The organism is Streptomyces sp. NPDC025784 (assembly GCF_055558435.1).
Genome location: NZ_JBVHMN010000001.1, coordinates 57,672 through 264,795, shown reverse-complemented (window position 1 = coordinate 264,795; position 207,124 = coordinate 57,672). Strand labels below are relative to the sequence as shown.

Annotated in this window: 184 protein-coding genes and 2 riboswitches (1 of these 186 running past the window's edge); of the genes, 115 read left to right on the top strand and 69 right to left on the bottom strand. The window is 71.9% G+C overall.

Features of this window, described 5'->3' with window-relative positions; translation table 11 throughout:
• Positions 1-168 precede the first annotated feature (168 nt).
• Entirely contained in the window at positions 169-1,353 is a 1,185-nt protein-coding gene (locus ACZ4IF_RS01150; protein ID WP_359502024.1) for a MarP family serine protease, read from the bottom strand.
• A gap of 416 nt (positions 1,354-1,769) precedes the next feature.
• On the opposite strand from ACZ4IF_RS01150, the gene ACZ4IF_RS01145 reads away from it, so the two are divergent.
• Both ACZ4IF_RS01145 and ACZ4IF_RS01140 read left to right on the top strand, forming a co-directional pair.
• A complete protein-coding gene (locus ACZ4IF_RS01145) occupies positions 1,770-2,504 on the top strand; it encodes a peptidoglycan recognition protein family protein (RefSeq protein ID WP_467558428.1) in 735 nt (244 codons plus the stop codon).
• A gap of 133 nt (positions 2,505-2,637) precedes the next feature.
• On the top strand, positions 2,638-2,868 hold the full coding sequence (locus tag ACZ4IF_RS01140; protein ID WP_467558426.1) for a hypothetical protein: 231 nt from the start codon (positions 2,638-2,640) through the stop codon (positions 2,866-2,868).
• Positions 2,869-2,973: 105 nt separating this feature from the next.
• On the opposite strand, the gene ACZ4IF_RS01135 is transcribed toward ACZ4IF_RS01140, so the two are convergent.
• The 4 genes from ACZ4IF_RS01135 to ACZ4IF_RS01120 form a co-directional block, all read right to left on the bottom strand.
• Positions 2,974-3,492, bottom strand: a complete 519-nt coding sequence (locus ACZ4IF_RS01135; protein ID WP_467559911.1) for a DUF4240 domain-containing protein — start codon at positions 3,490-3,492, stop codon at positions 2,974-2,976.
• A gap of 114 nt (positions 3,493-3,606) precedes the next feature.
• Positions 3,607-4,620 (bottom strand): helix-turn-helix transcriptional regulator, encoded by a 1,014-nt coding sequence (locus ACZ4IF_RS01130; RefSeq protein ID WP_467558424.1) that lies wholly within the window; start codon positions 4,618-4,620, stop codon positions 3,607-3,609.
• A gap of 136 nt (positions 4,621-4,756) precedes the next feature.
• Positions 4,757-7,459 (bottom strand): pyruvate dehydrogenase (acetyl-transferring), homodimeric type, encoded by a 2,703-nt coding sequence (aceE, locus tag ACZ4IF_RS01125; protein WP_359502017.1) that lies wholly within the window; start codon positions 7,457-7,459, stop codon positions 4,757-4,759.
• A 271-nt stretch (positions 7,460-7,730) separates the two neighbouring features.
• On the bottom strand, positions 7,731-8,354 hold the full coding sequence (locus ACZ4IF_RS01120) for a GntR family transcriptional regulator (protein WP_028805183.1): 624 nt from the start codon (positions 8,352-8,354) through the stop codon (positions 7,731-7,733).
• 331 nt (positions 8,355-8,685) lie between these two features.
• Between ACZ4IF_RS01120 and ACZ4IF_RS01115 the strand changes: the two genes are divergently transcribed.
• Positions 8,686-9,369, top strand: coding sequence for a hypothetical protein (locus ACZ4IF_RS01115; RefSeq protein WP_467558420.1), 684 nt, complete (start codon positions 8,686-8,688; stop codon positions 9,367-9,369).
• A gap of 81 nt (positions 9,370-9,450) precedes the next feature.
• Here the strand turns inward: ACZ4IF_RS01115 and sucB are convergent, their stop codons facing one another.
• The 3 genes from sucB to ACZ4IF_RS01100 all read right to left on the bottom strand — a co-directional run bounded on the left by sucB (position 9,451) and on the right by ACZ4IF_RS01100 (position 14,587).
• Entirely contained in the window at positions 9,451-11,226 is a 1,776-nt protein-coding gene (sucB, locus tag ACZ4IF_RS01110) for a 2-oxoglutarate dehydrogenase, E2 component, dihydrolipoamide succinyltransferase (protein ID WP_467558418.1), read from the bottom strand.
• 127 nt (positions 11,227-11,353) lie between these two features.
• On the bottom strand, positions 11,354-12,742 hold the full coding sequence (gene lpdA, locus ACZ4IF_RS01105) for a dihydrolipoyl dehydrogenase (RefSeq protein WP_345643384.1): 1,389 nt from the start codon (positions 12,740-12,742) through the stop codon (positions 11,354-11,356).
• Between the two features lie 315 nt (positions 12,743-13,057).
• Positions 13,058-14,587 (bottom strand): leucyl aminopeptidase, encoded by a 1,530-nt coding sequence (locus ACZ4IF_RS01100; protein WP_467558416.1) that lies wholly within the window; start codon positions 14,585-14,587, stop codon positions 13,058-13,060.
• 353 nt (positions 14,588-14,940) lie between these two features.
• Here ACZ4IF_RS01100 and ACZ4IF_RS01095 point away from each other — a divergent pair, with 353 nt between their 5' ends.
• The 4 genes from ACZ4IF_RS01095 to ACZ4IF_RS01080 all read left to right on the top strand — a co-directional run bounded on the left by ACZ4IF_RS01095 (position 14,941) and on the right by ACZ4IF_RS01080 (position 20,794).
• Positions 14,941-16,965 carry a hypothetical protein gene (locus ACZ4IF_RS01095; protein WP_467558414.1) on the top strand — a complete coding sequence of 675 codons (2,025 nt, stop codon included), beginning with the start codon at positions 14,941-14,943 and terminating at the stop codon, positions 16,963-16,965.
• 123 nt (positions 16,966-17,088) lie between these two features.
• Positions 17,089-18,612: a GT4 family glycosyltransferase PelF gene (gene pelF, locus ACZ4IF_RS01090; RefSeq protein WP_467558412.1), complete on the top strand. Its 1,524-nt coding sequence runs from the start codon at positions 17,089-17,091 to the stop codon at positions 18,610-18,612.
• A complete protein-coding gene (locus tag ACZ4IF_RS01085) occupies positions 18,609-20,126 on the top strand; it encodes a hypothetical protein (RefSeq protein WP_467558410.1) in 1,518 nt (505 codons plus the stop codon). The genes pelF and ACZ4IF_RS01085 overlap by 4 nt, the downstream gene beginning before the upstream one ends.
• Entirely contained in the window at positions 20,123-20,794 is a 672-nt protein-coding gene (locus ACZ4IF_RS01080) for a spherulation-specific family 4 protein (RefSeq protein WP_467558408.1), read from the top strand. Before ACZ4IF_RS01085 ends, ACZ4IF_RS01080 begins: the two co-directional genes overlap by 4 nt.
• Before the next feature lie 25 nt (positions 20,795-20,819).
• Here the strand turns inward: ACZ4IF_RS01080 and ACZ4IF_RS01075 are convergent, their stop codons facing one another.
• On the bottom strand, positions 20,820-21,416 hold the full coding sequence (locus ACZ4IF_RS01075; RefSeq protein ID WP_467558406.1) for an RDD family protein: 597 nt from the start codon (positions 21,414-21,416) through the stop codon (positions 20,820-20,822).
• A 178-nt stretch (positions 21,417-21,594) separates the two neighbouring features.
• Positions 21,595-22,389 carry an adenosylcobinamide-GDP ribazoletransferase gene (locus ACZ4IF_RS01070; RefSeq protein ID WP_467558404.1) on the bottom strand — a complete coding sequence of 265 codons (795 nt, stop codon included), beginning with the start codon at positions 22,387-22,389 and terminating at the stop codon, positions 21,595-21,597.
• Positions 22,390-22,543: 154 nt separating this feature from the next.
• On the opposite strand from ACZ4IF_RS01070, the gene ACZ4IF_RS01065 reads away from it, so the two are divergent.
• A complete protein-coding gene (locus ACZ4IF_RS01065; RefSeq protein ID WP_359491426.1) occupies positions 22,544-23,317 on the top strand; it encodes a G protein-coupled receptor family protein in 774 nt (257 codons plus the stop codon).
• Here ACZ4IF_RS01065 and ACZ4IF_RS01060 read toward each other — a convergent pair.
• The 3 genes from ACZ4IF_RS01060 to cobT all read right to left on the bottom strand — a co-directional run bounded on the left by ACZ4IF_RS01060 (position 23,248) and on the right by cobT (position 27,250).
• Positions 23,248-23,955 carry a hypothetical protein gene (locus ACZ4IF_RS01060; protein ID WP_467558402.1) on the bottom strand — a complete coding sequence of 236 codons (708 nt, stop codon included), beginning with the start codon at positions 23,953-23,955 and terminating at the stop codon, positions 23,248-23,250. The two genes, ACZ4IF_RS01065 and ACZ4IF_RS01060, sit on opposite strands and share 70 nt — an antisense overlap.
• 22 nt (positions 23,956-23,977) lie before the next feature.
• Positions 23,978-25,786, bottom strand: coding sequence for a phosphatidylglycerol lysyltransferase domain-containing protein (locus tag ACZ4IF_RS01055; protein ID WP_467558400.1), 1,809 nt, complete (start codon positions 25,784-25,786; stop codon positions 23,978-23,980).
• A 351-nt stretch (positions 25,787-26,137) separates the two neighbouring features.
• Positions 26,138-27,250 carry a nicotinate-nucleotide--dimethylbenzimidazole phosphoribosyltransferase gene (gene cobT, locus ACZ4IF_RS01050; protein ID WP_467558398.1) on the bottom strand — a complete coding sequence of 371 codons (1,113 nt, stop codon included), beginning with the start codon at positions 27,248-27,250 and terminating at the stop codon, positions 26,138-26,140.
• 196 nt (positions 27,251-27,446) lie between these two features.
• On the opposite strand from cobT, the gene ACZ4IF_RS01045 reads away from it, so the two are divergent.
• Entirely contained in the window at positions 27,447-28,514 is a 1,068-nt protein-coding gene (locus tag ACZ4IF_RS01045; protein ID WP_467558396.1) for a class I SAM-dependent methyltransferase, read from the top strand.
• Between the two features lie 14 nt (positions 28,515-28,528).
• Here the strand turns inward: ACZ4IF_RS01045 and ACZ4IF_RS01040 are convergent, their stop codons facing one another.
• A complete protein-coding gene (locus tag ACZ4IF_RS01040; RefSeq protein WP_467558394.1) occupies positions 28,529-29,728 on the bottom strand; it encodes a bifunctional adenosylcobinamide kinase/adenosylcobinamide-phosphate guanylyltransferase in 1,200 nt (399 codons plus the stop codon).
• Positions 29,729-29,841: 113 nt separating this feature from the next.
• On the opposite strand from ACZ4IF_RS01040, the gene ACZ4IF_RS01035 reads away from it, so the two are divergent.
• The gene (locus tag ACZ4IF_RS01035) at positions 29,842-30,054 is read left to right on the top strand and encodes a hypothetical protein (RefSeq protein WP_028805198.1); all 213 of its coding nucleotides are present in this window, start codon (positions 29,842-29,844) and stop codon (positions 30,052-30,054) included.
• 158 nt (positions 30,055-30,212) lie between these two features.
• Here the strand turns inward: ACZ4IF_RS01035 and ACZ4IF_RS01030 are convergent, their stop codons facing one another.
• The 3 genes from ACZ4IF_RS01030 to ACZ4IF_RS01020 form a co-directional block, all read right to left on the bottom strand.
• On the bottom strand, positions 30,213-31,307 hold the full coding sequence (locus tag ACZ4IF_RS01030) for a S1C family serine protease (RefSeq protein ID WP_467558391.1): 1,095 nt from the start codon (positions 31,305-31,307) through the stop codon (positions 30,213-30,215).
• 60 nt (positions 31,308-31,367) lie between these two features.
• Positions 31,368-32,069 (bottom strand): class I SAM-dependent methyltransferase, encoded by a 702-nt coding sequence (locus tag ACZ4IF_RS01025; protein ID WP_467558389.1) that lies wholly within the window; start codon positions 32,067-32,069, stop codon positions 31,368-31,370.
• An 83-nt stretch (positions 32,070-32,152) separates the two neighbouring features.
• Positions 32,153-32,779, bottom strand: coding sequence for a DUF3043 domain-containing protein (locus ACZ4IF_RS01020; protein ID WP_467558387.1), 627 nt, complete (start codon positions 32,777-32,779; stop codon positions 32,153-32,155).
• Between the two features lie 246 nt (positions 32,780-33,025).
• Here ACZ4IF_RS01020 and ACZ4IF_RS01015 point away from each other — a divergent pair, with 246 nt between their 5' ends.
• From ACZ4IF_RS01015 to ACZ4IF_RS00995, 5 genes are all read left to right on the top strand, one after another.
• Positions 33,026-33,817: a PspA/IM30 family protein gene (locus ACZ4IF_RS01015; RefSeq protein WP_467559909.1), complete on the top strand. Its 792-nt coding sequence runs from the start codon at positions 33,026-33,028 to the stop codon at positions 33,815-33,817.
• Positions 33,818-33,838: 21 nt separating this feature from the next.
• Positions 33,839-34,117, top strand: a complete 279-nt coding sequence (gene pspAA / locus ACZ4IF_RS01010) for a PspA-associated protein PspAA (RefSeq protein ID WP_432173315.1) — start codon at positions 33,839-33,841, stop codon at positions 34,115-34,117.
• 823 nt (positions 34,118-34,940) lie between these two features.
• Positions 34,941-36,215: a sensor histidine kinase gene (locus tag ACZ4IF_RS01005; protein ID WP_467558385.1), complete on the top strand. Its 1,275-nt coding sequence runs from the start codon at positions 34,941-34,943 to the stop codon at positions 36,213-36,215.
• Positions 36,212-36,895 (top strand): response regulator transcription factor, encoded by a 684-nt coding sequence (locus ACZ4IF_RS01000; RefSeq protein WP_345643444.1) that lies wholly within the window; start codon positions 36,212-36,214, stop codon positions 36,893-36,895. Before ACZ4IF_RS01005 ends, ACZ4IF_RS01000 begins: the two co-directional genes overlap by 4 nt.
• 18 nt (positions 36,896-36,913) lie before the next feature.
• Complete coding sequence (locus tag ACZ4IF_RS00995; RefSeq protein WP_467558383.1) at positions 36,914-37,039, top strand: hypothetical protein; 126 nt, start codon at positions 36,914-36,916, stop codon at positions 37,037-37,039.
• Between the two features lie 64 nt (positions 37,040-37,103).
• On the opposite strand, the gene nadA is transcribed toward ACZ4IF_RS00995, so the two are convergent.
• The gene (nadA, locus tag ACZ4IF_RS00990) at positions 37,104-38,288 is read right to left on the bottom strand and encodes a quinolinate synthase NadA (RefSeq protein ID WP_467558381.1); all 1,185 of its coding nucleotides are present in this window, start codon (positions 38,286-38,288) and stop codon (positions 37,104-37,106) included.
• Between the two features lie 338 nt (positions 38,289-38,626).
• On the opposite strand from nadA, the gene ACZ4IF_RS00985 reads away from it, so the two are divergent.
• Positions 38,627-38,983 carry an iron-sulfur cluster assembly accessory protein gene (locus tag ACZ4IF_RS00985; RefSeq protein WP_028805207.1) on the top strand — a complete coding sequence of 119 codons (357 nt, stop codon included), beginning with the start codon at positions 38,627-38,629 and terminating at the stop codon, positions 38,981-38,983.
• Positions 38,984-39,179: 196 nt separating this feature from the next.
• Here ACZ4IF_RS00985 and ACZ4IF_RS00980 read toward each other — a convergent pair whose 3' ends face one another.
• Entirely contained in the window at positions 39,180-40,784 is a 1,605-nt protein-coding gene (locus ACZ4IF_RS00980; RefSeq protein ID WP_467558378.1) for a hypothetical protein, read from the bottom strand.
• Between the two features lie 185 nt (positions 40,785-40,969).
• Complete coding sequence (locus ACZ4IF_RS00975; RefSeq protein WP_467558376.1) at positions 40,970-41,191, bottom strand: hypothetical protein; 222 nt, start codon at positions 41,189-41,191, stop codon at positions 40,970-40,972.
• Between the two features lie 184 nt (positions 41,192-41,375).
• On the opposite strand from ACZ4IF_RS00975, the gene ACZ4IF_RS00970 reads away from it, so the two are divergent.
• A complete protein-coding gene (locus ACZ4IF_RS00970) occupies positions 41,376-42,350 on the top strand; it encodes a carbohydrate kinase family protein (protein ID WP_467558374.1) in 975 nt (324 codons plus the stop codon).
• On the opposite strand, the gene ACZ4IF_RS00965 is transcribed toward ACZ4IF_RS00970, so the two are convergent.
• Complete coding sequence (locus ACZ4IF_RS00965) at positions 42,351-43,727, bottom strand: aminotransferase class V-fold PLP-dependent enzyme (RefSeq protein WP_467558372.1); 1,377 nt, start codon at positions 43,725-43,727, stop codon at positions 42,351-42,353.
• Between the two features lie 325 nt (positions 43,728-44,052).
• Between ACZ4IF_RS00965 and ctaC the strand changes: the two genes are divergently transcribed.
• From ctaC to ACZ4IF_RS00945, 4 genes are all read left to right on the top strand, one after another.
• A complete protein-coding gene (gene ctaC, locus ACZ4IF_RS00960; protein WP_028805212.1) occupies positions 44,053-45,018 on the top strand; it encodes an aa3-type cytochrome oxidase subunit II in 966 nt (321 codons plus the stop codon).
• Positions 45,015-46,751, top strand: coding sequence for an aa3-type cytochrome oxidase subunit I (ctaD, locus tag ACZ4IF_RS00955; protein WP_345643474.1), 1,737 nt, complete (start codon positions 45,015-45,017; stop codon positions 46,749-46,751). Before ctaC ends, ctaD begins: the two co-directional genes overlap by 4 nt.
• The gene (locus ACZ4IF_RS00950) at positions 46,748-47,146 is read left to right on the top strand and encodes a cytochrome c oxidase subunit 4 (protein WP_095933792.1); all 399 of its coding nucleotides are present in this window, start codon (positions 46,748-46,750) and stop codon (positions 47,144-47,146) included. The genes ctaD and ACZ4IF_RS00950 overlap by 4 nt, the downstream gene beginning before the upstream one ends.
• 128 nt (positions 47,147-47,274) lie before the next feature.
• Positions 47,275-48,543, top strand: a complete 1,269-nt coding sequence (locus ACZ4IF_RS00945; RefSeq protein ID WP_467558369.1) for a L,D-transpeptidase — start codon at positions 47,275-47,277, stop codon at positions 48,541-48,543.
• Between the two features lie 29 nt (positions 48,544-48,572).
• Here the strand turns inward: ACZ4IF_RS00945 and ACZ4IF_RS00940 are convergent, their stop codons facing one another.
• On the bottom strand, positions 48,573-48,974 hold the full coding sequence (locus ACZ4IF_RS00940; RefSeq protein ID WP_095933790.1) for a response regulator: 402 nt from the start codon (positions 48,972-48,974) through the stop codon (positions 48,573-48,575).
• A 202-nt stretch (positions 48,975-49,176) separates the two neighbouring features.
• Here ACZ4IF_RS00940 and ctaE point away from each other — a divergent pair, with 202 nt between their 5' ends.
• The 6 genes from ctaE (at position 49,177) to ACZ4IF_RS00910 (ending at position 56,371) form a co-directional block, all read left to right on the top strand.
• Positions 49,177-49,797, top strand: coding sequence for an aa3-type cytochrome oxidase subunit III (ctaE, locus tag ACZ4IF_RS00935; RefSeq protein WP_028803258.1), 621 nt, complete (start codon positions 49,177-49,179; stop codon positions 49,795-49,797).
• 64 nt (positions 49,798-49,861) lie between these two features.
• The gene (gene qcrC / locus ACZ4IF_RS00930; protein ID WP_467558367.1) at positions 49,862-50,671 is read left to right on the top strand and encodes a cytochrome bc1 complex diheme cytochrome c subunit; all 810 of its coding nucleotides are present in this window, start codon (positions 49,862-49,864) and stop codon (positions 50,669-50,671) included.
• Entirely contained in the window at positions 50,668-51,735 is a 1,068-nt protein-coding gene (gene qcrA, locus ACZ4IF_RS00925) for a cytochrome bc1 complex Rieske iron-sulfur subunit (protein ID WP_467558365.1), read from the top strand. The genes qcrC and qcrA overlap by 4 nt, the downstream gene beginning before the upstream one ends.
• Complete coding sequence (qcrB, locus tag ACZ4IF_RS00920; RefSeq protein ID WP_345643493.1) at positions 51,732-53,369, top strand: cytochrome bc1 complex cytochrome b subunit; 1,638 nt, start codon at positions 51,732-51,734, stop codon at positions 53,367-53,369. Before qcrA ends, qcrB (ACZ4IF_RS00920) begins: the two co-directional genes overlap by 4 nt.
• Positions 53,370-53,522: 153 nt before the next feature.
• Positions 53,523-54,587 (top strand): anthranilate phosphoribosyltransferase, encoded by a 1,065-nt coding sequence (gene trpD, locus ACZ4IF_RS00915; RefSeq protein ID WP_467558362.1) that lies wholly within the window; start codon positions 53,523-53,525, stop codon positions 54,585-54,587.
• A 94-nt stretch (positions 54,588-54,681) separates the two neighbouring features.
• Positions 54,682-54,798, top strand: a riboswitch (SAM riboswitch).
• 172 nt (positions 54,799-54,970) lie between these two features.
• Positions 54,971-56,371 carry an aminotransferase class V-fold PLP-dependent enzyme gene (locus ACZ4IF_RS00910; RefSeq protein WP_467558360.1) on the top strand — a complete coding sequence of 467 codons (1,401 nt, stop codon included), beginning with the start codon at positions 54,971-54,973 and terminating at the stop codon, positions 56,369-56,371.
• Positions 56,372-56,432: 61 nt separating this feature from the next.
• Here the strand turns inward: ACZ4IF_RS00910 and ACZ4IF_RS00905 are convergent, their stop codons facing one another.
• Together ACZ4IF_RS00905 and ACZ4IF_RS00900 are read right to left on the bottom strand one after the other, a co-directional pair.
• A complete protein-coding gene (locus ACZ4IF_RS00905; RefSeq protein ID WP_028803252.1) occupies positions 56,433-56,714 on the bottom strand; it encodes an Lrp/AsnC family transcriptional regulator in 282 nt (93 codons plus the stop codon).
• A 42-nt stretch (positions 56,715-56,756) separates the two neighbouring features.
• A complete protein-coding gene (locus ACZ4IF_RS00900) occupies positions 56,757-57,533 on the bottom strand; it encodes a rhomboid family intramembrane serine protease (protein ID WP_467558357.1) in 777 nt (258 codons plus the stop codon).
• 153 nt (positions 57,534-57,686) lie between these two features.
• Between ACZ4IF_RS00900 and ACZ4IF_RS00895 the strand changes: the two genes are divergently transcribed.
• From ACZ4IF_RS00895 to ACZ4IF_RS00875, 5 genes are all read left to right on the top strand, one after another.
• Entirely contained in the window at positions 57,687-57,926 is a 240-nt protein-coding gene (locus tag ACZ4IF_RS00895) for a hypothetical protein (protein WP_028803251.1), read from the top strand.
• 34 nt (positions 57,927-57,960) lie between these two features.
• Positions 57,961-59,310: an NYN domain-containing protein gene (locus ACZ4IF_RS00890; protein WP_359491379.1), complete on the top strand. Its 1,350-nt coding sequence runs from the start codon at positions 57,961-57,963 to the stop codon at positions 59,308-59,310.
• A gap of 304 nt (positions 59,311-59,614) precedes the next feature.
• On the top strand, positions 59,615-60,649 hold the full coding sequence (locus ACZ4IF_RS00885; RefSeq protein WP_467558355.1) for a C40 family peptidase: 1,035 nt from the start codon (positions 59,615-59,617) through the stop codon (positions 60,647-60,649).
• 240 nt (positions 60,650-60,889) lie between these two features.
• On the top strand, positions 60,890-61,912 hold the full coding sequence (locus ACZ4IF_RS00880) for a C40 family peptidase (protein ID WP_467558353.1): 1,023 nt from the start codon (positions 60,890-60,892) through the stop codon (positions 61,910-61,912).
• A 51-nt stretch (positions 61,913-61,963) separates the two neighbouring features.
• Positions 61,964-63,169: a hypothetical protein gene (locus tag ACZ4IF_RS00875; RefSeq protein ID WP_467558351.1), complete on the top strand. Its 1,206-nt coding sequence runs from the start codon at positions 61,964-61,966 to the stop codon at positions 63,167-63,169.
• On the opposite strand, the gene ACZ4IF_RS00870 is transcribed toward ACZ4IF_RS00875, so the two are convergent.
• Positions 63,141-63,674 (bottom strand): PadR family transcriptional regulator, encoded by a 534-nt coding sequence (locus ACZ4IF_RS00870; RefSeq protein ID WP_467558349.1) that lies wholly within the window; start codon positions 63,672-63,674, stop codon positions 63,141-63,143. The two genes, ACZ4IF_RS00875 and ACZ4IF_RS00870, sit on opposite strands and share 29 nt — an antisense overlap.
• A 186-nt stretch (positions 63,675-63,860) precedes the next feature.
• Here ACZ4IF_RS00870 and ACZ4IF_RS00865 point away from each other — a divergent pair, with 186 nt between their 5' ends.
• A complete protein-coding gene (locus ACZ4IF_RS00865; RefSeq protein WP_467558347.1) occupies positions 63,861-65,171 on the top strand; it encodes an MATE family efflux transporter in 1,311 nt (436 codons plus the stop codon).
• Here ACZ4IF_RS00865 and ACZ4IF_RS00860 read toward each other — a convergent pair.
• Positions 65,132-66,373, bottom strand: a complete 1,242-nt coding sequence (locus ACZ4IF_RS00860) for a glycosyltransferase 87 family protein (protein WP_467558345.1) — start codon at positions 66,371-66,373, stop codon at positions 65,132-65,134. The genes ACZ4IF_RS00865 and ACZ4IF_RS00860 overlap by 40 nt on opposite strands.
• Positions 66,374-66,565: 192 nt before the next feature.
• Here ACZ4IF_RS00860 and ACZ4IF_RS00855 point away from each other — a divergent pair, with 192 nt between their 5' ends.
• Positions 66,566-67,708, top strand: a complete 1,143-nt coding sequence (locus ACZ4IF_RS00855) for a glycosyltransferase family 4 protein (RefSeq protein WP_359491367.1) — start codon at positions 66,566-66,568, stop codon at positions 67,706-67,708.
• Between the two features lie 397 nt (positions 67,709-68,105).
• On the opposite strand, the gene ACZ4IF_RS00850 is transcribed toward ACZ4IF_RS00855, so the two are convergent.
• Positions 68,106-69,902 (bottom strand): AMP-dependent synthetase/ligase, encoded by a 1,797-nt coding sequence (locus ACZ4IF_RS00850; protein WP_467558343.1) that lies wholly within the window; start codon positions 69,900-69,902, stop codon positions 68,106-68,108.
• A gap of 296 nt (positions 69,903-70,198) precedes the next feature.
• On the opposite strand from ACZ4IF_RS00850, the gene ACZ4IF_RS00845 reads away from it, so the two are divergent.
• The 6 genes from ACZ4IF_RS00845 (at position 70,199) to ACZ4IF_RS00820 (ending at position 75,925) form a co-directional block, all read left to right on the top strand.
• Complete coding sequence (locus tag ACZ4IF_RS00845) at positions 70,199-70,996, top strand: metallophosphoesterase family protein (RefSeq protein ID WP_467558341.1); 798 nt, start codon at positions 70,199-70,201, stop codon at positions 70,994-70,996.
• A 124-nt stretch (positions 70,997-71,120) separates the two neighbouring features.
• A complete protein-coding gene (locus tag ACZ4IF_RS00840; RefSeq protein ID WP_095933775.1) occupies positions 71,121-71,564 on the top strand; it encodes an SRPBCC family protein in 444 nt (147 codons plus the stop codon).
• 480 nt (positions 71,565-72,044) lie between these two features.
• Positions 72,045-73,214, top strand: a complete 1,170-nt coding sequence (locus ACZ4IF_RS00835; protein ID WP_467558338.1) for an ArsA family ATPase — start codon at positions 72,045-72,047, stop codon at positions 73,212-73,214.
• A gap of 101 nt (positions 73,215-73,315) precedes the next feature.
• Positions 73,316-73,786 carry a DUF5304 domain-containing protein gene (locus ACZ4IF_RS00830; protein WP_467558336.1) on the top strand — a complete coding sequence of 157 codons (471 nt, stop codon included), beginning with the start codon at positions 73,316-73,318 and terminating at the stop codon, positions 73,784-73,786.
• A 54-nt stretch (positions 73,787-73,840) separates the two neighbouring features.
• Entirely contained in the window at positions 73,841-74,794 is a 954-nt protein-coding gene (locus ACZ4IF_RS00825; RefSeq protein WP_028803236.1) for an ROK family glucokinase, read from the top strand.
• A gap of 378 nt (positions 74,795-75,172) precedes the next feature.
• The gene (locus ACZ4IF_RS00820) at positions 75,173-75,925 is read left to right on the top strand and encodes an endonuclease/exonuclease/phosphatase family protein (RefSeq protein ID WP_467558333.1); all 753 of its coding nucleotides are present in this window, start codon (positions 75,173-75,175) and stop codon (positions 75,923-75,925) included.
• A gap of 7 nt (positions 75,926-75,932) precedes the next feature.
• On the opposite strand, the gene ACZ4IF_RS00815 is transcribed toward ACZ4IF_RS00820, so the two are convergent.
• Both ACZ4IF_RS00815 and ACZ4IF_RS00810 read right to left on the bottom strand, forming a co-directional pair.
• Entirely contained in the window at positions 75,933-76,619 is a 687-nt protein-coding gene (locus ACZ4IF_RS00815; RefSeq protein WP_467558331.1) for a hypothetical protein, read from the bottom strand.
• Complete coding sequence (locus ACZ4IF_RS00810; RefSeq protein ID WP_426675845.1) at positions 76,612-77,421, bottom strand: alpha/beta hydrolase; 810 nt, start codon at positions 77,419-77,421, stop codon at positions 76,612-76,614. Before ACZ4IF_RS00810 ends, ACZ4IF_RS00815 begins: the two co-directional genes overlap by 8 nt.
• A 179-nt stretch (positions 77,422-77,600) precedes the next feature.
• Between ACZ4IF_RS00810 and ACZ4IF_RS00805 the strand changes: the two genes are divergently transcribed.
• From ACZ4IF_RS00805 to ACZ4IF_RS00785, 5 genes are all read left to right on the top strand, one after another.
• On the top strand, positions 77,601-78,380 hold the full coding sequence (locus ACZ4IF_RS00805; protein WP_359491354.1) for a lysophospholipid acyltransferase family protein: 780 nt from the start codon (positions 77,601-77,603) through the stop codon (positions 78,378-78,380).
• Positions 78,381-78,422: 42 nt separating this feature from the next.
• Positions 78,423-79,646, top strand: coding sequence for a MacS family sensor histidine kinase (macS, locus tag ACZ4IF_RS00800; RefSeq protein WP_467558328.1), 1,224 nt, complete (start codon positions 78,423-78,425; stop codon positions 79,644-79,646).
• Positions 79,647-79,792: 146 nt separating this feature from the next.
• Positions 79,793-80,440, top strand: a complete 648-nt coding sequence (locus tag ACZ4IF_RS00795) for a response regulator (protein WP_095933774.1) — start codon at positions 79,793-79,795, stop codon at positions 80,438-80,440.
• A gap of 143 nt (positions 80,441-80,583) precedes the next feature.
• Entirely contained in the window at positions 80,584-81,612 is a 1,029-nt protein-coding gene (locus ACZ4IF_RS00790; protein WP_095933743.1) for a 6-phosphofructokinase, read from the top strand.
• Positions 81,613-81,675: 63 nt separating this feature from the next.
• Positions 81,676-82,671, top strand: a complete 996-nt coding sequence (locus tag ACZ4IF_RS00785) for a 2-hydroxyacid dehydrogenase (protein WP_467558326.1) — start codon at positions 81,676-81,678, stop codon at positions 82,669-82,671.
• Here the strand turns inward: ACZ4IF_RS00785 and ACZ4IF_RS00780 are convergent.
• Together ACZ4IF_RS00780 and ACZ4IF_RS00775 are read right to left on the bottom strand one after the other, a co-directional pair.
• Positions 82,623-84,536, bottom strand: a complete 1,914-nt coding sequence (locus ACZ4IF_RS00780) for an anthranilate synthase family protein (protein WP_467558324.1) — start codon at positions 84,534-84,536, stop codon at positions 82,623-82,625. The two genes, ACZ4IF_RS00785 and ACZ4IF_RS00780, sit on opposite strands and share 49 nt — an antisense overlap.
• Positions 84,537-84,654: 118 nt before the next feature.
• Positions 84,655-84,711, bottom strand: a complete 57-nt coding sequence (locus tag ACZ4IF_RS00775) for a trp operon leader peptide (protein WP_076973970.1) — start codon at positions 84,709-84,711, stop codon at positions 84,655-84,657.
• 83 nt (positions 84,712-84,794) lie between these two features.
• On the opposite strand from ACZ4IF_RS00775, the gene ACZ4IF_RS00770 reads away from it, so the two are divergent.
• The 3 genes from ACZ4IF_RS00770 to ACZ4IF_RS00760 all read left to right on the top strand — a co-directional run bounded on the left by ACZ4IF_RS00770 (position 84,795) and on the right by ACZ4IF_RS00760 (position 88,071).
• Positions 84,795-86,060: a glycoside hydrolase domain-containing protein gene (locus ACZ4IF_RS00770; RefSeq protein ID WP_467558322.1), complete on the top strand. Its 1,266-nt coding sequence runs from the start codon at positions 84,795-84,797 to the stop codon at positions 86,058-86,060.
• A 154-nt stretch (positions 86,061-86,214) separates the two neighbouring features.
• Positions 86,215-87,567 (top strand): class II 3-deoxy-7-phosphoheptulonate synthase, encoded by a 1,353-nt coding sequence (locus ACZ4IF_RS00765; protein WP_095933739.1) that lies wholly within the window; start codon positions 86,215-86,217, stop codon positions 87,565-87,567.
• 186 nt (positions 87,568-87,753) lie between these two features.
• Complete coding sequence (locus tag ACZ4IF_RS00760; RefSeq protein WP_179332375.1) at positions 87,754-88,071, top strand: (2Fe-2S)-binding protein; 318 nt, start codon at positions 87,754-87,756, stop codon at positions 88,069-88,071.
• Between the two features lie 16 nt (positions 88,072-88,087).
• Here the strand turns inward: ACZ4IF_RS00760 and bfr are convergent, their stop codons facing one another.
• Positions 88,088-88,567 carry a bacterioferritin gene (gene bfr / locus ACZ4IF_RS00755; protein WP_095933737.1) on the bottom strand — a complete coding sequence of 160 codons (480 nt, stop codon included), beginning with the start codon at positions 88,565-88,567 and terminating at the stop codon, positions 88,088-88,090.
• A gap of 154 nt (positions 88,568-88,721) precedes the next feature.
• On the opposite strand from bfr, the gene ACZ4IF_RS00750 reads away from it, so the two are divergent.
• Positions 88,722-89,354: a sulfite oxidase-like oxidoreductase gene (locus ACZ4IF_RS00750; RefSeq protein ID WP_095933736.1), complete on the top strand. Its 633-nt coding sequence runs from the start codon at positions 88,722-88,724 to the stop codon at positions 89,352-89,354.
• A 14-nt stretch (positions 89,355-89,368) separates the two neighbouring features.
• On the opposite strand, the gene ACZ4IF_RS00745 is transcribed toward ACZ4IF_RS00750, so the two are convergent.
• The 6 genes from ACZ4IF_RS00745 to thiO form a co-directional block, all read right to left on the bottom strand.
• The gene (locus ACZ4IF_RS00745; RefSeq protein ID WP_467558319.1) at positions 89,369-89,929 is read right to left on the bottom strand and encodes a DUF4396 domain-containing protein; all 561 of its coding nucleotides are present in this window, start codon (positions 89,927-89,929) and stop codon (positions 89,369-89,371) included.
• 75 nt (positions 89,930-90,004) lie between these two features.
• A complete protein-coding gene (locus tag ACZ4IF_RS00740; RefSeq protein WP_467558317.1) occupies positions 90,005-90,874 on the bottom strand; it encodes a deoxyribonuclease IV in 870 nt (289 codons plus the stop codon).
• Between the two features lie 94 nt (positions 90,875-90,968).
• Positions 90,969-92,909, bottom strand: coding sequence for a Stk1 family PASTA domain-containing Ser/Thr kinase (pknB, locus tag ACZ4IF_RS00735; protein ID WP_467558315.1), 1,941 nt, complete (start codon positions 92,907-92,909; stop codon positions 90,969-90,971).
• A gap of 159 nt (positions 92,910-93,068) precedes the next feature.
• Positions 93,069-93,863 carry a thiazole synthase gene (locus tag ACZ4IF_RS00730; RefSeq protein ID WP_467558313.1) on the bottom strand — a complete coding sequence of 265 codons (795 nt, stop codon included), beginning with the start codon at positions 93,861-93,863 and terminating at the stop codon, positions 93,069-93,071.
• A 3-nt stretch (positions 93,864-93,866) separates the two neighbouring features.
• Complete coding sequence (gene thiS, locus ACZ4IF_RS00725) at positions 93,867-94,067, bottom strand: sulfur carrier protein ThiS (RefSeq protein WP_359491333.1); 201 nt, start codon at positions 94,065-94,067, stop codon at positions 93,867-93,869.
• Positions 94,064-95,224: a glycine oxidase ThiO gene (thiO, locus tag ACZ4IF_RS00720; protein ID WP_467558310.1), complete on the bottom strand. Its 1,161-nt coding sequence runs from the start codon at positions 95,222-95,224 to the stop codon at positions 94,064-94,066. Before thiO ends, thiS begins: the two co-directional genes overlap by 4 nt.
• Positions 95,222-95,334: riboswitch (TPP riboswitch) on the bottom strand. It overlaps the preceding gene by 3 nt.
• A 52-nt stretch (positions 95,335-95,386) precedes the next feature.
• Between thiO and ACZ4IF_RS00715 the strand changes: the two genes are divergently transcribed.
• The 6 genes from ACZ4IF_RS00715 (at position 95,387) to ACZ4IF_RS00690 (ending at position 100,553) form a co-directional block, all read left to right on the top strand.
• Positions 95,387-95,791: an avidin-fold protein gene (locus ACZ4IF_RS00715; RefSeq protein ID WP_467558308.1), complete on the top strand. Its 405-nt coding sequence runs from the start codon at positions 95,387-95,389 to the stop codon at positions 95,789-95,791.
• A gap of 28 nt (positions 95,792-95,819) precedes the next feature.
• Positions 95,820-97,046 (top strand): NAD(P)/FAD-dependent oxidoreductase, encoded by a 1,227-nt coding sequence (locus tag ACZ4IF_RS00710; protein WP_467558306.1) that lies wholly within the window; start codon positions 95,820-95,822, stop codon positions 97,044-97,046.
• Positions 97,047-97,311: 265 nt separating this feature from the next.
• Positions 97,312-97,677: an Rv2175c family DNA-binding protein gene (locus ACZ4IF_RS00705; protein ID WP_028803215.1), complete on the top strand. Its 366-nt coding sequence runs from the start codon at positions 97,312-97,314 to the stop codon at positions 97,675-97,677.
• Positions 97,678-97,763: 86 nt separating this feature from the next.
• Positions 97,764-98,423, top strand: coding sequence for a thiamine phosphate synthase (gene thiE / locus ACZ4IF_RS00700; protein ID WP_467558304.1), 660 nt, complete (start codon positions 97,764-97,766; stop codon positions 98,421-98,423).
• Positions 98,424-98,628: 205 nt separating this feature from the next.
• A complete protein-coding gene (gene metF / locus ACZ4IF_RS00695) occupies positions 98,629-99,552 on the top strand; it encodes a methylenetetrahydrofolate reductase [NAD(P)H] (protein WP_467558302.1) in 924 nt (307 codons plus the stop codon).
• 56 nt (positions 99,553-99,608) lie between these two features.
• Positions 99,609-100,553, top strand: a complete 945-nt coding sequence (locus ACZ4IF_RS00690; RefSeq protein WP_467558300.1) for an SCO2102 family sporulation regulator — start codon at positions 99,609-99,611, stop codon at positions 100,551-100,553.
• Between the two features lie 76 nt (positions 100,554-100,629).
• Here ACZ4IF_RS00690 and ACZ4IF_RS00685 read toward each other — a convergent pair whose 3' ends face one another.
• The 5 genes from ACZ4IF_RS00685 to ACZ4IF_RS00665 all read right to left on the bottom strand — a co-directional run bounded on the left by ACZ4IF_RS00685 (position 100,630) and on the right by ACZ4IF_RS00665 (position 106,872).
• A complete protein-coding gene (locus ACZ4IF_RS00685; protein ID WP_467558298.1) occupies positions 100,630-102,123 on the bottom strand; it encodes a phytoene desaturase family protein in 1,494 nt (497 codons plus the stop codon).
• A gap of 46 nt (positions 102,124-102,169) precedes the next feature.
• A complete protein-coding gene (locus ACZ4IF_RS00680; RefSeq protein WP_345643633.1) occupies positions 102,170-102,784 on the bottom strand; it encodes a DUF4126 domain-containing protein in 615 nt (204 codons plus the stop codon).
• Between the two features lie 377 nt (positions 102,785-103,161).
• A complete protein-coding gene (locus tag ACZ4IF_RS00675; RefSeq protein ID WP_359491317.1) occupies positions 103,162-103,791 on the bottom strand; it encodes a TetR/AcrR family transcriptional regulator in 630 nt (209 codons plus the stop codon).
• A gap of 35 nt (positions 103,792-103,826) precedes the next feature.
• On the bottom strand, positions 103,827-105,911 hold the full coding sequence (locus tag ACZ4IF_RS00670; RefSeq protein ID WP_467558295.1) for a YhgE/Pip family protein: 2,085 nt from the start codon (positions 105,909-105,911) through the stop codon (positions 103,827-103,829).
• Entirely contained in the window at positions 105,883-106,872 is a 990-nt protein-coding gene (locus ACZ4IF_RS00665) for an ATP-binding cassette domain-containing protein (protein WP_467558293.1), read from the bottom strand. The genes ACZ4IF_RS00670 and ACZ4IF_RS00665 overlap by 29 nt, the downstream gene beginning before the upstream one ends.
• 166 nt (positions 106,873-107,038) lie before the next feature.
• Here ACZ4IF_RS00665 and ACZ4IF_RS00660 point away from each other — a divergent pair, with 166 nt between their 5' ends.
• The 3 genes from ACZ4IF_RS00660 to ACZ4IF_RS00650 all read left to right on the top strand — a co-directional run bounded on the left by ACZ4IF_RS00660 (position 107,039) and on the right by ACZ4IF_RS00650 (position 109,213).
• Positions 107,039-107,584 carry an SAV_6107 family HEPN domain-containing protein gene (locus tag ACZ4IF_RS00660; RefSeq protein WP_467558291.1) on the top strand — a complete coding sequence of 182 codons (546 nt, stop codon included), beginning with the start codon at positions 107,039-107,041 and terminating at the stop codon, positions 107,582-107,584.
• A gap of 186 nt (positions 107,585-107,770) precedes the next feature.
• The gene (locus ACZ4IF_RS00655; RefSeq protein ID WP_467558289.1) at positions 107,771-108,541 is read left to right on the top strand and encodes a methyltransferase; all 771 of its coding nucleotides are present in this window, start codon (positions 107,771-107,773) and stop codon (positions 108,539-108,541) included.
• 276 nt (positions 108,542-108,817) lie between these two features.
• Positions 108,818-109,213 (top strand): DUF3040 domain-containing protein, encoded by a 396-nt coding sequence (locus ACZ4IF_RS00650; RefSeq protein WP_028803204.1) that lies wholly within the window; start codon positions 108,818-108,820, stop codon positions 109,211-109,213.
• A 592-nt stretch (positions 109,214-109,805) separates the two neighbouring features.
• On the opposite strand, the gene ACZ4IF_RS00645 is transcribed toward ACZ4IF_RS00650, so the two are convergent.
• From ACZ4IF_RS00645 to ACZ4IF_RS00630, 4 genes are all read right to left on the bottom strand, one after another.
• A complete protein-coding gene (locus ACZ4IF_RS00645) occupies positions 109,806-112,208 on the bottom strand; it encodes a transglutaminase TgpA family protein (protein WP_467558288.1) in 2,403 nt (800 codons plus the stop codon).
• Complete coding sequence (locus ACZ4IF_RS00640; RefSeq protein ID WP_467558286.1) at positions 112,205-113,569, bottom strand: DUF58 domain-containing protein; 1,365 nt, start codon at positions 113,567-113,569, stop codon at positions 112,205-112,207. Before ACZ4IF_RS00640 ends, ACZ4IF_RS00645 begins: the two co-directional genes overlap by 4 nt.
• Positions 113,569-114,606: an AAA family ATPase gene (locus ACZ4IF_RS00635; RefSeq protein ID WP_359491306.1), complete on the bottom strand. Its 1,038-nt coding sequence runs from the start codon at positions 114,604-114,606 to the stop codon at positions 113,569-113,571. Before ACZ4IF_RS00635 ends, ACZ4IF_RS00640 begins: the two co-directional genes overlap by 1 nt.
• 317 nt (positions 114,607-114,923) lie before the next feature.
• Positions 114,924-115,472 carry a beta-class carbonic anhydrase gene (locus ACZ4IF_RS00630; protein WP_345643658.1) on the bottom strand — a complete coding sequence of 183 codons (549 nt, stop codon included), beginning with the start codon at positions 115,470-115,472 and terminating at the stop codon, positions 114,924-114,926.
• Between the two features lie 423 nt (positions 115,473-115,895).
• On the opposite strand from ACZ4IF_RS00630, the gene rsmH reads away from it, so the two are divergent.
• The 16 genes from rsmH (at position 115,896) to ACZ4IF_RS00550 (ending at position 133,649) form a co-directional block, all read left to right on the top strand.
• Complete coding sequence (gene rsmH / locus ACZ4IF_RS00625) at positions 115,896-116,852, top strand: 16S rRNA (cytosine(1402)-N(4))-methyltransferase RsmH (RefSeq protein ID WP_095933714.1); 957 nt, start codon at positions 115,896-115,898, stop codon at positions 116,850-116,852.
• 22 nt (positions 116,853-116,874) lie between these two features.
• The gene (gene ftsL / locus ACZ4IF_RS00620) at positions 116,875-117,408 is read left to right on the top strand and encodes a cell division protein FtsL (protein ID WP_467558282.1); all 534 of its coding nucleotides are present in this window, start codon (positions 116,875-116,877) and stop codon (positions 117,406-117,408) included.
• Between the two features lie 5 nt (positions 117,409-117,413).
• Entirely contained in the window at positions 117,414-119,363 is a 1,950-nt protein-coding gene (locus tag ACZ4IF_RS00615) for a peptidoglycan D,D-transpeptidase FtsI family protein (protein WP_467558280.1), read from the top strand.
• 193 nt (positions 119,364-119,556) lie between these two features.
• The gene (locus tag ACZ4IF_RS00610) at positions 119,557-121,077 is read left to right on the top strand and encodes a UDP-N-acetylmuramoyl-L-alanyl-D-glutamate--2,6-diaminopimelate ligase (RefSeq protein ID WP_467558278.1); all 1,521 of its coding nucleotides are present in this window, start codon (positions 119,557-119,559) and stop codon (positions 121,075-121,077) included.
• Positions 121,078-121,081: 4 nt separating this feature from the next.
• A complete protein-coding gene (locus tag ACZ4IF_RS00605; RefSeq protein WP_095933710.1) occupies positions 121,082-122,488 on the top strand; it encodes a UDP-N-acetylmuramoyl-tripeptide--D-alanyl-D-alanine ligase in 1,407 nt (468 codons plus the stop codon).
• Entirely contained in the window at positions 122,485-123,558 is a 1,074-nt protein-coding gene (gene mraY, locus ACZ4IF_RS00600) for a phospho-N-acetylmuramoyl-pentapeptide-transferase (protein ID WP_095933709.1), read from the top strand. Before ACZ4IF_RS00605 ends, mraY begins: the two co-directional genes overlap by 4 nt.
• The gene (murD, locus tag ACZ4IF_RS00595; protein WP_467558276.1) at positions 123,540-124,967 is read left to right on the top strand and encodes a UDP-N-acetylmuramoyl-L-alanine--D-glutamate ligase; all 1,428 of its coding nucleotides are present in this window, start codon (positions 123,540-123,542) and stop codon (positions 124,965-124,967) included. Before mraY ends, murD begins: the two co-directional genes overlap by 19 nt.
• A 159-nt stretch (positions 124,968-125,126) precedes the next feature.
• Positions 125,127-126,491 (top strand): putative lipid II flippase FtsW, encoded by a 1,365-nt coding sequence (gene ftsW / locus ACZ4IF_RS00590; RefSeq protein WP_467558274.1) that lies wholly within the window; start codon positions 125,127-125,129, stop codon positions 126,489-126,491.
• Between the two features lie 6 nt (positions 126,492-126,497).
• A complete protein-coding gene (gene murG, locus ACZ4IF_RS00585; protein WP_095933706.1) occupies positions 126,498-127,589 on the top strand; it encodes an undecaprenyldiphospho-muramoylpentapeptide beta-N-acetylglucosaminyltransferase in 1,092 nt (363 codons plus the stop codon).
• Between the two features lie 25 nt (positions 127,590-127,614).
• Positions 127,615-128,400: a cell division protein FtsQ/DivIB gene (locus tag ACZ4IF_RS00580; protein WP_467558272.1), complete on the top strand. Its 786-nt coding sequence runs from the start codon at positions 127,615-127,617 to the stop codon at positions 128,398-128,400.
• A 280-nt stretch (positions 128,401-128,680) separates the two neighbouring features.
• Positions 128,681-129,874, top strand: coding sequence for a cell division protein FtsZ (ftsZ, locus tag ACZ4IF_RS00575; protein WP_359491289.1), 1,194 nt, complete (start codon positions 128,681-128,683; stop codon positions 129,872-129,874).
• On the top strand, positions 129,871-130,608 hold the full coding sequence (gene pgeF / locus ACZ4IF_RS00570) for a peptidoglycan editing factor PgeF (protein WP_467558270.1): 738 nt from the start codon (positions 129,871-129,873) through the stop codon (positions 130,606-130,608). Before ftsZ ends, pgeF begins: the two co-directional genes overlap by 4 nt.
• Positions 130,609-130,614: 6 nt before the next feature.
• The gene (locus tag ACZ4IF_RS00565; RefSeq protein ID WP_467558268.1) at positions 130,615-131,334 is read left to right on the top strand and encodes a YggS family pyridoxal phosphate-dependent enzyme; all 720 of its coding nucleotides are present in this window, start codon (positions 130,615-130,617) and stop codon (positions 131,332-131,334) included.
• A 129-nt stretch (positions 131,335-131,463) separates the two neighbouring features.
• On the top strand, positions 131,464-132,105 hold the full coding sequence (locus tag ACZ4IF_RS00560) for a cell division protein SepF (RefSeq protein WP_467558266.1): 642 nt from the start codon (positions 131,464-131,466) through the stop codon (positions 132,103-132,105).
• 52 nt (positions 132,106-132,157) lie between these two features.
• Positions 132,158-132,442 carry a YggT family protein gene (locus tag ACZ4IF_RS00555; protein ID WP_028803186.1) on the top strand — a complete coding sequence of 95 codons (285 nt, stop codon included), beginning with the start codon at positions 132,158-132,160 and terminating at the stop codon, positions 132,440-132,442.
• 46 nt (positions 132,443-132,488) lie between these two features.
• Positions 132,489-133,649 carry a DivIVA domain-containing protein gene (locus tag ACZ4IF_RS00550; RefSeq protein ID WP_467558262.1) on the top strand — a complete coding sequence of 387 codons (1,161 nt, stop codon included), beginning with the start codon at positions 132,489-132,491 and terminating at the stop codon, positions 133,647-133,649.
• A 365-nt stretch (positions 133,650-134,014) separates the two neighbouring features.
• Here ACZ4IF_RS00550 and ileS read toward each other — a convergent pair whose 3' ends face one another.
• Positions 134,015-137,158: an isoleucine--tRNA ligase gene (gene ileS / locus ACZ4IF_RS00545; RefSeq protein WP_467558260.1), complete on the bottom strand. Its 3,144-nt coding sequence runs from the start codon at positions 137,156-137,158 to the stop codon at positions 134,015-134,017.
• 582 nt (positions 137,159-137,740) lie between these two features.
• Between ileS and ACZ4IF_RS00540 the strand changes: the two genes are divergently transcribed.
• From ACZ4IF_RS00540 to ACZ4IF_RS00520, 5 genes are all read left to right on the top strand, one after another.
• On the top strand, positions 137,741-138,772 hold the full coding sequence (locus tag ACZ4IF_RS00540; protein WP_467558258.1) for a TraR/DksA family transcriptional regulator: 1,032 nt from the start codon (positions 137,741-137,743) through the stop codon (positions 138,770-138,772).
• A 92-nt stretch (positions 138,773-138,864) separates the two neighbouring features.
• A complete protein-coding gene (lspA, locus tag ACZ4IF_RS00535) occupies positions 138,865-139,566 on the top strand; it encodes a signal peptidase II (protein WP_467558256.1) in 702 nt (233 codons plus the stop codon).
• Positions 139,567-139,718: 152 nt separating this feature from the next.
• The gene (locus ACZ4IF_RS00530; protein WP_467558254.1) at positions 139,719-140,663 is read left to right on the top strand and encodes an RluA family pseudouridine synthase; all 945 of its coding nucleotides are present in this window, start codon (positions 139,719-139,721) and stop codon (positions 140,661-140,663) included.
• Positions 140,660-141,127: a GNAT family N-acetyltransferase gene (locus tag ACZ4IF_RS00525; RefSeq protein WP_467558252.1), complete on the top strand. Its 468-nt coding sequence runs from the start codon at positions 140,660-140,662 to the stop codon at positions 141,125-141,127. The genes ACZ4IF_RS00530 and ACZ4IF_RS00525 overlap by 4 nt, the downstream gene beginning before the upstream one ends.
• A 77-nt stretch (positions 141,128-141,204) precedes the next feature.
• A complete protein-coding gene (locus tag ACZ4IF_RS00520) occupies positions 141,205-142,791 on the top strand; it encodes a Na+/H+ antiporter (protein ID WP_467558250.1) in 1,587 nt (528 codons plus the stop codon).
• Between the two features lie 212 nt (positions 142,792-143,003).
• Here ACZ4IF_RS00520 and ACZ4IF_RS00515 read toward each other — a convergent pair whose 3' ends face one another.
• The gene (locus ACZ4IF_RS00515; RefSeq protein ID WP_467558248.1) at positions 143,004-144,131 is read right to left on the bottom strand and encodes a mechanosensitive ion channel family protein; all 1,128 of its coding nucleotides are present in this window, start codon (positions 144,129-144,131) and stop codon (positions 143,004-143,006) included.
• Positions 144,132-144,235: 104 nt separating this feature from the next.
• Here ACZ4IF_RS00515 and ACZ4IF_RS00510 point away from each other — a divergent pair, with 104 nt between their 5' ends.
• Positions 144,236-144,805: a dienelactone hydrolase family protein gene (locus ACZ4IF_RS00510; protein WP_359491265.1), complete on the top strand. Its 570-nt coding sequence runs from the start codon at positions 144,236-144,238 to the stop codon at positions 144,803-144,805.
• 123 nt (positions 144,806-144,928) lie between these two features.
• Here the strand turns inward: ACZ4IF_RS00510 and ACZ4IF_RS00505 are convergent, their stop codons facing one another.
• The 4 genes from ACZ4IF_RS00505 to ACZ4IF_RS00490 all read right to left on the bottom strand — a co-directional run bounded on the left by ACZ4IF_RS00505 (position 144,929) and on the right by ACZ4IF_RS00490 (position 149,794).
• Positions 144,929-146,599, bottom strand: a complete 1,671-nt coding sequence (locus ACZ4IF_RS00505) for an alkaline phosphatase D family protein (RefSeq protein ID WP_467558246.1) — start codon at positions 146,597-146,599, stop codon at positions 144,929-144,931.
• A 149-nt stretch (positions 146,600-146,748) separates the two neighbouring features.
• Complete coding sequence (locus tag ACZ4IF_RS00500; protein ID WP_467558244.1) at positions 146,749-147,597, bottom strand: thioredoxin domain-containing protein; 849 nt, start codon at positions 147,595-147,597, stop codon at positions 146,749-146,751.
• A 93-nt stretch (positions 147,598-147,690) separates the two neighbouring features.
• Positions 147,691-148,377: a hypothetical protein gene (locus ACZ4IF_RS00495; protein ID WP_467558242.1), complete on the bottom strand. Its 687-nt coding sequence runs from the start codon at positions 148,375-148,377 to the stop codon at positions 147,691-147,693.
• A gap of 88 nt (positions 148,378-148,465) precedes the next feature.
• Positions 148,466-149,794 (bottom strand): DUF2252 domain-containing protein, encoded by a 1,329-nt coding sequence (locus ACZ4IF_RS00490; protein WP_467558240.1) that lies wholly within the window; start codon positions 149,792-149,794, stop codon positions 148,466-148,468.
• Between the two features lie 263 nt (positions 149,795-150,057).
• Here ACZ4IF_RS00490 and dnaE point away from each other — a divergent pair, with 263 nt between their 5' ends.
• Positions 150,058-153,597, top strand: coding sequence for a DNA polymerase III subunit alpha (gene dnaE, locus ACZ4IF_RS00485; RefSeq protein WP_467559907.1), 3,540 nt, complete (start codon positions 150,058-150,060; stop codon positions 153,595-153,597).
• A gap of 168 nt (positions 153,598-153,765) precedes the next feature.
• Here the strand turns inward: dnaE and ACZ4IF_RS00480 are convergent, their stop codons facing one another.
• Positions 153,766-153,945: a hypothetical protein gene (locus ACZ4IF_RS00480; protein WP_359491256.1), complete on the bottom strand. Its 180-nt coding sequence runs from the start codon at positions 153,943-153,945 to the stop codon at positions 153,766-153,768.
• Positions 153,946-154,176: 231 nt separating this feature from the next.
• On the opposite strand from ACZ4IF_RS00480, the gene ACZ4IF_RS00475 reads away from it, so the two are divergent.
• The 4 genes from ACZ4IF_RS00475 (at position 154,177) to ACZ4IF_RS00460 (ending at position 158,111) form a co-directional block, all read left to right on the top strand.
• Positions 154,177-155,394, top strand: coding sequence for an NYN domain-containing protein (locus tag ACZ4IF_RS00475; RefSeq protein WP_359491255.1), 1,218 nt, complete (start codon positions 154,177-154,179; stop codon positions 155,392-155,394).
• A 126-nt stretch (positions 155,395-155,520) separates the two neighbouring features.
• Positions 155,521-156,492 (top strand): ABC transporter ATP-binding protein, encoded by a 972-nt coding sequence (locus tag ACZ4IF_RS00470; protein ID WP_345644179.1) that lies wholly within the window; start codon positions 155,521-155,523, stop codon positions 156,490-156,492.
• 118 nt (positions 156,493-156,610) lie between these two features.
• On the top strand, positions 156,611-157,432 hold the full coding sequence (locus ACZ4IF_RS00465) for an ABC transporter permease (RefSeq protein WP_467558237.1): 822 nt from the start codon (positions 156,611-156,613) through the stop codon (positions 157,430-157,432).
• Positions 157,433-157,466: 34 nt separating this feature from the next.
• A complete protein-coding gene (locus ACZ4IF_RS00460) occupies positions 157,467-158,111 on the top strand; it encodes an AAA family ATPase (RefSeq protein ID WP_359491251.1) in 645 nt (214 codons plus the stop codon).
• A 295-nt stretch (positions 158,112-158,406) separates the two neighbouring features.
• Here the strand turns inward: ACZ4IF_RS00460 and ybaK are convergent, their stop codons facing one another.
• The 4 genes from ybaK to ACZ4IF_RS00440 form a co-directional block, all read right to left on the bottom strand.
• Positions 158,407-158,907, bottom strand: a complete 501-nt coding sequence (ybaK, locus tag ACZ4IF_RS00455; protein WP_426675898.1) for a Cys-tRNA(Pro) deacylase — start codon at positions 158,905-158,907, stop codon at positions 158,407-158,409.
• A 17-nt stretch (positions 158,908-158,924) separates the two neighbouring features.
• The gene (locus ACZ4IF_RS00450) at positions 158,925-159,665 is read right to left on the bottom strand and encodes an LON peptidase substrate-binding domain-containing protein (protein WP_467558234.1); all 741 of its coding nucleotides are present in this window, start codon (positions 159,663-159,665) and stop codon (positions 158,925-158,927) included.
• 11 nt (positions 159,666-159,676) lie between these two features.
• Entirely contained in the window at positions 159,677-160,729 is a 1,053-nt protein-coding gene (locus tag ACZ4IF_RS00445; protein ID WP_467559905.1) for a hypothetical protein, read from the bottom strand.
• A gap of 254 nt (positions 160,730-160,983) precedes the next feature.
• Positions 160,984-162,564, bottom strand: coding sequence for an oxidoreductase (locus ACZ4IF_RS00440; protein WP_467558232.1), 1,581 nt, complete (start codon positions 162,562-162,564; stop codon positions 160,984-160,986).
• A 173-nt stretch (positions 162,565-162,737) separates the two neighbouring features.
• On the opposite strand from ACZ4IF_RS00440, the gene hisD reads away from it, so the two are divergent.
• The 13 genes from hisD to ACZ4IF_RS00375 all read left to right on the top strand — a co-directional run bounded on the left by hisD (position 162,738) and on the right by ACZ4IF_RS00375 (position 176,348).
• The gene (hisD, locus tag ACZ4IF_RS00435) at positions 162,738-164,063 is read left to right on the top strand and encodes a histidinol dehydrogenase (RefSeq protein ID WP_095933682.1); all 1,326 of its coding nucleotides are present in this window, start codon (positions 162,738-162,740) and stop codon (positions 164,061-164,063) included.
• Positions 164,060-165,178, top strand: a complete 1,119-nt coding sequence (locus ACZ4IF_RS00430) for a histidinol-phosphate transaminase (protein WP_467558230.1) — start codon at positions 164,060-164,062, stop codon at positions 165,176-165,178. Before hisD ends, ACZ4IF_RS00430 begins: the two co-directional genes overlap by 4 nt.
• Positions 165,175-165,768, top strand: coding sequence for an imidazoleglycerol-phosphate dehydratase HisB (hisB, locus tag ACZ4IF_RS00425; RefSeq protein ID WP_010987556.1), 594 nt, complete (start codon positions 165,175-165,177; stop codon positions 165,766-165,768). Before ACZ4IF_RS00430 ends, hisB begins: the two co-directional genes overlap by 4 nt.
• Positions 165,769-165,859: 91 nt before the next feature.
• Positions 165,860-166,024: a hypothetical protein gene (locus tag ACZ4IF_RS00420; RefSeq protein WP_028803161.1), complete on the top strand. Its 165-nt coding sequence runs from the start codon at positions 165,860-165,862 to the stop codon at positions 166,022-166,024.
• A complete protein-coding gene (gene hisH / locus ACZ4IF_RS00415; RefSeq protein WP_467558226.1) occupies positions 166,021-166,662 on the top strand; it encodes an imidazole glycerol phosphate synthase subunit HisH in 642 nt (213 codons plus the stop codon). The genes ACZ4IF_RS00420 and hisH overlap by 4 nt, the downstream gene beginning before the upstream one ends.
• Complete coding sequence (gene priA / locus ACZ4IF_RS00410; protein WP_095933680.1) at positions 166,662-167,390, top strand: bifunctional 1-(5-phosphoribosyl)-5-((5-phosphoribosylamino)methylideneamino)imidazole-4-carboxamide isomerase/phosphoribosylanthranilate isomerase PriA; 729 nt, start codon at positions 166,662-166,664, stop codon at positions 167,388-167,390. Before hisH ends, priA begins: the two co-directional genes overlap by 1 nt.
• The gene (locus ACZ4IF_RS00405) at positions 167,387-167,806 is read left to right on the top strand and encodes a RidA family protein (RefSeq protein ID WP_467558224.1); all 420 of its coding nucleotides are present in this window, start codon (positions 167,387-167,389) and stop codon (positions 167,804-167,806) included. Before priA ends, ACZ4IF_RS00405 begins: the two co-directional genes overlap by 4 nt.
• Positions 167,803-168,558, top strand: coding sequence for an imidazole glycerol phosphate synthase subunit HisF (hisF, locus tag ACZ4IF_RS00400; protein ID WP_028803157.1), 756 nt, complete (start codon positions 167,803-167,805; stop codon positions 168,556-168,558). Before ACZ4IF_RS00405 ends, hisF begins: the two co-directional genes overlap by 4 nt.
• Before the next feature lie 150 nt (positions 168,559-168,708).
• Complete coding sequence (locus tag ACZ4IF_RS00395) at positions 168,709-169,308, top strand: ArsR/SmtB family transcription factor (protein WP_467558221.1); 600 nt, start codon at positions 168,709-168,711, stop codon at positions 169,306-169,308.
• 169 nt (positions 169,309-169,477) lie between these two features.
• Positions 169,478-170,710, top strand: coding sequence for an MFS transporter (locus ACZ4IF_RS00390; protein WP_467559903.1), 1,233 nt, complete (start codon positions 169,478-169,480; stop codon positions 170,708-170,710).
• Positions 170,711-171,182: 472 nt separating this feature from the next.
• Positions 171,183-172,148, top strand: coding sequence for a bis(hydroxyethyl) terephthalate hydrolase (gene bdeA, locus ACZ4IF_RS00385; protein ID WP_467558219.1), 966 nt, complete (start codon positions 171,183-171,185; stop codon positions 172,146-172,148).
• Positions 172,149-172,833: 685 nt separating this feature from the next.
• Complete coding sequence (locus ACZ4IF_RS00380) at positions 172,834-174,816, top strand: LuxR C-terminal-related transcriptional regulator (RefSeq protein ID WP_467558217.1); 1,983 nt, start codon at positions 172,834-172,836, stop codon at positions 174,814-174,816.
• A 113-nt stretch (positions 174,817-174,929) separates the two neighbouring features.
• Positions 174,930-176,348: a PucR family transcriptional regulator gene (locus ACZ4IF_RS00375; RefSeq protein WP_467558215.1), complete on the top strand. Its 1,419-nt coding sequence runs from the start codon at positions 174,930-174,932 to the stop codon at positions 176,346-176,348.
• Positions 176,349-176,392: 44 nt separating this feature from the next.
• On the opposite strand, the gene ACZ4IF_RS00370 is transcribed toward ACZ4IF_RS00375, so the two are convergent.
• Positions 176,393-177,028 carry a TIGR03085 family metal-binding protein gene (locus ACZ4IF_RS00370; RefSeq protein WP_345643799.1) on the bottom strand — a complete coding sequence of 212 codons (636 nt, stop codon included), beginning with the start codon at positions 177,026-177,028 and terminating at the stop codon, positions 176,393-176,395.
• A 142-nt stretch (positions 177,029-177,170) separates the two neighbouring features.
• Between ACZ4IF_RS00370 and hisI the strand changes: the two genes are divergently transcribed.
• The 11 genes from hisI to lgt all read left to right on the top strand — a co-directional run bounded on the left by hisI (position 177,171) and on the right by lgt (position 186,596).
• Positions 177,171-177,572, top strand: a complete 402-nt coding sequence (gene hisI / locus ACZ4IF_RS00365; RefSeq protein ID WP_467558213.1) for a phosphoribosyl-AMP cyclohydrolase — start codon at positions 177,171-177,173, stop codon at positions 177,570-177,572.
• A gap of 11 nt (positions 177,573-177,583) precedes the next feature.
• Positions 177,584-179,062 (top strand): anthranilate synthase component I, encoded by a 1,479-nt coding sequence (locus ACZ4IF_RS00360; protein ID WP_467558211.1) that lies wholly within the window; start codon positions 177,584-177,586, stop codon positions 179,060-179,062.
• Between the two features lie 106 nt (positions 179,063-179,168).
• A complete protein-coding gene (locus ACZ4IF_RS00355; RefSeq protein WP_467558209.1) occupies positions 179,169-179,822 on the top strand; it encodes a TIGR02234 family membrane protein in 654 nt (217 codons plus the stop codon).
• A gap of 157 nt (positions 179,823-179,979) precedes the next feature.
• Positions 179,980-180,210 carry an HGxxPAAW family protein gene (locus tag ACZ4IF_RS00350; RefSeq protein WP_467558207.1) on the top strand — a complete coding sequence of 77 codons (231 nt, stop codon included), beginning with the start codon at positions 179,980-179,982 and terminating at the stop codon, positions 180,208-180,210.
• 93 nt (positions 180,211-180,303) lie between these two features.
• Positions 180,304-180,753 (top strand): DUF2752 domain-containing protein, encoded by a 450-nt coding sequence (locus ACZ4IF_RS00345; protein ID WP_359491220.1) that lies wholly within the window; start codon positions 180,304-180,306, stop codon positions 180,751-180,753.
• Positions 180,754-180,911: 158 nt separating this feature from the next.
• Positions 180,912-181,721, top strand: a complete 810-nt coding sequence (gene trpC, locus ACZ4IF_RS00340) for an indole-3-glycerol phosphate synthase TrpC (RefSeq protein WP_028803146.1) — start codon at positions 180,912-180,914, stop codon at positions 181,719-181,721.
• Positions 181,722-181,729: 8 nt separating this feature from the next.
• Positions 181,730-182,065: a tryptophan biosynthesis modulator TrpM gene (gene trpM / locus ACZ4IF_RS00335; protein ID WP_467558204.1), complete on the top strand. Its 336-nt coding sequence runs from the start codon at positions 181,730-181,732 to the stop codon at positions 182,063-182,065.
• Positions 182,066-182,401: 336 nt separating this feature from the next.
• Positions 182,402-183,694 carry a tryptophan synthase subunit beta gene (trpB, locus tag ACZ4IF_RS00330; protein WP_467558202.1) on the top strand — a complete coding sequence of 431 codons (1,293 nt, stop codon included), beginning with the start codon at positions 182,402-182,404 and terminating at the stop codon, positions 183,692-183,694.
• Positions 183,691-184,506, top strand: coding sequence for a tryptophan synthase subunit alpha (gene trpA / locus ACZ4IF_RS00325; RefSeq protein ID WP_467558200.1), 816 nt, complete (start codon positions 183,691-183,693; stop codon positions 184,504-184,506). The genes trpB and trpA overlap by 4 nt, the downstream gene beginning before the upstream one ends.
• 134 nt (positions 184,507-184,640) lie before the next feature.
• Positions 184,641-185,420: a DsbA family protein gene (locus tag ACZ4IF_RS00320; protein WP_359491213.1), complete on the top strand. Its 780-nt coding sequence runs from the start codon at positions 184,641-184,643 to the stop codon at positions 185,418-185,420.
• A 120-nt stretch (positions 185,421-185,540) separates the two neighbouring features.
• On the top strand, positions 185,541-186,596 hold the full coding sequence (gene lgt / locus ACZ4IF_RS00315; RefSeq protein WP_467558198.1) for a prolipoprotein diacylglyceryl transferase: 1,056 nt from the start codon (positions 185,541-185,543) through the stop codon (positions 186,594-186,596).
• 69 nt (positions 186,597-186,665) lie between these two features.
• On the opposite strand, the gene ACZ4IF_RS00310 is transcribed toward lgt, so the two are convergent.
• From ACZ4IF_RS00310 to ACZ4IF_RS00280, 7 genes are all read right to left on the bottom strand, one after another.
• Positions 186,666-187,502, bottom strand: coding sequence for an HpcH/HpaI aldolase/citrate lyase family protein (locus ACZ4IF_RS00310; RefSeq protein WP_467558196.1), 837 nt, complete (start codon positions 187,500-187,502; stop codon positions 186,666-186,668).
• Positions 187,499-188,791 carry a CaiB/BaiF CoA transferase family protein gene (locus ACZ4IF_RS00305; protein WP_467558194.1) on the bottom strand — a complete coding sequence of 431 codons (1,293 nt, stop codon included), beginning with the start codon at positions 188,789-188,791 and terminating at the stop codon, positions 187,499-187,501. The genes ACZ4IF_RS00310 and ACZ4IF_RS00305 overlap by 4 nt, the downstream gene beginning before the upstream one ends.
• Positions 188,788-189,699 (bottom strand): ribokinase, encoded by a 912-nt coding sequence (gene rbsK / locus ACZ4IF_RS00300; protein ID WP_467558192.1) that lies wholly within the window; start codon positions 189,697-189,699, stop codon positions 188,788-188,790. The genes ACZ4IF_RS00305 and rbsK overlap by 4 nt, the downstream gene beginning before the upstream one ends.
• A complete protein-coding gene (locus tag ACZ4IF_RS00295) occupies positions 189,696-191,090 on the bottom strand; it encodes an ADP-ribosylglycohydrolase family protein (RefSeq protein WP_467558190.1) in 1,395 nt (464 codons plus the stop codon). Before ACZ4IF_RS00295 ends, rbsK begins: the two co-directional genes overlap by 4 nt.
• Complete coding sequence (locus ACZ4IF_RS00290; protein ID WP_467558188.1) at positions 191,087-192,247, bottom strand: ADP-ribosylglycohydrolase family protein; 1,161 nt, start codon at positions 192,245-192,247, stop codon at positions 191,087-191,089. Before ACZ4IF_RS00290 ends, ACZ4IF_RS00295 begins: the two co-directional genes overlap by 4 nt.
• Before the next feature lie 7 nt (positions 192,248-192,254).
• Positions 192,255-193,769, bottom strand: coding sequence for an ADP-ribosylglycohydrolase family protein (locus ACZ4IF_RS00285; RefSeq protein WP_467559901.1), 1,515 nt, complete (start codon positions 193,767-193,769; stop codon positions 192,255-192,257).
• Between the two features lie 260 nt (positions 193,770-194,029).
• A complete protein-coding gene (locus ACZ4IF_RS00280; protein WP_467558186.1) occupies positions 194,030-195,277 on the bottom strand; it encodes an ADP-ribosylglycohydrolase family protein in 1,248 nt (415 codons plus the stop codon).
• Between the two features lie 274 nt (positions 195,278-195,551).
• Here ACZ4IF_RS00280 and ACZ4IF_RS00275 point away from each other — a divergent pair, with 274 nt between their 5' ends.
• The 3 genes from ACZ4IF_RS00275 (at position 195,552) to ACZ4IF_RS00265 (ending at position 202,698) form a co-directional block, all read left to right on the top strand.
• Positions 195,552-196,283 (top strand): VIT1/CCC1 transporter family protein, encoded by a 732-nt coding sequence (locus tag ACZ4IF_RS00275; RefSeq protein WP_359491197.1) that lies wholly within the window; start codon positions 195,552-195,554, stop codon positions 196,281-196,283.
• Positions 196,284-196,652: 369 nt separating this feature from the next.
• Positions 196,653-201,245, top strand: coding sequence for a glutamate synthase large subunit (gene gltB, locus ACZ4IF_RS00270; RefSeq protein ID WP_467558184.1), 4,593 nt, complete (start codon positions 196,653-196,655; stop codon positions 201,243-201,245).
• Positions 201,238-202,698 carry a glutamate synthase subunit beta gene (locus ACZ4IF_RS00265; protein WP_467558182.1) on the top strand — a complete coding sequence of 487 codons (1,461 nt, stop codon included), beginning with the start codon at positions 201,238-201,240 and terminating at the stop codon, positions 202,696-202,698. The genes gltB and ACZ4IF_RS00265 overlap by 8 nt, the downstream gene beginning before the upstream one ends.
• Positions 202,699-202,891: 193 nt before the next feature.
• Here the strand turns inward: ACZ4IF_RS00265 and ACZ4IF_RS00260 are convergent, their stop codons facing one another.
• The 3 genes from ACZ4IF_RS00260 to ACZ4IF_RS00250 all read right to left on the bottom strand — a co-directional run bounded on the left by ACZ4IF_RS00260 (position 202,892) and on the right by ACZ4IF_RS00250 (position 205,499).
• Positions 202,892-203,506, bottom strand: a complete 615-nt coding sequence (locus ACZ4IF_RS00260) for a dihydrofolate reductase family protein (protein WP_467558180.1) — start codon at positions 203,504-203,506, stop codon at positions 202,892-202,894.
• A 77-nt stretch (positions 203,507-203,583) separates the two neighbouring features.
• A complete protein-coding gene (locus tag ACZ4IF_RS00255) occupies positions 203,584-204,483 on the bottom strand; it encodes a chitosanase (RefSeq protein WP_467558178.1) in 900 nt (299 codons plus the stop codon).
• 95 nt (positions 204,484-204,578) lie between these two features.
• On the bottom strand, positions 204,579-205,499 hold the full coding sequence (locus tag ACZ4IF_RS00250) for a rhomboid family intramembrane serine protease (RefSeq protein WP_467558176.1): 921 nt from the start codon (positions 205,497-205,499) through the stop codon (positions 204,579-204,581).
• Positions 205,500-205,673: 174 nt separating this feature from the next.
• Here ACZ4IF_RS00250 and ACZ4IF_RS00245 point away from each other — a divergent pair, with 174 nt between their 5' ends.
• The 3 genes from ACZ4IF_RS00245 to qcrB (ACZ4IF_RS00235) all read left to right on the top strand — a co-directional run.
• The gene (locus ACZ4IF_RS00245; RefSeq protein ID WP_467558174.1) at positions 205,674-206,393 is read left to right on the top strand and encodes a vWA domain-containing protein; all 720 of its coding nucleotides are present in this window, start codon (positions 205,674-205,676) and stop codon (positions 206,391-206,393) included.
• Entirely contained in the window at positions 206,390-206,950 is a 561-nt protein-coding gene (locus ACZ4IF_RS00240) for a HutD/Ves family protein (protein ID WP_467558172.1), read from the top strand. Before ACZ4IF_RS00245 ends, ACZ4IF_RS00240 begins: the two co-directional genes overlap by 4 nt.
• Before the next feature lie 130 nt (positions 206,951-207,080).
• On the top strand, positions 207,081-207,124 hold the 5' portion of the coding sequence (gene qcrB / locus ACZ4IF_RS00235; RefSeq protein ID WP_467558170.1) for a cytochrome bc1 complex cytochrome b subunit. Its footprint extends 1,858 nt past the window's final position; only the first 44 of its 1,902 coding nucleotides appear in the window; the start codon lies at positions 207,081-207,083; its stop codon lies off the right edge, out of view.

Genomic DNA, 207,124 nt, shown 5'->3' with positions numbered 1-207,124 from the left:
CACTGACCCACTGACCCACTGACCCACTGACCCACTGACCCACTGACCCACTGACCCACTGACCCACTGACCCACTGACCCACTGACCCACTGACCCACTGACCCCGGGCCACCTGAGCCGTGGCGCGCGGGCCGCCCGGCCCCACGCCGTGACGAGGCCGCCCGGATCTACGACGTGACGAGGTCGCCCGTGTCCACCGGCCTCGTCGCGTCCGCCGCCCGCTGCGCGTCGCCCGCGACCTCGTCCGCCGTCAGCACGTAACCGGTCTCGCTGTCCGAGGTCGAGCGGGCGAAGACCACGCCGTAGACCCTGCCGTCGGTGGTCAGCAGCGGGCCGCCGGAATTGCCCGGGCGGACGGTGGAGCGGACCGAGTAGATCTCACGGGTGACGGTGTCCGAGCTGTAGATGTTCTGGCCCGTCGCGTCGATGCGGCCCGCGACCGTGGCCGCCTGGAGGTCGAGGCCGCCGTCCTGCGGATAACCCGCCACGACCGCCGAGTCGCCGCGCGAGGCGGTGTCGTCGAAGCGGAGCGCCGGCGCGCGCAGCCCCGGGACGTAGAGGACGGCGACGTCCTTCTGCGGATCGAAGAGCACGACGGTGGCCTCGTACGCCTCGCCGACGCCGCCCACCCGCACGGTCGGCTGGTCGATGCCGGCCACGACATGGGCGTTCGTCATCACGTGTTCGGACGTGTACACGAAGCCGCTGCCCTCGCGTCCCTGGACGCCGGAGCTGCCCTCCACCTTGACCGTGCTGAGTTTCGCGGCGTTCGTCGCGGCCGTCGTGACGCTGTCGCCGGAGGGCTTGGCGACGCCCGTCGTCGGCTCGCTCTCGAACGGGTTGAAGACCTGGGGGAAGCCGGCCTCGGTGAGCGCGGAGGTCGCGCGCGAGAACCAGTCCGGAGTGGTGTCCGGCATCGTGTCCTGGACGGCGCCCAGCAGCGCCGAATTGCGGATCGACTGCGTCACCACCGTCGACGAGGACGCGCCCAGGACGCTCGCGGCCACCCAGGCCACCAGCAGCACCGCCACCGTGTTGGCGGCGGCCCCGCCGATGCCGTCCGCCACCCGCAGCGGTCCCCGGTCGAGCTCGCGGCGCAGCTTGAGCGCCAGCCTGCCCGCCATCTCGTGGCCCACCACCGCCGGCACCAGCACCGTGAGCACGGCCGTCACCGTCGCCGCCGGGGTCCCGGCCGCGACCAGGTCCATGATCCACGGCAGCACCCACACACCGATCACGGCACCGCCCACGAATCCCGCCAGGGACACACAGCCGGCGACCAGGCCGCGACGGTAGCCGGACGCCGCGTAGACCAGGATCACCAGCATCAGCAGGAGGTCGAGCACGTCCACGGAGCCGCCTTTCTCTCGGGCCCCTTAGTACGCGTGGGGCGGGCCCAGTGATCAGGCACGCGCGCGTGGCGCCGGGGAAAGGGTCACACACGCGTGGACCTGCAAAAACGACTCGGACCGGAACAATGGTTCCACCGGGTGGCACAGCACACATCGCGGACGGTGCGGATCGGGGCCAGGGTGTCTTCATGCGTGTCTTCCGGAAGACGCGGGGGGCACGGGCGCGAGGCGCGGGGCGACCGCGGTCCGCGGTGCTCCGCCGGCTCCGGGCGGGCGGGCTCGGCGCGCTGTGGCCGCGCCGGCCGCGCCGGTCCCGTGGCGCGCCCCGACGCCCGCGGCGCGGGCGGTTCCTGCCGTGGAGTGCGCGGGCGCCGCACGCGCCCGGCTTCCCGGACCGCCTGCCGCGGACCGTGCGCGTGCTGCTCGGCTGTGTGCCCGGCCTCGCCGCCGTCCTCGCGCTCGTGATGTGCGCGGCCTCGGTGGACCGCACGCAGACCGAGCCCGCCCGGCCGTCCGCCGCCCGGCCCGCGGCGGCCCACCCCGGCCCCCGGCCGCCGATCGTGCCGCGCTCGAAGTGGCTGGACGCCGCGAGCACGCACGCCCAGCCGGCGCCGCGCTACGACGACCAGGTCGTCGCGGTCTTCGTCCACCACACCGATTCGCCGAACGGCTACGACTGCGCCGACGCGCCCCGCATCATCCGCGACCTCTACGCGGGCCAGACGGGCGCCAAGGACTGGGACGACATCGGCTACAACTTCCTCGTCGACCGCTGCGGCACCATCTACGAGGGCCGCGCGGGCGGCATCGACCGGCCCGTCACCGGGGCGCACACACAGGGCTTCAACCACCGCACCGCCGGGGTCGCGGCCATCGGCACCTTCACGTCCGGGACGCCGGTGCCGCGGGCGATGACCGACGCCATCGCCCGCCTCGTCGCCTGGAAGCTCGGCAGCTCCGACACCGACCCGCGTGCCACCGTGCGACTGCGCTCCAGCAACAGTCTGAGCCGGTTCTCCGCGGGCACCTCCGCCGCGCTGCCCACCGTCGCCGGCCACAACGCCGCGTTCATGACCACCTGTCCCGGGGCGGCGCTGACGGCCCGGCTCCCCGCGATCAGGGACGAGGCCGCCCGCCTCCAGGGCCGCTGAGGCCCGCCGCGCGCCACGGGAGCGGCGCGCGCGCCCGCACAGCCATGGTCACAGCACCGCCGCAGGCGGCTCACAGACTCCGCAGAGCCGGGCCTCCTACCGTCGTCGCAGGCACTGACCGGAGGTGGGGATCATGACGAACGGCGGGACGAGGACCATGCGCGGAGTGGCCGGCTGGGCCAGGACGGCGCGCAGTCCGTGGACGGTGGTCTGCGCGGTGGCGACGGTCGTCCTGGGGCCGACGGCGGTCACGGCGTCCGCCCTGGACCAGGCGAACGCGGCCCCGCTGCACCACGCCGTACGGGCCGAACAGCCCCAGGCCCACCTCCCCGCGGAGACCGGCCGCCGACGCGTGCCGGCATGAGCCGCCGACGCGCGGTGGCATGAGGGAAGGCGGACGCCCGGTGGCGGACGGCCGGCCGTGACGGGCGGGACGGTGACACCGGGACGGCCGGCCGCTGAGGCCGCGTCAGTCCCTGAAGCGGTCCCACAGCTTGGGGTAGCGCTCCGCGATGACCGCCTCGTTCTCGAAGTCGAGCGGTGTGCCCTCGGGTTCCGCGGCGGCGGGCGGGATGCCGAGGTCGGGCGCGACGGCGCCGGTGAGCTGCTCGTAGGCCTCGTCGGCCGAGTAGCCCAGCTCCTCGCCGTCGCCGTCGATCTCCTCGTCGAAGTCGTCCAGGAGCTCGGCGAGGGAGTCCGGGTCGTGCACCGCGCCCTCGAAGACCTCCCGGCCCTGGCCGATCAGCCAGCACCGGAAGAAGTCGAAGGCGTCGTCGCTGGCGCCGTCGAGCAGCACCCAGGCGGCACCCCACAGGTCCCAGCGGTACGCGCGGTTGTAGCGGGACTCGAAGTGCCGGGCGAAGTCCAGGACCAGATCGGGGTCCAACTGCACGAGCCGCTCGACGAGCAGGTCGGCCTGCTCCTCGGGGTCGCCCTCGGCGGCCGCACGGGTGGTGTCCACCAGCTCCCAGAACTCCGTCTCGTCCATCACGGGTCCAGCATCGGGCCTGGACGGGAGGGACGCACGTGGAGTGGAGCAGATTGTTATGCGTGCACATGCCGAAGGTAAAACCACCGGGTTCATACGCATTTCAAGCGCATCTCAGGAGTGCTTCGCGCCGGAGGCGGGGCCGTCGGGGTCAACTCGCCCGTACAGCGCCGCGAGCCGGGCCGCGTCCTTCCCGAAGCGGTCCCGCAGCGCCGCCGGGGAGAGCACCTCCACGTCCGGCCCGAGCCCCATGAGCTGGGTGCGGGCGACCTCCTCGGACTCGACGGGAAGCGTGACGGTCAGCCAGCCCCCTTCGTCGGGGGCGCCGCACTCCTCCAGGGCCTCCTTCGCCGAGGGGAGACCGACGGCGTACGGCAGTCGTCGTACGCCGTCCGGGGACAGCCGCACGACGACCTCGGACCGCAGGATGGACCGGGCGAACTGCTCGGCCCGCTCGTCCCAGAACGCGCGCAGATCGAAGTCGTCCTCGCGCCGGAACCGCTCGTCGGAGGCGTCGACGCTGCTGAACCGGTCGATGCGGTACACCCGGAACGACCCCGCGTCGGGCACCCGCGCACACACGTACCAGACACCCGCCTTGAGGACGAGGCCGTACGGCTCCAGGGCGCGCCGCACCTCCGCCTCGCCGCGCCGGTACCGCGCCACGACGAGCCGGTCGTCCCAGACCGCCTCCGCCACCGCGGGCAGCAGCTCGGGCGTCTCGGGCTCGCTGAACCAGGCCGGCGCGTCCAGATGGAACCGCTGCGCCGCCGTGCGCGAGGCGTCCCGCAGGGACGGCAGCAGCGCCGCGGACACCTTCAGCCGGGCCGCCGACGCCGTGTCCTCCAGGCCCATCTCGCGCAGCGCCCCCGGCACCCCGCTCAGGAACAGTGCCTCCGCCTCGCTCCGCGCCAGTCCCGTCAGCCGCGTGCGGTAACCGCCGACCAGGCGGTAGCCCCCGGCGCGCCCGCGGTCCGCGTACACCGGGACGCCCGCCTCCGAGAGCGCCTGCGCGTCGCGCGTGACCGTCCGCTCGGACACCTCCAGCTCCCGCGCCAGCTCGGCGGCGGTCATCGACGCCCGCGACTGGAGCAGCAGCACCATCCTGATCAGCCGGGCAGCACGCATGGGTTCATGATGCCGGGCACCACTGACAACGGACCGGCGGGACAGGGACCGAAAACGCGCGGGGGCACGGCGACCGCCGTGCCCCCGCACCGGATCGCCGCGCCCCGCACCGGGTCACCCCGGAACTCTTCGGGTGCTACAGGCCGTAGCGCTCCCGGGCCTCCTTCACGGCCGACGCCTTGACCTCGCCGCGCCGCGCGAGCTGCGCCAGCGCAGCGACGACGATCGACTGGGCGTCCACCCCGAAGTGGCGGCGGGCCGCCTCACGGGTGTCGGACAGACCGAAGCCGTCGGCACCGAGCGAGGAGTAGTCCTGCTCGACCCACTGCGCGATCTGGTCCGGGACCTGGCGCATGTAGTCGGAGACCGCGAGGACCGGGCCCTCGGCACCCTGCAGCGCCTGGCGTACGAAGGGCACTCGCTCCTCGCCGCGCAGCAGCGCCGCGTCGGCCTCCAGCGCGTCGCGCCGCAGCTCGGTCCAGGAGGTCGCGGACCACACGTCGGCGGCCACGCCCCACTCCTCGGCGAGCAGCTTCTGGGCGTCGAGCGCCCAGTGGATCGCCGTGCCGGAGCTCAGCAGCTGGATGCGCGGGGCGTTCGCGACGGGGGACAGGCCCGCCGACTCGGCCGTGTTGAAGCGGTACAGGCCCTTGACGATGCCCTCGTCGATGCCGAGACCGGACGGCTTGGCCGGCTGCGGGATCGGCTCGTTGTAGACCGTCAGGTAGTAGAAGACGTTCGGGTCCTCGCCCGGGGCGGCCTCGCCGTACATCCGGCGCAGACCGTCCTTGACGATCGCCGCGACCTCGTAGGCGAACGCCGGGTCGTACGTCAGCGCGGCGGGGTTGGTGGCCGCGATGACGGGGGAGTGACCGTCGGCGTGCTGGAGGCCCTCGCCCGTCAGCGTCGTCCGGCCGGCCGTGGCGCCGACCAGGAAGCCGCGGCCGAGCTGGTCGCCGAGCTGCCACATCTGGTCGGCCGTGCGCTGCCAGCCGAACATCGAGTAGAAGATGTAGAAGGGGATCATCGCCTCGCCGTGCGTGGCGTACGCGGTGGACGCGGCGATGAAGTCCGCCATGGAACCGGCCTCGGTGATCCCCTCGTTGAGGATCTGGCCGTCCTTGGCCTCCTTGTAGTACATCAGCTGGTCGCGGTCGACCGGCTCGTACGTCTGGCCCTTGGGCGAGTAGATGCCGAGGGACGGGAAGAGGCTCTCCATGCCGAAGGTGCGCGCCTCGTCCGGGACGATCGGCACCCAGCGCCTGCCGGTCTCCTTGTCGCGGACCAGGTCCTTGACCAGGCGGACGAACGCCATGGTGGTGGCGACGTTCTGCGAGCCGGAGCCCTTGTCGAAGGAGGTGAACGCCTTGTCGGCCGGGGCGGGCAGCGGGGCGAGTGCGTGCGTGCGGCGGGCCGGGGCCAGGCCGCCGAGGGCCGCGCGGCGCTCCTGGAGGTAGCGGACCTCGGGGGAGTCGGCGCCCGGGTGGCCGTAGGGCACCGTGCCGTCGGCGAACAGGCTGTCGGAGATGGGCAGTTCGAGCAGGTCACGCATCTGCTTGAACTCGTCCGTCGTCAGCTTCTTCATCTGGTGGTTGGCGTTCTTGGACGCGAAGCCCTCGCCGAGCGTGAAGCCCTTGACCGTCTGGGCGAGGATCACGGTCGGCGCGCCCTTGTGGGCCAGGGCCGCCTTGTACGCGGCGTAGACCTTGCGCGACTCGTGACCACCGCGCGAGAGGTGGAAGCACTCCAGGATCTTGTCGTCGCCGATCAGCTTCGCCATCTCGGCGAGCGCCGGGTCCTTGCCGAAGAAGTCCTCGCGGATGTAGGCGGCGTCGCGGGTCTGGTACGTCTGCACCTGCGCGTCGGGTACCTCGCGCAGCCGGCGGACGAGCGCGCCGGTGGTGTCGAGCTGGAACAGCTCGTCCCAGGCCGTGCCCCACAGCGTCTTCACGACGTTCCAGCCGGCACCGCGGAACTGGGCCTCCAGCTCCTGCACGATCTTGAAGTTGGCGCGGACCGGGCCGTCGAGGCGCTGGAGGTTGCAGTTGATGACGAAGGTGAGGTTGTCGAGGCCCTCACGCGAGGCCAGCGCGAGTGCCGCCGTCGACTCGGGCTCGTCCATCTCGCCGTCGCCGAGGAACGCCCACACGTGGGACTGCGAGACGTCCTTGATGCCGCGGCTGGTGAGATAGCGGTTGAAGCGCGCCTGGTAGATGGCCGACAGCGGGCCGAGGCCCATGGAGACCGTCGGGAACTCCCACAGCCAGGGCAGGCGGCGCGGGTGCGGGTACGACGGCAGACCGTTGCCCCCGGCCTCCTGGCGGAAGTTGTCGAGCTGCTGCTCGGTCAGCCGGCCGTCGAGGAAGGCGCGGGCGTAGATGCCGGGGGAGGCGTGGCCCTGGATGTAGAGCTGGTCGCCGGACCCGTCGGCCTCCTTGCCCTTGAAGAAGTGGTTGAAGCCCGTCTCGTAGAGCCAGGCGGCGGAGGCGAAGGTGGCGATGTGGCCGCCGACGCCGTGCTTGCTGCCGCGGGTCACCATCGCGGCCGCGTTCCAGCGGTTCCACGCGGTGATCCGGCGCTCCATCTCCTCGTCGCCGTCCACGACGGGCTCGGCGGCGGTGGGGATGGTGTTGACGTAGTCGGTCTCGAGCAGCTTGGGCAGCGCGAGACCGTTGCCCTCGGCACGCTCCAGAGTGCGGCGCATCAGGTATGCGGCACGGTGCGGCCCGGCTGCCTTGGCGACGGCGTCCAGGGAGGCCTGCCATTCGGCGGTCTCCTCCGGGTCGCGGTCGGGGAGCTGGTCGAGCTCGCTGGGCTGGATCGCGGTGGGGTCGGTCATTGCGCCGCCTTCCGGATGCGGAGGGGGTTCCCTCGTCGGTAAGGGGTTTTCGGGGGTGCCCTTGGTCTTTGGCAGGACAGGGCGGCGGGCTCTTGTGGGAGCCCGACGTGACTGTAACTCCCTGATCGATGATCGATCAAAGGGTTGAAGGGGAAAACCTCTTCAGACCGAGAAAGTCGGCACGGGGTGCCTTCGCGCCAGGCACGCGGTGCCTTGAAATCGAAGGTTTTCGCAGGTGGAACGACGTCTGAGCGCGCGAGCGCTCCGCTGTTCAGGGCCTCGGCGCGCAGCCCAGCACATGCGCCTTCACCAGGTCGGCGATCAGCGGGTCACGGCGCCGGAAGGCGTCCACGAGAGCCTCGTGCTCCTCCGCGTACGACTGCTGGACCGTCCCCAGCCAGCGGATGGACAGGGCCGTGAAGACCTCGATGCCCAGGCCCTCCCAAGTGTGCAGAAGGACGGAATTGCCCGCGGCGCGCACCAGTTCGCGGTGGAAGGCCACCGTGTGACGGACCTGCCCGGCACTGTCCGACAGCCGGTCGGCCTCGTACAGCGCCGTGACGTGCGGCTCCAGCGCCGAGCAGTCCTCGGCGAGCCGCTCGGCCGCCAGCTCCGCCGCGATGGCCTCCAGACCCGCCCGCACCGGATAGCTCTCCTCCAGGTCGGCCGCGGTCAGGTTCCGCACCCGGACGCCCTTGTTCGGCGCCGACTCGATCAGCCGCAGCGACTCCAGCTCACGCAGCGCCTCCCGCACCGGCGTCTGGCTGACCTCCAGCTCCGTCGCGATCCGCCGCTCCACGATCCGCTCGCCCGGCTTCCAGCGCCCGCTCACGATCCCCTCCACGATGTGCTCGCGGATCTGTTCGCGCAGCGAGTGGACGACGGGCGCGGTCATGAGGGCTCCTTCGGAGGCTCTGAATCCAATATTGCGGCCCGAAGGGCCTCGTTGAGGGGCGGTGGCAGTGCGGCGGGCGGGCTCCGGTGCCGTTCGACGTTTAGACAATAAGGCCGCACCGCTGCCGGTGAGGGGCGCTCGGGGGCGCTTTCGTGCAGGTGAGACGAGACTTACACGCTGTCAGCGCGTCCACGCCTGTAAAGACCCGTACCGGCTGGTGCCCGGACCGGTCACGTCCGTGTCACCCGGAGAACCCACGGGGCCCCGTCCGCAGTGGCGAGGGGCAGAGGGGTCGCCGCCGTCGGCACCCCCGCCAGGTCAGGGGGATGTCATGAAGGGTCGGGTACGCGCACTTCGCTGGGCGGTCGTGGCAGCGGCGGCAGCGGCGCTCGTGGGCACGGCGACCGGCTGCCGGCCGATGGACACGGGCGCCGCCGCCCCGTCCGGCGGTACCCGCACACCGGTCTCCCCGTCCGCCTCGGGTGCCGCCGGTCAGCCCGCGGGACCCGGCGGCGCCTGCGTGTTCGTCAAGCCCGACGGCGCGCAGAAGTTCGGTCACACCGGCTGGGGCTTCCGCGTCACCGGGACCGACCGCTGGGAGTACGGCGCGGTGGAGAACCCGAGCAACGCCCTGTACACCCCGCCCGGCGGCGACATCGGGGCCTGGCACACGCAGGGCTCCTACACCCGGATGCTCAGCGACATGTCCCGCGACGCCCACTACCCCGGTACGTCCTCGCACCCCTACAGCCGATACCGCTGCACCGGCTCGCCGGCCGGTGACGTCGCCGCGGCACGCGTGATGATCCGCACGGTGGAGAGCCGCGGCTTCCTCGTCGGCGTCGACCCCGCCACGGGGGAGCTGGGCTCACGGGACTGCCTGGACGCGACGTACGACGTGCTGAAGGCCTACCGGGCGCGCCATCTCACACCCGCCTACCGGACGGAGATCCCCAACCTGTGGGTGGAGACGCTGGTGTCGTGGACGGACGAGAAGCTGACGCCGCGGCACTAGGCCCTGTCCCGTCCGACCCCGCAAACATGCCGCCCCCGCCCGGGTCTCCGGGCGGGGGCGGCATGTCTGCGCGGGTGAGGACTACAGGCCGAGCTCGACCTCGAACTCGCCGGCCTCCAGGATCGCCTTGACCGCGGTCAGGTAACGGGCCGCGTCGGCGCCGTCCACCAGACGGTGGTCGTAGGACAGGGTCAGGTACGTCATGTCGCGGACGCCGATGACCGTGCCCTCCTCCGTCTCGATGACGGCCGGACGCTTGACCGTGGCACCGATGCCCAGGATCGCGACCTGGTTCGGCGGCACGATGATCGTGTCGAACAGCGCGCCGCGCGAGCCGGTGTTGGAGATGGTGAAGGTCGCGCCGGACAGCTCGTCCGGGGTGATCTTGTTGGCGCGGACCTTGCCCGCCAGGTCCGCCGTGGCCTTGGCGATGCCGGCGATGTTCAGGTCGCCCGCACCCTTGATGACCGGGGTCATCAGGCCCTTCTCGGAGTCCACCGCGATACCGATGTTCTCGGAGTCGAAGTAGCTGATCGTGCCCTCGGCCTCGTTGATCCGGGCGTTGATGACCGGGTGGGCCTTCAGCGCCTGGGCCGCCGCCTTCACGAAGAACGGCATCGGGGAGAGCTTGACGCCCTCGCGGGCCGCGAAGGAGTCCTTCGCCTGCGCGCGGAGCTTCATCAGGCGGGTGATGTCGACCTCGACGACCGAGGACAGCTGGGCCTGCTCGTGCAGGGCCTTCACCATGTTGTCGCCGATGACCTTGCGGATGCGAGGCATCTTGACGGTCTGGCCGCGCAGCGGCGAGACCTCCAGGGCCGGGGCCTTCTTGGCGGCCGGCGCCGCGGCGGCGGGAGCCGGAGCGGCAGCGGCGGCCTTCGCGGCCTCGGCGGCGGCGATGACGTCCTGCTTGCGGATACGACCGCCGACGCCGGTGCCCTTGACGGAAGCCAGGTCGACGCCGTTCTCGGCGGCGAGCTTGCGCACCAGCGGGGTCACGTACGCACCCTCGTCGGTGGCCTGGGCGGCAGGAGCCGGGGTGACCGGGGCGGGTGCGGCGACCGGCGCGGGAGCCGGAGCGGCGGGCGCGGCCGGAGCCGGGGCCGCTGGCTGGACCGGAGCCGGGGCGGCGGCGGCCGGAGCCGCGGGAGCCGGAGCGGCCGGAGCAGCGGGCGCCGGAGCGGCAGGGGCGGCAGGGGCGGGTGCCGGGGCGGCCGGAGCCGCGGGCGCGGCGGCGGCGGGAGCGGCACCGGGCGCACCGATGACGGCGAGCTTGGCGCCGACCTCGGCGGTCTCGTCCTCGCCGACCACGATCTCCAGCAGGACGCCGGCCACCGGCGCGGGGATCTCGGTGTCGACCTTGTCGGTGGAGACCTCGAGCAGCGGCTCGTCCTCCGCGACCTCCTCGCCGACCTGCTTCAGCCAGCGGGTGACGGTGCCCTCGGTGACCGACTCGCCCAGCGCGGGCAGCACGACGTCGGTGCCGGAGGCGCCGCCGGCCGGGGCAGCGGCAGGGGCGGGGGCGGCGGGCGCCGGAGCCGCGGGGGCCTCGGCGACCGGAGCCGGCGCGGCGGGGGCCTCGGCGGCAGCCGGGGCGGGGGCGGCGGCGGGCGCGCCCGTGCCGTCGTCGATGACGGCCAGCTCGGCGCCGACCTCGACCGTCTCGTCCTCGGCGACCTTGATGGACGCCAGCACACCGGCGGCGGGGGAGGGGATCTCGGTGTCGACCTTGTCGGTCGACACCTCCAGCAGCGGCTCGTCGGCCTCGACGCGCTCGCCCTCGGCCTTCAGCCAGCGGGTGACAGTGCCCTCGGTGACGCTCTCACCGAGCGCCGGAAGGGTTACGGAAACCGCCATGGTTTCTGTTGCTCCTTACGATGGGATCTCCCCGGTCCGAGCGGTGTCGAGAGCCCGGGGAGGGTGCGGAAGTCTGTGGTCGTCGCGCCCAGGTGCGACGCGGTGACTGAGATCGGCGCGAGCCGGATCAGTCGTGCGAGTGCAGGGGCTTGCCCGCGAGGGCCAGGTGGGCCTCGCCCATTGCCTCGTTCTGCGTCGGGTGGGCGTGGATGAGCTGCGCCACCTCGGCGGGCAGCGCCTCCCAGTTGTAGATCAGCTGGGCTTCGCCGACCTGCTCGCCCATACGGTCGCCGACCATGTGGACGCCGACCACGGCACCGTCCTTCACCTGGACGAGCTTGATCTCGCCCGCGGTGTTCAGGATCTTGCTCTTGCCGTTGCCCGCGAGGTTGTACTTCAGGGCGACGACCTTGTCCGCACCGTAGATCTCCTTGGCCTTGGCCTCGGTGATACCGACGGAGGCGACCTCCGGGTGGCAGTACGTCACCCGCGGCACGCCGTCGTAGTCGATCGGAACGGTCTTCAGACCGGCCAGACGCTCCGCCACCAGGATGCCCTCGGCGAAGCCGACGTGCGCGAGCTGGAGCGTGGGGACCAGGTCACCGACGGCGGAGATCGTCGGGACGTTCGTCCGCATGTACTCGTCGACCAGGACGTAGCCGCGGTCCATCGCGACGCCCTGCTCCTCGTAGCCGAGACCGGCCGAGACCGGGCCGCGGCCGACGGCGACGAGCAGGACCTCGGCCTCGAACTCCTTGCCGTCGGCGAGGGTGACCTTGACACCGTTCTGGGTGTACTCGGCCTTCGAGAAGAAGGTGCCCAGGTTGAACTTGATGCCGCGCTTGCGGAACGCGCGCTCAAGAAGCTTGGAGGAGTTCTCGTCCTCGACCGGGACGAGGTGCTTCAGGCCCTCGATGACCGTCACGTCGGTGCCGAAGGACTTCCACGCCGAGGCGAACTCGACGCCGATGACGCCGCCGCCGAGCACGATCGCGGACTGCGGGACGCGGTCCAGGACCAGCGCGTGGTCGGAGGAGATGATGCGGTTGCCGTCGATCTCCAGGCCGGGCAGCGACTTCGGCACGGAGCCGGTCGCCAGCAGCACGTGGCGGCCCTGGATGCGCTGGCCGTTCACGTCGACCGACGTCGGGGAGGACAGCCGGCCCTCACCCTCGATGTAGGTGACCTTGCGGGAGGCGATCAGCCCCTGAAGGCCCTTGTACAGGCCGGAGATCACGCCGTCCTTGTACTTGTGGACGGCCGCCACGTCGATGCCCTCGAAGGTGGCCTTGACGCCGAACTGCTCGCTCTCGCGGGCCTGGTCGGCGACCTCGCCGGCGTGCAGCAGGGCCTTGGTGGGGATGCACCCACGGTGCAGGCAGGTACCGCCGACCTTGTCCTTCTCGATCAGGGCGACGTCCAGGCCCAGCTGCGCTCCGCGCAGCGCCGCGGCGTAACCGCCGCTACCGCCGCCGAGGATCACTAGGTCGAAAACGGTGCTGGCGTCGTTCGCCACGTCACGTCCTCCATGCATGTGCGCCGTACGCCGGGCACCTTTGTCCCTTGCGGGTGGTTGACCGGTCGGTCGGCTGGTGTCCGGCCGCTCTTTCTTCGGCCCTGTGGTGGGGGCCCTGTCCTGCCGAGAACCCATCTTTGCACTTGTCGAGGGCGAGCGAGACGCCGGGCCGGTCTCTCGGACGTCTGATCCATCACGTCGACGGGGTACGGGCGCACCAGAACCTGCGGATTTCGTCGAGGGCGAAACCCTCGTGCGGCCGAACGGACGGCCCCGGGGCGGCGACGCCCCGGGGCCGTGCAACGGGCAGGGGCCTCAGCCCAGGTCGCCCGCCGCCGTCAGCTCGGCGAGCCGGACCAGGGTGCGGACCGCGGAACCGGTGCCGCCCTTGGGGGTGTAGCCGAAGGGACCCGCCTCGTTGAACGCCGGGCCGGCGATGTCGAGGTGCGCCCAGGTGATGCCCTCGCCGATGAACTCGCGCAGGAACAGGCCGGCGACCAGGCCACCGCCCATGCGCTCGCCCATGTTGGCGATGTCGGCGGTCGGGGAGTCCATGCCCTTGCGCAGGTGCTCGGGCAGCGGCATCGGCCAGGACTCCTCGCCGACCTCCTCGGCGGCCTCGACGATCGAGCCGCGGAACGCGTCGTCGTTGGCCATCACGCCGAAGGTGCGGCTGCCCAGGGCCAGCACCATCGCGCCGGTCAGCGTCGCCACGTCGACGATCGCGTCCGGCTTGTCCTCCGACGCCTTCCACAGCGCGTCGGCGAGGACCAGCCGGCCCTCGGCGTCCGTGTTGAGGACCTCGACGGTCTTGCCGCTGTACATGCGCAGCACGTCACCGGGACGGGTGGCGGAGCCGGACGGCATGTTCTCGGCCAGCGCGAGCCAGCCCGTGACGTTGACCTCCAGGCCCAGACGCGCGGCGGCGACCACCGCGGCGAAGACCGCCGCGGCACCGCTCATGTCGCACTTCATCGTCTCGTTGTGGCCGGCCGGCTTGAGGGAGATGCCGCCCGAGTCGTAGGTGATGCCCTTGCCGACGAAGGCCAGGGACTTCTTCGCCTTGGGGGAGGTGTACGACAGCTTCACCAGGCGGGGAGCGGCGGCCGAGCCCGCGCCGACGCCGAGGATGCCGCCGTAGCCGCCCTTCGCCAGAGCCTTCTCGTCGAGCACCTGCACCTTGATGCCGTGCTCCTTGCCGGCCGCGGTGGCGACCGCGGCGAAGGCTTCCGGAGTGAGGTCGTTCGGCGGGGTGTTGATGAGGTCGCGGGCGCGGTTGAGTTCCTCGGTGACGGTGGTGGCGCGCGCGACGGCCGCCTTGTACGCCGCGTCGCGGGGCTTGCCGCCGAGCAGGGCGGCCTCGGCCAGCGGGGCCTTGCCGTTCTTGGCGGCGCTGCCGCCCCGGCCCGTCTCCTTGTACGCGTCGAAGGCGTAGGCGCCCAGGCGGGCACCCTCGGCGACGGCACCCGCGTCGGCGGCGTCCGCGACCGGCAGGGCGAACGCGGCCTTCTTGGCCCCGGCGAGGGCGCGGGCGGCGACACCGGCGGCGCGGCGCAGCGCCTCGGCGGAGAACGACTCGTCCTTCTCCGGGACCGCTCCCAGGCCCACGGCCACTACGACGGGGGCCTTGAAACCGGAGGGTGCGGGCAGCTTGGTCACCTCGCCCTCGGCACCGGTGGCGCCGAGGGTCTCCAGGGTCGCGGCGAGCCCGCGGTCGTACGCCTTGTCCACGGCCTCGGCGCCCGGTGCGACGACCGGGCCCTTGGGGCCCTTCGCGACACCGACGACGATCGCGTCGGCCCGCAGACCGGACGCTGCGGCGGTGCTGAGAGTGAGAGCAGTCACGGTGGTGAAATCTCGCTTCCGTTGAAGTTGCTGTGGCCGAGTGGGGTTGGGTCGACCGGGCCCGACGGCTGACCCTAGAACCGGCCTGAGGGGCGGTCCTTGCCGGGGCCCTCGAAGGGACGGGCAAGTTCCCGGGACGAGCCTACGCTCGGGGCCGGGTTTCGCTCATTCCTGCGGACGTTCACCGTCTGGTGGCGCAGCGGCCGATTCTCGTCCCTCACTCCCCGTGTCCTGAGACACACTCATCGCGTTCTCGTGAGCGCAACGCTCACGTCTTCGCATCATTTCCACGGATTCTCCTCGGTCTCGACCAAAGGGCCGAAAGAGGATCTTTCGAGGGGGAGGGACAACACATGGCGCAGAGTGCGCACCGAAGGAGAAACGCGGCCGCCGTCGTGGCGGCCACCGGACTGCTCGCGCTGGGACTGGGGGCTCCCGGCGCCGCCGCGGCCACCACGCCGCGCATCGACCTCAAGGTCCTGGTCGTCGACAACGGCGGCGGCCAGGTCGGAGCCATCGCGGCCGAGCTGAAGAACACCGGCATCCCGTACACCACGGTCGACCTGTCCGACACGGGTCGCCCGACCATCGACGCGGCCTTCCTGAGCGACACCGTGAACGGCACGCCGCGGGCCAAGTACCAGGCCGTCGTCCTGCCGAACGAGGCGCCGTTCGGCCCGGGCTCCGCCGAGCAGACGGCCCTGGAGGCCTACGAGAAGACGTACGGGATCCCGCAGGTCGACGCCTACACCTGGGCGCACCCCGAGGTCGGGCTCGACTACACCGACCAGAGCGGCGGCTGGTCCGGCGTGCTCGACGGCGTGCGGACCCAGGTCACCACCGCCGGCCGGTCGGGCCCCTTCGGCTACCTCGACGGACCGCTGACCTTCGAGGACAACGACCCCGCGGTGCAGGAGAGTTACGGCTACGCCGCCCATCCGCGGGAGGGCTTCACCAGCTATCTGGACGCGCCCAGCGGCGGCAGCATGCTCGGCGAGTACGCGCACGACGGGCGCCGCGAACTCGTGGTGACCTTCGCGTACAACCAGTACCAGCAGCAGTTCAAGGTCCTGGCCCGCGGCATCGTCGAATGGCTCACCCAGGGCGTGCACCTCGGACAGAGCCGCAACTACTTCTCCGTCCACGTCGACGACGTCTTCGCGCCCGACGCCCGCTGGGACACCGGGCGGAACTGCACCCCAGGCGACATCGACTGCGTGGGCGGCGGCGAGGAGACCGCGCCGATCCGGATGACCGCGGACGACGCCGCCTACGCCGCCCAGTGGCAGCAGAGCAGCGGCTTCACGCTCGACATGGTGTTCAACGCGGGCTCCGGCGAGGAGTGGAAGACCGAGAACGGCGGGGCCGACCCGCTCGCGGCGAAACTGCTCGCCGACAAGGCCAAGTACCGCTGGGTGAACCACACCTACACCCACAAGTTCCTCGGCTGCGTCCAGGACACCACGACCGTGCCGTGGACCTGCGCCAAGAACGCGAACGGCTCGGTCCAGTACATGAGCCGCTCCGACATCTCGGCGGAGATCCGCAACAACTACAACTGGGCGGTCGGAAAGGGCCTCCCCGTCGACCGCACCGAACTGGTCACCGGTGAGCACTCGGGCCTGAAGACACTGCCCCAGCAGCCGGCCGACAACCCGAACCTCGCCGGCGCCCTCGCCGACAACGGCATCAAGTGGACCGGGTCCGACAACTCCCGCGAGCCCGCGCAGCGCGCGGTCGGCAACGCGCTGACCGTGCCCCGCTACCCGATGAACGTGTACTACAACGTCGGCACGGCGGCCGAGATGGCCGACGAGTACAACTGGATCTACACGTCCAAGGCCGACGGCGGCAGCGGCATCTGCGAGAACAACGCCACGTCCACCTGTCTGCCGGCACCGCTCGACACCGCCACCGGCTACGCCTCGTACATCGTCCCGCAGGAGGCCCGCATCGCGCTCGGGCACGCCATCGGCAACGACCCTCGCCCGCACTACGTCCACCAGTCCAACCTGGCCGAGGGCCGGATCCTGTACCCGGTCCTGGACAAGGTCCTCGACGGCTACAAGGCGATCTACGCCGACAACTCCCCGCTGGAGAACCCCCGCCAGAGCGCCGTCGGCACCGAGCTCCAGCGCCGGGCGGCCTGGCAGACCGCGGTCGCGAACGGCCGCGTCACCGCCTACCGGATCGGCACCACCGTCACCGTCACCGCCCCGTCCGGGACCCAGATCCCGGTGACGGCGCCCGAGGGGACCAAGAAGCAACTCCTCATCGGCACCAACGCGTTCGGGACGCCGTACGGGGGCAAGCGCTCGGCCTGGACCACGCCGGAGCTGCTGCAGTCCGCTCTCAAGCTCACCCTGCCCTCCGCCTAGGGCGGCAGCTCACCCGCACGACGCGCACCCCGGCCCGCAGCGGCCGGGGTGCGCTCCGAGCCGTGATCAGGGGGTCTGGGGGCGACGGTTCCCCCAGAACGAACAGGCACAGGGGGAACACGCATGATGCGCAACGGCCGTCATGTCACCATGCTCACCGAAGGAACCTATCCACATGTCCACGGCGGCGTCAGCACCTGGTGCGACCAGCTCGTCAAGGGCATGCCCGAGGTCGACTTCCATGTCGTCTCGCTCACCGGCAGCGGCCGCGAACCCGTGACCTGGGAGCTGCCGCCCAACATCTACCGGCACACCTCCGTCCCGACCTGGGGCCCGCGGCCGGGTCGGGCGCGGGCGCCACGCGGCCGGTCCCGGCGCCGGTTCGCCGAGGCGTACGAGCGTCTCCTGCTCGCCTTCCTCGACCCGGACACGTCCGAGGACTTCGGCGCGGCACTGTACGAACTGGCCGAACTCGCCCGCGCGGGAGGTCTGTCGGCGGCCCTGCGCACCGAGGACGCGCTGCGCTCGCTCATGTGGATCTGGACGCTGCCGCACCTGCCGACGGCCGAGGCCCATCCCACCGTCCACGACGCGCTGACCGCGACGGACCTGCTGGAACACGCGCTGCGCCCGCTCGGCGTCCGCATCCCCGAGGACTGTGTGGCACACGCCGTCAGCAGCGGTCTCGCCACCCTGCCCGCGCTGGCCGCGCACCACCTCGACGGCGTCCCGTTCCTGCTCACCGAGCACGGCATCTATCTGCGCGAGCGCTACCTCGGCTACCGCGGTGACGAACAGCGCTGGCCCGTCAAGGCGTTCATGCTCGCCTTCTACCGCGAGCTGAACTCCCTGGGCTACCGGGCCGCCGACCTGATCACGCCGTGCAACCAGTACAACCGCCGCTGGGAGGAGCGCGGCGGCGCCGACTCCGACCGGATCCGCACGGTCTACAACGGCGTCGACCCGCACGCCTTCCCGCACGCCGGACCCGAACCCGACGTCCCCACCCTCACCTGGTGCGGCCGCGTCGACCCCATCAAGGACCTGGAGACCCTGCTGCGGGCGTACGCCATGGTGCGCGCCGAGCTCCCCGAGACCCGGCTCAGGCTGTTCGGACCGGTCCCGCCCGGCGGGGAGGCCTACCGCACCCGCCTGGAGAAACTCGCCGCCGAGCTGGGCGTGACGGACGGGCTGACCTTCGAGGGCCGCATCAGCGAGGTGTGGCGTGCGTACGCCGCGGGTCATGTCGTGATGCTCTCCTCCATCTCCGAGGGCTTCCCCTTCTCGATCATCGAGGCGATGTCCTGCGGCCGTACGACGGTGTCGACGGACGTCGGCGGGGTGCGCGAGGCGGTCGGCGACACCGGTCTCGTGGTCCCGCCCCGCGAACCCGAGAAGATGGCCGCGGCGGTCCTCACCCTGCTGTGCGACGACGAACGGCGCCGGGAACTGGGCGAGTTGTCCCGCAGCCGGGTGATCGACCGGTTCACGCTGCGCCGCTCCGTGGACGCCTTCCGGACGATCTACCAGGAGCTCGCCGGGCAGCCCGAGGTGTACGAGCCCGCCGTCGAGACCGTCGCCGACTGGACCGTCGAACTGCGCGACCCCTGGTACCAGGCCGTCGCCACGGACGGGACCGGCTGGTGAGCGAATCGCTGCAGGTGCCGCCCGGCGCCCACGAGGAGACCCTGTCCCAGGTGCCCCGGCAGCGCCGCTCGCCGAGCTGGGCGGGGCCCGACCCGGTCGAGGAACTCGCCGGACGGCTGGAGGAGTTCATCGCGTCCGCCGTGCACCCGGACGAGGTGGCCGCCCTGCTCGAGTCCGACGGCATGTCGGACGGCCGGATCCGCGAGCACTACGGCGTGGAGAACTCCTTCGCCCTTGCCGAGCAGTTGTACGCGCGGGTCGACCGCCACTACCCGGAGCCGGCCGCTCCCGCCCGCGACCCGTGGGCTGTCGGACTGTTGGCGTGTCTGCTGCGGGGCGTCGTGTTCGCCCTCCCGGCACTCGCCTATGTCCTCGGGGCGCCGCTCCTGGCCGGCCCGAAGGACGCGTTCGGGCTCCCCGCCGGGACCGTCCCGCTGCTCGCCGGCGCACTGTGCGGCTGGACCTGGAACCAGGGACTGGCCCACCGGGCGTACTCCTGGCTGGGCCTCGGCGACCGGTCCGCCGCCCGCCGCAGCCTGCTCCTCGGCGCGCCGGCGGGCGCACTGCTCGGCGCCCTGGTCGCCGTGGCGGTGGCGGGCACCGCCCATCCCGCCGCGGCGGTCTTCGCCACCGGGCAGTCCTGCTATCTGGGCGCGGCCACCGTCCTGCTGGTGACGGGCCGCGAACGCGCCCTGCTGATCGCCCTGCTGCCGATGACGGCGGGCGCGCTCCTGGACCTGGCGCACCCGGTGCCCGGGCCCGTCGGATGCCTTCTGCTGCTGGGCTCCCTGGCCGCGGTGGTGGCCCTCGCGCTGCGCGAAGTCGCCCCCGCCGTCAAGGAGTCGGGCGGCGGCACATGGACGGCGGGTCTCGTCGCGCTGCTGCCCTTCGGGGCGTTCGGCGCGGCACCACGCCGGACGCGCACCGCGGCACCCGGGCTCGCCGGCTCCGTGCCGTACGCCTCGTTCGGCCTGGGCAGCGGGGTCCTCGTGCTGTACGCGGCGCTCGCGGACGTCCTGGCGGGCGGGCGCAGCGCGGTGGCGGCACCCGCCGCCGTGGCGCTCACCCTCAGCATGGGGCCCGCCGAATGGCTGCTGCACCGCTTCCGCGGCGGGAGCCTCGCGGGACTGCGCTCCAGCAGCACGCCGAGAGCGTTCCGGCGCAGCACGGCACGCACGGCGGCCGTGTGCCTGGCGGGCTACCTGGCCGTGCTGCTCGGCCTCGCCCTCGCCATCTCCGCCGCGTGGCCGCACGGACCGGGCCTCGGCGGGGTACGCCTGGCCGCACTGCTCCTGCTGGGGGTGGTCCTGTGGACGGGGCTGCTGCTCCAGTCGTTCGGCGCCGTCGTCGGCGCGGCGTCGGTCTGCTGCGCGGCGGCGCTCGCCCAGACGGCCGGGCCCGTCACGCACCCGGGCGGCCCGCACTGGGTGGCGGCGGCCGTGTACGGCGCGGCGGCCGCGGCACAGGCCGGGCTCGTCTGCAGGCTGCTGGGAAGGGCGACCGCGCACCGATGAACACCGAGGGCACCCTGCTGGTGCCGTACTACGAGCACCCCCGTGTCCGCCCCGCCGCATGGGAGGCGCTCCGCGCCGCCGCGCCCCGCCTGCACGGCGTCGTCCTGAACCCGGCCGACGGCCCCGGCGAGCACCCCGACGGGGCCTTCGCCGAGATCGCCGGGCGGCTGCGCGCGGCCGGCGTCCGGGTGCTCGGGTACGTCGACACGGGCTACGGCCGCAGACCGCGCGCCGAGGTCGTGCACGAACTGTCCCGGCACCGTGCCTGGTACCGGGCCGACGGCGCGTTCCTCGACCAGGCCGCCGCGTCCGACGCCGAGTTCGACCACTACCGGCGGCTCGCCACGGACGCCCGGGAGCTGGGCTGCGGCACCCTCGTCCTCAACCACGGCACGGCTCCGCACCCCGCGTACGGCGGCATCGCCGACGTGCTCGTCACCTTCGAGGGCGGGTGGGACACCTATCGCGGTGGCCCGCTGCCGCCGTGGACGGGGACCGGCGCGCGGGTGTGCCATCTCGTCCACGGGGTGCCCGCGGGCACCGACGTGGCGGCGCGCGCCCGGGACCGGGGCGCCGCACTGCACTGCGCGGTCCCCGGGACCGGTGCCCACCCGTGGGGCACCCTTCCGTACGGCCTGGAGCCCGCCCCGCCGTCCGCCGACGGATGACCGGGGCCGCTTCCGGTACGGCCGGTCAGTAATAAGAGGGAGCGGGCGGCGGCGCGGGGACGGCGGCGGGCGTGCCGAGCCCCAGACCCGTGACCGCCGTCCCGGCCACCCGGTCGGCCAGGGAACGGCCGGCCGGCGCCAGCACGGGCAGCGCGTTGAGGAGGAAGACGACGACGGCGACGGCCCACACCAGCACCGAGAGCACGAACTCGCCCTCGACCAGCAGGACACAGGCCAGCGCGTACACGGCGACGTCGGCCGTCGTCGTCACGGCGGCCCGCAGCGCCGCCCGGCGCGGCCGGCTCGGTGCCACCTTGAGCCCGAGCAGCGCCTTGCCGAGCGTCCGCCCGGTCAGGGCGAGCGCCGCCCACTGGTAGAGGAAGGTGGCGATCACCAGCAGTCCGAAGGCCTGCTCCACGTCCCGGACCACCTTGCGCCACAGGGACAGCCCGAAGCCCTCGGAGGCGTCGAGGACGTCGCCGCGCGAGGTGAGGATGTCCCAGCCGCCCCGTGTCGCCAGGTCCGGCACGTCCGTCACGAGTGCCGAGATCCGGTGGAAGGTGAGCACGGCCAGCGCGGACGCCGCCGCGAGCACCAGTGCGAAGTCGATGAACCAGGCCATGAAACGCCGAGTCTTCGGCACAGACGTCCCCCGATCACGATCCGTGTCTGTTCGGCGGCTCAGACTAGTGGGGGCGGCGGGGCACGAGAGCCGTTCTCCGGGGTTCGTTCCACCGTGGTGACAGTGGTGACGCAACGGCGATCCGAGCGGTGCGGGAAGGGCCGGGCGGGGTGTGGTGTCAGCCCAGCGACACAACGACGAGCGCGGTCGTCGCTGCCGTCTCGGCGAGGCCGCCGAACACGTCACCGGTGATGCCGCCGAAGCGGCGCGTGCAGTGCCGCAACAGCAGTTCGGCCGTCGCGCAGGCGGCGGCCACCGCCACCGCGGCGCGCGCCGGGTCGTACGTCCCCAGCAGCGTGCCCGCGCCCGCCGCCGCGGCGACGACCGCCGCCGTCACGAGCAGGGCGCCGCGCACCGGCACGGTGCCCGCGACCGCCGCGCCCAGACCCTCGGGACGGGCCGGCGGCACGCCCGTGCGAGCGGCCAGCGTGAGCGCGAGCCGCGCCGAGACCGCGGAGACGACCGCCGCGAGGACGCCCCGGGCCCACGAGGCGTCGTAGGCCTGGAAGAGCGCGGCCACCTGGGCGAGCAGCACGAACAGCAGGGTGATCACACCGAACGGGCCGATGTCCGACTGCTTCATGATCCGCAGCGCGTCCTCGGCGGGTTTGCCGCTGCCGAGCCCGTCCGCGGTGTCGGCGAGGCCGTCGAGGTGCAGGCCGCGGGTCAGCGCGGCCGGTACGGCGGCACTCGCCACGGCGGCGAGCAGCGGTCCCGCGCCCATGGCCAGCAGGGCCACGCCGAGCAGGGCGGCGCCCGCCCCGACCACCAGACCGGCCAGGGGCGCGCACAGCATTCCGCCCCGGGCGGCGGCACGGTCCCAGCGGGTCACCTTCACGGGGAGCACGGTGAGCGTGCCGAAGGCGAAGCGGAGGCCGTCGGAGAGCGAGGACTTGGGCGCGGTCGTGGACACCGGCGCAGAGTACCCGGGCGCTCCGCCGGCGAAGGAGGCGGCCGCAGACCTCGCACGCGGTCCCCGGGGCAGGCTCGAAATCTCGGCCGGAAAAGCACGTCGACCGAGGCGGTCGTCGCGAACAAGTGCGGCCATACACCAGTAAAGTGCGCATATGGGTCACTGGTTGTACCGGAACTTCGTCGAGCCGGGGAAGCTGCCCCTGCTGCTGGCACTGACCTCGTTCGTCCTGACCTTCGTGATCACCCGTGTCATCGTCCGGCTCATCCGCGCCGGCAAGGGTCCCTTCCGCAACGTCCAGGCCGGGAACCTGCACATCCACCACGTGGTGCCGGGCGTCGTGCTGACGGTGATCGGCGGCTTCGGCGCGGTGGCCAGCAGCCGGTACGGGTTCGGCGCCTGCGCCTGCGCCGTGGTGTTCGGGATCGGCGCGGGCCTGGTGCTCGACGAGTTCGCGCTGATCCTGCACCTCCACGACGTCTACTGGACCGAGGAGGGCCGCAAGAGCGTCGAGGTCGTGGTGGTCACGGCCGCCCTCGTCGGCCTCGTGCTCAGCGGGTTCTCGCCGTTCGGCGTCAACGACCTCACCGACCAGGAACTCCAGGACCGCGGCAGTGTCATCGCCACCGTCGCCGTGAACTTCCTCTTCGCCCTGCTCGCCCTCAGCAAGGGCAAGGCCCGCACCGCGATCTTCGGCGTGGTCGTCCCGTTCGTCGCCCTGATCGGGGCGATCCGGCTGGCCCGCCCCGGCTCACCGTGGGCCAAGCGCTTCTACCGCAGACGGCCGCACGCCCGTGCCAGATCGAGCCTGCGCGCCTACCACCACGACCGCCGCTGGCTCGGTCCCAGCCGCAGGCTTCAGGACTGGATCGGCGGCAAACCCGATCCCGATGCCGAACCTGCCCGTTCCCTGCCCGGCCGCCACTGACGTACCTCGGAGACCCCGCACACGACCAGCACCGCGACGATGGCCGCGAGGTGTTCCTTGCCGGCCAGGTTCTCCTTCAGCAGTACCTCGACCACCATCGCCCCGGTCACCGCCGTCGCCGTCGCGTACGCCCGGTAGCGCCAGCCGAGGAAGACGGCCAGGCCCACCACCGCCGCCGACGGCCCGGCGTCGACGACCCGGGCGTCCGCACCGGGCAGCCCCAGCGCGCTCTGCGGACCCAGTGCGATGGCCGTCCGCGCGTAGAGCGTCCCGGCCAGTGTGGCGAGGTAGGCGACGGCCGGCGTACGCCACCGGCCCAGACAGATCTCGGCGATCCCGAACACCAGCAGGATCTGTACGAGCGCACCCCACACCGGCAGGTCCAGCGCCGGGACGAAGAGGGACAGCGGGGTGCGCAGCAGGGCGAGCCACAGCGGGTCCTCGGCCCGCACGGCACCGACGTTCTGCACGAACCGGTAGCCCCAGGACCGGTTCTGGGCGAACTGGAAGGCCGCCGTCAGGCAGACCGCCGCCACCGTCATGGGGGCCGCCCGCCACTGCCTCGCCGCGAGGGTCCGGCGCACGGTGTCGTACAGCGCCCCCCATTCCGCACGGGCCCAGCGGGCGGGCCGGCTCATCCGGCAGCCCCCACGGCATCGCTCACGTCGCCCCCCGCCGGTGCGACTCCAAGTGCTGGCGATGGAGCCACTTCGGCAGCCCCGGTGCCTCCAGGAACCCTTCGGCACGCGCGGACGCGACACCGATGCGCAGCAGGTCCGCGCTCTTCTCGAACAGCAGGAACCTCGGCTCCCAGATGGGCCGGTACTTCGCGTTGGCGCGGTACAGCGACTCGATCTGCCACCAGCGGGAGAAGAAGCTGAGCAGCGAGCGCCACAGCCGCAGCACCGGTCCCGCGCCGAGCCGTGCGCCGCGCTCGAAGACGGACCGGAACATGGCGAAGTTGAGCGAGACCTGGGTGATCCCGATCTCCCGGGCGCGTCGCAGGAGTTCGATCACCATGAACTCCATCAGCCCGTTCTCGGACTCGCGGTCGCGTCGCATCAGATCGAGGGAGAGTCCGTGCGGGCCCCATGGCACGAAGGACAGCACCGCCCGCAACTCGCCTTCGGCGTCCGTGCAGTCGAGCATCACGCACCGTCCGTCCTCCGGGTCGCCGAGCCGGCCGAGCGCCATGCTGAACCCGCGCTCGGTCGCCCCGTCCCGCCAGTCGTCGGCGCGCCGCAGGAGGTGGGCCATCTCGTCGGCGGGAATGTCCTCGTGGCGCCTGATGCGGACCTGGTAGCCGGCCCGCTTCACCCGGTTGTAGGCCTGCCGCACGGTCCGCATGGCACGGCCTTCCAGAGTGAACTCGGAGGTCTCCACGATGGCTTCGTCGCCGAGCTCCAGCGCGTCGAGGCCGTGCCGCGAGTAGATCGTGCCCGCCTCCTCGCTCGCCCCCATCACCGCCGGGATCCAGCCGTGCGCACGGGCCTCGGCGAGCCAGGGCTCGATGGCACCGGGCCACGCCTCGGGATCGCCGAGCGGATCACCCGAGGCCAGCGAGACGCCGCCCACCACGCGGTACGCCACCGCCGCCTTGCCGGTCGGCGACCACACCACGCTCTTCTCCCGGCGCAGAGCGAAGTAGCCCAGGGAGTCCCGGTCGCCGTTCCGGTCGAGCAGCGCGCGCAGCCGCTTCTCGTCGTCCTCGGTGATCGGGTCGACCGCGCGGCGCGAGCGGAAGGCCGCGTAGAGAACGGCGAGGAGCAGCAGTGTGCTGAGCACGTTGATGGTGACGTTGACCCAGTTGGGGATCGCGATGCCGGGATAGTGGGAGTCGTCGGCGGCGACCGACACCAGGCGCAGCGTGCCGTAGCGCCAGCGGTCCAGGAACGACGAACGGTACGCGTCGTGCGCCTGGTTGGCGACCGTGACCAGCAGCGTGGCGAGCAGCGACGCCGCCAGCAGCCCGCCCACCGCGACGGCGGCGGCCAGCTTGGGGTTCGACCGGTCGCCCTTGGCGTAGAACTCCCGGCGGCCGACGACGAGCGAGCCCACGAAGGCCGCGGTCAGGGTGAGCGATACCCAGTTCTGCGCGTACCGGCGGATCTCCGGGAACGCCATCGCGACGGCGAACAGCAGCAGGAACAGGCCGCCGAGCACGAGGTTGAGGATCCACGCGGCCCGCTTGCGCCGGCGCATCGTGATGGCCAGGAACATCGTGAACACACCGGACGCGAAACCTGCCGTCAGCAGGTACGGCGTGAAGAAGTTCTCGGTGTTGTGGCGCCGTACGTCCTGTCCGAGCGACACCCACGCGGCGCTCAGGAAGTTGATGAAGGTGACGGCTCGCAGATACCAGACGGCGAAGGCGGCGGCCCGCCGTGAGGCGGGCGCGGACCGCCGGTCCCCGTCGGCCTGGCGGGCCGGCGCCCGTTCCTGCACGGCGGCAATTCGGGCATCTCCCATGAAGGGTGATGATATGGGCTGAGGTCGTGCGTGCGAGGGAGTGAGGTGTCGGGTGGTTCCCCTCGCTCCCAGTGGGACTGCATGCCAGAACTTTTCCCGCCCCGCCGCCCCTGTCCGTCCCGGACCCGGGACTCCGCCCCGGACCCCACTCCTCAGGCGTCGGAGGGGCTGAATCAGCCCGTCCGGCGCTTGAGGACGAGGCCGTTCAGGCCGATGCGGGGGTGCGGGGGCGGCAGCCCCCGGGACAAGGGACGGGCAGGGGCGGCGGGGCGAAAGAGGACCTGACCTGCAACGGCGCAAGGCCCGCCCCGACGGGAATCACCCCGAAGCAAGCCGCCCCGCTGGAACCGTCTACTCGGGGAGTTCCTCCTCCGACTCGGCCTCCGGCGCCTCCGAGGCCGCCACGTCCGGCTCCGGCTCCGCGGCCTCCGGCAGCTCCGCCGACAGCGCGGCCGCCGCCTGCACCAGAGGAAGGGCCAGCAGCGCACCCGCGCCCTCACCCACGATCACCCCGTGGTCGAGGAGTGGTTCGAGAGCCATCCGGTCCAGCGCCTTCGCCTGCGCCGGCTCCCCGCTGTTCTGCCCGGCCAGCCACCAGTCCGGCGCCCGGAAGGCGACCCGCTGCGCGACGAGGGCGCACGCGGCCGACACGACCCCGTCGAGGATCACGGGCATCTTGCGCACCGCGCTCTGCAGCAGGAACCCGGTCATCGCCGCGAGATCGGCGCCGCCGACCGTCGCGAGGAGCTGCAACTGGTCCCCGAGCACGGGCCGGGCCCGCCGCAGGGAGTCCCGCACGGCCGCGCACTTGCGCATCCACGCGAGGTCGTCGATGGCCTGACCGCCCCGCCCGGTCACGACGGACGCGTCGGTCCCGCACAGCGCGGCGACGAGTACGGCCGCCGCCGTGGTCCCGCCGACGCTGATGTCACCGAGGACCACGAGGTCGGTACCGGAGTCCGCCTCCTCGTCGGCGACGGCGACGCCCGCGCGGAACGCCGTCTCCGCCTCCTCCAGGGTGATCGCGTCCTCGACGTCGATCCGCCCGGAGCCCCGCCGCACCCGGTGCCGCACGACCTCGTCGGGCAGTCCCTCCGGGTCGCAGTCCAGCGACATGTCGACGACGCGCACCGGCACGCCGAGCCGCCGGGCCAGCACGGCCGCCGGGGTGGCGCCTTCCAGGACGGCCCGCACCAGTCGGTCGGCGGTGCCCGCCGGCCGCGCCGACACGTGCAGCGCGGCGATTCCGTGGTCACCCGCGAACAGCACCACGCGCGGCTGCTCGATCGGACGCACCGGTACCGCGGACTGTGCCGCCGCCAGCCACTCACCCAGGTCGTCGAGGCGGCCCAGTGCTCCGGGCGGCACGATCTGGCGTTCCCGGCGCGCCTCGGCGTCACGCCGCACACCGCCGTCGGGGCGCTCGATCAGATCGGTGAAGTCGTCGAGATTAAGCGAGCTCATTCGCCGAACAGTACCGGCACCGGTCGAACACGGCTGCGCCACGTCGTTGCGCCACGGAGTGCCACACGCTACGTACCTTTTGTATCGGATTGTCGTACACCTCGGATGCCCGGTCCGCCCCGGTGCGCCACCACCTCCCGCCACCTCGCCCCCGCTGTCCCGCCGACCCCGTCGTCCCGCCGCCCCAGGAGCGCCCATGCCCCGCACGCCGCAGTCGATCGCCGAGCGCCGCGCCGTCTACGCGGCCGAACTCGCCCGGGGCACCGACCGCTTCCACGAACCGCGCCGCCAGGACTGCCCGTGGTGCGGTTCCCGGCGGCTGCGCACCCGGCTGCGGACGCCGGACCTCGTGCAGCGCAAGCCCGGCACGTTCGTCGTGGACGAGTGCGGGGACTGCGCCCACGCGTTCCAGAACCCCCGGCTCACGGCGGAGGGACTGGCCTTCTACCAGCGGGACTTCGAGGACGACGCCCAAGAGCTTCTCCTGCTGCGGCAGCTCGCCCTACGGGGCCGCCGGAGCCGCCACCGGCTCGCCGCCCGCGCACTGCTGCCGCACGCCGAACCGGAGAGCTGGCTCGACGTCGGCACCGGGCACGGGCACTTCCCGGCCGCGGCCAAGGAGATCCACCCGTACACGGCCTTCGACGGGCTCGACCCCTCACGGCGCGTGGAGAAGGCGCGGGCGGCCGGCCGGGTGGAGGAGGCGCACCGCGGCCGGCTCACCGACCGCCGCGTCGCCGAGCGGCTGCGCGCCCGCTACGACGTCGTGAGCATGTTCCACCACCTGGAGCACACCGCCGACCCGCGCGCGGAACTGCGGGCCGCCATGACGGTCCTGCGGCCCGGTGGCCACCTGCTCGTCGAAGTCCCGGACCCCGAGAGCGCGTTCGGCACGCTGCTCGGCAAGTGGTGGGTGGCGCACGGTCAGCCGCGCCACCTCCACCTGATGCCCCTGCCCAACGTGATCGGCGAACTGGAGACGCTGGACTGCGAGATCGTCGCCACGGACTCCCGTGAACCCCACGCTCCCCACGACCTCTCCGGCGCTCTCGCGCTGGCCCTCGGCCACGCCCTGCCCGACCCGGACGCCCTGTGGCGTCCCTCTCCGCCGAGCCCGCTCCGGCATCGGCTGCACCGGGTGCTGACCAGGACGGCTGCCCCGGTGCTCGCCGTGTCGTCCGCCGTGGACCACGCCCTGGCCCCCGTCCTGCGCCGCACCCGCTTCTCCAACGCCTACCGCGTCATCGCCCGCAGACCGGACTGAGCCGTGGTCCGCGGTCAGCCGCGCAGCGTCAGGGACTGTCCCGCCACGACCAGCAGTACCTGCTCGCACTCACCGGCGAACGCCGTGTTCAGACGGCCGAGTTCGTCGCGGTAGCGGCGGCCGGACGCGGTGGCCGGGACGATCCCGGAGCCGACCTCGTTGGAGACCGCGACCAGGGTGCGGCGGGTGCGGCGGACCGCGTCGACGAGTTCCTCGACGCGGGCGCGCAGCTCACGTTCGCCGTCGTCGGCCCAGTCCGCGTCGTCCCAGGCGTTCACGGAGTCCATCGCGTCCGTCAGCCACAGCGACAGACAGTCGACGAGCAGCGGCGGGCCGTCCTCGGCGAGCAGGGGGACGAGATCGCAGGTCTCGGTGGTGCGCCAGGAGGCGGGGCGCCGGTCGCGGTGGAGGCTGACCCGGGACGCCCACTCGTCGTCCCCGTCGCGGGTGCCGCCCGTCGCGACGTACAGGACGTCGGGGAAGGACTCCAGGCGCCGCTCGGCCTCGACGGACTTGCCGGAACGCGCTCCGCCGAGGACCAGGGTGCGGCGCGGCACGTCCGGTACGTCCTCGTAGACGCCCACGTCGAGGGTGGTGCCGTCCGGTACCGCCCGGGCGCCCGCCGCCGCGAGCCGGCGCCGCAGCTCGGGCCCCGGCGGCACGTCGTGGTCGAGATGCACGGCGATCACGTCCGTCGTCGGGCCGACCGCACCGGCCGCACGCAGCTTCGCCAGGGCGTCGGGGCGTCCCACGACGTCGGCGAGCACCATGTCGTACACGTCGGTCTGTGCGTCCAGCCCGGCGGGTGCCGCGCCCGGCGGCAAATACAGCAGTCGCTGCCCGTCCGGTCCGGTCACCGCGTACCCCGTGCCGGGCGCGTCCATCGCCACCGCCCGCACCCGGTGCCCGGTCAGCAGCGCCAACTCCCGCCCGTCGGGCACCCGGCCGGGCTGCGGCAGTCCGGCCGGCACCTCGACGGGGGGTCCGTCGTGCGGGTGCGAGAGCAGCACCTGCCGTACGCCGCCCAGTGTGTGCCCGGCGCGGGCGGCCGCGAACGCGGCGCCGGGTGTGAGGTCGAGAAGGAGGGTGCCGTCCACGAGCAGCGCGGTCGCCGCCCGCGCGTTCTCGCCGAGCGCGGTCGCGCAGGACGCGCAGGGACAGTCGGGGCGGGGCAGTCCCTCGGGGGCGCCGGTGCCGAGCAGAGTCAGTTCCACGACATTGATTTTTCCGTGTCCCCGCAGGTCCTGCGCGTCCGGCTAGGCTTCGGGCTGGAGCCGGATCTTGTCCGGCTTCCGCTGTGCAGTGTGCTCACATCTTGGAGGCGTACGTGGCGGCATGGACGTGGCGGTTCGAGAAGTCCGACGGGACAGAGGTCCAACCCGCGGTGCAGCCCGAGGAGTTCACCACGCAGGGGGACGCCGAGTCCTGGATCGGTGAGGTGTGGAAGGACCTCGTGGAGGGTGGCGCCGACCAGGTGTTCCTCTTCGAGGACAGCACGCAGATCTACGGACCGATGAGTCTGCACGCCGATCCGGAGTAGGCCGGTCGGGGTTGCCGGGGCAGCACCCCGGCAACCCTCCCGGTCGGCGCGGCAGTCCCGACCGTCCCAAGCCCCCCGCACCCGCGCTCGGGGCGCTCGAAGGCTCTCGCCCCCCTGCACTCGCGAGGCCCGCACGGCCCTTCGCACGCGCCCGGGGCCTACTGCTCGCCCAGCGTCACCTCGACCGTCTCCTCGTGGTCGCCCCGCACGAAGGTCACCTTCGTCCGGTCGCCCGGCTTCAGGCCGGCGAGCGCCTCGGCGAGCGAGGTGATCGTGGTGATCTCCTCGTCGCCGACCCCGGTGATGACGTCACCGGCCCGGATGCCCGCCCTGTCGGCCGCGCCCCCGCTCGTCACGCCGGCCACGGCGACGCCCACGGGCTGGTAGTTGTCGTTGACGACCGTGCGGCCCGTGACCCCGAGCGCGGCCCGGCCCGACTCGGTGACCCTGCCGGACCTGACGATCTGGTCCGCGATCGTCTTCACCGTGGAGGCGGGGATCGCGAAGCCGATGCCGGGGGCCGCGCCCCCGCCGAGGTCCTGGGAGACGGCCGCGAGCGTGGGGATGCCGATGACCTCGCCGTCCAGGTTCACCAGCGCCCCGCCGCTGTTGCCGGGGTTGATCGCCGCCGACGTCTGCACCATGTTCGCGATCGTCGCCCCCGGCCCGCCGTCGCCCTCGCTGACGGTGCGTCCGATCGCGGACACGATTCCCTGGGTCACGCTGGACGACAGGCCGAGCGGTGACCCCATCGCCAGCACGATCTGGCCGACCTCGACCTTCGTCGAGTCCCCGAACGCCGCGGGTTTCAGCCCCGCGGGCACCTTGTCCAGCTCGACGACCGCCAGGTCCTGTTCCGGGTAGGAGTAGACGAGCGTCGCCGTCAGCTCGTCCTTGTCGTTGGCGACGGTGACCTTGAACGTCTTCTCGTTCCCGATCACGTGCGCGTTGGTGACGATGTGCCCCTTGTCGTCGTACACGACGCCCGACCCGAGGTCCTTGGACGCCTGGATCTGCACCACCGACGGCAGGACGTTCCTGATCACCTTCAGGTAGTCGTCCTGGAGGTCGTTGGTCACGCGCGGCGCCTGTGCCTGCGCCTGCGTGGTGATGCCGTCCTTCGTGGCGGAGGCGGAGCCGCCGGTGCAGCCGGAGAGCGACGCGGCCGACAGGAGGAGAGCCGTCAGGGCCGCGACGATGCGGGGGGCACGGGCTCGGGTGGGTGTGCGGGAGGCGCCACGGGAATCGGCCATGCCCGAAGTGTCCCTTTTCGGCTTGCGGGCCGACCCGTGATGCGCACCCGAACGGGTCGCTCAGCCACGCACTCCACACAGGTGCAGCAGCGCCGCCACCTGACGGTAGGGATCGGTCCGTCCGGCCCGCTCCTCGCAGGCCAGCAGTGTCTCCACGTCCGGTGGAAGGGCCGCCCCGTCCGCCGCCGTGTCCGTGAAGACCCGCACCCCGTACCAGGCGTGCAGCGGCGCACCGATCCCGGCCAGCGTCGCCGTCAGCGTGGCGAGCCGGTCGGCACGCACGTCGAGCCCGAGCCGGTTGGTGTAGGCGGTGGTGTCGAACGCGGTCAGCGTCGTCCCCCAGTCCCCGGACAGCCCGGGACGCATCGCCAGCGCGTCGGCGTTGCGGACGAGCAGCGAGAGCAGCCCGCCGGGCGCCAGCATCCGGGCCAGACCCGCCAGCAGCGCGTCCGGCTCCTCGACGTACATCAGGACGCCGTGGCACAGCACCACGTCGAAGCTGCCCGGCAGGAAGTGGACGCCCGTCTCCCGGCCGTCGCCCTCGATGAGGCGGACCCGGCCGCGGATGCCCTCGGGCTCGGCGGCCAGCGCCTCACGGGCCACGGCCAGCATCGTCGCGTCCTGTTCGAGCCCGGTCACCTGATGCCCGGCACGGGCCAGCCGCAGCGCCTGCGTGCCCTGGCCCATCCCGACGTCGAGGATCCGCAGCCGCCGCCCCACCGGGAAGCGTCCGGCTATCTGCTCGTCGAGCTGCCGGGCCACCAGCTCCTGTCGTACGACATCACGCAGGGCACCCAGCCTGTTCAGCCAGGCGTCCGCCGCGCCCCCGGAGAAAGACGTCGTGCTCAGGGCCGCTCTCCGCGCTTGACCTGCGGCTTCGGCAGCCGGAGTCGACGCATCTGGAGGGTGCGCATCAGTGCGTAGGGGACCGCGCCCTTCTTGGGCTGGTCAGGGAAGCGGGTGTTGAGCTGCTTCTTCAGACGGAACGCGATACCGATCGAGTCGAGCACGATCAGCACGATCACGACCAGCCAGAGCAGCAGCGCGATGTTCTGGAGCGAGCCGACCCGCACCATGCTGAGGACGAGGATGACCACCGCCAGCGGCAGGAAGAACTCGGCGATGCAGAACCGCGAGTCCACGAAATCGCGCGCGAAGCGGCGCACCGGCCCCTTGTCTCGGGCGGGCAGGTAACGCTCGTCGCCGCTGGCCAGCGCCTGGCGCTGCCGCTCCATCGCGGCGCGGCGGTCGTCGCGCTGCCGCTTGGCGGCCTCCTTGCGCGTCGTCGGCGTACTGGCGACGCTGCGGCGCTGGGTCTGGGCCTCACTGCGCTTGGGCGTGGGGCGACCCTTGGGGGCCTGCGGGTCACGGGGCTGCTTGGAGTCGGTCACCGGCGCCTTGTCGGCGGGGGCCTTCTCTTCCTTGGCACGGCTACGGAACACAAAACCCAAGGGTACGGGGTTCGCGGGCATGGACGTCGTGCGAGTGGGGAACGATCCGGCAACACCGTACGTCTGTAGTGGGACAGAGGGGACGTTGTGCCCGGGCCGACCCCGAGTGCCACCTACTCCCTGCGCCGGAGCGGTGCCGTACGCAGTCGTCCTTGGGGATGAGCGCATCCGTCCCCGAACAGTGCGGTAATGGATGCAGGGCCCGTACTGTGGGTTCTGTTGCAGTACCTGGAGCTGGAGTCCGTCAGAAGGGGGCGCGCGAAGCCCATGAGCGGTGTCATGAAGCGTATGGGGATGATCTTCCGCGCGAAGGCGAACAAGGCCCTTGACCGGGCCGAGGACCCGCGCGAGACCCTCGATTACTCGTACCAGAAGCAGCTGGAGCTGCTGCAGAAGGTGCGCCGTGGCGTCGCCGACGTGGCGACCTCCCGCAAGCGCCTGGAACTGCAGCTCAACCAGCTGCAGAACCAGTCCTCCAAGCTGGAGGACCAGGGCCGCAAGGCGCTCGCCCTCGGCCGTGAGGACCTGGCCCGCGAGGCCCTGTCCCGCCGCGCCGCCCTCCAGCAGCAGGTCACCGACCTGGAGACGCAGCACCAGACCCTCCAGGGCGAGGAGGAGAAGCTCACCCTCGCGGCCCAGCGGCTCCAGGCCAAGGTCGACGCCTTCCGTACGAAGAAGGAGACGATCAAGGCGACGTACACGGCGGCCCAGGCGCAGACCCGGATCGGGGAGGCCTTCTCCGGCATCTCCGAGGAGATGGGCGACGTGGGCCTTGCCATCCAGCGCGCCGAGGACAAGACCGCGCAGCTCCAGGCGCGCGCCGGCGCCATCGACGAACTCCTCGCCTCCGGTGCCCTCGACGACCAGTCCGGCATGGCCAAGGACGACATCCAGGCCGAGCTGGACCGGCTCTCCGGTGGTACGGATGTAGAGCTGGAACTGCAGCGCATGAAGGCGGAGCTGGCCGGCGGGTCCTCGCCGCAGCAGGCGATCGAGGGCGGCACGGGACAGCCCTCCCAGTCGCAGCAGCAGGACACACCCCGCTTCGACAAGCAGTGACCCACGCCTGAGGAGGGCGACATGATCGTACGGATCATGGGGGAGGGGCAGGTGAGGCTGGACGACGGCCACCTCACCGAACTGAACAAGCTGGACGACGAGCTGCTCACCGAACTGGAGGGCGGCGACGAGTCCGGCTTCCGCCGCACCCTGGTCGCCCTCCTGGAGGCGGTGCACCGCCTGGGCACTCCGCTCCCCGACGACTCGCTGGAGCCGTCGGACCTGATCCTCCCCTCGCCCGACGCGACCCTCGAAGAGGTCCGCGAGATGCTCAGCGACGACGGCCTGATCCCCGGCTGACCGGGACACCGCCGCGGGCGGGCTCCGGTCGTCCGCCCGACGTACGAGGCCGCCGGGCCGCCCGCACGACGGCGGCCGGGCGGTGCCTCCCGGGGCTCGGCACTCTTTCCGGCAGCGTGTGGTGCGCCCGGAGCGCACTGCTGCGGTGGCTTCCGGGGCCGTGGGCATTCCGGCCGGGGCTCGGCACTCTTTCCGGCAGCGTGTGGCGCGCCCGGAGCGCACTGCTGCGGTGGCTTCCGGGGCCGTGGGCATTCCGGCCGGAGCTCGGCACTCTTTCCGGCAGCGCGTCGCGCGCCCGTCGCGCACTGCTGCGGTGGCTTCCGGGGCCGAAGGCGTCCCGGCCGGACCCCGGCACTCGCTCCAGCAGCACGTCGCGCACTCCGTCTGCATTCCGGCGGGCGTCCGCGTCCACTCCGGCAGGCGTGTGGCACTCACCGCGACGGCAGGCCGGCGGGGTCCGCGCCCCTCCACCCGCAATCCGGCAGCGGTCGGCGCCCATTCCACCCGCGATCCGGATCCGGCAGCGGTCGGCGCCGATCCGCCACGCCTGCGGCCACTGCGCCGAGGCAGCGGCGGGTCCGACGGCCCCGCCGCTGCTCCCGCGGCACTCTCCCTCCGGCCGTCCGGCGCGCACTCCGCCGGTACCCCGGCAGGCAGGCGTACCGCAGGCCTCCGGCGTCCCCTCCCTAGGTACGTCGGCGAGTGCCCCGCGCCTGCTCCGGCGGCACGCCGGGTGGCGTCCGGCGCTCCCTACGGCAGGGTCCCGGTGCCCGCGGCGGCAGCACCCGTTCCAAGCCCGCCGGGGCCCCCGTACCGTAAAGCCGTGAGCACCATCGAGCGCACGAGGGACTGGCTCCGCGCGCACCCCCTCGCCCTGGACGCCGCCCTCGCCGCGGGCGTCCTCGTCAGCATGGTCGCGGGCTCCTTCGTCGACCCGCACGGCGAGAACGGCGCGAGCTGGGGCGCCCGCACCCCGGGCGCCCTCGGACTCACCCTGATGGTGCTCGGCGCCGCGGCCCTGGTCTTCCGCCGCCGCGCCCCGATGACCGTGCTCGCCGCCACCGTGGCCTTCTCCCTCGTCGAGCTGGTGACCGGCGACCCCCGCGCCCCCGTGGCGATGTCCGCCGTCGTCGCCCTCTACACGGTGGCCTCGACCACCGACCGCCCCACCACCTGGCGCGTCGGGCTGGTCACCATGACCGTCCTGACCGCGGTCGCGATGCTCGCCGGTCCGATGCCCTGGTACGCGCAGGAGAACCTCGGCATCTTCGCCTGGACCGGCATGGCCGCCGCCGCCGGGGACGCCGTGCGCAGCCGGCGCGCCTTCGTGCACGCGATCCGGGAGCGCGCCGAGCGTGCCGAGCGCACCCGTGAGGAGGAGGCGCGCCGCCGCGTCGCCGAGGAGCGGCTGAGGATCGCCCGCGACCTGCACGACGTCGTCGCCCACCACATCGCCCTCGTCAACGTGCAGGCCGGAGTCGCCGCGCACGTCATGGACAAGCGGCCCGACCAGGCGAAGGAGGCCCTGGCGCATGTGCGGGAGGCCAGCCGGTCCGCGCTCAACGAACTCCGCGCCACCGTGGGGCTGCTCAGGCAGTCCGGGGACCCCGAGGCGCCCACCGAGCCCGCTCCCGGCCTCGCCCGGCTCGACGAGCTCGCCGACACCTTCCGCAACGCGGGCATGCCCGTCGAGGTGGCCCGCAGCGACCAGGGCCTGAGCCTGCCCGCGGCCGTCGACCTCGCCGCCTACCGCGTCATCCAGGAAGCCCTGACGAATGTGCGCAAGCATGCGGGACCGGACGCGAAGGCCGAGGTCAGCGTCGTACGGGTGGGACCGAACGTGGAGGTCACGGTCCTCGACGGCGGGCCCGGAGGCGACGGTGAACCCGGCAGGCACGGCGGCGCCGCCGGGGACGAAGGACCCGGCCCGCACGACGGGACCGCAGAGGGCGGCGGCCACGGGCTGCTCGGCATGCGCGAGCGGGTCACCGCGCTCGGCGGCAGCTGCACGGCCGGTCCCCGTTACGGAGGCGGCTTCCGGGTCCATGCGATCCTTCCGGTCAAGAACCGCACGCCTGCCCTGGGGGACTCCGTATGACCATCCGCGTCGTGCTCGCCGACGACCAGGCGCTGTTGCGCAGCGCCTTCCGTGTGCTCGTCGACTCCGAGCCCGACATGGAGGTCGTGGGGGAGGCGTCCGACGGCGCGGAGGCGGTGCGGCTCACCCGCGACGAGCGCGCCGACGTGGTGCTGATGGACATCCGGATGCCGGGGACGGACGGTCTCGCCGCCACCCGGCTGATCACCGCCGACCCGGGGCTCGCGCACGTACGGGTGGTCATGCTGACGACCTTCGAGGTCGACGAGTACGTGGTGCAGTCGCTGCGGGCCGGCGCGTCCGGTTTCCTCGGCAAGGGGGCCGAGCCCGAGGAGCTCCTGAACGCCATCCGGATCGCGGCCGGCGGCGAGGCGCTGCTGTCCCCGGCGGCCACCAAGGGACTGATCGCGAAGTTCCTCGCCCAGGGCGACGGCGCGGACGACGAGCGGGACCCCGCCCGCGGCGAACGGCTCGCCGCGCTGACCGGGCGCGAGCGCGAGGTGCTCGTGCAGGTGGCGGGCGGTCACTCCAACGACGAGATCGCCGAGCGCCTCGAGGTCAGCCCGCTCACGGTGAAGACGCACGTCAACCGGGCCATGGCGAAGCTCGGCGCGCGAGACCGGGCGCAGCTGGTCGTCATCGCGTACGAGTCCGGGCTGGTCCGTCCACGGGTGGACTGAACTCCACCCCTACGGCTGATGTCGATCATCGCTCCCTCCTTCGGCAAGGAGCGCCGCGCCCGGAAGAAGGCGGCGCAGCGGGCGAAGAAGGCCGGGGAACCGCCCCGGCAGGCCTGCGAGGAGCCGGCGCCGGCCCAGGTCTGACCCGTACGACGCCGAAGGGGCGCTCCTCCACCGGAGGGGCGCCCCTTTCGCGCGCACATGGGACCTACGGGAGGGCCAGCATCCGCTCCAGCGCGAGCTTGGCGAACTGCTCCGTCTCGCGGTCCACCTCGATGCGGTTGACCAGGTTTCCCTCGGCGAGCGACTCCAGCGTCCAGACCAGGTGCGGCAGGTCGATGCGGTTCATCGTCGAGCAGAAGCAGACCGTCTTGTCGAGGAACACGATCTCCTTGTCCTCGGACGCGAAGCGGTTCGCCAGTCGCCGTACGAGGTTGAGCTCCGTGCCGATCGCCCACTTCGAGCCGGCCGGGGCCGCCTCCAGGGCCTTGATGATGTACTCCGTGGAGCCCACGTAGTCGGCCGCGGCGACCACTTCGTGCTTGCATTCGGGGTGGACGAGGACGTTCACGCCGGGGATGCGCTCGCGCACGTCGTTCACCGAGTCCAGCGAGAAGCGGCCGTGCACCGAGCAGTGGCCCCGCCACAGGATCATCTTCGCGTCGCGCAGCTGCTCGGCCGTGAGCCCGCCGTTCGGCTTGTGCGGGTTGTAGACGACGCAGTCGTCGAGGGACATGCCCATGTCGCGGACGGCGGTGTTGCGGCCCAGGTGCTGGTCGGGCAGGAAGAGCACCTTCGACCCCTGCTCGAAGGCCCAGTCCAGCGCGCGCCGGGCGTTCGACGACGTGCAGATGGTGCCGCCGTGCTTGCCGGTGAACGCCTTGATGTCCGCGGAGGAGTTCATGTAGGAGACGGGCACCACCTGATCGGCGACGCCGGCCTCGGTGAGCACGTCCCAGCACTCGGCGACCTGTTCGGCGGTGGCCATGTCGGCCATCGAGCAGCCGGCCGCGAGGTCGGGCAGGACGACCTTCTGGTCGTCGCCGGTGAGGATGTCGGCGGACTCGGCCATGAAGTGCACACCGCAGAAGACGATGTACTCCGCCTGCGGGCGGGCGGCCGCGTCCCGGGCCAGCTTGAAGGAGTCGCCCGTGACGTCCGCGAACTGGATGACCTCGTCGCGCTGGTAGTGGTGGCCGAGCACGAAGACCTTGTCGCCGAGCTTCTCCTTGGCCGCGCGGGCACGCTCGACCAGGTCGGGGTCGGACGGCGAGGGCAGGTCGCCGGGACACTCGACGCCTCGCTCGCTCTTCGGGTCGGCCTCACGGCCGAGCAGCAGCAGGGCGAGGGGCGTCGGCTGTACGTCGAGCTCCTGGGTCTGGGCGGTGGTCACGACACGCACCCTTTCTGTTCTGCGGCTCGCCGGGCCCGTAGGTGCGGGTCCGGCGGGACAAAGCCTTTTCGTCGAATTGACGCTATCTATCATAACCCCTTCACGTCACGTTGACGATGTCCATTGCGTCGATGTGACGTGAATCCCGGTCGCCTCGACGGCAGGTGACACGGAGGTGTCGATGGGGTTGTCCACAGGGCGCTGTCCGCACGCAGGGGCATGTGCGAGCATGAATACGGAAAGGCAGAAAAGACGCGCGCACGGCCCGGAATGAATCCGCGGCCCCGCCGGTTGCAACCGTCGGCAAGCAGTCTCCGTACAACCCGGGAGAGAAGCAGATGTCCGTATCGGACGAGACCACCACCGTGAGCGACGGCATCATCCTGTCCGACGCCGCAGCGGCCAAGGTCAAGGCCCTGCTCGACCAGGAAGGCCGCGACGATCTGGCGCTGCGCGTCGCCGTTCAGCCCGGTGGCTGCTCCGGCCTGCGCTACCAGCTCTTCTTCGACGAGCGCTCCCTCGACGGCGACGTCGTGAAGGACTTCGGCGGCGTCAAGGTCGTCACCGACCGCATGAGCGCTCCGTACCTGGGCGGCGCGTCCATCGACTTCGTGGACACCATCGAGAAGCAGGGCTTCACGATCGACAACCCGAACGCGACGGGCTCCTGCGCCTGCGGCGACTCCTTCAGCTGAGCCTCCCGGGACGGCGGCGCGAGCCCGCCGTCCTCGGCCGGGACCACCGGGCGCGCGGCGAAGGCCGCGGCGGGCAGGGCCGGACACGCAGCGGCGTGCGCGGCCCGCACCGGATCCGGTCGTCCGGACACGTACGAAGGCGGCGTCCCCCTCCGACAGGGACGCCGCCTTCGTGTGTCCGAAGCCGTCGTGACCGCTACCGCGGCCCCGCGGACCCGGCCCCGGAAACCTCCGGCACGGTGACCTTCCCCTCCGGAATGCGCTTGCCGTCCGTCCCCACGACCTCGCGATCGCCGAGCGGCGCGTCCAGGTGCACCGTCTTCTGGTAGATCTTGGCGATGAGGATGCAGACCTTGCCCTTCCAGGGCGTCTCGGTGACCTTCACGGTCACCTTGTCGGAGCTCTCGCTCGCCGACACCGCGTAGTCGGCGCACACCCCGCCCGTGAAGCTGACCGTCAGGTCCTTGCCGTCGACGGTGTAGCCCTCCACCGCGACGTCACGGGTGGCCGGAGCCGAGGTCGGCTCGTCGCCCCGCGGCGTCGGCGCGGGACTCGGCTGCCCGGTCGAACCGCCGGACGGCGCGGGCGAGGCCAGATACCGCGGCTCGACCGCCGGGTGCGTCACCGTGAAGGCGTCTCCCGCCCCCTGCGTCCGCACCTCGAACAGCCAGGACGGCACCAGCGCCTGCCGTCCGTCGGCGACGCGCGCCGCCAGCCCGAAGACGGCCTTCTCGACGGTCGTCGTCTGCGTAGCCGGCAGCGTCGTCGCGTGCTCGCACGGCTTCTCGTCGCGGTCCTTGAGCGGTACGGGGCTGGCGCAGCCGCCGATGCCCTTGCGCCCGCCGCCCGGTGCCGCCGCCGAACCGCCGTTCATCAGGTCGAGGGTCTTCTGCGCCCCGAGGACCGGGTAGGTGTCGCCCTTCACCGGCGCCTTCAGCTGCCCGCTGCCGCTGACGACCGTGCCCTCGGAACCGATCTGGAGCCCGGTGGCCCAGCCGTACGTGGGGAGCCCGCCGACCTTCGGGTCCGCGTTCACCACGCGCACCCGGTCGTCGTTCATGAGCTGGGTCGCGTCCAGCTTCGCGTCGTCCTGCCCGACGGCCTTCAGCACCGGAGCGGCCGCCTTCTTGGCCTCCTCCTCGCTCACCGCCCCCGGACGCATCCCGGCCAGGCCGCTGGAGCCGACCGGTACGCAGCGCTTGCCCTTGGGGCAGTTGTCGGTCCCGGGGACGAACGAGCTGTACGTCCAGGTCCCGGGCGCCGCCCGGTTCACCTGGAGGTGGGGCTCGCCGGCGTCCTTGGTGACGCCGACCTTCCAGACGTCCCCGGCCGCCCTCGGCGTGCCCTTCAGGCCGAGGGCCTTCGCGAGCCGGGCCACCTCGGCACCGGTCACCTCGCCCTTCGCCCAGTACACGGGCGACGAGTCCGGCCCGTCGGGCAGCTCGCCGTCCGCGCGGTAGGTCACGCCGTACGGGTTCGGTTCGCCGGGCGCGATGCCGTTCGTGCCGCCGTCGGACCCCGAGCCGCTCGCGGCTCCCTCCGAGTAGCCGTCCAGCGCGAGGGGCGGGGGAGTGCCGTCACCCCCTGGGGCCCCGGACCCCTGGCCGCTCCCGCGGCCGGACGCGGTCGCCGCGAAGTACGCGCCGCCGCCCCCGACGAGCAGTACCGCCGCCGCGACCGAGGCGATGACCACGGGGGATCGCCGGGCGCGTGGGCCGCCGGGCTCCGTGTCCTCGACGGGACCCTCGGCAGGCCCCTCGGCGGGAGGGGTCGCGTCGTTGTCGGGTCGCTCGGTGCTCACCGCATCGCTCCTTCGGCTCTGCTGCTGTCCCATGACCCGGCCCTGCCAAAAACGGGCTCTGGTGGGTCGTATACCGCATCCCCTTTACGGGGGACAGCGATGGGACGCGCCGGGGGAGCGTGCGGTTCCCTGCGGGCGCCCTCCGAAATTCACCTGTTCGGCGGCGCCCGGTCGCGTGGAAGGGATCAGTCGCCGTAGTCGGACATCGCGTCCAGCAGCCGTGCGGAGGCGGGCGGCACCGTGACCCCGTGGATGCGCGCGGGGGAGACGGGGCTGGCGGCCGTGGGGGCGGGGGCGGACCAGTGCCGGACCATCCGGGCGCAGTCGCCGCGCAGCGTCGCCAGATCGCCTTCGAGTTCACTCACCGGGCCGAGCGGGGCGGGGCCGTGGACCTTGAGGTTCGTCATACCGGAACCGTATGCACCGATGCCGTCACGAAGAAAGATCTACTATCGGGTAGTTTTGCCCGCTTCAGAGGGTGCGCCCCGACCGGGTAGCGTGAACTGTCAACGCAGTCGTCACCCACGACTCTCTTCCGAAGAGCGCTTCGCGCGCCCTCCTTCCATTCCCTCGCAGGAGCGTGTCCCAGCCGTGCGTATCGCAGTCACCGGCTCCATCGCCACCGACCACCTCATGACTTTCCCCGGCAGGTTCGCCGACCAGCTCGTCGCCGACCAGCTGCACACGGTCTCCCTCTCCTTCCTCGTCGACAACCTCGACGTGCGCCGGGGCGGGGTCGGCGCGAACATCGCCTTCGGCATGGGCCAGCTCGGCACCCGGCCGATCCTGGTCGGGGCCGCGGGCTCCGACTTCGACGAGTACCGCGCCTGGCTGGACCGGCACGGCGTCGACACCGGCTCGGTCCGCATCTCCGAGGTTCTGCACACCGCGCGCTTCGTGTGCACCACCGACGCCGACCACAACCAGATCGGCTCCTTCTACACGGGTGCGATGAGCGAGGCCCGGCTCATCGAGCTCAAGGCCGTGGCGGACCGGGTCGGCGGCCTCGACCTCGTCCTGATCGGCGCGGACGACCCCGAGGGGATGCTCCGCCACACCGAGGAGTGCCGCTCGCGCGGGATCCCCTTCGCGGCCGACTTCTCCCAGCAGATCGCCCGCATGGACGGCGAGGAGATCCGGATACTGCTGGACGGGGCGACCTACCTCTTCTCCAACGAGTACGAGAAGGGGCTCATCGAGTCCAAGACGGGCTGGACCGACGAGGAGATCCTCGGCAAGGTCGGCCACCGGGTGACGACCCTCGGCGCGCAGGGCGTGCGCATCGAGCGGGCCGGCGAGGCGACGATCGAGGTCGGCTGCCCCGAGGAGGACCGCAAGGCCGACCCGACGGGCGTCGGCGACGCCTTCCGGGCCGGCTTCCTCTCGGGTCTCGCCTGGGGCGTCTCGCTGGAGCGCGCCGCCCAGGTCGGCTGCATGCTGGCCACGCTGGTCATCGAGACCGTCGGCACGCAGGAGTACCAGCTGCGCCGCGTCCACTTCATGGACCGCTTCACCAAGGCCTACGGCCACGAGGCCGCCGCCGAGGTCCAGGCGCACCTCGCCTAGTCAGGACAGCCGGCGGACCACATAGGCCGAGCCCCGGTCCGCCGGCTCCTCCCCGACGTACTCCTGTTCCCGCATCTCGCACCACGCCGGGATGTCCAGCCGGGCCGCCTCGTCGTCCGAGAGCACCCGCACCGTGCCGCCCACCGGCACGTCCCCGATGACCTTCGCCAGCTCGATCACGGGGATCGGGCAGCGCTTGCCGAGGGCGTCCACGACCAGTTCCTCGGCCCGCACCACCGTCGTCGGAGCGGGCGCCCCCAGCTTCTCCCGCACCCCGGCCACCGTCCGCGGCAGCACCGACAGGAAGCGCTCGACGTCGTCCTCGGCCGTCCCCGCGGGCAGCGACACCCGGACGTTCCCCTCGGTCAGCACACCCATCGCCCGCAGCACATGGCTCGGCGTCAGCGTGCTGCTCGTGCACGACGATCCGGACGAGACGGAGAAACCCTCCCCGTCCAGGGCGTGCAGCAACGCCTCCCCGTCGACATAGAGACAGGAGAAGGTGACGATCCCGGGCAGCCGCCGGTCCGGGTCGCCGACCACCTCCACGTCCGGCACCAGGTGCGGAACCCGCGCCCGGATCCGTTGCGTCAGCTCCCGCAGCCGCTCCGCCTCCTGGACCGCCTCGGCCCGCACCGCCCGCAGGGAGGCCGCCGCGGCGACGATCGCGGGGAGGTTCTCGAAACCGGCGGCCCGCCCCGACTCCCGTTCGTCCACGGGCCCTTGGGCCGCGAACCGCACTCCCTTGCGTACGACGAGCACGCCGACGCCGGACGGCCCGCCCCACTTGTGCGCACTCCCGGTCAGCACCGACCAGCCGCCCTCGACGGGCCCCCACCCCAGTGACTGCGCGGCGTCCACGAGCAGCGGCACCCCCGCCGCCCGGCACGCCTCGGCCACCGCCGCCACCGGCTGCTCGGTCCCCACCTCGTGGTTGGCGGACTGGAGGCACGCCAGCGCGGTGTCCGGCCGCAGCGCCTCCTCGTACGACTCGACCGTCACCGCACCTGACCGCAGCACCGGCACCTGGGTGACCGATCCGCCGCCCGCTTCGAACATGTCTGCCGAATGGAGCACCGAGGAATGTTCGACGGATGACACGATCAGGTGGTTTCCGATCCGCCTCCGACCGGCCAGCGCCCCCGCGACGCCCGCGTGCACGGCCCGTGTCCCGGACGGCGTGAACACCAGCTCGTCGGGCCTGCACCCCACGGCCTCCGCGGTCGCCTCGCGCGCCGCGTCGAGCAGCATCCGGGCCCTGCGCCCCTCCCGGTAGAGCCGGGACGGATCGGCCCAGCCCTCGTCGAGGGAGGCCAACAGCGCCTGACGGGCAACGGGATGGAGGGGAGCGGCGGACGCGGCATCGAAGTAGGACACACCGCAACGTTAGAACTTCCCCGCGGACGGCACGGGTGCGGGGAAGGGCGCGGGCGCCGCCCGCCGGCCCGCGGTCGGGCCCCACCGGACGAAACGGACCGCCGGGACGGCCCGATCTCCCGTCAGAAACCAGACCCCAAGGGTCATCCCACCCCCTTCGGGGTGACCCCCGGCGCGTTAGGGACCCTCCCCGCGCGACCCCAAATAGCGTCCAGTAGGGTTTGGTCCGCATAAACATCCAAACCCCTGCCCGACGCAGGGCGGCGACCGACCAGCGAGAAGGCCGCAGCCAGTAGCGCGGGCGAGACTCTCGGGAAGGCGCTACGTGAGTCCCAACGGCTCCGACCGCTCGCCGCGGCGCCCGATGCGGCGGAAGCTGCTGCAGGCAATGACTGCGGGCCTGGTCCTGGCGACAGCCACCGGTTGCTCGTACAACTGGGAAGACTTCCCCCGCCTTGGTATGCCCACCCCGACCACGGAAGAGGCTCCCCGGATCCTCTCCCTGTGGCAGGGTTCCTGGGCGGCGGCGCTCGCCGTAGGCGTGCTGGTGTGGGGCCTGATCCTGTGGAGTGCTTTCTTCCACCGGCGCAGCCGCACCAAGGTCGAAGTTCCTCCCCAGACCCGGTACAACATGCCCATCGAGGCGCTGTACACCGTGGTCCCGCTCATCATCGTCTCGGTGTTGTTCTACTTCACCGCCCGCGACGAGACGAAGCTCCTCAGCCTCAAGCCGAAGCCCGACGTCACGGTCAACGTGGTCGGCTTCCAGTGGAGCTGGGGCTTCAACTACGTCGCGGACGTCCCCGGCTCGACCGGTGACGCGAAGACCGACGCGAACCTGAACGCGATTCCGGACCGGTTCAAGAAGGACTTCCCGGCGAACGCCGGCGGTGTCTACGACGTCGGCACGCCCGGCACGCGGAACCCCCAGACGAACAACCCCGGCCCGACCCTCTGGCTCCCCAAGGGCAAGACGGTCCGCTTCGTCCTCACCTCGCGTGACGTCATCCACTCCTTCTGGGTGGTGCCGTTCCTGATGAAGCAGGACGTCATTCCGGGCCACACCAATGCCTTCCAGGTGACCCCCAACAAGGAGGGCACCTTCCTGGGCAAGTGCGCCGAACTCTGCGGCGTCGACCACTCCCGGATGCTCTTCAACGTGAAGGTCGTCTCCCCCGAGCGCTACGAGGCCCACCTCAAGGAGCTCGCGGCGAAGGGTCAGACCGGTTACGTCCCGGCCGGCATTGAGCAGACGGGCCACGAGAAGAACCGGGAGACGAACAACCTGTGAGCATCCTCAACGAACCTCAGGGTGCCGCCGAGACCGAGGACTCGTACGAGAACGAGGTACCGGTCCGGCGCAAGCAGCCCGGCAACGTCGTGGTCAAGTGGCTCACCACCACCGACCACAAGACGATCGGCACGCTGTATCTGGTGACGTCGTTCGCGTTCTTCTGCATCGGCGGTGTCATGGCGCTGCTCATGCGCGCCGAGCTCGCCCGGCCCGGTCTGCAGATCATGTCGAACGAGCAGTTCAACCAGGCGTTCACGATGCACGGCACGATCATGCTGCTGATGTTCGCGACGCCGCTGTTCGCCGGTTTCACGAACTGGATCATGCCGTTGCAGATCGGCGCGCCCGACGTGGCGTTCCCGCGGCTGAACATGTTCGCGTACTGGCTGTACCTCTTCGGCTCGACGATCGCGGTGGGCGGTTTCCTCACCCCGCAGGGCGCGGCCGACTTCGGCTGGTTCGCCTACTCCCCGCTGTCGGACGCGGTCCGCTCGCCGGGCATCGGCGCCGACATGTGGATCATGGGTCTGGCCTTCTCCGGCTTCGGCACCATCCTCGGCGCGGTCAACTTCATCACCACCATCATCTGCATGCGCGCTCCGGGCATGACGATGTTCCGCATGCCGATCTTCGTGTGGAACGTGCTGCTCACCGCGGTGCTGGTGCTGCTGGCCTTCCCCGTCCTCGCGGCGGCCCTGTTCGCGCTGGAGGCGGACCGTAAATTCGGTGCGCATGTCTTCGACGCGGCAAACGGCGGAGCCTTGCTCTGGCAACACCTCTTCTGGTTCTTCGGCCATCCAGAGGTGTACATCATCGCGCTGCCGTTCTTCGGGATCATCTCCGAGGTCATCCCGGTCTTCTCGCGCAAGCCGATGTTCGGTTACATGGGCCTGATCGGCGCGACCATCGCGATCGCCGGTCTGTCCGTGACGGTGTGGGCCCACCACATGTACGTCACCGGCGGTGTACTGCTCCCGTTCTTCTCCTTCATGACGTTCCTCATCGCCGTTCCGACGGGTGTGAAGTTCTTCAACTGGATCGGAACGATGTGGAAGGGCTCCTTGTCCTTCGAGACACCGATGCTCTGGGCCGTCGGCTTCCTCATCACCTTCACCTTCGGTGGTCTGACCGGCGTCATCCTGGCCTCGCCGCCGATGGACTTCCACGTCTCCGACTCGTACTTCGTGGTGGCGCACTTCCACTACGTCGTCTTCGGCACCGTGGTGTTCGCGATGTTCTCCGGCTTCCACTTCTGGTGGCCGAAGATGACCGGCAAGATGCTCGACGAGCGCCTCGGCAAGATCACCTTCTGGACGCTGTTCGTCGGCTTCCACGGCACGTTCCTGGTGCAGCACTGGCTGGGTGCCGAGGGCATGCCGCGTCGTTACGCGGACTACCTCGCGGCCGACGGCTTCACCGCGCTGAACACGATCTCGACGATCAGCTCGTTCCTGCTCGGCCTGTCGATCCTGCCGTTCCTCTACAACGTGTGGAAGACGGCCAAGTACGGCAAGCCGGTCGGCGTCGACGACCCGTGGGGCTACGGCCGCTCTCTGGAGTGGGCGACGTCCTGCCCGCCGCCGCGGCACAACTTCCTCACCCTGCCGCGGATCCGCTCCGAATCCCCGGCCTTCGACCTGCATCACCCGGAGATCGCCGCTCTCGACCAGCTCGAGAACGCCGGTCACGGTACGTCGGCTCTGTCTGGTGGCAAGGAGGCCGGCAAGTGAAGGTCCAAGGCAAGATGTTCATCTGGCTGGCGCTCTTCATCCTCGTCATGGCGATCGTCTATGGCGTGTGGTCGAAGGAGCCGGCCGGTACCACGGCGCTCTTCCTGGGCTTCGGCCTGAGCATCATGATCGGCTACTACCTGGCCTTCACGGCCCGGCGGGTCGACCAGATGGCTCAGGACAACAAGGAGGCCGACGTCGCGGACGAGGCCGGCGAGGTGGGCTTCTTCAGCCCGCACAGCTGGCAGCCGCTCGCGCTCGGTGTCGGTGGCGCGCTCGCCTTCATGGGCGTCGTCTTCGGCTGGTGGCTGCTGTACTTCTCGGCCCCGATCATCATGATCGGCCTGTGGGGCTGGGTCTTCGAGTACTACCACGGTGAGAACCGCACCCAGTAGGGCGCGCCGATCACCCGGGAGCCCGGACCCTCCGCAAGGAGGGTCCGGGCTCCCTCGTTTGCCGGTAGCCGTCCCCCGCACGGGTCACCCGCCGCGCAGCAGTTGACGGTCGTTCATAGCGTGGGCCCATGAACCACTCTCCGCGCATCCGCACGGTCATCGGCTGCACCGCCCTGGTGGTCGCCCTCGGCGCCGGCGTCACCGCCTGCTCCGACGGCCACCCGCTCTCGGCGAAGCCGTACGACGCGGCGGGACTGATCTCCTTCAACGGTGTATCCGGCGACGGCAAGAAGGCCGCGAAGGTCGACCCGGACAAGCCTCTGGAAATCACCGCCGAGGACGACGACGAGCAGATCACCGACGTCACGGCCACGGACGCGTCAGGACGCTACGTCGTGGGCGAACTCGCCGCCGACGGCAGCCGTTGGCACAGCACCTCCCCGCTGGCCGCAGGCGCCCACTACACGGTGCGGGTGAGCACCGAGGACGAGGACGGCGCCCAGGGTCGCAAGACCTTCGAGTTCGACACCACCACGCCCACCACGAAGCAGCACGTGGACGTGAAGTTCGGCCCGAAGGAGGGCACGTACGGGGTGGGGCAGCCCGTCACGGCCGAACTCAGCGTCCCCGTCAAGGACAAGGCGGCCCGCACGGTCGTCGAGCGGGCCCTCCAGGTCGACTCGATCCCCGCCGTGGAGGGCGCCTGGCACTGGGTGGACGACAAGACGCTGCACTACCGGCCCAAGGAGTTCTGGCCCGTCCACGCCACGATCCAGGCGCACAGCAACCTGGCCGGCATCCGGATCGGCGACCGTCTGTGGGGCGGCAACGCCAAGGCGCTGAAACTCACCACCGGCGACAAGCTGGTCGCCATCACGGACGCCGCGGCGCACTCCATGACGGTCTACCGCAACGGCCAGCAGATCAACCAGATCCCGGTCACCACCGGCAAGCCCGGCTTCGAGACCCGCAACGGTGTCAAGGTGGTGCTGGAGAAGCAGTACTTCGTACGGATGCGCGGCACCACCGTCGGCATCGCCGAGGACAGCGCCGACTCGTACGACCTGCCCGTCTACTACGCCACCCGGGTCACCTGGAGCGGCGAGTACGTGCACGCCGCGCCCTGGTCCGTGGGCGACCAGGGATACGCCAACGTCAGCCACGGCTGCACCGGCATGAGCACCAGCAACGCCGAGTGGTTCTTCGACAATGTCCGCGAGGGCGACATCGTGCAGGTCAAGAACTCCAACGGCGCGACGATGGACCCGTTCGGCAACGGCTTCGGCGACTGGAACATGCCCTGGAAGAAGTGGCGCGAGGGAAGCGCCGTCGTGGGCGGCACCCCCGATGCCCCCTCTGCGGCGCAGAAGGCCCGCCTGCGCCCAGAGTCCGTGTGACGTCCGGGCGCCGGGCGGGAGCCCGCCTCTCAGGCGCCCAGAAGAGCCTTACGGCGCAGCAGGGAGGCCAGCGAGGCCGCGAACTCCACCGGGTCCACCGGATGGGTCACGGCCGCCTCCGCGCGGCTCCACGTGGCCAGCCAGGCGTCCTGGGGCCGGCCGATCAGGACGAGCACGGGCGGGCAGTTGAAGACCTCGTCCTTGATCTGCCGGCACAGACCCATGCCGCCCATCGGCACGGCCTCGCCGTCCAGCACGCAGACGTCGATGCCGCCCTTGTCGAGCTCGCGGACGACGGCGGCCGGCGTCGCGCACTCCACGAACTCGACGGCGGGTACGTCGGGAGCGGGCCTGCGCCCGGTTGCGAGCCGCACCTGTTCGCGGGTGTTGGAGTCGTCGCTGTAGACCAGCACCGTGGCGGTCGGCTGCATTCTTCCTCCGAGACGTCGGCGTCGTACGGACATGAAGCGATCGGGCTGATCGGTCAGGCCCCGATGCGCGGATGCTACTCCCTTGAACACCTCGTCAACACCGGTTCGGACAGGCCTTCGATGGGCCATATGGGCTGGACACACCCCATCAACACTCCGAACGGCACCCCCCGGGGTGAGGGCGGGATAAGCGACCGACATAATGTCGGTCGTGGCGACAGCAACGACAGTAGAAACCGGGCACGCGCACCCGTCGGTCAATCGGCCGAACCTCACCAGCGTCGGAACCATCATCTGGCTGAGTTCCGAGCTGATGTTCTTCGCGGCCCTCTTCGCGATGTACTTCACCCTGCGATCGGTGACCGGGCCGGAGCACTGGAAGGAAATGGCGTCCAGCCTGAACTTCCCGTTCTCCGCGACGAACACCACGATCCTGGTGCTCTCCTCCCTGACCTGCCAGCTCGGCGTATTCGCCGCCGAGCGCGGGGACGTGAAGAAGCTCCGGATGTGGTTCGTCGTCACCTTCATCATGGGTGCGATCTTCATCGGCGGTCAGGTCTTCGAGTACACCGAGCTGGTCAAGAAGGACGGGCTCTCGCTCTCCTCCGACCCGTACGGCTCGGTGTTCTACCTGACCACCGGCTTCCACGGACTGCACGTGACGGGCGGCCTGATCGCCTTCCTGCTGGTCCTCGGCCGCACCTACGCGGCCCGGAGGTTCACCCATGAGCAGGCGACCGCCGCCATCGTCGTGTCCTACTACTGGCACTTCGTCGATGTCGTCTGGATCGGCCTCTTCGCCACGATCTACATGATCAAGTAGCCGGGCCCACCGCCCGACACATCCAGAAGCATCGACGCAGAAGATCCTGACACCGGGGTAATCCGTGAAAAAGCTCTCCGCACGACGACGCCATCCGCTGGCGGCGGTCGTCGTCCTACTCCTCGCGCTGGCGGCCACCGGGGGGCTGTACGCCGCGTTCGCACCCGCGGGCAAGGCGCAGGCCGATGAAACCGCCCAGTCCCTCGCCATCGACGAGGGCAAGAAGCTCTACGCCGTGGGCTGCGCAAGCTGCCACGGCACCGGCGGTCAGGGCACCACCGACGGGCCGAGCCTCGTGGGCGTCGGCGCCGCGGCGGTCGACTTCCAGGTCGGCACCGGCCGTATGCCGGCCCAGCAGCCGGGCGCGCAGATCCCGAAGAAGAAGGTCATCTACTCGCAGGCCGAGATCGACCAGCTGGCGGCGTACATCGCTTCGCTCGGCGCCGGTCCCGCGATCCCGACCAAGAACCAGGTCAGCCCCGAGGGGGCGGACATCGCCGCGGGTGGCGAGCTCTTCCGCACCAACTGCGCCCAGTGCCACAACTTCACCGGCAAGGGCGGCGCGCTGACCCACGGCAAGTACGCGCCCAGCCTGGAAGGTGTCGACCCGAAGCACATCTACGAGGCCATGCAGACCGGCCCGCAGAACATGCCGTCCTTCCCCGACACGACGCTGTCGACGAAGAACAAGCAGGACATCATCGCGTACCTCGACGCGGTCAACGGTGACGACACCGAGAGCCCCGGCGGCCTCGAACTGGGTGGCCTCGGGCCGGTCAGTGAGGGCCTGTTCGGCTGGGTGTTCGGTCTCGGCGCGCTGATCGCCGTCGCCGTCTGGGTCGCCGCTCGGACCGCAAAGGCCAAGAAGTCATGAGTAGCCAAGACATTCCAGAAGAGAACCTGCCCGCTGCGCAGGACGCCGACGAGCACGCTCCCGGCACGGTAGCCGTCGCGGACGAGACGAACCCGTTCGCGGACCCCGGCCTGCCGCCCCACGAGCACCGCATCCAGGACATCGACGAGCGGGCCGCCAAGCGGTCCGAGCGTACGGTCGCCATGCTGTTCACGCTGTCGATGCTGGCGACCGCCGGGTTCATCGCGTCGTACGTGACGATCCCGAGCGACAAGTCGATCTACGTCTTCCCGATCGGGCACATCAGCGCGATGAACTTCGCGCTCGGTCTGACCCTCGGAGTGGCGCTGTTCTCGATCGGCGCGGGTGCGGTCCACTGGGCCCGCACCCTGATGTCCGACGTCGAGATCATCGACGAGCGTCACCCGATCGCGGCGGAGCCCGAGGTCAAGGCCAAGGTCCTGGCCGACTTCAAGCAGGGTGCCAAGGAGTCCGCGCTCGGCCGTCGCAAGCTGATCCGCAACACGATGTTCGGCGCGCTGGCCCTGTTCCCGCTCTCCGGCGTGGTGCTGCTGCGGGACCTCGGTCCGCTGCCCGGCACCAAGCTCCGCCACACGCTGTGGTCCAAGGGCAAGCTGCTCGTCAACATGAACACGAACGAGCCGCTGCGTCCCTCGGACGTCGCCGTCGGTTCGCTCACCTTCGCCAAGCCCGAGGGCCTGGAGGAGCACGACGAGGACTTCCAGAAGGAGATCGCCAAGGCGGCCCTGATGATCGTCCGGCTCCAGCCGGAGAACATCAAGGACAAGCAGGAACTCGAGTGGTCCCACGAGGGCATCGTGGCCTACTCGAAGATCTGCACCCACGTGGGTTGCCCGATCTCCCTGTACGAGCAGCAGACGCACCACGTCCTCTGCCCGTGCCACCAGTCCACCTTCGACCTCTCCGACGGTGCCCGAGTCATCTTCGGCCCGGCCGGTCACGCCCTGCCGCAGCTGCGCATCGGCGTGAACGACGAGGGCTACCTCGAGGCGCTCGGCGACTTCGAAGAGCCCGTCGGTCCTGCATTCTGGGAGCGCGGATGAGCACTACCACGACCTCCGACTCGCGCTCGCGCGAGAAGGCGCCCGCGGGTGAGCGGGTAGCCGACTGGGCCGACGGCCGCCTGGGGATCTACTCCCTGGCCAAGGCCAACATGCGCAAGATCTTCCCCGACCACTGGTCGTTCATGTTGGGTGAGGTCTGCCTCTACAGCTTCATCATCATCATCCTCACGGGTGTGTACCTGACGCTGTTCTTCCACCCGTCGATGAACGAGGTGGAGTACCACGGCAGCTACGTCCCGCTGCAGGGCCAGCTGATGTCCGAGGCGTTCAACTCGACCATGCACATCTCCTTCGATGTGCGCGGTGGTCTGCTGATCCGGCAGATCCACCACTGGGCGGCGCTGATCTTCCTCGCCGGCATGTTCGTGCACATGATGCGCGTGTTCTTCACGGGTGCGTTCCGCAAGCCCCGTGAGGTCAACTGGGTCTTCGGATTCCTGCTGTTCGTCCTGGGCATGTTCACCGGCTTCACCGGCTACTCGCTCCCGGACGACCTGCTCTCCGGCACCGGTGTCCGCTTCATGGAGGGCGCGATCCTGTCCGTGCCGATCGTCGGCACGTACCTGTCGTTCTTCCTCTTCGGCGGCGAGTTCCCGGGCGGCGACTTCGTGGCCCGCTTCTACTCGGTGCACGTGCTGCTGCTGCCGGGCATCATGCTCGGCCTGGTCGTCGGCCACCTGATCCTGGTCTTCTACCACAAGCACACGCAGTTCGCGGGCCCCGGCAAGACGAACAACAACGTCGTCGGCATGCCGCTGCTGCCGGTCTACATGGCCAAGGCCGGAGGCTTCTTCTTCCTGGTCTTCGGTGTCATCGCGGCCATCGCGGCGATCGCCTCGATCAACCCGATCTGGTCCCTGGGCCCGTACCGTCCGGACCAGGTGTCCACGGGCGCCCAGCCCGACTGGTACATGGGCTTCTCCGAGGGTCTGATCCGTGTCATGCCCGGCTGGGAGATCAACTTCTGGGGTCACACGCTCGTCCTGGGCGTGTTCATCCCGCTGATCATCTTCCCGCTGGTCCTGGTCGCGATCGCGGTCTACCCGTTCATCGAGTCCTGGGTCACCGGCGACAAGCGCGAGCACCACATCCTGGACCGCCCGCGCAACGTCCCGACCCGGACCGCGTTCGGTGCCGCCTGGATCAGCTGGTACTTCGTCCTGCTCGTCGGTGGTGGCAACGACCTCTGGGCCACGCACTTCCACCTGTCGATCAACTCGATCACCTGGTTCGTCCGGATCGCGTTCTTCGTCGTGCCGGTGCTGGTCTTCCTCGCCACCAAGCGGATCTGCCTCGGCCTCCAGCGCCGCGACCGGGACAAGGTGCTGCACGGCCGCGAGTCGGGCATCATCAAGCGCCTGCCGCACGGTGAGTTCATCGAGGTCCACGAGCCGCTCAGCCAGGACGCGCTGCACACGCTCACCGCGCACGAGCAGTACAAGCCGGCCGAGATCGGCCCGACGGTCGACGAGAACGGTGTCGAGCGCAAGGTCAGCGGCCCGGAGCGGCTGCGCGCCAAGCTGAGCAAGGGCTACTACGGGGAGGACAACCAGATCCCCAAGCCCACGGTCGAGGAGTACAAGGAGATCACGAGCGGCCACGGCCACCACTGATCACCTGCCGATCCTGCTGATCGCCACGGCTGGAGCCCCGTCCATTGCATGGACGGGGCTCTTTGCCGTCCTCCGGGCTGGATAGGGTGGAGCCTGCCGGTACGTGCGTGCGTACCCGCCTTTTGTACGTGTCTACGAACCCAGGAGCGGCATATGAGTGCTGTGACCCCCGCTGGAGGCGACATCGCGGCGGGCCGTTCCTGGCCCGAGGTACTGAACGGCCTGCTCGACGGCCGTGACCAGAGCGCCGACGACACGGCGTGGGCGATGGACCGCATCATGCGCGGCGAGGCGACGGACGCGCAGATCGCCGGCTTCGCGGTGGCGCTGCGCGCCAAGGGCGAGACGGTCGAGGAGATCTCCGGACTCGTCCGGACGATGTACGAGCACGCCAACGTGATCGAGGTGCCGGGCCCGGCGGTGGACATCGTCGGGACGGGCGGCGACGGCGCGAAGACGGTGAACATCTCCACGATGTCCGCGATCGTGGTCGCCGGGACCGGCGCCAAGGTCGTCAAGCACGGCAACCGGGCCGCGTCGTCGGCCTCGGGCGCCTCGGACGTCCTGGAGAAGCTCGGCGTCAATCTGGAACTGACACCGAAGCGGGTCGCCGAGGTGGCCGAGGAGGCCGGGATCACCCTGTGCTTCGCCGTGAAGTTCCATCCGGCGCTGCGTCACGTGGCCGCCGCGCGCGGCCAGCTGGGGATCCGGACGACGTTCAACATCCTCGGCCCGCTGACCAACCCGGCACGGGTGAAGGCCCAGGCCGTCGGTGTGGCGGACCCGCGCATGGCGCCCATCGTGGCCGGTGTCTTCGCCGAGCGGGGCAACTCCTCGCTGGTCTTCCGCGGTGACGACGGGCTCGACGAGCTGACCACGACGTCGACGTCGCGCGTCTGGGTCGTGCGCGACGGCAAGGTGACCGAGGAGCGCTTCGACCCGCGCGACGTCGGGATCGAGCTCGTCCCGGTGGAGGCCCTGCGTGGCGCCGACGCCTCGTACAACGCGGACGTCGCACGACGGCTGCTGAACGGCGAGCACGGTCCCGTGCGGGACGCGGTCCTGCTGAACTCGGCGGCGGCGCTGGTGGCGCTCTCGCCGGGCGACGCGCCGCTGACGGAGCAGATCCGTGCCGCCATGGCGCTGGCGGCCGAGTCGATCGACTCGGGGGCCGCGAAGCAGGCCCTCGACCGGTGGGTGCGGGTCAGCAACGCCTGACCGCCGCCGTCCGTACCCGACGTGACACAGGGCGCAGTCCGGATCCTGGACTGCGCCTTGCACGTCGAAGATCTTCTGGCAAGATGCTGTACCAGGTCATGAGCGACAGCCATCAGGCCCCGGCCGGCTGTCCGGCAACCCTCCGTCCGTGGCGGGGTGCCCCGGGTGAAGACCAGGCCGTAGGCAGCGAGGTCTACGGCAAGCGCGGACCCCTCGTGTCACCAGGGGTCCTGGTCGTTCGAGGGAGCCTTCTGTGAGCAAGCGAATGCGATAGGGCGTCGAGCCCCGCCTCCGCGTACCCCTTTCACCTTTTTCCCGCGTCGAGCCGTACCTCCGTGCACCGGCCGCGCGGTGATTCCGCCTGCCTCTCACAGGAGCTCGCCATGTCTGTCACCACCGTTGCCGCCGACCAGTCCGTTTGTGCCCCTCTGGCCGTTCTCGGGCGAGATGTCACCGTCCCGCTCGTGACGGGCGGCGAGGTCACCTACGCCGCGCTCGACTACGCCGCCAGCGCCCCGGCCCTCCAGCGGGTGTGGGACGACGTCGCCGCGTACGCCCCGTACTACGGAAGCGTGCACCGCGGGGCCGGCTACCTCTCGCAGCTGTCCACCGACCTGTTCGAGAACGCCCGCCGGACCGTCGCCGAATTCCTCGACTGCCGCTCCGACGACCAGCTCGTCTTCACGCGCTCCACCACCGACTCGCTCAACCTGCTGGCCGCCACCCTTCCGGCCGACTGCCAGGTCTTCGTCTTCGAGACCGAGCACCACGCCTCGCTGCTGCCCTGGCGGGACGCGCAGGTGACGTACCTGAACGCCCCGCGCACCCCCGAGCAGGCGGTCGCGACGCTGGAGCGGGCCCTCGCCGACCGGGAGCCTTCCCCAAGCTCTCGGCTGCGCTCGAGCAGGGGAGGCCCCTATGGCCCGGCCCTGGTCTGCGTCACCGGCGCCTCGAACGTCACCGGCGAACTCTGGCCGGTGCGCGAACTGTCCGCCGTCGCGCACGCCCACGGCGCGCGCATCGTGCTGGACGCCGCGCAGCTGGCCCCGCACCACCCGGTGTCGGTGCGGGACCTCGACGTCGACTGGGTCGCCTTCTCCGGGCACAAGCTGTACGCACCCTTCGGCGCCGGCGTCCTCGCGGGCCGCGCCGACTGGCTGCGGGAGGCCGACCCGTACCTGGCGGGCGGCGGCGCGAGCCGCAAGGTGTCACGGCGCGAGGACGGCGGTGTGGACGTGGAGTGGCACGACACCGCCGCGCGGCACGAGGCCGGTTCGCCGAACGTCATCGGCGCCTACGCGATCGCGTCCGCGTGCAGGGCACTGACCGAGGCCGGCTTCGACACGCTGGTCGCCCGCGAGCGGCACCTGATCGACACGGTCCGCGCCGGTCTCGCCGACGTGCCCGAGGTGCGGGTGCTGTCGCTCTTCGGCGACGACGCCGCGCGCGTCGGTGTGATCTCCTTCGTCGTCGAGGGCTGGAACAGCTCGCACTTCGCCGCGGCGCTCTCCGCCGAGTACGGCATCGGTGTCCGCGACGGCCTCTTCTGCGCCCATCCGCTGGTCAGGACCCTGCTCGGCAGCGACCCGCAGACCCAGGGGGAGTGCGGGGCCCCGGAGGCCGCGCCCGGCGAGAAGTCCCTCAACGCGATCCGCGTCAGCTTCGGCGCGGGTACCCCCGACGAGCACGTCGAGCGCTTCGTCACCGCGGTGAAGGAACTCGTGCGGGACGGCGCGAAGTGGCGGTACCGCACGGAGGACGGCCGCTGCGTGCCCGCGGTCTGAGCGGGGTTCTCGTCAAGGGCCGCCCGGCGACCGGGCGGCCCTTCGTGCTGCGGTCACACGATCAGGAGTCGAGCCCGATCGCGAACGCCGCCTCCAGGTCGTGCTGGGAGTAGGTGCGGAACGCTACGTGCGTGTCCGTGGCCTCGACGCCCGGAATCTTGCTGATCTTGCCGGGGATGACGTCCGCCAGGTCGTCGTGGGCCTGCACCCGGACCATCGCGATCAGGTCGTACGTACCCGTGACGGAGAAGACCTCGCTGACGGAATCCAGCGCGGCGATCGACTCGGCGATCTCGGGGATCCGGTCCACGCTGGTCTTGATGAGGACGATCGCGGTGATCACGGCTGGTTCTCTCCCTCGGGGGCCGCTGCTGAGGCTCTCACCCTACTCGCGGTCCAATCTGCCCGGTCGCCGCGCCGGGGGTCCGCCGTGCGGCCGGGCCGTCGCCGGGGGCGGTGTCCCCTCGGCGGACCCGGCGGCCGTCCGGCCGAACCGCAGCCACGCGTAGCCGAAGCCGAGTGTGAAGCCCACCAGATGGGCCAGATAGGCGACCCCGGGGCCGCCGTCGTCCTGGCCCGCCGCCAGCCACTGGAGGATCACCCAGAAGGGCAGCACCACCCAGGCCGGAAAACGCAGCGGCAGGAAGAAGAGGAACGGCAGGAGACTGGTCACCCGGGCCGTGGGGAACAGGTACAGGAACGCGCCGAGCACCGCGGAGATCGCCCCGGAGGCGCCGACCAGGGACTGCTGCGACTCCGCGTTGGCCGCGGCGTAGCCGAGGAGCGCGAGGTAACCGCAGCCCACGTAGAAGAGGGCGAACTGCAGATGCCCCATGCGTTCCTCGGCCATCAGCCCGAAGACGAAGAAGAAGAGCATGTTGCCCAGGAGATGGAGCCAACTGCCGTGGATGAAAAGGGCCGTGGCGGGGGTCAGTGCCTCGCGCGCGGCTCCGTCGAACAGATCGCCGGGGACCACGCCCCAGCGCCGGAAGTAGGCACGCTGCGCGGTGGCCAGCGTGTCCCCGGTGCCGTAGACCGGGTTGAGGCCGGACGCCGGACCGATCACGAAGATCAGACAGCACAGGGCGATCAGCCCGTACGTCACCGGCGCCGACTGACCCCGTACCGCTCTGCCGACCGTCGTACTCCATTTGCTGATCATGGTGCAGAGCATGGCGTAACGGGACGGATGAACACAGACCGCCTCGCCGCGGTGGACGGCGGAGCGTCGGGGAGCCGCCAGGCCGTAGGGTTACGAGCCACATGCACCAGGAGACTGGCGCTGGACGGACACTAGAAGGAAGCGGACTGCCTCATGACGGTTCCCCTGCCGGACACCAAGACGCGCTGGCGCTGCACTCTGTGCGGCAACCTCACGCGTTTCGACGTGACCCGCTCGTCGAAGGTCGTCGAGTATGTGCACCTCGACCTGGCCGGTGAGCCGAAGGTCGAGGAGCGCGAGGTGGTCAGTGAGACCATCGAGTCGGTCCGGTGCCGCTGGTGCAACGCGGTGGACCAGGTGGAACTGGTGGACAGGCCGGGCGCCGGCTCCTGAGGGAGCGGGCCCCGCACAGACATTGGGGTGACGGATGGTGGAGACCACAGGCGGGGAGCCGGACGACGGCGCCGCTGAGGTGCTCGACCGTCCGCTGCCCGACGGCGTGCGCCGCCGCGTCGTGCAGATCGTCTCCGACGGCTTCGGCGGGCTGACCGTCGGTGAACTGCCCGCCCAGTTGCGGCAGTATGCGCGGTTCGCCCCCAATCGGCGGGCCAAGTTCGCGGGGAACGCCATGGCGGCGGCCCTGGAGACGGACACGCTGTTCAGACAGCGCATCGCCGAGAAGTTGAGAGAGGCGCAGCCGGAGATCGCCGGTGCCCTCGACTCGGGCGCGCCGCCCCCGGCCGCGGATCCGCTGGACGTGGCGGCCGCGGCCTATGTGCTGCGCCCCGCGGGCTGGGTGAAGCTGGTGACGGCCGCCGGCGAGGAAGCCCTGCGCGCGGACGCCGAGCGCGCCGACGAGGAGACCCGGGCCGAGCTGGAGCGGCTGCGGGCGGAGCTCGCCGAGGCCCGCGGCCAGACCAGGGCCGAGACGGAACGGCTGCGCGCGGAAGTGGAGTCGGCGAAGAAGGAAGCGGAATCGCTTCACCGCAAGCTGCGCGGGGCCCTCAGTGACGTCAAGCGCGGCGAGGCGGCCCTGCGCAAGCTCCAGGGCGAGATGGACGGCGTACGGGCGGAGGCGCAGGCCCAGGTGTCCGCCTCCGACAGCGAGGCCCGGCGGCTCAAGGCGCGCCTCGGCGAGGTCGAGGCCAATCTGGAGGCGACACGGCGGGCGGCGCGTGAGGGCCGCAGCGTCGAGGACATGCGGGTGCGCCTGCTCCTCGACACGGTGCTGGACGCCGCCCAGGGGCTGCGGCGTGAACTCGCCCTGCCGCCCGTGTCGGTGCGGCCGGCGGAGACCGTCGACGCGGTCGAACCGGGACGAATGACGCCAAAAGACATCGCTGCTCGCGCGCTGTCCGAGAACGATCCCGCGATCCTCGACCAGCTGCTCGCGCTGCCGCAGGCGCACCTGGTCGTCGACGGCTACAACGTCACCAAGACGGGCTACCCGCAGATGCCGCTGGAGAAGCAGCGGCTGCGGCTCCTCGGGCAGCTCTCGCAGCTCGCCGCGCAGACCGGCTCCGAGGTGACCTGTGTCTTCGACGGGGCCGAACTGGCCGCGCCGGTGCTGCTCGCGCCGCCGCGCGGGGTGCGGGTGCTGTTCTCCAAGCCCGGCGTCACCGCCGACGAGTTGATCCGTCAGCTGGTCCGTGCGGAGCCTCCGGGACGGCCGGTCATCGTGGTCTCGACCGACCGTGAGGTGGCCGACGGCATCGCGAAGGCGGGTGCCCGGCCGGTGGCCTCCGCGGTGCTTCTCAAGCGCTTTTCGCGCGGCTGACCATCTGCGGCCTAAGACTCATAGGCAACGTACGTCCCATGCGTAACGTCCGGGCGTGATGCCCGAATTGGCGTGACCTTCACGCAACGTAGCGTCAGAGCCACATCACTGCATGTGAGTTGCCGGCAAAGAATGCGCTCGGTGACCGAGATTTTTCCTATGAGGATTTGAACTGATCACAGGAAGGTCACTAGGGTCAGGCCTCGAACCTCCGCTCGGGTGATCACTCATTGGGAGTGACGGTGGAGGGGCACCGCCCGTCGCACATTCGGCAGGCGGCTGGAGGAAGAAGGAGCTCGCCTTCGTGGCGTCCCACCGTCGACCCAAGCAGCCGAGCCGCACCCGTGTGACCGTGCTCACCACCGCCGCCGCCGCTGCCGTGGCCCTCAGCGCCAATGCCGCCAATGCCGCGCCGAGCGAGAAGCCGAGCAAGGACGAGGTCAAGTCGAAGGTCGACAAGCTCTACGAGGAGGCCGAGAAGGCCACCGAGAAGCTGAACGGCGCCAAGGAGAAGCAGGAGAAGCTGCAGAAGCAGATCAGCTCCCTGCAGGACAACGTCGCCCGCGGCCAGGAGGAGCTCAACGAGCTGCGCGACGGCCTCGGTTCGATGGCCAGCGCCCAGTACCGGACCGGCGGCATCGACCCCTCCGTGGCGCTCTTCCTCTCCTCCGACCCGGACGACTACCTCGACAAGGCGTCCGCGATGGACCAGCTGAGCGCTCAGCAGGTCGAGGCGCTCAAGAAGGTCCAGGAGAAGCAGCGTTCGCTCGCCCAGCAGCGTTCCGAGGCCTCCGAGAAGCTCAAGGACCTCGCCGACACCCGGACGGAGCTGGCCAAGAAGAAGAAGGAAGTCCAGGGCAAGCTCGGTGAGGCGCAGAAGCTCCTCAACACCCTGACGGCCAAGGAGAAGGCGGCTCTCGACGCCGAGCAGGCCCGTGCCAGCCGCGCCAGCGAGCGCAGCGCCCTGGGCGGCTCCAGCACCCCCGCCTCCGGCCGTGCCGGTGCCGCGTTCAGCGCGGCCCAGAGCAAGATCGGCTCGCCGTACGTCTACGGTGCCTCCGGCCCCAGCTCCTTCGACTGCTCCGGCCTCACCTCCTGGGCCTACGCCCAGGCCGACGTCGCCATCCCGCGCACCTCCCAGGCGCAGGCCAACGCGGGCACGCGCATCTACTCGCAGAGCGACCTCCAGGTCGGCGACCTGGTCATCTTCTACGGCGACATGCACCACGTCGGCCTGTACGCGGGCAACGGCCAGGTGCTGCACGCCCCGCGCACCGGCACGGTCGTGCGCTACGAGTCGATCGGCAACATGCCCTTCCAGTTCGGCGTCCGCATCTGACGCACGCCTCCCGACGAGCCCTCGCCGAAGCATCGGCGGGGGCTCTCGTCACTCCGCCCAAACGGGCGAATTGCGGTACCGCCCGCTGACCCCGCGACCCGTCCGTGACCTGCGTCTGAGGCGGGGCGTCACTTTTTGTGTGCCCGCAGAGACCTTTGGCCGTCGCGTAGTCGCGCGGCTACTGTCTGGCGCGTTTCCCCCAATCCGGGGGACCGTCAGCGGAAGGGAGAGCGGCCACCCGTGGGGTTTCATCGCCGCCTTGCACCGTCCGGCTTCGACCGGGGCGTCGGCGCCTTCGGCCTCGCCGCCTGCGTGATGTCCGCGGCGGCCGCCGCACTCGGCGCCCTGCCCGCCTCCGCGGCACCGCAGGACGACACCCGGGCCGAGGTGGACCGTCTGTACACGCAGGCGGAGAAGGCCACCGAGGCGTACAACAAGGCCGAGGAGCGGGCCGACTCCCTGCGCGAGCAGGTCGGCACGGCACAGGACGAGATCGCCCGGCAGCAGGAGCGCATCAACACCATGCGGGACGCGCTCGGTTCGCTCGCGGGCGCCCAGTACCGCTCCGGCGGCCTCGACCCCTCCCTGGCGCTGCTGTTCTCCGACGACCCGGCCGAGTACATCGACAAGGCCGCCGCGCTCGACCGGATCAGCTCCCACCAGGCCGGTGAGCTCAGGGATCTCCAGTTCGCGATGCGGGAACTCGCGCAGAAGCGTGAGGAGGCCACCGGCAAGCTCGCCGAACTGGAGAAGAGCCGCAAGGCCGTCGCGCGGCACAAACGGACCGTGGAGCGAAAGCTCGCCGAGGCGCGACAGCTGCTCAACTCGCTGCCCTACGCCGAACGTGCCGCCTACGACCGGGCGTCCCGCTCCGGCCGCTACGACCTGCCCGACCTCGGAGACGCCGTCCCGTCCTCGGCCCGCGCGGCCGCCGCGGTCGCGGCGGCCCGCTCCGCGCTGGGCCGCCCCTACGTCTGGGGCGGCAACGGGCCGGGCGGCTTCGACTGTTCGGGCCTCATGCAGTGGTCGTACGCGCAGGCCGGGGTCGGGCTGCCGCGCACCTCGCAGGCCCAGCGGTACGCGGGCCGACAGGTGCCGCTCTCCCAGGCGCAGCCCGGCGACCTCATCGCCTACCGCTCCGACGCCAGCCACATCGCGATGTACATGGGCAACGGCCAGGTGATCCACGCCCCGTACCCCGGTGCTCCGGTGCGGTACGACCCGGTGGGCATGATGCCGGTCTCGTCGGTCACCAGGGTCTGACCGCGGCCCGACCGGAGTCCGAAGCGCCCGGGCCGCCGTACGATCGGGAACGTGGCTGGTCGAAGGCGTGCGTCGAGAGCGGGACTCTCCCTGGTGCTGCTGCTCGCCGTGCTCGTCGGCTGCGGCGGCCGGGCGTCCTCGGACACCGTGTCGGCCGAGGTGCAACGGGTCCTCGACCTGCGGGCCGCCGCGGTGCTCGCCCGGGACGAGCCGGCCTACCGGGCGACCGGGCGGCGGGCCGGCGCCGACCCGGACTTCGCGAACCTGCGCGCCGTTCCGCTGGAGTCCTGGGCGTACCGCGTGACCGACGTCCACCGCACCGGCGACCGGGCCACGGCCGACGCCCAGTTGCGCTACCGCATCGAGGGGTACGACGCCGCGCCCGTCACCGTCGGCCGCACCCTGCGCCTGGTCCGCGCCGGCGGGACCTGGTACGTCGCGTCCGACGAGCCCGCGAAGAAGGCCGGCGAACAGCTGTGGGAGCAGGGGCCGGTGACGGTCGTGCACGGCGAGCACAGTCTGGCGCTGGGGGTGGGGCAGTCCGCCGAGCGGCTGCGCGACTACGCCGGGCTGGCGGACCGTGCGGTGCCCGCCGCGTCCGGGGCGTGGGGCACGGACTGGTCGCGGCACGTCGTCGTGCTCGTGCCGAAGTCGCTGGAGGGCATGGCCGGGCTGCTCGGCGCCCCGGCGTCCGGGTACCGGGGGATCGCGGCGGTCACCACGGGTGAGGCCGGCGGGTCCGGGGAGGCGCCGGCGGACCGGATCATCGTCAATCCCGACGCGTTCGGCGTCCTGGGCGACTTCGGCAAGCAGGTCGTGCTCACCCACGAGACGACCCATGTCGCCACCCGCGCCCACACCTCGGCGGCCACACCGCTGTGGCTCTCCGAGGGGTACGCGGACTGGGTCGGCTACCGCGGCAGCGGGCGGACGGCCCCGCAGGTCGCTCCGGAGCTGGAGCGTGCCGTGCGGGACGGGAGCCTGCCGGCCGCGCTTCCTGGGGACGGGGACTTCGGTTTCAGCGGGGACGCGGCGCGGCTGGCACGGGCGTACGAGGGCGGCTGGCTGGCCTGCCGGCTGATCGCGGACCGGTGGGGCGAGGTCCGCCTGAACGACTTCTACCGTGCCGTCGGCGACCACGAGAAGCGCGCCGGTGCGGTCGAGGACGCACTGCGCGACGTGCTGCAGACGACGCCGGAGCACTTCACGGCGCAGTGGCGGGACTACCTCAGGGCGCAGTTGCCTCCAGCCGGGTGATCGCCTCGGTCAGCCACGCCCGCTCCGCCTCGCCCGTCGCACGGGCCACCCGCAGCATGCCCTCCCGGAACAGGTCGCCGCTGTCCTCGGCCCGCACGGGCTCGCCGTCGCGGTAGAAGAAGCTCGCCGGCGTCCTCAGGAAGTCCAGCCTGCGGCGCAGCACCGCGGCCTGCTCCTGCCGGTCGGGCAGGTGGCGCAGGAAGGCCAGCAGGGTGTTGAACCGCACCTGGTCGGTGATCTCCGCCTGCTTGGGGTGGCGCAGCCGCTCCAGCAGGTCCTCGCGCCCCCGGTCGGTGAGGGACAGGATGCGGCGGGGGGCCGCGCTGCTGCCGGGCGCCGTGCGCTGGTCCAGCTTGCCCGCGTCGACCAGGCGCGTGATCGCGGGGTAGAGGGCCCCGTCGCTGACCGGGCGGACATGGCCGCTGAGGGCCTTGATGCGCTCCTTCAACTCATAGCCGTGCAGCGGTTCTTCGGACAGGAAACCGAGGATCGACAGCTCCAGCACGCGGCGGCTCCGTGGTTGCGGGTCTCTTGACGCCATGGTACCTCTTATCGAGCTACCTCGAAACGAGATAGCTCTGATCGAGGTGCCGCGGCGGACCGCATCCGCCGGGCGCCCGTACCGAGGCAGGCCCGCCGGACCTGCCCGCCCAGGGAGGCCCGCCGGGCCGTCCGCACCGAGGGAGCTCCTGTGAACGCGCACCGCAAGCAGCTCATCGCGCTCGCCCACCCCGTCTACCTCTCCCTGCTCGCCTCCGTCGCCTCCGGGGTCATCAACACCCTCTGGGTCTCCCGGCTCGGCGGCGCCGCCGTGGCGGCCGTCGCCGTCGCCACCAACACCGAGAACGTGCTGCTCGGCATCGCCCTGGTCTTCGCGTCCGGCACCACCGTGCTGGTCTCGCACGCCCGCGGGGCCCGGGACCCGGGCGAGGTCCGCGCGGCCGTACGCGGGGGATGGGCACTGTGCGCCGTGGTCACCCCCACGGTCGTCGCCGGCGGCCTGCTGCTGCGGGAACCGCTGGCCCGGCTGGTGCTCGGCGGTGACGGGACGGCCACGGTGCTCGCCGTGCAGTACTTCGCGATCTCCCTGCCGGGCATCGCGGTCTTCTTCGCCCAGAACCTCGTCGACGGCATCCTGAAGGGCACCGGTGACACCCGCACCCCGATGCGCCTGGCCCTGCTGGCCAACGGTCTGATCCTCTGCCTCGACCCGCTCCTCATCCACGCGTACGGCGTCCCCGGCGCCGCCGCCTCGACCGTGCTCTGCCGCTGCGTGGCCCTGGCGGCCGGGCTGCGCGCCCTGCGCCGGAACGCCCTGCTGCGCGAGGCCGCCCCGACCTCGCCCGCACGGTCGGCCGCCGCCGCCCTGCGCCGCACCCTGCGGACCGGGCTGCCGATGTCCGCCGACTTCACCGTGCGGCAGGGCGGCGCGCTGGTCCTGGTCGCGATCGTGGCCCGGCTCGGGGTGACGGCCGTCGCCGCGTACTCCATCGCGTACAAGGTCATGTACGTCGCCACCATGGCGTTCTACGCGGTCCGGCAGGCCGCCTCGATCCACACCGCGCACACCCGCGGCGCGGGGCGTGACGAGCGGGGCGCCATCGGTCGGCAGGCCGTGCTCGTCTCCGGCGCGGCCGGCCTGCTCGCCGCCGGTCTGCTCGGCGCGCTGGCACCGTGGATCATGCGGGCCTTCGGCGCCGGTCCCGACGTCGCGCACGACGGTGTGCTGTTCCTGCGCTGCGTCGGTCCGTACCTGCTGCTGATGGCCTGCTGCATCGCGCTCGGCGGGGTCTTCGAGGGGAGCGGGGGAGCGCCGGTCCTGCTGCGGGTCACCCTGCTCGGCACCGCGGTCCAGCTACCGCTCGCCTACGTCCTGTCGGGGCTCGGACTGCCCGGGATCTGCCTCGCCCTCGCCCTGTCCATGACGGTGCAGTGCGCGGCGCTGGGCGTCTGGGCCCGGCGTCAGGAGGACGCCAGGCTCTCCTGGGTGCGGGCCGCCTGAGAGGGCACCCTCGGCGCGGGGTCGGACACCGTGCTCCGCCACAGCTCCAGGGCGGCCAGCACGGTGGCGATCACCAGCAGGCCGTTGCGCGCGAACAGGAGGCTCACGCCCAGCAGATCGCTGCCCACGACGTGCGAGAACCAGACCGGGAACTCCAGGACGGTCACGAAGCACGCGGCCAGCACCAGGACGACCGGCAGGACCATCCCGCTGCGGCGGAAGCACAGACAGACCGCCGCGAGCCCGACCAGCCACACCATGTACTGCGGGCTGATCACCCGGCTGGTGGTCGTGAACATCAGCACCGCCACGAACGCGGCGTCCGCGAGCGTGTGCGGCAGGAACCGCCTGACGCGCAGCCGCCACAGCAGCAGCCAGCCGAAGGCGAGCCCGGTGAGGACCAGGGCCGCCGTGCTCACCACGTCGACGTACGGGCCGAGGAACTCCACCGACCCGTAGTTGAGCAGCACCTGACCGTCCCAGCCGTGCCCGCGCGCCACGTGGAAGACCAGGGAGCCGAGCGACTCCACCTCGGTGCCGCGGTCGCGCTGGAACGTCAGGAAGGAGAACGCGCCCGGCATCGCCAGGCCGAACACGGCCGCGATCACCGCGGCCGTCGCCGCGGCCGCGGCCCAGGCCCGGCGCCGGACGGCCCCCACCAGCAGCAGCACCGGCCACACCTTCACCAGTGCGCCGAAGCCGGTGAGCATCCCCATGATGCGGGGGTGGCGCGCACCGGCGAGCAGCGCGGCGACCGCGACGGACGTCACCATCACGTCGTAGCGGGCGTACACGGTCGGACCGAGCAGCGGTACCCCGACCGCCCACACCCAGGCCCCGCGCAGGGTCTTGCCGGGGCGCAGGCCCGCGTAGAAGAGCAGGGCGAACACCACGAGGTCGGCGACGCAGGCCAGCACGAAGAACGCCTGCGCGTAGCCCAGGGTGGGCAGCAGCGCGGGGGAGAGGATCGCGAGCGCGGCGGCCGGCGGGTACTGCCAGGTGACGTCGTCCAGCGGGAAGGTGCCGTCACGCAGGACCTCGTACCAGCCCTGGTAGATCACGAACACGTCGCTCGTGACGTCGGGGCCGGGGAAGACGTACACCTTGAACACGAACAGGAGCAGCAGCACTCTGGTCAGGGTCCAGGTCCCGAGCAGCGCGAGCGGTCCGTACGGGAACCACGCCCCCCTAGTGCCCGTCATGCCCACCTGGTCCTTGTCCGTCCCGAACGTATGTGCTGTGCTGCCGTGGTCCCGCACGGCCCGCGGTCGCGTCGTCGCGGAGCCCGCTGCGTGCCGCGTGCGCCGTGGTCATGATGTCGCGCCGCCCTGTGCGCGAGCCGTCAAGCGCGGCCGTGCGGAGCTGTGAGTATAGGTTCGATAGTGTCGAACACGATGCACAAGACCTTGATCGTGACGAACGACTTCCCGCCCAGGCCGGGCGGCATCCAGGCGTTCCTGCACAACATGGCGCTGCGCCTGGACCCCGAGCGGCTCGTCGTCTACGCCTCCACCTGGAAGCGCGGACGCGAGGGCGCCGAGGCCACCGCCGCCTTCGACGCGGAGCAGCCCTTCACCGTCGTGCGCGACCGCACGACGATGCTGCTGCCCACGCCGGGGGCCACCCGGCGGGCCGTCGGACTGCTGCGCGAGCACGGCTGCACGTCGGTGTGGTTCGGGGCGGCGGCGCCGCTCGGCCTGATGGCGCCGGCGCTGCGCCGGGCCGGCGCGCAGCGGATCGTGGCCACCACCCACGGGCACGAGGCCGGCTGGGCGCAGCTGCCCGCGGCCCGCGGACTCCTGCGCCGCATCGGCGAGTCCACCGACACGATCACCTACCTCGGTGAGTACACCCGCTCCCGGATCGCCTCCGCGCTGACCCCCGAGGCCGCCGCGCGCATGGTCCAACTGCCGCCCGGCGTCGACGAGAAGACCTTCCACCCCTCCTCGGGCGGTGACGTGGTCCGTGCCCGGCTGGGCCTGACCGACCGCCCCGTCGTCGTGTGCGTCTCGCGTCTCGTGCCGCGCAAGGGCCAGGACACCCTGATCCTCGCGATGCCGCGCATCCTCGCCAAGGAGCCGGACGCGGTGCTCCTGATCGTCGGCGGCGGGCCCTACGAGCGGGACCTGCGCAAACTCGCGTACGACACCGGTGTCGGCGAGGCGGTCCGGTTCACCGGGGCGGTGCCCTGGTCGGAACTGCCCGCGCACTACGGCGCCGGGGACGTCTTCGCGATGCCCTGCCGTACGCGGCGCGGGGGCCTCGACGTCGAGGGGCTCGGCATCGTGTACCTGGAGGCGTCCGCGACCGGGCTGCCCGTCGTCGCCGGTGACTCCGGTGGGGCGCCGGACGCGGTGCTCGACGGCGAGACCGGGTGGGTGGTCCGCGGTGGCTCGCCGTCCGAGACGGCCGACCGTGTCGTCACCCTCCTCGGTGACTCCGAGCTCCGCCGCCGCATGGGTGAGCGGGGGCGCGCCTGGGTCGAGGAGAAGTGGCGCTGGGACCTGCTGGCCGAGCACCTGCGTGAGCTGCTGTAACCGAGCACCTGCGTGAGCTGCTGTAGGGGTTGCTCGCCCCCTCCGCCCCTGCCCGTCCCGTTGTCCTGGGGGCTGCCGCCCCCAGACCCCCGCTGCGGCCTGGACGGCCTCGTCCTCAAACGCCGGACGGGCTGAATCGGCCCCTCCGGCGTTTGAGGAGCGGGGTCCGGGGCGGAGCCCCGGGTGTGGGACGGGTAGGGGCGGCGGGGCGAGGTTCCTCGCTCTCGGAGGCTGTGCCCCGGGATTCCCGCTTCGGCCTGGACGGCCTCGTGCTCAAGCGGCCGACGGGCTGGGATTCCTCGGCGCCGGGGCGGCAGAGGCGCAGCCCCGGGGGAGTGGGAACGCGGAGGGCGCGGGTCCTCGGTGAGGATCCGCGCCCTGAAGACTTCCGAAGGGCTCAGCCCCGGTAGATCGCCTCGATCTCGTCCGCGTAGTCCTTCGCCACCACATTGCGCTTGAGCTTCAGCGACGGCGTCAGATGCCCCGACTCCTCGGTGAACTGCGAAGCGAGGATACGGAACTTGCGCACCGACTCCGCCTTGGACACGGCGGCGTTGCCGTCGTCGACGGCGTCCTGGATCGCCGCGAGGAGATCCGCGTCCTCGCGCAGCGACGCCGCGGTCGAACCGGCCGGCTTGCCGTGCTCGTCGGCCCAGCGGCCCAGGAACTCCTCGTCGACGGTGACCAGCGCGCCGACGAACGGACGCCCGTCGCCGACGACCATGCACTCCGCGACGAGCGCGTGCGCACGGATGCGGTCCTCGATCACGGCCGGGGCGACGTTCTTGCCGCCCGCGGTGACGATGATCTCCTTCTTGCGGCCGGTGATGCGGAGGTAGCCGTCCTCGTCGAGGGTGCCGATGTCACCGGTGTGGAACCAGCCGTCGGCCAGCGCCTCGGCGGTTGCGGCCTCGTTGTTCCAGTAGCCCTTGAACAGGTGCTCGCCGTGCAGCAGCACCTCGCCGTCGTCGGCGATCCGGACGACGGAGCCCGGCAGCGGCTGGCCCACGGTGCCGATCTTCGTCCGGTCCCACGGGTTGAACGCGGTCGCCGCGCAGGACTCGGTCAGGCCGTAGCCCTCCAGCACCGTGAAGCCGATGCCGCGGAAGAAGTGGCCGAGGCGCTCGCCCAGCGGCGCGCCGCCGGAGATGGCGTACTCGCCGCGGCCGCCGAGCACCGCCCGCAGCTTGCTGTAGACCAGCTTGTCGAAGGTCTTGTGCTTGATCCGCAGGCCGAGGGAGGGCCCCGACGGGGTGTCCAGGGCGCGGCTGTACGCGATCGCCGTGTCCGCCGCCTTGTCGAAGATCTTGCCCTTGCCGTCCGCCTGGGCCTTGGCGCGCGCCGAGTTGTAGACCTTCTCGAACACGCGCGGCACACCGAGGATCAGCGTCGGCCGGAACGCGGCGAGCTCGTCGGTGAGGTTCTTGATGTCGGGGACGCAGCCGAGCTTGATCGGCGCCATCATCGGCGCGACCTGCACGAGCCGGCCGAACACGTGCGCCAGCGGGAGGAACAGCAGGACGGAGCACTCGCCCGTGCGGAACAGCGGGCGCAGGCGCTCGACGATGTTGCCGCACTCCGCGAAGAACGCCCGGTGGGTCAGCACACAGCCCTTGGGACGGCCGGTGGTCCCGCTCGTGTAGACGATGGTCGCCGGGTCGTCGGCCTTGGCGAGGGAGCTGCGCTCCTCGACGGTCGCGTCGCTGACGTCCTTGCCGAGCCGGCCCAGCTCCTCGATGCCGCCGGCCTCGATCTGCCAGACGTGCTTGAGGGCGGGCAGCCGGTCGCGCACCGAGTCCACCGCGGCGGCGTGCGCGTCCAGTTCGACGATGCAGGCGGTCGCGCCCGAGTCGCCGAGGATCCACTGGACCTGCTCGGGGGAGCTGGTCTCGTACACGGGCACGGTGATCGCGCCGGCGCTCCAGATCGCGAAGTCGAGCAGCGTCCACTCGTAGCGGGTGCGGGACATCAGGCCCACCCGGTCGCCGGGCTGCACGCCCGAGGCGATCAGGCCCTTGGCCGCGGCGTGCACCTCGGCGAGGAAGGCGGTGGCGGTGACATCCGTCCAGGTGTCGCCGACCTTGCGGGCGATGACGGCCACGTCGGGATGCTGCGCGGCGTTTCTGCGGACGATGTCGGTGAGATTTCCGTCCGCAGGGACCTCGTACAAAGCCGGAAGGCTGAACTCGCGCAAGACTGCTGCTCCTCATAGGGCGCCGACGCCACGACTCTGTGTGATGCGACGGTGCGGTCCAAGGCTCGGGCAGGCACTCAGGTGATCACTTGTTGAAAACCTGAGTACGACTGGACTGCCCGGACGTTACCCGCCGGTATGGCGTCTTCGACAGGGGGTCCCGGCGAGATGTTCTGTGCGTCACACGTGTTGGCGTTCCTTCGCGCACAGTAGTCCACGCAATTCCTGACTAGCCAGTAACCGCAGGTCCGACCGCCTCTATTCACGTTTGCCCCACACGCCTACGCTTGATCGTCATGGCACCCACACCGGTCGGCAACGCGAGGACGCGCATTCATGTGGTCAGCGACGTGCACGGCAACGTCCGCGACCTGGCCCGGGCCGGGGACGGCGCCGACGCCCTGATCTGCCTCGGTGACCTGGTGCTCTTCCTCGACTACGCCGACCACTCGCGCGGCATCTTCCCGGACCTGTTCGGTGTGGAGAACGCGGACCGCATCGTCGAGCTGCGCACCGCCCGCCGCTTCGAGGAGGCGCGCGCGTTCGGCGCCCGTCTGTGGTCGGGCATCGACGCGGACCGGGCCGCCGCCATCGAGAAGGCGGTGCGCAAGCAGTACGCCGAGATGTTCGCCGCGTTCCCGACGCCGACGTACGCGACCTACGGCAATGTCGACATGCCGACCCTGTGGCCGGAGTACGCCGGGCCCGGTACGCAGGTCCTCGACGGCGAACGCGTGGAGATCGGCGGCCGGGTCTTCGGGTTCGTCGGCGGCGGACTGCGGACGCCGATGCGCACGCCCTACGAGATCAGCGACGAGGAGTACGCGGCCAAGGTCGAGGCGATCGGCGAGGTCGACGTGCTGTGCTCGCACATTCCGCCGGAGGTGCCGGAGTTGGTGTACGACACGGTGGCGCGCCGCTTCGAGCGCGGCTCCCGCGCCCTCCTGGACGCGATCCGGCGCACCCGCCCGCGCTACGCCCTGTTCGGCCACGTCCACCAGCCGCTCGCCCCCCGTATGCGGGTCGGGGCGACGGAATGCGTCAATGTGGGCCACTTCGCGGCCACGGGCACGCCGTGGGCGCTGGAGTGGTGAGGCGCCGGAACCGGTGAACCCCAGGTGGGGTGACAGCGCCCGCGGCTGTGCGCGGTAGCCTTCACGCTGCACACACGTGCGCCCCACCCTCCCTCACCGGACCGCATCTGGAGGAGCCACCGCGATGGCGGAACACACCAGTTCGAGCATCACGATCGAGGCGGCACCGGCTGACGTCATGGCGGTGATCGCCGACTTCGCCCGCTACCCGGACTGGACGGGTGAGGTGAAGGAGGCCGAGGTGCTCGCCACCGACGACCAGGGCCGCGCCGAGCAGGTGCGCCTCGTCATGGACGCCGGCGCCATCAAGGACGACCAGACCCTCGGCTACACCTGGACCGGCGACCACGAGGTCTCCTGGACCCTGGTCAAGTCCCAGATGCTGCGCTCGCTCGACGGCTCGTACCTCCTCAAGCCCGCGGGCACGGGTGCCACCCAGGTCACCTACCAGCTGACCGTCGACGTCAAGATCCCCATGCTCGGCATGATCAAGCGCAAGGCCGAGAAGGTCATCATCGACCGCGCGCTGGCGGGCCTGAAGAAGCGCGTGGAGTCGGGCGAGGTCTGACTGCCGGCACCGGCGCGCGGCTACGGCGATCCCGGCGCCGCGGGAGCGGAGCGGGGTGCGCCCGGCGATCTCCGCCGCCGGCGCGGCACCCCCGGCGTCCTGGACACCGCGTCCGGTGAGTCCGGCGGTCTCCGTCGGGAGCGTGACGTCCGTTGCGTCCTGGGGGCCGAGCGCGGTGACTCCGATGGTCTCTCCCGGGAGGGCGACGTCCGTGGTGACCTGGACACCGCGTCCGGTGGGTCCGGCGGTCTCCGTCGGGAGCGCGACGTCCGTTGCGTCCTGGGGGCCGAGCGCGGTGACTCCGATGGTCTCTCCCGGGAGGGCGACGTCCGTGGTGACCTGGACACCGCGTCCGGTGGGTCCGGCGGTCTCCGTCGGGAGCGCGACGTCCCCGGCGACCGGGGGACCGGGTCCGGTGGCCCCGGCAACCGGGGGAGCGCGGTCCGTCGCGCCGGTGCGGCGCAGGTACCGTTCACCCTCATGCGCACCATCCTGATCACCGGCCAGGGCGGCACCGGCCGTACCACCGTCGCCGCGGCCACCGCGCTGCGGGCAGCCCACCAGGGCACCCGCACCTTGGTGCTCACCGCCGACCGCACCGACACCCTGGGTGCGGTCCTCGGCGTTCCGACGGGCCCGACCCCCGTGGAGGCCGCGCCGAACCTCACCGCCTGGCGCCCCGACGCCGCCGCGCGTTTCCGCGAGGACCTCACCGCCTTCCAGCAGCGGGCCACCGCCGCCCTCGACCTGCTCGGCGCCTCCCGCCTGGACGCGGAGGAAGTCACCCCGCTGCCCGGCGCCGAGGAACTCGCCGTGCTGCGCGCCCTGCGCGACGCCGCGCTCTCGGAGGCCTACGAGCTCCTGGTCGTGGACCTCCCGCCGGCCCCGCAGACCCTCGCCCTCCTCGGCCTCCCCGAGGAACTCCGCCGCTATCTGCGTCGGCTGCTCCCTCCCGAGCGCCAGGCCGCCCGCGCCCTGCGACCCGTCCTCGGGCGGCTCGCGGGCGTCCCGATGCCCGCGGAGTGGCTGTACGAGACGGCCGCACGCTGGGACGTCGAGCTGGCCGCGGTGCAGGCGGTCGTCGAGGACAGGGCCACGACCGTACGACTGGTCGCGGAGCCCGGCCCGGCAGGCACCGACGCCGTACGGACCGCCTCCACCGCGCTCGCCCTGCGTGGACTGTCCGTCGACGCCCTGGTCGCCAACCGTGTCCTGCCCGCCGCCACGGACGACCCGTGGCTCGCCGCCCTCGCGGCCCAGCAGCACAAGGCCCTGGACGAGTGGCGCGACACGTACGACCTGCACGCGGTCCCGCACCTGGGGCGGGATCCCCGGGGCGGCGGCGACCTCGCCGAACTTCCGGTGCCCCACGTCAACGCGGCGCCCACCCCGGTCGAGTGGCCCGTCACCGACCGGCTCGCCGATGACGGCGTGCTCGTCTGGCACATTCCGCTCCCCGGCGCGATACGCGACGAACTGGACCTCGTCCGGCGCGGCGACGAACTCGTCGTCACCGTCGGGCAGTTCCGCAGGATCGTCGCCCTTCCGTCGGCCCTGCGCCGCTGCACCGTGGACGGCGCGGCGCTGCGTGAGGGCGAGCTGCGGATCCGCTTCGCGCCGGACCCCGCGCTGTGGCCGCGCGGCAAGTGAGGCGACGTCCGTGGCCCAGCCGATCCGTGCCCCGGACACGGTGAACGGTGTACCCCCGTTCGGGTAACGTCGAAGGCACGAAACGTAGGCAGGAGTCCGCCATGAGCGAAGAGCGCCCCACAACCGACGCCGCTCAGGAGGAGACGGCCGAAGAGGTGCGCGCGGCCGACGCCGACGCCTGGGCGCAGGCGTGCGCCGAGGACCTCGCGGCGGAGAAGGCCCGCCGCCGCGCTCAGTACGGCACGCCTCCCGGCTCGGCCGCCGAGGAACTGCGCAAGCTCGTCGACGCCGTCGCCGACAAGCTGTCCGGACTGCAGTCGCCGCTGTTCGGCGCGGTCGCCTCCGGCACCGCCCAGCAGATGGTCAACCAGGTCGTGCAGCAGGCCAAGGCCGCCGTCGAGCCCGTCCTGGAGCGGAACCCGGACGTGTTCGACCACCTCGCGGCCGCGGGTTCCGAGCTGCTCGCCGCCTACCGCTCGGCCGTCGAGGCCCAGGAGCGGCGCTGGACCACCCGGGACACCGGACCTCGCGACGAGGGCATGGGTCCGGGGGAGCGGATTGACTTGGACTGAAGGCCCCTCGGGTACGGTTGGCCGTAGCGGGGCTCGACCGAAACTGAGGGATTCATGGGACTCACCATCGGCGTCGATATCGGCGGCACGAAGATCGCGGCCGGTGTGGTCGACGAGGAAGGCAACATCCTCTCGACCCACAAGGTGCCGACCCCCAGCACGCCGCAGGCCATCGTGGACGCGATCGCCTCGGCCGTTGAGGGCGCGCGCGCCGGTCACGACATCGTGGGCGTCGGCATCGGTGCCGCCGGATATGTGAACCGCCAGCGCTCGACGGTCTACTTCGCGCCGAACATCGACTGGCGGCAGGAGCCGCTCAAGGCCGAGGTCGAAGCCCGGGTGGGCCTGCCGGTCGTCGTCGAGAACGACGCGAACGCGGCCGCGTGGGGCGAGTACAAGTTCGGCGCCGGCAAGGGTCACCGCAACGTCATCTGCATCACCCTGGGCACGGGCCTCGGTGGCGGCATCATCATCGGCAACAAGCTGCGCCGCGGGCACTTCGGGGTGGCCGCCGAGTTCGGCCACATCCGCATGGTGCCCGACGGTCTGCTGTGCGGCTGCGGCTCACAGGGCTGCTGGGAGCAGTACGCCTCCGGACGCGCCCTCGTCCGGTACGCCAAGCAGCGGGCCAACGCGACCCCCGAGCACGCGGAGATCCTCCTCGCCCTGGGCAACGGCACGCCCGACGGCATCGAGGGCAAGCACATCTCGGTGGCCGCGCGCCAGGGCGACCCTGTCGCGGTGGACTCCTACCGCGAGCTGGCCCGCTGGGCCGGTGCCGGCCTCGCCGACCTGGCCTCGCTCTTCGACCCGTCCGCGTTCATCGTCGGCGGCGGCCTCTCGGACGAGGGCGAGCTGGTGCTCGACCCGATCCGCAAGTCGTACAAGCGCTGGCTCGTCGGCGGCAACTGGCGCCCTGTGGCCGACGTCATCGCCGCGCAGCTGGGCAACAAGGCCGGCCTCGTCGGTGCCGCGGACCTGGCCCGGGAGCCCGACCCGATCATGTGACACGCGCACCGCCTGTGTACGTCTCCGCCCGCCGCGCCCTCCGGGGACGGCGGGCGGTGCCATGCCCGCCCCGCCCTCCAGGGACGGCGGGCGGTGCCATGGCCGCCCCGTACCGCGACCGGATCGTCGAACCGGACGTCGTCCAGTCCAGCTCTCCCACCGCAACGCCGTCCCCGGGGCGCACCGCCGCTCTCCGACCGGGTCGCCCGAGCGGGCGCGCCTTCCTGGTGCCCGATCCGGATCGCCGCCTCGGGCACGCATCGCCGCTCTCCGACCGGACCGCCGCCCCCGGCGCGTACTCCCGCTCTCCGACCGGATCACCGCCCCCCGGCGCGCACTCCCGGTCCCGGGGGGCCGTGGCGGCGTATCTTGATCCGCATGGCGACGACCCCGCTGCCCAACTCCCGTACCGAGCCCGACGGTTCCGCCGTCATCCGGGTGCTCAGCTACAACATCCGCTCGATGCGCGACGACACCGACGCGCTCGCGCGGGTGATCAGCGCCTGCGAACCCGACCTCGTCCTGGTCCAGGAGGCGCCGCGCTTCTTCCGCTGGCGCAAGAAGCTGGCACGGCTCGCGGCGGCGTCCGGACAGGTGATCCTCTCGGGCGGGGCCACCGCCGCCGGCCCCGCACTGCTCTGCTCCCTGCGGGGGACGGTGGAACGCACCGAGGACGTCCTGCTCCCGCTCACCCCCGGCCTGCACCGGCGCGGCTTCGCCACCGCGGTGGTGCGCTTCGGGAGGGCCCGCCTCGGCGTCCTGAGCTGTCACCTCTCGCTCCAGAAGGACGAGCGGTACGAGCAGGGCGGCATGCTCCTCGACCGTCTCGCCGGCCTCGGCACCCCGTATGCCGTCGCGGGCGGAGACCTCAACGAACGCCCCGGCGGACCCACCTTCACGCGCCTGGCCGGCACGCTCCAGGACGGGTGGACGACCTGCCCCTGGGGTGCCGAGCACACCTCCACCCCCACCGACCCGCACCAGCGGATCGACGCGATCTTCGCCACGGCCGGCGTCGAGATCCTGGGCTGCGGGGTACCGCTCGGCCTGACCGGCGTGACGGAGGAAGACCTGAGGGCGGCCACGGACCATCTGCCCGTACTGGCCGCCCTCAAGGTGCCCGCGTCCTGAGACGCGCTCAGACCACCGCGCCCCGGCCGGGGTCGTCCTCGTCCTCGTCGTCGGTCTTCATCCGCATCACCAGGGTGGTGAAACCGCCCAGGAAGCCGCCTATGCCGAGGGTGGCGAGCCACCAGGTCATGTCCCAGCCGAGGAGCACCGCAAGCAGCAGGAGCACCGGGCCGCCGAGCACGGCGAGCCAGGCGAACTTGGCGGTCGCGTCCGCAGCCGGCAGCGGGGGCGGCTCGGGCGGCACGAAGTGGCCCTCGTCGTCCTCGTCGAAGTCGTCGTCGGAGGGCTCGGACGCGCGGTAGTCCCGCGGGCCGCCCACACCGGGAGCGAACGCGACCGAGCTGCCCAGCGGCTTCGCCGGGGACGGCTCGTCCCCGGCGGGCCTGTCCGAGGATCCGGTCCCCGCGGCGCTCTTCTCGCCGTCGTTCTTCTCGCCGTCGTCCGGGCCGTCGTTCGTCTCCGGGTCGAGGAGCGCGAGGTCCTCGACCGACTTGAACGGCTTCGCGCCCGGCGGGTCCGGCGGTTCCTCCCCGTACCCCGCGACGATCGCCTGCCACGCGGCGTCCTCGTCGAAGGGCACGCTCTGCTCCTCCGGCGACCCGCCGAGGGCATCACCGGACGACCCGCCGAGGGGCTCCCCGACCGGGATGCCCTTCTCCTCGGAGTCGCCGCGGTCCGCGTCGTACTCAGCCACCGGTGGCCGTCCCTTCCTGCTGACCCAGCCGGCCCGTGCCGGGCTCCTTGCCGACAGCGGGCGCGAGCCGGGCGATGAAGGCGTAGCTCTCCTCGAAGATCCGGTCCGCGTCATGGTCCAACGTCGCGACGTGGTAGCTCTGTTCCAGCAGGATCTCCGTGACGTCCGTGGACGACACCCTGCTCAGGACACGGGCCGAGTCCGCGGGCGGCACGACATGGTCCTGCGGGCTGTGCAGCAGCAGCAACGGCTGGGTGACCTGGGGCAGCTCACCGTCGACCTGCCGGTAGAAATTCCGCATCGAGTGCGCGGAGTGCAGGGGCACCCGGTCGTAGCCGATCTCCTGGGCGCCCTCCTTGGCGATGTCGCTCGTGATCCCCTTCACGGTGGGCACGAGGTGGCGCAGGACCGGGAGGGCGTGCGCGGCGAGGCCGTGCACCTTGTTCGCCGGGTTGACGACCACGACGCCGGTGACGTCGTCCCCGTGCTTCGCGGCCAGCCGCAGGGCCAGGGTGCCGCCCATCGACAGACCGAGGACGAAGACCTGGTCGCACCGGTCCTTCAGGGCACGCAGCTCGCGGTCGACCTCCGCGTACCAGTCCTGCCAGCCCGTGAGCTGCATGTCCTCCCAGCGTGTGCCGTGCCCCGGCAGCAGCGGCAGCGCGACGGTCAGGCCGCGCTCGGCGAGAAACTCCGCCCAGGGCCGCAGCGACTGCGGGGACCCGGTGAAACCGTGGCAGAGGAGGACGCCGACCTCTCCGCCCTCGCGGCGGAACGGCTCGGCTCCAGGAAGGACCGGCACCTTCGGTCTCCTGTTCATCAGGCGGGCGGAACGGAACGAACGGAACCCCCGAGACTTCGAGGCGTACTTCACCGTACGCGACCGCACTGACACCGACCAGGGTCGTCGGACCCTTTGACGGCGCTCCGGGTTAAGGTCTGACCGACGACACAGGAGGCACTCGGTTGATCTACGGCGCAATGAAGTTTTCCATCGGAGGGCCGCTGAAGCTCGCCTTCAGACCCTGGGTGGAAGGCCTCGAGAACATCCCCGCCGAGGGCCCCGCGATTCTGGCGAGCAATCACCTGTCCTTCTCGGACTCGTTCTTCCTGCCCGCGATGCTGGACCGCAAGGTGACCTTCATCGCGAAGGCCGAGTACTTCACGACGCCCGGCCTGAAGGGCCGGATGACGGCCGCCTTCTTCAAGGGCGTCGGGCAGCTTCCCGTCGACCGCTCCGGTGCGCGCGGCGCGGGCGAGGCGGCGATCAAGAGCGGTATCGAGGTCATCGAGCGCGGTGAGCTGTTCGGCATCTATCCGGAGGGCACGCGCTCCCCGGACGGCCGTCTCTACCGCGGCAAGCCCGGCGGCCTCGCGCGCGTGGCGCTCGCCACCGGCGCCCCCGTCATCCCGGTGGCGATGATCGACACCGAGAAGATCCAGCCGCCGGGGAAGGTGATGCCCAAGCTGATGCGCCCGGGCATCCGTATCGGCAAGGCGCTCGACTTCAGCCGGTACGTCGGCATGGAGCACGACCGTTTCGTGCTCCGCGCGGTGACCGACGAGGTCATGTACGAGATCATGAAGCTCTCCGGCCAGGAGTACGTCGACATGTACGCGACGGCCGCCAAGCGGCAGATCGCGGAGGAGGCGAAGGCCGAGAAGGAGGCGGACAAGGCGGCGAAGGCGGCGCTCGCGCAGGCCGCGAAGCAGGCCGCCGGGGAATCCGGCCAGGGGGACAAGGAACGTTCCGGCTCCTAGTAGCGTCCGTGAGGACGTCGGGGAGCGGTGGGGTGGGGGGACATGGCCAGGCGCGAGAGAGTCATGAGGATGTCGGTCGAGCTGCCGCTGTGGCGCGCGCTCACCGCCTACCGCGTCCTGACCATGTTCTACGCGGTCGGGCTCTTCGCCACCGCGTACGACGAGTTCACCCGTCCCTGGGTCGCCATCGTGTTCTACGCGGTGCTGTGCGTGTGGACCCTGGCGACCCTGCCCAGGGTGGCGAACGCGGCCAACTGCACCAAGGGGTTCCTGGCCGCCGACCTCACCGTCGCGCTCGTCGGCATCCTGCTCACCCGGGTCGCCGACGCCTCGTCGCGGATCGAGGACGGCGGCCCGACGCTGCCGTCCATATGGACCGCCGGTTCCGTCCTCGCCTTCGCGGTCAAGGGCGGCTGGCGATGGGCGGCCTTCGCCTCGACCCTGGTCGCCGCGGTCAACGTCGTCGAGCGGGGCGCCCCGACCCGCGACACCGTGCACAACGTGATCCTCGTCTGGGTCGCCTCCATCGCCATCGGATACGTCGTCGAGGTCGCCCGCGCCTCCGAGCGCACCCTCGCCCGCGCCCTGGAGATCGAGGCCGCCACCCGGGAGCGGGAGCGTCTGGCCCGCGACATCCACGACGGCGTGCTCCAGGTGCTCGCCATGGTGCAGCGGCGCGGAACCGCGCTCGGCGGCGAGGCGGCGGAGCTGGGCCGGATGGCCGGTGAGCAGGAGGTGGCGCTGCGCACGCTGGTCTCGGGCGGTCTGGTGCCCGTCTCCCGGGTGTCCGAGGACGCCGCGCTCGGCGCGGTCGTACGGGCCGTCGACGAACCGGACGCCGGCGAGGAGGCGGCCGGCCCGGCCGACCTGCGGGCCCTGCTGGCCCCGTACGCCGCCGCGCGCGTGACCCTCTCCGAGCCCGGCGCGCCCGTACGGCTGGCACCTGGGGCCGCCGGGGAACTGGCCGCCGCCGTCGGTGCCGCCCTCGACAACGTCCGCAAGCATGCCGGTCCCGACGCCCGTGCCTGGATCCTCGTCGAGGACGAACCGGACGAGGTGATCGTGACCGTGCGGGACGACGGTCCTGGCATTCCCGAGGGCCGGCTCGCGCAGGCCGAGGGCGAGGGGCGGCTCGGGGTCGCCCTGTCGATCCGCGGTCGGCTGCGCGACCTGGGCGGCACGGCCGAGCTGATCTCGGTCCCGGGCCAGGGCACCGAGGTCGAGCTGAAGGTGCCCAAGGCGTCCGCGGCGAAGGCGGAGCAGTGACCCGGGCGAGGACGGAGCGGTGAACCGGAGGAAGGCGGAGCGGTGACCCGGGGGGAAGAGGCAATGGCGACGACGAACACGGTGGGGCGGCGATGACGGCGAAGACGGAGGCGGCGGACGTGCGGGGGAACGACCCGATCAAGGTCATGGTGGTCGACGACCACCCCATGTGGCGTGACGCCGTCGCCCGCGACCTCACCGAGTCGGGCTTCGACGTGGTCGCCACCGCGGGCGACGGCGAACAGGCCGTGCGCCGTGCCCGGGCCGCCGCGCCCGACGTCCTCGTGCTCGACCTGAACCTGCCCGCCAAGCCCGGCGTCCAGGTCTGCAAGGAACTGGTCGGCGCCAACCCCGCCCTGCGTGTCCTGGTGCTGTCGGCCAGCGGTGAGCACGCCGACGTCCTGGAGGCGGTGAAGTCCGGCGCGACCGGCTATCTCCTCAAGTCGGCGTCCACGGAGGAGCTGATCGACGCGGTGCGCCGTACGGCCGTCGGCGACCCGGTGTTCACCCCGGGCCTCGCGGGCCTCGTCCTCGGCGAGTACCGCAGGCTCGCCTCCGAACCGGTCCCCGCCGCGGGCGACGACGAACCGAAGGCCCCGCAGCTCACCGACCGCGAGACCGAGGTGCTCCGGCTCGTCGCCAAGGGCCTGAGCTACAAGCAGATAGCGGAACGTCTCGTCATCTCCCACCGCACGGTGCAGAACCACGTGCAGAACACCCTGGGCAAGCTCCAGTTGCACAATCGGGTGGAGCTGGTGCGGTACGCCATCGAACGCGGTCTTGACGAGGCGTAAACCTGGTGCATCCCACCTTCGGGTGAAGGTCGTAGATCAACACCCTCACAATTCACCGGAATTGACCTTCCGCACCATGCCGAAGTGACCTGCATCACCCTTAGCGTGAGTCCATCAGGCAACCGCGGCGAAGGGACTTTTCCATGCGGGTCGGAGTACTGACCGGAGGCGGCGACTGCCCCGGGCTCAACGCCGTCATCCGGGGCATCGTCCGCAAGGGCGTGCAGGAGTACGGCTACGACTTCGTCGGCTTCCGGGACGGCTGGCGAGGTCCGCTCGAAGGCGACACCGTCCGTCTCGACATCCCCGCCGTGCGTGGCATCCTGCCGCGCGGCGGCACCATCCTCGGCTCCTCGCGGACCAACCCCCTCAAGCAGGAGGACGGTATCCGCCGGATCAAGGAGAACCTCGCCAAGCAGGAGGTCGAGGCGCTCATCGCGATCGGCGGCGAGGACACCCTGGGCGTGGCGGCGCGCCTCACCGACGAGTACGGCGTGCCCGTCGTCGGCGTACCGAAGACCATCGACAACGACCTCTCCGCCACCGACTACACCTTCGGTTTCGACACCGCGGTCGGCATCGCGACCGAGGCCATCGACCGCCTGCACACCACCGCCGAGTCGCACATGCGCGTGCTCGTCGTCGAGGTCATGGGCCGTCACGCGGGCTGGATCGCCATCCACTCCGGTCTGGCGGGCGGGGCCAACGCCATCCTCATCCCGGAACAGCGCTTCGACGTCGAGCAGGTCTGTCAATGGGTGACCTCGCGCTTCAAGGCGTCGTACGCGCCGATCGTCGTGATCGCCGAGGGCGCCATGCCCAAGGACGGCGAGATGGTCCTCAAGGACGGCTCGCTCGACTCCTTCGGCCATGTCCGCCTCTCCGGCGTCGGCGAGTGGCTGGCCAAGGAGATCGAGAGGCGCACCGGCAAGGAGGCCCGCACCACCGTGCTCGGGCACGTCCAGCGGGGCGGCACCCCGAGCGCCTTCGACCGCTGGCTGGCCACCCGGTTCGGCCTGCACGCCATCGAGGCCGTCCGGGACGGCGACTTCGGCAAGATGGTCGCCCTGCGCGGCACGGACATCGTCCGCGTGCCGATCGCGGAGGCCACGGCCAAGCTGAAGACGGTGGACCCGAAGCTGTACGAGGAGGTCGGCGTCTTCTTCGGCTGACCCGGCACCCTGGGGTTATGGGCCGTATATTCGGCCCATAATCCTCCAGAGCGGGAGATGCCGGTGGAGATCGTTGCGTTCGGTGTGCAGTCCGACGAGAGGCCGCTCATCGAGAAGGCCTTCGAGGGGCACCACGAAATCCGCTGCCTCGACGTCTTCCTCACCGAGGACACCGCTCCCATCGCGGCCGGCTACGAGGCCGTCTCCAGCAGCGTCAACTGCGGCCTGGGGCACCACGTCCTGCAGACGCTCGCGGCCGGCGGCACCCGGCTGATCGCCCAGCGCTCCACCGGGTTCAACAACATCGAACTCGAGGTCGCCGAACGCCTGGGCATGACGGTCGCCCGGGTCTCGTACTACTCGCCCCACTCGGTCGCCGAGTTCGCCTGGACCCTCGCGATGGCCGTCAACCGCCGTGTCGTGCGCGCCGCGACCCGCACCCGCGACTTCGACTTCCGGCTCGACGGGCTGATGGGCCGTGACATGCACGGCCGCACCGCCGGCGTGGTCGGCACCGGCAAGATCGGTGAGGTGTTCGCCACGATCGCGCACGGCTTCGGCATGAACCTGCTCGGCTGGGACATCGCCGAGAACCCGGCCTGTGTCCAACTCGGCATGAAGTACGTCCCCAAGGAGCGCCTCCTCGCCGAGTCCGACCTCATCACCCTGCACGTGCCGCTGATGCCGCAGACCCATCACCTCGTGGACGCCGCGGCCCTGCGGGCCATGAAGGACGACGCGATCCTGATCAACTCCAGCCGCGGCGGACTCGTCGACTCCCGGGCCCTCGTCACCGAACTGCGCGAGGGCCGCTTCACGGGCGTCGGCCTCGACGTGTACGAGGAGGAGGCCGGGCTCTTCTTCCTCGACAAGTCCCTGGAGCCCGTCGAGGACGACACCCTGGCCCGCCTCGTCACCTTCCCGAACGTCCTGGTCACGTCCCACCAGGCGTACTACACCGAGGACGCCGTCGGCCAGATCATCGACACCACGGTCCGCAACGTCCTGGACTACGCCGAGGGCCGCCGTTCGGAGAACGTGCTGGTGCCCCGCATCTGACCGACCAGCTCCCGCACCACGGCCGTGCCGTTCAGCGTCAGCACCGACTCCGGGTGGAACTGCACGCCCGCGAACCCCGGACCGCGCATCGCGTGCACCTCGCCGCCGACGCCGCGGCTCACCTCGACGCCGTGCGCGGCGAGCTCCGCGAGGGCCTCGTCGTCGCAGCGCGCCACGAAGCTGTTGTAGAAGCCGACCGTCTCCGTCCGCCCGAAGAGGTCGATCGCCGTCTGCGCCCCCTGGTACGGCACCTCCTTGCGGACGATCTCCAGGCCCAGCTCGGCCGCGATCAGCTCATGGCCCAGGCAGACGCCCAGCACCCCGTGCCGGTGCCGCCGGATCACCTCGGCCGTGAGGCCGCGCAGGAAGCGCATCTTCGGGTCCCGGACGTCGCCCGGATCGCCCGGACCGGGGCCCAGCACGAGGGGGCCCTCGTGCGCGAGGACCGCCTCCCGCAGCCCCGGCTCGTCGTAGCGCCGCACCGTCACGTCGAGCCCCGACGAGCGGAGCAGATGCGCGAGCATCGCCGTGAAGGTGTCCTCGCCGTCCACGACGAGCGCGTGCCCGTCGAGACCGTCGCCCCGCTCCTGCATCCGCAGCCAGAACGGCGCGAGTGAGGACCGCCGGCCGTCGAGCGCGGCCTGCACCCGCGGGTCGTCCGCCAGCCGAGGCCCGGCGTGCTCGGTGCGCGGCCGTGCCTCCCCGACCCCCAGCGCCGCCAGCACCCCCGCCGCCTTCGCATGCGTCTCGGCGACCTCGCCGACCGGATCCGACCCCCGAACGAGGGTGGCGCCCACCGGGACGCGGAGCCGTCCGTCCGCGTCGATGTCGGCGGTCCGGATGAGGATGGGGGAGTCGAGGGTCTGCGCCCCGCCGGAGTCCCGACCGACGAGGGCCAGCGCCCCCGCGTAGTAGCCGCGCCCGCCGACCTCGTGCCGCTCGATGACTCGGCAGGCGTTCTGCACCGGCGACCCGGTGACGGTCGCCGCGAACATGGTCTCGCGCAGCACGTCCCGGACGTCCAGCGAGGACCGGCCCCGCAACTCGTACTCGGTGTGCGCGAGATGGGCCATCTCCTTGAGCCGAGGGCCGATCACCACTCCGCCCATGTCACCGACCGTGCACATCATCTTGAGCTCCTCGTCGACGACCATCGACAGCTCCTCGATCTCCTTGCCGTCGGCCAGGAAGGCGAGCAGATCCTGTGGCGTCGGGCCCTCGGCCGGATAGCGGTACGTCCCGCTGATCGGGTTCATGACGACGGTCCCGCCCGACATCCGGACATGCACCTCGGGGCTCGCCCCGACCAGCGTGCGCCCACCCGTCGCACGCTCCGCGGGGCCTTCCTGCGCCCCGGTGTGCACCACGTAGGTCCAGTACGCGCCCCGCTCACCCACCAGCAGCCGCCGGAAGAGGGCGAGGGCGTCGGCCCTCCCGAACCCCGGAATCCGTCCCTCGTACGTCCGCCGGATCACGAAGTTCGCGCCCTCGCCCCGCCCGATCTCCTCGTCGAGCACCCGTCCGACGATGCCGGCGTACTCCTCGTCCCCGACGTCGAAGCCGCCGCCCTCGACGCGCACGTCGTGCGACGGCAGCTGCTCCAGGACCAGGTCCAGCGGGAGTTCGTGGCGCTCCTGGGGGACGAGCACGGTGAGCGGGGTGCCGTCGTCGCGGACGTCGAAGCCGCGCTCCCGGATCTGGCGGAAGGGGATCAGCGCGAGCGCCTCGCCGGGGATGTCGGCGAGCAGGTCCACCTCGCGCACCTCGCCCAGCAGGAGCTCCACCACGTCGTGGTCGTGGCCGGGTGTCCGGCGGCGCAGCAAGGCGAACGGTCGGGGATCGTCCAGCAGGTCGAGCAGGTTCATCGGTGGGTTCCTTCTCGTGAGCGGAGCTCGCTCGGCGAGCTCACCTGGAGAGGAACGACCCCGGAAACACCGAAGGCCGCCCCTCGGGCGGCCTTCGCGAAGTCTTGCGTACGCGCAGTCAGTGGGCCGCCGGATGAGCGGTCCACCACCAGTTCTGGATCGAGTGCGCGAACATGCGCCGAACCCTACCCGACGCCGACGGTCGGGCAACAGCGTGAACCGTCCCCGCGCGGCGTTCGGACAGCCCCGCCAGCGGCCATGGATGGCGAGGAAACCCCGACCCGACCGGAGGAGAGAGACATCCACGCCGCCCATTCACCCCAGTCCCGCCGAAGGAGCGCCCGCGCTCTCACTCTGGCCCTCGCCGCCGCGGCCCTGGCCGCCGGACCGCTCGGCGCCGCGCGCTCGGCCCCGCTGCCGACCGACTCCGACGACATCACCCGGGTCTCCTACCGGGGCCACGAGTTCACCGTCCCCGCCTCCTGGCAGGTCGTGGACCTGGAGAAACATCCCGATACCTGCGTCCGGTTCGACCGGCACGCCGTGTATCTCGGCACACCCGGCAGCCGGCAGGACTGCCCGGCCCAGGCCAGAGGGCGCACCGAAGCCCTCCTGATCCAGCCGGCGGCCGCGCCCGTCACGGGCAGCGCCGTCACCGAGAACCGCGCGGGGCGCACCTACCGGGCGACCGCCGACCGGATCGCGGTGACCGCCGCCTACGGCTACGACCGCACCCGCATCCAGGACGTCCTGCGCAGCGCGGGCCTGCCCGTCGCCGCCGCCCAGGACGAGCAGCCGTCCGGGACGCCCGCCGTGGCCGCGCTGCCCGCCGACGCGACCTCCTTCCGGGGCGAGGGCTTCGACGCCTGCACCGCGCCCGGCCAGGAGGCCATGGACGCCTGGCGGAAGCACTCCGACTACGGCGCCATCGGCATCTACATCGGCGGCATCAACCGGGCCTGCTCGCAGACGAACCTGACCGCCGAATGGGTGCGGACGCAGTACACGCAGGGCTGGCGGTTCTTCCCGCTGTACGTCGGCCGCCAGCCCTCCTCCGACGGCGGCAGCTGCCAGGGCGACTGCGCGGCCATCACCAGCCCGGTGACGCAGGGCACCGCGGCCGCCGACGACGCGGCCCGGCAGGCCGCCGCGCTCGGCTTCGGCAAGGGCTCGGTCATCTACAGCGACCTGGAGAACTACGAGCCCGGCGGCACCGTGACCGACCAGGTCCTCGGCTACGTCGACGCGTACACCGAGCGGCTGCACGAGCTCGGCTACCGGGCCGGCGCGTACGGCAACACCTCGTCCCTGGTCGCCGACCTCGCGAAGAACCGCAATGAGGTCACCCTGCCCGACGTGATCCACTTCGCCCGCTGGAACAACCAGGCGACCACCGCCGACCCGGCGGTCCCCGCCGACCTGTGGGACGAGCACCAGCGCATCCACCAGTACGCCGGCGACACGACCGAGACCCACGGCGGCGTGAAGATCTCCATCGACCGCGACCGGCTCGACGTGAACTGACCGGGGCGGGCCGACGCCCCCCCCAGAGCAGCGGTTCGGCGCGGCCGGGCGACCCTGTCGCGCCGGCCGCCCGAGCCGTCCCGATCGAGCGTGCGCCGTCTCACTTGATGAGCACGTGAATGGACGCCCGACACGACCCCGTAATGTTGGGAGGGTGACCGTGAACGCTAAGTCCAGCGCGAGCGCTGGCAACACCTGGCGAAACCTGCCCGCGGCGCAGCAGCCCGAGTACCCCGATGCCGAGGCTCTGCGCGATGTGATCGCGGACCTCGAGTCGTATCCGCCGCTCGTCTTCGCGGGCGAGTGCGACCAGCTGCGCGCCCGGATGGGAGCCGTCGCCAAGGGCGAGGCGTTCCTCCTTCAGGGCGGCGACTGCGCCGAGGCCTTCGACGCCGTGTCCGCCGACCACATCCGTAGCAAGCTCAAGACCCTGCTCCAGATGGGCGCCGTGCTGACGTACGCCGCCTCGGTGCCGGTGGTGAAGGTCGGCCGGATCGCCGGCCAGTACTCCAAGCCGCGCTCCAAGGGCACCGAGACCCGCGACGGCGTGACCCTGCCGACCTACCGGGGCGACTCGGTCAACGGCTTCGATTTCAACGAGAAGGCCCGCGTCCCCGACCCCGAGCGCCTGAAGCGGATGTACAACGCGTCCGCCTCCACGCTCAACCTGGTGCGCGCCTTCACCACCGGCGGTTACGCCGACCTGCGCCAGGTGCACGCCTGGAACCAGGACTTCGTGAAGTCGTCCCCCTCGGGCCAGCGCTATGAGCAGCTGGCGCGCGAGATCGACAACGCGCTGAACTTCATGCGGGCCTGCGGCACCGACCCGGAGGAGTTCAAGACCGTCGAGTTCTACGCCTCCCACGAGGCGCTGCTCCTCGACTACGAATCGGCTCTGACCAGGGTCGACTCGCGTACGGGACAGCTGTACGACGTCTCGGGCCACATGGTGTGGATCGGTGAGCGCACCCGGCAGCTGGACGGCGCGCACATCGAGTTCGCCTCGAAGATCCGCAACCCGATCGGCATCAAGCTGGGCCCGACGACGACGGCCGAGGACGCGCTGCAGTACATCGAGCGCCTCGACCCGGAGCGTGAGCCGGGCCGTCTCACCTTCATCGTGCGGATGGGCGCGGACAAGGTCCGCGACAAGCTGCCCGAGCTGGTCGAGAAGGTCACCGCGTCCGGTGCGACGGTGGCCTGGGTGACCGACCCGATGCACGGCAACACCTTCGAGGCGGCCTCGGGCCACAAGACTCGCCGCTTCGACGACGTGCTCGACGAGGTCAAGGGCTTCTTCGAGGTCCACAAGGCCCTCGGCACGCATCCGGGCGGCATCCATGTCGAGCTCACCGGTGACGACGTCACCGAGTGCGTGGGCGGCGGCGACGAGATCTTCGTCGACGACCTGCACCAGCGCTACGAGACGGCCTGCGACCCCCGTCTGAACCGCAGCCAGTCCCTCGACCTGGCCTTCCTCGTCGCCGAGATGTACCGCGACCAGTAACGGGCCACCGGCAGGTCCGGCTGTTACCAGCAGATGAAGTGGGGCGTGGATCACATGCGATCCGCGCCCCACCGCACTTTTGCGGCCCCTGGGAGCCGGGTAAGGTTAGGTTAGCCTCACCGATCAATCGGGAATCCGCTCCATCGGTACGGCACGACCCTGAAACCCCGACGGGAGGTGGACCGCGTGTTCGTCTGCAGCTGCTTCGGTGTCACCGAGGCGCAGGTGAAGAAGCACGCGGAAGAGGGTGCCTGCACCCCCCGCCAGATAGCGTCGGCATGCAAGGCGGGCACGGACTGCGGTTCGTGCGTCCGCCGCATCCAGGCCCTGCTGGGCCGTGGCGCGTGCCCGCGCCGTGAGCTCGCGGACGAGGGCAGGCCGGTCCTGTCGGACCTCGCGGACGCCCCGGTGCCCGCGCCCGTGGCGATGCCCGCGACGGCGATGCCCGCCACGGCGGCTCTGACCGTGGCGGCGCTGACTGCGGCGGCGGCCGAGGCCGCCTGACGCGTCTGTCGCCGGATCAGCTCTCCGGCTGCTCGATCAACTGCGCGATGTACAGCGCCTCGCCGAGCTTCTCGATCAGTTCGAGCTGGGTGTCCAGGTAGTCGATGTGGTGCTCCTCGTCCGCGAGGATCGACTCGAAGATGTTCGCCGACGTGATGTCCCCCTTCGTGCGCATCACCTCGATCCCGCGTTTGAGGCGGTCGATCGCCTCGACCTCCACCTGCCGGTCCGCCTGGAACATCTCGGTGAGGGTCTGTCCCACCCGGACGTGGAACAGGCGCTGGTAGTTCGGCAGGCCCTCCAGGAAAAGGATCCGGTCGGTGAGCACCTCGGCGTGCTTCATCTCGTCGAACGACTCGTGCCGCGTGTACTTGGCGAGCTTCGTCCAGCCGAAGTTCTCCTGCATCTTCGCGTGCAGGAAGTACTGGTTGATCGCGGTGAGCTCGCCGGTCAGCTGCTCGTTGAGGAATTCGATGACCTCGGGGTCGCCCTGCATCGCAGAGGCTCCTTCCAAGCGGGGACTGGGCAGGTTGCGCCGCATCCTCGCATCGGCACAGTGAACCGTCCAGTAAGTGCACGCTTAGTAGGAGTTGCCCGATTCGGGACGGGGCTGGTCATGTGCACTGTCCCGGGTCTGTCAGGATGGAGTCATGGGTCAGCCGGTGGAGAGAGAATCTGGAGAAGCGGCACAGTCGGAGCTTCCGCCGGGGCAGCGACTTCAGCGCGGCTGGCCGGTCACGCACTACGGGCCCGTACCCAAGTTCCGTCCCGAGCGCTGGGAGTTCAGGGTCTTCGGCGCCACTGCCGACGGGGAGAAGCACTGCTGGACCCACGAGGAGTTCACGGCCCTGCCGTACGCCTCGGTCGTGGCCGATCTGCACTGCGTCACGAAGTTCAGCATGCTCGGGGCCGAATGGGGCGGCATCCCGGCCCGGACGATCCTGGACATCGCCCCGCCCGCACCGTCCGTCACTCACGTGATGGTCTGGGCCGAGTACGGCTTCAGCTCGAACCTCCGCCTGTCGGACTTCGCGTCCGACCGCACGATCTTCGCCACGCACAAGGACGGTGAGCTGCTGACGGCGGAGCACGGCTTCCCGCTCCGCCTCGTCGTCCCGCACCTGTACGCCTGGAAGGGGCCCAAGTGGGTCCGCGGCGTGGAGTACATGACCGCCGACCGCCGTGGCTTCTGGGAGGAGCGCGGCTACCACAACATCGGCGACCCCTGGCGGGAGCAGCGCTACTCCTACCAGGAGGAGCCCGGGGACGGCCCCGAGCTCTGACTCCCGGCGGCCCCTCAGTGGTGGTACCGGTGGACCACCGCGTGCCCCTTGCCGCGGCCGATCGTCCACTTGTTGACCGGCGTGGTGACCACGAAGGCGATCACCAGCGAGATGGCCAGCGAGATCCAGAACAGGGCGTCGGCCAGGCCCGCGTCCATGGCGTCCGGCCACAGCGCGATCACGCCGTTGTCGATCAGCTCCATCACGGCGATGGACAGGGTGTCGGCTGCCAGCGCCACCCGGAAGGCGGTCCGGAAGTCGACGCCCGCCCGCAGGACGCCGCGCAGTGTGAGCGAGTAGCCGAAGAAGAACGCGAGCACGATCGCCAGGACCATCGTCGGCACGTTTCCCCAGCCGAGCGCCGTGCCGATCACCATGCCGAGGATCTCGCCGATGGCGCACCCGGTGAGGCAGTGCAGGGTGGCCTGCGCTGCCATGGACCAGCTCGCCCCGCCCTGGTGGCCGCCGTGGCCCTCGTGCCCCCGGTGTTCTTCGTGTCCCTCGTGCCCGTGCCGGCCGTGCTGGTCCTGCTGGGCTCCGTGGTGCTCGTGCCGTGTGTGCGTGTTGTGCTCCATGCGTGCCCCCATGCTGGATGACGGTCCCTGTGCGCAGTAGGAACCGTATACCCCCAGGGGGTATTCCTCAACGGGTCATGAATCCCGGAGCTTCTTCAGCCGCTCCACGTCCGCCGCATGCCCTTCCTTGCCGCCGGGCGTTTCGATGATCAGAGGTACGCCCGCGGTGGCGGGGTGGGTCATCAGGGCGCGGAACGGGTCCTCGCCGATGTGCCCGGAGCCGATGTTCTCGTGGCGGTCCTTGTGTGCGCCGACCACGTCCTTGGAGTCGTTGGCGTGGATCAGCTTCAGCCGCCCTTCGCCGACCGTGTCGACCAGCAGGTCGAGCGTCTGGTGCATGCCGCTCGGCCCGGTCAGGTCGTGGCCCGCCGCGAAGATGTGACAGGTGTCGAGACACACGCCCAGCCTGGGGTGGGCGTCGAGGGCCTCGAAGTACGGCCCGAAGTCCCAGGTGCGGGAGCAGAGCGAGGCGCCCTGCCCGGCCGTCGACTCCAGAAGGAGGAACGGGTCGTCGTCGTGGGTCAGCTCGTCCAGCAGGGGCAGCATGTGCTCACGGACCTGCGCGAGGGCGACGGAACGCTCCCTGCCGCCCGTGGCGCTGCCGGTGTGCACCACCACGCCGAGGGCGCCTATCTCCCGGGCCCGGCGCAGCGAGTGCCGCAGGGACTCCACCGACTTCTCCACCGTCGCCTCGGTGTGCGAGCCGAAGTTGATCAGATACGGGGCGTGGACGTACGCGGGGATCGACTCGGCGGCGCACGCGGCGCGGAAGGCCTCGTCCTGCCGGGGGTTTCCGGCGGGCGTGGCCCAGCCGCGCGGGTTGGCGACGAAGACCTGGACGGACTCGGCCGCGAGGTCGCGTGCGTAGGACAGACCGACGGAGTGGAGGCCGCCGGCCACCGGTACATGGCCGCCGACGGGGTTGCGGAGCTGCTTGCTGGTCACACCCTTCAGGGTGTCATGGGCCGCGAACGGCTCCGTCGGCGGATCTCGACCGGCGCGCGGGCGCCGGCCCGCGGCGGAGCCGCGGGCCTCGCGCTCAGCGGATCTCGATGGTGATCGTCGACCCCTTGGGCGCGGTCTCCCCGCCCTCCACCGACTGGCTCTTGACCTTGTCGCCGAAGAGCCCGAGCAGCCCGCGGTCCTCGTCGACCGTGAACCCGGCGTCCTCGAGCTTCTGATGGGCGTCGTCGACGCTGTCGCCCACGACGTCCGGGACCTCGACCATCTCGGGGCCCTTGGAGATCGTCAGCGTCACCGTGTCGCCCGCGGCGGCCTCGCGGCCCGCGGCCGGCGACTGCTCGGCGACCTGGCCCTTGTCGAACTCCGAGGTGACGCGCTTGGTGGCGATCTTCACCTTCAGGCCGGAGTCCTCCAGCTCGGAGGTGGCGTCCTCGACGGACGAGCCGGTGACCTCGGGCACCTCCACCGGGCTGCCCTTGCTGACGGTGATCGCGATGGCCGAACCCGCGTGCCGCTCGGTGCCCGCCTGCGGGTCCGTGCGGATCACGAAGCCCTTGGCGACGTCCTCGCTGAACTCGCGGTTGACCATGCCGGCGGCGAGACCCTTGTCCTTCAGCACGTCCTTCGCCTTGAACAGGGCGAAGCCCTCCAGGTCGGGCACCTTCACGGTCTCCGGCCCGTCGGAGACGGTCAGCGTCACGGAGTCGTTCGCGCGGATCCGGGCGCCGACGGCCGGGTCGGTGCCGATGACGCTGCCGCGCTTCACGGTGTCGCTGAACGCGTGCTTGACCGACTTCACGTCGAGCCCGGCCTTCTCCAGCTGAGCCCTGGCGTCCTGCTCGCTCTTCGAGAGGACGGGCGGGACCTTGGTGAACTGGCCCGAGTTGATGTACCAGATGCCGGTGCCGAGACCCAGCACCAGCACGACGGCGGCGACGATCGCGAGCATTCCGCGCCGGGGCCGGGCGGGTCCGCGCGGGGGCGGCGGCTCGGAGGCGAACCGGGTGGTGTGCTCGAACCGGCTGGTGTGCGAGACCGCGCCGACCGTGTCGGGTTCGTTCACCGGCAGTGGCCGGGGCACGGACAGCGAGCGCGGGATCACGCTCGTACGGTCCTCGGCGATGTCGCGGCCCACCGCGAGGGCGCCCGGCGGCACGGCGTCGAGCTGCTCGGCAGTGAGCCCCGCCCGTGCCTCGAGGACCTGGCCGAGCAGCGCCACCGCGTCGTGCGGCCGCACCTCGGGGTTGCGGGCGGTCGCCGTGGCGACCAGGTCGTCCAGTGCGTACGCCATGCCGGGGACCAGGCCCGAAGGGGGCGGCACGTCCGCGTGCAGGTGCTGGTAGAGCACCTGGGCGGGCGAGTCCCCGGAGTGCGGCTTGGCGCCGGTGAGCATCTCGTACAGGACGACGCCGCAGGCGTAGACGTCGACGCGGGTGTCGGCCGTGCCGTGCTCGATCTGCTCGGGAGCGAGGTACGACACGGTGCCGAGGACCGTGCCCGTCGTGTTCGTCACCGTGTCCACGGCCCGGACCAGACCGAAGTCCGCCACCTTGACCCGGCCGTCGTCCCCTATGAGGACGTTCTCCGGCTTCATGTCGCGGTGCACGAATCCGGCCCGGTGCGCGGCGCCGAGCGCGGCGAGCACGGGCTCCAGGATGTCCAGCGCCGCCCGCGGCTGGAGCGCGCCCCGGTCGCGCAGCACGTCGCGCAGGGTGCAGCCGGCGACGTACTCCATCGCCAGGTAGACGTACGACCCGTCCGCCCCCTGGTCGAAGACCTGCACCACATTGGGGTGCGCGAGTCGTGCCACCGATTTGGCCTCACGGATGAACCGTTCGACGAACGAGCCGTCGGCGGCCAGCGTCGGGTGCATCACCTTGAGCGCGAGCACGCGGTCGAGGCGGGTGTCCAGGGCCCGGTAGACCGTGGCCATCCCGCCGACCGCGATCCGCGCCTCGACGCGGTAGCGGCCGTCGAGCACCTGCCCGACAAGCGGGTCGTGAAGGGTCGTATCCACGCAGGTGAGTGTACGAGCCGCCACTGTCACGACGACCCGTTCGGCCGATACCGGGGCGGGACTGCAGCCGAGCTGTGACGCGCGGCGTACGCACGCGCGCGCCGCTCTCGCACTGGCGTCCGGTACGGGGCGGGGGTATCCCTGCGCGGGGCCGTTCCGTCAGAAGGCCGGACGCTCGGGATCCAGTCGTGCCATGCCCTCCGTGGGGGACGACGCCTCGGCGAAGTGACGGCGCGGGATGCGGCCGGCGCGGAAGGCGAGGCGTCCCGCCTCCACCGCGTGCCGCATCCCCTCCGCCATCAGTACCGGCTCCTGCGCCCGCGTCACGGCCGAGGCGAGCATCACACCCGCGCACCCCAGCTCCATGGCGAGCGCCGCGTCGGATGCGGTCCCGGCGCCCGCGTCCAGGATGACCGGCACGCGCGCGTGCTCGGTGATCAACTGGAAGTTGTGCGGGTTGCGGATGCCGAGCCCGGAGCCGATCGGCGAGCCGAGCGGCATGATCGCCGCGCAGCCGACGTCCTCCAGCTTCCGCGCGAGCACGGGGTCGTCGTTCGTGTACGGGAGCACGGTGAACCCGTCGTCGACCAGGGTCTCGGCGGCGTCCAGCAGCTCGATCGGGTCGGGCAGCAGCGTGCGCTCGTCGGCGATGACCTCCAGCTTGACCAGGTTCGTGCCGAGCGCCTCGCGCGCGAGGCGGGCGGTCAGCACGGCCTCGCCCGCGGTGAAGCAGCCCGCCGTGTTCGGCAGCACGCGAATGCCGAGCCGGTCGAGGACGGACAGTACGGAGCCGTGCACGGACGCGTCCACACGCCGCATCGCGACCGTCGTCAGCTCCGTGCCGGACGCCACGAGCGAGCGCTCCAGGACGTCGAGGCTGGGCGCCCCGCCCGTCCCCATGATCAGCCGGGACGAGAAGGACGTACCACCGAGGACCAGGGGATCGTCGGCCATGGGTCAGCCTCCCTGGACGGCGGTGAGGACTTCGACGCGGTCTCCCTCGGCCAGCGCCGTGACCGGCCACTGCGTGCGCGGGACGACCGTTTCGTTGAGCGCGGCCGCCACCCCGGAGGGGGCGGCGGTGAGCGTGGCGACGAGCGCGTCGAGAGCGGTCCCCGCGGCGATGTGCCGCCGCTCGCCGTTGACGAAGATGTTCATGCGGGCTGCTCCGTGAGGGCGGCGGCGAAGCGCCGCGGGGTGAAGGGGCGGGCCTCGTCGGGAAGTTCGCCCGTGGTCAGGACGTGCGCCATGGCGTCACCGGTGACCGGGGTGAGCAGCACGCCGTTGCGGTAGTGGCCGGTGGCCAGCAGGAGGCCGTCCAGGCCCGTCGGGCCGATCAGCGGCGCGTTGTCCGGCGAGCCGGGGCGCAGCCCGGCGCGCGTCTCGGTGAGCGGCAGTTCGGTGATGCCGGGCACCAGCTCGTGCGCGTCGCGCAGCAGCTCGTACACACCGCCCGCGGTCACCGTGGTGTCCCAGCCCAGTTCCTCGCTGGTCGCGCCCACGACGAGCTCGCCGCTCTCCCGCGGCACCAGATAGACCTGGCTGCCCCGGACGACCGCCCGGACCGTGCGGCTGAGGAACGGCGCGTACCGCTTCGGCACCGTCAGCCGCAGCACCTGCCCCTTCACGGGACGCACGGGCGGCAGCACATCGTCGGGTACGCCCGCCAGGCGCCCGCTCAGGCTCCCCGCGGCGAGCACCACCTGGCCCGCGGACAGTTCGGTGCCGTCCGTGGTCACGGCTCCCACGGCCCTGCCGCCCTCGACCCGCAGGCGCTCCGCCCACGTGCGGTGGAACACCACGTCGGCCCGCTCGCAGGCCGCGACCAGGGCGGCGGCGAGCCGGCGGGGGTCGATCTGGTGGTCGCCGTCGACCCGCAGGCCGCCGCGCACGCCGGGTGCGAGCATCGGCTCCAGACGGCGGCACTCACGGCCGCTCAGCCACTCCGACTCCAGCCCCGACCGGCGTTGCAGGGCGTGCAGTTCGCGCAGATGGGCGCGGTCGTCGGCGTCCAGGGCGACAGCCAGCGTGCCGCATCGGCGGTATCCCAGTTCCTGGCCCGTCGCCTCGGTGAGTTCGGCGGCGAAGTCCGGGTAACGGCGCGCCGAGGCCAGGTTGAGGCCCAGCAGGGTCTGTTCGCCGTAGTGCAGTTCGGTGACGGCGGCCAGCATTCCGGCCGCGACCTGGGCGGCCCCGCCGCCGGGCTCGGGGTCCACGACCGCGGTGGCCAGCCCGCGTTGCGCGGCCCGCCAGGCCGTGACCAGGCCGATGATCCCGCCCCCGATGACGAGGACGTCGGGCGTTCGTGACGACATGGGCGTCCAGCCCCTCCCTTCGCCGGCATGACCCGGATCAGGTTCGTACGGTCGGAGGCCGCCCAGCCTCCCTCTCAGCCCGGTGCGTCCGGGCTCCCGCGAGTGCTTTACGTTGGCCAGCGTAGCCCGCCGTCACATCTCTCAGTAAGGGAGCCTCCGCCCATGGCCCGATCGCTCGACGGTGTCGTCCTCGCCCCTGTCGCCGACCAGGAGCCGGGGCAGGTGGGCACCCGCACCCGGTTCGTCTACCACGAGAGGGCCGGGGAGATCTGGGCCGAGTACGCGGGCGGCGATGTGGTACGCGGCCACCTCGTGGGTACCCGTGAAGGTGACCGTCTCGACTTCCGGTACGTGCAGCTGGGGCGTGCCGGCCGCACCTCGTCGGGCCACTGCGTCTCCCGCGTGGTGGAGCTGCCCGACGGGCGGCTGCGCCTGGAGGAGACCTGGGAGTGGGAGTCACAGGCGGGCAGCGGGACGAGCACGGTGGAGGAGGTCGCCCGGGTGGAGTATTCGCCGGCGGCGGACGAGCAGGTGTGGAACAGCTCACTGAGCACGTCCGCTGACTGACGAATTGTCAGGTGTCTATGGTGATCAGGTGAGCGAGCAGACGCAGGCGCAGGAGCGTACGAAGCGGCGGGTCGTCGTCGTGGGCGCGGGCATGGCCGGTGTCCAGACCGCGGTCGCCCTGCGCGAACAGGGCTTCACCGGCACCGTCACCCTCATCGGCGCGGAGCCTCATCAGCCGTACGACCGGCCGCCGCTGTCCAAGGCCGTGCTGCTCGGCAAGTCCGAGGGTTCGGCCTTCGACGTCGACTTCGAGGCGCTGGACATCGAGCTCCAGCTCGGCTGCGAGGCGCTCGGCGTCCGCCCGGCCGACCACGAACTGGACACCGAGGCGGGGCCGGTCCGGTACGACGTCCTGGTCATCGCGACCGGCGCGGAACCGATCCGGCTGCCCGGCGCCGAAGGGGTGCCCGGCGTCCATTTGCTGCGCACCCTGGACGACGCGGAACGGCTGCGTCCCGTCCTCGCCCGGCAGCACGACATCGTGGTCGTCGGGGCCGGCTGGATCGGCGCCGAGTTCGCCACGGCGGCGCGCGAGGCCGGCTGCACGGTGACCGTGGTCGAGGCCGCCGACCGCCCCCTCGCCGGGGCGCTGCCCGCCGAGGTGGCCGCGCCGATGACCGCCTGGTACGCGGACAGCGGGGCCGAGCTGCGCACCCACGCGCGCGTGGAGCGTGTCGAGCCCGGTGCCGTGGTGCTGGACGACGGCTCCCGGGTGCCCGCGGGCGCCGTGGTCGTCGGTGTCGGCGCCCGCCCGGCCACCGCGTGGCTGGCCGGCTCCGGTATCGAGCTGGGCGCCCATCGCGAGATCGTGGCCGACGACCACCTGCGCACCTCCCAGCCGGACGTCTACGCGGTCGGAGACTGTGCCTCCTTCCCGTCGGGCCGGTACGAGGACCGCCTCCTGGTCCACCACTGGGACAACGCCCTCCAGGGCCCGCGCACCGTCGCCGCGAACATCATCGGCGAGGCCCCCGCCGCCTACGACCCGGTCCCGTACTTCTGGTCCGAGCAGTTCGGCCGCTTCGTCCAGTACGTCGGGCACCACGCCCCCGCCGACACGACCGTCTGGCGCGGCGACCCGTCCGGCGCCGCGTGGACGGTCTGCTGGCTCCGCGACACCCGCCTGGTGGCCCTCCTGGCGGTGGGCCGCCCGAGGGATCTCGCCCAGGGCCGCAGGCTGATCGAGGCGGGCGCCGAGATGAGTCCGGAACTCCTGGCGGATCCGGCGAGGCCCCTGAAGTCGGCGATCGCCTAGCCGGGCGGCAGTACCGGGGGCCGGCGGAGGCGCCGGGACGAGGCACGGGGGGCGGAGGCCTTGGGGCACGGCGGCGTGCGTCGGCCTTCCGGCGGAGTGGCCGGACCCGGGGCGACACCCGGCGCGCGGCGGGTCACCGGGGGTGCCGCGGGCGCGGGAACCCGGGGCCGAACGGCGTGCGCGGAGCCCCGGCGGAGCCGGACGCGGCGCGCGCCCGGACGGTGCCCGGGTACCGAGTGTCAGTCCGGGATGGCAGGCTTGTCCCGTGACCGAGATTGACGCAAAGATCGATGCTCTCGTCCCCGCCTGGCTCACCCTCCCCGACATCGCCGAACAGCTCGGCGTCGAGGTGACCCGCGTGCGGCAGCTGGTCAAGGAGGGCCAGCTGATCGCCGTACGCCGTGGTGAGAACCGCGCGCTGCACGTCCCCGCCGCCTTCATCGACGGGGACAAAGTGGTCAAGGGCCTGTCCGGCACTCTGACACTGCTGCGGGACGACGGCTTCACCGACGAAGAGATGCTGGAGTGGCTCTTCACTCCCGACCCGACCCTGCCCGGTACCCCCGCGCAGGCCCTGAGCGAGAATCGCGGCACGGAGGTGAAGCGCCGCGCCCAGGCGCTCGCCGTCTGACCTGAACCGACCGTCCGGCGTACGGACCGCGGACCGCCAGCCCCTGGCTCCGTGGTCCGTACGCACCGACCACGGGGGACACACGCATGCCCGAGAACGCCGCGACCACCGTGCGCGCCCAGCTCGCCGACGCCCGTCTCTATCTCTGCACGGACGCCCGCAAGCGCCAGGGCGACCTCGCCGAGTTCCTCGACGCGGCCCTGGCGGGCGGCGTCGACATCGTGCAGCTGCGCGACAAGGGCATGGAGGCAGCCGAGGAACTGGATCACCTCCAGGTCTTCGCGGAGGCCTGCGCCCGGCACGGCAAGCTCCTCGCGGTCAACGACCGGGCCGATGTGGCCCACGCCGCCCGTGCCGACGTGCTCCACCTGGGGCAGGGCGACCTCCCGGTCCCGGCTGCCCGCGCCGTCCTCGGCGACGACGTGCTGATAGGCCGTTCCACGCACGCCGAGTCCGAGGCCGCTGCCGCCGCCGTCCAGGACGGCGTGGACTACTTCTGCACCGGCCCCTGCTGGCCGACGCCCACCAAGCCCGGCCGCCACGCACCCGGCCTCGACCTGGTCAGGTACACGGCGGCGCTGGGCACCGACCGCCCCTGGTTCGCCATCGGCGGCATCGACCTCGGCAATCTCGACGAGGTGCTCGACGCGGGCGCTCGCCGGGTCGTCGTGGTCCGGGCGATCACCGAGGCGGACGACCCGGGCGCGGCGGCGGGCGAGTTCGCGAAGCGGCTGCGCGGCGCGTAGGCGCGAGCGTCCGGCAGAGCTTCGTCCGCTGTTGCGGCACCGCCGAAACGCCGTGTTGCCTTCCGGCCGTGCCGGGGAGCCGTCCCGCGTCCTGTTCGTGGCACGGTCCGCGGGATCTGTCCGAGGGGTGGACAAGAAAACGACAGATCGGACAATTTGCGCCGGTCCGGTTGGGGGACCGGCGCCCCCTGGCTAACCTGCCGGTATGGCCCTCGGATCTGCCTCCACCAGGACTGATCGCGCACGCACCGTGCGCGACATGCTCGCGACCGGCAAGGCGACGTACTCGTTCGAGTTCTCCGCGCCGAAGACTCCCAAGGGCGAGCGGAACCTGTGGAACGCGCTCCGCCGGGTCGAGGCCGTCGCGCCCGACTTCGTCTCCGTGACCTACGGGGCGGGCGGCTCCACGCGTGCGGGCACCGTCAAGGAGACCCAGCAGATCGTCGTCGACACGACGCTCACCCCGGTCGCCCACCTCACCGCCGTCAACCACTCCGTCGCCGAACTGCGCAACATCATCGGCCAGTACGCCGACGCCGGGATCCGCAACATGCTCGCCGTGCGGGGCGACCCGCCGGGCGACCCCATGGGGGAGTGGGTGCCGCACCCCAAGGGCCTGACCTACGCGGCCGAACTCGTCCGGCTCATCAAGGAGTCGGGTGACTTCTGCGTCGGCGTCGCGGCCTTCCCGGAGATGCACCCGCGGTCCAGCGACTGGGACCTGGACGTCGGCCACTTCGTCGACAAGTGCCGCGCCGGCGCCGACTACGCCATCACGCAGATGTTCTTCCACCCGGAGTCGTACCTGCGCCTGCGCGACCGCGTGGCCGTCGCGGGCTGCGCGACACCGGTCATTCCCGAGGTCATGCCGGTCACGAGTGTGAAGATGCTGGAGCGGCTCCCGAAGCTCAGCAACGCCGTATTCCCGGACGCCCTGAAAGAGCGGATCCTCACAGCCAAAGACGATCCGGCGGCTGTACGCTCCATTGGCATCGAGTTCGCAACGGAGTTCTGCGCGAGGCTGCTGTCCGAGGGAGTCCCCGGACTGCACTTCATTACGCTGAACAACTCCACGGCGACGCTGGAAATCTACGAGAATCTGGGTCTGCACCACCCACAGCAGGCCTAGACCGGTCGCACCCGCGTACGACACACTGCGTAGCGGCCACTGGGAGAGGGGCGTACATGGGCTGGACGGTCCTCTATTTCGCGTTCGGAGTGGTCGCGCTGTGGCTGCTCGGCGAGGTCCTGCTGCAGTACAAGGCGCGACTGCGTTACCGCCTGCTCGCCTTCGTCGGCTTCCTCGGTGTCGTCCTCGGCGTGCTGATGCCCTCGGTGGTGGTCATCGGGCTGGGCGCGGCCGCCTTCGCGGTCGGCCAGACCTACGTCACGCTGTCGTTCCGCCGCGGCTTCGCCCAGGGCTGGGCCCTCAACGGCCGTTCCGGGTCGGGCAGGCCCAGCAAGCGCCGTCGTGGCGAGCCGGAGTACCAGGACCCGACGCTCGAGGTCTCCGACCTCGAGGCCGCCGACGGCGCGGCCTACGCACACGGTGACGACTACGCCGCCGACGACGACGTCTTCTCGCCGGGTCAGTCCGACCGGTTCGCGCCGACGGGGGCGAACGAGCCCTCGGCCGCCGAGGCCACCGCCGTGTACGAGCCGCAGCCCCTGCCCGAGGACACCGGCTCCTACGGCATCTACAACGACAGCGCGTACGCCGCGGCCACCGACCAGTCCTATGGTGCCGTCCCCCAGTCCCAGGACCAGCAGGCCTACGCCTACGACTACTCGGGCTACAACCAGCAGCAGTACTCCTACGACAACGGCCAGCAGCAGTACGCCGCGTACTCCGACCCGTACATCGGCACGCAGACCTACGGCGGTGCCGGGTACGACACCACGTACGGCGGGCAGCAGCAGTACCCGCAGCAGGGGTACGGCCAGGACCAGTACGCCGGCACCGGCACCTACGGCGGCGAGACCCCGGCGGGAGGCGTCTGGGTGCCGCAGCAGCGCAGCACCGACGACCCGTACGGCGGCGAACTCCCGCCCGAGCAGCCGTATCCCTACCAGGGCGACGGCAACGGCACGGGCTCCGGCAACGGGTACGACGAGCAGTACCGGTACTGACCGCGGCCGGTGCCGCCCGTCCGCACCGGCTCCCGGACCGTCCGGTCCCGGTCCCCCGACCGGCCGCCGGGACCGCTCACTGCGACCCGCGGAACTCCGGTCCCTCCACGATCAGCCCGGCGACCAACGCCCCCGACATGCCGGCATGCGGAAGACCGCCGCCGGGGTGCGCCCAGCCGCCCGCCGCGAACAGACCGGGCATGCGCGTGCCGTTCGACGGGTGCAGCAGCCGGCCGTCCGCGGCGGCGAGCGCCGGGGCCGGAACCGCGCCGCCTTCCGCGCCCGTCTCGTCCGCGATGTCCGCCGGGGTGCGGACCTCGTGCCACAGGAGCCGCTCGCGCAGGCCGGGCAGCGCGCGCCCGGCGACGCCGATAACCCGCTCCACGTCCGACTCGGAGACCGGGAAGCCCGACGGCACGGTGACCGACAGGGTCACCGCCTCGTGCTCCGCGTCCGGGGCCGTCGCCGGGTCGTCGGGACGCGTGACCACGACGGTGGGCGAGGCCGGCAGCCCCGGGCGCTCGCCGAACAGGCGGTCCAACTCGTCGTCACGGTCGGCCGAGTGGACCACCGTCCGGTGCGCCACCCGCTCGGGCCGTCCGCCGCGCAGTGCCAGCAGCACGGTCAGCCTGCTCGGTGCCCCGCTCTGCGGCGGGACGTCGCCGTCCCCCCGGACCGCCGCCTGCGGGACGAGGGCCCGCAGCACACCGGGCGCCACGCCCGCGACCACGAAGTCGGCCTCTTCCACGGCACCGGCCGCGAGCTCCACACCGGCTGCCCGGCCGTCCTTCTCGACGATCCGTGCGACGTCCGCCCCGAAGCGGAACTCGACCTTGCGGGCGAGGCACCGCTCGTACACCGCGCGGGCCAGTTCCCGCAGGCCGCCGCGGACGTACCAGGTGCCGAAGGCGTGCTCCATGTAGGGCAGCACGGCGGCGCTCGCCGGCGCCACGCGCGGATCGAGCCCGTACGCCAGGGCGTGGCTCTCCAGCAGGGCCGCGAGGCGCGGTTCACGCAGCTCCCAGGCGCCGACCTCGGCGAGGGTGGCGGCCCGGCGGGTGCGCAGCAGCTTCTTGTGCGGCACCGAGGGATAGGGCTCCTGCTCGGCGAGCACCGGCCAGTTGGGCCACAGCGGCTCCTCCAGGAGCGGTCTGCGCGTGCGGTCCCACGCCTCGCGCGCCCGCACCAGGAAGTCGCCCCAGCGCCCGCCCGTGCCCGCCCCTAGCGTTTCGTCCAGCGCGGAGACGACCCCCGCGCGGGAGGCGTTCGGCAGGGACACCTCCGTGCCGTCCGCGAAGAGGTGCCGGGCCGAGGGGTCGACCTGGACCAGGTCGACGCACTCCTCCAGCGGCTGCTTCCCCGTCTTGACGAACAGGTCGCGGTGGACCGCGGGCAGCGGGAGCAGCGCCGGGCCGGTGTCGAACGTGAAGCCGTCGCGCTCGACGCGGCGCAGCGCACCGCCGTACGTCGCCGTGCGCTCGTACACCACCACCCGGTGGCCCGCGACGGCCAGCCGGGCAGCGGCCGCCATCGCGCCCATCCCGGCGCCGATCACCGCAATTCGTGCCATGCCAGGGACTTTATCGGCCGCCTCCGACAGTCCCGCCCGCGGGCGCTCAGTCGGGGGGCCGCTCGACCCGCGCCGCGAGCCGTCTCTCCTCCCGCCGCTGGGCGCGGCGCCGCAGGAACCGGCGGATCCGCGAGACGAGGAAGAACAGCACGACCAGTCCGGCCACGAGCAGGACGGCCGCGATGATCGCCGCCGCCAGCGGGTGGAACATCGCGAACGTGACGATCGTGCCGACCCCGAGGTCCTCGGCCAGGCTGATGACCATGTTGCTGAGGGGTTCCGGGGAGGTGTTCACCGCCATCCGGGTGCCGGCCTTGACCGTGTGGCTGGCCAGCGCGGTCGAACCGCCGATCAGGCCCGCCACCACGTCCGAGAGCGAGCCGCTCTGCCCCGCGAGCAGCGCGCCGATCCAGGCGCCGGCGACCGGTCGCACCACCGTGTGCACCGAGTCCCACGCCGAGTCCACGTACGGGATCTTGTCGGCGACGGCCTCGCACAGGAACAGCGCGCCCGCCACCGCGAGCACCTCGGGGCGCTGCATCGACTCGGGGACGTCGTCGGTGAGACCGGTCGCGCCGAAGACGCCCAGGAGCAGCACCACCGCGTACGCGTTGATGCCGCTGGCCCAGCCGCTGGTGAAGACCAGGGGGAGTACCGACACGGACGCGATCGTAACCAGCGGCGGACGGTACGGCCTGGGCATGAGTGCGTACGACTGAGTACACGTACTCAGTGAGTGAGATGAGTACGCGCGCGGATGGGGCCCGACCAGCGCGAACGAGAGAGTGGAGACACGGAAAGGGGCGCGGTTCCGGTACCGCCGACACGGGGCGGCGGAACGGCTCTCGCGCCCTTGGCCGCTCCTTCCGCCGACCCGGTCGGCGGGAGTGAGGCACGGGGGACCCGGGGGACGACCGGAGCGGGGCCCGACGGGGGAGCACGGGGGAGTACGGCGAGGCGCCGGTTCGATCGGCCCGCGGGGGACGCGGCCGAACGGACCGGCGCTCTCGCCTGTCCGGCTCCCTCGCGCTCCCGCCCTCAGCGCCCGCCGCTCACGCGTCCCTGGAGCAGCCGGGACAGCGCCGCGTGTACGTCGTCCAGCGAGCGCTCCGGCTGGAAGGCCTGCCAGTCCAGAGCGGCCACGAGGACCATGCCGACCAGTGCCGCCGCCGTCAGCGGGATGTCGATCTCCTCGCTGAGCTCGCCGCCCGCCACGCCCTCGCGCAGGACGTTCTCGACGACCGCCACGGCCTCCTGCCTGACCACCATCAAGGTGGACTGCCAGGCACGGTTCGTGCGCCACAGCTCCGCCACGTACAGCTGGGTGAAGGCCGGATACCGGTCGATGAAGACGAGCCCCGCGCGGATCATCGCGTCCAGCGCGTCGACCTTGCTGCCGCCGTCGCGCGCGGTCTTCTCGGCCGCCTCCCGCAAGGAGGCGGTGAGCAGGCCCACGCCGTGCCGCAGCAACTCCTCGAAGAGGACCGACTTGCTCGCGAAGTTGTAGTAGACCGTGCCCTTGGCGACCCCCGCGCGCTCGGCGATCTCGTCCACCGTGGTGGCGGAGAAGCCCTGTTCGGCGATCAGGGTGACGGCGGCCTCGTAGAGCTTCTGACGGGTCGCCTCGCGACGGCCGCCGCCGCCCGCCGTGGTGCTGCTGCTTTCCATGGCCCCGATTGTCACAGGACCGGTGGCGGGCGTGGTCACAGGCTCAGCTCCGGGTGCAGCCGGTCGAGGGTCCACACCTGCTTGCGGCGTGCCGACAGGGCGGTGAGCGCGAGGGCGCCCGCGGTGAACGCCACCAGGACGGCGCACGCCTGCCAGACGGGACCCAGGCCCCCGCCGGTGATGAGCCTCCTGAGGGCCTCGACGACGTAGCTCATCGGCAGGAAGGGATGGATCGCACTGAAGAAGCGCGGGCTGGTCTGGACGGGGTACGTGCCGCCCGCCGACGTCAACTGGAGCATCAGGAAGGCGAGGACGAGGATCCGTCCCGCCGCGCCGAAGCGCGCGTTCAGCCACTGGACGAGCGCGGCGAAACACGCCGTCACGAGGAACAGGAAGCCCACCGTCCCGGCCGCCCGTGCCATCTCCAGGCCGATCGCCCAGTGCAGCACGGACATCAGGGCCGCCGTCTGGAGCACTCCCACCGCGGCCACCGGGAGCCAGCCCGCCAGCGCGACGCGCCAGGCCGAGGCCCCCACCGCGAGCGCGCGCCGGTTCAGCGGCGGGATCAGCATGTAGGCGACCATCGCGCCCACCCAGAGGGACAGCGGGATGAAGTACGGAGCGAAGCCGGTGCCGTAGTTGGGTGCCCTGTGCAGGTCCTGGGAGGCGAGCCGCACCGGGTCCGCCATGACCTGGGTGCGCCGGTCGCGGTCGGACCTGTCGTAGTCCGGGATCTGCTCGGCGCCGTCGTGCAGCCCGCCGGCGAGCTTGCCGGAGCCGCCGACGAGCTTGTAGATGCCCCCGTCGAGGTCGCTCGCGCCCGTCTTCAGCGCCCCCACGCCCGTGTCGAGATCGCGTGCCCCGGCCTTCGCCGTGCCGAGTCCGGTGTGCAGCCGCTTGGCACCCTTGGCGACCTTCGCGGCACCCTCGTTGAGCTTGTTGATCTTGGACACGGCGTCGGTCAGGTCCTCGGAGAGGTGCGGCGACCGGTCGGCGAGCGCCTGCGCCTGCTTCTCCAGGGTGGCCAGGTTCTTGTCGAGCTTGTCGAGATCGCCGTCCTGGTCGTCGATCAGCGTGTTCAGGTCGTCGGCCACCTGGGCCACGTCCGCCGCGGCCGTCTTGGCCTTCTTCAGGTCGCCGCACGCGAGGTCCGGGACGACCGGCGTCTCGCAGCGCGCCTTGTAGACGGCCTCCAGCGCGGTGGAGGCCGCGTGCGCCCCCTTGGCCGCGGCCGGGGCCCGTTCCACGAGGTCGTCGAGGTTGTGGCGGATGCCGGACGCGGAGTCGGCGACGAGCTGGGCCGTGTCGCCGATCGACTTCTCGTTGTCCTTCAGGAACGGCCCCACCTTGCCGGCGACCCCGTTGACCCGGTCGGCCAGTGTCTGCGTGCCGTCCGCGACCTGCCGCGACCCGTCCTCCAGGTCGCCCGCGCCCTTGTCGAGCTTCTTCAGGCCGCCGGACAGCTTCCCGCTGCCCTTCTTGGCCTCCGCGAGACCGTCCGCGAGGTCCTTGGAGCCCTTCTTCGCCTTGCCGATCCCGCCCTTGAGCCGGTCGGCCCCGTCGGCGGCCTTCTTCGTCGCCCCGTGGATGTCCGAGAAGGAGATGAAGATCTTGTCCAGGAACGACCGTGACGCCTTGGTGGACGCGGCGGTGCGCACCTCGCTGAACACGGTCCGGGAGATCTGCCCGACGATGTAGTTGTTCGCGTCGTTGGTCCGCACCTGGAGCGCGCCCGTCTCGGGCGACGCGCCGGAACTGGAGGCGATGCGCTCACTGAAGTCGTCCGGCATCGTCAGGGACAGGTAGTACGTGCCGTCCTCGACGCCCCGGCGGGCCTCGGAGGCGCTCACCTCGTGCCATTCGAAGGTGTCGCTGTCGCGCAGCCCCTTGGTGATGTCGTCGCCCGCCGTGACCTTCCTGCCCGCGGCCGTCGCCCCCTTGTCGTCGTTCACGAGCGCCACGGGGATGCGGTCCAGGCGGCCGTACGGGTCCCAGAACGACCACAGGTAGAGGGCGCCGTACAGGAGAGGCAGCAGGAGGAGGGCCACCAGCGCGGCCCGGGGGAGCTTGCCGCGTCCGAAGCGCCGGAGCTCAAGGGCGGCCAGTTTCGGCGAGCGCATCGGCCGTCTCCTCGTCGTCGGGGGTGTTCTTGCCGGGGGCGCTGTCGCCGGTGGCCGGGGTGCTCTCGGTGGGACTGCCGTCCCCGGCGGCGGTGCCGGTGGCGGTGACGTCGGGGCGGGCGGTGGTGCCCGTGGGCGTGGTGGCGTCCACGGGCTCGGCGGCGTCCCCGGCGATGGTGGCGTCCGCGTCCGTGGGACCGTCCTCGGCGGCCGACTCCTGCCCGCCGTGCGGTCGCGTCGAGACGACGACGGCACCGTCAGGAGCCTCGCTGCACACGGCCACCACGGTGGTGCCCGAATCGGCGATCGACCTCAACAGGGCCCACACCTCGGCACGTTCGGAGTCCGAGAGCTTGAGATCGGTGTCGTCGACGCCGAGCAGGCGGGGGCGGCCGATCAGGGCCAGCGCTATCGACAGGCGCAGGGATTCGAGCCGCTCCAGGTCGCGCACGGCGGTCCGGGAGCCCTTGGGCAGCGACTCCCGGTCGAGGCCGGCGGCGGCCAGCGCGGTGTCGATGCGCAGCTTCGCCTCGGCCGCCCTCCCGTCGGTGCGCGCCCGTCCACCGGCGGGGCGCGCCCCCTTGGACCACGATCGCAGCAACCCGCGCAGAGGGCCGCCGAACCGCCGCTCCAGCAGCGCCCGTTCGCGCAGGTGCTCCCCTACGGTGAGCGCCGGGTCCAGGTCGGTGACACCGGGCACGTGCGCGAGCCCGCTCGTGCGGCGCACGGCGGCCATCTGCTTCGGCAGTCTCGACGAACCCACGCGGGCCGTCCCCTCGGTGGGCCTCATCCGGCCCGTGAGCGCGAGCAGCAGGCAGGTGCGGCCGGAGCCCGAGGGTCCCTCGATCGCGATCAGCGAGCCGGGCTCCGCGTCGACGCGGAGCCCGCCGAACACCCGGCCGCGCGGTCCTTCGAGCCCGAAGTCCTCGGCCGTGACGCCCAGTCCGTGTGGACCGTCCACAGCTTCCCCATCCCTGGAACTACTTTTGAACTGACTGGTCAGTGTAAAAAGTAGCCCGAACCTTCGATCGAAGCAAAAGCCCTGGTCAGAACGGATTGTCAGTGGCATACCTCACGATGGGCACATACGGCCACAGTGCCGTCACACAGACGACAGGAGGTTCGTCATGGCCAGCTCTTCCGCAGCCGCCGCCCGCCGGCGCCGCGCCACCGGCCCTGCCCCCTCACTGACCGGCCCGGCGAGCGACGTGCACCCGGTGCTGCGCCGGGCCACGGCCCCGCCCGCTGCCCTCGATCTGCTCGCCCAGGCCCGCGCCGGACTCGACGAGGCGACCGCGCTGGAAACGCCCAACGAGCGCTATGCGACGGCCCACTTGGCCGCGCTGCGCACCGCTGCCGCCGTCCTCGCCGCACGGGGACGCCCGGAGACCACCCCTCGGCGCAGGGCGCGCATCCGCAGCGCCTGGGAGGTACTCCCCGAGATCGCGCCCGAACTGACCGAGTGGAGCGCGCTGTTCGCCTCCGGCGCCACCCGCCGCGCCCGCGCCGAGGCGGGCATCCAGGGTGCCGCCACCACCCGCGACGCCGACGATCTGATACGCGACGTCGCGATGTTCCTGCGCCTCGTCGAGCGCATGCTCGTCCTGCAACCCGTCCTGCCCCGGCCCCGGCAGCAGAGGGAGGAGGACGGCGAGGTCCCGGACGCGGGCTGACCCGCACCGCGGCCACGCCCCGCGACCGGCATGTGGCGGCACCGCCCTGGTGATCCGCCGCGTGAGACGGAGGATCGGCGACACCCGCGGAGGCAATAGGGTGGAGGCGCCTGCGACCTCCCCGCCGGGAGGACCCCGATCGCTCCGCCGCGCAAGAGGCGGTGCCGCGCCGAGGAGTCAACTGCCGTGCCGGACCCGATGCGCCCCCGCGCTTCTCTCCGTACCGCCGTGGTCTGGGAGGTCCTCAAGGACGCCCTCGACCGCCGGGTCAAGGCCACCGGGCGGGAGTCCCTCGACGTGCTCGACACCGGCGGCGGCAGCGGCAATTTCGCGGTGCCCGTGGCCCGCCTCGGCCACCGCGTCACCGTCGTCGACCCGAGCCCGAACGCGCTGTTCGCGCTGGAGCGCCGGGCCGCCGAGGCCGGTGTCGCCGACCGGGTGCAGGGGGTCCAGGGCGACGCGCACGGCCTCTTCGACGTGGTCGGCCGCGGTGGATACGACGTCGTGCTGTGTCACGGGGTCCTGGAGTACGTGGACGACCCCGCCGAGGGCGTGCGCAACGTGGTGGACGCGCTGCGTCCCGAGGGCGTCCTCAGCCTCCTCGCCGCGGGCCTGGGCGGAGCCGTGCTGGCCCGCGCCCTCGCCGGTCACTTCAAGGAGGCCAAGCAGGCGCTCGAGGACCCGGACGGACGCTGGGGCGAGGGCGACCCCGTACCGCACCGCTTCACCGCCGAGCAGCTCACCGCGCTGGTCGAGGGTGCGGGCCTGCGGGTCGGAGCCGTGCACGGTGTGCGGGTGTTCGCGGACCTGGTGCCGGGTGTCCTCGTGGACACCGAGCCGGGTGCGCTGGAGGCCCTGCTGAAGCTGGAGGCGGCGGCCGCGGAACTCGCCGCGTTCCACTCCGTGGCCACACAGCTCCATGTGCTCGGTGAGGCGCGAGGGGCCTCCGAGAGCTGAGCGCCCTCCTGTGACGCAGCCCTGATCAGGGGCTTGGCGGCAGATGGAGTACGCCACAGACCCCCCGATCGGGTGCTCGGCGCCGTATGATCGAGGGAGACCGTCCGGCATGACGGACCGTTCGCTGGGGAATGCACGCCTCAGCGAATCGGGGTGCCATGGCGGGTTCCGGTTGGCGAATTGGCGTAGAGGGGCGGGTTTCACGGGGGCGATTCCCTGCCTATCCTGAAGGGGACCCCCGGGTCGCCCCGGCGACTGCACGATGAGGAGGACTCCGTGCCGCTCTCGGAGCACGAGCAGCGAATGCTCGAGCAGATGGAGCGAGCGCTGTACGCCGAAGATCCCAAGTTCGCGACAGCGCTTGAGGGAAGCGGGCTGCGTACGTACACCCGGCGACGGGTCTACCAGGCGGTCGCGGGCTTCCTGGTGGGTATCGCGCTCCTCATGGCCGGAATGGTCGCTCAGCTGATCTGGGTAAGCGTGGTCGGCTTCCTCGTGATGCTGGGGTGCGCGGTGCTTGCCGTCACCGGTTGGCGCAAGGCCCCCAAGCCGGGCGAACAGTCGGCGGCCACGGGTTCACCCGCTGCCCGCCGCCAGGGTCGGCAGCGCCGCTCCATGATGGATCGCATCGAACAACGCTGGCAGCGTCGCCGCGACGAGCAGGGTCATTGACCCTTCGGGCGGACAAGCAGACATCGCGTGAGGGGGTGTCCACCGACGAGGTGGACACCCCCTCACGCACGCCCTGAGACCCGGGGCGGCGGACTCCACCACGACCGGTACCCCCGCCCGGCCGCCCCGACCTGCCCACGTGCGGAAGTACGACCGAGAACTTCGCAACTCGGGAGCCCCGGCCTCGCGGCCCGGCGACCCCTGGATGTGCGGTGTGCATGCGCCACGCGTCCCCGGTGGCCACGCGTCCCGGGTGAGATGCCCGGTGGACGTCGTCCGAACGTCCTGCGCCGGCCCCGCGCGGACGACGTGGCGATACTTGCCCGCCCCGCCCCGCCCCGCCCCGCGTGGCAGACACGGCGGCACTGCCCGCCCAGGGCGGCAGACGCCGTCCGTACCTCCCGCGCCCGTCCCCCCTCGGCACACGCGGCGGTACTGCCCGCCCTGCCCGGCAGATGTCGTCCCGCGCCCATGCCGCCCGCCGCCCCCACCGATCCGGCGAGGCGTCCTCGGCCCGTCGCAGCCCGATACGTGTGTGGGCCCCGCTCCCGACGAGGAGAGCGGGGCCACACACGTATCGGGCTGCCGAGCGTCAGCCGCTCTGCCCGGAGGGACGGCCCGGCAGACGGCGCAGCACCGTCTCCCGGCGGCCCGCGAGACCGGCCCTGAGGGCCGACCAGCGGGCCGAGAAGGCCCAGGCGACCCGGACCGCCGAGCGGGGCGCGAGGAGAGCGCGGAGCCGGGCCGGACGGCTCGCGGAGGCGCCGAAGGCGTCAGCGATGAGGCGCGCGTCGTTCCCCAGGCCGGCAGCCGGACGAGGACGGGGCGCGTAGAGGACCTGCTCCACGGCCGCCGCCAGCCGGTGCACCGATTCCGAGGCCTCCTGGTCGAGGCTCCCGAGACGGACGATGCGCGCGGCCGCCTTGCGCGGGGTCTGCGAATCGTCCGGCGCGATCCCGTAGTCCCACGCCGTATCGGTGACCTCCTGCCAGGCACCCAGCGTGAAGGCTGCCGCGTCCGCCTCCGTGCGGCCGTGCCCGCCGAGCCGCACGGCCCGTAGGCGTAGTCGCCAGAACATCGGCAGCAGCGGCACACCCAGGATCAGGAGCCCGGCCAGCGTCAGCCCGAGGATCTTGAACCAGGGCCAGTTGTCCTCGTGGGACCCCACCGCCGCGAGCGACGACTCGCTGGGGCAGGCCTCCAGCTTCCGCTGCTGGGCCGAGCAGCTCTCGCTCGCCGAGGGCGCGCTGGAGGGCGCCGCGGACGACGACAGCGTCGGCTTCGGGACGGCCGGAACGTCGGTGCCGGGTGTGTCCGCCTGGGTGTACTCCGGGACCGTGCCACGGTTCGGCGTCGGCTCGAAGCGGGTCCAGCCGACGCCCTCGAAGTACAGCTCGGGCCAGGCGTGTGCGTCGCGCAGCCCGACCGACATCGAGCCGTTCGCCTGCGGGGAGCCGGGCGTGAAGCCCACCGCCACGCGGGCCGGTATGCCGAGGGTCCTGGCCATCGCGGCCATCGCGAAGGAGAAGTGGACGCAGAAGCCCTCCTTGTCCTTCAGGAAGCGGGCGATCGCGGCGGACCCCGTGCCGACCTGCACCTGGGTGTCGTAGCGGAAATTGCCGCTGACGGCGAAGTAGTCCTGGAGCTTGACCGCCTGCTCGTAGTGGTTCGTCGAGCCCTCGGTGACCTGTCGGGCGGTCCTCGCCACCACGGCGGGCAGCGAATCGGGAACCCGGGTGAACTCGCGCTTCAAGGCGCCCGGTGGCTCCGGCGCGTCGGCGAGCTGCTCCGCCGTCGGCTGCACGACCAGACTCGTGACCTGATACTGCACGCCCCGGGTGTTCTGCCCGTGGTCCCCGACGAGGGTGCGGCCCACGGGCTCGTACCGCCAGCGGCCGCTGATGTCGACCTTGGTGGCGGGGTACGGCATGGGCAGCCAGTCCTGCGCGTACCAGTCGGCGGCCGAGATGCGGGTCTGGATCGAGGCCCGCCGGATGTCGCTGCCGAGACCGATCGGCGTCGAGAAGGTGTCGGGCACGTCCTCGATGTGGCGCTGGGCGGGCTTCCAGGCCGTGCCGTCGAAATCGTCCAGGGAGACGATCCGCAGATACAGGTCCTGGGTGTCCTCGGTGTTGGTGCGGTAGGACAGGACCTGGCGGTCCTGGTCCACGTTCAGGCTGTCGCGGAGGGAGACCAGGGGGTTGACGGCGGAGATCGTGCCGCCGCCACCGGTGCCCGTGCCCACACCCGTCCCCGCGGCGTCCAGCAGACCGCCGTCCAGGGCCGGCAGGCCGAGCGGCACCACCAGGGCGATGCCCAGCGCCACCGCGCCGATGCGGCGGCCGGTGCGGACGGGCGCGACGGCGCCGCTCGCGGAGTCGGGGCCCGGCACCCGGGGCGCCCCGCCGAAGACGCGCCCCCACTGCGAGAGCCGGTCACGGCCCTCGGCGAGCAGCAGCATCAGATAACCCGCGGCCGCCAGGACGAACCACAGCCACGCGGCACCGCCGCCGGCGAGGCCCGCGGCGACCGAGTACAGCGCGAGCAGCGGAAGCCCTGCCGGTGCCGCGCTGCGATAGGTCACGGCGAGGGCGTCGACCGCGAGCCCGATCACCAGGACGCCGCCGACCAGCATCAGCCGGATGCCGTCGGACAGCGGCGCCGGGATCGAATACCGGCTGACGTCGTCGCTGCCCGCCTGGAGCAGGTCGCCGAAGTGCCGGAAGACCTCGGGCCCCGGGACGATCCCGGCGAGGGCCTCCTGCCGGGCGAAGGCCAGGGTCAGCAGTGCCAGCGTCACCAGTGCCTGCACCGCTACGGTCAGCGGCCGGGCCAGCGGGACCCGCCGGGTCAGCGCGCCCACCGCGGTCTGCACCGCCAGCAGGAACGCCGCCTGGAAGATCCAGGTCGCCGGGTCGACCAGCGGCAACAGGGCGCAGGAGGCCATCAGCGTGGCCGCGGCCGCGCACAGTGCCAGTCGCGCTCGCCCGCTCATGAGTCACCACCCCCCGCAGTACTCCCCGTCGACGCCACGTGCGTGCGCTGACGGTCCGCCTCCCGCCACAGGTCGGCCAGTCGGGCGCCGCGCGGCACGGTCACCGCGGTCCAGCCCGCCTCGCGCAGCATCCGCAGTCGGTCCTCACCCCTGTCCAACGGCCCGGCCACATCGGTCGGTTCCCGCCCCCAGGACTCGCTGTCCAGCAGGAAGGCGACCGCCCCGCCGCTGCGCTGGCGCATCCTGCCGAGCACGTCGGCCTGTTCCTCGTCCAGATCGCCGAGGAAGGCGATCAGCAGTCCTTCGTTCCCCCCGCGCAGCACGTCGTAGGCGCGGGACAGGCCCGTGCCGTCCGAGTGGTCGATGACCGCGAGGGTGTCCATCATCATCCCGGCCGCGTCCGCCGACTCCTGGCTGGCGCCCGCGAAACCGTCGGCGCCCTCGCCGGGCACCGAGCTGCCGGTGTCGGTCAACAGCCTCACCGAAAAGCCCCGTTCGAGCATGTGGACCAGGGCGGAGGCGGTGCCGGAGACGGCCCACTCGAAGGCCGAGTCGGGGCCCGCGCCCTGGAAGGCGACGCCGCGGGTGTCGAGCAGCACCGTGCAACGGGAGCGCTGGGGCTGCTCCTCACGACGGACCATCAACTCGCCGTAGCGCGCGGTCAGCCGCCAGTGCACCCGGCGCAGATCGTCGCCGTAGCGATAGCCGCGCGGGATGATGTCGTCCTCGCCCGCGAGGGCCAGCGAGCGCTGCCGTCCGTCGCCGTACCCCTTCGCCTCACCGGTCAGGCGGACCGACGGCAGAGCCTCCACGCGCGGGATGACCGTCAGGGTGTCGTACGTCGAGAAGGAGCGGGTCAGCTCGCACATCCCGAACGGGTCCGTGAGCCGCAGTTGCAGCGGACCCAGCGGATAGCGGCCACGAAGGTCCGAGCGCACGCGGTAGGACACCTCGCGGCGGCCCCCCGCCTCCACCCGGTCCAGGACGAACCGGGGCCGCGGCCCGAGCACGTACGGCACCCGGTCCTGGAGCATCAGCAGTCCGGTGGGCAGCCGCGAGACGTTGTCCATCCGGAGATGGACCCGGGCCTCGGAACCCGCGGGCACCCGGCCGGGGGAGAGCCGGCGGCTTCCCGCGACGCGGTAGCGGGTGCGGTACAGCACGGTGGCGCACACCAGCGGGAGGACCGCGAGGAGCAGTCCGACCCGGAGCAGATCGCTCTGCCCCAGGACGTACGCGCAGATCGCGGCGGCGACCCCGGCGGCCAGGAAGGAGCGTCCGCGGGTCGTGAGCCCGGCGAGCGCCGTGCGCAGCCCGCCCTTGTCCTCCTCGGCGGCGGGCCCCGTCCCCCCTTGCGTCATCACAGCCTCCGCGGCGGCTGCTGGCCGTAGGCGGGCGCACCCCGGCCCATCGTGAAGCCGGCCTGCTGCTGGGGAGCCGCGGGCACGGGGGTGCGCTGCAGGATCTCCAGGACGACCTGCTCGGAGGTGCGGCGGTTCAACTGCGCCTGGGCCGTGGGCAGCAGGCGGTGGGCCAGGACCGCCACGGCGAGCGCCTGGACGTCGTCCGGAAGCGCGAACTCCCGGCCGCTCAGAGCGGCGGACGCCTTCGCCGCGCGCAGCAGGTGCAGCGTGGCACGCGGCGAGGCGCCGAGTCTGAGGTCCGGGTGCGTACGCGTGGCCGCGACCAGGTCCACGGCGTACCGTCGCACCGAGTCGGCGACGTGGACGGCGCGGACCGCGTCGATCAGCTTCACGATCTCGTGCGCGTGGGCGACCGGCTGGAGGTCGTCCAACGGGTTCACCCCGCCGTGGATGTCGAGCATCTGCAGCTCGGCGTCCGCGCTGGGGTAGCCGATGGAGACGCGGGCCATGAAGCGGTCGCGCTGGGCCTCGGGCAGCGGATACGTGCCCTCCATCTCGACCGGGTTCTGCGTCGCCACCACCATGAAGGGGCTGGGCAGTTCGTAGGTCTGGCCGTCGATGGTGACCTGCCGCTCCTCCATCGACTCCAGGAGCGCGGACTGCGTCTTGGGCGAGGCGCGGTTGATCTCGTCGCCGATCACGATCTGCGCGAAGATCGCTCCGGGCTTGAACTCGAAGTCCCGGCGCTGCTGGTCCCAGATGGACACACCCGTGATGTCCGAGGGCAGCAGGTCGGGCGTGAACTGGATACGCCTGACCGAGCAGTCGATGGACCGCGCCAGCGCCTTGGCGAGCATGGTCTTGCCGACGCCCGGGACATCCTCGATGAGGAGATGCCCCTCGGCGAGCAGTACGGTCAGCGAAAGCCGTACGACCTCAGGCTTGCCCTCGATCACTCCTTCCACCGAACTGCGGACGCGCTCCACAGTGGCGGTCAGATCCGTAAGGCTCGCTCGATCGTCATAGGTCGTCACCCGGCCCTCCTCGGCCCGTTCTCGGGCCGACGCCCTGTGCGGACCGGCCCACCCCGAAACACGGACACCACGCGTGAAAAGTTCCGCGTGACGCCACACCCGCATTCTTGTTGCCGTTACCGGTTCGTGTCACTCGCCTGTGGATAACTGGCCGCGATATGTCAGGTCTTGCGGCTCTTTGGGCTCCGGGGAGGCGGGGTGTTTCCGTGCGGAGAGCGTCCCACGGGCCGCCGGCGGACGGCGACCCGGGTCAGGACGTGGGCCGGGCGAGGCGAAGCCGGCGAACCGGGTCCCGGCGCGGCCGGGACCCGGGACCGTCAGGCGGGGTCGATCTCGCGCAGCAGGCCGGTCTTCACGTCGAAGACGAAGCCCCGCACGTCGTCGGTGTGCAGCAGGAACGGCGAGGTGCGCACGCGCTGCATCGACTGCCGCACGTCCTGGTCGACGTCGCGGAACGACTCGACCGCCCAGGCGGGGCGCTGGCCGACCTCCATCTCCAGGTCGTGCCGGAATTCCTCGGTGAGGGACTCCAGACCGCAGCCGGTGTGGTGGATGAGGACCACGCTGCGGGTGCCGAGAGCCCGCTGGCTGATGGTGAGGGAGCGGATCACGTCGTCGGTGACGACTCCGCCCGCGTTGCGGATGGTGTGACAGTCGCCGAGCGCCAGGCCGAGTGCGGCGTGCAGGTCGAGGCGGGCGTCCATGCAGGCGACCACCGCGACGTGCAGCACCGGCCGGGCGTCCATCCCGGGGTCGGTGAAAGCGTCGGCGTAGTGATGGTTCGCGTCGACGAGGCGGTCGGTCACGGTGCCGGAGGTGACTATGGCGCCTTCGGGCTCGGTGGGAACGGATGCAGAAGTCGTCATACCTATGACGGTACTGGTCACGTAGGGCGCGGTCTTGTTGTGAGAGTGGACAAAGAACGCCATCGTGGCTTGTTGTGACGTAACCCACACGGGCGGTGTCGGTGCGCCCGTCAGGGTGACAAGAGCGTATTTGCGGCTTCGGCGGGAGCGGGGTCCGCGACGCGCATGCCGGTTGATTGACCGCGAGACACCGTGGACTAAAGTGACGCGAAGCGGGAGGCGAGGCTCTCCCTGCTGGACTTGTATCCCCCGGAGACCCGGCGATTTTCCGGCGTCTCCCCGCGTGCGCGGCGCGTACGTACGGCTCGGCCTCCTCCCGCTCCCGGTCGGCTGACGCCACTCACCGGCGCCAGCAGGCCTCCCCTTCTCGAGCGGGCGGGGACCCGGCGGTGCGTACGGCCGCGCCGGACCTGAGAGGGCCCCTTGAGCCAGAGTCGACATGTCCCGGTGATGCTCCAGCGGTGCCTGGACATGCTGGCCCCGGCCCTCGGTGAGCCGGGAGCCGTCGTCGTCGACTGCACCCTGGGACTCGGCGGCCACAGCGAGGCCCTGCTCACGCAGTTCCCCGAGGCCCGCCTGGTGGCCCTGGACCGCGACAAGGAAGCCCTGCGCCTGTCCGGGGAGCGACTCGCCCCCTTCGGTGACCGCGCCACCCTGGTGCACGCCGTCTACGACGAGCTCCCCGAGGTGCTCGACCGCCTCGGCATCCCGCGCGTCCAGGGCGTGCTGTTCGACCTCGGCGTGTCGTCCATGCAGCTCGACGAGGCGGACCGCGGGTTCGCGTACGCGCAGGACGCCCCGCTCGACATGCGCATGGACCAGACGACCGGGATGAGCGCGGCCGAGGTGCTGAACACCTATCCGCCGGGTGAGCTGGTGCGGATCCTGCGGGCGTACGGCGAGGAGAAGCAGGCCAAGCGGATCGTGTCCGCGATCGTGCGCGAACGCGAGAAGGAGCCCTTCAGCAACAGCGCACGGCTCGTCGAACTGATCCGCGACGCACTGCCCCAGGCCGCCAAGCGCACCGGCGGCAACCCGGCCAAGCGCACCTTCCAGGCGCTGCGCATCGAGGTCAACGGCGAGCTGAGCGTCCTGGAGAGGGCGATCCCCGCGGCCGTGGGGGCGCTCGCCGTCGGCGGCCGTATCGCGGTGCTCTCGTACCACTCGCTGGAGGACCGGCTGGTCAAGCAGGTGTTCGCGGCCGGCGCCGCCTCCACCGCGCCGCCCGGGCTGCCGGTCGTCCCCGAGCGCTACCAGCCCCGGCTCAAGCTGCTCACCCGCGGTGCCGAACTTCCCACCGAGGAAGAGGTCGCCGAGAACCGGCGAGCGGCTCCCGCCCGGCTGCGGGGGGCGCAACGCATTCGCGAGGACGCCGAGTGAGGCGCGGCGAGAGGGAGGGCGCGTGAGCCGGAAACCGGAGCTCAGGGGGCGGGCCGCCCGGCTCGCCCGATTGCTGCCCGCGGGGGCCGGCCAGGCCGCCCGCACCCCGTTCGTGCTGCTCGTCGTGGTGCTGCTCGGCGGCGGCCTCATCGGGCTCCTCGTGCTGAACTCCGCGCTCAGCGAAGGGGCGTTCCGGCTCGACGATCTCCAGAGGGACACCAAGAGCCTCACCGACGAGGAGCAGGCCCTCCAACGGGACGTGGACGCCTACTCCGCCCCCGACGCCCTCCAGCGCCGCGCCCGTGAACTCGGCATGGTCCCCGGCGGAGACCCGGCCTTCCTCGACCCGGACGGCACCGTCAAGGGCGTCCCCGGGGGGCCCGCCCAGCAGTCCTCCGCGCGGGCCCCGATGATCCCGGCGCCCGAGGTGCTCGCACCGAAGCCCCGCCGGAGCCCGGCCCCGTCCCCGGCGTCCACCGCGCAGCCGTCCGTGACCGCCCCCTCCCGTCAGGTCCCCGCCCCGTCCACGCAGTCCCCCACGACCCCCGGCAGGTGACGGAAGTGTCCGACAGGGAACCGCCGCGCCGCCGCGTGCCCGGCCCCGCCAGGCCCGTCCCCGGCGGCCGGCGCCGTCCGGGACCCGGCACGCGCCCCGTACGCCGACCGGGCGCCGGGCGCCCCCAGGCCCCGAGCGTCATCCGGCTCGGCAGCCCCCGCCCCCGCCTGCGCATGGTCAGCCTCGCGCTGACCCTGGTGATGGTCGCCTTCGTCGTACGGCTGCTCCAGGTACAGGCGGTGGACGCCAGCGCCTACGCCGCGAAGGCCGAGCAGAACCGCTACGTGGGGCGCACGCTCGCCGCCGAGCGGGGAGGCATCACCGACCGCAACGGCGTCGAGCTCGCGAGCAGCGTGGACGCGTACGACATCACGGCCGACCCGACGATGTTCACGCGGGAGGCGACGAAGGCCGATGACGCGCCCGAGCAGGCCGCCGCGCTGCTCGGGCCCATCCTCGACGAGGACATGGACAGCGTCGCCAAGAAGCTGCGGACGAAGAACACCCGCTACGTCCTGCTCGCGCACCGGCAGACCCCGCAGGTGTGGAAGCAGATCAAGGACCTGAAGCAGACGCTCGGCACCAAGGCGGAGACCGACGCGAACACGGTCAACGCCCTCGCCGGCGTCCTGGCCGTGCCCGCCAGCAAACGCGTGTACCCGAACGGCGACCTCGCCGCCGGGATACTGGGCTGGGTCAACGCCGACGGCAAGGGCGGCGGCGGCGTCGAGCAGGCGCTGAACAAGCAGCTCGCCGGCAAGGACGGGAAGATCCGCTACGCGCAGTCCGGCGGCCGGCAGGTGCCGACCGTGGGCTCCACCGAGACGCCCGCCGTGGCCGGCTCCGACGTCGAGCTGACCATCGACCGGGACATCCAGTGGGCCGCGCAGGACGCGATCACCGAGCAGGTGAAGAAGTCCAAGGCCGACCGCGGCTACGTGATGGTGCAGGACACCCGGACCGGCGAGATCCTCGCGATGGCGAACTCGCCCGGCTTCGACCCGAACGACCTCTCCCAGGCCAACTCGGCGGCCATGGGCAACGCGGCCCTCCAGGACGCGTTCGAGCCCGGCTCCACCGCCAAGCTCATGTCGATGGCGGCCGTCCTGGAGGAGAACGCCGCCACACCCGACACCCACGTGGTCGTGCCGAACCGGCTGCACCGCGGCGACCGGCTCTTCCAGGACGACATCGACCACTCGACCTGGTACCTGACGCTCAACGGCGTCCTCGCCAAGTCCAGCAACATCGGCACCATCCTGGCGACCGGGCAGCTGGGCAAGACGCAGAAGGAGGCCAACCGGGTCCTGTACTCGTATCTGCGCAAGTTCGGCATCGGCAGCCACACCGGGCTGGACTTCCCCGGCGAGACGGCGGGCATCCTCGCGCGCCCCGACGCCTGGTCGACCTCGCAGCAGTACACGATTCCTTTCGGCCAGGGCGTGTCGATCAACGCGATGCAGGCGGCCTCGGTCTACTCGACGATCGCCAACGGCGGCGTCCGCGTGGAGCCGACCCTGGTGCGCGGCACGAAGGGACCCGACGGCCGCTTCACCCCGGCCGCCGAGCCCAAGAAGACAAGGGTCGTGAGCGAGAAGACGGCGAAGACCCTCGCCCAGATGCTGGAGTCCGTCGTGGACGACGAACAGGGCACCGGCAACAAGGCGCGCATTCCCGGCTACCGGGTCGCGGGCAAGACGGGTACGGCCAACCGCGTGGATCCGGCCACCGGCAAGTACCACGGATACACCTCCTCGTTCGCCGGATTCGCACCCGCGGACAAGCCGCGCGTCACTGTCTACTGCGCCATCCAGAACGCCACCAAGGGCAGCTACTTCGGCGGCCAGATCTGCGGCCCCATCTACAAGCAGGTCATGGAATTCGCGCTGAAGACCCTCCAGGTCCCGCCCACCGGCGCCCAGCCCGCCCGACTGCCCGTCTCCTTCTCGCCGTGATCCCATCCGACCGCACGCCCTGATCGGCCCCCACGCACAACGGACCAGGAACCAGCCCGTGACTACGATCACCCCCGCTCCCGGGAACCAGTCCCCGCCGAACCCCTCACTTCGCTCCGGCGGGGGTGCGCCCGGTACGCTCACCGCCGTGCCACATGCTGATCAGTCCCAAACCACCCAGAAGGGCGTTCCTGTGACATATCCGGGGCCGCCCCGACCGGTTCACGTCTCCGCCACACCCCTCGCGGAGCTCGCCGATCAGCTGGGGACCACCGCCCCGGCGTCGACCGCGGGAGTCACGGGCATCACCCATGACTCCCGCGCCGTGCGCCCGGGAGACCTGTACGCCGCGCTGCCCGGCGCCCGCCTGCACGGCGCCGACTTCGTGCCCCAGGCCGCCGGCCTCGGCGCCGTCGCGGTGCTGACCGACCCGACCGGCGCCGAGCGAGCCGCGGCCACCGGCCTGCCGGTGCTCGTCGTCGACGACCCGCGCGGACGGATGGGCGAACTGGCGGCCACCATCTACGGCCACCCCGGGCGCGAACTGCTCCAGATCGGGATCACCGGCACGTCCGGCAAGACCACGACGGCGTACCTCGTCGAGGGCGGTCTGAAGACGGTCCGCAGCACCGGCCTGATCGGCACGGTCGAGATGCGCATCGGTGACGAGCGCATCAAGTCCGAGCGCACCACCCCCGAAGCCACCGACCTCCAGGCGCTGTTCGCGGTGATGCGCGAACGCGGCGTCGAGGCGGTCGCGATGGAGGTCTCCAGCCACGCGCTGGTCCTCGGGCGCGTCGACGGCTGCGTCTTCGACATCGCCGTCTTCAACAACCTGAGCCCGGAACACATGGAGTTCCACTCCGACATGGAGGACTACTTCCGGGCCAAGGCGCAGCTGTTCACGCCGAAACGCAGCAAACTCGGCGTCGTCAACCTCGATGACGAGTACGGGCGCAGGCTGGCCAAGGAGGCCACCGTCCCGGTCGTCACCTTCTCCGCCGAGGGGCACCCCGACGCCGACTGGCGCGCGGAGGACGTCGAAGTCGGGCCCATGGACTCGAGGTTCACCGCCATCGGCCCCAAGGGCGAGCGGATCACCGCCAGGTCACCGCTCGCTGGCCCCTTCAACGTGGCGAACACCCTCGCCGCCGTCGTCGCCCTCGCCGTCGCAGGGATCGACCCGCAGGACGCCGCCGACGGCGTCGCCGCGGTGCCGGGCGTCCCGGGTCGCCTGGAGCGGGTGGACGTCGGCCAGCCCTACCTCGCCGTCGTCGACTACGCCCACAAGACGGACGCGGTCGAGTCCGTCCTGCGCGCCCTGCGCAAGGTCACCACCGGTCACCTGCACGTCGTGCTCGGCTGCGGCGGCGACCGTGACAAGACCAAGCGGATGCCGATGGGCGCGGCTGCGGCCCGGCTCGCCGACACCGCCGTACTGACCTCCGACAACCCCCGCTCCGAGGACCCCCTCGCGATCCTCGCCACGATGCTCGCGGGCGCCGCCGAGGTGCCGGCGCACGAGCGCGGCGAGGTCCAGGTCTTCGAGGACCGCGCCGCCGCCATCGCCGCCGCGGTCGCCCGTGCGCAGCCGGGCGACACCGTGCTGGTCGCCGGCAAGGGCCACGAGCAGGGCCAGGACATCGCCGGGGTGGTCCGTCCGTTCGACGACCGCCAGGTGCTTCGCGAAGCTATCCAGCAGACCCAGGGATGAACTTGTGATCGCCCTCTCTCTCGCCGAGATCGCAGCAGTCGTCGGCGGGCAGACGCACGACATACCGGATCCGTCGGTACAGGTCACCGGACCGGTCGTCAGAGACTCCCGTGAGGTGGAGTCCGGCAGCCTCTTCGTCGCCTTCGTCGGCGAGCGCGTGGACGGCCACGACTTCGCCGAGGCGGTGGTCGAGGCGGGCGCGGTCGCCGTGCTGGCGTCCCGCCCCGTCGGCGTGCCCGCGATCGTCGTCGCCGACGTCCAGGCGGCGCTCGGCGCGCTCGCCCGGCACGTCGTGGAACGGCTAGGTGCGACCCTCGTCGCCCTCACCGGCTCCGCGGGCAAGACCAGCACCAAGGACCTGATCGCCCAGGTGCTGCGGACCAAGGCGCCGACCGTCTTCACGCCCGGCTCGCTCAACAACGAGATCGGCCTGCCGCTCACCGCGCTCAGCGCCACCGAGGAGACCCGTTTCCTCGTCCTGGAGATGGGCGCCCGCGGCATCGGCCACATCAGCTACCTCGCCGGCCTGACGCCGCCGAAGGTCGGCCTCGTCCTCAACGTCGGCACCGCCCACATCGGCGAGTTCGGCGGACGCGAGCAGATCGCACAGGCGAAGGGTGAACTCGTCGAGAGCCTCCCGGAGGACGGCGCGGCGATCCTCAACGCCGACGATCCCCTCGTCCGCGCCATGGCTTCCCGGACGAAGGCGCGCGTGATCCTCTTCGGTGAGTCCGACGAAGCGGACGTACGCGCCGAGAACGTCCGTCTCACGGACAGTGGACAGCCCGCCTTCAGCCTTCGCACACCCTCCGGGTGCAGTGACGTGACCATGCGCCTGTACGGTGAGCACCACGTGTCGAACGCGCTCGCCGCGGCCGCCGTCGCCCATGAGCTGGGCATGTCCGCAGACGAGATCGCCCGCGCGCTCTCCGAGGCGGACTCCCTCTCCCGCTGGCGGATGGAGGTCACCGAGCGTCCGGACGGCGTGACGGTCGTCAACGACGCCTACAACGCGAACCCCGAGTCCATGCGAGCCGCCCTGCGCGCGCTCGCGGCCATGGGCAAGGGACGTCGTACGTGGGCGGTGCTCGGTCAGATGGCCGAGCTCGGGGACGAGGCGCTCGCCGAGCACGACGCGGTCGGACGGCTCGCCGTCCGGCTCAACGTCAGCAAGCTCGTCGCGGTCGGGGGCAGGGAAGCGTCCTGGCTGCAACTGGGCGCATATAACGAGGGTTCGTGGGGTGAGGAGTCGGTGCACGTGTCCGACGCACAGGCGGCTGTCGACCTGTTGCGCAGCGAGCTGCGCCCGGGGGACGTCGTACTCGTGAAGGCGTCCAGGTCGGTCGGGCTCGAACGGGTGGCGCAGGCGCTGCTCGACAGCGGCCTCGAGGGTGAGGTTGCCGCCCGATGATGAAGCAGATCCTGTTCGCAGGAGTCATTGGCCTGTTCCTGACGCTGGTCGGCACTCCGCTGCTGATCAAGCTCCTGGCCCGCAAGGGTTATGGCCAGTACATCCGCGACGACGGCCCGCGCGAGCACCACAGCAAGCGCGGTACGCCGACCATGGGTGGTATCGCCTTCATCCTCGCGACGATCATCGCGTACTTCCTGTCGAAGGTGATCACCGGTTACGCGCCCACGTTCTCCGGCCTGCTGGTGCTCGGCCTGATGGCGGGCATGGGCCTGGTCGGCTTCCTGGACGACTACATCAAGATCGTCAAGCGGCGCTCGCTGGGTCTGCGCGCCAAGGCGAAGATGGCCGGACAGCTGATCGTGGGCATCGCCTTCGCGGTCCTGGCACTCCAGTTCGCCGACAACCGCGGGAACACCCCGGCCTCCACGAAGCTCTCCTTCGTCCAGGACTTCGGCTGGTCCATCGGCCCGGTGCTCTTCGTGGTCTGGGCCCTGTTCATGATCCTGGCCATGTCCAACGGCGTGAACCTGACGGACGGCCTGGACGGTCTCGCCACCGGCGCGGCCACGATGGTGTTCGGCGCCTACACCTTCATCGGCGTCTGGCAGTTCCAGGAGTCCTGCGCCAACGCCACGACTCTCACGAACCCGGCCGCCTGCTACGAGGTGCGCGACCCGCTGGACCTCGCGGTCGTCGCCTCCGCCCTGATGGGCGCCTGCTTCGGCTTCCTGTGGTGGAACACCTCGCCGGCCAAGATCTTCATGGGTGACACCGGTTCGCTGGCCCTCGGCGGCGCGCTCGCCGGTCTGGCGATCTGCTCCCGCACGGAGCTGCTGGTCGCGCTCCTCGGCGGTCTCTTCGTCCTCATCACCATGTCGGTCGTGATCCAGGTCGGGTCCTTCCGGCTGACCGGCCGACGCGTCTTCCGCATGGCACCGCTCCAGCACCACTTCGAACTCAAGGGGTGGTCCGAAGTCCTTGTGGTGGTCCGCTTCTGGATCATTCAGGGCATGTGCGTCATCGTGGGACTGGGCCTCTTCTACGCAGGATGGGCAGCCAAGAAGTGATCGACTGGCAGGGCAAGAACGTCACCGTCGCCGGGCTCGGCGTCTCCGGCATCCCGGCGGCCAAGGTGCTGCACGGTCTCGGCGCGGTCGTCACGGTCGTCAACGACGGCGACGACGAGCGCTCCCGGGCCCAGGCCGCGGAGCTGGAGGCGCTCGGTGTCACCGTGCGCCTCGGTGACGGCGCGACCCTGCCGGAAGGCACCGAACTCATCGTGACCGCTCCCGGCTGGAAGCCGGACAAGCCGCTGTTCGCCGCGGCCGCCGAGGCGGGCGTCCCGGTCTGGGGCGACGTCGAGCTCGCCTGGCGGCTGCGCGGCCCGGACGCGGCGCCGTGGCTGGCGGTCACCGGCACCAACGGCAAGACCACCACCGTGCAGATGCTCGCCTCCATCCTGGAGGCGGCCGGACTGCGCACCGCGGCGGTCGGCAACATCGGCGTCTCGCTGCTGGACGCGGTCCTCGGCGAGGAGACGTACGACGTCCTCGCGGTGGAGCTGTCGAGCTATCAGCTGCACTGGGCGCCCTCGCTGCGCGCGCATTCGGCCGCCGTGCTGAACCTCGCGCCCGACCACCTCGACTGGCACGGCTCCATGGAGGCGTACGCCGCCGACAAGGGCCGCATCTACGAAGGCAATCGGGTCGCCTGCGTCTACAACGTCGCCGACAAGGCGACCGAGGACCTGGTGCGCGAGGCGGACGTGGAGGAGGGCTGCCGGGCCGTCGGCTTCACGCTCGGCACCCCCGGACCGTCCCAACTCGGCGTCGTGGAAGGCATCCTGGTCGACCGCGCCTTCGTCGAGAACCGGCACAAGAACGCGCAGGAGCTCGCGGAGGTGTCGGACGTCAATCCGCCCGCCCCGCACAACATCGCCAACGCCCTTGCGGCGGCGGCCCTGGCGCGCGCCTTCGGTGTGCCCGCCCAGGCGGTGCGCGACGGACTGCGCGCCTTCCGCCCGGACGCGCACCGCATCGCGCACGTCGCCGATGTGGACCAGGTCGCCTACATCGACGACTCCAAGGCCACCAACACCCATGCGACGGAGGCCTCTTTGGCCGCCTACGAGTCGATCGTGTGGATCGCGGGCGGCCTCGCCAAGGGCGCGACCTTCGACGAGCTGGTCGCCAAGTCGGCGAAGCGGCTCCGGGGCGTCGTCCTGATCGGCGCGGACCGCGCGCTGATCGGCGAAGCGCTCGCGCGACACGCCCCGGAAGTACCCGTCGTCGACCTCGACCGGACCGACACTGGGGCGATGCTCGCGGCGGTCCGGGAGGCCGCGCGGCTCGCCGGGCCAGGGGACACCGTTCTGCTGGCGCCGGCCTGTGCGTCCATGGACATGTTCGCCAACTACAACAAGCGCGGTGACGCTTTCGCGGAGGCGGTTCGCGAACTCGGCGCCGCGAGCGCCTGACGGCGGGTCCGGCCGACCCGGGCGCCCGGGACCCTTGGGAGCGACGCGTGACGCCATCCTGGTCGGTACCTCGTCTGCGGCTTCGGGCCGGCGGCACGTGGCCGTGGGGACCCCTCCCGCCCTGCGGGGCGCCCTGCGGCGGCACGGGAGGTGCCGGCCGTGCCGAGTAGCCGTACGGGCCGTCCCCCGGTCCAGCGAGCGCCGCGGCGGCCGTCCGGCGCCCGGCCCCCGCGCGACAACCCCGTCCGCCGGTTCTACCTGCGCGCCCGCACGGCCTGGGACCGGCCGCTCACCGCGTACTACCTGATCCTGGGCGGCAGCCTGCTGATCACCGTGCTCGGCCTGGTGATGGTCTACTCGGCCTCGCAGATCACCGCGCTGCAGCTCTCGCTGCCGGGTTCGTACTTCTTCCGCAAGCAGTTCCTGGCCGCCGTGATCGGCGGTGTGCTCATGCTGGTCGCCTCGCGGATGCCGGTGAAACTGCACCGGGCGCTGGCGTACCCGATCCTGGCGGGCGCCGTCTTCCTGATGGCCCTGGTGCAGGTGCCGGGGATAGGGGTCTCGGTCAACGGCAACCAGAACTGGATCTCCGTCGGAGGCCCGTTCCAGCTCCAGCCCAGCGAGTTCGGCAAGCTGGCGCTCGTGCTGTGGGGCGCCGACCTGATCGCCCGCAAACAGGACAAGCGGCTGCTGACCCAGTGGAAGCACATGCTGGTGCCGCTCGTGCCGGTGGCCTTCATGCTGCTCGGGCTGATCATGCTCGGCGGCGACATGGGAACCGCGATCATTCTCACAGCGATCCTCTTCGGGCTGCTGTGGCTGGCGGGAGCGCCCACCCGGCTGTTCGCCGGCGTGCTGGCCGTCGCCGCGACCATCGGCGCCATCCTCATCAAGACCAGCCCGAACCGCATGGCCAGGCTCGCCTGCATCGGTGCCACCGACCCGGGGCCGGGCGATCACTGCTGGCAGGCCGTGCACGGCATCTACGCCCTGGCCTCCGGCGGACTCTTCGGTTCCGGCCTCGGTGCCAGCGTGGAAAAATGGGGCCAACTGCCCGAAGCGCACACCGACTTCATCTTCGCCATCACCGGGGAGGAACTGGGTCTGGCGGGGACGCTGTCGGTACTCGCCCTCTTCGCGGCTCTAGGCTATGCGGGTATCCGCGTGGCCGGACGCACGGAGGACCCCTTCGTGAGGTATGCCGCGGGAGGCGTGACCACCTGGATCACGGCCCAGGCCGTGATCAACATCGGTGCGGTGCTCGGTCTGCTGCCGATCGCCGGAGTCCCGCTCCCGCTGTTCTCCTACGGGGGTTCCGCCCTGCTGCCGACCATGTTCGCCATCGGGCTGCTGATCGCCTTCGCACGCGACGAGCCCGCTGCGCGGGCCGCGCTTGCCATGCGGCAACCCCGCTTTGGTAGAAAGCGTGCTGCGGTGAGAGGCTCCGCGGGGACCGCGGGGCCTCGGAGATGGAACACGATGCGACGGCGTGCCGGCACGGCGCGTTCGTCCGGAGAGCGGTGAATTTCGGTGCATGTCGTACTCGCCGGCGGGGGGACCGCCGGCCACATCGAGCCCGCGCTCGCCCTCGCGGACGCCCTGCGCAGGCAGGACCCGACCGTGGGGATCACGGCCCTGGGCACGGAGCGCGGTCTGGAGACCCGCCTCGTACCGGAGCGCGGCTACGAACTCGCGCTGATTCCCGCCGTGCCGCTGCCACGCAAGCCCACGCCCGAGCTGATCACCGTCCCCGGGCGGCTGCGCGGCACCATCAAGGCGGCCGAGCAGATCATGGAGCGCACCAAGGCGGACGCCGTCGTCGGCTTCGGCGGGTACGTCGCCCTGCCCGGCTACCTCGCCGCCAAGCGCCTCGGTGTGCCGATCGTCATCCACGAGGCCAACGCCCGTCCCGGCCTGGCCAACAAGATCGGGTCGCGGTACGCCGCCCAGGTCGCCGTCTCCACGCCCGACAGCAAGCTCCGCGGGGCCCGCTACATCGGCATCCCGCTGCGCCGCTCCATCGCCACCCTCGACCGGGCCGCCGTGCGCCCCGAGGCCCGCGCCGCGTTCGGGCTCGACCCCAACCTGCCGACCCTGCTGGTCTCCGGCGGCTCGCAGGGCGCCCGCCGCCTCAACGAGGTCGTGCAGCAGGCGGCGCCCTACCTCCAGCAGGCGGGCATCCAGATCCTGCACGCGGTCGGCCCGAAGAACGAACTGCCGCAGGTGCATCAGATGCCGGGGATGCCCCCGTACATCCCGGTACCGTACGTGGACCGGATGGACCTCGCGTACGCCGCGGCCGACATGATGCTCTGCCGTGCGGGCGCGATGACCGTCGCCGAACTCTCCGCCGTCGGGCTGCCCGCCGCGTACGTCCCGCTGCCCATCGGCAACGGCGAACAGCGGCTGAACGCCCAGCCGGTGGTCAAGGCCGGCGGCGGGCTGCTGGTCGACGACGCGGAGCTGTCGCCCCAGTGGGTGCAGCAGAACGTGCTCCCCGTGCTCGCGGACCCGCACCGGCTGTACGAGATGTCCCGCGCCGCCAGCGAGTTCGGCCGCCGGGACGCCGACGACCTGCTCGTCGGCATGGTGTACGAGGCGATCGCCTCTCGCCGTCACTAGGACCGTATGAGGGAAGGCAGGGAGCGTGGCCGGACCGAGCACCGCCGAGCGCGGCGAACGGCAGAAGCAGGAATCCGGCCCGCCCCGGCCGCCCCGTGTCGGGCGACTGCGTCGCCCTCGTAAGCTCATCATCCTTTTGGCCTCCGCGGTGGTGGCCGGGGCCGCGTCCGTCTGGGTCCTCTACGGCTCGCAGTGGCTGCGCGTGGACCGCGTGACGGTGTCGGGGACGCAGGTGCTGACGGCGGACCAGGTGCGCAAGGCGGCCGACGTTCCGGTCGGTTCCCCGCTGATTTCTGTCGAAACGGACGCGATTGCGGCACGACTGCGGCGTGAATTGCCCCGAATTGACTCGATCGACGTCGTCCGTTCCTGGCCGAACGGAATCGGGCTGAAAGTGACTGAGCGCACCCCCGTCCTGATTATCGAAAAAGGCGCAAAATACGTCGAAGTGGACGCCAAGGGTGTGCGATTCGCGACGGTTTCCGACGCTCCGCGGGGCGTGCCCGCACTGGAATTGAAGGTTTCCCGGTCGGCCGGCCTGCGCCGCTTCGGCACCGACCGGCTGGTGCGCGAGGCGGTGCGGGCCGCGGGCGACCTCCCGGCCGCCGTCGCCCGCGACACGAGCACCGTCAAAGTCCGTTCCTACGACTCGATCCGGCTGGAGTTGAAGGGCGGCCGGACCGTCGACTGGGGCAGCGGCGAGAAGGGGCGAGCCAAAGCCAGGGCACTCACCGCTCTCATGAAAGCCGCTCCCGACGCCCGGCACTTCGATGTCAGCGTTCCCACCGCCCCTGCGTCATCGGGGAGTTGACGCACATCTGCGCAGGCCAGCACCCTAGTTGGGCAGCGCTACGGCTGATCACATAGGGTGAAAAGAAAAACGGGAGGTTCGGCGTGTTCGTTGAACGTGCGCCACTTGTCGACTTAGTGTCCTGTTCGGAAGAGTCCAAGGAACAGACACACTGGTAACCCTAAACTTCAGCGTTAGGGTTCGGGTCGGCGTTCGGACCGTCCCAATTCGGCATCAGCCGTCGGACCGCGGAGCACCCGTGGGACGACGGCAACGTAATTCGAGGCGAGAGGCCTTCGACGTGGCAGCACCGCAGAACTACCTCGCAGTCATCAAGGTCATCGGTGTCGGCGGCGGTGGTGTCAATGCCATCAACCGGATGATCGAGGTCGGTCTCAAGGGTGTCGAGTTCATCGCCATCAACACCGACGCACAGGCGCTGTTGATGAGCGACGCCGACGTCAAGCTCGACGTCGGCCGCGAACTCACCCGCGGACTCGGCGCCGGCGCCAACCCGGCCGTCGGCCGCAAGGCCGCCGAGGACCACCGCGAGGAGATCGAAGAGGTCCTCAAGGGGGCCGACATGGTCTTCGTGACCGCCGGTGAGGGCGGCGGCACCGGCACCGGCGGCGCACCCGTCGTGGCCAACATCGCGCGCTCGCTCGGCGCCCTGACCATCGGCGTGGTCACGCGCCCGTTCACCTTCGAGGGACGGCGCCGCGCCAACCAGGCCGAGGACGGCATCGCGGAACTCCGCGAAGAGGTCGACACCCTCATCGTCATCCCGAACGACCGGCTGCTGTCCATCTCGGACCGCCAGGTCTCCGTCCTCGACGCCTTCAAGTCGGCGGACCAGGTCCTGCTCTCCGGTGTTCAGGGCATCACCGACCTCATCACCACGCCCGGTCTGATCAACCTCGACTTCGCGGACGTCAAGTCCGTCATGTCCGAGGCCGGTTCCGCGCTCATGGGCATCGGCTCGGCCCGCGGTGACGACCGGGCCGTCGCGGCGGCCGAGATGGCGATCTCCTCGCCGCTCCTCGAGGCCTCCATCGACGGCGCGCGCGGCGTGCTGCTCTCCATCTCCGGCGGCTCCGACCTCGGCCTGTTCGAGATCAACGAAGCCGCCCAGCTGGTCAGCGAGGCCGCCCATCCGGAGGCCAACATCATCTTCGGCGCGGTCATCGACGACGCCCTCGGCGACGAGGTGCGGGTCACCGTCATCGCCGCCGGCTTCGACGGCGGCCAGCCCCCGGCGAAGCGGGACAACGTCCTCGGGTCGTCCACCGCGAAGCGCGAGGAGCCGGCACCGGTGCGGCCCACCGAGAGCCGCCCGTCCTTCGGTTCGCTCGGCAGCGTGACGCCGAAGGAGGCCGCTCCGGAGCCCGCCCCCGAGCCGGTCGGCGAGATCCAGGCCCCGCCGCCGGTCCCGCCGTCCCGCTCCTACGCCGACAGCCCGGCCGAAGAGCTGGACGTGCCGGACTTCCTGAAGTGATAGGGCAGCGCTCCCGAACGAGCACAGTGAGCGGCGCGCACTTCGCCTTCACCGACCGGTGGGGCGGGGTGAGCGCCGTTCCGTACGAGGAGCTCAACCTCGGCGGGGCGGTCGGCGACGACCCCGCCGCCGTGCGCTCCAACCGTGAACGGGCCGCCGAGTCACTGGGACTCGACGCGGCCCGGGTGGTCTGGATGAACCAGGTGCACGGACCGGACGTGGCCGTCGTCGACGCGCCGTGGGGGGACCGCCCGGTGGCCGAGGTCGACGCGATCGTCACCACGCGGCGCGGACTCGCCCTCGCCGTGCTCACCGCGGACTGCACGCCCGTGCTGCTCGCCGATCCGGTGGCCGAGGTGGTGGCCGCCGCCCACGCGGGACGGCCCGGCATGGTGGCCGGAGTCGTCCCCGCGGTGGTGCGGGCCATGGTGGAACTGGGTGCCGAGGCGGGGCGGATCGTCGCCCGGACCGGACCCGCGGTCTGCGGACGCTGCTACGAAGTGCCCGAGGAGATGCGCGCCGAGGTCGCCGCGATCGAACCGGCGGCGTACGCCGAGACCAGCTGGGGCACCCCCGCGGTCGACGTGACCGCCGGAGTGCACGCGCAGTTGGAGCGGCTCGGGGTGCGCGACCGGGAGCAGTCGCCGGTGTGCACACTCGAATCGCAGGACCACTTCTCGTACCGCCGCGACCGCACGACGGGGCGGCTCGCGGGCTATGTCTGGCTGGACTGATGGGGCATGACAGAACGTAAGGCTCAACTCGCCGCGAATCTGGCGAACGTGGAGGAGCGCATCGCGGCCGCGTGCAAGGCGGCCGGGCGGGAGCGCGAAGAGGTGACCCTGATCGTGGTCACCAAGACCTATCCCGCGAGCGATGTGCGGATCCTGTCGGAACTCGGTGTGCGTCACGTCGCCGAGAATCGTGACCAGGATGCGGCACCCAAGGCCGCGGAGTGTTCGGATCTGCCCCTCTCGTGGCATTTTGTCGGTCAGTTGCAGACCAACAAGGTGCGTTCCGTGGTCGGTTACGCGCATGTCGTGCAGTCCGTCGATCGTTCCAAGCTCGTCACAGCCTTGTCGAAGGAGGCGGTGCGGGCGGAGCGGGAAGTGGGGTGCCTCATCCAGGTCGCACTGGACGCCGAGGAGAGCGGCCGGGGAGAGCGCGGGGGTGTGGGAGTCGCGGGAATCGAAGAGTTGGCCGACCTCGTCGCGGAGTCCCCGGGGCTGCGACTCGACGGGTTGATGACCGTCGCGCCGCTCACCGGACCGTTCGCGGGACGTGAACGGGCCGCGTTCGAGCGGCTGATGGATTTGTCGACTGTCCTGCGCAGCGCTCATCCGGCTGCGAACATGGTCTCGGCAGGGATGAGCTCGGACCTCGAACAGGCCGTGGCAGCCGGAGCGACACATGTACGCGTCGGTACTGCGGTACTCGGAGTCCGACCCAGGCTCCGGTAACGTCGCCAAGAAGTCGGACCACAGCAGAAAATATGGTCATTTCCGCCACAGGCGGGCATAACGACCACGTGGATCGCGGGCACTTGGCAATTCGTCAGCCGATCCACCACAGAGCGGAGGACTCAGAGCATGGCCGGCGCGATGCGCAAGATGGCGGTCTACCTCGGCCTCGTGGAGGACGATGGGTACGACGGCAGGGGATTCGACCCCGACGACGACTTCGAGCCCGAGCTCGACCCGGAGCCCGAGCGGGACCGGCGACGGCATGAACCGTCACACCAGTCACATCAGGCACACCAGTCCCAAAGGGACGATTCGGTACGAGTGGTGCAGCCTCCGGCGCCGCACGATCCGGTGCCCCATTCCGCTTCGCTCCCCGCGGAATCCGGGCGTCCGGCGCGAATCGCCCCCGTGGCATCCATCACACAAGAACGTCAGAGCCTGGAGAAGAACGCGCCGGTGATCATGCCCAAGGTCGTGTCCGAGCGAGAGCCGTACCGGATCACCACGCTGCACCCCCGGACCTACAACGAGGCCCGTACCATCGGGGAACACTTCCGTGAAGGCACCCCGGTGATCATGAATCTGACTGAGATGGATGACACAGATGCGAAGCGACTTGTCGACTTTGCGGCCGGTTTGGTGTTTGGTCTCCACGGCAGCATCGAGCGGGTGACGCAGAAGGTGTTCCTGTTGTCGCCTGCTAACGTCGATGTCACGGCGGAGGACAAGGCCCGCATCGCAGAGGGCGGGTTCTTCAACCAGAGCTGAGACGCAGGACCGGAAACAAAGCTGGGAAACAGGGGAGAGGGAAGCACGGATCATGAGCGTGGTCGGGCAGGTTCTCTACATCGCGCTGATGTGTTTCCTCATCGTGCTGATTTTCCGGCTTGTCATGGACTACGTCTTCCAGTTCGCCCGCTCATGGCAACCCGGCAAGGCGATGGTGGTCGTTCTGGAGGCCACCTACACTGTCACCGATCCACCGCTCAAGCTTCTGCGGCGGTTCATCCCGCCGCTGCGTCTCGGGGGCGTGGCGCTTGACCTGTCCTTCTTCGTACTGATGATCATCGTCTACATCCTGATCTCCGTCGTGAGCCGGCTGTGAACGATACGGTCTTGCCGAATGCCGACGACTACGTTGAGGTGAAGAGATGCCGTTGACCCCCGAGGACGTGCGGAACAAGCAGTTCACGACCGTCCGCCTCCGAGAAGGCTATGACGAGGACGAGGTCGATGCCTTCCTCGACGAGGTCGAAGCCGAACTGACGCGCCTGCTGCGCGAGAACGAGGACCTGCGCGCCAAGCTGGCCGCCGCCACGCGTGCCGCCGCGCAGAACCAGCAGCAGGGCATGCGCAAGCCGCCCGAGCAGCAGGACCAGCAGCAGGGTCCGCCGCAGGGCATGCGAGGTCCCGGCGCTCCTGTGCCCGCCGGCATATCGGGCCCGCCGCAGCAGCAGATGGGTGGCCCCATGGGTGGCCCGCCCCAGCTGCCGAGCGGTGCACCGCAGCTGCCCGCGGGCCCCAGCGGCCAGGGCGGTCCGCAGGGTCCCGGCCCGATGGGTCAGGGGCCGATGGGTCAGGGGCCGATGGGCCAGGGTCCCGGCCAGATGCAGCCGCAGATGCAGCAGCAGATGGGCGGCCCCATGGGCGGTCCCATGGGTGGCCCCATGGGCGGTCACGGTCCGCAGATGCCGCAGCCCGGCCAGGGTCCCGGCGGCGACAGCGCCGCCCGTGTGCTCTCGCTGGCCCAGCAGACCGCCGACCAGGCGATCGCCGAGGCCCGTTCCGAGGCCAACAAGATCGTCGGTGAGGCTCGCAGCCGCGCCGAGGGTCTGGAGCGGGACGCCCGTGCCAAGGCCGACGCGCTGGAGCGGGACGCGCAGGAGAAGCACCGCGTCGCGATGGGCTCCCTGGAGTCCGCCCGCGCCACGCTGGAGCGCAAGGTCGAGGACCTGCGCGGCTTCGAGCGCGAGTACCGTACGCGACTGAAGTCCTACCTGGAGTCGCAGCTGCGCCAGCTGGAGACGCAGGCGGACGACTCGCTCGCCCCGCCGCGTACCCCGGCCGCCGCGTCCCTGCCGTCGCCGTCCGCGCCCTCCATGGCTCCGGCCGGTGCGGGTGCGCCGTCCTACGGTGGCAACCAGGGCATGGGTGGAGCGCCGGCGCCGGCCGCGCCCTCCTACGGTGGGCAGCAGCAGATGTCGCCGGCCATGACCCAGCCGATGGCTCCGGTTCGGCCGCAGGGGCCGTCGCCGATGCAGCAGGCTCCCTCGCCGATGCGTGGGTTCCTCATCGACGAGGACGACAACTGACGGCCTTCAGTACGCCTTAGGCGTCGGCAGCGTTCAGGGCGGGGCCCCCGGGATTCCGGGGGCCCCGCCCTTTTGCGTCCTCCCGCGGGGCGCGGGGCCCGGGTTCTCTCGCCCGCTCCGCCCCTGCCCGTCCCGTACACCTGGGGGCTCCGCCCTCAGACCCCCGATCGGCCTGAACGGCCTCGTCCTCAATCGCCGGACGGGCTGAAATCAGCCCCTCCGGTGTTTGAGGAGCGGGGTCCGGGGCGGATCCCCGTGGCGGGACGGGCAGGGGCGGAGCGGGCGAAAGAAAGGGCCCCGGCGACCCGCCCGCCGCTGGGGAGCGGGGGTGGGGCACCGGGGCCCGGAGGACCCGGGACGGCGGGTTACGCCTTGCGGAGGCGGAAGGTCAGGGACAGGGACTCGTCCGTGAACGGGGCGCCGTAGGAGTCGTCGGCCTCGCCCTGGGCGAAGTCCGTGGCGAGGACCTCGTCCGCGATGAGTCCGGAGTGCTCGGAGAGCGCCGCGATGACGGCCGGGTCCGTGGACACCCACCGCAGCGCGATCCGGTCGGCCACGTCGAGCCCGCTGTTCTTGCGGGACTCCTGGATCAGCCGGATCGCGTCACGGGCGAGGCCGGCCTGCCGCAGCTCCTCGGTGATCTCCAGATCGAGCGCGACCGTGGCACCGGAGTCGGACGCCACCGACCAGCCCTCACGGGGGGTCTCCGTGATGATGACCTCGTCCGGGGCCAGCGTCACCGTCTCCCCGTCGACCTCGACCGACGCCGTGCCCTCGCGCAGGGCGAGGGAGAGCGCCGCCGCGTCCGTCTCGGCGATGGCCTTCGCCACGGCCTGGACACCCTTGCCGAAGCGCTTGCCGAGCGCCCGGAAGTTCGCCTTGGCGGTGGTGTCCACAAGTGATCCGCCGACCTCGGAGAGCGAGGCGAGCGAGCTCACGTTCAGCTCCTCGGTGATCTGGGCGTGCAGCTCGGGGTCGAGGACGTCGAAGCCCGACGCGGCGACCAGCGCCCGGGACAGCGGCTGCCGGGTCTTGACGCCCGACTCCGCGCGCGTGGCGCGGCCGAGCTCCACGAGACGGCGCACGAGCACCATCTGCCGCGACATCTCGGGGTCGATCGCGGACAGGTCCGCCTCCGGCCAGGACGACAGGTGGACGGACTCGGGGGCGCCCGGCGTGACCGGGACGACGAGGTCCTGCCAGACCCGCTCGGTGATGAACGGGGTCAGCGGGGCCATCAGCCGCGTGACCGTCTCGACGACCTCGTGCAGCGTGCGCAGCGCGGCCTTGTCGCCCTGCCAGAAGCGGCGGCGCGAGCGGCGCACGTACCAGTTGGACAGGTCGTCGACGAACGCCGAGAGCAGCTTTCCGGCGCGCTGGGTGTCGTACGCCTCCAGCGCCTGCGTCACCTGGTCGGTGAGCGCGTGGAGTTCGGAGAGCAGCCAGCGGTCGAGCACCGGGCGGTCCGCCGGGGCCGGATCGGCCTCGCTGGGCGCCCAGTCGGAGGTGCGGGCGTACAGGGCCTGGAAGGCGACCGTGTTCCAGTACGTGAGGAGCGTCTTGCGGACGACCTCCTGGATGGTGCCGTGGCCCACGCGACGGGCCGCCCACGGGGAGCCGCCGGCCGCCATGAACCAGCGCACCGCGTCCGCACCGTGCTGGTCCATCAGCGGGATCGGCTGAAGGATGTTGCCCAGGTGCTTGGACATCTTGCGTCCGTCCTCGGCGAGGATGTGGCCCAGGCAGACGACGTTCTCGTACGACGACTTGTCGAAGACGAGGGTGCCGACGGCCATCAGCGTGTAGAACCAGCCGCGGGTCTGGTCGATGGCCTCGGAGATGAACTGCGCCGGGTAGCGGCTCTCGAACAGCTCCTTGTTCTTGTACGGGTAGCCCCACTGCGCGAACGGCATCGAACCCGAGTCGTACCAGGCGTCGATGACCTCCGGGACGCGGGTCGCCGTGCTGCCGCAGCCGTCCTGCGGGCAGGCGAAGGTGACCGCGTCGATGTACGGCCGGTGCGGGTCCAGGGCGGACTGGTCGGTGCCCGTCAGCTCGCTGAGCTCCGCGCGGGAGCCGACACAGGTGAGGTGGCCCTCCTCGCAGCGCCACAGCGGGAGCGGGGTGCCCCAGTAGCGGCTGCGGGACAACGCCCAGTCGATGTTGTTGTTCAGCCAGTCGCCGAAGCGGCCGTGCTTGACCGACTCCGGGAACCAGTTGGTCTTCTCGTTCTCCTCGAGGAGACGGTCCTTGACGACCGTGGTGCGGATGTACCAGGACGGCTGCGCGTAGTAGAGCAGCGCGGTGTGGCAGCGCCAGCAGTGCGGGTAGCTGTGCTCGTACGGGATGTGCTTGAACAGCAGGCCCCGGGTGTCGAGGTCCTCCGTGAGCTTCTCGTCGGCCTTCTTGAAGAAGACGCCGCCGATCATCGGGACATCTTCCTCGAAGGTGCCGTCGGGGCGCACCGGGTTGACCACGGGCAGGCCGTACGCGCGGCACACCTTGAGGTCGTCCTCACCGAAGGCGGGGGACTGGTGGACCAGACCCGTGCCGTCCTCGGTGGTGACGTACTCGGCGTTCACCACGAAGTGCGCCGGAGCCGGGAACTCCACCAGCTCGAACGGCCGTTGGTAGTTCCAGCGCTCCATCTCGGCGCCCGTGAAGGACTCGCCGGTGGTCTGCCAGCCCTCGCCGAGGGCCTTCTCGACGAGCGGCTCGGCGACGACGAGCTGCTCCTCGCCGTTCGTGGCGACGACATAGGTGACGTCGGGGTGCGCGGCGACGGCGGTGTTGGAGACGAGCGTCCAGGGGGTCGTCGTCCACACCAGGAGCGAGGCCCGGCCGGCCAGCGGACCGGAGGTGAGCGGGAAACGGACGTACACGGACGGGTCGACGACCGTCTCGTAGCCCTGCGCCAGCTCGTGGTCGGACAGGCCGGTGCCGCAGCGCGGGCACCAGGGGGCGACGCGGTGGTCCTGGACCAGCAGACCCTTGTCGAAGATCTCCTTGAGCGACCACCAGACCGACTCGATGTACTCGGGGTCCATCGTGACGTAGGCGTCGTCCAGGTCGACCCAGTAGCCCATGCGGGTCGTCAGGTCGGAGAAGGCGTCGGTGTGGCGCAGCACGGACTCGCGGCACCTGGCGTTGAACTCGGCGATGCCGTACGCCTCGATGTCCTTCTTGCCGCTGAAGCCGAGCTCCTTCTCGACCGCCAGCTCCACCGGCAGGCCGTGGCAGTCCCAGCCGGCCTTGCGGGCCACGTGATAGCCGCGCATGGTGCGGAAGCGGGGGAAGACGTCCTTGAAGACGCGCGCCTCGATGTGGTGGGCGCCCGGCATGCCGTTGGCGGTGGGCGGGCCCTCGTAGAACACCCACTCGGGGCGGCCCTCGGACTGCTCAAGGCTCTTGGCGAAGATCTTCTGCTCGCGCCAGAAGTCGAGCACGGCGTGCTCGAGCGCGGGCAGGTCGACCTGGGCGGGCACCTGGCGGTACTGCGTCGGTTTCATCGGCGAGCTTCCTCCGGCGGACGTTCTGCCTTCCGTCGGAGGGACGAGAGCCTGTTCTGCTACGGACGCCGTGTGCGGCGCGCTCCCGCGGTACCACCCTCCTTGGCTCCCCGGTGCGCCGTTCGCACCGGTGAGCCCCCTCATTGGGGTCGCGATACCGGGTCTACTGGCCCCTGCGGGGTGTTCTTCCGGCGGCTCCGGGGTGATCTTCACGTCGCGCTGACCCCCGGGCTTCCACCGTCCCCGGGTCGCTCCTGGCCGCGTACGCCGCTACTCGTCCCCATCCACGCTTCTCGCTCCGCCCAGTGTACGGCGCCGCGGGGACAGCGGCCGACCGGTTTACCGGGTGTCCGGGCGGCCCGCGGGGTGACCCGAATGGCGAGGCGGGACCGTCCGGATCCTGGGACGCGGGGCCCGGCGGATTACCCGGCGGGGAGCTGGGCACAACGCAGGCAGGCTTGCCGCGCGGGACCCGCGGGGCGGACGAATCGATGGCGTGCCCCGTTGCCGTGGGCCGGAAGTCGATTTATCGTCCCAGCACGATTCGCGAGCAAGATCACAGTATGTGAAGGGGCCGCGGCCATGGTGGCGAAGAAGACCGCCGTACAGCAGTCGGCGTCCGGCAGATCCACGGTTTTGGCGGCCAAGGACGTGGGTGGGAAGAAGAGCGCCACGGGGGCACCCGTGTCCCACGAGGCCCGGCCCGTGAAGACGGTCTCCGGATCGAAGCCCGCGGCCGGTGGGACCGCCCCCGGGAAGGCGGACGGCAAGAAGGTGGCCACCAAGAAGGCGGACGGCAAGAAGGCGGACGCCAAGAAGGCGGCGGCCGGGAAGAAGGCGGCCAAGAAGGCGGTGACCGGCAGGAAGGCGGCCGCGAAGAAGGCGGACGCCCGGGAGCCGGGATCCGGGAAGGCGGCGGCGGAGCCCTCCGCGGCGGCGGAGAAGGCCCCGGAGGAGACAGGGGCCGGCGCCGCGGCGGAAGGCGGCGCCGCGAAGAGGACCCGTGCGAAGGGCGCCGCGGCCAGGAAGAGCAGCGGTACGGCGAAGAAGAGCACTCGCACGGCGAAGAAGGCGGTCGCTTCCGCGGCCGAGGGCGCGGCCCATGCCGCGAAGACGACGGGAGCCACGACAGTGGTTGCGAAGAAGACTCCTGGCACGGCCACGGCGGCGAAGAAGCCCACGGCCGTCCCCAAGGCGCGGGTCGGCGCGGTGGAGCCCGGCGAGCTCGCGGTGCGCCCCGGTGAGGACCCCTGGACCTCCGAGGAGGTCGAGGAGGCCCGCGCGGAGCTCCAGTCGGAGGCGCTGCGGCTGAGCACCGAGATCTCGTCGTCCGAGGAGGCGCTCGCGGGACTGATGCGCGACTCCGGCGACGGCGCCGGCGACGACCAGGCGGACACGGGCACGAAGAACATCACCCGCGAGCACGAGATGGCGCTCGCGGCCAACGCGCGCGAGATGCTGGAGCAGACCGAGCGGGCCCTGGAGCGCCTGGAGACGGGGACGTACGGGCTCTGCGAGAGCTGCGGCGATCCGATCGGCAAGGCCCGTATGCAGGCCTTCCCGCGCGCCACCCTGTGCGTCGAGTGCAAGCAGAAGCAGGAACGCCGGTACTGAACCGCGTGGGAGTGCTCCTGAGCACGTGGGCCGCGCGGGGCGTGCCGTACTCTCGTCCTCAGTCAGGAACCTAGGTCGAGGGACTCACTCACGTGGCAGAGGCGGAGCGCATCATCGGTACGCCGGACATCCCAGGGGCGGCGGGGGCCGAGCCGGAGCAGTCCGACGAGAAGGCGGCGTCGGGCGGCCGGTCCGGTTCCGGCGAGCAGGTGCCGGCCGAACGGTCCGCCGAGGATGCCGGGCGGCCCTCCCCGGACGCCTCGGACGCCGGCGCGGACGGGGCGCCGTCCGCGGACGGGCAGTCGAGGGGCAGGCGCCGGATCGCCGTGCTCTTCGCGGTCGCCGTCCTCGCGTACGCCCTCGACCTGGTCAGCAAGATGATCGTGGTCGCGAAGCTGGAGCACCACGACTCGATCGAGATCATCGGGGACTGGCTGAAGTTCGAGGCGATCCGCAACGCGGGCGCGGCCTTCGGCTTCGGAGAGGCCTTCACGGTGATCTTCACGGTGATCGCCGCGGCCGTGATCGTGGTCATCGCCCGGCTCGCGCGCAAGCTCTACAGCCTGCCCTGGGCGATCGCGCTGGGCCTGCTGCTCGGCGGCGCACTGGGCAACCTGACCGACCGGATCTTCCGCTCGCCGGGCGTCTTCGAGGGCGCGGTCGTGGACTTCATCGCCCCCAAGCACTTCGCGGTCTTCAACCTCGCCGACTCGGCGATCGTGTGCGGCGGCATCCTGATCGTGCTGCTGTCCTTCCGCGGACTCGACCCGGACGGCACGGTCCACAAGGACTGACGCGCGGCGCTCCCCCGATCGCCCGGACGCCCCGACGGCGGGCGGGCCGGGCCCCGGCGGCGGCCTTCGCCCGGTGGCGGGGACACCGCGCAAGGGCACTGATGTTCGGCCCGTGGTCAGGGGCTGTCCGAGCCTTCCGGCATACTCGACGGGTGAGCACGCTTCCCGAGATCCGTACCCTGCCCGTGCCCGACGGCCTGGAGGGCGAGCGCGTCGACGCCGCCATCTCCCGCATGTTCGGCTTCTCCCGCACGAAGGCCGCCGAGCTGGCCGCCGCGGGCAAGGTCGCGGTGGACGGCTCCGTGGTCGGCAAGTCCGAGCGCGTGCGCGGCGGCGCCTGGCTCGAGGTGGAGATGCCGCAGGCGCCCGCGCCCGTGCAGATCGTCGCCGAGCCGGTCGAGGGCATGGAGATCGTGCACGACGACGACGACGTGGTCGTGATCGTCAAGCCGGTCGGCGTGGCCGCGCACCCCAGCCCCGGCTGGTCGGGCCCGACCGTGATCGGCGGTCTCGCGGCCGCCGGGTACCGCATCTCGACCTCCGGCGCCTCGGAGCGCCAGGGCATCGTGCACCGCCTCGACGTGGGCACCTCGGGCCTGATGGTGGTCGCCAAGTCGGAGTACGCGTACACGTCGCTGAAGCGCCAGTTCAAGGAGCGCACGGTCGACAAGCGCTACCACACGCTCGTCCAGGGCCACCCGGACCCGACCAGCGGCACCATCGACGCCCCCATCGGACGCCACCCGAACCACGACTACAAGTGGGCGGTCACGGCCGAGGGCAAGCCCTCGGTCACGCACTACGACCTGGTCGAGGCGTTCCGCGCGGCCTCGCTGCTCGACGTCAAGCTGGAGACGGGGCGCACCCACCAGATCCGCGTCCACATGGCGGCCCACCGCCATCCGTGCGTCGGCGACCTGACCTACGGCGCGGACCCGACGCTCGCCAAGCGGCTCGGCCTCACCCGGCAGTGGCTGCACGCGGTGCGGCTCGGCTTCGAGCACCCCGGGGACGGCCAGTGGGTGGAGTTCGCCAGCGACTACCCCGATGATCTCCAGAAGGCGCTCGACAAGGTCCGCGAGGAGAGCTACGCGTGAGCACCGAGTACGTGGTGCGGGTCGCCGAGGACCCCGCCGACCGCGAGGCCTGCTTCGCGGTGCGCAAGGAGGTCTTCGTCGGCGAGCAGGGCGTCCCCGAGGACATCGAGTACGACGCCTACGACGCCACGGCGCTGCACGTACTGGCCGTCCGCGCGGACGGCACGGCGCTCGGCACCGGTCGGCTGCTGTACGGCGAGGCCGCGTCCGCGAAGACCGGCGGCGACCTCACGGTCGGCTCGCTAGGGCGGCTCGCCGTGACCCGTGAGGCACGTGGCCTCGGTGTCGGTGCCGCGCTCGTGGGCGCCATCGAGGACGCCGCCCGCGCGCGCGGACTGTCCGCGGTCGACCTGCACGCGCAGACCCACGCCCTGGGGTTCTACGAACGGCTGGGGTATGTGGCGTACGGGGCGGAGTTCCCGGACGCCGGCATCCCGCACCTGGCGATGCGCAAGGTCCTGTAGCGGGGGATCGTCCCTAGGGCATGGCAGGCTTGGGGTCTGCCTGTCCTTGATCTCCTAGAGCTGCCGGAGCGCTGACCGTGGATCAGTTGGCCCTGCTGTTCGTCATGCTGCTCGGGGCCGTGGTGAGCGTCCCGGTGGGGGACCGGTTCGGGCTGCCCGCGCCGGTGCTGATGACCCTCCTCGGGATCGCGCTGGCCCTTCCGGACTTCGTCCCCAACGTGGACATCCCGCCGGACCTGATCCTGCCCGCGCTGCTGCCGCCCCTGCTCTACGCGGCGGTGCGGCGCACCTCGTGGAGACAGTTCGCCGCCAACATCCGTCCGATCTTCCTGCTCGCCGTCGCGCTGGTGTTCGTGACCACCCTGGCCGTGGCCGCCGTCGCCCACGCCATCGTGCCGGGGCTGCCGCTCGCCGCCGCGGTGGCGCTCGGCGCGCTGGTGGCGCCGCCCGACCCGGTCGCGGCGACCGCCGTGGCCGGCCAGCTCGGGCTGCCGCGCCGCCTGGTGTCGATCCTGGAGGGGGAGGGCCTCTTCAACGACGTGACGGCCATCGTGCTCTACCACGTCGCGATCGCGGCCGCGGTGAGCGGCACCTTCTCGCCCTGGGCGGCGGGGCTCGACCTCGTGCTGTCCGCGGTCGTCGCGGTCGCCGTCGGAGTGGCGCTCGGCTGGGCCGCGAACAAGCTGATGTCCCTGCTCGGCGACGCCACCCTGCAGATCGGCCTGACACTGCTCGTGCCGTACGCCTCGTACGTCCTTGCCGAGGAACTCCACGGTTCCGGGGTGCTGGCGGTGCTCACCACCGCGCTGTTCCTGGCCGAGTACGCGCTCGACGCCGACGACGTCTTGACGCGGCTGACCGGATCGACGGTCTGGGACGTGGTGGACACGCTCGTGACCGGCGTCGCGTTCGGGCTCATCGGGCTCGAACTGCACAACGCCATCAGGACGGCGGCGGGACGCTGGGACGAGATGCTCGGCTGGTCCGCCACGATCGTCGCCGTCGTCGTGTTCGTACGGCTGGCCTGGCTGCTGCCCGCGACCTGGCTGACCAAGCGGCTGCACGCCAAGCGTGACTACGACGAGGAGATCCCGACGTCCTGGCGGGAGACCGTCGTGATGTGGTGGGCCGGAATGCGGGGCGTCGCCTCCGTGGCCCTGGCCCTGGCGATCCCGCGGGAGATGGACGACGGGTCGCCCTTTCCCGACCGCGACGAGATCGTGTTCATCGCCTTCGGGGTGATCATGGCGACGCTGGTGCTCCAGGGGCTCACCCTGCCGTGGCTGGTGAAGAAGCTCGGGGTGCGGGCCGACGAGGACGTCGAGAAGGCCTTCGAGAAGGAGCTGGCGATCCGTGCCGCGAAGGCCGCGAAGACGCGGCTGCGGGAGATCGAGGACGTGGAGGAGCTTCCCGAGGAGGTCTCCGAGCAGTTGCTGCGGCGGGCCCACGACATCGGCGTGCGGATCAGCCCCGACATGGGGGACGAGGAGCGCCGCGAGGCGTACGAGCAGCGGGCACGGCGGTTGAAGCGGATGCGGCGGATCCAGGCGGAGATGCTGAGTGCGGCGCGGCACGAGGTGCTGGCCGCGCGCAGTGAGCCCGGGGCGGACCCCGAGGTCGTCGACCGCGTGCTTCGGCATCTGGATGTGCGCAGCCTGCGGTGACGGTCCCCTGGGCTTGTCGGGGCTTCCTGCGGTGCCTGGCTGGTCTGCGGGGGTGCGCTCCGGCCGCGGGGCCTGCCCGGCCTGCGGCCGGGTTCGTCTGCCGCCCGCGCACCACCCGTGGCCCTTCGCCGAGCGGCTGGACTCTCCCGTGGGGGTGCGCGCCGTCGGCGGCCTCGGCGTGGGGGCGGCGCAGTGGCGGCCTCCGGGTGCGGCTAGCCGCGGCCCGTGCCGGTGCGTGGGGGTTCGAAGGGGCGGCGGGTCGCGGCGCCGTCCTGGTCGCGGCGCGGAGCCCGCAGCGTCCTGCCGGGAGGCGGCGCCGCGTCCGCCGTGTTGACGCGGGGCAGCGCGTAGGGGTGGTCCTCGGTCAGCCAGCGGATCATCCGCTCGCGGACCGTGACCCGCACCGTCCATATGTCGTCCGCGTCCTTGGCCGTGACCAGGGCGCGCACCTGCATGGTGTTGGGGGTGGAGTCCGTGACCGCGAGCCCGTAGTCGCGTCCGTCCCAGGCCGGGCACTCGCGCAGGATGTCGCGCAGCTTCTCGCGCATGGCCTCCACCGGTGCCGAGTGGTCGACGTGGAAGAAGACGATGCCGGTCATCTGGGCGCTGCCGCGCGACCAGTTCTCGAACGGCTTCGAGGTGAAGTACGAGACGGGCATCGTGATCCGCCGCTCGTCCCAGGTCCGTACCGTCAGAAAGGTCAGGGTGATCTCGTCGACGGTGCCCCATTCGCCGTCCACCACGACCGTGTCGCCGAGGCGCACCATGTCGCCGAAGGCGATCTGCAGCCCCGCGAAGAGGTTCGACAGCGTGGACTGAGCGGCGACACCGGCGACGATGCCGAGGACGCCGGCCGAGGCGAGCAGCGAGGCGCCGGCCGCCCGCATCGCCGGGAAGGTGAGGAGCATCGCGGCGACCGCGACCACACCGACGATCGCGGACACCACCCGCTGGATCAGCGTCACCTGGGTGCGCACCCGGCGGACCCGGGCGGGGTCGCGGTGCGCGGTCGCATAGCGGGTGTAGGAGGTCTCCACGACGGCGGCGGCGATGCGCACCACCAGCCAGGCCGTGGAGCCGATGAGGGTCAGCGTCAGGATCCGGCCGACGCCGATGGAGTGCTCCTCCAGCAGCTTGGCCTCCGCGTAGGACCCTCTGAGCATGGCGGTGCACAGGACGAGTTGGAAGGGGATACGGCCGCGACGGAGCAGCCCCCACAGCGGGGTCTCGTGATGCCGGCCGTCCGCGCGTCGCAGCAGCCGGTCCACGGCCCACCCGACGAGCAGCGTGAGCACGACCGAGCCGCCGACGACGATCACCGGGCGCAGTACGTTCTCCATGCTCCCGACCGTAACCGGCCCGCCGCGGTCCAAACATGGAGCCGGAAGCCGTCCGCACCTGGGCCCGCGCGGCGTTGTCGGTCCAGGCTGGCACCATGGAGCCCATGAACGTCATGCTCTTTCACTCCACCTACGGGCTGCGGCCGGCGGTGCGCGCCGCGGCGGACCGGCTGCGTGCCGCGGGGCACGAGGTGTGGACGCCCGACCTCTTCGAGGGCCGCACCTTCGACACCGTGGAGGAGGGAATGGCCTTCAACGAGGAGATCGGCAAGGACGAGCTCCTCAAGCGCGCCGTGCTCGCCGCCGCGCCCTACTCCGAGCGCGGCCTGGTGTACGCGGGCTTCTCCCTCGGCGCGTCGATCGCGCAGACCCTCGCCCTGGGCGACGAGAAGGCCCGGGGACTGCTGCTCCTGCACGGCACTTCGGACATCGCGGAGAGCGCCTCGGTGGACGAGCTGCCGGTCCAGCTGCACGTCGCCGAGCCGGACCAGTTCGAGACGGACGACTGGCTGAGCGCCTGGTACCTGCAGATGCGCCGAGCCGGCGCGGACGTCGAGGTCTACCGGTACGCCGGCGCGGGCCACCTGTACACCGACCCGGACCTGCCGGACTACGACGCGGAGGCGGCCGAGGCCACCTGGAAGGTGGCGCTCGGCTTCCTCGACAGCCTGTAGGGCGGCGGCGGGAGCCGGTCCGGCGGTGTCCCGGGGAGCGCCCCGGTCAGCGCGGAGGGCGCCAATGGCCCGGAGAGCTCCGTCGGCCCGCGGAGCTCTCCGGACAGCGCCGTCGGCACGGCGTCACACCGGGTCGTACGTCCGCTCCACCTTCTGCGTACCGCTGCGCGTGCGGTACGAACGGACCCAGGACGCGGTCGCGTTCGGATCCGTGCGGTCGGAGAGCACGTAGTAGTCCATCTGAGCGCGGGCACTCGTGATGTCCAGGACGCCGAAGCCGTGGCGGTCGGTGTCGACCCAGTGGACGTGCCGGTTGGCCGCGCGGATGATCGGCGACGCCACGGCCGAGACGGTGCCCTCCGGGACCTTGACGATGTCGTCGAGGTTGTCGGAGGAGACCGAGGTGACCACGAACTCGGTGGCGGCGGAGGCGGACAGCGGGTACGTACCCGCGTCGACCGGCACGTCGTTGGCCCAGGCCATGTGGATGTCGCCGGTGAGGAAGACGGTGTTGCGGATCGCCTGGGAGCGCAGGTGCGCGAGCAGTTCGCGGCGGTCGTCCGTGTAGCCGTCCCACTGGTCGGTGTTGAGGGCGATGCCCTCCTGCGGCAGCCCGAGCAGCTTGGCGAGCGGCTTCAGCAGATCGGCGGGGAGCGAACCCACCGCGAACGGCGAGATCATCACCGAGTTGCCGACCAGGCGCCAGGCGGTGTCCGAGGCCTTCAGCCCCGACTTCAGCCAGTCGAGCTGGGCCCGGCCGGTGAGCGTACGGTCCGGGTCGTCCACCGAGCCGCTGGCCGTGGAGGCCTGCTGCGAGCGGAAGGAGCGCAGGTCCAGCAGCGAGAGGTCGGCGAGCTTGCCGAAGCGCAGCCGGCGGTAGGTGGTGCCCTCGATGGCGGGACGCACCGGCATCCACTCGAAGTAGGCCTGCTTCGCGGCGGCCTGACGGGCCGACCAGGCGCCCTCGGCGCCCTCGGTGTGGTTCACGGCGCCGCCCGACCAGGCGTTGTCGGCGAACTCGTGGTCGTCCCAGATCGCGACGACCGGCGCCTTGTGGTGCAGTGCCTGGAGGTCCGGGTCCGTCTTGTAACGGCCGTGCCGGGTGCGGTAGTCGGCGAGGGTGAGGATCTCGTTCGCGGGGGCGTGCGGCCGGACGACCTTGCCGCGCGCCGCGTACTCGCCCGACTTGTACTCGTAGATGTAGTCGCCGAGGTGCAGCCAGGCGTCCAGGTCGCCGCGGGCGGCCAGGTGGCGGTACGGGGAGAAGTAGCCCGCCTCCCAGTTGGCGCAGGACACCACGCCGAAGCGCAGCCCGGCCACGGAGGCGTCGGCGGCGGGCGCGGTGCGGGTGCGTGCGGCGGGGGAGTCGGTGCCGCCGGCGGAGAAGCGGAACCAGTAGTCGGTGGCGGGTTCCAGACCGCGGATGTCCGCCTTGACGGTGTGGTCCGAGGCGGCCGTCGCGGTGGTGGTGCCCTTGGCGACGATCGTGCCGAACGCCTTGTCCTTGGCGACGGTCCAGCTGACCTCGGTGTCCGGGCCGAGCCCGGAGCCGGGTATCGCCTCCGGAGTGGGCGTCACGCGGGTCCACAGCAGGATGCCGTCGGGCAGCGGGTCGCCGGAGGCGACGCCGTGCAGGAAGGCGGGTGCCTCGCCGGCGGCCCGGGCGGGCAGGGCGGCCGCCAAGGGGGCGGCGAGGACGGCGGTGGCGGCCGCGGCCTTGACGACCGTGCGGCGGCGCGGGGCGCGGGAGTTGAGGGCGCCCGAGGAGTCGGATGATCTGAGTCGACTGGTCACGAGCGATCAGGTTACCGATCGGTACAAGCCAAGAGCGGGCGAACTGGCAAAAGTTCGCCCGCTCTTCGGGAGCCGGTCGTTCAACGCGCCCGTGAGGGGCCGCCGGTGGCTCCGGTCCCGGTCTCGGCACGGACACCGGAGCCGGTGACTCAGGCCTTGAGTGCCGCGTCGATCGCCGTGGTGAACTCGGCGGTCGTCATCGGCGCGTTCTTGCCGTCGGAGCCCGTGAGCTTCTTGCCGTCCATCACCAGGCTCGGCGTGCCGTCGACGCCGTCCTTGTTGGTGTTGAAGGTCTGCGACATCGCGAGGGCCCAGGAGTCGTACGTGCCGTCCTTGACGGCCTTCTGGAACGCCGTGTTGTTCTTGAGCGCGCCGACCGTGTCCGCCACCTTGATCAGGTAGTCGTCGCTCTTGAACTTGTCGTCCGTCTCCTCGGGGTGGAACTTCGCCGAGTACAGCGCGGTCTTGTACTCCAGGAAGGCCTCGGGGCTCACGTTCAGCGCCGCGCCCAGGGCGCTCATCGCGTTCTTGGCGCCTTCACCGCGGGAGCCGATCTGGATCTTGCCGCTCTTGTCGGAGTCGCCGTCCAGGAACGTGCCGCCGATGAACTGGATCTTGAACTTTCCGGCGTCCAAGTCCGACTTCAGCGTCGAGCCCACGGTCTGCTCGAACTGCGCACAGATCGGGCAGCGCGGGTCCTCGTACAGCTTCAGGGTCTTCTTCGCGGTGCTCTGGCCGAGGACGACCGTCGTGCCGTTCGTGCCCGTGGTGTTGGCCGGAGCCACCACCTTGTCGTCACTGGCGGTCTCCCAGTAGGTGGGCTTGTTGTTCTGCACGACCGCGTAGCCGACACCGCCGGCGATCGCGAGGACGGCGACGAGGGAGCCGGCGACGACGGCCTGCCGCCTGATCTTCTCTCGCTTGGCCTGACGCTCGCGTTCGAGGCGCAGCTTCTCACGGGCCGCCGACTTCGCCGCCTGGCTGTTCCGCTTGCTCATAGTGGTGATCTCCATGGGGGACGCGCACATGTCGTACGCGGATACGTAAAGGGGACTGCTTGTGCTCCGGGGCGTCGGCCCGGGAGCGGTCGCTCAGCCGAGAACGAGTGAGCGGGGCGGTCCTCGTCGTCCCAGGGAGTGCACGAACAGACGTGTACGGGTGAAGAGCGCGCGGTGCGCGGTGCGCGGCAGCCGGCGCGCCGGAGCGAGTCGCACGGTCACCGCGGCGACCGCGATCAGCAGCGGCCGGAAGGTGGAGGCGCCCATCGCGCGCAGCAGCTGGGCGAGGGCCCGCTCGCCGCGGCGCAGCCAGGCGGCGGCGATCAGCCCGACGGTGACGTGCGCGCCCAGCAGCAGCCAGGCGGCGGTCGGATCGGTGTGCGCGAGCAGCGTCGCCGCACGGTCGCCGTGGCCGCCGGTCACCCGGGCCAGCGGGGCGCCGACGCTGCCGCCGCCGCACAGCACGTCGAGGCCGACCGAGCGCAGCGGGCCGGCGACCGGACCGCCGGCCCGGCCGTAACAGACGTGCTGGCCCGTGGTGAACACGGTGTCGGCGGCCAGCTCCAGCGGGATCAGCAGGGCGGCGATCCGCCCGAAGCCGCGCTCGCGGCCGGCCAGCGCGAACGCGATGACGAAGACGGCGGCGGCGATCGCGGCGACGGTGGCGAGTGGCAGGGGAGCCCGGGACAGCAGGACGTGCGACGCGGTGGAGAGGGTCACGACGACAGCCGTGAACAGCGCCGCGCGTACGGCTCTGAGTGGGGTCCCGGACAAGTCCATAGCGCAGAGAGTCTCCCACGGGCTCCCGTAAGAGTCCCCTAAAGGATTCCCATGAATCACGGGAGCGCCGTGGGAGCGGGCCGGAGCCCTACAGCCCCGGGATGCGGCCGTTGCGGAAGAGGTCCACGAAGATCTGGTGGTCGGCACGCGCCCGTGCGCCGTAGCTGTGGGCGAAGTCCACCAGGAGAGCGGCGAAGCCGTCCTCGTCGGCCGCGATCGCGGCGTCGATGGCCCGCTCCGTGGAGAACGGCACCAGCTCCGAGTGGCCGCTCTCGTCGTCCGCCGCCGCGTGCATCGTGGCCGTGGCCCGGCCGAGGTCCGCGACGACCGCGGCGATCTCCTCGAGGTCGTCGATGTCGCTCCAGTCGAGGTCCACCGCGTACGGCGACACCTCGGCGACCAGCTGGCCCGAGCCGTCCAGCTCGGTCCAGCCCAGCCACGGGTCGGCGTGCGCCTGGAGCGCCCGCTGGGAGATCACCGTGCGGTGGCCCTCGTGCTGGAAGTACTCGCGGATCGAGGAGTCCGTGATGTGGCGGGAGACGGCGGGGGTCTGGGCCTGCTTGATGTAGATCACGACATCGTTCTCCAGGGCGTCGCTGTTGCCCTCGAGGAGGATGTTGTACGACGGGAGACCGGCCGAGCCGATGCCGATCCCGCGGCGCCCGACGACGTCCTTCACGCGGTACGAGTCCGGGCGGGCCAGCGAGGACTCCGGCAGCGTCTCCAGGTAGCCGTCGAAGGCGGCGAGCACCTTGTAGCGGGTGGCCGCGTCCAGCTCGATGGAACCGCCGCCCGGCGCGAAGCGGCGCTCGAAGTCGCGGATCTCGGTCATGGAGTCGAGCAGTCCGAAGCGGGTCAGCGAGCGGGCGTCACGCAGCGCGTCCAGGAGCGGACCCTCCGCGGTGTCCAGCGTGAAGGGCGGCACCTCGTCGCTCTTGGCGCCGGTCGCGAGGGAGTGGATGCGCTCGCGGTAGGCCGCCGCGTACACCGTGACCAGTTCGGTGATCTGCTCGTCGCTGAGCGCCTTGGCATAGCCGACGAGGGCCACGGAGGCCGCGAAGCGCTTGAGGTCCCAGGTGAACGGGCCGACGTAGGCCTCGTCGAAGTCGTTCACGTTGAAGATCAGGCGGCCCTGGGCGTCCATGTACGTGCCGAAGTTCTCGGCGTGCAGGTCGCCGTGGATCCATACACGCGCGGTGCGGTCGTCCAGGTACGGGCCGCCGCGCTTGTCGGCGTCGAGGTCGTGGTAGAAGAGGCACGCCGTGCCCCGGTAGAACGCGAAGGCGGAGGCCGCCATCTTGCGGAACTTCACGCGGAACGCGGCCGGGTCGGCGGCCAGGAGCTCGCCGAAGGCGGTGTCGAAGACGGCGAGGATCTGCTCGCCGCGTTGCTCGTCGCTGAGCTGCGGGACCGACATCGCTGGGTGCCTCCTGGTGCAGGTGATGCGTGACGTGGGGCCGGCGCACCGTCCCCGTGGACATGGGGTCCAGCCATCCCAACGGACGGCGGACCACGGGAGTGCCCGGAATCCGGCGGCGACAGCGCCGAGGGTTACGGGTACCCCGCATGAAGGTACGTGTGATCCTCCGCGGAGTGTCAGTGGCCCGGCATAGACTTCGACGCTGACCCCCCAGACTGTCCGCAGCCTGTCGACGATTGTTCTCCTTGGAGGCCGAAGCCGTGTCGAAGCCGCCGTTCACGCACCTGCACGTCCACACCCAGTACTCGCTGCTGGACGGTGCCGCGCGGCTCAAGGACATGTTCAATGCCTGCAATGAGATGGGCATGACGCACATCGCCATGAGCGACCACGGCAACCTCCACGGGGCGTACGACTTCTTCCACACGGCGAAGAAGGCGGGCGTCACGCCGATCATCGGCATCGAGGCGTACGTGGCCCCGGAGTCCCGGCGCAACAAGCGCAAGATCCAGTGGGGCCAGCCGCACCAGAAGCGCGACGACGTGTCCGGTTCGGGTGGTTACACGCACAAGACGATCTGGGCGTCGAACAAGACGGGCCTGCACAACCTCTTCCGCCTCTCCTCGGACGCGTACGCCGAGGGCTGGCTCCAGAAGTGGCCGCGCATGGACAAGGAGACGATCTCCCAGTGGTCCGAGGGGCTCATCGCCTCCACCGGCTGCCCCTCCGGTGAGCTGCAGACGCGGCTGCGCCTCGGCCAGTTCGACGAGGCCCTGAAGTCGGCCGCCGAGTACCAGGACATCTTCGGCAAGGACCGGTACTTCCTGGAGCTGATGGACCACGGCATCGAGATCGAGCGCCGGGTCCGCGACGGCCTCCTGGAGATCGGCAAGAAGCTCGGCATCCCGCCCCTGGTGACGAACGACTCGCACTACACGTACGCGCACGAGGCGACCGCGCACGACGCCCTGCTGTGCATCCAGACCGGCAAGAACCTCTCCGACCCGGACCGCTTCCGCTTCGACGGCACCGGCTACTACCTCAAGTCCACGGACGAGATGTACGCGGTCGACTCCTCGGACGCCTGGCAGGAGGGCTGTGCCAACACCCTCCTGGTGGCCGAGCAGATCGACACCACCGGCATGTTCGAGGCGAAGAACCTCATGCCGAAGTTCGACATCCCCGAGGGGTTCACCGAGGTCACCTGGTTCAAGGAGGAGGTCCGCCTCGGCATGGAGCGCCGCTTCCCGGGCGGCATCCCCGAGGACCGCCAGAAGCAGGTCGAGTACGAGATGGACGTCATCATCCAGATGGGGTTCCCCGGCTACTTCCTCGTGGTCGCCGACTTCATCATGTGGGCCAAGAAGCAGGGCATCGCGGTGGGCCCGGGCCGTGGTTCGGCGGCCGGTTCGATCGTCGCGTACGCCATGGGTATCACCGACCTCGACCCGATCCCGCACGGCCTGATCTTCGAGCGGTTCCTCAACCCCGAGCGCGTCTCCATGCCCGACGTCGACATCGACTTCGACGAGCGCAGGCGCGTCGAGGTGATCAGGTACGTGACGGAGAAGTACGGCGCCGACAAGGTCGCCATGATCGGCACCTACGGCAAGATCAAGGCCAAGAACGCGATCAAGGACTCCGCGCGCGTGCTGGGCTACCCGTACGCGATGGGCGACCGCCTCACCAAGGCGATGCCCGCCGACGTCCTCGGCAAGGGCATCGACCTCAGCGGCATCACCGACTCCTCGCACCCGCGCTACAGCGAGGCCGGCGAGATCCGGGCGATGTACGAGAACGAGCCGGATGTGAAGAAGGTCATCGACACCGCCAAGGGCGTCGAGGGCCTGGTCCGGCAGATGGGCGTGCACGCCGCCGGCGTCATCATGTCCAGCGAGCCCATCGTCGACCACGCCCCGGTCTGGGTGCGGCACACGGACGGCGTGACGATCACGCAGTGGGACTACCCGCAGTGCGAGTCGCTCGGCCTGCTGAAGATGGACTTCCTCGGCCTGCGCAACCTGACGATCATGGACGACGCCGTCAAGATGGTGAAGTCCAACAAGGGCGTCGACCTCGACCTCCTGGCCCTGCCGCTCGACGATCCGAAGACCTTCGAACTGCTCCAGCGCGGCGAGACCCTCGGTGTCTTCCAGTTCGACGGCGGCCCCATGCGCTCGCTGCTGCGCCTGATGAAGCCCGACAACTTCGAAGACATCTCCGCCGTCTCGGCGCTCTACCGTCCCGGCCCGATGGGCATGGACTCGCACACGAACTACGCCCTGCGCAAGAACAAGCTCCAGGAGATCACCCCGATCCACAAGGAGCTCGAAGAGCCCCTCGAAGAGGTCCTGGCGGTCACCTACGGCCTGATCGTCTACCAGGAGCAGGTGCAGAAGGCCGCCCAGATCATCGCCGGGTACTCGCTCGGCGAGGCCGACATCCTGCGCCGCGTGATGGGCAAGAAGAAGCCCGACGAGCTGGCGAAGAACTTCACCATCTTCCAGGCCGGCGCCCAGAAGAACGGCTACAGCGACGAGGCCATCCAGGCCCTGTGGGACGTGCTGGTCCCCTTCGCCGGCTACGCCTTCAACAAGGCCCACTCGGCCGCGTACGGCCTGGTCTCGTACTGGACCGCCTACCTGAAGGCGAACTACCCGGCCGAGTACATGGCCGGCCTGCTCACCTCGGTCAAGGACGACAAGGACAAGTCGGCCGTCTACCTGAACGAGTGCCGGCGCATGGGCATCAAGGTCCTCCCGCCGAACGTCAACGAGTCCCAGGCGAACTTCGCCGCCCAGGGCGACGACGTGATCCTCTTCGGCCTCTCCGCCGTCCGCAACGTCGGCACGAACGTGGTGGAGGCGATCATCCGCGGACGCAAGGCGAAGGGGAAGTACTCCTCCTTCCCCGACTACCTCGACAAGGTCGAGGCGGTCGTCTGCAACAAGCGCACCACGGAATCGCTCATCAAGGCGGGCGCGTTCGACACCATGGGGCACACCCGCAAGGGCCTCACCGCGCAGTTCGAGCCGATGATCGACAACGTGGTCGCGGTCAAGCGCAAGGAGGCCGAGGGCCAGTTCGACCTGTTCGGCGGGATGGGCGACGACAGCGCGGACGAGCCGGGCTTCGGCCTCGACGTCGAGTTCACGACCGACGAGTGGGACAAGGCCTATCTGCTCGCCCAGGAGCGGGAGATGCTCGGCCTGTACGTCTCCGACCACCCGCTCTTCGGCCTGGAGCACGTCCTGTCCGACAAGGCGGACGCGGGCATCTCCCAGCTCACCGGCGGCGAGCACGCGGACGGCGCCGTGGTGACGATCGGCGGCATCATCTCGGGCCTCCAGCGCAAGATGACCAAGCAGGGCAACGCCTGGGCGATCGCGACGGTCGAGGACCTCGCGGGCTCCATGGAGTGCATGTTCTTCCCGGCCACCTACCAGCTGGTGTCGACCCAACTCGTCGAGGACGCGGTCGTCTTCGTCAAGGGCCGCCTCGACAAGCGGGAGGACGTGCCGCGCCTGGTGGCGATGGAGCTCCAGGTCCCCGACCTGTCGAACGCGGGCACCAACGCCCCCGTGATCCTCACCATCCCCGCGGTCAAGGTCACCCCGCCCATGGTCAGCCGCCTCGGCGAGATCCTCAGCCACCACAAGGGCGAGAGCGAGGTGCGCATCAGGCTCCAGGGCCCGCGCAGGACGACGGTGCTGCGGCTCGACCGGCACCGTGTGAAGCCGGACCCGGCGCTCTTCGGCGACCTCAAGGTGCTGCTCGGCCCGTCCTGCCTGGCGGGCTGATCACCCGGCCCGCGCGGGGCGGCTGAGCCGGCGGGCACGGGCTCGCGTGCCCCGCAGGGGCACCGAGCCGGGCGACGGGACGCACCGAGCCGAGCGACAAAGGGGGCGCATCCCAGTGGGATGCGCCCCTCAGTGTGTGCCGGGCTTCAACGGCCCGAACGCGCGGCCTCAGTTGTGGCCGAAGCGCTTCTGCTGCTTACGCGCAACATCCGCGGGGCTGCCCTGGGCGTGCGACATCGACGACTGCTGAGCTTCCGCCGAGGAACGCTGCGCCTGCTCGTGGGCCTGCTCGGCCTGCGAGGCGCGGTTCTGCTGGCTGCCCTGCTTGCGGTTCTTGTTCTTGGCCATGGTGATCTGCCTCCTGTGGGGGATCTAGGGGCCAGGGCCGCGACCAGATTCACATAGGCTGACAAGAGGCGCATTTCAGAGAATTACCGTGCGTAATAAGCCCTGTCGAGGGGTGATCCTCCGATACGCCACGCCGAAGATCGAGTTCCGGCCGTTAACCTCCGCGCGGTCGGGCAGACTCGAAGGAAGCCCGAAGCAAACCTCCCGGAGACCGGAAAGAGGGTGGACCGCGTGGACCGCTGCATCGTCCTGGTGGACGCCGGTTATCTGCTCGGGGCTGCTGCCAGTCTCCTGGCCGGGGAGCCGTCGCGATCCCGGATCACCGTCGACCACGCCGCCCTCATCCAGGGCCTGCGCGAGCGCGCCGAGTCCGACACGGAGCGGCCCCTGCTGCGCATCTACTGGTTCGACGGCGCCCCCGACCGCGTACCGCAGCCGGAGCACCGCAGGCTGCGCGTGATGCCGCGGGTGACCGTCCGGCTGGGCGCACTGACCCGCAGCGACGGGCGGTGGGCGCAGAAGGGCGTCGACGCGGCCATGCACGCCGAGCTGACCGAGCTGGCGCGCAACCGCGCCTGCTCCGACGTGGTCCTGGTGACCGGCGACGGCGATCTGCTGCCGGGCATGATGGCCGCCAAGGAACACGGAGTCGCCGTGCACCTGTGGGCCGTGCAGGCCGCCGACGGCGACTACAACCAGTCCGAGGACCTGGTGGCCGAGGCCGACGAGCGCCGCGTCCTCGACCGGGCCTGGATCACCAAGGCCGTACGGGCCAAGGAACTCGGCGGGATCTGCGCGCCGCCGCCCGCGCCGCGCCCCGAGATCGCCGCGATCCTGTCCGCCCCGCTGCCCGACGCGGCACTCGCGGCGGCCGCCGAACGGTCCGCCCCGGAGACCGAGCACCAGACGGCGGCCGAGCCGCGCAACGGCACCGAGGAGCGGGTCCCCACTCCCAAGGGCGTCCCCACGCCGAAGGACCTCGCCGCGCTGCGCGGGCCCGGCACCCAGCCCGCCCAGCACCCGGCGAGCGCCACGCTGCGCTGGTCCTCGGACAAGGGGTGGATCGACCGGCCCGGGGCCCCCGCGGAGCCGGCGGAGGCCGCCGCGCTGCCCACGCTCGCCCAGCTCACCACCGCCGAGCAGCGATGGGCCGACCGCGAGGAGGACATCACCACGGTCGGCGGCGACCCGTACGAGGTCGGACAGGTCTTCGCGCGCCGCTGGATGGCGCGCCTCACCGACCAGAATCATCTGCAGAAGCTGTCCACGATGTACCCGCGCATCCCGCATCGCGTGGACGGCGAGCTGCTGCGCTACGCGGCCCGGTTCGGCCTGCTCGCGCACAAGGACGACCAGATCGACGAGCACGACCGGTACGCGATCCGGGCCGGCTTCTGGCGCGAGATCGACGTGCGGACGGCCGCGGAGCACGCCCCCGCCGGGGAGTGAGCCGCGGCCCGCGCGGGGCCCGAGCCATGGCCCCGGACGCATAACGGGGCATCGGACCCCGTACCCTCGTCCTTCGTGAGTACGCGCACGGCACAGACGGTCCCGGACGGACACCAGGGCGACGTCGTGTGCGCGGTGCGCGGACTGACCAAGACCTATCCGCCGCTGCGCGGACACCGCGGCACCCCGCCGACGCCCGAGGTGCGCGCCACCGACGGCGTACGCCTGGACATCCGCCGTGCCGAGATCTTCGGACTGCTCGGACCCAACGGTGCCGGGAAGTCGACCCTCGTACGCCAGCTGACCGGGCTCATGCGTCCCGACAGCGGCAGCGTCGAGATCCTCGGGCACGACATCGTGCGCCACCCCGACCGGGCGGCCCGCATCCTCGCCTACCTCGGCCAGGAGTCCACCGCGCTGGACGAGCTGACGGTGTCGCTGGCGGCCGAGACGACCGGGCGGCTGCGCGGACTCGACCTGCGGCAGGCGCGCTCGGAGCGCGACGCGGTACTCGACGAGCTGGGCCTCACCCCACTGGCCTCCCGTCCCCTGAAGAAGCTCTCCGGCGGGCAGCGGCGGCTCGCCTGCTTCGCCGCGGCGCTCGTCGGGGAGCGCCCCCTGCTGGTCCTCGACGAGCCGACGACCGGTATGGACCCGGTGGCCCGCCGTGCCGTCTGGGCGGCCGTGGACCGGCGCCGCGCCGAGCGCGGCACGACCGTGCTGCTGGTCACCCACAACGTCATCGAGGCCGAGACCGTCCTCGACCGGGTCGCCGTGCTCGACCGGGGCCGCGTCATCGCCTGCGACACCCCGGCCGGGCTCAAGGAGCGGGTGGCCGGTGAGGTGCGGGTCGAACTCGTGTGGCGTGAGCGTGCCCCGCTGGAGGTGCCCGAGGTCGCCGCGCTGCGTGCCCGTGCCGTCGAGTCGGGCCGCCGCTGGACGCTGCGCCTGGCCCCCGAGGAGGCCCGTGCGGCCGTCGCGACCGTCACCGGCGGCGCGGCGTTCGCGGCCCTCGACGACTTCACCCTGGCCACCCCGAGCCTGGAGGACGTGTACCTGGCGCTCGGGGGCAACACCCAAGGGCTGGTGAAGGCGTGAGCGCGCGGGAGACACGATCCGTACGTACCCTTCGAGGGCCCGCGGGCGCGCGGAACCCGGGGGAGACCGCGGGCGTTGGAAACAGGACGGCTGCCGAAGTGAAGGGGAGCAGCTCGACGTGAGTGTCGTACCCGCCGGAGTGCTGCCGGGCAGTGCGCTGCCCGTGGCCGAGGAGCCTGGTGCCGCCGTGGAGCTGGGGCCGCGTGCGCGGCTGTGGCCCTCGCTGGCCGCCGTGTACCGGGCGCAGCTCTCCCGGGCCCGTGTCGCGCGCATCCCGCTGCTGTTCGTGGCCACCTTCCAGTCCGTCGGGATCATGATCCTGATGCGCGGAGTGGTGGACGGCGGCGCCGAGGCGCGGGCCGTGGTCGCCGGGGCGTCGGTCCTGGTGGTCGCCTTCGTCGCGCTCAACCTCCTCGCGCAGTACTTCGGGCAGCTCAGGGCGAGCGGCGGGCTCGACCACTACGCGACGCTGCCCGTGCCGCCCGCTGCCGTCGTGCTCGGTGCCGCGGGCGCCTACGCGTCCTTCACCGTGCCCGGGACCATCGCCACCGCGGTCTTCGGCAGCGTGCTCTTCGGGCTGCCGATGGCCCACCTGTGGGTGCTCGCCGCGGTCATCCCGCTCGCGGGTGCCGCACTCGCGGGCCTCGGGGCCGCGCTCGGACTCCTCGCCCCGCGACCGGAACTCGCCACTTTGCTCGGCCAGTTGGGGATGTCCGCGGCGCTGCTGCTGGGCGTGCTGCCGGCCGACCGGCTGCCCACGGTCGTGCAGTACGGCCGTGACCTGCTGCCCTCGACGTACGGCGTCGAGGCCTTCGCCCGCACCTTCGGGGCGCATCCCGACTGGACCGCGGTCCTCGTGGACCTGGCCGTCTGCGCGGGTGTCGGGGCGGTGTCGCTGGCCCTCGCCACCTGGGCGTACCGCAGGGCCGCCGTCCGGTGACGCGCCCGTCGGCCGGGCCTGGCACGATGTCAGGGTGACCGCTCCGCTGACTCCGCCCCCGCCGCCGCACCGACAGCCCCCGCACGACGCCTGGCAGGTACCCCCCGCCGGTGGCGTCGCGTACGAACAGGACGGCCCCGGGATGAAGACCGAAGTGCGCGAGGCCGCCGTGATCACCGTGGCCGTGGCGCTCACGGGATTGCTCCTCGGGGTGCTGTGGTGGTGGCTGGCGCCGCATGTGCCGCTGATCGCGGACGACAGCGCCGTGTATCTGAAGGACACCGAGGGCGAGCAGGCCATCGGTGTCGACGGAACGTTCACCCTGCTCGCGCTCGCGTTCGGCGCGGTGAGCGCGCTCGTCGTGTTCCTGGTGCGGCGGCGCGGCGGTGTGCCGCTGGTCGTGGCGCTGGCCGTCGGGGGGCTGCTCGGTTCGCTGATCGCGTGGCGGATCGGGGTCTGGCTCGGGCCCACGCAGAACGTGGTGGCGCACGCCAAGGCCGTGGGCAAGGGGGTGACGTTCTCCGCGCCGCTGAAGCTGGGTGCCAAGGGGGCGTTGCTGGCCTGGACCGTGGCGGCGCTCGTCGTCCACCTCGGGCTCACCGCGCTGTTCGGTCCGCGGGATCCCGATCCGTACCAGAGCCCCTACACCGGCGGGCCGTCCGCGCCTCCGGCCGCCTAGGGGGCCTGTCTCGGACAGGCCCCGGCAGGCGCTCGCCGCCCGCTGCGCCCGGCGGGCGGCCCGCCCGCCGGGTCCCTGTCAGTCGTCCGCCCGGGGGCCCGTGCCCTCCGGAGAGCCCCCCGTTCCGGTCCGTACGGCCCTTCCTCAGCCGCCGGACGGGCCGGCACAGGGGGAGTGGGTCACGCCGGACGGCGGCCGTGGTTGGAGCGGCCCTTTTTGATGCGCCACTTGCGTTTGCGCGTTTTCTTCGACATGTCCTTCGTACTTAACCGAGGACGGGACGTCCGTCGAGGGGTCACGCACGGCCGACGGGCGCGGAGACCGCGTCCGTGAGCTTCGCCAGGTCGTCGGGGGAGAGTTCCACCTCCAGGCCCCGGCGGCCCGCCGAGACGCAGATCGTGGCGTGTGCCGCGGCCGAGGAGTCCAGGACCGTACGGAGCCTCTTGCGCTGGCCCAGGGGCGAGATGCCGCCGCGGACGTAGCCGGTGGTGCGCTCGGCCGCCGCGGGGTCCGCCATCGCCGCGCGCTTGCCGCCCACCGCCGTGGCCAGCGCCTTCAGGTCGAGGGAGCCCGCCACGGGGACCACGGCGACCACGAGGGCGCCGTCGACGTCCGCCACCAGGGTCTTGAAGACCCGCTCCGGCGAGACGCCCATGGCCTCGGCGGCCTCCTCGCCGTACGAGGGGTGGGACGGGTCGTGCTCGTAGGAGTGGACCGTGAACGCGACGCCCGCGTCCGTGAGCGCCACCGTCGCCGGGGTGCCCCCGGACTGCTGCTTCTTCGACTTCTTCGCCATCGGCCTTCTCGGATGTGTCAGTTGAGACTCGTCGGGCCGCGCGTCAGGTCGGACGCCGGCAACGACGGCAGATTACGGATGATCGCGGTCTCCGCGCGCAGGAGTTTCAGCTCCTCGCGCAGCCGGGACGCCGTGTCCGGCGCCTGGAGCAGCCGCTGCTTCGCCGGGATGTCCAGCATCACGGCGGCCGCGACGAGGTACGAGACGACGGACGGCTCGTCCGGCAGGTCGGCCCCGGTGGACAAGGACCTCTCCCGGGCGCCCGCCAGCCGCTTCTGGTACTGGCGGAAGGCCCGCAGGACGCCCTCGGCGAGCGCCCCCGCCTCCTCGCCCTGCTCCTCGGGCAGCTCCTCCAGCTCGGCCGTCAGGAACGCCCCCGAGGCGTCCACCGAGAGCAGCCGTACGCGTGTGGTGCCCGTGGCGAGCACCTCGAAGCTGCCGTCGGCGCGCTCCCTGATGGTCGCCGCGTCCGCGATGCAGCCCGTCTCGTGGAAGGCCTTGGCAGGGTCGTCGCCGAAGCCGGCGGCGGGTCCGCGTTCGGGCACGGCCGTCTGGTCCGGCATGCCGGGCGCGGACGCAGCCACCTCGTGCCCGTCGCGGATGGCGACGACGGCGAATCGGCGCGGTTCGTCCTCGGGGGTCTTCAGCAGATCGCGCATCATGGCGCGATAGCGCTCCTCGAACACGTTCAGAGGAAGCACGAGCCCCGGGAAGAGCACCGAGTTCAGGGGGAAGAGCGGGAGCCGGACGGTGGTCACGACGGGAAAGCCTAATGGTCGCCGGAGCGGGCGCGTCCGTCGTGCCCACTTCCCGGATGCGGATCGGGGCCCGGCGAGCGCAGCGGAAGGCCCGACGCGACCTCCAGCCGGATGCCGTCGCGCAGCTCCAGGAACTGGCCGAGCGGGTCGTCGGAGACCCTGTCCCAGGGGAACGACGTCGCGTACGGGCCGACGAGGCGCAGCTGTTCCAGCGCGTCCGTCCAGCGCTCCAGCCGGACCAGGACGTACACCAGCAGGTTGCGGACCTCCGCAGGCCACGGATCGGATTCCGTGTACGTCGCGGACAGGGCCACGGCGAGGTCGGCCGCCGCGTCCAGACGTTCGCGCGGGACCTTCGCCCCGCCGCCCTCGGTCAGATAGGCGAAGGCCGCACGCACCGGCAGCGCCTGCACCAGCGATCCGGGGAGCGCGTCCTGGGCGGCCGTCTCGGCGAAGTCGAAGCATTCGCGGTGCGAGCCGTACCAGGCGGCCGACAGGTACTGGAGGGCCGCGACGTGGCAGCCGTAGTGGTGCGGCGAACGTCGTACGGCCTCGCCCCACAGCTGCTCGAACTCGGAGTGCCCGACGTTCGTGCCGCGGGCGTGGTCGAGCGCGATCCGCCAGGGGACCGGGTCGCGCGGATCGCCCTCGGCGGCCGCGGTGATCAGCGGCCCGACCTCGCGGAGCAGCTCGGCACGGGCCGGGGACTCCCAGCCCCGGCGCACCGCCAGCTCGGCCTTGACGAGCAGGGCGTCCGGATCGTGCGGCGCGGCGGCCTGCCACTCCCGCAGCCATGCGTCGCGGGAGCGGGCGAAGGTCGCGAGGCGCATCGCGTAGCGGTCGCGGTTCTCCCACTCGGCGGCCTCGCGGGTGGTGGTGAGCAGCTTGGCGGCCGGTCCGTACTCGCCGCGGGCCGCCGCGACGAGGGCGGGACCGAGACGCTCGTCGGGGGCGTCGAGCAGTACCTCGTCGTCGGCCGGCAGTCCGGCGGCGAGGCGCGAGGTGTTCCTAGCCATCCGTACCGTACGGATGAACGCGCGCAGCAGTGCCATGGTGTCGACCATTGAAAGACGCAGGTCGGGGGTCTGCCAGGGGGTATGCGGTGACACTTTTGTAACCGTCGTTTGGTTGTATCCACCCTGGTCAAGGACGAGTAAAAGCTGACTGTTGCTCACCTGTTCGACGGCTGTTCGTGCGACACGCGGGGTTCGTGTGTACGAGTCCGGGGGAGCCCTCGTACCGCCCGCCCCACAGGCCCCACGTCGGCTGCCGGCCTCGCGCCGACCGTCGGGACCCGCGTCGGCGTCCGGGTCCCTCGTCAGCCGCGCCGGAGCAGCCGGGTCGCGCCCGCCGCCACCGTCGTCGCCAGGATCCAGCCGAGGAGGATCACCGCCGCGGCCAGCCACTGCCAGCCGCCGCGCAGCTGCCAGAAGCCGGCCTGGCCGAGGTCGATGACGGGCAGCAGCAGGTCCAGGGCGAACAGGGAGGCGTTCCACGGCGGATGCCCGTCGCCGCCGATCGGCGGATGGCTGGCGTGCGAGAAGGCGATCGACGACGCCGCCCACAGCACCGCCATCCACAGCGCGGCCCGTCCCGGCCGGTACCCGTAGGCGACGGTCCAGTCCTGCGCGTACCCCCACAGCTTGGCGGCCAGTGGCAGGGTCTCGCGGCGGCGGCGCTGCTTGGCGAGCAGCACCTCGCGCGCGTCCTCGTCCTCCCCGGAGTTGCGCAGCACCGTGGCCAGCCGCTCGTACGGCTCCGGGTTGTACTCGGCGGTCGCCGCCGCCACCCATTCCAGTCGCCGGGTCAACGGGAAGGCGCCCTGCGGCACCAGGCTCTCGTAGGTGAAGCCGCCCATGTGGAGGCTGCCGGGGCCCGGCCAGCTGGACGCCCGGTCGATCAGGTTGACGACCCGCGCGCCGGACAGCACCACCCGGCCCCGCTCCGGCTTCTCCCCGAGGAAGCGCAGTTCGGGCGTCTGGACCCGGCGCAGCGACAGCTCCTGGTCGTCGTCGAGGACGAACCGGGCCCGTTCGAGGTCGACGGCGTCCCCGAACCGGCCGTCGTCCAGGCGGATGCCGCCCTGACACTCGAAGCGCTGCACGAGCGTGCCGCGGGCCGGCGTGGTGCCGCTGGTCAGCAGCGGATTGCCGATGCCCGCGGGTGTCATGTACAGCGTGCGGTTGACGGTGAGCTGGGGGGCGTTCAGGGCCAGCCGTGTGTACGGGTTGTTCAGTTTGCTGCCGCGCAGGCTGAGCGAGACGCCGACGGTGGCGCCGCGCAGGCTGAGCTCGCCGTGCGACTCCAGCATCTCCGCCTGGAGGTCCTGCCCGACGGTCATGCCGTCGCCGGTGAGCGAGCGCCCCCGCCGGTCCCGGTAGACGACGGCCTGGTTGAGCAGCAGATCGGTGCCGATGTGCGCGTCGGTCAGGCGCACCCCGTTGTGGAAACGGCAGCGTGGCAGGTGCAGGTCGCCCTCGGTGTGCAGCCGGGCCGCCTCCAGCCGGGGCACCGAGCAGTCCACCAGCCGTACGGTCGTGAAGCGGGACTCCGGCAGCAGGACCTCCTTCTCGAACCGGCACCCCTTCAGCTCGACGTACGGCACCACGGTGCCGCCGGCGAGGTCGAGGACGTCGGTGATCCGGACACCGGTCAGCTTGAGGGACGAGACCCTGCCCTGGAGGGCCGGCGGGCCGTCGAGCAGCAGCCACGCCACGATCCGCGCCCGCACGCTGCGCTCGGGCCCCCACGGATGGCCGCCGTGCGGATCGTCGACGGTGGTGTCCCCGCTGCGCAGGTCGTACACGCTGCCGTTGCGGAAGGCCTGCCACATCCCGGCCTCGGCGGCGGTCAGTTCGTCCGGCAGGTCCCCGCCTCGGATGCCGGCACCCTCGGTCACGGCTCTTCCTTCCTCCCCAGCTACTCGCGGGTTTCGTACAATCGTTCAATGCCCGCTCGGTGACCGCCCGAACGCTACTGGTGACGAGGATCTTCCGGTGAACCGAAGGTGGCCTGTATCAGCCATTGATACGGGCGTCCGGCGCCTTGTCGCCGTCTGAGAGAATTGGGCCTGTGATCTCCCGAATCGATCTGCGCGGCGACGCCCTCCCCGAGGGCTCCGCCCTGCGCGACCTGCTGCCCCGAGCCGACTTCGACGTTTCGGCCGCACTGGAGAAGGTGCGTCCGATCTGCGAGGCCGTGCATCATCGGGGCGACGCGGCGCTGATCGACTACGCGGAGAAGTTCGACGGTGTCCGGCTGGAATCGGTACGCGTCCCGGCCGAGGCGCTCCGTGACGCGCTCGACACGCTCGACCCGGCCGTGCGGGCCGCCCTGGAGGAGTCGATCCGGCGCGCCCGGCTCGTCCACCGCGAGCAGCGGCGCACCGCCCACACGACGCAGGTCGTGCCGGGCGGCTCGGTGACCGAGAAGTGGGTCCCCGTCGACCGCGTCGGTCTCTACGCGCCCGGCGGCCGGTCGGTCTACCCGTCCTCCGTGATCATGAACGTCGTCCCCGCCCAGGAGGCCGGCGTCGGCTCCATCGCGCTCGCCTCACCCGCCCAGGCCGAGTTCGGCGGGCTGCCGCACCCCACGATCCTGGCCGCCTGCGCGCTGCTCGGCGTCGACGAGGTGTACGCGGCGGGCGGCGCGACCGCCGTCGCGATGTTCGCGCACGGCACCGAGTCCTGCCCGCCCGCGAACATGGTCACCGGTCCCGGCAACATCTGGGTCGCCGCGGCCAAGCGGTACTTCGCGGGCAAGATCGGCATCGATGCCGAGGCCGGTCCCACGGAGATCGCGATCCTCGCCGACGCGACCGCCGACCCGGTGCACGTCGCCTCGGACCTGATCAGCCAGGCCGAGCACGACCCGCTGGCCGCCGCCGTCCTCGTCACGGACTCCGTGGAGCTGGCCGACGCGGTCGAGAAGGAGCTGGAGCCGCAGGTCGCGGCCACCCGGCACATCGAGGACCGGATCGTCCCCGCGCTCGGCGGCAGGCAGTCCGCCGTCGTGCTCGTCGACGGCGTGGAGGAGGGACTGCGGGTCGTCGACGCGTACGGCGCCGAGCACCTGGAGATCCAGACCGCCGACGCCGCCCGCGTCGCCGACCGCGTCAGGAACGCGGGCGCGATCTTCGTCGGCCCCTGGGCGCCGGTCTCGCTGGGCGACTACGCGGCGGGCTCGAACCACGTCCTGCCCACCGGCGGCTGTGCCTGCCACTCCTCCGGCCTGTCCGTCCAGTCCTTCCTGCGCGGCATCCACATCGTGGACTACACGAAGGACGCGCTGGCCGACGTGGCGCACCACGTGGTGACGCTCGCGGAGGCGGAGGACCTGCCCGCGCACGGCGCGGCGATCAAGGCCCGGTTCGGTTGGAAGGTGCCTGAGAGCAAGTGAGCTTCGGAATCGACGATCTCCCCGTACGGGACGAGCTGCGCGGCAAGTCCCCCTATGGCGCGCCCCAGCTCGACGTCCCCGTACGCCTGAACACCAACGAGAACCCGTACCCGCTGCCCGAGCCGCTCGTCGAACGGATCGCCGAGCGGGTGCGCGAAGCCGCCCGTGACCTCAACCGCTACCCCGACCGGGACGCGGTGGAGCTGCGCACGGAACTGGCCAAGTACCTGACGCGGACCGGCGGCCACCGGGTCGGCCGGGAGAACGTCTGGGCGGCCAACGGGTCGAACGAGGTCATCCAGCAGCTGCTGCAGACCTTCGGCGGCCCCGGCCGCACGGCGATCGGCTTCGAGCCGTCGTACTCGATGCACGCGCTCATCGCGCGCGGCACCGGTACCGGCTGGATCTCCGGTCCCCGCAAGGAGGACTTCACGATCGACGTCGCGGCGGCCGAGCAGGCCATCGCCGAGAACCGGCCCGACGTGGTCTTCATCACCACCCCCAACAACCCCACGGGCAACGCGGTCCCGCCCGAGACGGTCCTCGCGCTGTACGAGGCGGCCCAGGCGGTCAAGCCGTCGATGGTGGTCGTGGACGAGGCGTACATCGAGTTCAGCCACGGCGACTCGCTGCTGCCGCTGCTCGAAGGCCGGCCGAATCTCGTCGTCTCGCGGACCATGTCCAAGGCCTTCGGGGCGGCGGGGCTGCGCCTCGGCTACCTGGCCGCGCACCCCGCCGTCGTGGACGCCGTCCAGCTGGTCCGGCTGCCGTACCACCTGTCGGCCGTCACCCAGGCGACCGCGCTGGCCGCCCTGGAGCACACCGACACCCTGCTCGGATACGTGGAGCAGCTCAAGGCCGAGCGTGACCGGCTGGTCGCCGAACTGCGCGCGATCGGCTACGAGGTCACCGAGTCCGACGCGAACTTCGTCCAGTTCGGGCGGTTCGACGGCGCGGACGGCTCCCACGAGGCCTGGCGGCGGATCCTCGACCGGGGCGTCCTGGTCCGGGACAACGGCGTGCCGGGATGGCTGCGGGTGTCCGCCGGGACCCCCGAAGAGAACGACGCGTTCCTCGACGCGGTCCGTGAACTGAAGAAGGAGCAGAGCGCATGAGCCGCGTAGGACGCGTGGAGCGCACCACGAAGGAGACGTCGGTCCTCGTCGAGATCGATCTCGACGGGTCGGGCAAGGTCGACGTGTCGACGGGTGTCGGCTTCTACGACCACATGCTCGACCAGCTCGGCCGGCACGGTCTGTTCGACCTGACGGTGAAGACCGAGGGCGACCTGCACATCGACTCGCACCACACCATCGAGGACACCGCCCTCGCCCTGGGCGCCGCCTTCAAGCAGGCGCTCGGCGACAAGGTGGGGATCTACCGCTTCGGCAACTGCACGGTCCCGCTGGACGAGTCGCTCGCCCAGGTCACCGTCGACCTCTCCGGCCGCCCCTACCTCGTGCACACCGAGCCCGAGAACATGGCGCCGATGATCGGCGAGTACGACACCACGATGACCCGGCACATCCTGGAGTCCTTCGTCGCCCAGGCGCAGATCGCGCTGCACGTGCACGTGCCCTACGGGCGCAACGCGCACCACATCGTGGAGTGCCAGTTCAAGGCCCTGGCCCGGGCCCTGCGGTACGCCTCCGAGCGCGACCCGCGTGCCGCCGGCATCCTGCCCTCCACGAAGGGGGCGCTGTGAGCGGCGCACGTGCGGCCGCCGGGCCGCGGACGACGATGACGATGCCCCGGCCGCCGCGCCGCCGGGGCGCAGAAGCGAACGGAAAGACACTGTGACCGGCCTGTCGAGCATCCTGATCGTCGTCGGACTCTTCCTCCTCGGGGGCGTCTACTCCTTCGCCAAGCAGAAGATGCCGCGGAGCCTCATCGTGCTGCTCTCCATCGGTGCCGCGATGTGTCTCGTCGCGGGCGTCATGAGGCTGGAGGTGTGGGCGTGAGCGACCCGAAGAAGGTCGTCGTCTTCGACTACGGCTTCGGGAACGTACGGTCCGCCGAGCGGGCCCTCGCCCGCGCGGGCGCCGAGGTCGAGATCACCCGCGACTTCGACACCGCCATGAACGCGGACGGACTGCTGGTGCCCGGCGTCGGCGCCTTCGCCGCGTGCATGAAGGGCCTCAAGGAGGCTCGCGGCGACTGGATCATCGGCCGCCGGCTCTCCGGCGGCCGCCCGGTGATGGGCATCTGCGTCGGCATGCAGATCCTCTTCGCCCGCGGCATCGAGCACGGCGTGGAGGCCGAAGGGCTGGACGAGTGGCCCGGCACGGTCGGACCGCTCCAGGCCGACGTCGTGCCCCACATGGGCTGGAACACGGTCGAGGCGCCGGCCGACTCGGAGCTCTTCGCGGGCCTCGACGCCGACGCCCGCTTCTACTTCGTGCACTCCTACGCCGTCCACGACTGGTCCCTGGAAGTCGCGAACCCGGCGATGCGCGCACCCAAGGTCACCTGGTCGACGTACGGCGAGCCCTTCGTGGCCGCCGTCGAGAACGGCGCCCTGTGGGCCACGCAGTTCCACCCCGAGAAGTCCGGCGACGCCGGAGCGCAGCTGCTGAACAACTGGATCGGAACCCTCTGATGGCTTCGAAGCTCGAACTCCTCCCCGCCGTCGACGTCCGCGACGGGCAGGCCGTCCGCCTGGTGCACGGCGAGTCCGGTACCGAGACGTCCTACGGCTCGCCCCTGGAGGCCGCCCTCGCCTGGCAGAGCGCGGGCGCCGAGTGGCTGCACCTCGTCGACCTGGACGCCGCGTTCGGCACCGGCGACAACCGCGCCCTGATCGCCGAGGTCGCGAAGGCCATGGACATCAAGGTGGAGCTGTCCGGCGGCATCCGCGACGACGACACGCTCGCCGCGGCCCTCGCCACCGGCTGCACCCGCGTCAACCTCGGCACCGCGGCGCTGGAGACCCCCGAGTGGGTCGCCAAGGTCATCGCCGAGCACGGCGACAAGATCGCGGTCGGGCTCGACGTCCGCGGCACCACGCTGCGCGGCCGCGGCTGGACCCGCGACGGCGGCGACCTCTACGAGACGCTGGAGCGACTGAACTCCGAGGGCTGCGCGCGGTACGTGGTCACCGACATCGCCAAGGACGGCACGCTCCAGGGTCCGAACCTGGAACTGCTGCGGAACGTGTGCGCGGCGACGGACCGCCCGGTCGTGGCCTCCGGCGGTGTGTCCTCCCTGGACGACCTGCGGGCCATCGCCGAGCTGGTGCCCCTCGGCGTCGAGGGCTCGATCGTCGGCAAGGCCCTGTACGCCAAGGCGTTCACGCTGGAAGAGGCGCTGGAGGCGGTCTCCGTATGACCGACGACGGAGTACGGCGGATCTCCTCGGGCGGTCCGTTCGAGGACGCGGTCGGCTACTCGCGGGCGGTGGAACTGCCCAACGGCCTGGTCCTGGTCTCCGGTTGCACCTCCGTGGTCGGTGGCGTGATAGACGCGGGCACGCCGTACGAGCAGGCGGTCAACGCCTTCCGGGCGGCGATCGACGCGCTGAAGACCCTGGGGCTCGGCCGCGAGCACGTGGTGCGCACGCGGATGTACATCACCCACGCCCGCGACGTCGACGAGGTGGGCCGCGCCCACAAGGAGCTCTTCGACGACGTGCGCCCCGCCACGTCCATGCTCATCGTCTCCGGCTTCATCGACCCGAGCCTGGTCGTCGAGGTCGAGGTGGAGGCGTTCCGTCCGCGGGCGGAGAACGGAGGTGCGCGGTCATGACGCTCGCGGTACGCGTCATCCCCTGCCTGGACGTGGACAACGGCCGGGTCGTCAAGGGGGTCAACTTCCAGAACCTGCGCGACGCGGGCGACCCCGTCGAGATGGCCAAGGTGTACGACGCCGAAGGCGCCGACGAGCTGACGTTCCTCGACATCACGGCGTCCTCCGGCAACCGGGAGACCACCTACGACGTGGTGCGCCGCACGGCCGAGCAGGTCTTCATCCCGCTCACGGTGGGCGGCGGCGTCCGCACCGCCGAGGACGTGGACAAGCTGCTGCGGGCCGGCGCGGACAAGGTCGGCGTCAACACCGCGGCCATCGCGCGGCCCGACCTCATCCGGGAGATCGCGGAGCGGTTCGGGCGGCAGGTGCTGGTGCTGTCCGTGGACGCCCGGCGCACCGAGGCCGGCTCCTTCGAGGTCACCACGCACGGCGGCCGCAAGGGCACGGGCATCGACGCCGTCGAGTGGGCGCACCGCGCGGCCGAGCTGGGGGCGGGCGAGATCCTGCTCAACTCGATGGACGCGGACGGCACGAAGGACGGGTACGACATCGAGATGATCGAGGCCGTACGCAAGCACGTGAGCGTCCCGCTGATCGCCAGCGGCGGCGCCGGCAGGCTCGCGCACTTCCCGCCCGCCATCGACGCCGGTGCGGACGCGGTGCTGGCCGCGTCGGTCTTCCACTTCGGGGATCTGCGGATCGGAGAGGTGAAGGAGACGCTGCGGGGGGCGGGGCACCCCGTCCGCTGAGGTCGCGCCGGAGTCCGCCGCCGCGGACCCACCGGCGGTCGTCGTCGAGCCCCGGTCACCGAGTGACCGGGGCTGCTTCGTGGCGTGACGCGAAAGGAAAGTTGCGCAATTTATATTGCGCAACTTTCCTTTCGTATCTACGGTGAGGGTATGGCGGAAGAAGAGAGTCGCAAGGAGAGTCGCAGGGTCTCGGATCTGGGAACGCTCAAGGCGCTCTCGCACCCTCTGCGGATGAGTCTGTACCGCTCGCTGCACGTGACCGGCGCGGCCACCGCGTCGCAACTGGGGGAGCAGGTCGACGAGGCCCCCTCCCTGGTGAGCTACCACCTGCGCAAGCTGGCGGAGCACGGACTGATCGAGGAGGCGCGGCCGCGCAGCGGGGACGGCCGCGAGCGGTGGTGGCAGCCGACGTCCGGGGGCGTGAGTCTCCACGACGAGGACTTCCGCGGGGCCCCCGAGACGGCCGCCGCGCACACCGCGTTCGCCCGGCTGCTCGTCGACCAGCGCGCCGACCTCTACCGGCGCTACCTGGACGAGCGGCACGCCTGGGCGCCCGAGTGGCGCACCGCCTCCTCCGACTCCGAGTCCAGCCTGCGTCTGACGGCGGCCGAACTCGCCGAGCTCAACGAGGAGTTGCTCGACCTCGTCAGGAAGTACGACGAGCGGGGCCGCACAGCCGAAGAAGCGGGCGACACCGAAGGCCGCGAGAACGTCGCGGTGCACCTGTACGGCTTCCCGTTCCGCGCCTGACCTCCTCGCAGGGACCTCGTCCGGCACGCGACGCGGTCCGGCGCGAGAGCCGCGCCCGCGCGGGACCTCGCCCGCATCCCGGGACCTGTTCCCGGCCCGTACCCCGCACCTGCCTCCTTCCGCGCTCGTCTCAGCGTCTGAGAGGACCTGGACCGTGACCACGACCGTCATGACACCGGCCCCCGCCGCCGAAGCCCGCCCCGCCCACCGCGACGGCAACGTACTGCGCTGGCTCGGCGCCTACACCTCGTCGATGATCGGCGACAACGTCTACTACATCGCGCTGTCCTGGGCCGCCGTGCAGACCGGGACACCCGCGCAGGCCGGTCTCGTGATGACCGTCAGCGCGATTCCCCGGGCCCTGCTGATGCTGGGCGGGGGAGTGGTCGCCGACCGGTTCGGACCGCGGAAGGTCGTGATCGGGAGCGACGCCGTGCGCTGCGCGGCCGTGCTGTCGGTGGCGGCCCTGCTGTTCGCGACCTCCCCCGGGCTGTGGCCGCTGGCCCTGCTGGGCCTCGTCTTCGGTACCGTCGACGCGGTCTTCATGCCCGCCGTGGGCGCCCTCCCGGCCCGCATCACGAGCCGCGGCCAACTGGCCCGCGTCCAGGGCATGAGGGGTCTCGCGATCCGCTTCGCCAACGTCGCCGGCGCCCCGCTCGGCGGCCTCGGCGTCGCGCTCGGCGGCGCGGCCGCGGCGTTCGGGCTCGCGGGGGCGCTGATCGCTGTCTCCGTGCCGCTGCTGGTCTCCGTCCGCGTGCGGGAGCTGCCCGCCGACGACACGGCCGGGGAGCGCACCCCGTGGCGTGACCTGCGCGAGGGCCTCGGCTACATCCGGCGCCACCGGGTCCTCGCGCCCCTCGTGGTCGCCATCGCGCTCGGCGATCTCGGCTTCGTCGGGCCGCTCAACGTGGGCCTGACCCTGCTGGCCGACCGGCGCGGCTGGGGCGCCTCGGGCATCGGCTGGGTGCTCGCCGGGTTCGGGATCGGCGCGGGCGCCGCGGCCCTGCTCCTCACCGTGCGGGGCGGGCTGCCGTACGCGGGCCGGGTGGCCGCGGTGGCGATCCTCGCCGGTTCGGTCGCCATCGGCGGCCTCGCCTTCGTACCGACCGTGGCCGCGGCCGTCGGAGTCACCCTGGTCGTCGGCCTGTTCGCCGGGCTCAGCGGTGCCCTGTGCGGCGCGCTGCTGCAGACCCACGCCGACCCCGCCTTCCTGGGCCGGGTCAGCTCGGTCGCCACGATCGGCAGTCTGGGGCTCGCTCCGCTGAGCATGCCGCTGACCGCCGCCGCGATCGGCTGGTGGGGCACCGGGCCCGTCTTCGTCGTCAGCGCCGTGGTGTGCGGCCTCGGCGGGGTGGTCACCCTCTGCGTCCGCGACCTGCGCCGCGCGGAACTGCCCCGCTGAAGACGGCCCCGGCGGACCTGCGCCGAAGCCGCTGCCGCTGCCGTCACCGGCGTCGTGTGCGGCCCGCAGGATTCCGGGAGAGCCGGGCGCGGGCTCGGGCTCGGGCCGCAGGATTCCGGGAGAGCCGGGCGCGGGCTCGGGCTCGGGCCGCAGGATTCCGGGAGAGGCGGGCGCGGGCGCGGGCTCGGGCCGCAGGTCGCCGGGGATGGGGCGCCGGCGGGCCACAGGTTCCCGGGGGAGGGACGCGGGCGGGCCGCAGATCCGCGGGGGGAAGGGGCGCGGGTACGGCCGCGGGCCGAGGCCGGTGATTCTGCCGATGTGGGCGGCCGGGGTGCGGGCGGACAGTTGCCGGCGCAACCCACCGAGACGGACCCCGCCGCTTCGGAGCGTGCGCCGTCCGACACCCACGCCCCGGCCGCGCACCGACCCGCGGCGCGGGTCCGTCACCCCTCACCGAGAGGACGCACCCGCCGTGCAGCAGCCGAACAACCCTTCCCCCGCCGCACCCGTCGGCCCCGACCCGTCCGCCCCGCGCTCGCACCGGTTCACGAACCGTCTCGTACGGGCCGGCCTCGCGGTGCTCCTGGCCGCGGGAGGCCTGGTGGCCGCGCAGGCCGCCGGAGCGCAGGCAGCCCCCACGCAGGCGGCCGCCGAGAACCCGTACGAGCGCGGCCCCGCGCCCACCGAGACGAGCATCGAGGCGGCCCGTGGGCCGTACGCCGTCTCGCAGACCACCGTCTCCTCGCTGTCCGTGTCCGGATTCGGCGGCGGCACCGTCTACTACCCGACCTCGACCAGCGACGGCACCTTCGGCGCGGTCGTCATCTCGCCCGGATACACCGCGTACCAGTCGTCCATCGCCTGGCTCGGGCCCCGGCTCGCCTCGCAGGGCTTCGTGGTGTTCACCATCGACACCCTCACCACCCTCGACCAGCCCGACAGCCGGGGCCGCCAACTGCTCTCCGCGCTCGACTACTTGACGCAGAGCAGTGCCGTGCGGACCAGGATCGACAGCAGCCGGCTCGGCGTCATGGGGCACTCGATGGGCGGCGGCGGCACGCTGGAGGCCGCGAAGAGCCGGCCCTCGCTCCAGGCGGCGATCCCGCTGACCGGCTGGAACCTGGACAAGACCTGGCCGGAGATCAAGACGCCCACCCTGATCGTGGGCGCCGACGGTGACACGATCGCACCGGTCGCCACCCACTCCGAGCCCTTCTACGAGAGCCTGCCGAGCTCGCTCGACAAGGCGTATCTGGAGCTCAACGGCGCCACCCACTTCACGCCCAACAGCTCGAACACGACGATCGCGAAGTACAGCATTTCGTGGCTGAAGCGATTCATCGACAACGACATCCGCTACGAGCAGTTCCTCTGCCCGTTGCCGCGGCCGTCCCTCACGATCGACGAGTACCGAGGCAACTGCCCGCACACCTCCTGACCCGTCCCCGCGTCGTCGGGTCCGCGCCCGGGGTGCCCTCACGGCACCCCGGGCGCACCGCTTGTGCGGGCGCACAGGCATGGTGCGCCGGATCTGGGAGCGCGCCCAGCCCGCACCCGCCCCGTGCCTCCTCGACGACCCTGTTCTGCCTGGTCACAGGGGATCTCCGGGCCTGCGGGGCAAGCGAACCCGGCACTTCCGCCTTCGTCTACGCGGAAGTAACGTGACGCTCGTGACCGGAATGACGACTGCGCGAAGTCCACTCCGGACAGCGGGCCGGAGTACGTCACCCCCACCCGTGCGGGGGGCGTCGGATCCACCGTGCCGGAGCCGTGCGCCCGGAGCGCCGACCGCCGCGGGCACCGAACCGCCCGGGGACCGCACGGCGCCGCCGCCCCCGGCGGCGGACGCGATATCGGTCCCGGCGGCGGACGCGACGGCGGTCCCCCTCCCGGACCCGCCGACGACGCGGGCAAAGAGCGGGCGAGGCGGCACCGGCCCGCCTTCCGCCGCCGCATCGGTACTCGATGCGGAGGACCCCACCCGGACCGACACGCCGCCGGGCTCCCGCCATAGAGGTTCAGCCGGCCCCCCGAGCTCCATCGGGCTCTCCGACCCCGCGGCGCCGGCCACCGTGGGCGATGTCGTGTGGTCCGGCGAACAGCCCGCGGGGCAGGGTGAGTTGATGCTGCTGGCGGTTGCCGAGGGGGAGCGGGACGCGAGGGGCGCCGGAGTGGACGCCGCGGTGGTCCGCAGAGCCGCCGGTGCGTGCGGGCTCGACGCGGATGTGCTCGACGCGGCGGAGGCCGCGGGCCTCGTCCGGCTCAGCGGGGGCCGGATCGCCATCGTGGACCGGCGCACGGCCCGCACCTTCTACGCGAGCGCGCCGCCCGTCCGGCGGCGCGCGGCCCACCGTCTGCTGGCCGAGGCCCATGCCGGGGGTCCGCACGTGCTGCCCGTGCTCTTCCACCGGGCCGCGGCGGCCACGGCACCCGCACCCGGCCTCGGCGACGCGCTCGCCGCCGCGGCGGCCCGGGAGCCGGCCGGGGCGGACTCCGCGGAGCTGTCGGCGGCCTGGGCGCGGTCCGCCGAACTCGCCACCGAGGACGGTGTACGCGCCCTCCGTCTGGTCCACGCCGCCGAGCACGCCCGGCTGGCGGGGCTGCCGCGGCGCGCCCGGGACCTGCTGGCACAGGCCGGGTACGAGGGTGCGCGGGACGCGGTGCGCGGAGCGGCGGAACTGGTCGGCGGACGGCTCGCCCTCCAGGACGGCCCGGTCGCCGACGCACGCGAAGCGCTGCTCCTGGCGGCCGAGTTGCTGGCTCCCGCCGACGCGGGCCGTGCGCAGGCCGCCCGGCTCGCCGCCATGGAGGCGGCCTGGGCGACGGGCGACGCGGCGGCCTGCCTGGAGGCCTTGGAGCCCCCTCCGGTGCGGCCCGGCACCGGCGCCGACCGTCGGCTCACGGCGTACCGGGAGGGGATGGCCGAGGTGATGCACGGACGTCTGGAGGCCGGACGGCAGCGGCTGCGGGAGGTGGTGGCGGGCGCGGCCGGCGCCACCCCGCAGGGCCCGGAGGCGCTCCTGCGGGCCGGGGGCGCCGCCCTGGTGGCGGGCGATCTGCCGGCCGCCTGCCGGGCCAACTCCCGTGCCCTCGCCGTCGCCCGGGCCAGGGGCCCGCGCGTTCTCGTCGCCCAGGCGCTGGAACGCCTGGCCTACGCCGAACTGCGCGCCGGCCGGCACGCCCGGGCCCGCGCCCACGCCGAGGAGGGGCTGCGCACCGCCCGCGACGCCGGCCAGGACAACCTCGCGGCCCACCACCACGCGATCCTCGCGCTGGTGGCGTCGGTCGAGGGTTCCGCGGAGGACGTCGCCGAGCACGCCGACGCCGCCGAACGCGTCGCCGCGCCCCACGGACTCGCGCAGGCGGCCACCCTGGCCCAGTGGGCGCGAGCCCGCGCCGACCTGGCCCGCGGCCGGGTCGCCGAGGCCGCCGCGCGACTCGGCCCGCTGGTGGGACCCGGGCCGCGCCGCGGTCACTTCGCGGTGCGGATGCTCGCCGTCCCCTGCTTCGTGGAGGCGGCGGCCCGCACCGGCCAGACCGAGGCCGCCCGTTCGGCGGTGGCCGAGTTCGCCCGGTGGGCCGGTCAGGGCGCCGACCCGCAGGCGCCGGCCCAACTGGCCCGCTGTCGAGCGCTGCTGAGCGGCCATCAGGAGCGCGAGGCGCTGTTCGCCGCCGCGCTGGACCGCCACGAGGAGGCGACCGGGGACTTCGAACGCGGCCGTACCCAGCTGCTGTACGGGGCGTGGCTGCGGCGGCGGCGCAGACCGGGTGAGGCCCGCGGTCGTCTGCGTGACGCGCTGGTCTCCTTCGAGCGGGGCGGCGCGCTCGGCTGGGCCGCGCAGGCGCGGGCCGAACTGCGCGCCAACGGGGACGCCGCACCGCGTGAACCGTCCGGCCCGCTGGCGCTGCTGACGCCCCAGCAGCTGCGGATCGCGCGATGTGTGGCGGAGGGCGCCACCAATCGTGAGGTGGCGCTCAGCCTGTCCGTGAGTCCCCGCACCGTCGACCACCACCTGCGGAATGTCTTCGCCGTCCTGGGGATCCGCTCCCGCGTCGAGCTCTCCCGGCTGGTGGACCGGGCCGAGAAGACCATCGCACACCCCTAGGTACCGACCGGGCGGTATGTCATCCTGCGGGATCAGGAGGTCCGGAGCACCCGTGTGCCGCGCGTCGGCGCACCGGGCCGGCCGGACCGAGCCGACTCCGGTGGAGGACAGCGATGCAGCACCTCGTACCCGCCCACGTCCGGCCCCTGCCCGGACCGCGGCCCCCGGTACCCGCCGCACGCCCGGCCGTCGACGCGGAGGCACTCTCCGTACTGCACCGCGCGGCCCGGACGCTCATGGCGGGGCTGCCCGAGCTCACCGAACGCCTGATGACCCTCCTGAGCGAGTGCGAACCCGCCTACCGCACGGCCGTGCGGACCGACCCGGAGAACGTGCGCGAAGAGGTCCAGCGCTCGCTGCGGCTCAACGTCGGATCCCTCATCCGGCCCGGCGAGCTGCGCGAGGCCGCCCACCGCTGTTCCTGGGCCATCGGCAGGGCCCGGGCCGAGGACGGCCTCCCGCTGGACGCCCTGCTGCGCGCCTTCCGGCTGGGCGGCGGCATGGTCTGGCAGGGGCTCGTCGACGAGACCGCCCGCCGCGACCCCGCCGACGTGCGGCTGCTCGTGCACGTGGCCGCCGACGTGTGGAACTTCGTCGACGACCACTGCGCGATCGTCGCCGACGCCTACCGCCAGACCGAGCGCGAGCTGATGTGGCGCCGGGAGAACCGGCTGCGCCTGATGACGACCGCGCTGCTGGACGGCACCGCGCGCATCGCCGACCTGCCCGCCACCGCGGCCGCCCTGGGGCTCCCCGAAGAAGGCCGGTACGCCGTCGTGCTGGCCCGCCTGCCCGCCGTCCGGGCGGGTGCGGACGTACGGGGCCGGCTGCACCTGCCCGGCCTGCGCGTCCTGTGGTCCCGTGATCGCGACGGCGGCGGGAGCTACGGGATCGTCCTGCTCGGCGGTGACCTCGACGTGCCCCACGGCGGGGGCGAGCCCGGCCACGGCCACGACGGCGGTCTCGGCGCCCGGGGCCCGGAGCGCACGGCCGCCGTGCCGGAGGCCGGCGGCCCGGCCTGCGACGGCCCCGACGGGGAGCACGCCCGGACGCACGGGCCCGACGCGGACGCCGGGGAGATCGCCCGCCTGCTGGCCTCCCCGCCCGGTTCCCGGATCGGGGTGAGCCCGGTGGTGGAGGGACTCGCCGCGATCGGCGACGCCCGCCGCCTGGCCGACACGGCGCTCCGGGCCTGCCCGCGCTCCGGGGGGACCGTCGTACTGGAGGAGCACCTGCCCGCCGCCCTCGTCGTCTCCGCCCCGGCCCTCGGGGCGGCGCTCGCCGAGCGGGTCCTCGGCCCGCTGCTGCGGCTGGACGCCTCCGACCGGGACATCATGCTGGACACCTTGACGGCCTGGCTCGCCTGCGACGGCTCCGCCCAGCGTGCCGCCGGCCGGCTCTACTGCCACCGCAACACGGTGCTGAACCGGCTGCGCCGCTGCGAGCAGCTCACCGGCCGCTCCCTGACCCGGCCCACGGACGTCGTGGAACTCTCGCTCGCCCTGGCCGCCCGCAACCTGCTGGATCCCTGACGGACACCCGGCGGGCGCGGGCGGACCGTCCGTCCGCCGGCCGCTCAGATCCCGAGCTGCTTCGCCTCGTGCAGCTTCGTGATCGCGTCCTTGTCGCCGTCCAGTTCCACATCGGCCACCTGCTGCCGGCCGAGCGCGAACATCAGCAGCTCCGCGGGCTCACCCGTCACCGTCACGACCGGAGTGCCCTTGTGCGCGACGGCGGTCTGGCCGTCCGGGCGGCGCAGCACCAGACCGGTCGGGGAGCCGCGGCCGGCCAGCCGGGCCGTGCGCTCCAGCCGGGACCACAGGGCGTCCTGGAACACCGTGTCCAGCTCGCGCGGCGTCCAGTCGGGCTGCGCGCGCCGCACGTCCTCGGTGTGGACGTAGAACTCGACCGTGTTCGACGCCTCGTCGATCTGCTTCAGGGAGAACGGCGAGAACCGCGGCGGACCCGTACGGATCAGCTGGATCAGCTCCTCGTACGGCTTCTCGGCGAACTCCGCCATCACCCGCTCCAGCCGCGCCGCGAGCGGTTTGATCAGGATTCCGCCGGCCGCGTCGGCGCGGCGCTCGCGGACCACCACGTGCGCGGCGAGGTCCCGGGCGTTCCAGCCCTCGCACAGGGTCGGGGCGTCCGGGCCCACGGCCTCCAACAGATCGGCCAGGAGAAGTCGTTCACGCTTGGCATGGGTCGACATGCGGCAAGCCTACGACCGCCCCCTCCGTCCGCCCAGTGGACGCAGGCCGCCGGGAGGGCGCGCCCGCGCCGGACGGCCCGGGCGGCGTCCGGCCCGTGGACGAGAGCGGGACGCGTCCGCGCGGCGCGGCAGAATGGCACCCATGACCAGCACGCCTCAGCCCAGCAGGCCCAGCGGCCTGGACCCCGAGATCGTCGCGCGCCTCAAGCGCAGCGCCGACGGGCTCGTCCCCGCCATCGCCCAGCAGTACGACACCGGTGAGGTGCTCATGCTCGGCTGGATGGACGACGAGGCGCTGCATCGCACCCTCACCACGGGCCGCTGCACGTACTGGTCGCGCAGTCGCCGGGAGTACTGGGTCAAGGGCGACACCTCCGGCCACGTCCAGCACGTGAAGTCCGTGGCCCTGGACTGCGACGCCGACACGCTCCTGGTGAAGGTCGACCAGGTGGGCGCGGCCTGCCACACCGGCGCCCGCACCTGCTTCGACGCCGACGTGCTGCTCAAGGACGCCGATTCCGGCGTACCGTCACTGGATCAGTAGGGTCAGCCGCCATGGACCTCGAGACCTTCCGCAAGCTGGCCACGGACCGCCGTGTGATCCCCGTCAGCCGCAAGCTCCTCGCGGACGGCGACACGCCGGTCGCGCTCTACCGCAAGCTCGCCGCCGAGCGCCCCGGCACCTTCCTCCTGGAGTCCGCGGAGAACGGCCGCTCCTGGTCCCGTTACTCCTTCGTGGGCGTCCGCTCGGCCGCGACGCTCACCGAGCGGGACGGGCGGGCGCACTGGCTCGGCGCCCCGCCCGTCGGCGTCCCCGTGGACGGCGACCCGCTGGCCGCCCTGCGCGCCACCATCGAGGCGCTGCACACCCCGCACGGCGAGGGCCTGCCGCCGTTCACCGGCGGCATGGTCGGCTATCTGGGCTACGACATCGTGCGCCGCCTGGAGAAGATCGGCCCCGGTGAGCGGGACGACCTGAAGCTGCCCGAGCTGACCATGCTGCTCACCAGCGACCTGGCCGTCATGGACCACTGGGAGGGCTCGGTCCAGCTGATCGCCAACGCGATCAACCACAACGACCTCGACACCGGCGTCGACGAGGCCTACGCGGACGCCGTCGCCCGCCTCGACGCCATGGAGGCCGACCTGTCGCGCGCGGTGTCCCAGCCGCCCGCCGCGCTCCCGCCCTCCGAACTGCCCGAGTACACCGCCCTGTGGGGCGGCCCGGACTTCCGGGACGCCGTCGAGGACATCAAGGAGCGCATCCGGGCGGGCGAGGCCTTCCAGGTCGTCCCCTCGCAGCGCTTCGAGACGCCGTGCACCGCGAGCGCCCTGGACGTGTACCGGGTACTGCGGGCGACCAACCCGTCGCCGTACATGTACCTGTTCCGCTTCGACGGCTTCGACGTCGTCGGCTCGTCCCCCGAGGCCCTGGTCAAGGTCGAGGACGGGCAGGCGATGGTGCACCCCATCGCGGGCACCCGGCCGCGCGGCGCCACCGTCCAGGAGGACCAGGCCCTCGCCGACGAGCTGATGGCCGACCCCAAGGAGCGCGCCGAGCACCTCATGCTCGTCGACCTGGGCCGCAACGACCTCGGCCGGGTCTGCGAACCCGGCTCCGTCGAGGTCGTCGACTTCATGTCCGTCGAGCGGTACTCGCACGTCATGCACATCGTGTCGACCGTGACGGGGCGGGTCGCGCGGGGGCACACGGCCTTCGACGTCCTGGCCGCCTGCTTCCCCGCGGGCACCCTGTCCGGAGCCCCCAAGCCCCGCGCGATGCAGATCATCGACGAACTGGAGCCGTCCCGGCGCGGGTTGTACGGCGGCTGCGTGGGCTATCTGGACTTCGCGGGCGACTCCGACACCGCCATCGCGATCCGCACGGCCCTGCTGCGCGACGGCACGGCGTACGTCCAGGCGGGCGCGGGCATCGTCGCCGACTCCGACCCGCTCGCCGAGGACCACGAGTGCCGCAACAAGGCGGCGGCCGTTCTGCGCGCGGTGCACACCGCGAACCGGCTGGGCCGGTAGAGCCGTTGGCCTCCGGCCGCGGGGGCTGCCGGACCGTCCGGTTCCGGGCAATAGGACGAGGCTCACGTGAACCCCGGGTGACGGTTCGCCCGGGGTTCAGGCGATAGTGGAGTACGTGACTGCTGTACCTCACCCCCGATCCGAAGCCGCCGGCCCCGCCGGGTCCGGCCGCCGCAGCCTCGGAGTGGCGCTGCTCAGCGGCGCGCTCGGCGCGGCCGTGGCCCTGCTGTCCACCCGGCGCAGCTGGGCGGAGGGCACCGTGACGGTGGCCGGCGGCGACTTCCCGCTGACCGCCAAGGGCAGCGACGTCACGGGCGTGCCCGCGGCGCTCGCCATAGTCGGCCTCGCCGCGCTCGTCGCCGTGTTCGCCGTACGCCGCTCCGGGCGCCTGCTCGTCTCCGCGCTGCTCGCCCTCTCCGGCGCGGGCACCGTCGTCGCGGCCGTGCTCGGCGCGGGCGACAGCTCCGCACTCGACGAGAAGGCCGCCGCCTCCTCCGGCAACACCGCCGCCACCGCCGACGCGCTCAGCCACACCGCCTGGCCGTACGTCGCGGCCGTGGGCGGGGCGCTGATCCTCCTCGCGGGGCTGCTCGCACTGCGCTACGGCAGCCTGTGGCCGGTGATGTCGGGCCGCTACGAACGCGACGGGACGCCCCGGCCGCGGAAGGCCGAGCCGGTCGACCCCGACCGTCCCGAGGACCTGTGGAAGGCGCTCGACCGCGGAGAGGACCCGACGGGCCCCGACCCGGCCGGAACCTGAGAGCTCCGCCGCGTCCCCGGCCCGCCCGGCACCCCGGTCACGCACCGGGGCAGGCGGCGCGCGAGGACGGACCCCCCGCTCACGGCACGCGCCCGAGTACGGGACAATGGACGTGAGCGTCCGACTCACATACGCATACAGCAACGAGGAGCAAGTCATGGCGGGCAGCAGCCACGGTCACACCCCGGCCGCCTGGACCGGTGTCATCATCGCCTTCATCGGTTTCTGCGTCGCGGGTGCCTTCATGGTGATGGCCCAGCCACTGGGTTTCTGGGCGGGCATGGTCGTCGTCGCGCTCGGCGGTGTCGTCGGCTTCGTCATGAAGTCCGCGGGCCTCGGCCAGCAGAAGTCCACCCCGGTCCGCGAGACGGCGGGTGCCCAGGGCTGACCGCCCCGCGAACCTCCCGAGAGGCGGTCCCGGCACGGCCGGGGCCGCCTCTCGCGTTCTCGTGACAGGCGCGTGACGCGGGAGAGGGGCACAATGCGTGGGGTGAACGCAGAAACCCAGAGGGTGACGCGGGCGGCCGGACTTCCGGACGTGCTGCGCCGGCTCCTCGTCCCCGGTGGGGTGCTGGCCGCTGTCGCCGGTGCCTTCGCGTACGTGGGGGCCGTCGACCCGAACCAGCCCGGCCACTACCCGGTCTGCCCGCTGCTGCGCTTCACCGGCGTGTACTGCCCCGGCTGCGGAGGTCTGCGCAGCGCGCACGCCTTCGTGCACGGGGACATCGCGGCGGCGCTCACCGACAACGTGCTCGCGGTCGCCGGATACCTGGTCTTCGCGGTGGTGTGGGCCGTCTGGGTGGTCCGCTCGGTCCGCGGACGGCCGGTGCGGCTCGATCTCGGACCGGTCCACCTGTGGAGCCTGGGTGCGTTGGTGCTGGTCTTCACCGTTGTCCGGAACCTGCCGTTCGGCGGCTGGTTGCATCCTTGATCAACGGGCAAACGTCCAGGTAGTGGGACCGGCGTCAACCGGATGCAAGGCCTACGCCTTCCTCCGGATACCATCACAAGTGACCCGTCCGAACCGTCCGGGACGGTGCACCCGGGTCGACTGCTTCAACCCTCCACCGCAGGAAGGGGGCCGCTCGCGTGAGCGTGCTCGACGAGATCATCGACGGAGTCCGTGCCGACCTCGCGGAACGGCAGGCGCGCGTCAGCCTCGACGAGCTCAAGGAGCGCGCGGCGAAGGCTCCGGCTGCCAAGGACGGCGTGGCCGCCCTGCGCGGTGACGGCGTCAAGGTCATCTGCGAGGTCAAGCGGTCCAGCCCCTCCAAGGGCGCGCTGGCCGCGATCGCCGACCCGGCCGGCCTCGCCGCGGACTACGAGGCGGGCGGCGCCGCCGTCATCTCCGTGCTGACCGAGGAGCGCCGCTTCGGCGGCTCGCTCGCGGACCTGGAGGCCGTCCGCGCCCGCGTGGACATCCCGGTCCTGCGCAAGGACTTCATCGTCACGTCGTACCAGCTGTGGGAGGCCCGCGCGTACGGCGCCGACCTCGCGCTGCTGATCGTCGCCGCCCTCGACCAGCCCGCCCTGGAGTCCCTCATCGAGCGCGCCGAGTCCATCGGGCTCACCCCGCTCGTCGAGGTGCACGACGAGGACGAGGTCGAGCGCGCGGTGGACGCGGGAGCCAAGGTCATCGGTGTCAACGCGCGCAACCTGAAGACGCTGAAGGTCGACCGCACGACCTTCGAGCGCGTGGCGCCGGAGATCCCCGACTCCATCGTCAAGATCGCCGAGTCCGGCGTCCGCGGCCCGCACGACCTCATCGCGTACGCCAACGCCGGCGCCGACGCGGTCCTGGTGGGCGAGTCGCTCGTCACCGGCCGTGACCCGAAGACCGCGGTCTCCGACCTCGTCGCGGCCGGGGCCCACCCCGCGCTGCGCCACGGACGGGACTGACCCGCCCCGTGTCCGTCGCGCCCTCCGCCGTCGCCGACTCCCGTCCGGGCCTTCGCCCCGACGGTGAGGCGGCACGCCCGGGGTGCGGGGGCACGCACACCGGTCGGCCCGCCGTGCGCTCCGCCGCGGCACCGTCCCCCGCCTCGGCGGTCCGGGACCCGTACGCCTGTCTCGCCCGCGGCTGCCGTCCGCGCGGCTGCCGGGCGCCCGCGCGGCGCGTGCACGGCCGCCGGGTCCGTTACGTCATCGGCGACGAGCCGGGCCAGGTCAACGGCATGCGATGGCCCGAGCGCGTACGCGCGCTCGCGCCTCTCCCGGCCACGTCCTGTCTGCGGGCGGTCTGAGCCGGAGACCGGCACCGGCCACTCCAGGAGATCCGCCCCGCACACCGCCGGGCGCCTTTCCGGGCGAGGGGCGGGCTCCGCCCGTCCCTCCGTCGAGTGGCTCCGCCCGGCGCGGCACCGCCGATCTCCGCCGCGCGGCCGCATGCCGTCGTGGCGGACCTCCCCACCCGACCACTGACCCGTCCGGACCGCCCGGCCGCCATGCGGCGGGGCGTCCGCCGTGGAGGGTGGACGGGACGGCTCGGCCCCGTGCCGCAGGCGCATCGCGGGCGTACGTGGCTAACGTGACCACTGACCGGCCTTCAACCGGGGCGACAGCCCCTGCGAGGTAATCGCATGCCCAGCGAGTTCTTCATTCCCGACCCGGAGGGTCGAGTTCCCAGCGCCGAGGGCTACTTCGGCGCGTTCGGCGGCAAGTTCATCCCGGAGGCGCTCGTCGCCGCCGTGGACGAGGTCGCCGTCGAGTACGACAAGGCGAAGGCGGACCCCGAGTTCGCCCGCGAGCTCGACGACCTGCTCGTCCACTACACCGGGCGGCCGAGTTCGCTCACCGAGGTGCCCCGGTTCGCCGAGCACGCGGGAGGCGCCCGCGTCTTCCTGAAGCGGGAGGACCTCAACCACACCGGCTCCCACAAGATCAACAATGTGCTCGGCCAGGCCCTGCTGACCAAGCGGATGGGCAAGACGCGCGTCATCGCGGAGACGGGCGCCGGCCAGCACGGCGTCGCCACCGCGACCGCCTGCGCGCTCTTCGGTCTCGAATGCACCATCTACATGGGCGAGATCGACACCCAGCGCCAGGCGCTGAACGTGGCCCGGATGCGGATGCTCGGCGCCGAGGTCATCGCCGTGAAGTCCGGCAGCCGCACCCTCAAGGACGCCATCAACGAGGCGTTCCGCGACTGGGTCGCCAACGTCGACCGCACCCACTACCTCTTCGGCACCGTCGCGGGCCCCCACCCCTTCCCGGCCATGGTGCGCGACTTCCACCGGGTCATCGGCGTCGAGGCGCGTCGGCAGATCCTGGAGCGCGCCGGACGCCTCCCCGACGCCGCCGTGGCCTGCGTCGGCGGCGGCTCCAACGCCATCGGGCTCTTCCACGCCTTCATCCCGGACGCGGACGTCCGCCTCATCGGCTGCGAGCCCGCCGGGCACGGGGTGGAGACCGGAGAGCACGCCGCGACCCTGACCGCCGGCGAGCCCGGCATCCTGCACGGATCGCGGTCGTACGTCCTCCAGGACGAGGAGGGGCAGATCACCGAGCCCTACTCGATCTCGGCCGGACTCGACTACCCCGGCATCGGCCCCGAGCACTCCTATCTCAAGGACAGCGGCCGGGGCGAGTACCGCGCCGTCACCGACGACGCGGCCATGCAGGCGCTGCGCCTGCTCTCCCGCACCGAGGGGATCATCCCGGCCATCGAGAGCGCCCACGCGCTCGCGGGAGCCCTGGAGGTCGGCAAGGAGCTGGGCAGGGACGGACTGATCGTCGTCAACCTGTCCGGCCGTGGCGACAAGGACATGGACACAGCCGCCCGATACTTCGGCCTGTACGACGAAGGCACCGACGCGGTCGTCCCCGCGGACGCGGCCGGCGAGAACGCCGAGATCGAGGGGGACGCCAAGTGAGCGGCAACATCCAGCTGTTGAGTGACACCCTCGCCGGCGCGAAGGCGGAGGGGCGCTCCGCCCTCATCGCCTACCTGCCGGCGGGTTTCCCGACCGTCGACGGAGGCATCGCCGCGATCAAGGCCGTCTTCGAGGGCGGCGCGGACGTCGTCGAGGTGGGCCTGCCGCACAGCGACCCCGTCCTCGACGGCCCCGTCATCCAGACCGCCGACGACATCGCCCTGCGGGGCGGCGTCAAGATCGCCGACGTGATGCGGACGGTCCGGGAGGCCTTCGAGGCGACCGGGAAGCCCGTCCTCGTGATGACGTACTGGAACCCCATCGACCGCTACGGCGTCGAGCGCTTCACCGCCGAGCTCGCCGAGGCGGGCGGCGCGGGCTGCATCCTGCCCGACCTGCCCGTCCAGGAGTCGGCGCTGTGGAGGGAGCACGCCGAGAAGCACGGCCTCGCGACCGTCTTCGTCGTCGCGCCCAGCAGCAAGGACGCCCGGCTCGCCGAGATCACCGCGGCGGGCAGCGGCTTCGTGTACGCCGCCTCGCTGATGGGCGTCACCGGCACCCGCGAGTCGGTGGGCGCCCAGGCGCAGGATCTGGTGCGGCGCACCCGGACCACCACCGAGCTGCCCGTCTGCGTCGGCCTCGGCGTCTCCAACGCGACCCAGGCCGCCGAGGTGGCCGGGTTCGCCGACGGTGTGATCGTCGGGTCGGCGTTCGTGCAGCGGATGCTGGACGCGCCGGACGAGGCCGCGGGTCTCGACGCCGTGCGCGCCCTCGCGGGCGACCTCGCCGAGGGTGTGCGCAAGAAGGCGTGAGGCCGGTACCGGGGGAGCCGGCGGAGCTGTCGCGCCGGCCCCCGACAGGTGCGTAACGGACAATCCGCTCACTCGAAGGGGTGGACCTGGGACCGGGGAGGCGCGCTGCGCCTCCCCGGTTCGTTCTGCCGGATGTGAGCGAGAACAACCGTGACGTAAAGCGCAATGCCCGCGAGCGGCTGGCGGTCGAGCGAGAGAAGCAGAAGGCCGCGGAGAAGCGCCGGCGCGCGCTGATCGTGGGGGCGTCGGTGGTCTGCGTCCTGGCCCTTGCCGCGGTGGTGGGCGTTCTGGCCGCCAACTCCGGCAAGGAGACCAAGAAGACCGACACGGCGGGACCGGCCGTGTCGCCGTCGGGAGCCACCGGCAAGGACGGTCTCGCCATCCCCGTCGGGAAGGAAGGCGCCAAGTCGACCCTCACGGTGTGGGAGGACTTCCGCTGCCCCGCCTGCCAGGCCTTCGAGGCCATGTACCGGCCCACGATCCATGAGCTGGTCGACGCCGGACAGCTGAAGGTCGAGTACCACCTGGTCACCCTCATCGACGGGAATCTGGGCGGCAGCGGCTCCCTGCGCGCGGCGAACGCCGCGGCCTGCGCCCAGGACGCCGGCAAGTTCACCGAGTACCACGACGTGCTCTACGAGAACCAGCCCAAGGAGACCGACGACGCCTTCGCCGACAACGCCAAGCTCATCGAGCTGGCGGGCAAGGTCGACGGCCTGGACACCCCGGCCTTCCGCAAGTGCGTCAATGACGGGACGCACGACAGCTGGGTCGTGAAGTCGAACACCGCCTTCCAGAACAACGGCCTGCACTCGACCCCGACGGTGCTGCTGGGCGCGACGAACATCTATGCGGACCAGACGATGACGCCCGCCAAGCTGAAGCAGTTGGTGGAGGCGGAGAACAAGTCCTGAGCTCCCCGCACGCCCGCTGCCCCCGGCCCGCCACCCGGCCCGGGGGCAGCCGCACGTTATGGACCCGTTGCCGGGGTGCTTGCCTCAGGTGAGGTCCGGCACGGTAGCGTCGACCCTGCCATGGAACTTGCCTTCATTCCCAGCCCGCCGCGCAGTGTGCTGCATCTCGGCCCCATTCCGCTGCGCGGCTACGCGTTCTGCATCATCATCGGCGTCTTCGTGGCCGTCTGGCTCGGCAACAAGCGCTGGATCGCCCGGGGCGGGCGATCCGGCACCGTTGCCGACATCGCGGTCTGGGCCGTCCCCTTCGGCCTTCTCGGAGGCCGGCTCTATCACGTGATCACGGACTACGAGCTGTACTTCAGCGAGGGCCGTGACTGGGTGGACGCCTTCAAGGTGTGGGAGGGCGGGCTCGGCATCTGGGGCGCCATCGCGCTCGGCGCGGTCGGCGCCTGGATCGGCTGCCGCCGCCGCGGCATCCCGCTGCCCGCGTACGCCGACGCCATCGCCCCCGGCATCGCCTTCGCGCAGGCCATCGGGCGCTGGGGCAACTGGTTCAACCAGGAGCTGTACGGCAAGGCCACGGACCTGCCCTGGGCGCTGCACATCACCTCCTCCGCGGACGGCCGCGTCCCGGGCTACTACCACCCGACGTTCCTGTACGAGTCGCTGTGGTGCATCGGCGTCGGTCTCCTGGTCATCTGGGCCGACCGCCGCTTCCAGCTCGGCCACGGCCGCGCCTTCGCGCTGTACGTCGCCGCCTACTGTGTCGGCCGCGGCTGGATCGAGTACATGCGCGTCGACGACGCCCACCACATCCTCGGTCTGCGTCTGAACGACTGGACCGCGATGCTGGTCTTCCTGCTCGCGGTGCTGTACATCGTGATCTCCGCGCGCCGCCGTCCGGGCCGGGAGGCCGTCGTGGAGCCGGGCGCGGACGCCCCCGGTGACAAGGACGGCGAGACCGCCGCGGCCACCGAGGCCCCCGGCAAGGACGCGGACGTCTCTGGCAAGGACGTTTCCGGCAAGGACGCGGACGACTCCGCCGACCGGGTGAAGCCCGCGGACGCGGCTGCCGAGCGACCCGGTGAGCCCGGCTCCGCCGAGGACACCGACGTCGTCGAGGACGTCGAGCCGGCGACCGCCGACGAGGCGGGGACGGCCAAGAAGGGCTGACCTTCCGTACCCCAAAGGGGGCGCCGCGTCCGGGACGCGGCGCCCCCTTCGTATGCGGGGCCGGGCCCGCTACGTCAGACGGCGCGCCAGCGCGAGGGTGCGATGGGCGGCCATCACCACCGCCGCGTCGACGAACCGGCCGTCGGGCAGGGCCAGGGCGCCCGCGTCGCTCTCGGCGGCCTTCACGACGGCCTCGGCCGAGTCGATCTCCGCCGGGGTGGGGAGATAGGCCTGCTCGATGATGGGCAGCTGACGGGGATGGATGGCCGCACGCCCGAGGAAACCGAGTGTGCGCCCGTGTCCGCAGGACGAGGCCAGCCCCTCCACGTCACGGATGTCCGGGTAGACCGACTGGACGGGCGGGGGCAGGCCCGCCGCACGCGCGGCCACGACCACACGGGCGCGCGACCAGTCCAGGCCGGTGTCGTTGCGGACGCCGAGGTCGGCCCTCAGGTCGGTCTCCCCGATGGCGATGCCGTGCAGTGCCCGATGCGACGAGGCGATGGCGAAGGCGTGCTCCACGCCGAGCGCCGTCTCCAGCAGCGCGTACAGGGGAATCGCGGCGCCGTCGGCGGGTGTGGCCTCCTGCGCGACCCGTACGACGTCTGAGGGCGAGGACACCTTGGGGAGCCGGATGCCGGACAGACCGGGGAGCGGGGAGAGGGTCTTGAGGTCGGTCTCCGTCAGCGGGTTGTCCAGGGCGTTGACGCGGACGTGGACCGGGACGGGCGGCGGATCGCGCAGCAGGTCGGCGGTGGCCTCGCGGGCGTACGCCTTGCGGTCCGGGGCCACCGCGTCCTCCAGGTCGACCAGCACGACGTCCGCTCCGGAGGCCAGGGCCTTGGCGACCACGGCGGGACGGTCCCCTGGGGCGTACAGCCAGGTGAGGGGGAACTCCGCGGTCACAGAGCGCCCTCCGCCCGCAGCGCGCCGATCTCCGCCCCGGTCAGACCGAGTTCGGTGAGGACCCGCTCCGTGTCCGCGCCGTGCGGGCGGCCCGCCCAGTGGATCGCGCCCGGCGTGCCGGAGAGCCGGAAGAGGACGTTCTGCATGCGCAGCGGTCCCAGGTCGGGGTCGTCGAGGGTGGTCACGGTGTCCAGGGCCGCGTACTGCGGGTCGGTCATCACGTCCCGGACGTCCTGCACGGGGGCCACCGCGGCCTCCGCCTTCTCGAAGGCCTCCAGGACCTCGGTGCGGTCGTGCCGGGCGATCCACGAGCCGACCGCCTCGTCCAGGACGTCCGCGTGACGTGCCCGGTCCGCGCCCGTCGCGAACCACGGCTCGTCGATCAGGTCCGGGCGTCCGACCAGCCGCATCACCCGCTCCGCGATCGACTGCGCCGACGTGGAGACCGCCACCCAGGAGCCGTCCGCCGTGCGGTAGGTGTTGCGGGGGGCGTTGTTCGCGGAGCGGTTCCCGGTGCGCGGCTGGACGTGGCCGAGCTGGTCGTACCAGATGGGCTGCGGCCCGAGGACGGTCAGGATCGGTTCGATGATCGCCATGTCGATGACCTGGCCCTCGCCGGTGCGGTCGCGGGCCCGCAGCGCGGTCATCACGGCGTACGCCGTGGCCAGGCCCGCGATCGAGTCGGCGAGCCCGAAGGGCGGCAGGACCGGCGGCGCGTCCGGCTCACCGGTGACCGCCGCGAAGCCGCTCATCGCCTCGGCGAGCGTGCCGAAGCCGGGGCGGTGCGCGTAGGGGCCGAACTGACCGAACGCGGTGACCCGGGCCAGCAGCAGGCGGGGGTTGGCGGCCGACAGTTCGTCCCAGCCCAGGTCCCACTTCTCCAGCGTGCCGGGGCGGAAGTTCTCGACGATCACGTCGGCGGTGGCGGCGAGCCGGAGCAGGGTCGCGCGGCCGCCGCGCTTGGACAGGTCCAGCGTGATCGTGTGCTTGTTGCGGCCGAGGAGCTTCCACCACAGGCCGACGCCGTCCTTCGACGGGCCGTGGCCGCGCGACGGATCCGGCTTGGCCGGATGCTCCACCTTGATGACCTCCGCGCCGAAGTCGCCGAGCATGGTGGCGGCCAGCGGTCCGGCGAAGAGGGTCGCGAGGTCCAGGACGCGCAGCCCGGCGAGCGGGCCGTCGCGTTCCGGTCGGGCGCTCGCGCGATGTGCCGGCCTCGTGCGCTGCGGGTGCGCGCTCGCCGGACCGGTGCCGTGCGGGCCCGCCGGGCGGCCCGGGCGCGCGGTCATGAGCGCGCACCGTTCGACTGCGCGGCCTGGGCGTCGATCTCCGAGCGGTACGGCATCGAGGAGGACGCCCCCGGCCGCTGCACCGAGAGCGCCGCGGCCGCCGACGCCCAGACGAGCGCCTCCGGCATCTCCCGGCCCTCGGCGAGCGCCACGGCGAGGGTGCCGGCGAAGGTGTCGCCCGCACCGGTCGAATCCACCGCGGTCACCCGGGGAGCGGGCACGGTGAGGGGCCGTGCGCCCCGGGCCGCGTACAGACTGCCCGCCGCGCCCAGGGTGACGACGACCTGCGGGACCTGTTCGAGCAGGGCCGCGGCGGCCTCGTACGGGTCGGTGACGCCGGTGAGCGCGGCGGCTTCGTGCTCGTTGGGCAGCAACAGGTCGATGGCACCGAGCAGTTCGGCTGCCAGGGGCTGGGCGGGGGAGGGGGTCAGGATCGTGCGGACGCCGTGCCGGCGCGCGGCCCGGGCGCCCGCGACGACCGCGTCGAGCGGGATCTCCAGCTGGAGCAGGAGGGCGTCGGCGGCGGCGATGAGCCCCTCGTCGCCGGGGGCGAGGGCGGTGACCGTGCCGTTGGCGCCGGGGACGACGACGATGGCGTTGCCGCCCTCGTCGTCGACGACGATGTGCGCGGTGCCCGACGGGCCCTCGGTGGTGCGCAGATGGTCGGTGTCCACGCCCGAGTGCTCCAGCGTGGACCGTAGCTGGCTGCCGAAGGCGTCCGCGCCCACCGCGCCGATCAGCGAGACGTCGGCGCCGGCGTGCGCCGCGGCCACCGCCTGGTTGGCCCCCTTGCCGCCGGGGATCGTACGGAACTCCCGTCCCGTCACGGTCTCCCCGCGCTGCGGGGCCTTGGGGACGTACGCGACGAGGTCCATGTTCGTGCTGCCGAGCACGGCGATGTGGGTCATGGGCGACGGATCTCCCGTTGTGTGAGGTGGGCGAGGGTGTCGAAGCCGATGCCGTCGAAGTCGGCGATCGAGGTGGCGAGCCGGTTCTTCAGGGGACTGGTCCAGCGGTCGGGCAGGGCCAGGGGGTCGCCCGCGAGGAGGCCCGCGACGCTGCCGGCCGTCGCGCCGTTCGAGTCGGTGTCCCAGCCGCCCGACACCGTCCGGCAGATGGAACCGGTGAAGTCGCCGTCCGCGTGGGTCAGGGCGGCGGCGATCAGGGCGGTGTTGGGCACGGCGTGCACCCAGTGGCAGTCGTGGTGGACGGCGTGCAGTTCGTCGACGACCGTGTCGAAGTCGTCCGTCGTACGGGCGAGCCGGACGGCGTGCCGGACCGCGCGGGCCAGTCGGGAGCCGGGCGGCACGACGGTGAGTCCGATGCCGAGACACCGGTGGACGTCACTTGCCCCGCCGGCCGCCTCGGCGATGACCGCGGCCGTGAACATCGCCGCGTAGACGCCGTTGGCGGTGTGGGTGAGGGTGGCGTCCCGGTGTGCCTGTGCCGCGGCGGCGCCCGGATCACCGGGATTGGTCCAGCCGTGCACGTCGGCGCGGATCAGTGCGCCGATCCACTCGCGGAACGGGTTGCGGTGGCGAGCCGTCCGCGGGGGCTCGATGCCGGACAGGAGGTTGCGGTAGGCGACGCGTTCCGCGGTGAACGTACGACCCGCGGGGAGTTCGTCCAGCCAGAGCCGGGCCACGTCCGCGGTGGTGAACCGTCTGCCGTGGCGTTGCAGCAACAGGAGGTTCAGAAGCGGGTAGTTGAGGTCGTCGTCCTCCGGCATGCCGTCGATGTTCTCGGCGAGGGAAGTGGGCGCGGAGCGCTTGTTCCAGGGGTATGCCTCCTTGAGGTGCCCGGGCAGCCCGCGCGCCGTGAACCAGGTGTGCAGGGGCCAGTTCCCGGTGGCCCGGGCCAGTTCCCTGATGCCCCGCAGGGGCAGCTTCTCCACCGGTTTGCCCAGCAGGCAGCCGACCGCCCTGCCCAGCCAGGCCGCTTCGAGGCGGGCCCGGCCGGGGACCGGCGGCGGTACCGGTGGTGGCGCCGGCCAGTCCGCGCAGTGCGCTCTGATCCTCGTCAGGCCGGTCGGCTCCTGGTGCGCCGACGTGCTGGGCAGGTCCGCCAGCTCGTCGAGCAGGTCCTCGGCCAGGACCCGCAGATACGGGGAGACGGGGGTCGGGGAGGAGCCCGCGCGCAGCGGGGCCGCGGGGCCGCCCGCCGCGCGCCAGCGGGCCGCGACGGCCGCGGGGGAGCGGCCGTCCTGGGTCGCCTGGTGGAGTTCGTGGCCGAGGAGGTCCTCGGGCTGGACCCAGGTCAGCCGGAGCGTCTGCGCCGGCGACCCGGCGGAGCCGGTCACCGTGGTCCCGCCAGGGCCGCGTACGCCGATTCGTGGCCCCGGCGGCGGCACACGTCCCGCTCGAAGATCTCCCGGGTCACCTCCGCGAGCGTCCTGGCCGGGCCGTCCAGGTCGAGGCGGCTCGACTCCGCCACCGTCTTCGACCAGTCGTGCGGGACCTCGGAACCGAGGGCGCCCGCGAGCGCCCCGGCCATGGTCGCGATGGAGTCGCAGTCGCGTCCGTAGTTGACCGCGCCGAGGACCGCGTGCCGGTAGTCGCCGTCCGCGACCACCAACATGCCGAGGGCGACGGGGAGTTCCTCGATGGAGTGCAGGCGTGACGGGCGGCGGGCGCCCAGCGACGGGGCACGGTAGTCGGGGCCGACGGTGTCGTAGGGGGCCACCGCCTCGCGCAGCGGGGCCAGCGCGGACTCGAAGTCCGTGTGGCGGGCGGCGACTTCGCAGACCGCCTCGACGGCGTCGCGGGTACCGTCCTTCGCCAGCGCCAGGCAGGTGTCGACCACCGAGGCGGGGGTCGCCCCGGGGGCGCAGGCCGCCGCGACCGCCGCGGCGAAGACGCCCGCGGCCTCGCGGCCGTACGACGACTGGTGGGCGCCGGCGACGTCGAGCGCCTCGGCGTACGCGGCGGCCGGGTTCGCCGCGTTGACCAGGCCGACCGGGGCCATGTACATCGCCGCACCGCAGTTGACGATGTTGCCGGTGCCCGCCTCGCGCGGGTCCACGTGGCCGTAGTGCAGGCGGGCCACCAGCCACTTCTCCGCGAGGAAGATCCGTTGCAGGGGGAGCGCCTCGGCCTCCAGCTCGGGGACCCAGCGGGGGGTGCCCATGAGGTCGGGCACCAGGTGCTCGGCGACGGAGTACGCGTCGAGGTGGTCGCGGACGGTGGCGTACACCCGTACCAGCGCATGGGTCATCAACGTGTCGTCGGTGACGTGTCCGTCGCCCTTGTGGTACGGGGCGATGGGGCGGGCGGTGCGCCACGCGTCGCCGTTCCAGGGGCCGACGATGCCGTGCACCCGGCCGCCGTGGCGCTCGGTGATCTGCTCGGGGGAGTACCCCTCGACGGGGCCGCCGAGCGCGTCGCCGACGGCGGCTCCGACGAGGGCTCCGGTGATCCGTTCGTCGAGGGTTCCCGTTCCTTCTCCTTTGGGCGTCATGCCCGAATCATCCCTCTGGGTGGGCCAGTTCCGTCGCTTCGAGCAGATCGGCGAGTCCGATGAGGTCCGTCCCGGTCAGCCGGGGCAGCGCACAGCCGGAAAGCGTGCGGCAGGCGTCGCGCCAGGCGGCGGGGATCGCCGCACCCCCGCCGAGGGCGCCGGTCAGCGCGCCCGCGAGCGCCGGGGCGGAGTCGGCGACCCGGGACAGACAGGCGGCGGCCGGTACCGCCTCGGCGATCCGGCCGCGCGCGGCGGTGGCCAGGGCGAGGGCCACCGGGACGGTCTCGGCGGCGGCGATGCCGTAGCTGTACACGTGATCCACGATCTGGTGTTCCAGCAGCGGGACCAGGGCGAACGTGCCCTCGGTGGCACGCGCGAGGGTGAGCGCGTGCCGGGCGTTGCGGCCGATCTCCGTCGACTCGGGGAGTTCCGCGAGCGCAGCGTCCGCGCAGGCGTCGACGTCGGCCCCGGCGAGGGCCAGCGCCAGTGCCGCCGCCATCGCCCGGGCGCCGTGCACACCGTCGCCGTCCTGGGTGTAGCGGGCATCGAACTCCGCGAGTTCGGCGGCGAGTCGGGGGTCGCCCGGGTGGGCCACGGCCAGCACGCAGGCCCGGACGCAGGCCGCGTCGTCGAAGTAGTGCGGATTGTCGTGGCCGGTGGCCGGCGGGCGCAGTCCGGTGGCGAGGTTGCCGAGCCCGGCCCGCACGGAGATCCGGGCGCGCAGCGGGAGCAGTGCGGACTCGACCTCCGGGGCGCGTTCCGCGGCGGCGGCGACCTCGCTGGCGATCGCGTTCCACGACAGGTCGATGGACGCCCGCATCCGCCGCTCCCGGCTCAGGTCGCCGAGCGCGGCGCCCTCTCCGGCGCGCAACACGGCCTCCGCCGCGAACGCCGCCCACTCCGCGTCGTCCGACGGGCCGAGCCTGAGCGGCTCCGGCGGCTGGTTGAGCGCGATCGGCACGGGCAGCGTCGTGGTCGCGTTCTGCTCCGCGAACGTGTCCAGCTCCCGGGTCAGCCGCCGCGTCCACTCGGGCATCCGCGCGGCCCTGTGCCGGGCCGCGGGCCATCCCGCCGCGTCCCCCGCGGCGAGCCCGAGGAGCAGCCCCTCGATGCGCCGGACGCGCGGCCGCCGGGCCAGGCCCGCACGGACCTCGCGGCCGGGCTCCGCAGCGGGGTCTTCCACGACGACGATCCGTACCGGGCCGTCGGAGCGCCCGGGAACGGCCTGGTGGGCGGCGGGTTCGGGGGTGGTCTCCCGGGCGGCGAAGGGTGCGGTGGCGATCTCCGGCGCGGGGAGAGGCGCAGGGCCGGTCTCCGCGACGTCCGGCAGTGCGGGAGCGGTCTCCGGGACGACAACGGGTGCCGTGGTGACCTCCGGGACGGTGCCTGGTGCTGTGGTGATCTGCGGGACGGCGAGGGGTGGCGGGGTGGTGTCCGGGGCGGCCGGTGGGGCGGGCGTGGGTTCTGGGGCTGCGGCGGGTGCCGGAGTGTTGTCCGGGACGGTGCCTGGTGCTGTGGTGATCTGCGGGACGGCGAGGGGTGCCGGGGTGGTGTCCGGGGCGGCCGGTGGGGCGGGCGTGGCTTCCGCGGCGGTGGCGGGCGCCGGCGTGGCTCCCGTTGCGGCCGCCGCTGGGGGTGCGGCCTCCGGGGTGGAGGCAGGCGCGGGCGTGGGCTCCGGGGCGGTGGGAGACGAGCCCGCGGGAGGTGCGGGCGTGGGCTCCGGGGCGGACGCCGCGCCCTCGCCCGCGCGTTCCGCGGGCTCGTCTCCGACCAGGCCGGGCCTCACGGGCGCACCTCCTCGTCCTCGGCGGCCGGCACGTAGGCGTCGGCGTACGCGTCGGCGCCGGGGGGCGGGCACGGGTGCGGGCCCGCGGGCGGACGTCCGCCGGAGGAGGCGGGCAGGCGCCTGCCCGCGGTGGTCAGCGGGCGCCGGCCGGAGAGCGGCGGCAGGTACGCCCCCGGTTCCAGCGGAGGCCACTCGCCCCGGGCACCGGCCTCGCCCCGTGGACGCCCCTGGGGGCCCCACTTGCCCGCGTCCTCCGGCGTCAGCAGCTCCGCCACGTCCAGGACGTGGTGGCCCTTCATGGAGGGCAGGCAACTGCCCCGGGCCGGGCCGATCGCCGCGGCCCAGGCGGCCGGGATCGCCGAGACGCCGTGGGTCGCGCCGGCCAGGGCACCGGCCACCGCGGCCGTGGTGTCGGCGTCGCGGCCCATGTTGACGGCCGTGAGCACGGACTCCTCGAAGGCGCCGTCGGCGGCGGCGTACGCGCCGAAGGCGAGGGCCACCGCCTCCGGTGCCAGGTCGGTCCAGGGGTAGCCGCCGATGACGACCGCCGAGCGGACCGCCCGCTCGCCCCGGTGGGCGACCGCGACCGCCCGGCGCAGCGAGCGGGCCGTCCAGGAGTCGTCCGGGATCACCGCCAGCGCGGAGGCGACGACCGCGATGGTGTGGGCACCCGCCATGGCCGCGGCGACACCCGCCGCGACCGCCTGGCCGCCGTAGATGCCCTCGCCGTCGTGGCTCACCGAACCGTCGACGGCCACGAGCCGTGCGGCCTCCGCCGGGCGGCCGGCCGCGAAGACCCCGAAGGGCGCCGCCCGCATCGCCAGCCCGTCGCTCCAGGCGTGCCGGTGCTGGGCCGAGATCGGCGCCGCCAGCCCCCGGCGCAGGTTCTCCAGCGTGCCGCGTTCGCTGAATCCGGCGCCCCGGAAAGGGCCCTCGTCGCGGTCGGCGATCCACTGGTGCCAGGCCGCCTCGACATGGGCGACGGTGAGTGCCGAGCCGTGCCGGGCCAGCAGCAGTCCTGAGAAGATCGCGTACTCGGTGTCGTCCGTCCCGGCCGGATGCTCGGTGACGTACCCGGTGATCCGGCCCCATTTCGCGCGGATCTCCGACGGCTTCATGTTCTCGGCGGGCGCGCCCAGCGCGTCCCCGACGGCCAGTCCCAGCAGCGCGCCGCGCGCCCGCTCGCGGAGTTCGGCGGCGTCCCCGGGCGCCGGGACCGACGGAATGCAGGCGATGGAAGCCATACGTGCCTCTCTTCCGAGGACCCCTGCCGGTGCGCGGACTTCGGTGCGCGGAGCCCTTTGCGGATCTGTCCCACATCGGCGGTTGACAAGAGCCTCACGGACCCCGCTGTCACCCGGTCGACATCTGTGCGTCTCACATCTCGGATGAGCGGAAGGAAGTAAAGCCGCAGGTAAGCCCAGCCTTTCCTTGCTGGCGGGCAGGAAATTCCAAGCGTACTTTGAGGGTTGTCGAAAAGTGGAAACAGTCCAATCAAGCATCATGGGGGACCCCGGCATGGCCATCATCGAGACCGAAGCGACCCTGCACGAGGCGCACCGCGACAACCACACGCACCGCGATGTCAACGGCGGCTGGCTGCGCCCTGCCGTGTTCGGCGCGATGGACGGGCTCGTCTCGAACCTCGCCCTCATGACCGGTGTCGCCGGCGGTGCCGTCTCCCACCGGACGATCGTGATCACGGGACTCGCGGGGCTCGCCGCGGGCGCCTTCTCGATGGCGGCCGGCGAGTACACCTCCGTCGCCTCGCAGCGCGAACTCGTCGAGGCGGAACTCGACGTGGAGAGAAGGGAGCTGCGCAAGCACCCCAAGGACGAGGAGCGCGAGCTCGCCGACCTGTACGAGGCGCGTGGCGTCGAGCCGGAGCTGGCGCGCGAGGTCGCCCGGCAGCTCTCCCGCGACCCCGAGCAGGCCCTGGAGATCCACGCGCGCGAGGAGCTGGGCATAGACCCGGGCGACCTGCCCTCGCCCTCCGTCGCCGCCGTGTCGAGCTTCGGTTCCTTCGCCCTCGGCGCCCTGCTCCCCGTCCTGCCGTATCTGCTCGGCGCGACGGCCCTGTGGCCGGCCCTCGTGCTCGCGCTCATCGGCCTTTTCGCGTGCGGTGCCGTCGTGGCCAAGGTGACCGCCCGGTCCTGGTGGTTCAGCGGACTGCGGCAGCTCGCTCTCGGTGGCGCGGCGGCGGGTGTGACGTACGCCCTGGGCAGTCTGTTCGGTACGGCCGTAGGATGAGTTGCCGAGCACTTATGCAAGGGACTGCATAAGTAGCCGTTACTCGGCGGTTTCGATTCCTTAACCACCGGGCATGAGCCGTAAGCACCGCAGGCAATGACGCCTGCGCCCGCAACCCTCGTGACGAGCGACGATGCCCGCTGCGAACCGGACCGACGGGCACCGATCTGTCCGCTTAGGTCCCCCTTGATTCCACCGTCTGGCGCGGAACCCCGACCGCGACCCCGCGGTGTCCGCATGTTGGAACGGTGTATCCGGTTTTCGAGAACCACTCCATCATGTAACCTGCGTGAAATTTTGAACCCCCAGCAGAGGGCCAACGTCGTCCCTCGGCAGATGTCATATGCCACGACGACGACGGGAGAGCCGATGCGTACGCCGCGCCAGCCGTCCCAGCACTCCGCGAATGGCCAGAACTGGTCCTTCATGGATGCTCGCCCTGCTGCGCAGGGTATGTACGACCCCCGCAACGAGCGCGACGCCTGTGGCGTCGGCTTCGTGGCCACCCTCACCGGCGAGGCGAGCCACGCGCTGGTCGAGCAGGCGCTCACGGTGCTGCGCAACCTGGAGCACCGCGGCGCGACCGGCTCCGAGCCCGACTCGGGCGACGGCGCCGGCATCCTCTCCCAGGTGCCCGACGCCTTCTTCCGTGAGGTGGCCGGATTCGAGCTGCCGGAGGCCGGCGCCTACGCCGTCGGCATCGCCTTCCTGCCCGAGGACACCGCGGCCGACGCCGTCTCGCAGATCGAGACGATCGCGGGCGACGAGGGACTGAAGGTCCTCGGCTGGCGCGAGGTTCCGGTCGCCCCCGACCTGCTCGGTGCCACCGCTCGCTCCACGATGCCCGCCTTCCGGCAGATCTTCGTGGCCGACGGTGCCAGCACGGGCATCGACCTCGACCGCAAGGCGTTCGTGCTGCGCAAGCGCGCCGAGCGCGAGGCCGGCGTCTACTTCCCGTCGCTGTCCGCGCGGACCATCGTCTACAAGGGCATGCTGACCACCGGCCAGCTGGAGCCCTTCTTCCCGGACCTGTCCGACCGCCGCTTCGCCTCCGCGATCGCGCTCGTGCACTCCCGGTTCTCCACCAACACCTTCCCGAGCTGGCCGCTCGCCCACCCGTACCGCTTCGTCGCGCACAACGGCGAGATCAACACGGTCAAGGGCAACCGCAACTGGATGCGTGCCCGCGAGTCCCAGCTCCTCTCCGACCTGTTCGGCGACAAGGGCCTGGAGCGGATCTTCCCCGTCTGCACTCCGGACGCGTCCGACTCGGCCTCCTTCGACGAGGTGCTCGAACTCCTGCACCTCGGCGGCCGTTCCCTCCCGCACTCCGTGCTGATGATGATTCCGGAGGCGTGGGAGAACCACGACTCCATGGACCCGGCCCGCCGCGCCTTCTACCAGTTCCACTCCACGATGATGGAGCCGTGGGACGGCCCGGCCTGTGTCACCTTCACCGACGGCACCCAGGTAGGCGCGGTCCTCGACCGCAACGGCCTGCGCCCGGGCCGCTACTGGGTCACCGACGAGGGCCTCGTCGTCCTCGGCTCCGAGGTCGGTGTCCTCGACATCGACCCCGCCAAGGTCGTCCGCAAGGGCCGCCTCCAGCCCGGCCGGATGTTCCTCGTCGACACCGCCGAGCACCGCATCATCGAGGACGACGAGATCAAGGCCGATCTCGCCGCCGAGAACCCGTACGCGGAGTGGCTGGAAGCCGGCGAGATCGAGCTCTCCGACCTGCCCGAGCGCGAGCACATCGTGCACACCCACGCCTCGGTCACCCGCCGCCAGCAGACCTTCGGCTACACCGAGGAAGAGCTCCGCGTCATCCTCGCGCCCATGGCCAAGGCCGCCGCCGAGCCGATCGGCTCGATGGGCACGGACTCGCCGATCGCCGCCCTCTCGCAGCGTCCGCGTCTGCTCTTCGACTACTTCACCCAGCTGTTCGCGCAGGTCACCAACCCGCCGCTGGACGCGATCCGTGAAGAACTGGTCACCTCCCTGCGCTCCTCGCTGGGCCCGCAGGGCAACCTGCTGGACCCGACGGCCGCCTCCTGCCGCTCGGTCACCCTGCCCTTCCCGGTGATCGACAACGACGAGCTGGCCAAGCTCATCCACATCAACGCCGACGGCGACATGCCCGGCATGAAGGCCGCGACCCTCTCCGGCCTCTACCGGGTCTCCGGCGGCGGCGACGCGCTGGCCGCGCGGATCGAGGAGATCTGCGCCGAGGCCGACGCCGCCATCGAGAACGGCGCCCGGCTGATCGTCCTGTCGGACCGCCACTCGGACGCCGAGCACGCGCCGATCCCGTCGCTGCTGCTCACCGCGGCCGTCCACCACCACCTCATCCGCACCAAGCAGCGCACCCACGTGGGCCTGCTGGTCGAGGCCGGTGACGTCCGCGAGGTCCACCACGTCGCCCTGCTCATCGGCTTCGGCGCCGCGGCGGTCAACCCGTACCTGGCGATGGAGTCCGTGGAGGACCTCGTCCGCGCGGGCACCTTCCTGTCCGGCATCGAGTCCGAGCAGGCCATCCGCAACCTGATCTACGCGCTCGGCAAGGGCGTCCTCAAGGTCATGTCCAAGATGGGCATCTCCACCGTCGCCTCCTACCGCGGCGCCCAGGTCTTCGAGGCCGTCGGCCTGGACGAGGCCTTCGTCGAGAAGTACTTCAACGGCACGGCGACGAAGATCGGCGGCGCCGGTCTCGACGTCATCGCCAAGGAGGTCGCCGCCCGGCACGCCAAGGCCTACCCGGCCTCCGGCATCGCGCCCGCGCACCGCGCCCTCGACATAGGCGGCGAGTACCAGTGGCGCCGCGAGGGCGAGCCGCACCTGTTCGACCCGGAGACGGTCTTCCGCCTCCAGCACGCGACGCGCACCGGCCGCTACGACATCTTCAAGAAGTACACGGACCGGGTGAACGAGCAGTCCGAGCGTCTGATGACGCTGCGCGGCCTGTTCGGCTTCACGTCCGGCCGGCAGCCGATCTCCGTCGACGAGGTCGAGCCCGCCTCCGAGATCGTCAAGCGCTTCTCCACCGGTGCCATGTCGTACGGCTCCATCTCCAAGGAGGCGCACGAGACCCTCGCCATCGCCATGAACCAGCTGGGCGGCAAGTCCAACACCGGTGAGGGCGGCGAGGACCCGGACCGCCTGTACGACCCGGCGCGCCGCTCGTCGATCAAGCAGGTCGCCTCCGGCCGCTTCGGCGTGACCTCCGAGTACCTGGTCAACGCCGACGACATCCAGATCAAGATGGCGCAGGGCGCGAAGCCCGGTGAGGGCGGCCAGCTGCCCGGCCACAAGGTGTACCCCTGGGTCGCCAAGACCCGGCACAGCACCCCGGGCGTGGGCCTCATCTCCCCGCCCCCGCACCACGACATCTACTCCATCGAGGACCTGGCTCAGCTGATCCACGACCTCAAGAACGCCAACCCGCAGGCCCGCATCCACGTGAAGCTGGTCTCCGAGGTCGGCGTCGGCACGGTCGCCGCGGGTGTCTCCAAGGCCCACGCGGACGTCGTCCTGATCTCCGGCCACGACGGCGGTACGGGCGCCTCGCCGCTCACCTCGCTGAAGCACGCCGGTGGCCCCTGGGAGCTCGGCCTCGCCGAGACGCAGCAGACGCTGCTGCTCAACGGCCTGCGCGACCGCATCGTCGTGCAGACCGACGGCCAGCTGAAGACCGGCCGTGACGTCGTCATCGCCGCGCTGCTCGGCGCCGAGGAGTTCGGTTTCGCGACCGCGCCGCTCGTCGTCTCCGGCTGCGTCATGATGCGCGTCTGCCACCTGGACACCTGTCCGGTCGGCATCGCCACCCAGAACCCGGTGCTCCGCGACCGCTTCGCCGGCAAGGCCGAGTACGTGGTGAACTTCTTCCGGTTCATCGCCGAGGAGGTCCGCGAGATCCTCGCCGAGCTGGGCTTCCGCTCCATCGAGGAGGCCGTCGGCCACGCCGAGAACCTCGACGTCACGCGGGCGGTCGACCACTGGAAGGCGCAGGGCCTGGACCTGTCCCCGCTGTTCCACGTGCCCGAGCTGCCCGAGGGCGCGGTGCGTCACCAGACCGTCGCCCAGGACCACGGCCTGGAGAAGGCGCTCGACAACGAGCTGATCAAGCTGGCCGCCGACGCGCTGGCCGCGGACTCCGCGACCGACGCCCAGCCGGTCCGCGCGCAGGTCGCGATCCGCAACATCAACCGCACGGTCGGCACCATGCTCGGCCACGAGGTGACGAAGAAGTTCGGCGGGGCGGGCCTGCCCGACGACACCGTCGACATCACCTTCACGGGATCGGCGGGCCAGTCCTTCGGCGCCTTCCTGCCGCGCGGTGTCACGCTGCGCCTGGAGGGCGACGCCAACGACTACGTCGGCAAGGGCCTCTCCGGCGGCCGGGTGATCGTCCGTCCCGACCGGGGCGCCGACCACCTCGCCGAGTACTCGACGATCGCGGGCAACACCATCGCGTACGGCGCGACGGGCGGTGAGCTCTTCCTGCGCGGCCGCACGGGCGAGCGGTTCTGCGTCCGCAACTCCGGTGCGCTGGTGGTCTCCGAGGGCGTGGGCGACCACGGCTGCGAGTACATGACCGGCGGTCACGCGGTGGTCCTCGGCGAGACGGGCCGCAACTTCGCGGCCGGCATGTCCGGCGGCATCGCGTACGTCATCGACCTCGACCGCGACAACGTCAACGTCGGCAACGTGAACGCCGTCGAGGAACTCGACGACACCGACAAGCAGTGGCTGCACGACGTGGTGCGCCGGCACGCGGAGGAGACCGGCTCCACGGTCGCCGAGAAGCTCCTCGCCGAGTGGTCCGTGTCCGTGGACCGCTTCAGCAAGATCATCCCCAGCACGTACAAGGCAGTGCTCGCCGCCAAGGACGCCGCCGAGCGAGCCGGACTCCCCGAGTCCGAGATCACCGAGAAGATGATGGAGGCGGCGACCAATGGCTGATCCCAAGGGCTTTCTGAACCACGGCCGTGAGGTCGCCCGGTCCCGCCCCGTCGAGGAGCGGGTCCGGGACTGGAACGAGGTCTACGTCCCCGGTTCGCTGCTCCCGATCATCTCCAAGCAGGCGAGCCGCTGCATGGACTGCGGCATCCCGTTCTGCCACAACGGCTGTCCGCTCGGGAACCTGATCCCGGAGTGGAACGACTACGCGTACCGCGAGGACTGGTCCGCCGCGTCCGAGCGCCTGCACGCCACGAACAACTTCCCGGAGTTCACGGGCCGTCTGTGCCCCGCCCCGTGCGAGTCGGCGTGCGTGCTCGGCATCAACCAGCCGGCCGTGACCATCAAGAACGTCGAGGTCTCGATCATCGACAAGGCGTGGGACAGCGGCGACGTCGCGCCCCGCGCCCCCGAGCGGCTGTCCGGCAAGACGGTCGCGGTGATCGGCTCCGGTCCCGCCGGTCTGGCCGCCGCCCAGCAGCTGACCCGGGCCGGCCACACCGTCGCGGTCTACGAGCGCGCCGACCGCGTCGGCGGCCTGCTGCGCTACGGCATCCCCGAGTTCAAGATGGAGAAGCGGCACATCAACCGCCGCATCGAGCAGATGCGCGCGGAGGGCACCCGCTTTCGCACCGGTATCGAGATCGGCCGCGACCTCAAGGCGACGGACCTGCGCAAGCGGTACGACGCCGTGGTCATCGCCGCCGGTGCGACGACCGCCCGCGACCTGCCCGTGCCCGGGCGGGAACTCAACGGCATCCACCAGGCCATGGAGTACCTGCCGCTGGCCAACAAGGTGCAGGAGGGCGACTACGTGGCGCCCCCGATCAGCGCCGAGGGCAAGCACGTCGTCGTGATCGGCGGCGGCGACACGGGCGCGGACTGCGTGGGCACCGCCCACCGCCAGGGCGCGGCCTCGGTCACGCAGCTGGAGATCATGCCGCGGCCGGGCGAGGAGCGGAACGCGGGCCAGCCCTGGCCCACCTTCCCGATGCTCTACAAGGTCACCTCCGCGCACGAGGAGGGCGGCGAGCGGGTCTACTCCGTCTCGACCACCCACTTCGAGGGCGACGAGGACGGCAACGTCCAGTGGCTGCACCTCTCCGAGGTGGAGTTCGTCGACGGCAAGCTGACGCCCAAGCCGGGCACGGAGCGCAAGATCCCCGCCCAGCTGGTGACGCTGGCCATGGGCTTCACCGGCACGGACGTGGAGAACGGCCTGGTCTCCCAGTTCGGCCTGGAGCTCGACGCCCGCGGCAACATCGCCCGCGACGCCGAGTTCGCGACGAACGTCCCCGGCGTGTACGTCGCCGGTGACGCCGGCCGCGGCCAGTCGCTGATCGTCTGGGCGATCGCCGAGGGCCGCTCGGCCGCCCGCGGGGTGGACCGGTTCCTCACGGGCGTCAGCGACCTCCCGGCCCCGATCCGCCCGACGGACCGCTCGCTGATGGTCTGACCCCCCCGAACGGTGACCTGACGGTCACTCATCTGCGTCCCGTACAAAGGCGTACGGAACACAGACGGCGCCTGCCTCACTGTCCCCGACCGGACGAACTGGCAGGCGCCGCCACGTTGTCCGGTGGGGTGTCCCCGGCCGGGGGTCACCCCACCGGTTCCAGAACGCGGCCCCGGGGTCCCGCGCACGACGGTCACTTCACGAAGCGGTACTTCAGGTGGGTGGCGAGGGGCGTGTCGACCACCCTGACCCGTTCCAGGTCCCGCCGTCCGGTGCCCGGTCCGTCGAAGAGCCGCAGCCCGTCGCCGAGCAGCGCGGGCACGACGTGCAGTTGCAGCTCGTCGATGAGCCCTTCCCGCAGGTACTGCCGCACGGTGCTCGCCCCGCCCGCGATGTCGACGTTCTTGTCCCCGGCGGCGGCCCTCGCCCGGTCGAGGGCGCTGTGGATGCCGTCGGTGACGAAGGTGAAGACGGTGCCGCCGTCCTTGACCAGGGTCGGCCGGGGCCGGTGGGTGAGCACGAAGACCGGGGTGCGGAACGGCGGGTTGTCGCCCCAGAACTCCTCGCCGGTGTCGTACATCATCCGGCCCATGACCACCGCGCCGGTGGCGTCGAACCACTCGCGCATCAGCTCGGAGTCGCGGTTCTCCTGCCCGCCGGTCATGCCCTGGCGCTCACGCCAGCTCGCCAGGTTGTGGATCCACTCGAAGAGCGGTTCGGCGCCGTCGCCTCCCGGGTTGTCGAGGGTGACTCCGGTGCCGGCGACGAAGCCGTCCAGGGAGATGGCGAGATCCGCGGTCACGGTCATGACGGGTGCTCCTGAAGTCTGGGGTGTACTGCCTCCACCCTCACGTCGACCGGGAACCCGCGCATTCGACACGCGGCTCAGGGAACCTTGTACGCCTCCCCGTAGACCTTCCACTCCAGCGGCGTCTTCAGGTCCAGGTTCCCGTCGTACAGGAACTGCCGCTGCGCCGTGTCGATACGGGTCGTGTCGCGGTCGGGGTTCTTGGACTTCATGGCCTTGCGGCGGATGTCCAGGAAGATGTCCAGGTACGCCTTCTCGTCGCCGCCCTCCGAGGGCAGGTCGGCCTCGCGCATGGCGCGTTCGCGCAGGCCGTAGAAGCCGTCGGGGCCGGTGCCCGGGCCGTGCAGGACCATGGCGTCGTAGTAGACGAACTGGCCCAGGGTGCCGAGGCCGTCGAGCTTGGCGAGCCGGACGGCGGGGCCGAAGTAGACGCGGTCGCGTTCGGTGACCTGGGCCTCGCGGAAGGCGGGGAGCCGGGCCTCGCGCTTCCAGGCCGCGGTGAAGCCGGGGTCGAGGCCCTCGTGGGAGTCCGTGCCGTCGACCTTGCGCAGCGCGGGGAGATAGCGCGCGAGGCCGTTGTCCGGGTGGGCCTTGGTGTAGCGCTCCACGAGGGTGAGCAGGTCGTGGGTGCCCGTGCAGAAGCCGACGATGCCCGCGGTGTAGCCCTGGCCGTCGCCGATGTCCTCGATGTAGCCGTACGCCTCGCGCCAGTTCAGGGTGGAGTTCTCGGCGCTCGCCACGATCTGCTGGGCGAGTTCCTTCTTCCGCGGGGCGGCGAGGCCGGGCGGCATGTCGGCGATGACCTCGTCGTCGGCGGCCCGCTCGGCCTTGGCCTTGGCCTCCTCGCGGGCCTCGCTCGACGCCGAGGTGCCGCCCTTGCCGTCGGCCGTGGCCGGGTGCTCGGGGGTGGCGAAGTACACCACCGCCGTGACCAGGACGGGGATCGCGCCGAACAGCAGGCAGCCAGCTCTCTTCATGGCGCACAGGTTACGGCGGGGAGGCGCACGGGTGTGCGCCCCCTCCCTCCCAAGGGGGACGGCGGTGCCGCCACCGAGCCGTCGTGGGGCACGCTCTAGGCCATGCCGCTCTTCAGCGACGACACCTTGACCACGGTCAGCACCACGAGGAGCACCAGGAGGCCCGCGCAGGCCGCCGCCTGCGCCGCCGTACGCCGCCGGTCACGGGGTGCGTAGGCGTACGCGGCCGTCACGGCGCCGCCGGCCAGCAGACCGCCGAGGTGCCCCTCCCAGGAAGTGACCGCGGCGGAGACGGCCAGCCAGAGCAGCAGCCCGACCATGAAGCGGTTGACGGCGCGCATGTCCGCGCCGAGCCGGCGGGCCATCACGTAGTACGCGGCACCGAGGCCGAAGATCGCGCCGGACGCGCCGAGCGTGGGGTCCTCCGGGGAGATCAGCAGGACGAGCACCGAGCTGCCCAGCGCCGACAACAGGTACAGCGTGATGTAGCGGGCGCGGCCGAGCTGGGCCTCCACCACGCGGCCGATGTTCCACAGCGAGACCATGTTCATCACGATGTGCAGGATGCCGAACGTGCCCTCGGTGGGCGGCAGATGGAGGAAGGCGCCGGTCAGCAGCCGGTACCACTCGCCGTCGACGAGGCCCTCCGCGTGGTAGCCCGCCGGGTACAGGGCCTGCCACACGTAGTGGCCGCCGTCCGGCCCCACCAGGCCGGCGCCGAGCATCTCGAACCGGTCCGTCACCGAGGAGCGCGCCAGCTGGGCGAGGTAGGCCAGCACATTGAGGCCGATGAGCACGTACGTCACCGCGGGGACCTTCGAGATCCGGCCGCCGAAGGCGGTGCGGGCCTGACGGACGGACCGCGCGCCCTCCTTCACGCATTCCACGCACTGGTGGCCGACGGCCGCCTCGCGCATGCAGTCCGGGCAGATGAAGCGGTCGCACCGGGTGCACCGCACATGGGACTCCACCTTGGGATGGCGATAGCAGGTGGTGACGGCGGACTCGGGCTCCACGGCCGGCTCCTCGGGAGATAGTTCGGGACAAGTCGGGTGTGGGGGCGGTGAGACGGGTGCCGACGGTGCGGCGGCGAACAAAATAGCGAACGCCGATGGGCAGGTGGGACGGCAGGGGGTCGCGGTGCCGTAATCTCGGCGGTCCCGTCCCCCAGCGCGCGATCGGAGATCCGTATGGCCGGAATCAGCCTCACCAAGGTGGAGGAGACCGCGCCGGCCCTGGTCGGTCCGTACAGGAGCGCGGGAGTCTCCCTCACCAAGCACGGGCTGAGCGGGCAGCGGGCCGCCGTGTACCTCGTGGTCGACTACTCGGGGTCGATGAAGCCGTACTACCGGGACGGCAGCGTGCAGGCCCTCGCCGACCGGGTGCTCGGACTCTCCGCGCACCTCGACGACGACGGTTCGGTCCCGGTCGTCTTCTTCTCCACGGACGTCGACGCCGTCACCGACATCGGGCTCGACAACCACCAGGGCCGGGTCGAACGGATCGTGGCCGGGCTCGGGCACATGGGCAAGACCAGTTACCACCTGGCCATGGACGCCGTCATCGACCACTACCTGGACAGCGGTTCGACGGCCCCCGCCCTCGTCGTCTTCCAGACCGACGGCGGCCCGATCAACAAGCTCGCCGCGGAGCGGTACCTGTGCAAGGCGGCGAGACTCCCGCTGTTCTGGCAGTTCATAGGGTTCGGCGACCCGGGCAGCAGGCAGTTCGAATTCCTTCGCAAGCTCGACGAGCTGGCCGTTCCCGAGAAGCGGGTGGTCGACAACGCCGGGTTCTTCCACGCCGGTTCGGATCCGCTGAAGGTGACCGACGAGGAGCTGTACGACCGGATGGTCGGCGAGTTCCCGCAGTGGCTGACCGCCGCGAGGGCGCGGGGGATCGTGCGATGACCGTGCGCCTGCTGCCCGCCGCCGGGCGGGTCGCCGTGCCCTGGAAGAACGGCGGCGGGGTCACCCGGGAGATCGCCGCCGGGCCCGAGGGCGCGGGCATGGACGACTTCGCCTGGCGCGTCAGCCTCGCCGACGTCGGCGCCGACGGGCCCTTCTCGGCGTTCGCGGGGGTGGACCGCATCCTGACCATGGTCGAGGGCGCGGGAATGGACCTCACCGTCGGCGGCGCGCACCGGCGGGTCGACACGCGGTACGTGCCCCAGCGCTTCCCCGGCGACCTGCCCACCGACTGCCGGCTTCTCGCGGGACCGGTCGTGAACCTCAACGTCATGTGGCGTCGGGGTGGCGAGGCGGCCCCGGCCGTCACCGTGGCGCACCCCGGCTCGCCGCCCGCCGGGCCGGCCGGCCCGGCCGCGCTGGTCGTCGTGCTGGACGGGACCGCCGAGGTGGCCGGGCTGACCCTCGGGCGGTACGACGCCGCGCTGCTGACCGGCGAGGTGGCCGTGCCGCGCGTGACGGGCCGCACCGCCGTCGTCGACCTCGCCGGAGTGCGCTGAGCGGACCGACCTCCTCGGCGCGGCCGGCGAGGGGGGTTCGGGAGCGCGTCGGCGGCTCCGGCCGACCGGTGACGCCCCGTTGGCTTCGGCGGGACGGCATGCCACCCTGGGGGGCCGAGGGGAGCGGCGTATGGGCGCACGAGAGACCAACTCCGGGCGGGCTGCGAGGACTTC

Coding starts and splice junctions, on each gene's coding strand:
- ACZ4IF_RS00280 (WP_467558186.1), bottom strand. CDS start 195,277: ATGGCTTCCATCGCCTGCATTCCGTCGGTCCCGGCGCCCGGGGACGCC.
- ACZ4IF_RS00490 (WP_467558240.1), bottom strand. CDS start 149,794: ATGTCGGTCCCGCAGCTCAGCGACGAGCAACGCGGCGAGCAGATCCTC.
- ACZ4IF_RS01075 (WP_467558406.1), bottom strand. CDS start 21,416: ATGGCCTGGTTCATCGACTTCGCACTGGTGCTCGCGGCGGCGTCCGCG.
- murD (WP_467558276.1), top strand. CDS start 123,540: ATGGGCAGCCAAGAAGTGATCGACTGGCAGGGCAAGAACGTCACCGTC.
- pelF (WP_467558412.1), top strand. CDS start 17,089: ATGATGCGCAACGGCCGTCATGTCACCATGCTCACCGAAGGAACCTAT.
- ACZ4IF_RS00445 (WP_467559905.1), bottom strand. CDS start 160,729: ATGGTCGACACCATGGCACTGCTGCGCGCGTTCATCCGTACGGTACGG.
- qcrB (WP_345643493.1), top strand. CDS start 51,732: ATGAGCACTACCACGACCTCCGACTCGCGCTCGCGCGAGAAGGCGCCC.
- ACZ4IF_RS00560 (WP_467558266.1), top strand. CDS start 131,464: ATGGCCGGCGCGATGCGCAAGATGGCGGTCTACCTCGGCCTCGTGGAG.
- ACZ4IF_RS01015 (WP_467559909.1), top strand. CDS start 33,026: ATGAGCGGTGTCATGAAGCGTATGGGGATGATCTTCCGCGCGAAGGCG.
- ACZ4IF_RS00900 (WP_467558357.1), bottom strand. CDS start 57,533: ATGATCAGCAAATGGAGTACGACGGTCGGCAGAGCGGTACGGGGTCAG.
- ACZ4IF_RS00730 (WP_467558313.1), bottom strand. CDS start 93,863: ATGGCCGACGATCCCCTGGTCCTCGGTGGTACGTCCTTCTCGTCCCGG.
- trpD (WP_467558362.1), top strand. CDS start 53,523: ATGAGTGCTGTGACCCCCGCTGGAGGCGACATCGCGGCGGGCCGTTCC.
- ybaK (WP_426675898.1), bottom strand. CDS start 158,907: ATGGCGAAGAAGTCGAAGAAGCAGCAGTCCGGGGGCACCCCGGCGACG.
- ACZ4IF_RS00360 (WP_467558211.1), top strand. CDS start 177,584: ATGGACCTCGAGACCTTCCGCAAGCTGGCCACGGACCGCCGTGTGATC.
- macS (WP_467558328.1), top strand. CDS start 78,423: ATGGCCAGGCGCGAGAGAGTCATGAGGATGTCGGTCGAGCTGCCGCTG.
- priA (WP_095933680.1), top strand. CDS start 166,662: ATGGCTTCGAAGCTCGAACTCCTCCCCGCCGTCGACGTCCGCGACGGG.
- ACZ4IF_RS00975 (WP_467558376.1), bottom strand. CDS start 41,191: ATGACGAACCTCAAGGTCCACGGCCCCGCCCCGCTCGGCCCGGTGAGT.
- sucB (WP_467558418.1), bottom strand. CDS start 11,226: ATGGCGGTTTCCGTAACCCTTCCGGCGCTCGGTGAGAGCGTCACCGAG.
- trpB (WP_467558202.1), top strand. CDS start 182,402: ATGCCCAGCGAGTTCTTCATTCCCGACCCGGAGGGTCGAGTTCCCAGC.
- ACZ4IF_RS00715 (WP_467558308.1), top strand. CDS start 95,387: ATGGCCCGATCGCTCGACGGTGTCGTCCTCGCCCCTGTCGCCGACCAG.
- ACZ4IF_RS00255 (WP_467558178.1), bottom strand. CDS start 204,483: ATGAAGAGAGCTGGCTGCCTGCTGTTCGGCGCGATCCCCGTCCTGGTC.
- ACZ4IF_RS00780 (WP_467558324.1), bottom strand. CDS start 84,536: ATGAACCTGCTCGACCTGCTGGACGATCCCCGACCGTTCGCCTTGCTG.
- ACZ4IF_RS00840 (WP_095933775.1), top strand. CDS start 71,121: ATGGCGGAACACACCAGTTCGAGCATCACGATCGAGGCGGCACCGGCT.
- ACZ4IF_RS01045 (WP_467558396.1), top strand. CDS start 27,447: ATGCCCCGCACGCCGCAGTCGATCGCCGAGCGCCGCGCCGTCTACGCG.
- ACZ4IF_RS00480 (WP_359491256.1), bottom strand. CDS start 153,945: ATGGCCAAGAACAAGAACCGCAAGCAGGGCAGCCAGCAGAACCGCGCC.
- ACZ4IF_RS01055 (WP_467558400.1), bottom strand. CDS start 25,786: ATGGGAGATGCCCGAATTGCCGCCGTGCAGGAACGGGCGCCGGCCCGC.
- thiO (WP_467558310.1), bottom strand. CDS start 95,224: ATGTCGTCACGAACGCCCGACGTCCTCGTCATCGGGGGCGGGATCATC.
- ACZ4IF_RS00825 (WP_028803236.1), top strand. CDS start 73,841: ATGGGACTCACCATCGGCGTCGATATCGGCGGCACGAAGATCGCGGCC.
- qcrA (WP_467558365.1), top strand. CDS start 50,668: ATGAGTAGCCAAGACATTCCAGAAGAGAACCTGCCCGCTGCGCAGGAC.
- ACZ4IF_RS01065 (WP_359491426.1), top strand. CDS start 22,544: ATGGGTCACTGGTTGTACCGGAACTTCGTCGAGCCGGGGAAGCTGCCC.
- ileS (WP_467558260.1), bottom strand. CDS start 137,158: ATGAAACCGACGCAGTACCGCCAGGTGCCCGCCCAGGTCGACCTGCCC.
- rbsK (WP_467558192.1), bottom strand. CDS start 189,699: ATGACCCACATCGCCGTGCTCGGCAGCACGAACATGGACCTCGTCGCG.
- ACZ4IF_RS00790 (WP_095933743.1), top strand. CDS start 80,584: ATGCGGGTCGGAGTACTGACCGGAGGCGGCGACTGCCCCGGGCTCAAC.
- ACZ4IF_RS00890 (WP_359491379.1), top strand. CDS start 57,961: ATGGTGGAGACCACAGGCGGGGAGCCGGACGACGGCGCCGCTGAGGTG.
- ACZ4IF_RS00675 (WP_359491317.1), bottom strand. CDS start 103,791: ATGGAAAGCAGCAGCACCACGGCGGGCGGCGGCGGCCGTCGCGAGGCG.
- ACZ4IF_RS00565 (WP_467558268.1), top strand. CDS start 130,615: ATGACAGAACGTAAGGCTCAACTCGCCGCGAATCTGGCGAACGTGGAG.
- ACZ4IF_RS00260 (WP_467558180.1), bottom strand. CDS start 203,506: ATGACCGTGACCGCGGATCTCGCCATCTCCCTGGACGGCTTCGTCGCC.
- ACZ4IF_RS00945 (WP_467558369.1), top strand. CDS start 47,275: ATGAACCACTCTCCGCGCATCCGCACGGTCATCGGCTGCACCGCCCTG.
- ACZ4IF_RS00940 (WP_095933790.1), bottom strand. CDS start 48,974: ATGCAGCCGACCGCCACGGTGCTGGTCTACAGCGACGACTCCAACACC.
- ACZ4IF_RS00745 (WP_467558319.1), bottom strand. CDS start 89,929: ATGGAGCACAACACGCACACACGGCACGAGCACCACGGAGCCCAGCAG.
- ACZ4IF_RS00820 (WP_467558333.1), top strand. CDS start 75,173: ATGGCGACGACCCCGCTGCCCAACTCCCGTACCGAGCCCGACGGTTCC.
- lgt (WP_467558198.1), top strand. CDS start 185,541: ATGGAACTTGCCTTCATTCCCAGCCCGCCGCGCAGTGTGCTGCATCTC.
- ACZ4IF_RS00795 (WP_095933774.1), top strand. CDS start 79,793: ATGGTGGTCGACGACCACCCCATGTGGCGTGACGCCGTCGCCCGCGAC.
- ACZ4IF_RS00290 (WP_467558188.1), bottom strand. CDS start 192,247: ATGACGCCCAAAGGAGAAGGAACGGGAACCCTCGACGAACGGATCACC.
- ACZ4IF_RS00515 (WP_467558248.1), bottom strand. CDS start 144,131: ATGGAGAACGTACTGCGCCCGGTGATCGTCGTCGGCGGCTCGGTCGTG.
- cobT (WP_467558398.1), bottom strand. CDS start 27,250: ATGAGCTCGCTTAATCTCGACGACTTCACCGATCTGATCGAGCGCCCC.
- ACZ4IF_RS00495 (WP_467558242.1), bottom strand. CDS start 148,377: ATGGACTTGTCCGGGACCCCACTCAGAGCCGTACGCGCGGCGCTGTTC.
- ACZ4IF_RS00685 (WP_467558298.1), bottom strand. CDS start 102,123: ATGGCACGAATTGCGGTGATCGGCGCCGGGATGGGCGCGATGGCGGCC.
- ACZ4IF_RS00390 (WP_467559903.1), top strand. CDS start 169,478: ATGACACCGGCCCCCGCCGCCGAAGCCCGCCCCGCCCACCGCGACGGC.
- gltB (WP_467558184.1), top strand. CDS start 196,653: ATGCGTACGCCGCGCCAGCCGTCCCAGCACTCCGCGAATGGCCAGAAC.
- ACZ4IF_RS00750 (WP_095933736.1), top strand. CDS start 88,722: ATGGGTCAGCCGGTGGAGAGAGAATCTGGAGAAGCGGCACAGTCGGAG.
- ACZ4IF_RS00540 (WP_467558258.1), top strand. CDS start 137,741: ATGGTGGCGAAGAAGACCGCCGTACAGCAGTCGGCGTCCGGCAGATCC.
- ACZ4IF_RS00860 (WP_467558345.1), bottom strand. CDS start 66,373: ATGACGGGCACTAGGGGGGCGTGGTTCCCGTACGGACCGCTCGCGCTG.
- ACZ4IF_RS01060 (WP_467558402.1), bottom strand. CDS start 23,955: ATGAGCCGGCCCGCCCGCTGGGCCCGTGCGGAATGGGGGGCGCTGTAC.
- hisB (WP_010987556.1), top strand. CDS start 165,175: ATGAGCCGCGTAGGACGCGTGGAGCGCACCACGAAGGAGACGTCGGTC.
- ctaE (WP_028803258.1), top strand. CDS start 49,177: ATGTCGGTCGTGGCGACAGCAACGACAGTAGAAACCGGGCACGCGCAC.
- ACZ4IF_RS01135 (WP_467559911.1), bottom strand. CDS start 3,492: ATGGACGAGACGGAGTTCTGGGAGCTGGTGGACACCACCCGTGCGGCC.
- ACZ4IF_RS00550 (WP_467558262.1), top strand. CDS start 132,489: ATGCCGTTGACCCCCGAGGACGTGCGGAACAAGCAGTTCACGACCGTC.
- thiE (WP_467558304.1), top strand. CDS start 97,764: ATGCCCGAGAACGCCGCGACCACCGTGCGCGCCCAGCTCGCCGACGCC.
- ACZ4IF_RS01080 (WP_467558408.1), top strand. CDS start 20,123: ATGAACACCGAGGGCACCCTGCTGGTGCCGTACTACGAGCACCCCCGT.
- ACZ4IF_RS00995 (WP_467558383.1), top strand. CDS start 36,914: ATGTCGATCATCGCTCCCTCCTTCGGCAAGGAGCGCCGCGCCCGGAAG.
- ACZ4IF_RS01095 (WP_467558414.1), top strand. CDS start 14,941: ATGGCGCAGAGTGCGCACCGAAGGAGAAACGCGGCCGCCGTCGTGGCG.
- ACZ4IF_RS00805 (WP_359491354.1), top strand. CDS start 77,601: ATGAAGTTTTCCATCGGAGGGCCGCTGAAGCTCGCCTTCAGACCCTGG.
- ACZ4IF_RS00370 (WP_345643799.1), bottom strand. CDS start 177,028: ATGTCGACCCATGCCAAGCGTGAACGACTTCTCCTGGCCGATCTGTTG.
- ACZ4IF_RS00375 (WP_467558215.1), top strand. CDS start 174,930: ATGCAGCACCTCGTACCCGCCCACGTCCGGCCCCTGCCCGGACCGCGG.
- ACZ4IF_RS00645 (WP_467558288.1), bottom strand. CDS start 112,208: ATGAGCGGGCGAGCGCGACTGGCACTGTGCGCGGCCGCGGCCACGCTG.
- ACZ4IF_RS00855 (WP_359491367.1), top strand. CDS start 66,566: ATGCACAAGACCTTGATCGTGACGAACGACTTCCCGCCCAGGCCGGGC.
- ACZ4IF_RS00835 (WP_467558338.1), top strand. CDS start 72,045: ATGCGCACCATCCTGATCACCGGCCAGGGCGGCACCGGCCGTACCACC.
- ACZ4IF_RS00895 (WP_028803251.1), top strand. CDS start 57,687: ATGACGGTTCCCCTGCCGGACACCAAGACGCGCTGGCGCTGCACTCTG.
- ACZ4IF_RS01120 (WP_028805183.1), bottom strand. CDS start 8,354: ATGACCGCGCCCGTCGTCCACTCGCTGCGCGAACAGATCCGCGAGCAC.
- ACZ4IF_RS00830 (WP_467558336.1), top strand. CDS start 73,316: ATGAGCGAAGAGCGCCCCACAACCGACGCCGCTCAGGAGGAGACGGCC.
- ACZ4IF_RS00275 (WP_359491197.1), top strand. CDS start 195,552: ATGGCCATCATCGAGACCGAAGCGACCCTGCACGAGGCGCACCGCGAC.
- pspAA (WP_432173315.1), top strand. CDS start 33,839: ATGATCGTACGGATCATGGGGGAGGGGCAGGTGAGGCTGGACGACGGC.
- ACZ4IF_RS01140 (WP_467558426.1), top strand. CDS start 2,638: ATGACGAACGGCGGGACGAGGACCATGCGCGGAGTGGCCGGCTGGGCC.
- ACZ4IF_RS00500 (WP_467558244.1), bottom strand. CDS start 147,597: ATGAGCAAGCGGAACAGCCAGGCGGCGAAGTCGGCGGCCCGTGAGAAG.
- ACZ4IF_RS01130 (WP_467558424.1), bottom strand. CDS start 4,620: ATGCGTGCTGCCCGGCTGATCAGGATGGTGCTGCTGCTCCAGTCGCGG.
- aceE (WP_359502017.1), bottom strand. CDS start 7,459: ATGACCGACCCCACCGCGATCCAGCCCAGCGAGCTCGACCAGCTCCCC.
- ACZ4IF_RS00630 (WP_345643658.1), bottom strand. CDS start 115,472: ATGACGACTTCTGCATCCGTTCCCACCGAGCCCGAAGGCGCCATAGTC.
- ACZ4IF_RS00510 (WP_359491265.1), top strand. CDS start 144,236: ATGAACGTCATGCTCTTTCACTCCACCTACGGGCTGCGGCCGGCGGTG.
- ACZ4IF_RS00245 (WP_467558174.1), top strand. CDS start 205,674: ATGGCCGGAATCAGCCTCACCAAGGTGGAGGAGACCGCGCCGGCCCTG.
- ACZ4IF_RS00690 (WP_467558300.1), top strand. CDS start 99,609: ATGGGCTGGACGGTCCTCTATTTCGCGTTCGGAGTGGTCGCGCTGTGG.
- ACZ4IF_RS00660 (WP_467558291.1), top strand. CDS start 107,039: ATGGCCAGCTCTTCCGCAGCCGCCGCCCGCCGGCGCCGCGCCACCGGC.
- ACZ4IF_RS00380 (WP_467558217.1), top strand. CDS start 172,834: ATGCTGCTGGCGGTTGCCGAGGGGGAGCGGGACGCGAGGGGCGCCGGA.
- ACZ4IF_RS01030 (WP_467558391.1), bottom strand. CDS start 31,307: ATGGCCGATTCCCGTGGCGCCTCCCGCACACCCACCCGAGCCCGTGCC.
- ACZ4IF_RS00670 (WP_467558295.1), bottom strand. CDS start 105,911: ATGCGCTCGCCGAAACTGGCCGCCCTTGAGCTCCGGCGCTTCGGACGC.
- ACZ4IF_RS00265 (WP_467558182.1), top strand. CDS start 201,238: ATGGCTGATCCCAAGGGCTTTCTGAACCACGGCCGTGAGGTCGCCCGG.
- bfr (WP_095933737.1), bottom strand. CDS start 88,567: ATGCAGGGCGACCCCGAGGTCATCGAATTCCTCAACGAGCAGCTGACC.
- ACZ4IF_RS01115 (WP_467558420.1), top strand. CDS start 8,686: ATGAAGGGTCGGGTACGCGCACTTCGCTGGGCGGTCGTGGCAGCGGCG.
- ACZ4IF_RS00770 (WP_467558322.1), top strand. CDS start 84,795: ATGGATGGCGAGGAAACCCCGACCCGACCGGAGGAGAGAGACATCCAC.
- metF (WP_467558302.1), top strand. CDS start 98,629: ATGGCCCTCGGATCTGCCTCCACCAGGACTGATCGCGCACGCACCGTG.
- ACZ4IF_RS00405 (WP_467558224.1), top strand. CDS start 167,387: ATGACCGACGACGGAGTACGGCGGATCTCCTCGGGCGGTCCGTTCGAG.
- ACZ4IF_RS00555 (WP_028803186.1), top strand. CDS start 132,158: ATGAGCGTGGTCGGGCAGGTTCTCTACATCGCGCTGATGTGTTTCCTC.
- ACZ4IF_RS00845 (WP_467558341.1), top strand. CDS start 70,199: ATGGCACCCACACCGGTCGGCAACGCGAGGACGCGCATTCATGTGGTC.
- ACZ4IF_RS00305 (WP_467558194.1), bottom strand. CDS start 188,791: ATGACCGCGCGCCCGGGCCGCCCGGCGGGCCCGCACGGCACCGGTCCG.
- ACZ4IF_RS00910 (WP_467558360.1), top strand. CDS start 54,971: ATGTCTGTCACCACCGTTGCCGCCGACCAGTCCGTTTGTGCCCCTCTG.
- ACZ4IF_RS00640 (WP_467558286.1), bottom strand. CDS start 113,569: ATGACGCAAGGGGGGACGGGGCCCGCCGCCGAGGAGGACAAGGGCGGG.
- hisI (WP_467558213.1), top strand. CDS start 177,171: ATGACCAGCACGCCTCAGCCCAGCAGGCCCAGCGGCCTGGACCCCGAG.
- thiS (WP_359491333.1), bottom strand. CDS start 94,067: ATGAACATCTTCGTCAACGGCGAGCGGCGGCACATCGCCGCGGGGACC.
- ACZ4IF_RS00345 (WP_359491220.1), top strand. CDS start 180,304: ATGCGTGGGGTGAACGCAGAAACCCAGAGGGTGACGCGGGCGGCCGGA.
- ACZ4IF_RS00240 (WP_467558172.1), top strand. CDS start 206,390: ATGACCGTGCGCCTGCTGCCCGCCGCCGGGCGGGTCGCCGTGCCCTGG.
- ACZ4IF_RS00350 (WP_467558207.1), top strand. CDS start 179,980: ATGGCGGGCAGCAGCCACGGTCACACCCCGGCCGCCTGGACCGGTGTC.
- ACZ4IF_RS00985 (WP_028805207.1), top strand. CDS start 38,627: ATGTCCGTATCGGACGAGACCACCACCGTGAGCGACGGCATCATCCTG.
- ACZ4IF_RS00395 (WP_467558221.1), top strand. CDS start 168,709: ATGGCGGAAGAAGAGAGTCGCAAGGAGAGTCGCAGGGTCTCGGATCTG.
- ACZ4IF_RS01000 (WP_345643444.1), top strand. CDS start 36,212: ATGACCATCCGCGTCGTGCTCGCCGACGACCAGGCGCTGTTGCGCAGC.
- ACZ4IF_RS01020 (WP_467558387.1), bottom strand. CDS start 32,779: ATGCCCGCGAACCCCGTACCCTTGGGTTTTGTGTTCCGTAGCCGTGCC.
- hisF (WP_028803157.1), top strand. CDS start 167,803: ATGACGCTCGCGGTACGCGTCATCCCCTGCCTGGACGTGGACAACGGC.
- mraY (WP_095933709.1), top strand. CDS start 122,485: ATGATGAAGCAGATCCTGTTCGCAGGAGTCATTGGCCTGTTCCTGACG.